Below are 204736 nucleotides of genomic sequence, written 5' to 3' on the forward strand. Positions count from 1 at the left end.
ATCGGCAGATGCGCGCCTTGGAACGCAAGGCACGCAAACTTGGATTGCAGCTGGTTAAAGCGGCTTAAATTTTAAGAGCAAAAACAATGAGTTATTTTTTGTTTGATAAGAGCTGGCTTGCCTGCGATAGCGGTGTGTCATTCACCTCCTGCATCAACTGACATGGCCTCATCGCAGGCAAGCCAGCTCCCACATGTTGTTCTCAGGTGCCTTCAGATCTTCACACGACCGTGCTGACATCGATGGTTTTAGGCAGCAGACGATTCTGATAGAACAAATCCGCCATCGCCTGCGTTTTTGCAGGTGAACTCACAACTGCGACGTGATCGGTGTGTTGCATGGTGAAGCCCTTAGACCCCACTCATGAAAATTAGTGATGCACAGAAAAGCGAACGGCAAGAGCCATAAATTATTCATAAAATCCGTGTTCGTATCATCAAAAAAAGTGGTTGTGGGGCGGGTTTTTGAATTTTTTGCGATAGCGCAAGAGTGGCTTATGAACAATTATTATCAATGACTGTTACTTTTAACAGGTTATGGTTTTTTTGCTTTTATGTATCTTGTTTGTGTCATCTGTGAGTAAGTTAAATTGAAGAGGGTTGCGTAAATGGCCAAGAATAATCCAGCGCTTGAGGGGACATACAAGTTTACTCGTCCAGGCGCGTCTGTGTTCGAGCTATTTAGAATAAGATTTGCGGATTACGATACCGGAGCTATTGATGCTGAGATAAAGAGTGGCGGGCTTACTGATTCCGTATCGTCCGCAGGTTACAAACGTAACGCAACCAGCAATACTACCACGCGGACTGATCTGAGCTTCACTCGATGGGGCAATAAATATCATTTATGGACGATGGATCTTGCTTGCAATAGCTTTACCGCTAGTATTCAAGATAGCTCCGGGAATTGGTCTGAGGAGTTTACGTTTACTAAGTTGTAGTGATTCTCCTAATGGTAGGGTTGTGGCCAGAATTCATCGATGCGTAGTCCCAATACTTATCTTTATGTCTATGGTTTTCCGAGTTTATGCTCTACTCGTTCATTTTGAATGTGTGGTTAGGGCGTTATCATCGCGCCGGATTGAAGTGTCCAGAATTATTTGGGCACTTCATGCCCCTCCTCAGTTTGGGTCTTAGTTGGTTTCAGCGTTCCAGACTGCCTTTTTGACATCGATGGCCTTGGGCAACAACCGATTCTGGTAAAACAAATCCGCCGTCGCCTGCTGCGCCTGGATGATCTTCGCGTCTATCGGCAAAATCGGCGAAGGCGGGCGGTTATCCATGTACCGCGCAACCACCTCGGCGGGCAGTCCCATAAAGCCGGTCAGCACGTTCAAGCTGTCTTCACGCTGGCTGCGGGTAAGCGCTTCTGCTGCAGTGAGTTCACCAAGCAGATCGTGCACAAACCCACCATTGTCTTTCGCATACTCACGCCGCGCGGTGTACACCGGCCCCGACAACCCCAATCCTTCACCATTGGCCAGAACATGGCTGGGGCTCTGGCTCAGCGCCAGGGACGAATAGGGCTCCCAGATCGCCCACGCATCCACGCTGCCTCGCTCGAACGCCGCCCGTGCATCAGCCGGTGGCAGGTACACCGGTTGAATGTCCTTGTAGCTCAGCCCGGCTTTGTTCAACGCCCGCAGGATCAGGTTGTGGGAGCTGGAGCCTTTCTGGAACGCGACTTTCTTGCCCTTCAGATCCGCCACCGAATGCAGCGGGCTGTCGTTGCGCACCAGGATAGTCTCGGCGCTGGGCTTGGGCGGTTCGACGCCGATGTAGACCAGGTCCGCGCCTGCCGCTTGGGCGAACAGGGGAGGGATATCACCCGTGGAGCCGACATCCAGCGCGCCGACGTTCAGCGCTTCGAGCATCTGCGGGCCGGCGGGGAATTCGATCCACTTCACCTCGGTCTGCGGGAAACGTTTTTCCAGCAGGCCGTGTTCCTTCGCGAGCACCAGGGCGATAGAGCCCTTCTGGTAGCCGATGCGCAGGGTGGCGGGGTCGGCCGCCAGTGCGGTTTGAGTGACGGCCAGCAAGGCCAATAGCAGCGCCGGAATCTTCATGCGTCGTCCTTTTTAAAGCGATTGTCGGGGCGCGCCAAACCGAGGTTTTCACGCAAAGTGGAGCCGGTGTATTCAGTACGGAACAGCCCGCGTCGTTGCAGCTCCGGCACCACCCACTGAGCAAAATCTTCCAGCCCGCCCGGCAGGTGCGGCACCAAAATGTTGAAGCCATCCGCCGCGCCGTTCTCAAACCAGCGTTGCAGCTCATCGGCAATCTGCGCGGGCGTGCCGATCAGGCTGTAATGCCCGCGTCCACCGGCAATCCGCCGGCCCAGCTGGGCGAGTGTCAGTTGCTCACGGTTGGCCAGGTCACTGAGCAATTGCTGTCGGCTGCGTTGCCCGCTGTCGGTCAATGGCAACTGCGGCAAAGGCCCGTCCAGCGGGTAGCCGGACAGGTCGAAGTTACCCAACATGCGCCCCAGCAAGGCCACGCCCACTTCGGGCTCGACCAAATCCTGGAACGCTTCGAACTTGGCCTGCGCTTCAGCCTCGGTCTGCCCGACCACCACAAATACCCCCGGCATGATTTTCAGCGAATCCGGCGCACGCCCGTATTGCTCAAGTCGCCCCTTGAGATCCGCATAAAACGCCTGGGCATTCTCCAGCGATGTCTGCGCGGTAAACACCACCTCGGCGGTGTGTGCCGCCAGCTCACGCCCGGTTTCGGAAGATCCCGCCTGCACGATCACCGGCTGGCCCTGTGGTGAGCGCGCCACGTTCAGCGGGCCTTTGACGCGAAAGTGCTCCCCCACATGGTCCAGCACATGCAGCTTCGTCGGGTCGTAATAGTTGCCGCTGGCCTTGTCGCGCACAAAGGCGTCGTCTTCCCAGCTGTCCCACAACCCGGTCACCACCTGATGAAACTCCTTGGCACGGCTATAGCGCTCGGCATGGCCGAGGTGTTCATCGCGGCCGAAGTTCTGCGCTTCGGCGGCTGCATCCGACGTCACCAGGTTCCAGCCCGCGCGCCCACCGGACAGGTGATCCAGCGAGGCGAATTTGCGCGCTACATGGTAGGGCTCGTTGTAAGTGGTGGTCGCCGTGGCGATCAGGCCGATGTGGTCCGTCACTGCACTCAGCGCCGAGAGCAAAGTCAGCGGCTCGAAATGATCCGAACGCGCCATCTGGCTGGCGATATCACCCGTGGCCGCCGCAATGCTGTCGGCCACGAACAGTGCGTCAAACTTCGCCGCTTCGGCCACGCGTGCCAGGTGTTTGTACTGGGCGAAATCCAGCCCCGCATTCGCCGGTACGTCCGGGTGGCGCCAGGCGGCGACGTGGTGCCCGGTGGCCATGAGAAAGGCGCCGAGTTTCAGTTGACGGCTCATGCTTAGAAATCCTTGCGCAGTTGCACGCCGAAGTAACGCTCATCGTCACGGGGCACGGCGCGGTAGATATAGTTACCGCCGCTGGCCAGCAGCGGCGAGTAGGACTTGTCGGCGAGGTTCTTGGCCAGCACAGCTACGCGCCAACCATTGGCGTAGTCGGCCAGCGCGACGCTGGCGTTCCAGATGCCGTAGGCGCCTTGCTTGGTGTCGACATTCTGGCTGATGTCGTACTGCACTTCGCTCTGCCAGCTGTAGTCGGTGCCCAGTTCGATATCCAGGCCGTTATCCAGCGGGATGCTGTAGTCGGCGCGCACGTAACTTTTCCAGTCCGGGCTGAAGGGCAGCGGCTTGCCATTCACGTTGCAGGTGGCTGCTGCACCGGCCGGGCAGGCGAATTCGTCGATGCGCGCACGGGTGTAGGCCAGGGCGCCAGACAGCTTGAGTTGTTGGGTGGCCTGCAAGGCGTAATCCAGCTCGACGCCTTCGGTGCTGACGCTGCCGGCGTTGATCAGCCGCGTCACGACTTGGCCTGCTACGGTGTCGAAAAAGTTCGCCTGGTAGTTGTCGTAGTCGCTGTGGAACACCGCCAGGTTGGTGGTCAGGCGATTGTTCCAGGCGGTGGCCTTGATCCCGGCTTCCCAGGTGTTGGAGGTTTCCGGTTTGAGCGCCTCGGTGTCACGCGGTTGCATATTGAAGAACACGTTGTACGCCGGGCCTTTGTAGCCACGTGAGTAAGTGAGGTAGCTGGTGACGTTGTCGCTGATGTCGTACTGCACACCAAGGCGGCCGGACCAGCCGTCTTCGTCCACCGAGCCGGAACTGGAGGTGGCGGGCTGGATCCCGCTGACCGTGGTGGCCGAGGTGGAAACGCGGCGGTGATCGTATTTCAGCTCGTCGTGGGTGTAACGCAGGCCGGCGATGCCGCGAAAGCGCGAGGTGAAGTTCAGCGTGGTCTCGCCGAACACCGCGTAACTGTCGTTGGTGGTGCTGTAGTCGGCGATGCCACGGTCGGTGCGTGTGGTAGTCGTCAGCGTGCGCTGATAGGTTTCTTCGTCCTTGCCATGCATGTAGAACAGGCCGCCAACGTACTCCAGGAATTCTCCCTTGGGCGAGGCCAGGCGCAATTCCTGGGAGTATTGGTTGAAGTCCAGCTCGCCTTTGTCGGCGGTGCCGGGGAAGGCGGCTGTCACCGTGCCGAGACGGTCGCCATCCTGATACTGGGTGTTGTCCCAGCCGCGCCAGGCGGTGATCGAGGTCAGGGTGTAGTTGCCGAGGCTCCAGTCCAGCTGCGCGGACAGGCCCTTGTTGGTGTCTTCCACATGGCTGCGGGTGTCGGTGTTGATGTCGCGGTTGTCGCTGGAGGCGCGCACCGGGCTCAGCGCGTTGGTAAACGCTGGAGTCAGCGACTTGCTCACCACGCCATTCGGCGCGTCGTCGTGAGACTGCATGTAGTCGGCGATCAGGGTCAGCTTCACGTCGTCGTTGGGGGTGAACTCCAACTTGCCGCGAATACCCTTGTGGTTGTAGCCGTTGACCTCCTGGCCGTTGTGCTGGTTGTCGACGTTACCGTCGTAGCTGCCAAACAACGTGCTGATCGAGCCCTTGAGCACATCCGGCACCAGGCTGCCGCCGATACCGAAGCGCGTGCGGCTTTCATTGCCGCTGTAGTAGGACTGGTCGATATAACCATGGGTCTCGGCAGTGGGTGCCTTGCTGGTGATGTTCAGCACGCCGGCCGAGGCGTTCTTGCCGAACAGCGTGCCTTGGGGGCCGCGCAGCACTTCGATGCGTTCCAGGTCGAGCAGGTCAAGGGTCGCCTGGCCGGGGCGGGCGTAGACCACGCCGTCGATCACGGTGGCCACCGTTGGCTCAACGCCCGGTGAGGTAGAAATGGTGCCCACGCCGCGCACGAACAGCGAGGTGTCCTTGTTCGACGCACCGGTGCGGAAGTTCAGCGACGGCACCTGTTGCGCGATGCTTGCCACGCCGTTGCGGTTGTCTCGCTCCAGTTGTTCGCCATCCAGCACCGAGACCGCCACCGGGACTTTTTGCAGCGATTCTTCGCGGCGGGTGGCCGTGACCGTCACCGATTTGAGCGTGATTTCTTGCTCATCGGCCGCAAAGGCGCCGCTGACGGGGAGGGCCGTCAACCCTGCCAATACCAGGAAAGTGCCGCGTTGGAGTGTGTGCATGCTGTGTCCGCTCGAAAAGAATGCCCTGAACCGCTGCGGTTCTTGCGACCGTCAGCGCCGGTGAATATGTCGTTGGCATTCGCTCGAGCGAGTAGCAGACAGCGCGCTTTGTTAGCGCTAACATCGGTATTATTGTTGGGTGTTGTTTAGAACGTCAAATACTGAAAAATTAGTTCTATATTCCTTTTGGTTTTTAACAGGATCCCCTCGTGAGCTCAGAAAAACCGCGCAAACGCCGTGGCGCCGGGCGCGTCACCCTCAACACGGTGGCACGCCAGGCCGGTGTGTCGGCGATTACCGTGTCGCGTTACTTCAATCAGCCGGAGCAGGTCTCGCCTGAGCGGCGCGAGCGGATTGCCGAGGTGGTGGCCGAGCTGGGGTATGTACCCAACCTGGTGGCCGGCGGGCTGGCGTCCGCACGCGGGCGGATTGTGGCGATGGTGATCCCGAACATCTCTGGGCCGATCTTTGCCAACACTATCCAGGGTTTCAGCGACACCCTCAGTCGGCATGGCTATCAACTGTTGTTGGCGTCGAGTTACTTCAGCGTCGAACAGGAAGAAAGCGCGGTGCGTGCGTTCCTCGGCTGGTCGCCGGCGGCGCTGGTGCTGACCAGTCGCTTCCACAGCGCGGGCACCGAAAAGATGATCGCCGACGCCGATATCCCGGTGGTTGAAACCTGGGACTACGTGCCCGAACGCGCGCCGTTGCAGATCGGTTTTTCCCACTACGAAGTCGGCGTCAGCGCCGCGCGCTACCTGCATGGCAAGGGCTATCGGCGCATTGCGTTCGTGCAGAACAGCGCGGCGGGCGACTTCAGCGCGCAAGAGCGAGGCGAGGGTTTTGCAGCGACCTTGACCGAACTGGGTGTGCAGCCCTGGGCCTTCACCCCGGATGCCGACCGTGCACCTTTCGACGCGGGCAAGCAGGCGATGGAAGCGTTGATGAGCCATGCCACACCGCCCGAGGCGATCTTCTTCGCCAATGACAACCTGGCCGCCGGTGGATTGCTGGCCGGGCAGCGCGCCGGCGTGAAGATCCCGCAAGACTGCGCGGTGCTCGGTTTTGGCGATTACCCGTTTGCCGAAATGCTGTTGCCGAGCCTGAGCACGATCAAACCGCCGGCGTTGGAAATCGGCGTGCTGGCGGCGACGCGCGTGCTGGAAAGCCTGGGCGTGTTATCCCTCAAGGGTGAGGTACAGCGCTTGAACCTGTTGGACTGCCGCTTGATCGAACGGGAAAGCGCCTGAGCTTTATTTGCGGCTCAGGGCTGATTTGGATACGGTGCAAGCCTGCCCACAAGGACGTCCCCATGAAAGAGCCCGCCCCCAAGACCCGTCGCGCCCCAAAAGGTGAAAAGCGCCGTGAAGAGCTGCTGGACGCAGCCTTGCAGGTGTTTTCCCTGGAGGGTTACAGCGGCGCGTCGATGGCCCAGGTGGCAGCGATTGTCGGCATTTCCGTGGCCGGCCTGTTGCACCACTTTCCCAGCAAGATTTCGCTATTGATGGGCGTGTTGCAGCGTCGCGACGAGGTCAATCAACGGATTGCCGACGAAGTGCGAGCCGAAAAATCCCTCAATGGTCTGCTCGGCAGCCTGCGTGCCATCAACCGCTCGAACGCCACCGCGCCGGGGGTGGTGCGGGCGTTTACGATTCTGAATGCCGAGAGTTTGCTGGACACCCACCCGGCGTGGACGTGGTTCCAGGCGCGCTATGCGGCGATTCATCAGCGGATGCAGGGGCAGTTTGCCGACCTGGTGGTGGCGGGGGAGGTGCGCGGTGACGTGGACATCGCCGGGCTGGTGGAAGAGATTCTGGCCATGATGGATGGGTTGCAGGTCCAATGGCTGCGCTTTCCCGAGCGGGTGGACCTGGTGGCGCGTTTCGATACCTACATTGCGCGGGTCGAAGCGGCCATCAGAGCCTGAGTCTCATCCGCCTGATGTATGAAGATCCAAATGCGGGAGCTGGCTTGCCTGCGATAGCGGTGAGTCAGGCAGCAAATGTACCGACTGACACTCCGCCATCGCGGGCAAGCCCGCTCCCACAGAAAGCACTCCTCTTATCTGTTAGTTACCGGTGGCACTGCCCTGGGTAGTGTCATCACTCATGTCATAGCCATCACCATCACTGGTGCCGCTGTCACCTTCATTCTGATGCAGCACGCCACCGGTTTTCACCGTCGACTCACGCAGCGTTGAATTGAGCGCCGAGCGCGGCAACGGGTTGCTGGTAGTGGTCGACAGTTCCTGACGGAACGGGTTGACCAGCTTGGCGTTCAGGCGAATATCCTGGGACGACGCCCCCACCGACAGGTTGAAACTGTCCGCATCCACCACCCATTGCTTGCTCGCCACGTCGTAATAGGCCAGCGAGCGGTCGTTGAGCTCGATGGTTACGCGCTTGCTCTCGCCAGGCTTCAAGAACACCTTCTTGTAGCCCTTGAGTTCCTTGAGGGCGCGCTCCACTTTCGGGTTGTTCTGGCCCACGTACAACTCGGCCACTTCGGCGCCCGCCACCTTGCCGGTGTTGGCCAGGTCGAACGACACCTTGATCGGTGCACCGGCCACTGCCACCCCAGGGGTCACGCTGATGTTGCTGTAGCCAAAGGTGGTGTACGACAAGCCGTAACCGAACGGGTAGAGCGGCTTGATGCCTTTCTTCTCGTAGCCGCGATAGCCCAGGAACAGGTCGTCCTTGTAGCTCATCTCGGCCAGGGTTTCCTGGTTGTCGAACTTGGGGAAGGTCGCGTAGATCGGGTTGTCTTCGATATTGCGTTCGATACTGATCGGCAGCTTGGCCGACGGGTTGACCTTGCCCAGCAGGATCTCTGCCAAGGCCTGGCCGCCGTTCTGCCCAGGGTAGAACGCATGCAGCGCGGCCGGCACTTGGTCGATCCAGTCGCTCATCTTCAGGCCGGTACCGCCGTGCAGGGTCACCACGGTGTGCGGGTTGACCTTGGCGATGCTCTGGATCAGCAGGTTCTGGTACTCCGGCAAATCGAAGCTGTGGTCGAAGCCTTCGCCTTCGTATTCATTGCTGTTACCGACCGCCACCAGTACGGCGTCGTACTGCGCCAGGTCTTTCGGCGCGACCAGCGAGGCCCAGCTCATTTGCACGCCGACCAGGCCGCCCATGGTCGAGAGGTAGCCGTTGCGACGCGAGTATTCGAGCTTGATGTCGACAGCTTTGCCGGCTTCCAGGTTGACCTTGGCAAACACCGGAATGGTCGGCGGGATGCTGTTGTTTGGCAGCGGCTTACCGTCGCCGTTGTCGAGGACTTTCTTGCCGTTGACGTAGAGGCGCACCGCACCGTCGGCGCGGATCTTGAACACCTGTTCGCCGCTGACGGCTGGGGTGATCTGGCCGCTGTAGCGAATCGAGGTGGCGGCGGTATCGCCGTTCACCGGCAGGCTGTCGGTGGACCAGTCCAGGTCGACATGCGTGTCAGTGCGGCTGGCGGCCGGGTCACCGGACCAGTTGGCGTTGCTGAAGAACTCGGTTTTCAAGCCTTTGACGCTGTTGCCATTGCTGTCGGCATGGGTCCAGCTTGAGGTCGTCGGGTCCAGAGACAGCCCATCGATAAACTCGACCTTGGCCCCCGGCGCCAGTTGCTGCAGGCCGCTCAGCTCACTGATGTAGTTGGCGGCCATGACGTTGGCGCTGCCAAAACCGGTGGGCGGCGCGTACTTGGCCAGGCTGCCGACTACGGCGATGCGCTTGACCTTTTTCGCGTCCAGCGGCAGCAGGTTGTCCTGGTTCTTCAGCAGCACAATGCCTTCACGGGCGGCGTTCAGCGCCACGCGGTTGCTGGTGGCGCTGTTCATGTTGTGGCGGGTCAGCGGTGCCTTGCTGTCGAACTTGTACAGGTAGATTTGCTTGAGAATGCGGCGCACCTTGTCATCGATGGTCGCGCTGCTCAGCTCACCGCTGTCCAGGTACGGCTTGAGGATGGTGCTGTTCATCTGGTAGCCCATCATGTCCAGGTCGGTGCCGGCCTGTGCCGCCGGCAAACCGCTGACCACCGCGTTGTAGTCACTCTGTACAAAACCTGGGTAGCCCCACTCGGTTTTCAGAATGTCGCGCATCAGGTGCTTGTTCTGGCAGGCGAACTCGCCGTTTACCTTTTGGAACGCGCACATCATCATCGCGACTTTGCTGTTCTTCGAGGCGGACTCGAACGGCGGCAGGGTCATCTCGCGCAGGACGCGTTCGCTGATGATTTCATTGAGGTGGAAGCGGTTGCTTTCCTGGTCGTTGGCGGCGAAATGCTTGGCATTGGCCCACACCCCGCGTGACTGAATACCGTTGATCAACGCCGGCCCCAGGCTGGCGCCGAGGAACGGGTCTTCACCGGACAAATACTCGAACGCGCGGCCGCTGTACGGCATGCGGTACAGGTTCACGCCGGGGCCGGTGACGAACTGATAACCGCCGCTCGCAGTGTCATAGCCCAGGGCACGACCCAGGTCGATGGCGCGACGCGGGTTCCAGCTGGCGGCCAGGTTTGGCCCGGACGGATAGACCACGCCCTGTGCATTGCCTTCGCTGGTGTAGCGCACACCCACGCCGCCATCGGCGCCATGAATCTGCGGGATACCGTACTGGGTCAGCGGCTTGACATCCCAGCCACCGGTGCCGCCGATGTAGGCGAGTTTTTCTTCCAGGGTCATCTTGGCCAGGGTTTTGTCTGCGGCTTTTTCCGCCCGGCTCACACGCCCTTCATCCAGGGCAGGGCTGGTCGCCGCGTGCACCTGGGACACGGCGAGTGCCAGCAGGGCGAATGCCGACTGTGCACCGATCATTTTGCGTTTATTCATGGGGTCTCCGACAACTGTTCAGTAAACATGGCGCGCCGAGAAGTGCGTGTTGCTGTGCACGCTCGTCACTTTTTTCTGGGCAATAGTTGCCCGTGATCGCAATTTTTAACCGATGGCTAATTGCAACTATTTGGCGAATTACGCAGTTTTATAAGTGTAATAATTGTATTAGTTGTTGTTGTAGATAGTGTCTAGGCGATATCACGAGATGGCATTTTGAACCGCGAAAACCGCATAATTAAGGCAATTCTTGCGGTTATAAGTCAAACGAAAGCTAATTTTTGCGTGAAATAAGAAATAATTTCTTACGTTTTGGAACTTGTGTTAAACCTACCAGTCGATTGGTTTAAGGAAGTCTGTCGTGGCATGGCTAACGAGTGGCATTGCCCGGTAGTTCTAAAGTGCCATGTCTTATACATGCTGTAATACACACTGCTTTGGTGTAGGGTCTTGATCGAGTTCAAGGCGCCACTTGGGCTATCTGCTGTTTTTGATCTGGAGAAAGTTAATGAAGATTTTCCTGCTGGGTGCCGGTGTCGTACTGAGCGTCGCGCTGAGTGGCGCGGCGATGGCGGTTGAGTCCACGGACGCTGATGCGACATCCGGGGCCACCGATTCCACGGTGCTGACCCAGGCCCACGACGCCAAGGCGGCAAAAAAACAGAAGGCTGAAACCACCAAGGGTGGTCGGCCGCTGAACAGCAGCCAGACGACCGCGCCGAAAACGTCCAACTGATGGGAAAACGCGGACCCTGTGGGAGCGGGCTTGCCCGCGATAGCGGTGTATCAGCCGGCACATTCGGCCCTGATCCACTGCCATCGCGGGCAAGCCCGCTCCCACAAGGGGTTTACACAGCCCTTTAGCACATCGCCCCTCAGATTTTTACCCATGTCCCAGCCCAGTCTTTCAACGCCCATCAATGCCTGCCAGCTGCAGATCCCGAACACCGAACAGGTGTGCGCGTGGTTGATGCAGCAGGCCGGCTTGAAAACCGTCGACCTGGAGCGCGCCCGGCGCCTGTCCCAGGAGGGCGGCGACAGCGAGTTGCTCGGCTTGTTGACGCGCCTGGGACTGGTCTCCGAAGCGGAATTGGCCCGCGCCTGGGCAGACTTGCTCGGCGCACCGCTGCTGCTGGCGGATGCCGCGCCGCCGCTGCTGGACCCATTGCCGCCACTGACCGAGCGTTTCATGCGCCACTACCAGGTGGTGCCCGTGGGCTGGAGCCAGGGCGGCCTGAGGGTTCTGGCGGCGAACCCATCGCTGGTGTACCCGTTCCAGGCTGTGGCCTATGCCTGTGGTGTGCCGGTGTGGTTGGCCGTGGGTCCGCGTAATGAAGTCGAGACGCTGATCGAGCGCTACTACGGCCAGGGCCGCTCAGCCATGGGCACCCTGATCGAAAACCTCGATGAGCAGGGCGGTGCACTGGAAGACATCGAACACCTCAAGGACATGGCCTCCGAGGCGCCGGTGATTCGCCTGGTCAACCTGATCCTGCAGCGCGCGGTGGAACAGCGCGCCTCGGACATTCATATCGAGCCGTTCGAAAACCAGTTGAAGGTGCGCTATCGCATCGACGGCGTGCTGCACGAAGCCGAAGCGCCGCCGTCGAGTTCCTCTGCGGCGGTGATTTCGCGGGTGAAGATCATGGCGCGCCTGGACATTGCCGAGCGGCGCCTGCCGCAGGACGGGCGCATCATGCTGCGTATCCAGGGCAAGGAGCTGGACTTGCGCGTGTCCACGGTGCCCACCAGTTTTGGCGAGTCGGTGGTCATGCGCCTGCTCGACCGGCAGACCGTGCAGTTCGATTTCCAGAGCCTGGGCTTCGATGGCCAGCGCCTGGAAACCTTCCTGGAAGTGCTTGAACGGCCCCACGGCATCCTGCTCGTCACCGGGCCCACCGGCTCGGGCAAGACCACCACGTTGTACACCGCGCTGTCGCGCCTCAACACCGCCGAGCGCAAGATCATCACCGTCGAAGACCCGGTGGAGTACCAACTCGAGGGCATCAACCAGATCCAGGTCAAACCCGCCATCGGCCTGGACTTTGCCGGCGCGCTGCGCTCCATCGTGCGTCAGGACCCGGACGTGATCATGATTGGTGAAATCCGCGACCTGGAAACCTGCCGCATCGCGATCCAATCGTCCCTCACCGGCCACTTGGTGCTGTCGACCCTGCACACGAATAGCGCGGCGGCGAGTATTACGCGGCTGCTGGATATGGGCGTCGAGAGCTACCTGATCGCGTCGACCGTCAATGGCATCCTGGCCCAGCGTCTGGTGCGGCGCCTGGACCCGGCCACGCGCGAAGCCTTCGAAGCACCCGCAGAGTTGATCGCCGAACATGGCCTGGATCGGTTTACCGAGCAGCGCCCGATCATGCTCTATCGCCCCCGCGCCGATGCAGCGGGTGGTGGCTACCACGGCCGCAGTGCAATCACCGAACTGCTGGTGATGAACGACGAACTGCGCAGCCTGTTGATGCGCCAGGCCGACGCCGCCACCCTCGAACAGGCCGCCCGCCGTGGCGGCCTGCGGACCTTGCACGAAGAGGGCCTGCGCCAGGCCGTGGCGGGTGTCACCTCGCTGGAAGAAGTGCTGCGCGTCACTCGTGGGGAGGGCGCGTGAGCCTGTTCAAATACCGCGCCCTCGACAGCCAGGGCCAGGCGCAAAACGGCACCCTCGAAGCCAAGGACCATGCCGCTGCCGTCGCCGCCTTGCACAAGCGCGGATTGCTGCTGTTGCAGGTCGATGCGGCGGGGGGGCAGGGGCTGCGCAAGGCCTTTGGCCGTGGCCAGTTGAACGGCGCGGCAATGGTCAGTTTCACCCAGCAACTGGCCACGCTGTTGGGCGCCGGCCAACCGTTGGAGCGCTCGTTGGGCATCCTGCTCAAGCAGCCTGGCCAGCCGCAGACCCGTGCGTTGATCGAGCGCATCCGCGAACACGTCAAGGCCGGCCAACCGTTATCCAAGGCGCTGGAGGAGGAGGGCGGCCAGTTCTCGCCGTTGTACCTGAGTATGGTGCGTGCGGGTGAGGCGGGCGGCGCGCTGGAGGACACCCTGCGCCAGCTCAGCGATTACCTGGAGCGTAGCCAGTTGCTCAGGGGCGAGGTGATCAACGCCTTGATCTACCCGGCCTTCCTGGTCGTGGGCGTGCTCGGTTCGCTGGCCCTGTTGCTGGCCTACGTGGTGCCGCAGTTCGTGCCGATCTTCAAGGACCTGAGCGTGCCGATTCCACTGATCACTGAAGTGATTCTGGCGCTTGGCCAATTCCTCGGTGCCTATGGCCTGGCGGTGTTGGCCGGTTTGATCGTGACGATCTGGACACTCGCCGCCCGCCTGCGCGACCCGCAGCGCCGCGAAAAATACGACCGCCGCGTGTTGGGCATTCGCATCATCGGCCCGCTGCTGCAACGGGTCGAAGCCGCGCGACTGGCCCGCACCCTTGGCACCTTGCTCAGCAACGGCGTGGCCCTGCTGCAAGCCTTGGTGATCGCCCGGCAGGTTTGCACCAACCGTGCGCTGCAAGCGCAAGTCGCCCAGGCTGCCGAGTCGGTGAAGGGCGGCGGCACCCTGGCGAGTGCCTTCGGCAGCGAGCCGCTGCTGCCCGATCTGGCCTTGCAAATGATTGAAGTCGGCGAACAGGCCGGCGAACTCGACAGCATGCTGCTCAAGGTCGCCGACGTGTTCGACGTCGAAGCCAAGCGCGGCATCGACCGCCTGCTGGCCGCCCTCGTGCCGTCCCTGACCGTGGTCATGGCGGTGCTGGTGGCGGTGATCATGCTGGCGATCATGCTGCCGCTGATGAGCTTGACCAGCAATATATGAACCCTTGAGGACTGCACCTATGCGCCATACCCGATTCAAGCCCGCCCGCCGCCAGGGCGGTTTTACCTTGCTGGAAATGCTCGCGGTGATCGTGCTGCTGGGCATCGTCGCGACCATCGTGGTGCGCCAGGTCGGCGGCAATGTGGACAAGGGCAAATACGGCGCGGGCAAGGCGCAACTCGCCAGCCTGAGCATGAAGATCGAAAGCTATGGCCTGGACGTCGGCTCGCCGCCCAAGACTCTGCAGCAATTGGTCGACAAACCCGGCAACAGCGCCGGCTGGGCCGGGCCGTACGCCAAGCCGTCAGACCTCAAAGACCCGTTCGGCCATGCCTTCGGCTACCGCTTCCCCGGTGAACATGGCGCCTTTGACCTGATCTTCTATGGCCAGGACGGCCAACCCGGCGGCGAAGGCTACAGCGCCGACCTGGGCAACTGGGAATAACCCGCGACCATGATCAGCCCCCAACGCGGCTTTACTCTGCTGGAAATGCTGGTGGTGATCGTTTTGATCAGCATCGCGGCCGGGTTGGTGGGGTTTGGCCTGCAACAAGGCCTGCGTGCGGCGAAAGAGCGTCAGGCCGTGGGGCAGATGGTCGAGGCGCTGCGCGCCACGCGGGCGCGGGCGATTGTCAGCGGCAGTACCGAAAAAACGCTGTTCGACCTGCGCGCGTTGAGCTTCCAGGCGCCGGGTCGACCGTTGAAACACTGGCCGGCCGACCTGCAAGTGACCCTGCACACCGCCGAGCACGCAGGCTCTGCTGTGGAGTTCTACCCCGATGGCAGCTCCACCGGCGGCAATTTGCTGCTGGCCAATGGCAGCCGGCGTTGGCGCATCGATATCGGCTGGCTGACCGGCAGCGTGCAGTCCAAGGCGCTGCCATGAAGCACCAGGGCGGTTTCACGTTGCTGGAGATGCTCGCCGCGCTGACACTCATGGCGATCTGCAGCAGCGTGCTGCTGGTTGCGTTCGGCCAGAGCGCGCGGTCGCTGTTGCAGGTTGCGCACAGCGACCGACTCACCCACGCCGCCATCAGCGTGCTGGACCAGGAAGCCGCTGGGCCGTTGGTCAGTGGTGTGCGCTACGGCGATCTGGACGGCGTCGCCTGGCAATTGCGTATTGCCCGGCAGCCCACCCGTATCGGCCAGCCACAGCTGTTTCGGCTCGACCTCAGCGTCAGTGAAGGCCCGCGCCACGCCAGTTTCAGTACCTTGAAACTGCGCGCAGCCCGCGACAAGGCCGGCCTGTGAAGCCGCGTCAGCAGGGCTTCACCTTGCTCGAGATCATGATCGTGCTGAGCTTGCTGGGCGTCTTGCTGGTGCTCGTCGGCGGCGCGTTGCTGGGGGCCAATCGTGCGGTGCTCAAGGCGCAGCGCTACACGGTCAGCCTGGATGAAATGCGCGCCGCGCAGCAGTTTTTGCGTACCTCCATCAGCGAGGCGTTGCCCTTGGACGTGACCGAGGACGACAGTCAGACCGATGGGTTTTTCGCCGGTGGCCCGCAGCGCATGCAGTTTGTCGCCACCTTGCCCGGCGTGCTTGGTGGCGGGATCCAGCGCTTCACCTTGCAGTTGGCCGGCGCCGAGGCGCAGCGCGATTTACAGGTGGCGTTCGCGCAGTTTGAATCTGCGGCGCACGTCAGCGTGCCGGCCTCGCGCAGTGAGCCGCAGGTGTTATTGAAGGGGGTCGAGGACCTGCAATTCAGCTACCGCGGCCTGTCGCCCAAGGGCCAGGCCACCGGCTGGATCAGCGAGTGGCCGTGGACCAAGCGCTTGCCTTATGCGGTGCGCATCGAGGCCCGTGTGAATGGACCGGTGCCCTGGGTGACCCAGGTGGTTGCGTTGCGCTTGAACCTGTCGGGCGGGGCGCCGGAATGATCAGGCATCAGCGTGGCGTGGCCCTGTTGCTGGTGCTGTGGGTGCTGGCGTTGCTCAGCCTGTTGCTGGGCGGCCTGGCCGGCTGGGTGCAACTGGAAACGCGCCAGGCCGCCTGGCACCGCCAGCACACGCAGGCCGTGTTGGCCGCCGAGGCAGGCGTGGCGCTTGCGATGCAAGGGCTGGCCGACCCGATGCAACGTAAGCAGTGGGTGGCCGACGGGCGAGAAATCCCGCTGGCGTTTGACGATGCACAGCTGCACGTGAGCCTGCACAGCGAGCGCGGCAAGTTGTACTTGAACAGCGCCGAGGTCGCCGACTTCGCCCGCCTGGCCCTGGCCTGCGGCGCCACCCAAGCCCAGGCCAGCCAGCTCGCCAGGGACTTGGAAGTGCGGCGCAACCAGGGTCTGGCGCCGTTTCGGGTAGTCGAAGAACTGCGGCAACTGCCGGGCATGACCCAGGCCCTGTACAGCGCACTGGTGCCCGAGATCAGCCTGTGGAGCGGCCTGGATCGGCCCGATCCGGCGTTCGCCAGTGCCTTGATGCGCCGCGCGCTGAACCTGCCGCGCCAGAGCGCGATAGGGGCCGACCCCGGCGAAGTGCTGGTGGTCAGCAGCCGTGCGCAACGGCCCGGCGGTTACCACGCCCGGTTGCAAGCCACGGTGTTATTGAGCCCCGCGCAAGGCAGCGCACAACCTTATCGAGTCCTACGTTGGCAAGAATGAACGAACCCTTAACCGCACGGCTTCAATGGCTGACGGAGCCCATCACCCAACGCTGGCGCGGCAGCCTGCTGCAACTGGGCTGGCGCCTGTGGCTCAAGGAACTGCGTGGCTGCCTGCCGGCGTGGCTGTCGCTGCAAGACATTCCCGAGCACCGCTATCGCTGGCCGTTGACCGCACCCGTGGCAAAACCCGCTGGCGCAGCACGCCAGGTGTTGCTGCTGGCGCCCGATGCGGTGCTGGTGCAAACCCTGCAATTGCCCCCGGCGGCGGCGCGCAACCTGGCCACGGTGGTCGGCTATGAGCTAGACCGCTTTACTCCGTTTGACGCCGCCCAACTGTACTTTGTCGTGCGTCAGGAACGCCGCACCCCCACGCACGTGCACGTCACGCTGGTGGCGATCCTGCGTGAGCGCCTGGACCCGATTCTCAATGAGTGTGCGGCCCTCGGATTGCACCCCCATGCGGTGGATGTGGACACTGGCGCAGGCACACCCATGGGCATCGACTTGCTGCCGGCACCCTTGCGACCGCGCCAGCGCCCACAAGGCAAAGGCTTGCAGCGCTGCCTGCCGTGGCTGTGCGGAGCCTTACTGATTGCCGCGATGCTGCTGTGGCTCAACGATCGCCAGCGCGTGCTCGAGGCCATGCAGCACAGCGTGCGCGAGCAGAAAGCCCAGGTTGCCGAGGTCCACGCCCTGCGCCAGCAACTGCTCACTACTCGTGGCGCGGCGCAGTACCTGATCCGCCGCAAGGCAGCCCAACCACCGTTGTCGGCGCTGCTCAACGAGCTGACCGCTTGCTTGCCATCCGACACCTGGATCGACCAGTTGGAGGTCAATGATGGCGCCGACGTGTCCTTCTCCGGGCAAAGCGCCAAGGCCAGTGCCTTGATCACGCGGATCAAGGGCTGCCACAGCCTGGAAAACGCCCAGTTCGAAGGGGTGATTCAACCCGATGCGCAAACCGGCAAGGATCAGTTTTCCTTGCGCGCCCACCTGCACCAGGAGGCCGCCGATGCGCCGACCACTGACACCCCGTGAACGCCGTGGCGCCGCCCTGATCGGCCTGGCCCTGGTGCTTGGCGTGGGTTATTGGCTGTTGATCGACAGCTGGTTCGCCGGCCCCTTGCGCGACATGGGCGAGGAGGCCGAGCAGCTACGTGAGCAACAACAACGCTACGCCGGTGTGTTGCGCCAGGGCGATGGCCTGCGCCAACAGCTTGAGCTCGCACGGCAGGACCCGGCCAGCAGCACCAGCCTGTTGCCCGGCGATGACCCCAGCGCAGTCGCGGCCGACCTGATGCAACGCATCGCCGACCTGATCAACAGCCGCGCCGGCCTCGGTGGCGGCTGCAGCCTGACCCAGCGCATGCCCATCACCCCGGAGCAGGATGACGCCGAGCCGTATCGCCAGGTCAAAGTCAGCCTGACCCTCAACTGCGCCATCGAACCCTTGACCGCGATCCTGCATGAACTGGAGTACCAGCGGCCGTTCCTGTTTGTCGATGAGATGAGTATCCGCCGCCCGCCCAACGCACCCGCCAGTGGCGGTGCCGGCCAGCTGATTGTACATTTGCTGGTTCGCGGCTACCTGCAGCCGCCCGCCGCACAGCAGGTGCGCCGATGATCCCTGCATTGCGTCCTCTGGAATGGCTATTGCTCTGCGTGGCTTCGCTGCTGGGCCTGTTGATGGTTGGCATCCTCAGCAGCATTGGCGATGCGCCGCAGTGGTTGCCGACGCCTGATCCCGATGCGCGCGCCAACACCTCGGCCAACGCGCTGGTGGCCCCGAGTGCGACCCTGGAAAGCCTCGCCGGCACCTGGCAAGCCCCCTTGTTCAGCCCCGACCGCAGCCCTGATCGTGCGGTCGGCCAGGCCGCCGTCTCCAGCCTGGCGAGCCTGACGCTGACCGGCATCGTCCTGAAGGGCAACCTGCGCGTTGCACTGCTCAAACGCAGCGACGGCCCGCCGCTGAAAGTCCACCAGGACCAGACCCTGCCCAACGGCTGGCGCCTGGAACAACTGACAGCCCGCGAAGCGCGCTTTGTGCTTGACGGCCGCACGCAGACCCTGAGCCTGCGCGCGCCGCGTTTGCCCGCGCCGTCCACGACACCCCCGATTACCCTTCCTCACGAGTCCGCCCCTTGATCGATTCCTTCCCCGGCGCTTTGCGCACCACCGTGTTTTGCCTGGCTACCGCCGTTTCCATAGGTGGCTGCGGGACATTTCCTGATCATCTCGACCCGGACGAAGCCCTGTTGCACGAGGCGATGCAAGGCACCGGTTCGCAACGCCCGCCAGTGGACCCGGCCAGCGAACAGCCCCCGGTCGACAGCGGCCAACCCCAGGCGAAGACACCCCCTCAACGCCAGTTGATTCGTGGTAGTCAGCAGTTCGTGCGCGCGCCGGCAGCAGCACCGGCGATCAAGGAGGAGGGCAGTGGTGACATTGTGTTCAACTTCGCCGACCAGCCGATCGAGGCGGTGATCAACAGCGTGATGGGCGACCTGCTGCACGAAAACTACAGCATCGCCCAGGGTGTGAAAGGCAACGTCAGCTTTTCCACCTCCAAACCGGTGAACAAGCAGCAGGCCTTGTCGATTCTGGAAACCCTGTTGTCGTGGACCGACAACGCGATGATCAAGCAAGGCAACCGCTATGTGATCCTGCCCGCCAACCAGGCGGTGGCGGGCAAGCTGGTGCCAGAGATGCGTGTGTCTCAACCCTCCAGCGGCCTGTCGGCGCGGCTGTTTCCGCTTCGCTACATCTCGGCCACCGAGATGCAGAAACTGCTCAAGCCGTTCGCCCGCGAGAATGCATTCTTGCTGGTCGACCCGGCTCGCAATGTGCTGAGCCTGGCCGGTACTCCAGAGGAATTGGCCAATTACCAGGACACCATCGACACCTTTGATGTGGACTGGCTCAAGGGCATGTCGGTGGGCGTGTTCGGCCTGCAACGTGCTTCGGTGGCCGAGTTGATGCCCGAGTTGCAAAAGATGTTCGGCCCCGACAGCGGCATGCCTCTGGCGGGCATGGTGCGGTTCCTGCCGATCGAGCGCACCAACTCGGTGGTCGCGATCTCGTCACAGCCGCAGTACCTCAGTGAAGTGGGCGACTGGATTCACACCATCGATGAAGGCGGCGGCAACGAGCCGCAGATGTACGTCTACGATGTGCGCAATATGAAGGCCACCGACCTCGCCAAGTACCTGCGGCAGATCTACGGCACGGGCGCGATCAAGGATGACACCCCCGCCAAAGTTGCCCCCGGTTTACGCACGGCGACCCTGTCTTCGCCGGGCACTAACAGCACGTCCGGCAGCACGCCTGGCGGCCTGAGTAACAACCTGAATAACAGCCAGCCCGCCGCGGATGAAGAGGATCAGGGCCCGCAAGCCGAGCAGGACAACGCCGAGCAGGGCATGAGCGAAGACGCTCCGGCCAAAAGCCTCGACGCCGGCACCCGCATCACCGCGCAGAAAAGCAGTAACCAACTGCTGGTACGCACGCGCCCGGTGCAGTGGAAAGAGATCGAATCGGCGATCAAACGCCTCGACAACCCGCCGCTGCAAGTACAGATCGAGACGCGCATCCTCGAAGTCAAACTCACCGGCGAACTGGACCTTGGCGTGCAGTGGTACCTGGGCCGCCTGGCCGGCAATTCCACCAGCACCACCGTGGGCAACACCGCCGGCAGCCAGGGCGCCCTTGGCGGTGGCGGCGGGGGCCTGGGGGCAGCGGACTCGTTGTTCTACTCCTTCGTCAGCTCCAACCTGCAAGTCGCCTTGCACGCCCTCGAAACCAACGGCCGCACCCAAGTGCTGTCGGCGCCGTCGCTGGTGGTGATGAACAACCAGCCGGCGCAGATTCAGGTGGGCGACAACATTCCCATCAGCCAGACCACGGTCAACACCGGCACCTCCGACACCACCTTGAGCAGCGTTGAATATGTGCAGACCGGGGTGATCCTCGACGTCGTGCCGCGGATCAATCCGGGTGGCCTGGTGTACATGGATATCCAGCAGCAGGTCAGTGATGCCCAGGATCAGGCGTCGTCGAGTAATGACACGCAGACTAATCCGCGTATTTCCACGCGGTCGGTGTCGACTCAGGTGGCCGTGCAGAGTGGGCAGACGGTGCTGCTGGGGGGGTTGATCAAGCAGGACAATGCGGAGTCGGTGAGCGCGGTGCCGTATCTGGGGAAGATTCCGGGGTTGCGGTGGTTGTTTGGGAATACCAGTAAGTCCAAGGACCGTACCGAGCTGATCGTGTTGATCACGCCGAGGGTGATCACCAGCAGCAGCCAGGCGCGGCAGGTCACGGATGATTATCGGCAGCAGATGCAGTTGCTTCGGCCAGCTCAATAAGTCACGCCTAACACGCTAAAAATACGGGCGCGGGATTACCCGCGCGCCGAATTTTCATTTGCGTATGGCCTTATTGTTTCAATCACAGAGCAACTGATTGATCGACGGGGCAAAATATGCACCTGGCTCCCGTTATTTTTCTGAGAAAAATCCTACAGATAGATGGGATTTTTCATTCTTTCAGTCCGTATTTTTCCTCCTAGGATGGCGCGCTCGTTTGATCGCAAGCGAGACGGCAAGGGCCGCTCCATCGGTCCTGCAGCCATAAGAACATGCTTAGGAGTCAACACATGAAGATGACCAGTGTGAGCAAACGCCTGCGCCGCTCGGCCTGGGCCGTGATCGTCGCCGGTGCATTGGCAGGCTGTGCTACGCCGCAGCCGCCTGCGGCAAAAATCTCCCTGGCGCGTGATTCGGTTGGGCGCGCCCTGGCAGCGCAAGCGACCCAGTTCGCCCCGCTGGAGATGAAAACTGCCCAGGACAAACTGGCACGCATGGAGCAAGCCATCGGCGAAAAAAATTACATTCAGGTCGACGCCTTGGCCGATCAGATCGAAGCCGATGCCGGCCTGGCCGAAGCCAAGGCCACTGCGGTGCGTAAACAACAAGTCTTGAAGCAGGCGCGGGAGGGCATCCAGGTGCTCAAACAGGAAATGCTCAACGCCCCCGCGACTACCCACTGAGGATCTTGCCATGCGTGCCACTCTCGTCATTCCTGTTCTTTCGGCCCTGGGCCTGGCCTTGGCCGGCTGCGCTACCCCACCGGAAAACCCGCAACTGCTGCAAGCGCGCAGCCAGTTCTCCAGCCTGCAGCAAAAGCCTGAGTCCAGCACCCTGGCGGCGGTTGAAACGCGCATCGCCTCCAACGCACTGGACCGCGCCAACCAACTGTCCCTGCACAGCCGTACTGACCCGCAGATCGATCAGCTCGCGTACCTCGCGACGCAGAAAATCGCCCTCGCCGAGCAGACCATCGTCGGTCGCAAAACCGATGCTCAACTCGACAACATCGCCGTCGACCGTACCCAGGTGCAGCTCGACGTTCGCACTGCGCAGCTCAAGGCCTTGCAGGCGATGAAAGCGCAGCCTACCGAACGTGGCCAGGTCGTCACCTTTGGCGATGTGCTGTTCGATACCGGCAAGGCTGAATTGAAACCGGGCAGCCAACGGGACTTCCAGCGGCTGGCAAACTTCTTGTTGCAGAACCCGGAGCGTCAGGTACGCGTTGAAGGTTTCACCGACAGCACCGGTGGCGATGCTTACAACCAGAGCTTGTCCGAGCGCCGTGCCCAAGCGGTTGCCCGTGGCCTGCAACGCCTCGGCGTCGGGGCTGAACGTATTGCAGTGATGGGCTACGGCAAGCAGTTCCCGGTCGCCGATAACCTCAGTGCGCCGTCACGCCAGTTGAATCGCCGCGTGGAAGTGATTGTGTCCAACGATGCGTCGGCGGTCAGCGCACGTCGCTAAGCAGGCGGGTTGTTCGATGTGGCTGTTGTCGCGCCCCGGCGCGGCATGCCATTGAGCCGGGAGCGGCACTGCCGCTCCCGGACTTGACGCTCGCCAGTCGGTAACGTGTATCAGCCGAAGCCAACGATGGCTTTGGTTTCCAGGTATTCCTCAAAACCATAGATACCGTACTCGCGCCCATTTCCCGAGCGCTTGTAACCTCCGAAGGGCGCCTTGGGGTTCCAGGCCGGGTAGTTCAGGTGCACTTGCCCGGCGCGAATGCGTGAGGCGACGGCAGATTCGGCGACTTGCCGCCCAATTCCTGTGTGACACGTTTCACTGTAGGTGCGGCGGCCTGTGCAACCAGTGCTCCGGCGCGGTTTGAAGCGGTGATTGAAATCATGTCGATGTGGAGCGGCCCACGTTGCGGACCGTTGACAAGGACGGGGCGACGCCCCGTGCGAGCAAGCTGTCGATCGCTACGCGAATCACCTACCAGGGCGACCCGGTGGTGGTTACCTGTGCGATCGGCTTATCGCCTAAGCGGTAACGGACGTCAGCCACGCCAGCTCGGCATGGCGCCGTCTATCGCCCAATGGGGGCGGCCAGGTCTCAAGCACACACCGCCGACCCAGCGCGCATGGCTGGCGTGGTCGAGCCAATAACTGTCGCCGCTCAGCACCTGATGCCCCAATGGCGTCAGCGTTAATTCGCGTCGAGGCCAGTCCCGGTCCGGTTCTGTCTCGGTCAATAACGGATGCTTGCCATCAATCAACGGCCGCATCAGCGCATGGAACATCATGTCCCCCAGGAACGGCAGCGGCTCGCGCTTGGCCATCAACTCGGCAAACACCCGACCAAACGGCACCGGCCCGGCTTCGGCAATGTAGGTCAGGGACAGGCGTTCGGTGAGCGATAAACCATCCCGGATGCCCGGCAGCTCCTGCAACTGGCGTAACAGTGCGGGCGCCAGCAACGGTAAGGCGGCATGTGTGCCGTGGGCCAGTTCCGCCAAGGTTTCGGGTGACGGTTCGCAATACGCCGACCAGGCCTGTTTGGCCAATTGCACCGCGTCATCGTCGATCAAACGCCGTTGCGGCCAAAGCCAGGCCAGCACATCGGGTGCCAATTGGCCGATGCCGATAAAACGTTCGACACCTGGGATCCGGTCGACTTCGATCAGCTCCAGCTTGCGCGGCGCCTGCTCAAGACCTGCGAGTGCGCGGATCAGGAACAGTTGGTCGTAGGCATCCGCCTCGCACCACAGCACGCTGTGATCGGTGCTGGTCAAGGCTTGCAGCTGGTCGTATTCATCGGCGACACGGCGCGCTACCTCCGTTTCGTCGAGGGCGAAGGCCTGGCTGATAAACGTGCTGCGCAGGGCGCGGAATGCTTCGCTGGGCACGTCGCGGACCGGCCCCATGCACAGTGGGTCAGTGAGCATTTGGAAGTGTCCCTTGAACCCCGCTATCTGTAGGCTATGCGCGATGTCATTGCCGCAGCGCCAGTGCGTGGTGCGGGCTTCATCGCTGGCAGCGAAGTCGGGGTGGCGAGCGGCGAAGTCGATCGCATCGACGTGGGCCTTGAGCTTGGGCCAACTGCTGAAACCCAACTGCTTGGCGATCTGCCATTGAGCCTGGGACAAGGTGGCGGCGGGATCCTGGATTCTCAGGCGCGGCAGCAGTTCCTTGGCACGCTTGCGCTGCTGCCCAAGGTTGAGGCGGCCATCGGTGTTGACGTGGTGGGACATACGAGCTCCTTGCACAAACCTTTTCCGCTTTAAGGTTGGGAGTCGTAGACAAAAGAGGGTGTTGCAGGGTCTTGGGCGCAGCCCTTTCCGCGGAAGGTGGCGTAGAGAGCGCCAGGCGGGAAATATAGGCAGTGTAAGGCGCGATTGCAAATTCCCGAGGGCACGCTGATCAAACTGTGGAAGCGAGCAGGCCCGCTCCCACAGTTTTTGCTCTGCGGTGTGTCACCTGCCCGCGCTACTTGTCGGTGCGCGCATCCAGGGTCTTCTGATGCTCCGCCAGAAACGGCTGTTCCGCCGGATCAAAGCGGTCGATACCGGCGGTGAAACGATGCCAGTACGGGTACAGCGGCTGGCGACGTGTCACCGCCTCGATGCGCAAAGACTGCTCTTCGGTGAGTTTCAGTTCAGTCGCCGCAAGGTTGTCACGCAGGTGCTCTTCGGTGCGCGCGCCGACAATCAGCGAGGTGATCCCCGGTCGATCCTTGAGCCATGCCAGGCACGTGCGGGCAACTGAGACACCGTGTTCATCACCGACAGCAGCGAGGGTTTCAATAATGTCCAGGGCGCGCTCCTGGTCGTGCACATAGGGTTCCGGCCAATCGCTGCCCTGACGGGTGTTAGCGGGCGGTTTGTGCCCGCGACGGGTGGAACCGGTCAGCAAACCCTCGCCCATCGGGCCCCATACCAGGGTGCCCACTGACTGATCCAGCGCCAGTGGCAGCAGCTCATACTCGGCTTCGCGGGATTCCGGGGTGTAGTAGATCTGCTGGGTGATGGGCTTGAGCATGCCATGCAGCTCGGCTTTGCCCAGGGTTTTCATCATCTGCCAGGCGGTGAAGTTGCTGGTGCCGAAGTAGCGGATTTTGCCCGAGCCCACCAGCAACCGCAGCGCTTCGAGGGTTTCCTCGATGGGCGTCATACCGTCCCAATTGTGCAATTGGTAAAGGTCGATATGGTCGGTACCCAAACGTTTTAAACTGGCCTCACACGCACGGATCAAGTGATAGCGCGAGGAACCAGAGTTGTTCGGGTTCTTGTCAACGGGGCTGCGGCCCTTGGTGGCCAGGAGGATGTCGTGGCGCTTGTCGCCCAGGGCTTTACCGACCACTTCTTCGGCCAGCCCGTGGGAGTAGAGATCGGCGGTGTCGACCATGTTCACACCCGCGTCGAACGCGATATCGAACATGCGCTTGGCCTGGGGCACGTCCACCGATCCGCATTTTTCAAACTCTGCGCGGCCGCCAAAAGGCACGGTGCCCAGGATGATTTCGGACACCAGCAAGCCGGAATGGCCCAGTTGTCGGTATTGCATGTTGCCTCCTACTGAACGTTGCACGTGATGGTGTGAACGACGTGGGTGGCGATAGTTTGAATTTTTTCATGAAAACTTCGTGCGTCTGCCTCACCATTGCGTCTATCAGGATTTACAAGGAGCCCCGCGTCCATGAGCGCACTGATCGAAACCCGCGCCCTCATACGCATGGACGAGCGCCGCCAAGTGCCCTTGCTCCAGCCCACCGATTTCAGCTTGACCGCCAGCGACCGCGTGTCGATCACCGGCGCGTCCGGTTCCGGAAAAAGTGTGTTCCTGCGCGCGCTGGCGTTGCTGGATGCGCCCACGTCCGGGCAGATCCTGTGGAACGGCCAGCCAATCGGCAATGCGCAGATTCCCCATTACCGCTGCCATATCAGCTACCTGTCCCAACGCCCGGCGCTGCTCGACGGCACGGTGGAAGACAACCTGCGCTTTCCCTTCAGCCTCAAGACCTCGCGCAAGCGTAGCTTCGATCTGGCGGCGGTCACCACACTGCTCGGGCACGCCGGCAAGGCCCCGGATTTTCTGGCCAAGCGCGCCGTCGACCTGTCGGGTGGTGAATCCCAGGTGGTTTCGCTGATCCGCACCTTACAACTCAACCCCGAAGTGCTGTTGCTCGACGAACCCACCGCCGCCCTTGATCCAGCTTCCTCGCGCGAGGTGGAAGCGTTGATCGATGCGTGGTTTGCCGGCGATCTCACACGGGCCTTTATCTGGGTGTCCCACGACCTCGACCAGGCCCGGCGCATGAGCGACATCCACTTGCAGATGAGTGCTGGCGTGTTGAGCGCAGTGACACCGGCATGAACTATCAAAACCTCACCGCGCTGGACATGGGCATCGCCGCCTCGCTGATCCTGATTAACGGTGCGCTCTCGTTGCTGTTGCGCCTGGGCCTGGAGCGCCAGTTGCTATGGGCGGCGGCGCGGACCGTGGTGCAACTGCTGGCCATCGGTTACCTGCTGGGCTGGGTGTTCGAGTTTGCCTACTGGTACGTGGTGCTGCCGTTGATGTTCGCCATGACACTGATCGCCGGTCTCTCGGCAGCGGGGCGTGGGCAGCGGACTTATCGGGGGCAGCGCGTCGACAGCATCCTGTCGGTGTGGGGCAGTTCGTGGCTGGTAACGGCGGTGGGCCTGTTTGCGGTGATCCGTATCCATCCGTGGTACGAGCCGCAGTATGCGATCCCGATTCTCGGCATGATCCTCGGCAACACCCTGACTGGCGTATCGCTGGGTATCGAACGCATGACCCAGGAGCTGACCTCAGGGCGCAACACCATTGAAATGATCCTGGCCCTCGGCGGCTCACGCTGGGAAGCGGCGCAGGAAGCCATCCGTCAGGCGGTGCGCGCGGGGATGATCCCGACGCTGAACCAGATGACCGTGGTGGGCATCGTCAGCCTGCCCGGCATGATGACCGGGCAGGTGCTGGCGGGAGAGAGCCCGGTGGATGCGGTGCGGTATCAGATCGTGATTATGTTCTTGATTGCGGCCTCGTCGGCGTTGGGCACGGTGGGGGCGGTGCTGTTGACGTATCGGCGGTTGTTTTCCCCAAGCCATCGGTTCTTGCGCGATCGTTTGCAAGAGCGCTGATGGCCTCGGGAACGCCACTGAACACTGTGGGAGTAGGGGCTCAGTGTTGTTGGGAGGGCTGCACTCCCGGATCAGGCACGCCGAAATCCAACACCACCTTCATCGCCTGCGTCTTGTCCGCCGCCAGTTCAAACGCCTGCAGCGCCTGCTCAAATGGCACCGTATGGGAGATTACCGGGCGCACGTCGATGATCCGGCGGTTGAGCAAGTCCACCGCCTGGGCGAACTCCGGGTGGAAGCGGAAGGTGCCTCGCAGGTCGATCTCGCGGCTCACCAGCAGATTGAGCGGCAGCGACACGTCGCCGCCCAAGCCCACGGTGACCAGCACGCCTCGCGGCGCGATGCATTCCAGGCCGTTGCGCAGGGCCTGGGCGCTGCCGGAGACTTCGAACATGACGTCGAAATAGCCTTTTTCAGTGGTGTAGCGTTTCAGCGCATCGGCACCGCCAGCGAGGTTGTGGGTGCGCGTGGCCCCCATTTTTTCAGCGCAGGCGAGGGCGCTGGTAGACAGGTCCACAGCGACAATTTCAGCGGCGCCAGCAGCGAGCAGGCTACCGATCAACAGGTTGCCGATCGGACCGCAGCCGGTCACCAGCACGCGCTTGCCGAACACTGCGCCGGCCCGTTGGATCGCGTGCAAACCCACAGACAAGGGTTCGGCCAACGCCCCTTCGGCCAGGCTGACTTCATCGGCCAGCAGATGGGCCTGATGGGTCTCGATCACCAGGCTTTGGCGAAACGCGCCCTGGATATGCGGGAAAGGCATGGCGCTGCCGTAGAAGCGCATGTTCAGGCAATGGTTGGGCAAACCTTGATGACAGTAACGGCAACCACCGCAGGGGCGCGACGGGGATACCGCAACGCGTTGCCCGACCTTGAACGACCCGGCATCGCTGCCCACCGCGTCGATCACCGCCGACACTTCATGGCCGAGCACCATCGGCTCGCGCAGACGCACGGTGCCGAAGCCGCCGTGCTGGTAGTAGTGCAAATCGGAGCCGCAGATACCGCCCCGGGCGATGCGTACCCGCAGTTGGGCGGGGGCGAGGGGCTGTGGTTCGTCCCGGCGGTCGACTCGCAAGTCTTTCGAGGCATGGCAGACAATGGCGTGCATACAATTCTCCAGGGTTACAGCGACGCGGTGATGCCACCGTCGACGTAAAGAATATGACCGTTGACGAAGCTGGCGGCGTCACTGGCGAGGAATACGGCGGCGCCGGCCAGCTCGTCCACCTCACCCCAGCGGCGGCTCGGTGTGCGTTGCACCAGCCAGTCGCTGAATTGCGGATTGGCGACCAGATTGGCGTTCAGCTCGGTCTTGAAATACCCAGGCCCGATCCCGTTGACCGTCAGCCCATGGGGGCCCCAATCGATGGCCATGCCCTTGGTGAGCATTTTCAGCGCGCCCTTGCTCGCCGCGTACGGCGCAATACCCGGGCGGCCCAACTCACTTTGCACCGAGCAGATATTAATGATGCGCCCACGCTTGCGCGGAATCATTGCCCGCGCCACGGCCTGGCCGACCAAAAAGGCGCTGTCGAGGTTGGTGCTGATCAGTTCGCGCCAGTGCTGCTCGCTGTAGTCTTCCAGCGGGCCACGGCGTTGCATGCCGGCGTTGTTCACCAGGATATCCAGCGGGCCGAGGCGTTCTTCGATGTTCGCTACGGCGGCCTGGATGGCCGCGCTGTCGGTCACATCAAAGGCCTGTGTGTGCACCTCGAGGCCTTCCAGCGTCAACAGTGCGGCGGCGTCGCGCAAGGTACTGCGGTTGCGCCCGTTGAGCACCACCCGCGCACCGGCCTGGGCCAGGCCGCGGGCGATCGCCAGGCCGATACCGGCGCTGGAACCAGTGACCAGCGCAAGCCGGCCATCGAGGCGAAAGTGGTCTAAAACGTTGTGCATGGGGCGGTTGCTCCTGACGCGCTTATTGTTATCAGCAAAACCCGATGATGTCCTGCTTGGTTGGCCTCAGTTCACTCCAGTACAGGCAGTGGGTCCAATGTTCATTTATGATCGGGTGATCAACATCTGTGATAACCGGGGAAGCTTGATGGAGCTAAAGCACTTGCGCGCCTTTGTGGTGCTCGCCCAAGAGCTGCATTTCGGCAGGGCGGCGGCGCAGCTGTCGATTGTGCAACCGGCGTTGAGCATGCAGATCAAATTGCTGGAAAGTGGCCTGGGCGTACGCCTGCTGGATCGCAATCGCCATTCGGTGACCCTGACCGATGCGGGCCGCGTGTTTCTGCCTGAGGCCCAGGCCACTTTGCATCAGGCGGCGCGTGCGGCGGACGCGGCGCGGGCGTCCAATCGCGGCGAAATCGGCCGGGTGCGCCTGGGGTTTGTGTCGTCGGTGCTGCCGCAGTTGTTGCCGGAATTGATTCGCACGGTGCACCGGCGATACCCGCGTATCGAGCTGGAGCTCAAGGACATGGCCGGCCCCGACCAGGCTGCCGCGCTGAAGCGCGGCCTGCTGGACTTCGGCCTGATGCGCCTGCCCGCCAGTCACCCCGGCGTACAGACCCGTGCGGTGTTGCACGAGCATTTTTGTGTGGCGTTGCCGATGGATCATCCCTTGGCGTTGAAGCCGTCGATCCACCCCACCGATCTGCTTCGGGTGCCGGTGTACATTCTCGCGCGACGCTATGCGCCGGGTTTCTACGACGAATTTATCCAGGCCGTGGGCATGCCCCTGGAGATCGCTTCTGAGCTGGGCGAATTTACCACCATGCTCGCGCTGGTCTCCGCAGGGCTGGGTGTTGGGGTGCTGCCGCAGCAGGCGGCACGGGCGCTGCCGTCCAATTGCGTGTCGCGGCCTATGGAGCTGGGCGCCTTTCAGGCCACTACTGGTTTGGCTTGGACCGAGCTGGACAGTGCGGTGAAGACCACCTTGTTCAACCTGATCGTGGCATTATCCGGCGCGTGATTGTTTCGCCGGATGAAATACTGGATTGTAAATCCTGGTGATTCCTGCGGTCGGGGCAGCGGTGGAACATGCGGGGCGTCGATACCCCACGCTGTTGGAGCTTCTCATGATCAAACTCTATGGTTTCCCGTTGTCCGGCCACTCCCACCGGGTCGAGCTGATGCTGTCCCTGCTGGGGCTGCCCACCGACTATATCCTCGTGGACCTCAAGCAAGGCGCCCACAAAGCCCCCGACTTTATTGCCACGGTCAACAGCTTCGGCCAGGTGCCAGCGATTGACGACAGCGGCACTGTGTTGGCCGATTCCAATGCAATCCTGTTCTACCTGGCGACCCAATACGGCAAAGGAAAATGGCTGCCGAGCGACCCTTTGGGGCAGGCCCGCGTGCAGCGCTGGCTCTCGGTTGCCGCCGGTCAACTTCACGCCGGGCCCGCCACAGCACGGTTGGCCCTGGTGTTTGGTGCCGAGGTCGACACTGTCACTGCCATTACCAAATCCCACGCTTTGCTGAAGTTGATCGAAGCACAACTGAGCCAAAGCCGCTTCCTGGCCAGCGAGCAACCGACCATTGCCGATATCGCTTTCTACACCTACGTGTCCCATGCGCCGGAAGGCAATGTATCGCTGGCCGACTACCCTCATCTGCGTGCCTGGCTCGCCAGCATCGAGGCGTTGCCGGGCTTTGTCGGCATGCCGCGCACGGCGGTAGGTTTGCAGTCACAGTAACGTTCAAGAGGGCCACCGATGGATCGATTTCATGAAATGCAGGTGTTCCTGGCGGTGGCCGAGGAGGAGGGCTTTGCCGCCGCCGCGCGCCGCCTGAAAACCTCACCCCCGAGCGTGACACGGGCCATCGCCGCGATGGAGGCGCGCATCGGCACTCAACTGCTGGCACGCACCACCCGCAGCCTGCACCTGACCGAAGCCGGCCAGCGTTACCTGGAAGATTGTCGGCGCATCCTGGCGGAACTCAATGAAGCCGAGGAAGCGGCGGCGGGCAGTTATTCCATCCCCTGTGGCCACCTGACGGTGACCGCGCCGGTGCTATTTGGCGAGCTGTATGTGGCGCCGGTGCTGGGGGAGTACCTCGACCGGTTTCCCTTGGTCAACATCAACGCCTTGCTGGTCGACCGCGTGGTCAACATGAGCGACGAAGGCGTCGATGTGGCGGTGCGTATTGGCCATCTGCACGAGCCGGGGCAACAGGCGATCAAGGTCGGCGAAGTTCGTCGGGTGGTGTGTGCATCGCCGGCCTATCTCGACCGGCACGGGCGGCCCCGGCATCCGTCGCACGTGCGTGAGGCCAAGATTGCCACGTCGTCCAGCCAATTGGTGAGTGAGTGGAATTTTGTCGACGCGGATCAGCCGCTGACGGTGCCTATTGAGCCGCGCCTGGTCGTCTCGGCGAACAATGCCGCGATCAACCTGGCGAGGCTGGGCTGGGGCATGACGCGGGTACTGTCCTATCAAGTCGCAGCCTCGGTGGCCGCCGGGGAGCTGGAAATTGTCCTGGAAGCCTTCGAGCCGGCACCCTTGCCCATTCAGGTGGTGTTCCAGAGAAGCGGCCGCGTGCCTGCCAAGATCAACACCTTTGTCGACTTTCTCAGCCATCGCCTGAGCCAGGACGCCGCCCTTAACCCGGCGATGAAACGGCGCAGCTGATGGCGCGTTATCGCGATATGCAACTGTTCGCCGCGCTGGCCGGACAACCGAGCCTGGCCTCGGCGGCGCGGGATGCGCGGGTGTCGGGGCCCACCCTGGTGCGGGCGATTGCACGCCTGGAAGCGCGTTTGCGCGTGCCGTTGCTTGAGCGCAGTACGCGCGGCGTTAGCCTGACCGACGCTGGCAGCGCCTACCTGGTCGACTGCGTGGGCCTGCTCACCGCCGTGGACGCCGCCGAAGCCTCGGCCAAAGGGTTGCATGTGCAGGCCGAGGGCAATCTGCGGGTGTTTTTGCCATTCCTGTTCAGCCGCTATGTGATGGCGCCAGTGTTGGCCGACTACATGGACCGCTACCCCGAGGTGCGCCTCGTTGCTCACTACCATGACTATTACCCGAACCTGCATGAAGAGGGACTGGATGTGGCGATCCTCGTCGGCGAACTGCCCAGCTCATCGTTGATTGCACGGCCGGTGGGCCGGGTGCGGCCTATCCTTTGCGCGAGTCCCGATTACCTTGCGGCCAACGGCGAACCCCTGCACCCGGATGACCTCATGCTACATCGGCTGATTGCCAGTGCCGATCAGGTGTATTGGGATTTCCATGGCTATCAGCTCAAGACCCGCGCGCGCCTGAACTGCGCCACGGTGCAGGGCGCGATCAATGCGACCGTGCACGGGGCGGGGCTGATTCGCTGCCTGAGCTATCCGGTTCACGAGCATCTGCTCAAGGGCCAACTGCGGCAGGTGTTGCCGGACTACGAACCGCCGTCGCTGCCGGTGCACGTGGTGTATCGCGAAGGTCGCAATGCGCCGATGCGTGTGCGCAGTTTTGTCGACCACTGCGTGGCTGCGCTGCGCGAGCATCCAGCCTTTCAACTGGCGTAATAGTGGATTGCCCGGAGTGGTTATTCCCTCGGTGGTTGGCAAGGCGCAGCATCGAGGTATCCAACATGAGGTGCTCGCCATGAACCTGATCGAACAAACTCCCTGGCATGCCGGCGAACGGCAGATGCAAGCAGCGGTTGGCGTGGCCGAACGCATGGCCGTGGTCGGGCCCAAGGTGATTCGTGATCATCTGCCGGAGCAGCATCGGGATTTCTATCCCTTGTTGCCTTACCTGATGTTGGGCGCGGTGGACGAGCAGGGCATTCCCTGGGCGACGATGGTGGAAGGGGCGCCGGGCTTTGTCCACTCGCCACGCCCACAGACCTTGCAGATCGATAGCCTGCCGTCTGCGGGCGATCCTGCCCGCAACGCTTTGCTCAACGGCGCGTCGGTGGGCGTGCTGGGCATCGACCTCAACACCCGCCGTCGCAACCGCATGAATGGGCGAATCAGCGGGCGCGATCACGATGGTTTTTCGGTCGACGTGGTGCACACCTTCGGCAATTGCCCTAAGTACATCCAACTGCGGCCGATCGATTCCATCGCGCGCAAGCCCGGCACGCAGGTGGAACGCTTCAATGGCCTGGACGACGCGGCACAAGCGATGATCCGCGACGCCGACACGTTTTTTGTCGCCAGCTACGTGGACGTGGACGGCCAACGCTCGGTGGACGTCTCCCATCGCGGTGGTAACACCGGCTTTGTGCGGGTTGAAGGCAACGTGCTGACCATCCCCGACTTCGCCGGCAACCTGTTCTTCAACACCCTGGGCAACTTGCAGGTGAACCCGCTGGCGGGGTTGCTGTTTGTCGATTTTGCCTCGGGGGATGTGTTGCAGGTTGCCGGGCGGACCTCGCTGATCCTCGACGGCCCGCACGTGGCCTTGTTTGAAGGCGCCCAGCGCTTGTGGACGGTGACCGTGGAGCACGTGATCCGCCGCCCGGCGGCGTTGGCGCTGAGGTGGGGCATTGGTAGGCTGTTTCGTGCCGTAGGACGCATTGGGAAGCAACGGGTTGGTCATCTCGATGATTGCCCATCGGCGCGCTGTCAGAGCCAGGCAGCATCCCACAGTGAGTAATCGCCTACCCGCTCAACCAGGCCTGCTCGCAACGGGTTAGCCACGATGTAGCGCGCCATCGTACGAATATCATCCTCTACACGCACAGCCCTATCGTAATAACCAGGTTGCCAGACGCGTTCCTTGCTTCTGCGACGCCTGTTAATCGTCAGCGCACTGCGTGACTTGATGCGCCGGACAACGTCGGCCAACGTCTGCTGTTTCAACTCAAACAGCCAATGAATATGGTCAGGCATAATTACCCATGCCGTGGAATCGACCAACCAAGTTCATGAACTTGTCGGAACTCGGCAACCATCAGGCGACCCAGGAACAGGTCGGCGAACAAACGCTGGCGGTGGTGAACGACGATGGTAATGAGATAGCTACGTCCGTGTTCTGAGTAGCGACCGTGACGCAGGCGATGTGTTTGAGGTTTTGGGCGCAATCCGTTGCTCCAGGAATAGTGCTTAGGAACATTAACGCTAGCTCGCGATTTACAGTGAACCTCCGCGATTTGGTCACTGAATATTTGTAGTGAGCGGGCTCGCCCCGCGTTGGGGGGCGAAGCCGCCCCAAAACGGATCCCCGCGCTGTGTCAGGTGAGTTTTGCGTTGCCTTGTTTGGGGCGGCTTCGCCCCCCAGCGCGGGGCGAGCCCGCTCACTACAAGGGTCCCGGGCATGATGGTTGAAATGTTGCCAGATATTGAATCACCAGATTGCCCCAACCCAGTGCGTTAGCCTTGTTTTCCCACCGACAACAAGGACTCGTCATGCAGCGAAAAGTCATCAATCCCACAACCGTGTTCAACTCCCTGCAATATGGCTTCAGCCAGGCACTGGAAGTACCGGAAGGCCGGCGCATCCTGCTTTCCGGCCAGGTGGGCGTGGATGCCCAGGAGCGTACTGTCGGCCCTGGCATCGCTGAGCAGACCGCGACCGCCCTGGACAATATCGAAAAGGTTCTGGCCGAGGTCGGCGGCGATCTGTCCCATGTGGTGATACTGTGGCTGTATATCGTCGAGTCAGCGCGTGACCAGCAGGAGCCGATTGCCCAAGCGCTGCGTGAGCGCTTCGCGCACAACCCTCCGCCGTCTTCGTGGATCATTGTCAGCGGGTTGTCGTTGCCGCAGTGGTTGATCGAGATTGAGGCTGAGGCTGTGATTTCACGACAGTGAGCGCAACAAATCCCCTCACCACAGGAAGTGCCTCATCCCACGGGGCCTCCAACGCTTTACATCAAGGGACGTAGGATTGCTGTCGATGTCGCCGCGGTAGCGGTGTTTGGTCGGGAGGATATCCGGGCGGCATTGCAGCAGGACCCCGGGAACGGGTGGGCGCGCTGGATACGCTACTGTGCCTGAAATACCTCGGGCCTTTGATAGTCTGCGATCAACCGCTGAGCATCCCTACCATCGCGAATGCGCTCAATTTACTCATCAAGCACCGATCATCCATTTGGCCAAACCATGCCGGCCACTGACGCCCAGCTTGGCAGCGGCGCGCTTGAGGTAGGTTTCGATGGAGCTGTTCTTCACGCTGAGTTTTTCCGCCATCTGCGGCACGGTGCCGCCCGTCAGTAGGCCGAGGCACACCTCCTGCTCGCGTGCCGAGAGGGTGATGTCGCCGAGGGACAGGCGCTGGTAGAACTCACGCTGCAATTGCGATTGTTCCAGCAACGTGTGGGCCGGTTCGACTTCGGCGTGCGGCGCCTGGCGCAGGCTCTGCGCATGGCACTCGATCAGTGGCAGCAAAGTGTCCGACAGGCACTTGAGAAACGACAACTCGGCCAGGGAAAACCCGCGATGGTTGGGCGGACGATAAAACGAAATCACACAGCGCCGGTTGCCCTGGCGCGACACCAGGTTGCACTGGTGCGAGTTGCCGCGTGGGTACGCGCTTTTAGCCTTGGCCTTTAGCTGGATCAGCAGCGGGTCCTGCATGCCGAGCATTTCCCGCAGCAACGGGTGGTCGTCCATGGAGTTCAGGGGCAGGGGCGGCGGCAGATCCTGCGTCTGGCCAGCGCTGCCGAGCAACGTGATATCGAGCACGCGGTTGCGTAGCTCGTCGAGGGTCCATTCGCTGAGGTCCACCAGGTGGATCGGTACCCACTTGTCCACCAGGTGCAGCATGTGCGCGGCGAAGTCCGCGTGGCCACTGTTGGCAATCAACTCGCCCATTTCGGCATAGAAATTCGGGCTTTGGGTGTTTGCAATACTGCGGGTCAAACTCATTGCCATCTCATCCTTGATGTCGAAAACCGTCTACAAATTCTCTGGCCTTTGCGGGGCGATCCTTGGCTCACACACCAGAGTGGGTACTCGAAATTGTAGTTGGCTAGGGGATTCGTCCTACGCATGTGGCGGAAACGATCGATACAAAGTGCCATAAAAACCACGTCATTAATTCGACGTTTCTGAGGGACAATTCCGGACGCGAAAAACCTAGAGATGTTTCTGAGGTTATTTAACGTATTGATAATTAAGTAATAATTACTTTTTTGAGGTGATCGTGAAATCCGGCAGCGGCTAAACATAGCCAATGTCCTACAGCTTTTTAATCGTTTCAGCGGCTCACCGTCAGCCTAGCAATCAACCAACTGCTGATAAGGAACCTATAACTCAAAGTCTTTTTGCTATGCGATTCAGCTATTGAGTTGTTGATGAGGCAACGCATTTAATTCGGGCGTAACAATCCTCCGCAGCACCCTGGCACCGGATGCCGGTGAACCGTGGGTCGATGGGCAGCGCCAACGCTTTAGCTCGCCCTTGTCGGCACGCCGAGTCGGCATTGTGGCCGTGCACCAACAGCCCGACGAACACACCGCGGCCTTGCCGGAACCCGACACCGAACGCCTGCTTGGCCTGGTCGACAGTCAGCGCACACAAGGCGTGGCCATCCTCTACATATCCCAGCGCCTGTCCGACCTGCAAAGGGTCACCAACCGCGCGATCGTATTGCAGGAAGGACGGCTGACCAGCGACCTCAACACCCGGCACTTGCCGAGTGCGGCTTACACCTTGTTTGGGGATGTGGCCGAGCATCCTGCGGTGACACCGGGCACGTCGTTACCGGTGCCGTTTCTGGAACGGTTCACCCGGGCTGGGTTCATTCGCAATCGGGCCGAGGGGCGGGCGGTGCAGGAGCAGGTGAGGGGGTTGCCAGTCCATAAGACTAGCTCGCTGCTGAACGACGAAGCGGAGTCAAGTTAGGGTTACCTATCTATTCAGGCGCGATATGAATGGTGCCATTTGTCGGATTGTTTTATGCGTGCTTGTAGGAATAGTCCTCATCTTACAAAAAACACCTGAGTTGGAGCTTTCTGTTTCTTATGATTTGGTGAGTCGTATCGTATTGATTTTATAAAAGGTCGTATTTGATGAGGAAGGCTGGAAGAAACTTTGGTACTTTGTGAAATTGTTAGTATTCCGAAAGTGGTGAGTGAAACTTCCTATTAAAATCGTCAACTGTCCTGCGCTAAATATTTATAACTGTTGCGGTTTTCTCCGGGAGGGCTAGAGTGTTTTTTTTTTTGCGGGTTGGTAAGCGGTTGAGTATTAGAAAGAAAGGTCCCGTTCCGTGAGGTGAATAATGAATCAGTATTTGTTGTTCGCGCCATGTTCACTCGCGGCGCTCTTTATAAAGGAACAATTGAAAGAGCCTGTTGCATTATTTTGGACAGTGGTATCTCCTGTGGTGACCTACTATTTGATCACCTACACCAAGGCTCCAGTGAGTGATACCGCTGTCGATTATTTGTCCAGCACTTCCTGGTTTTACGCTTTTGTAGCGTCAAGTGTGGCGCTATTTGGTCTGGCGTTCTACATAGTGGGCCGGAGGGAAAGTGGCTTTCTGCGGTCATTCGTTTATACGGGCCGAACAAGGGTTGTCTTTCTTATTGGGCAGTTTCTCGCGTATTCGGTTGTCGCCGTACTGTATTGCACTGTTTTCTATGTGCTCACACGCTATTCTTTTGGCGTTTTTAATGGCGCTGAATACTTGGTTGTGGTTGTGCGGTTTTATGTTTGTTTTCTTATTTTTGCCATACCTTCGCTATTGCTGACGCTGGTGCCGCTGGGTTTTCAGAATGCGAGTACTGTCTTTTCCATGTTGTCACTGGCGATGTTGGCGCTCGGGATTGTAGGTACGGGTTCCTCCCGCCCAGCCTTTGTCATCGTTAGTTTTTTTTAATCCAAAGTGGTGGGCAAACAAGGTTATGTTAGTCGGGTTGGCGGAGTGCTGGTTGGTTGTTTTGATGGTTGTCGTTTTGTTGGTGGTTTCTTTCTTTTTGATGTTTCGCTTTTTACTTATCAATCCCGTATGGAGTCGTTATTGATGAAGCGGCTTATCGTAAACTCACTTGACGTCAGGTATGCCTCTCATATTTTGTTGCATCATGCGACTCTGACAATTGAGGCGGGCTCCATTTCAGGGTTGCTGGGCCCTAATGGCTCCGGAAAAACTACCTTTTTCGATGTGATTTGTGGCCTGAAGAAGATTGCTGGCGGTGAGATAAACAACTCTTTTTCCAAACTGCTTTACCTGTCGCAAATCATCAACACGCCCCCCGTGTTCCGCATGTTCGACATCTTCAAAATGACCATGCTCTTTTGCTCCGAAACAAAGGTCACTCAACAGCACGCTCTGGAGAGGATCGGAAAATGGAGCCCCGGCATTGCAGAAAGGTATTGCGACATTTGGAACAAAAAATCCTCCCTCTGTAGCTACGGAGAAAAGCGTTGGTTTTTTACTTTGTCATTGCTCTGCGCCAACGCGGACCTGGTGATACTGGACGAACCCACGGCGGGTGTAGACCCTGAGTTTCGTTATCACATTTGGCGATGCCTGAAGGGGGCGGCGGCGGAAGGTGTCGCGGTGCTGGTTTCGTCGCACAACGTTGATGAAATCGTCATGCATTGCGATGACTTTTACATGCTTAGTCAGCGGCGATTCAACCGTTTCACAGACGCGCAAAGCTTCATGAGCACATACGGTGGTGACAGTCTGGATGAGGCATTTATCCATGCCGCCAGCCTGCCAAATGGATAGACCACGCCGAATAACGGCAGCAGGATCACCGCGTTCAGTTATCCACAATGCCGCCCTCAGGCCGATTTCGGGTAGATGATCAGTTCCAGGCAACCCTTGTGGTAGCGTTTGCCCCCAGGCGGCAGTTGCCCTGCCTCACGCATTTCACTGGTGCTGTTGACTCGCATCAGCACGCCTACCGAGCCGCGCTGGCGCGCGTCCTTGAGCCAGGTTTGTACGTCCTCCAATTCGACTTTGCGACGTACTGCCCCCGCGTATTGCAAACCGTAGCGCAGCTCGCCCTCGGTGTCATACAGCGCCACTTCCGGGCGTTTCAGGCGCCAGGCCAGGGCGCTGGCACTGCTCAGTTCATTGCTCAACAGTGCGTTGGTCTGCTGCAATTCTTCAAGGTGTTCGAGCACGAACGGGTCGGGCATTTCGTTATCTGCGATCCACGCCGGCATGCTCGCTGGCAGCAGGGTCACCAGCAGGCCGATGCCCAGCACCGGCATTGCCCACAACGTCAGCGGGCGAAACGCTTGCAACAAGTTGGCGAGGATCCAAACCAGTAACACGATAAAAGCCAGGGACAGGCTGAACATCTCTGCATGGCTGTTGCTGTAAATCGGCCGAGCGATTTGCAGGTAGATCAAGCCGATCATGGCGACCATGCCGATCACGAAGTTGAGCAGGCCATTGAGGCAGATTGTGCGGGCGCGGCCGGTGCTGATCAGGTCGACCAGGGTATGCCCCATCAGCAATGCCAGGGGCAGCAGGCACGGCATGATGTAGGTCGGCAGCTTGCCGTTGCTCAGGCTGAAAAAGACCAGCGGTAGCAGCAACCACAGGGCCAGGAAGGTGATCGCCGGCTGGCGCTTTTCCTGCCAGGTCTTGCACAGGGTGGCGGGCAGCAGACCTGCCCACGGCAGGCAAGACACCGCGATGATCGGCAGAAAGAACCACCACGGACGCACGTGTTGCGCGTTGTCGGCGCTGAAGCGGCGGATGTGTTCATTCCAGAAAAAGAAGCGCCAGAAGTCGGGTTCCTGAAGGTGGATCGCCAGCGCCCACGGCAGGCACACCAACACCGCAACCGCCATCGCCAGCGGGCCATAGCGCAGCAACTCGCCCAGGCGGCGTTGCCAGAGCATGTAGGGCACTGCAATCAGCACTGGCAGCGCCCAGGCCAGGAAGCCTTTGGTCAGGAAACCCAGGCCGCAGGCCAGGCCCAGCACGGCCCAGGCGAATAGGCGAGCACGCGTCGTGGCGCTTTCAAGTGCAAACCACAGGGCGACCAGGCTCAGGTTGACCCACAAGGTGAATTGCGGATCAAGGTTGGAGTAGCCCGCTTGCCCGGCCACCAGGCCGAAACTCAGGTAGAGCAAGGCGCAGGCGAAGCTTTTGCGCGGATCATTCCACAGGCGGCGGGCAACCAGGTAGGCAAGCAGCACGCTCAGGCCGCTGGCCACGGCTGAGGCGATGCGCACACCGAACAGGTTTTGGCCAAACACTGCCTGGCCCAGGGCGATCAACCAGTAGCCGCCGGCGGGTTTTTCGAAGTAGCGGATACCCATGAAGTGCGGCGCCACCCAGTTGCCGCTTTGCAGCATCTCCTGGCTGATCTGGGCGTAGCGGGTTTCGTCCGGGGTCCACAAGCCGTGCAGGCCCAGAGGCAACAGGTAAAACGCGATAAAGGCCAGCAACACTACCGGCAGGGGCTTTAATCGATTCATGAGCACGTCGCTCCCTGACGCTTAGTGGCGGATGTTTGAAGTAATGAAGTAATAACGGAAATAGCCACAGCCTTCACTGAGTTACGGGAAATAGTCATGTCGTCCTTAATGAAAAGGCGCAACTAAACATGCCAGGGCAGGGCTGTCTTTTTGCTGAACAGGCCGAAGGGTAAGTTAATAGAGTTGTTTCAGCGCGGCGGGCCAGTCGGGATTGTTGACGATGCCCAAGGTCTTGAATTTACCGTGGGGCAATACCTGTACGAACAGTGCACTGCCGTACTGGGGGAACGTGGCGTGGGGAAAGCCCAGGGTGGCTTCGAAGTCGGCAATGCAACCGCGATGGGTGACGAAAACCAGGTTGCGTCCTGGGGTTTTGTGGCTGAGCAGTTCTTCACCCATCGCCGCGCCGCAGACGGCTTGCTGGCCGGAGGTCACTTCGTTTTTGCCAAACATGAAGCGCAGCGTCTGAGCCGTGCGGATCGCGGGGCTGGCCAGTGCGTCGCTGCCCTCCATGCCCAGTGTTTTAAAGGCGTTGCCCAGGGTTTCCGCCTGTTGGCTACCGTTGATCGTCAGGCCTTCCACGGGGCCCAGGCAAGGGTTGGTCGAGCGGTCGCAGCGCTCTTCGTGACGCACCAGCACGATCAGGTCACCGTCGCGCCAGAGGGGCAGCACGTGGGACGTCAGCAGGCGATCACTGACGCCCAGGTCGCGTGGCGAGGCGTGCCAGAGCAGGTTGCCGGCGACCAGCAGACCGACCACGAATAGCCCCAGCCATAGCGGTCGCAGGCGTTTGATAAAGGCCCGGCGTGAGCGCGGTTTGGTCAGGGTAAGGTCAACCACTTCATTCACCATGGGCATTGTTGGCAGTGTCGTGTTAGTTGGTCGCAACGTGTTGGCGAATGCCCGTAGTGGTGCCGGAGGCTGTCACAGGTGGGCTGTCTTTTCGCTGAACATGTTGTGGTTAAAAGTTGTCAGGCGTGGCAACTAACAAGTTGCCGACGAATGACCCATGGCCGGCAATTTAAAGTGCAGTGAGTGGGCAGCCGGTGAAATCAATGTGAAAAATTTGCGTGGCTGGGAGCCGCAACCGTTATTCTCGATTGCCGCCCATCAAACGAGTGTTGCCATGTTGCAGGTGCAAGGAGTGTCTAAAAGCTACGCCACCCCCCAGGGTTCGTTAGCGGTGTTGGCCGGTGTCGATTTGCTCCTGGCCGAGCGCAGCAGCCTGGCGTTGATGGGCGAATCGGGCAGCGGCAAGAGCACCCTGTTACACCTGGTAGCCGGCCTGGATCGGGTGGATGGCGGCAGTATCCAGGTGGGTGAGCAGCGCCTCGATCAGCTCAGCGAGGCGCAACTGGCCCATTGGCGGCGTACGCAAATCGGATTGGTATTCCAGCAGTTCAACCTGATCGGCAGCTTGCGGGTCGAGGACAACCTGGCGTTCCAGGCGCGGCTGGCGGGGCGGTTTGACCCCCAGTGGCAGGCGCAACTGGTGGGACGCCTGGGCCTGGGTGATCTGCTCAAGCGCTACCCGGAACAACTCTCCGGTGGTCAGCAGCAACGGGTCGCGGTGGGGCGGGCATTGGCGTCAAGGCCGGGCCTGTTGTTGGCCGATGAACCCACCGGCAACCTTGACGAAGCCACCAGCGATGAAGTCCTGCAACTGCTGCTCGACTTGCTGCGCGACAGCCCCACCAGCCTGTTGATGGTCACCCACAGCCCGCGCATTGCCGCACGGCTGGACCGGCAGGTGGTGCTGCACCGCGGCCGTGTCGTACCGGCAGGCGCCGCTTGAGATGGCGGTTTTTTATTGGACATTACGCGCGCTGCTCAGCCACTGGCGGCGGCATCCCGTGCAGTTCTTCAGCGTGCTCACCGGCCTGTGGCTGGCCACCGCGCTGTTGATTGGCGTGCAAGCGCTCAACAGCCAGGCGCGCGACAGCTATGCCCGCGCCAGCCAATTGATCGGGGGTGAACCGCAGGCCAGCCTCAGTGCACCTGACGAGGCCGCTTTCCCGCAGGCGGTGTTTGCCCAGCTGCGTCGTGCCGGGTGGCCGGTGTCGCCGGTGGTGCAGGGGCGCTTGCAGCTCAAGGGGCTGGAAGATGTTCGCTTGCAGTTGATGGGCATCGACCCGGTGTCGTTGCCCGGCAGTGGTGCGGTGGCGGGTCAGCGCTTGAGCCAGGCGCAGATGCTGGCGTTTTTCGAGCCGCCGGGGCGCACTTGGATCGCGCCGCAGACCTTGCAGAGCCTAGGGCTGTACGAAGGTCAGCAGCCGACTACCTTGAGCGGTCATACACTGCCGCCGCTGCAAGCCCAACCGGATATGGCACCCGGCTTGCTGCTCACCGATATTGGTTTTGCCCAACCTGTGCTGGAGATGCCCGAGCGCCTGTCGCGCCTGCTGGTGGACAAGGCTTTTGCCGCCGGCCACCCCACGCCGCCCGCCGGATTGCAACTCAAGCAGGGCGAGGACAACAACCTCGCGCGCCTCACCGAAAGCTTTCACCTGAACCTCGATGCGCTGGGCTTCCTGTCGTTTGTGGTGGGGCTGTTTATTGTGCACGCCGCCATCGGCCTGGCCCTGGAGCAGCGGCGCGGGCTGTTGCGTACCTTGCGTGCCTGCGGGGTCAGCGTGCGGATGTTGATCGTCAGCCTGAGCGTCGAACTCGGCGTGTTGTCATTGTTGGGTGGCGTGCTTGGTGTGACGAGCGGCTACCTGCTGGCCAGTCTGCTGCTGCCGGATGTGGCGGCCAGCCTGCGCGGCTTGTATGGCGCCGAGGTGGCGGGGCAGTTAAACCTGAGCCCGTGGTGGTGGGGCGCGGGGTTGGGCTTGAGTTTGTTCGGCGCTTTGCTCGCTGGCGCCAGCAGCTTATGGCGGGCGGCGCGCCTGCCATTGCTGGCGCTGGCCAACGCCCAGGCCTGGCATGAGGCGCACGGACGCTGGTTGCGCCGTCAAGGTTGGGTGGCCAGTGCTGCGCTGCTGATCGCGGTGCTGGCGCTGTGGGTGGGCAATAGCCTGGCCGCCGGCTTTGTGCTGATGGCCACCTTGTTGCTTGGCGCTGCCCTCGGTTTGCCGGTGGTGCTCAATGGCCTGCTCAAGGCCGTGTTGGGGCGCAGCCGTTCGGTGCTCGGCCAATGGTTTTTGGCGGACTGCCGCCAACAGTTGCCGGCTTTGAGTCTTGCGCTGATGGCATTGCTATTGGCCCTGGCCGCGAATATTGGCGCGGGTTCCATGACCTCGGGGTTTCGTCACACATTCAATAACTGGCTGGAGCAGCGTCTCACCGCCGAGCTGTACCTCAACCCGCAAAACCCGACGCAGGCGCAGCAGCTCAGTCACTGGCTGGCGCAACACCCGTTGGTACAAACGGTGTTGCCCACCTGGCAGGTCGCGGTGCAATTGCAGGGCTGGCCGGCGGACTTGTTTGGCGTGGTCGACGACCCGACCTATCGCCAGCACTGGCCGTTGCTTGAGGCGACGGATGCTCCGTGGGACCAGTTGCAGCGAGGCGATACCTTGATGCTCAGCGAGCAATTGGCGCGCAGGCTCGGTGTGCAGCTCGGTGATAGCGTGAGCATCCCCACGCCACACGGCGTATGGGCGCCCAAACTGGTGGGGATCTACGCCGATTACGGCAACCCCAAGGGCCACGTGTTGGTCAATGCCCAGCACCTGTTGGCCCACTGGCCGACGCTGTCACCGGCGCGTTTCAACCTGCGGGTTTCACCGTCGGACGTGGCGCCGCTGGTGCGTGAGGTGCAACGCGCCTTTGCCCTGGAAGACAGTCGCATCATCGATCAACAGCAACTCAAGGGTTGGTCGAGCCAAGTGTTCGAACGCACCTTCGCCGCCACGGCCGCGCTGAACAGCCTGACGTTGGGCGTGGCCGGTGTCGCGCTGTTTATCAGCCTGTTGACCCAGAGCCAGAGCCGCCTTGGCCAACTTGCACCGCTGTGGGCATTGGGTGTCACGCGTCGGCAACTTATGCTGCTCAACCTCGGCCAGACCTGGCTGTTGGCGGTGCTCACGCTGGTGCTGGCTGTGCCGCTCGGCCTGCTGTTGGCGTGGTGCCTGGACGCCGTGATCAATGTGCAGGCCTTTGGTTGGCGCTTGCCGTTGCAGGTGTTCCCGTGGCAGCTGGCTCAATTGCTCGGGTTGGCGATGCTTGCGACCTTGCTGGCCTCGGCCTGGCCGTTGTGGCAGTTGTACCGCAGCCGCCCGGCGGATTTGTTGAGGACGTTTGCCAATGAAGATTAAGTGCCTGTTGTGGGCGTTTTTAGTGTTATTGGGCGCTTGCGACAAAGTCCCAGAGCCGCAGGAAAGCTTTGCCGGGCTTGGCAGTGACGCGGCAGATTTCGCCCAAGTGGTGCCCGGCAAAGTCTTCAGCTTCCCCGAAGACCATGGTTCCCACGCCGGCTTTCGCATTGAATGGTGGTACGTCACCGCGAACCTCAAGGATGAACAAGGCAATGTGTTCGGCGTGCAATGGACGTTGTTTCGCAACGCCCTCAAGGCCGGGCCGACGCAAGCGGGCTGGCACGACTCGACCATTTGGCTTGGGCACGCCGCTGTCACTTCCGCCACCCACCACTACGCCGCCGAGCGCTACGCCCGAGGTGGCGTCGGCCAGGCCGGCGTCCAGGCGGTGCCGTTCAACGCCTGGATTGACGACTGGAGTTTCGCCACCCGCCCCGGTGCCGCGAGCGCGTTGGCGGACATGCAGCTCAAGGCCAACGGCGCGCAATTCGCCTATGACGTGCACCTCACTTCCAGTCGCCCATTGGTGCTGCAGGGCGACGGCGGCTACAGCCGCAAATCCGACCAGGGCCAAGCGTCGTACTACTACAGCCAGCCGTTTTTCAACGCCAAGGGCAGCGTCAGCATCGACGGCAGGACCTATCAAGTCACCGGCGCCGCTTGGCTCGACCGCGAGTGGAGCAGCCAACCGCTGACCGCCAGCCAGACCGGCTGGGACTGGTTCTCGCTGCACCTGGACCGTGGCGAGCAGTTGATGCTGTTTCGTGTGCGACAAACCGACGGTGCGTCGTATATGACCGGCACTTGGATTGATCACGAAGGGCGTACGCAAACCCTGCACAACGCGGATATCCAGCTGACACCGCTGGAAACCACCCACATTGACGGCCGCAACATTCCTACACGCTGGTCGCTGAAAATTCCTGGCAAACAGCTGGATATCACCCCCCAGGCCGTCAACCCCAAAGCCTGGATGAACCTGAGTATTCCGTACTGGGAAGGGCCGGTGCAGTTTGACGGTGGGGTAGGTTATCTGGAGATGACCGGATATTAGCGTGGTTTTTGTAGGCTCTATTTCTTCGCTGTGTAGGTAACTTCCCAAATGTGAATCGGCCCCCCTGGACTTGTGTTCGGGGCGTGGGCGCTTGCTTATATTTCGACGCCATCTCTATTGCATCCTGGATGTAGGGCATGGCGCAGAGCTATATCAACGACCGCGCGACGGACTACCAGAGCTTGAAAATCCGCTTGATGGGCGGCGCCCTGAGCCGCCAGCGTTCCGACCATTTTGATGTGTTGAACCGGCATTTGCGCACTGGCTTTGTGGCTCAGGGCCAACTGGTGATTATTCCCGACAGCCACAGCGTGAGTTGTTCGGTCGAGGAAGCCTGGCTGATGCGCCATGCCGAAGAAGTCCGCCGAAATCTGGAGCTGAATGCCGCGGCCGGCACGGTGTTGCTCGAGAACTATGACTTGCTGCAGAGCTTCCTGGCGAATGGCTCGATGGGTATCGGCAGCGCGACATCGGCGTGGGCGCGGCACTTGAATGAAGTGGCGCAAACGCTGGAAGAAATCGAGCGGCTGCATCAGCGGTTGAAAGACGGTCGTTTGGACAGGGCGATGTTTATCCTGCAGCGCCAGGCGTTGTTTCGACGCTTGGATGTACAGCTGCAGGGTGCGGCGCGGTTTGGTACGGGATTGCGGGGCAATGAGTCGTTGAAAAAGGTATTGGGGATTTCGACCAAGAGTTATCTGCACAAGGGTGAGATCGCGGGGTATGCGCAGCGGATCCGGGAGATGACGCAGATGTCGAAGTGGTTGGGTAAAGGGACTTATGTGGGGTTGGTGTTGGATACGGGGGCGGCGGGGTTGGAGATCAAGGAGGCGTGTGTGACGGGGAGGGAGGCGCAGTGTCGGAGGGCGAAGTATGTGGAGACGGGGAGGTTGGTGGGTTCAGTGGCGGGTGCTGCTGTCGGGGGGAAGTATGGTGCAAAACTTGCGATCCGTGGCTGTCACATGTTTTTGGGTATTGCGATGAAAGGGCGCGGTGAGCTTGCGTGCGCAATTATCGGGGGCGCTGCCGGAGGGCAGGCGGTAGGCTCTGCTCTTGCTCATGAAGGTGCGTTCTGGGGTGGAAAGATCCACGAGGTCAACGGGGATGTGATCTTCGTGCCAGAGGGAGCTTAGCCGTGTCGTTTTTTCTTGCCTTCACCATTGTGCATTTTGCTGGAATGTTTGTCGTTTTGGGGTTAGGTCTTTTTGCCGAATATACAAAACTCGATGAGGTAGAAAGCTACTTCCTCCAAAACGAAAAGGTCCAAGACAATAAACGCTTTTGGAACCGAAACCGGTGGATCGACAGGCAATATCGCATGATGCTGATTTCTGAGTTCCTTTCAGACTCAAGGCGCTATGTGGAAGCCGGTGTTGTGACTGAGGCCGAATTGGATTCGGTTCCTTTAGCGCTTAAACGTTGGGTGGTGTGGCCCTATCACCTGGGGTTCATTTGGTTAATCGCAACGCTTTTCTGGGGCGCCTGGCGCTGGTGGTGCGATATCCCCATTCCATAGGAATTGATTTTTATTAAAAACACTGGACGTGCATGCAGTAGTTGACTGGATTCCATCCCAGGTGACCGGATGTCACCTGAGCTTCACTTTTTAATTATGGATGGATAAAAAATGAAATCGAAAAAAGCCTTTATGCTGGGTGCGGCCATGGCGGCCTCCTGCTTCGTTTCGGCCTTTGCCCTAGCCGAGGCCTGATCGTGGATTTTTTTCTCGTTTACTCAGTCGTGCTTTTTGTTTGGTTGTTTTTTGTCTTGGGGGTGGTGGTTTTTGCCAAATATAAAAAGCTCGACGAGGTGGAAAGTTACTTCAGTGAAAACGAAAGGGCCCGCAACAACAAGCGCTTCTGGAGCCGAAACCGGTGGATCGACAGGCAATTTCGCATGTTGCTGATTTCTGAATTCTTTTCAGACTCAAAGCGTCATGTGGAAGCCGGTGTTGTGACCGAGGCCGAACTCGCTTCTGTTCCTTTAGCGCTCAAGCGTTGGATGGTGTGGCCCTATTACCTTTTGCACATTTTGGCCGTCGCAACAGCAGTCTGGACCTTCTGGCGCTGGTGGTGCGATATCCCCATTCCATAGGAAATGATTTTCCATTAAAAATACTGGACATGCATACAGTTATTGGCTAGATTCCATCCCAGGTGACCGGATGTCACCTGAGCTTCACTTTTTAACTATGGATGGATAAAAAATGAAATCGAAAAAAGCCTTTATGCTGGGCGCGGCCATGGCGGCCTCCTGCTTCGTTTCGGCCTTTGCCCAGGCCGAGCAATACCCTCACCTGGCTGCGCAAGCCGTTAAACCTGACATCAAGCAAAGCCTGAAAGCCGCTGGCAAAGTCCCGGCCACCAAGGCTTCGGCGGCGCTGAAAAAGCAACTGAACGCAGGCGCCCAACTGAAAAAGCCGATGTTCGCCGCGAAGGCCAAGGCCGACTCGGTGGTGGAAGACCACAGCGCACCTGCCCCGGTAACCCAGGTCAAGAAAGCCGGCGCTCAGCCAGCCACCGCCGTGCAAGCGGCGCTGGTCCAAGGCTGTGAAACCACGCTGGACGTGAATGAGTTGTACGCGGTCAATGGTGTGCAAACCGGTGACCTGCTGTGCTACCACTTCAACCTGCCGCAGACGGCCCGGATCAATGCGCTGCTGGTCGGCCAGACGGCCGGTACCGACATGTCCTTGACCCTGTTCCAGGACGATGGCCAAGGCAATCCGATCCCGCTGGGCACTTCCAATAACCCCGGTACCGGTGACGAAAGCCTCAGCGGCGTATTGCCGGCGGGTGACTACTACTGGTTCATGGAAGCCAATGCGGCTGTCTCGGGTTCGAGCTTCCAGTTCGGTGTGGCTGTCAATGCCAATATCGATGCCTTCGAACCGAATGACACGCCGGACACTGCCTTTCAACTGCCGGACACCCTGAACTACATCAGCGGCAACGCCGACAGCCTCGATGATGTCGATTACTTCGACTTCACCGCCGTGCGTGGCCAGAGCGTGGGCATTGCCCTGTCGGCCGATGCCGCCAGCGGCAGCACCCGTGGCAAATGGATCCTTGAGCGCTTCGATGGCAGCCAGTGGGTCACCGTAGGTGCCAATATCGTCTCGACGTCGATCCCGAGTCCGGGTGTGGGCGGTGTGGTCAAGGTGCGGGTGCGCCCGAACCCGCACCCGAACGAGCCGTGGAGCGCGACGGGTAAATACACCCTGTCCTTTGGTTCCAACCCACGTGTCGACAACCCGGATATGAAAGGTGAGGCCAACGTGTTGCGCATCCCGTATTCCGCGTCTGATGTGGGCTACGGCTACATGACCACCCAGGCTTATCGAAACCTGACCTGGAAAATGAACCTGTCCGACAGCACCGGCGCGCCACTGGTGGGGCTGCACCCGATTGTTTATCTCGACCAGCACATCAACCCGGACACCGGCAATATCGTCTACAAGGCGTATTCGGCGGCGACCGACAGCTCCGGCCAAGCCGGTGGCACGATCAACGTGGGCACGTGCGCCGGTGACTTCCAGACCACCTTTGTCGATTACTCCCAGGGCTACAACAACACCTGGCGTACCGACTTCAACTACGGCGTGTGGCGCATGGAGGTGCTGGAATACCCAGGCATTGGCGTCGGCGGTGAAAACACCGAGTTCGTCAGCTTTGGTCACCTGTGCAAGCAAACCTTGCTCAGCAGCACCAAGAGCTAAACGCGTGTAGCCGCAAGCAATGAGGGCATACAGGCCGAGCGCCTGTGTGCCCTTTTTGCGTCAGGGCGCCAACGCCAGCGCCAACGGCACGCGCGCCATGCTCGTGCTTTTCAACGAACCCAGGTACAACCAGTTGCCATACTCCCGAGCGGTGGTGATGGGCGAGTAATTCCCTGCGCTGCCGTCCTGCAAATTGGCGATGACCTTGCCCTCGGTATCCAGCCCGAGCACAAAGGCTTTGCGCTCGATCGGCTTGGGCACCACCATCAGCGCGCGCACCATCACCTTGCGCAGCAGCGGGTAGCCGGCAAAGCTGTCCAGCAGTGGATTGCGCGGCGAGTACAGCGCCACCCAGAAACGGTCCCTGCCTTTGAAGCTGAGGTTGTCCGGCAGGCCGGGCAGGTTGTCGATGAACAGATCATGGGTGCCGGCTCGTTCGCCTTTGAGCCAATAACGGCTGATGCGATAGGCGCCGGTCTCATTCACCAGCACATAGTTTTCATTCGGACCCAACGCCACGCCGTTGGCGAATTGCAGCTGGTCCAGCAACACATCGGTGTTGCCGTTGCTGAAGTCATAGCGCAGCAGCCGACCATCGCCGCCATGCTCGATCACCGCTTCACCGTCCTGCCCATAACCCCAGCGACTGGATGCATCGCTGAAGTACGCATAACGTCCGCTGGCGTCCACGATGACGTCATCGGTGAAGCCAAACGGCAGGTCATTGGCGCCAGTGCTGAGGATGGTGAGTTGGCGCTGGGCATCCAGTGCAAGCAGCCCCTTGATCCCATCGGCAATGATCAAGCGGCCATCCGGGTGTAGCGCCATGCCCAGGGGGCGACCGCCGGTATTGGCCAGCACTTCCAGGCTGCGGCTGTCGGGCGAGGTGCGGATGATGCGTCCGTCATGCAGGCCACTGATCAGAAATCCCTGGGCATCCAGCAGCAAGGCCTCGGGCCCGGCGATGTCCTGGGCGCCGATTTTCTGCACACCTTTGAGACGCTGGTTTTCGGCGTAGGGGCCGTCTTTCATCGAGGGCGCCTTGGGCGGCGTCCAATTCACCGGTTGCACCTTGGTTGGCATTAATAGCAGAAAGGCGATCACTGCCAGAAACAGCACAAACAGCAGATGGCGCAGTTTTGTTGGGCGGGTACTCATGTGGATTCCTGGTTGTTGTGGGGAGGCGGTTCCCAGTGCAGGGTGCCGAACAGGTAGTCCATCAGGGGAAGCACGATATTGAAATTACGCCCCTGCATCAGCTCACGGCGGTGATGCAGGGCGTGCAGCCGGTGCATCTGGCGGATCCACGGCAGGCGCGCCAGCGGGTGATTGGCGGGCAAGTGCTCGCAGGCGTGAAACACTTCGTAAAGTAAATACCCAAGGATCATGCACCCGGCGAACAGCCCGGCGACGTTGGGGCTCAGTTGCTGAAGCAGCCACCAGGCGGGCAAGGTGATTGCCAGGCTGTGCAACACGATCAGCCAGGCCGGGAACAGGATAACGCGCCAGTCCCTCGGGCTGTCGAAAGTCATGTGGCCGGGGGTGAAGAAGCTGTGGTGATCGCCGGTGTGGCGCGCGTAGAACAAACGAGTCAAGGCATGTTTATGGTGGCCGAGGTGGCGGTGCACCAGGTAGATGCAGAGGTTGAAGAACACCAGCGTCAAAGGCACTGTCAGCCATTGCAATGTGGATATGTGGGCGGTGGATGACCACGCAAGGGCGATGCAGGCAACGCCGTAGCCGAACACGAAACTGGCGTGAAGCCAGGGGTTGTAGTGGGGCGCGACGTTAGCGCGGTAGCGGACGCGAAAGGTCTCGGTGGGGTGGCGCATGGCGGGCAGCTCGGTATTTTTATTGTTGGTGGATGAGCTTAGTTGCTACTCGAACTTGTGCGAGTTTTTGCGTAGCACATAACTCTAATGTGGGGGCGACCGACCAGCGGCCCCTTGCGCCTGCCTAATTTCCTTGCTAGTTTCTCGCAAAATGTTAACGATAACATTTGCTCTAAAAATAAAAACAAAACAGAGAACCATGCCATGAAAATGCTTCCGAAAACCCTGTGTTTATTGGCTGTAAGCATCACCCTCGGCACCGCTTCCCCGGCGTTTGCCGACACTGGCAATCCGATCCGCATTGGCGCGTCCTTCCAGGAAATCAACAACCCCTATTTCGTCACCATGAAAAACGCCCTGGAAGAAGCCGGGGCGACCATCGGCGCGAAGTTGATCATCACCGACGCCCGCCATGACGTGTCCAAGCAGGTCAGTGACGTCGAAGACATGCTGCAAAAAGGCATCGATATCCTGCTGATCAACCCCACCGATTCGGTGGGCGTGCAGTCGGCCGTCAAATCCGCCCACGCCGCTGGTGTGGTGGTGGTCGCGGTAGACGCCCAGGCGGATGGCCCGCTCGATTCCTTCGTCGGTTCGAAAAACTTCGACGCCGGCTTCCAGGCCTGTGAATACCTGGCCAAGAACATCGGCAACAAAGGCAATATCGCCATCCTCGATGGCATCGCCGTGGTGCCGATCCTGGAGCGTGTGCGCGGTTGCAAAGAGGCCGTTGCGAAGCACCCGGACATCAAGATTGTCAGCATCCAGAACGGCAAGCAGGAGCGTGACCAGGCGCTGACCGTCACCGAGAATATGCTGCAGGCCCAGCCCACCCTCAAGGGCATTTTCAGCGTGAATGACAACGGCTCCCTCGGCGCTCTGTCGGCCATCGAAGCCAGTGGCCTGGACGTGAAGCTGGTCAGCGTCGACGGCGCGCCGGAAGCGATCAAGGCGATCCAGAAACCCGGCAGCAAATTCATCGCCACCTCGGCCCAATACCCCCGCGACCAGGTCCGCCTCGCCCTGGGCATTGCCCTGGCGAAGAAGTGGGGCTCGCAAGTGCCGGCCTCCATTCCAGTGGACATCACCTTGATCGACCAGGCCAAAGCCAAGGATTTCAGCTGGTAAATCGTCCATGCCCCACGTCATCCGTGGGGCTTAAGGTTTCCTTCTGAATACGAGGTCGGCGGTATGAGCAGTCTTCTGAAGCTGGAAAACATCTGTAAGCGGTACCCGGGCGTACAGGCCCTCAAGTCCATCAACCTGCAAGTCGAGCGCGGTGAGATTCATGCCTTGCTCGGCGAAAATGGCGCGGGCAAATCGACGCTGATGAAGATTCTCGGCGGCGTCGAGCATCAAGACGAAGGCCAGATCCTGATCGACGGCCAGGCGCAGCAATTCGCGACCTATCGCGATGCCATTGCTGCGGGTATCGGCATCGTGTTCCAGGAATTCAGCCTGATTCCTTACCTCACGGCGGTGGAAAACATCTTCCTCGGCCATGAGCTGAGCAACCGCTTCGGCCTGTTGCGCAAGCGCCAGATGGTCGAGGCCAGCGAGGCCTTGTTCAAGCGTCTGGGCGTGAGGATCGACCTGCAATGCGCGGTTAAGCACCTGAGCGTGGCCGAGCAGCAGTTTGTCGAAATCGCCAAGGCCCTGGCCCTGGATGCGCGCCTGCTGGTGCTCGACGAACCCACGGCCACGCTTACGCCCAGCGAAGCGGAGCTGCTGTTCGAGATCATGCGCGAACTCAAGCGCCAGGGCGTGGCGGTGATTTTTATCTCGCATCACTTGGAAGAGATTTTCCAGGTGTGCGACCGCATCAGCGTGCTGCGTGACGGCGGCAATGTCGGCGTCACCGATGTGGCCGACAGTGACATCGACCGTTTGGTCGAAATGATGGTAGGTCGTCGCCTGGAATGCAGTTTTCCGCCCAAACCGACCAGCGCACGCGGCTCGCTGTTGCTGGAGGTCAAGGACATCCAATTGGTGCGCAATGGCCCCCACAACAGCTTCCAATTGCACAAGGGCGAAATTCTCGGCTTTGCCGGCTTGGTCGGCTCCGGCCGTACCGAACTGGCGCTGGGCATGATGGGCGCGCTGCCGGCAGTGAGCAAAGAGGTGTGGCTGCGCGGTGAAAAAATCACCCTCGATGACCCGGCCCAGGCGCTGGCCCACGGCATCGGCCTGCTCCCGGAAAGCCGCAAGAGCGAAGGGCTGATCACTGATTTCAGCATTCGCGAAAACATCTCGCTGAACAACCTGCCCAAATACCAGAACGCCTCCGGCCTGATCGACAAAAGCCGCGAATGTGCGAGCGTCGAAGGCCTGATGAAACAGCTGTCGATCAAAGCCCCGAGCAGCGAAAGCCGGGTGTTCAACCTCAGTGGCGGCAACCAGCAGAAAGTCGTGATCGCCCGCTGGATCAATCACCACTGCAACGTGCTGGTGTTCGACGAACCCACCCGTGGCATCGACGTGGGGGCCAAGGCGCAGATCTACGCGCTGATGCGCAGCCTCACCGAGCAGGGCTACGCAATCATCATGATTTCCTCCGAATTACCGGAAGTCATTGGCATGTGCGACCGCGTCGCGGTGTTCCACAAGGGCGCCATCGTCAAGGTACTCGAAGCGTCTGCCGTCAATCCTCAAGAGGTCATGCGCCATGCAACAGGGGGCTCAAGTGAATACGTCCATTAGCAGCGGCGACAGCAGCCGGCTGCGCCTGAACCTGGCGAGGCTAGTGCGTTCGCCGGCGTTTTATCCGTTTGTGGGGCTGGTGGTGGTGACCCTGGTGATGATCCTCGCCAGCGACACGTTCCTCACCGCCAGCAACCTGTCGAACATCGCCCGCCAGGTGTCGATCAACGCGATTATCGCGGTGGGCATGACCTGCGTGATTCTCACTGGCGGCATCGATTTGTCGGTGGGGCCGGTGATGGCCTTGTCCGGCACGCTTACCGCCGGGTTGATGGTCGCGGGGCTGCCGCCAGGGTTGGCGATTGGCGCGGGCATGTTGATCGGTGTGGCCTTCGGCATCGGCAACGGTCTGTTCGTGGCCTACCTGCACATGCCGCCGATCATCGTCACCCTGGCGACCATGGGCATCGCCCGTGGCCTGGGCCTGATGTACACCGACGGTTACCCGATTTCCGGGTTGCCGGAGTGGTTCGGCTTCTTCGGCCGCCAGAGGCTGTTCGGCATTGAAGTGCCGATCCTGATCATGCTGATCACCTACGCCGCCGCCTATGTGCTGCTGCAACACACGCGCATCGGCCGCTACATCTACGCCATCGGCGGCAATGAAGAAGCGGTGCGTTTGTCCGGCGTGCGCGCCGCGCGCTTCAAGTTGCTGGTGTACGGCATCAGCGGCCTCACGGCGGCGATTGCCGGGCTGGTGCTGACCTCACGCTTGATGAGCGGCCAGCCGAATGCCGGCGTGTCGTTCGAGCTCGATGCGATCGCTGCCGTGGTCCTTGGCGGCGCGTCGATTGCCGGTGGGCGTGGGGTCATCGTCGGCACGTTGCTCGGCGCCCTGCTGCTCGGCGTATTGAACAACGGTCTGAACATGCTTGGCGTTTCGCCCTACGTCCAAAGCGTGATCAAGGGCGGGATCATTCTGCTGGCGATTTTTATCAGCCGTCAGCGCCATAAATAAACTCCTAACAAGAACGGGATCAGACACCATGGATAAGCACACCGAAATGCAAGCCGTCGTCTGCCACGGCCCCAAAGACTACCGCCTGGAACGCATCGGCAAACCTCAGGCACGTGCCAATGAACTGGTGATCCGCATCGCCGCCTGTGGCATCTGCGCCAGTGACTGCAAGTGCCACTCGGGCGCGGCAATGTTCTGGGGGGGTGACAACCCGTGGGTCAAGGCGCCGGTCGTGCCGGGGCACGAGTTTTTTGGCTATGTGGTGGAAGTCGGCGAGGGCGGCGAAGAGCACTTCGACGTCGCGGTAGGCGACAAAGTGATTGCCGAGCAGATCGTGCCCTGCGGCAAGTGCCGCTTCTGCAAATCGGGCAAGTATTGGATGTGCGAAGTGCACAACATCTTCGGCTTCCAGCGTGAAGTGGCCGAAGGCGGCATGGCCCAGTACATGCGCATTCCCAAGACCGCCATCGTGCACAAGATCCCTGAATCGGTGTCGCTGGAAGACTCGGCGCTGGTGGAGCCGATGGCCTGCTCGATCCACACCGTCAACCGTGGCGATGTCCAGCTTGACGACGTGGTGGTCATCGCCGGTGCCGGCACCCTCGGCTTGTGCATGGTCCAGGTCGCCGCGTTGAAAACCCCGAAAAAACTGGTGGTGATCGACATGGTCGACGAGCGTCTGGAACTGGCAAAAAAATTCGGCGCTGATGTGGTGATCAACCCGTCCCGCGACAACGCTCGCGAGATCATCAACGGCCTCACCGACAACTATGGTTGCGACGTGTACATCGAAACCACTGGCGTACCGGCCGGCGTCACCCAGGGCCTGGACTTGATCCGCAAGCTCGGGCGCTTTGTCGAGTTCAGCGTGTTTGGCGCCGAGACTACGGTCGACTGGTCGATCATCGGCGACCGCAAGGAGCTGGACGTGCGCGGTGCCCACCTCGGGCCTTACTGCTACCCGATTGCCATCGACCTGTTCGAACGTGGCCTGGTCACCTCCAAGGGCATCGTCACCCACGATTTCCCCTTGGATGACTACGCCGAAGCGTTTGAGCTGGCCAACTCGACCACGTCAATCAAGGTGCTGTTGAAGCCGGTGGCCTGAGCATGAACTACGTGATGGGTGTCGATATAGGAACCCAGAGCACCAAGGCGCTGCTGGTGGATGGTCAAGGCACGATCATCGCCCAGCACAGCCAGGGGTATCGCGTGGATACCCCGAAAGTGCGCTGGGCCGAACAATGGCCGCAGGTCTGGCTGGACGCCGTCGAAGCCTGTGTCGCGCAGTGCATGGGCAAGGCGGGCGTGGCGGCGCAGCAGGTCAAGGCGCTGTGCATCAGCAGCCTGTATGGCGGTTCGGGAATTGCGGTGGATGCACAGATCACACCGCTGCACCCGTGCCTGATCTGGATGGACCGCCGCGCCGGCGAGCAGGTGGCCTGGGTGCGCGAGCAGGTGGACCTGGAACGCTTGTTCGAGGTCACCGGCAACTCGGTGGACAGCTACTACGGTTTCACCAAGATGCTCTGGCTCAAGCAGCACCAGCCTGAGGTGTGGGCGAACACCCGCTACTTGCTGCCGCCCAACAGCTATATCAACTTGTGCCTCACGGGTGAGTTGGCGGTGGACCATAGCAGCGCCGGCAATATCGGTGGTGTCTACGATGTGGCCGCGCGCGGCTGGTCCGGCGAGATGCTCGATGCACTGGGCATACCGCAGGCGATGATGCCTGAACGCTTGGTGTATTCCGGTGAAGTGGTCGGTGGCTTGTTGCAAGACTGGGCATTGCGCCTGGGCCTGCAGGCCGGTACACCGATCCTGGCCGGTGGCGTCGATGCGGCCATGGCCACCTTGGCAGCGGGCGTGACTCAGCCGGGCAATCACGTGGCGATGATCGGCACCAGCATGTGCTGGGGTTACCTGAACCAGCAGGTGGATGCACACCACGGCTTGGTGAGCATGCCCCACGTCTACAACGGCCACCGGGACCTGTACATATTCGGCGGTGCGATCACCGCCGGTGCCTCGGTCAGTTGGTTTCGCGAGCAGTTCTGCCAGGCTGAAGAGCAACAGGCCAAGGCCACCGGCCAGGACAGTCTGGCGCTGCTGGAACAGAGCGCGATGAGCATTCCGGCGGGCAGTGAGGGCCTGCTGTTCCTGCCTTACCTGATGGGCGAGCGCAGCCCGGTGTGGGATGACCGCGCAAGTGGCAGTTTTGTCGGCTTGAACCTGTATCACAGCCGCATTCACCTGTACCGCGCGGTGCTGGAGGGGGTGAGTTTTGCCCTGCGGCATAACATCGAAGCGGGCACTCGCGGGGCGCATTCCCTGGACCCGCGTTTGATCGTGGTGGGTGGCGCGAGCCATTCGGATTTGTGGATGCAGATCATCGCGGATATTACGCAGTACCCGGTGTACACCATCGTTCAGGAGGTGGAAGCGGCGTTGGGTGCGGCGTTGTTGGCGGCGCATACCGTGGGGTTGGTGAGTGATGCAGAGATGGATAAAGGATGGGTGCAGTTGGCGCTGCGGGCGGAGCCACAGCGGGAAAATATCGCAACGTACGACCAAGCGTTTGCCGAGTATTTGAAGCTGTATCCCGCCCTGAAACCGATCATGCACACCCTGCAAACCAACTGATTCAACACAGCCCAAAAATGTGGGAGCGAGCAAGTCGCACCGCCGCACCCACAGGGGATCTCCATTGTTCTTGAGATTGTGATCTATGAACGCAGCCTTCGACTTCACCCACCACCGTATCCTCGTCACCGGCGCCAGCAGTGGCATCGGCCGCGAGATCGCCCTGCAGTTGATCGCCAGCGGCGCCGACGTCTTTGCCCTCGGCCGCGACGCCCAAGCCCTGGCCCAACTCGGCTGCCACACCCTCTGCCTGGACATCGCCGACAGCACCGCCCTCGACAAAGCCCTGCAAGACCTGCCGCCGCTGCACGGCCTGGTCAACTGTGCCGGCATCTCGCGCCTGGAACCCGCTGCCATGATCAGCGCCGACGCGTTCGACCAAGTGATGAACGTCAACGCCCGCGCCGCCGCGCAAGTCGCCAGCCGCGTGGCCGCCAAAATGATCAAGGCACACATCGCCGGTAGCATCGTCAACGTCTCCAGCCAGGCCTCGCTGGTGGCCCTGGACGATCACCTCGGCTACTGCGCGTCCAAGGCCGCGCTGGACGCGATCACCCGCGTGCAATGCGCCGAGTGGGGCCGTTTTGGGATTCGCGTCAACAGCGTCAATCCTACGGTCACGCTCACACCGATGGCGACCATGGCCTGGTCCGAGCCGGCCAAGCGTGATCCTGCGCTGGCGGCTATTCCCTTGGGACGCTTCGCTGAAACCGTGGAAGTTGCGCTGCCGGTGCTGTTCCTGCTGAGCCGCGCCGCCAGCATGATCAGCGGTGTCAGCCTGCCCATCGACGGCGGCTATACCAGCCGCTAGCCGTTTTCCAACTGGCCGGCTATCACCACCTTGTCCCGTGGTTTGAACGGGTCTTCGAGGTGGTCAAGCAACAGGCGTACCGCGCTGCTGCCGGCCAAGGACGCGTCGTGGGCCACGCAGGCGATGGGCACGCCGAAGATATCGGCGAAGGGCAGGCGGTCGATGCCGCAAATGGTCAGGCTGTCGTGGGGGATGTTGTGCATGCGCAACGCGCGCAGGGCACCGAGGGTGATCAACTGGTTGAAGCCCATGATCGCATCCGGCGCCGAGTGTTCGGCCAGGTAGTCGAGGGTGTGCAGGTACGACGGCATCAGCGTGTAGTCGCCGGCCTGCACTTCGACCTGCACCTGGGGATGTTCGGCCAGCACTTCGTGCAGGCCCTTGAGGCGTTCGACGGTGATGCGTGAGTGTTCGGGCCCCGTCAGCACCAGCACGCGCTTGAGCTTGGGTGTCTGGCGCAGCAGGTAGTGCGCGGCCTGGATGCCGCTGTGGTAGTTGTCCAGCACCACGCGGCTGAACGGGCTGTCGTGGATCGTGCGATCGAGCAGCACCACCGGGGTCTTGCCGTTGCCCAGGCGTTCAAGGTAGTCGGGTTGGTAGCTCGGCTCGTCCGAGACCGGCGACAGGATGATCCCCGCCACGCGGTAGCCCAACAGGGTGTCCACGGCTTTGCTTTCCAGCTCTTCCAGCTCGTCGGTGTCCACCAGCATGATGGTGTAGCCGTGCTGCTTGGCCTCGCGGGAAATCGCCTTGATCATTTCGCTGTAGAACGGGTTGTCCACTGAGGCGGTGATCACGCCGATGATCAGGCTTTCACTGCGCTTGAGCCCGCGGGCGAAGGCGTTGGGCACATAGTCCAGCTCCCGCGCTACTTCGAGGATGCGCGCCAGGGTGGCCGGCTTGACCAGGTCAGGTTTGCTCAGCGCGCGGGACACCGTGATGGTGGTCATGCCCACGCGTTTGGCGATGTCGCTGATGGTGACGGACTTTTTCTTGTTCATCGGCAAGGCTGCAAAAGGAAACCCCCGCAGGCTAGCATGCGCGCGGAGTCAGGGTGATTCAAATCAAGGGGTCCCAGCGCTGCGACCAGTCACTTTCGGCCTTGACCACTTCGCGAAGCAACCCCAGCGCCTGTTGCAACACCGCCGAATCTCGCGCCCTTGCATACACCAGGTAAGTGGGAAAGCTGAACTCCGGCGCCTTCGGCACGCGCTGCATCACGCCGCTGTCGAGGTAGCTTTGCACCACGCGGGTACGGAAATAGCCGGCGCCACCGTTCTCCAGGAGGTACTGCAACGCCAGTGGCCCGAGGTTGAAACTCAGCGCGGCGCGGGCCTTGTCGGGCAGAGCGGCGTCATGCTGCTGGCGAAAGCCTGGGCCCCAGTCGATATACACATAGGGGGCTGGATTGCTCACCAGTTGCACCAGGATCAGTTTTTCTTCCAGCACCTGCTCCACCTGCAACCCCGGCCAGTACTGCGGTTGGAACACCAGCGCGGCGTCGAGCACGCCCAGTTCCAACTGGCGCAACAGGTACTCGCCTTCACGGATTTCGGTACGCAGCGCATGGCCGGGGATATGTTGGCGCAGCGCCTGGGCCCAGCCGAGCATCAGCGGGTTGCACAGGCTGACCTCGCCACCGATGTGCAGCACGTTGCGATAGCCATCCGGCAAGGGCAGGTCACGCTTGGCGGCTTCCCAGGTTTGCAACAATTGGTTGGCGTACACCACGAAGGCTTCGCCATCGGCGGTCAGCCGCGCGCCAGCACGGTTGCGCACGAACAGCGTGCTGCCCAACTGGCTTTCCAGGCTCTTGACCCGTGCGGTGATGGCGGTCTGGGTGACGTGCAGTTTCTCGGCCGCTGCAGCCAGGCTGCCGCAGCGGGTGATTTCGAGGAAAGTGCGTGCCAGTTCGATGTCCATGAAGCCCCCGGTGATGAATGGGGGCATTGTAATGGAATGCGGTCAAAACGGTGCGAGCAAGCCCGCACAGGTTATTGCATTTCAGGCTGGGGTTTTGGGTGTCTGCAAGTGCCGGGTAGGGAATGCTTTGGCATACACCTGGCACACCCGTAAAACCGTTTCATCCGCAAACCGTGCGCCTACCACATGCAAGCCCACCGGCAGCCCATTCGCTGCTAGCCCACACGGCACTGAGGCTGCCGGTTGTTGGGTGAGGTTGAAGGGGTAGGTGAACGGCGTCCACTCTGTCCACTCCTGAAAATCCGAGCCCGGTGGCACGTCGTGCCCGGCGTCGAACGCGGTGATCGGCATCATCGGCGATACCAGCACGTCGTAATGTTCATGAAAGGCCGCCATGCGCGCTACCAGTGCTGCGCGTGCTTCGAGGGCGGCGCTGAAGTCATCCAGGCTCAACCGCTCACCGCGTCGTGCGATGCGCAGCAAACCAGGGTCCAGCATCTGTTTTTGCGCCTCGCTCATGCTCCCGGTCAGGCGTGCGGCGCCGGCTGCCCACAGGGTGCTGAAGACTTCCAGCGGGTCGCTGAAGCCGGGGTCGATTTGCTCGACATGGGCGCCCAGTTGCACCAGCCCTGCCACCGCTTGAGCGACGACCTTGGCCACGTGCGGGTCGACGTCCACGTAACCGAAGTTCGGGCTATAGGCAACCCGCAAACCTGTCAGATCCGTACCCGGCGTCAGCCATGGTGTGGTGCGTGGCGCGCCGATCAAGCCATCCCGTGCATCCGGCTGGGCGATGGTCTGCAGCATCAACACGCTGTCCTCCACGGTACGGGTCATCGGCCCTAGGTGTGAAAGGAGGGTCATGGAACTGGCCGGCCACTGCGGCACATAGCCAAAGGTCGGCTTGATACCAAAGGTGCCGGTAAACGCACAGGGAATCCGAATCGAACCGCCGGCATCGCTGCCTTGGTGCAGCACGCCCAGGTTCAACGCCGCCGCGGCCCCAGCGCCACCGGAAGAGCCGCCCGCCGTGGTGCGTGTGTCCCAGGGGTTGCGGGTGATGCCGTACAGCGGGTTATCGGTGACGCCTTTCCAGCCGAATTCCGGGGTGGTGGTTTTGCCCAGCAGCACCGCGCCGGCCTTGCGCATAAAGGCCGGGAAGGGCGCGTCGACCTCCCACGGCCCGTCGGCGGATGAGGTGCGCGAGCCCTTTCGAGTGGGCATGCCTATCGTCAGCGTGAGGTCTTTGATCGACGCCGGCACACCGTCCAACGCGCCGCAGGGTTGGCCGTCGAGCCAACGTTGTTCCGAAGCGCGCGCCGCGTTCAGCGCGCCTTCCGGGTCCACATGGCAGTAGGCATTCACTACCGGATTGAAACGTTCGATACGCCGCAAAGCGTCTCTGGTGACTTCCACCGGCGACAGGCGCTTGTCGCGAAAATGCTGCAGCAGTTGCACTGCCGTCAATTCGCCGATTTCACTCATGCCACATCCCCCTGAGCCGCCTTGACCATGGCGCGCAGCAATACCGCGCAGCCCGCCGCCAAGTCATCCGGCGCGGCGTTTTCGATTTCGTTATGGCTGATGCCGCCTTCGCACGGCACAAAGATCATCCCGGCGGGGCCCAGTTCGGCGACGAAAATCGCGTCGTGCCCGGCGCCGCTGACGATATCCATATGGCTCAAGCCCAAGACACTCGCCGCGTCGCGCACCGCGTTGACGCAGGCCGGGTTGAAGTCCAGCGGTGGGAAGTCGGCTGTCGGCGTCAGCTCAAAGGTGAGGCCGTGCGTTTTGGCGGTGGCTTCGATCACGCCGCGCACTTCATCGACCATCGCTTGCAGCGTGTCCGCATGCAGATGGCGCAGGTCGATGGTCATGTGCACTTGGCCCGGAATCACATTGCGCGATCCCGGGTGCAGGCTCAGGCAACCGACCGTGCCACAGGCGTGGGGTTGTTGTTGATGGGCGATACGGTTGACCGCGCTGACCACCTCCGCGGCGCCCACCAGGGCATCCTTGCGCAGGTGCATCGGCGTCGGGCCGGCGTGGGCTTCGACGCCGGTGAGGGTGAGGTCGAACCACTTCTGGCCCAGGCAGCCCATGACCACGCCAATCGTCGTGGCCTGGTCTTCCAGCACCGGGCCTTGTTCGATATGGGCTTCGAAATACGCACCCACCGGGTGGCCGACCACCGCGCGCGAACCGGCATAGCCGATGCGCTGCAACTCGGCGCCCACCGACAGGCCTTGGTCGTCGAGCTTATCGAGGGTGTCCTGTAAATCGAATTTACCGGCAAACACACCCGAACCCATCATGCAGGGCGGGAAGCGCGAGCCTTCTTCGTTGGTCCATACCACCACTTCAATCGGCGCATCGGTTTCGATGTTCAAGTCATTGAGGGTGCGGATCACCTCCAACCCGGCCATCACCCCATAGCAACCGTCGAACTTGCCGCCGGTGGGCTGGGTGTCGATATGGCTGCCGGTCATCACCGGGGGCAGGGCAGGATTGCGTCCGGCGCGGCGCGCGAAAATATTGCCGATGGCGTCGACACTGACGCTGCACCCGGCCGCCTCACACCATTGCACAAACAGGTCGCGGGCCTGGCGGTCCAGATCGGTGAGGGCCAGGCGGCACACGCCGCCCTTGGCCGTGGCGCCAAGCTGGGCCAGGTCCATCAAGGATTGCCACAGGCGGTCGCGGTTGATCAGCGGGGCGTTGCTCTTGAGCGGTTGCGCAAAACTATTCATCAGCAGTCTCCGGTCAGGCACTCAGGGCCAAATAGCGGTTTTTGATGGTCGGGTCGGCGCGGAAAGCGGCGGCGCTGCCCTCGTAGACCACGCGGCCTTGTTCGAGCACATAATGGCGGTCGGCGAGCTTGTCGCAGACCATCAGGTTCTGTTCCACCAGCAACACTGGCAGGCCGTCGTCCTTGACCTTGCGCAGGATCTTCACCAGCTCGTCGACGATCACCGGGGCCAGGCCTTCGGTGGGCTCATCAAGGATCAGCAACTTTGGGTCGTTGAGCAGCGCACGGGCGATGGCGAGCATCTGTTGCTCGCCACCAGACAGCGCGTGGCCGGCGTTTTTACGCCGCTCCTTGAGGCGCGGGAACATGCCGTAGACATCTTCGAGCTGCCAGCGGCTGGTCTTGCGTGCGGCGATGCGCAGGTTTTCTTCGACGGTCAGCAGGCGGAAAATTCCGCGGTTCTCAGGTACCAGCGCCAGGCCCTGGCGAGCAATTTCAAAGACCTTCTGGCCCACCAGCGCCTGGCCGTTGAAATGGATCTGGCCCTGACGTGGGCAAATAATCCCGAGGATGCTGCGCAGCGTCGTGGTCTTGCCGGCACCGTTGCGTCCCAGCAGTGTCACCAACTCGCCAGGGTTTACGGTCAGCGACACGCCTTCCAGCACGTGGCTCTTGTCGTAGTAGGAGTGGATATTGTCGACGATCAGCATCAGGCAGCCTCCCCAAGGTAAGCACTGCGCACACGTTCATCAGCCCGCACGAATTCCGGCGTGCCTTCCACCAGGATCTGCCCGTGGCTCATCACTGTGATGCGTTGGCTGATGGACATGACAATGCTCATGTTGTGTTCGATCAACAGCACCGTGTGGTCGCGGCCGAGGTCGCTGATCAGTTGGGTCATGATCGGGATGTCGTCGATGCCCATGCCCGAGGTGGGCTCGTCGAGCATCAACAGTTTGGGTTTGGAGCAGATCGACATGCCCACCTCCAGCACGCGTTGCTGGCCGTGGGACAACTCGCCGGCCAGGGTATCGGCGCGGGCGGTGAGTTGCAGGCGCTCCAGCACTTGATCGGCCATCTCCAGGTGTTCGCGCTTGCTGTCCACGCGGCGCCAGAAATTCAGGGCGCGTGCACCATCGCGGCCTTGGGCGGCCAGGCGCAGGTTTTCGCGCACGCTGAGGTTCTGGAACAGGCTAGTGAGCTGGAACGAGCGCGCCATACCCAGGCCGACACGGGCATGGGCAGGTTTGCGCATCAGGTTCCTGCCGTCGAAATGAATCGCCCCGGCGGTGGCCTGGCGTTCACCGGTGAGGCAGTGGAACAGGCTGGTCTTGCCCGCGCCGTTGGGGCCAATGATGGTGTGGATGGTGCCGGCTTCGACCTTGAGGTTTACGCCATTCACCGCATGGAAGGCACCGTAGGCCAGTTCCAGGTCGTTGGTTTCGAGCAGGATGCTCATAGCCCTTCCTCCTTGGCGACAGCGGCGGCCTTGCGACCGCCTCGCACGCGTTCAAACAGCGACACCAGGCCGCCCCACAAACCACCGCGCATGAAGATCACCACCAGGATCAAAATCAACCCTAACAGCATCAGCCAGCGCGGCCACAGGTCGGAGAGGAAATCCCCCAGCAACACGATGGAACCGGCGCCCAGCAACGAGCCGAACAACGAGCCCGTGCCGCCGACGATGGTCATGATCAGGATGTTCTCGGACATCATCAGGTCGATATTCGACAGCGGCACAAAGTGCAGCAGCATCGCGTACAGCGCCCCGGCAATCCCGGTGACCGCGCCGGACAGTACAAACACCAGGATCTTGAAATGCCGCGTGTCGTAGCCGATGGCCGAGGCACGGGTTTCGTTTTCGCGGATCGCCATCAGCGTGCTGCCGAACGGTGAGGCGATCACCCGGCGTGCGCCGATAAAGATCAGCAGGAACAGCACCGCGACAAAACCGTAGAAGGCGCGGGCGTCGGCCAGCGACAGCAACACGCTGTCACCGAGACGGATTTGCGGGCGTGGCACGCTGAGCAGGCCGTTGTCGCCGCCGGTCCAGTCACTGAGCGTATAGGCGACGAAGTAAGCCATTTGGCTGAACGCCAGGGTCAGCATCACGAAGTAGATGCCGGTGCGGCGGATCGCCAGGGCGCCCACCAACAAGGCCAGGAACCCACCGGCGACGGCGGCGCCAAGCAGCGCCGTGAACAAACCCATTTGCAGGTGGATCATCAGCAACGCCGCACAATACGCGCCGGCACCAAAGAAGATGCCTTGGCCGAAGGACAGTAGCCCGGTGTAACCCAGCAGCAAGTTGCAGGCGAGGGCGGCCATGGCAAAGATCAGAATCTCGGTGGCCAGGGTCGCCGATGGCAGTATCAACGGCAGGCCAATCAGCACTGCCAATACCCACAGCAACATCGCGCGCGATTGCGTCTTGGCAAACGGCAGGGGATTTTTCTCGCTCATGTCAGGCTCTCCCAAACAGGCCGTAAGGACGTACCAGAATCACCACGGCCATTGCGCCGTAGATCATCAGGCTCGCGCCCTGGGGCCAAAGTGTGGTCATCAGGCTTTGCACCACGCCCACCAGCAAACCGCCGACCAGCGCACCGCTGAACGAACCCATGCCGCCGATCACCACGACCACAAACGCCACCCCGAGAATTTCCGGGCCGACGAAGGGCTGGGCGCCGCGCAACGGTGCGAACAGCACACCGGCCATGCCGGCCAGGGCTACGCCAAGGGCGAAGGTCATGGAGAACAGGCGGAAGATATTCGTGCCCAGCAGCGACACGGTCTCGGTGCTTTCACTGCCTGCCCGCACCAGAGCGCCGAAGCGCGTGCGTTCCAACAGCAGCCACAGGCCCAGGCCGACCAGCCCGGAAAACGCGATGAGGAAAAGGCGGTAATAGGGGTACACGAAGTCACCCACCACCAGCACGCCGCGCAGCAGTTCTGGCACGGCGACGCTCTTGCCCACCGGGCCCCAGATCATCACGCTGGCTTCCTGGATGATCAACGCGATGCCCAAGGTCACCAGGATCTGGAACATGTGCGGCAAGTGGTAAATCCGTTGAATCAATAATCGCTCGATAGCCCAGGCCAACGCGGCCACCACCAACGGGGCGATGAGCAGCGCCAGCCAGAAGTTGCCGGTGAGGCTCACGGCGGTGTAGCAGATGTAGGCGCCCAGCAAGAAGAACGCGCCGTGGGCGAAGTTGACGAAGTTGAGCAGGCCGAAAATGATCGTGAGACCGACCGCGATCAGGAAGTAGATCATCCCCAATCCGAGGCCGTTGAGTATCTGGAACAGGTAAAGAGAAAGCATGCAGGAACCCTCTGCAGGAGGCCGCTTGCACGGCCCTGCGCTACCAAATTCAGGGGATCAGCCGAGCGTGCAGCCCGTGGCTTCTACCGGCGGGAACGACTGGCCGGCACTGAGCACCTTGGCCAGGTCGTCCTTGTCGGCCATGTCGCCGGTGGCCTTGCCGATCAGCAGGTAGTAATCCTTGATCACCTGGTGGTCGCCGGCGCGGATCGATTCCTTGCCGGTCGGCCCTTCGAAACTCAAGCCCTGCATGGCTTTGGCCACGGTTTTGCCGTCAAAGCTGGCGGTGGAAATGATGGTTTCGAGCATGACCTTGGTGCTGATGTAATCGGCGGCCAGCGGGTAGGTGGGGTTGATGCCGTACTTCGCCTGGGTCAGCTTGACCAGTTCACGGTTGAGCGGGGTGTCGACCTGGTGCCAGTACTGTGCGCCGAGGTACACGCCTTCAAGCACATCGCTGCCCAATTCCTGGAATTGGTCGAGGCCGGCGGACCATACCAGCAGCACTTTCATGCGCTCCTTGATGCCGAAGTTCACCGCCTGACGCAGGGTGTTGGACGACTGGCTGCCGAAGTTGAGCAGCACGAGCACATCGGGCTTGGCGGCGATGGCGTTGGTCAGGTAGCCGGAGAATTCTTGTTCTTGCAGTGAGTGGTAGCTGTTGCCAATGTGTTCCAGGCCGTTTTCCTTGAGCACTGTTTTTGCGCCTTCGAGCAGCGCTTCGCCGAACACGTATTGCGGGGTGATGGTGTACCAGCGCTTGGCGTCCGGCAGCAGCTTGATCAGCGGCACCATGGTTTCACGGATCGCGCCGTAGGTGGGCACCGACCAGCGGAAGGTCGCGAGGTTGCAATCCTTGCCGGTGACTTCATCGGCGCCGACCGGGGTCATGAACACACCGCCGACCTTGTCGACTTCCTTGGCAACCGCCAGTGCCGACGACGACAGCGTGCAGCCTTGGAAGAACCGCGCGCCGTCCTGCTGGATGGCTTCCTGCACCTTGCGCACGGCCTTGCCGGCATTGCCTTCGGTGTCGATGACTTTGTAGTTCAGTGGGCGCCCGAGGAGTTCGGGGTGCTGTTCCACCGCCAGGCGCGAACCCATGTCGGCAAATTTGCCATAGCTGGCAAAGGCGCCAGACATGGACTTGAGGCCGTAAAAGGTAAAGGGCTCGGCGGCGAATGCCGACCGGATACTCAGCGGGAGGCTGAGGGCGGCGGCTGCGGTGAGACTGGCTTTCAACAACGTACGACGCTGCATGGGGTGACTCCCTGGTGTAGTTATTGGCAGGAGTGGCAAGGGCGATACGGTGGAGCAAGGGCCTGTGGGCAGGCCTGTTATTGGATAACGCAGGTGTTGGTTGGAATAGGGTCAAACTGTGGTGTCTTTAGGGGCGGTGATCGAACTCCAGAAGGAAGTGCGGGCTGACTTCACCTTCCAGCGCCGTCATATGGTGTTCCGCATCGCACATATGCTCATGCATCAAACCGCGCACCGCGCTTTCATCCCCGGCACGGAAGGCGACCAGCAACTGCTTGTGATAATCCAGGTTGGCCGCGTCGAACTGCTTGCGCTTGGGCTTGTAGGCCTTTTTCAACACCACCAGGTCGCGCAGCAGGTCGTTGAGGAACTGCGCCATAAAACTCAGCAACGGATTGGGGCAGGCCTTGGCCAGCAGGTTGTGGAACTCCAGTTCCGCCAGGCGTTGCTCGCGCTGGCCGGACTCGCTGTCTTCCGGGGCGCTGCAGAAATCCACGTTGTCTTGCAGGGCCTGGTAGTCGTCTTCGCTCAAGCGCCCAAGCACCGACACCGCGAGTTCCACTTCAATGACTTTGCGCAGTTGGTACACCTGTTCGCCATCCAGGTGCTGGAAGTGCAGGTAGTTGCGCAGCGCGCGGCTGGCTGGCTCAGTGCCGGCCTGGTTCAGGTAAGCACCACCGCTGGGGCCGGTGCGTGTGCTCACCAGGCCTTCCACTTCCAGGGCCTTGAGCGCTTCGCGGGCCGAGCCCTTGGAACACTGGAAGCTTTCCATCAGCTCACGTTCGGTGGGTAGACGGTCGCCGGGCTTCAAGGCGTCGGTGACGATGGAGCGCTTGACCGACTCGACAATCACATCGGACAGCTTCTGGCGTTTGCGTCGGAGTGGGCGACTTAGCATGGGTTCGATTTATCGTATTAATGCGGATAAATAGCACTTAATAGCGATCCGGATGCAGCGTCAACGCCACGTGTCGTTTTCGGTGGCAACAGGTCGCAAACGGGTGGCGGCTCTGCGGTTACCTGAGTCAAGGCAACGCGTGGACGGCGGTGGCTGCTTGCCAAAGACCAGGAAGTCCCCGACCCAGCGGTTGATACAACTGCTGGCGGCGTGCTTGACGGGTTCTTTCAGCCGCAGTTGCTCGACCGGCGGAGCCGCTTCCTCGGCCTGTTGCGCGTTGACCAGCACCATGCGCGCCACGCGCTCGGGAAACAGCGCAGCGTAACGGCTACCCAGGCGGGCGGCGTTATCATTGCCCAGGTAGAGCAGTTGGGCGTCGCCCAGTTGCGTGCGGACGTACTCCATGTCCTGAGCGGCCTGTTCGATGCCGTTGTCGTTGCTGAGGTCGCGGGGGCTGAGTTCGATCACGTCGTAACGGTTGACCAGCGTGCGATAGGCGGGGTTGGCGTAGGCGCCCCAGAGGCTGGTCAGGTGAATGACAAAGGTGCCGCCCTGGTTGTTTGCGGCGGCGTGGCCTGGCTGGGCAAACACCACGCCCTCCCGGTTCAACGGGTCACGGGCGCCGACGCGCGTCAGGTAGAGACGCACGCTGCCTTGCCGGGGCATAGCGTAATTGCGCGGTACGTTCACGATGCCGCATTGGGTGCGTTGCAGCACCTTGGGGTCCAGACGCTTAACGGTGGGCAGGTGACAGTCCAGCAGCCAGTCTATGGTGGTGGGAGGGAGCAGTGGTTGGGCAGGGGCAAGGCTTGCGGTCAGCCAGAGACAGGCGCACGTCAGGTAGTTTGCAACAGTCATCGAGAGGTCCTGGGTGGCCGTGTGATAGCGGCTTTTTTACCAAGGACCTCAGGTTGAAGAATGTAGGGGGAGAAGACGGCTAATGTACGAAATCGGAGTTTTGTTTATCGGATCTGTGCCTGCCAGCCACCGCCCAGTGCCTTGTACAGCGCGATGCTGGCTTGCAGGCGCGACAGCCGCAGTTGCACATTCTGGTCTTGGGCCGCGTACAGCGTGCGCTGGGTTTCCAGCACCGTGAGCAGGTCTTCGGCACCTGCCTGGTAGCGGCTTTCGGCGATCTGGAACGCTGTCCGGGCTTGGTGCAACTCTTCACTTTGCCAGTCGCGTTGCTGGTCGAGGCGGGTGATGCGGCTGAGGGCTTTTTCCACATCGGCAAAGCCATTGATGATCGCGCCGCGATAGGTCTGCAGCAGTTCTTCCTGGCGTGCGCGGGCCTTGTCGCGTTCAGCGCTTAAACGGCCGTTGTTGAAGATCGGGCCGACCAAGCCTGCAGTCAGCGTGTAATAGGGGCTGCGCAACACATCCATGGCCTTGTAGGCGTCGGAACCCAGGGTCGCGCCAAGGGTGACGGCGGGCAGCATGGCCGCGCGGGCCACGGTGACATCAGCCTGTGCCGCCGCCAGTTGCGCCTCGGCCTTGGCGATGTCGGGCCGGCGGCTGAGCAATTGGCTGGGCAGGCCGGCGCCGATGCTCGGCCAGGTCAGTGCCTGAAAGGGCTCGGCGCCCAGGTCCAAGGTCTGCACCGGTTGGCCGAGCAGGGCGGCCAGGGTGATCTGCGATTCTTCGGCCAATTGCTGGATCAGCGGCAGCTGGCGTTGCTGGCTGGCCACCAGGCTTTTTTGCTGGGCCAGTTCCAGGGCCGTGGCGGAGCCGGCGTCATAGCGCGTCTGTACCAGGTCGAGCACGTTGCGCGCATTGGCCAGGTTCAGCTCGGCGATCTGCTGGCGCTGGTGGGCGGCGAGGGTTTGTGCGTAGCGGTCGGCCACGCTGCTGAGCAGGGTCAGTTCCACGGTGGCCTGGTCAAACTCGCTGGCGCGCAGGCTGTGCAGGGCGCTGTCGCGAGCGGCGGCGCGGCCACCCCAGAAGTCCACTTCGTAGCTGGCGGTGAGGTTGGCGCCGAAGTTGTCGACGGCGTCGTCGCTTTGGGACGCATCCAGGTTCGGTCCACCTGAGCCGCGTATGAGTTTCTGGTGACTGGTCTCAAGGTTGAACTTCACCTCGGGCAACAACGGCGCGCCGGCTATCACCGCACTGGCCTGGGCCTGGCGCACACGGGCCGTGGCGGCAGCAACGTCGAAACTGTCACGGCGGGCCTGCTCGACCAGTCGGTTCAACTGCGGGCTGGCGAAGTGTGTCCACCATTGCTGGTTGGTGGCCTGGGCGGCGTCGCGCTCGGCGTATTGCCAGGCGGCAGGCGGCGCAATAGCCGTGTCGATGGCCGGTGGGTTGCCGGCGCAGGCGCTGAGCAACACACACAAGCCGGGCAAGTAGATGGATCGTTTATTCACTGGTCAACGCCTTAACCGGATCGAGCCGGGCAGCTTTACGGGCCGGCATAAAGCCGAATACGACGCCGGTGACCAGCGCGCAACCAAATGCGCCACACACCGCCACCAGGGAAAACTGCACCGCCACGTCGGCCAGTATCAGCAAGCCACCCACCAGCAGGGCCAGGGCGATGCCGCACAGGCCGCCGACCACCGAGAGCATCACCGCTTCGGTGAGGAACTGGCGCAGGATGTCGCGCTGGCGTGCACCGGTGGCCATGCGGATACCGATTTCGCGGGTACGCTCGCGCACAGTCATCAACATGATGTTCATCACGCCGATACCGCCCACCAACAGGGAGATCGCGGCAATCGAACCAAGCATCAACGACAGCGTGTTCTGCGTGTGGGCTTCGGCCTGGATCATCGCCGCGTTGTTGGTCAGCTCGTAGTCGCGCTTGCCGTTGTGCAGCGTCTGCATCAACTGATCGATGGCCAACTCGGCCTCGTGGACCTTGCGCGCATCAGCCGCCGCGATCACCACGTATTCGGGGTTATAGCTGCCGAACAGGCGCACGCTGGCGGCGGTATAAGGGATGGCAATGCGGTCGTCGCTGTCCTTGTTGCCGGAGCTGGCGCCTTTTTCCGCCAGCACCCCGATCACCTGGAACGGCACGTTCTCAATCAGGATGTACTGGCCGATGGGGTCGACCTCGCCCTTGAACAGTTTCTCGCGCACACGATGCCCGATCACCGCCACCGTGGCGGCGGCGCGCTCGTCCTCGGCGGTAAAATAATTGCCCTCGACCACGGGCCAATTGAAAATCTCCGGGAAGTTGGTGTCATTGCCGCCCACATAGGCCATGTAGTCGACATTGCCAAAACGCACCCCGGCTTCGCTGCCGTTGACCGGCATGATGCGCTGCACCTGGGGCAGCGCTGCCAGTGCGTGGACGTCATTGAGCGACACGATCCCCGGCGGCGTACGCGGGTTGGGCGACGAGCCACTGAGGTAGATGATGTTGGAACCGAACGCACCCATCTGCGCCATGACCTGGCGCTTGCTGCCTTCGCCCACCGCGAGCATCACCACCACCGACGCCACGCCGATGATGATGCCCAGCAGGGTCAACGCCGTGCGGAAGCGGTTGATCCACATCACCCGCCAGGCAGCTTGCACGGCATCCACCAGTTCGGCTTTCCACGCGCCATTGTGCTCGGCGCCGTCGGCCAGGCGTTGGCGCAGGTCAACGGCTTGCAGGGCGCCGTTGGCTAATGCAGGAGCAACTTCGCTGCCATCGGCCGAGTCACTGATGATCAACCCATCGCGAATCTCGATAATGCGGTTGGCCCGCGCCGCCACTTCGCGGTCGTGGGTGATCAGGATCACCACGTGGCCTTGGCTGGCCAGTTCGTCGAGCAGGGTCATGACCTCGGCGCCGCTGTGGCTGTCGAGGGCGCCGGTGGGTTCATCGGCCAGGATGATGTGGCCACCGTTCATCAATGCGCGAGCGATGGACACGCGCTGCTGCTGGCCGCCGGAAAGCTGGTGCGCACGGTTGCCGGTGCGGTCGGCCAGGCCCAGGCGCGTGAGTAGCGCGTTGGCGCGGGCATGGCGCTCGGTGGCGCTGATGCCGGCATAGATCGCCGGCATCTCGACGTTTTCCTGGGCCGAGCCGGAGGGAATCAAGTGGTAGCCCTGGAACACGAAGCCAAAGGCTTCGCGGCGCAGCCAGGCCAGTTCGTCAGAGTCCAGGCGCGCGACGTTTTCCCCGGCGAACAGGTAGTCACCGACGCTTGGGCGGTCGAGGCAGCCGAGGATATTCATCAGCGTGGACTTGCCGGAGCCCGAGGCGCCGACGATGGCAACGAACTCCCCGGCATGAATCGACAGGTCGATACCGCGCAACACGTCGACCTGCGGGCTGTCGCCGCCGCCGTAGGATTTGCGGATGTTCTTGAGTTCGATCAGGGGCGTGGTCAACTCAACCCCCGATGCCGTCGGCCGGGCCGATCAACAGTTGATCGCCCTCGTTCAGGCCGTCGAGCACTTGGACGCGCAGGCGGTCACTGATGCCCAGTTGCACGTGGCGTTCTTCGATACGCCCGCTTTTGGTCACGACCCGTGCGATCTGGCGGTCGGCACTGGACGTGCCCCGCAGCGCGGCAACCGGTGCTGTGAGGGCGTCCTTGACCTGGCTGGCAACGAAAAACACCTGGGTGGTCATCTCCGCCATCAACGCGTTGTCGCTGTTGTCCACGTCCAGCAGCACGGTGTACAGCACCACACGGCCACTGCCGCTTTTACTGGAACTGTTGGGGCTGCCGCTGCCTTGGGTTTCATTCAAGGGCTTGGGCGGGATCGGCAGGATCTGCCGCACGGTGCTGGTCCAGCGCCGGTTGCCGCCGCTCAGGGTGGTGAAGTACGCGGTCATGCCCGGCTTGACGTGGCCGATATCGGCTTCCGAGACTTCCGCCCAGACGGTCATCGGTGACAGTTTGGCGATGCGCAGGATCAGCGGCGTCTGCTGCTGGGCATTCAGGGTCTGGCCGACGCGCGCGTCCACCGCCACGACGGTGCCGGTCATCGGCGCATAGATGCGTGTGTAGCCCAGCTCCGCTTCATCGCTGCGCAGGCTGGCCTGGGCTTGTCGGATCTGCGCCTGGAACATGCTGACCCGGGCCGCAGTGGCGCTCAATTCAGCTTTGGCGGTTTGTACATCTTCTTCACGGGTCGCATTACCGGCGGCCAGGCGTTGCTGGCGCTGGTACTTCTGGCGTGCCAACTGATGCTGGGCATTTTGCTCCTGCAACTGGGCCTTGAGGTTTTCGATGGCGTACCGGCTGGCGTCGAGCTTGGCTTTTTGCGTGGAAGGGTCGATTTCCACCAGCAATTGGCCTTCCTGGACCTGGTCGCCGGCCTCGACGTGGATCTTGCGGATCTGCCCGGACGCCTGTGCGCCAACATCCACATAACGCCTGGGTTGCAGGGTGCCCAGGGCCGTCACGCTGTTTTCGATATTGCCGCGGGTGACGCTCACGGTGGTGAGCGTGTCACGCCCAGACGGCAGCACTTGCCAGGCCGCGATGGCGATGATGGGGAGCAGGCAAGCGATAGCCAGCAAGGCGCGTCGGGCAGGTCGAGGGCGTTTCATGCTTTGGTTCCAGCCAGGAAAGTTCGGACCGCAGTTGCGGGGAGCTGACAAGTAGACGAGGGAATTGCGGGGGGATTTAGGCGGTTACATAAGCAGTTACAGCTCCCTTGAAGAAAAATAATCGTCCGTTGATGCAAGTGTGCTTTAAAAGTAGATGAGAATTACTATAAATTGCACGCACTCAAACTGCCATCACCCAAACGCTGTCTTTTTTGCACCCAAGGGCCTAATGCCGCCACCCGGCGGTCGGGAGTCATGTTGGAAAACTACTATCGCGAGCTGGTGTGTTTCCTCAACGCCAAGCTGGGCAACCGTCAGGTGGCCGAGGATGTGGTGCATGACGCTTATGTTCGGGTGCTGGAACGTTCCAGCGACACGCCCATCGAACAACCCCGCGCCTTTTTGTACCGCACTGCGCTCAACCTGGTGATCGACGGTCATCGCCGCAACGCCTTGCGCCAGGTTGAACCTCTGGATGTGCTGGATGCCGAAGAGCGCTTCGCCAGTTGCTCGCCCCACACCCACCACGACCACGGCCAGCGCCTGGAATTGCTCGAACGCGCCCTGGCCGAGCTGCCGCCAGCCTGTCGCGACAGCTTTCTGCTGCGCAAGCTCGACGGCCTGACCCACCTGCAAATCGCCGAGCGCCTGTGCATTTCCCGCGCCCTGGTGGAAAAACACATCGTCAACGCCATGAAGCACTGCCGGGGTCGGATGCGAGAGTGGGAAGCGCACTGATCACCTGTTAGTTAAATTTTATTTCACTGTCCTCGTTTCCTATCAACACATGACCTGTTGTGCAGGTCTTGAAAGGTATTCCCGCCCCACCGCCAAGGGGCTTATCCAGAGGACACTGGAATGACACAGGCTATTGCTTCGCCCGCGGTTCACGACCTGATCGGTATCGGTTTCGGCCCTTCGAACCTGGCGCTGGCCATCGCCCTGCAGGAGCGCGAAAAGGCCCAGGGCAAACTGGACGTGCTGTTTCTCGACAAACAGGCCGACTACCGCTGGCACGGCAATACCCTGGTGACCCAGAGCGAACTGCAGATCTCGTTCCTCAAGGACCTGGTGACCCTGCGCAACCCCACCAGCCCATATTCCTTCGTCAATTACCTGAAAGCCCACGACCGCTTGGTGGACTTTATCAACCTGGGCACCTTTTACCCGTGCCGCATGGAGTACAACGACTACCTGCGCTGGGTCGCCGGGCAGTTCCAGGCCCAGGCGCGCTACGGCGAGGAAGTGCTGGCCATCGAGCCGATCCTGCATCAGCAGCAGGTTGAAGCGCTGCGCGTGATTTCCCGCGATGCCTTGGGCGAGCAGCACGTGCGCACCACCCGTTCGGTGGTGGTCAGCGCCGGCGGCACACCGCGTATTCCGGAGGCGTTCAAGGCGCTCAAAGGGGACAGCCGGGTGTTCCACCATTCTCAATACCTAGCGCGCATGGCCACGCAACCGTGTGTCGAGGGCAAGGCCATGCGCATCGCCATCATCGGCGGCGGCCAGAGTGCAGCCGAAGCTTTTATCGACCTGAACGACAGCTTCCCGTCGGTGCAGGTCGACATGATCCTGCGCGGGTCGGCGCTCAAACCCGCCGATGACAGCCCGTTCGTCAACGAAGTGTTCTCGCCGGCCTTTACCGACCTGGTGTTCCAGCAGGAAGGCGCCGAGCGTGAGCGCCTGGTCGCCGAGTACCAGAACACCAATTATTCGGTGGTAGACCTGGACCTGATCGAGCGTATCTACGGCATCTTTTATCGCCAGAAAGTCTCCGGCATCGCCCGCCAGGCGTTCCGCACCATGACGGTGGTCGAGAAAGCCACCTCAGGTTCGTTGGGCATCGAGCTGGTGCTGCGCAATAACGCCAGCGGCGAAACCAGCGTCAATCATTACGATGCGGTGATCCTCGCCACCGGCTACGAGCGCCAGACGCACCGCGCCTTGCTGGCGCCGCTGGAAGATTATCTGGGCGAATTCGAGGTGGCGCGCGACTACCGCATCGTCACCGACGAGCGTTGCAACGCTGGCATCTACATCCAGGGTTTCAGCCAGGCCAGCCACGGTTTGAGTGACACCTTGCTGTCGGTGCTGCCGATTCGTGCGGATGAGATTGCAGCGTCGCTGTATGCACTGGACCGTGGGCGTGGCAAGGGACGCTCGGTGCGTGACGTGTTGCTCGCCACCGCGAGCTGAGTTCCAGCTACAAGCTTCAAGCTTCAAGCTTCAAGCTTGTAGCTTGTAGCTTGTAGCTACCCTCTGCTACTGTACAAAAAACCAGTACCGGTAGCCCTTCATGCAGTTGATCGAAAAACTCAGCATCCTCGCCGACGCCGCCAAGTACGACGCGTCGTGCGCCAGCAGCGGCGCGCCCAAGCGCAGCTCCGAGGGCAAGGCGGGGCTGGGTTCTACCGATGGCATGGGCATCTGCCACAGCTATACGCCCGATGGGCGATGCGTGTCATTGCTCAAGGTGTTGCTCACCAACTTCTGTCTCTACGACTGCCAATACTGCGTCAACCGCCGCTCCAGCGACGTGCCCCGCGCGCGTTTCAGCCCGGAGGAGGTGGTCACCCTGACCCTGGACTTCTACCGGCGCAATTGCGTCAGCGGGCTGTTTCTCAGCTCTGGCATCATCCGTTCGTCCGACTACACCATGGAGCAGTTGGTGCGGGTCGCCAAGCTTCTTCGCGAAGATCACGACTTTCGCGGCTATATCCACCTCAAGACCATTCCCGATGCGGACCCGGCGCTGATCGCCGAAGCCGGGCGTTATGCCGACCGCCTGAGCGTGAATATCGAACTGCCTACCGAGACCAGCTTGCAGACCCTGGCGCCGGAAAAACAGATCGTCTCAATCAAGCAGGCCATGCAGACCATCTACACCGGCGAGCAGACCGTGCTCAATGAGCCGCGCGCACCGCGATTCGCCCCGGCAGGGCAAAGTACGCAAATGATCGTCGGCGCCGACGACACCGATGACAGCACCATCCTCCACGGTGCCGAAGCGCTTTACGGCAATTTCAAGCTGCGGCGTGTGTATTACTCGGCGTTCAGCCCCATCCCCAACAGCCCGAAGAGCGTGCCCCTGGCTGCACCACCGCTGATGCGCGAGCATCGCTTGTACCAGGCCGATTTCCTGCTGCGCAGCTACGGGTTCAGCGCCAACGAACTGTTCGCAGGCCCCGGCCACCTGGCCCTGGATATCGACCCCAAGCTGGCCTGGGCCCTGGAACACCGCGAGGTATTCCCCCTGGACCTGAACCGCGCCGAGCCGACCTTGATTGCGCGCATTCCGGGCATTGGCCTGCGCACCACCCAGCGCCTGGTGGACCTGCGGCGTGAACGCAAGATCCGCTTCGAAGACCTGGCGCGCATGCGCTGCGTACTGGCCAAGGCCAAGCCATTTTTCATCACCAGTGACTATCACCCGCAACAGGCCGAAAGCACCAGCGTGTTGCTACGTGAGCAATTGCGCGACCGCCCCGCACCGCAGCAAATGGGGTTGTGGGGATGATCAGCCTGGAATGCAACAACCTGTTCAGCACCTGGCGCGACCAGGCGCGATGGCTGCTCAGCCATCAGGTCGATCCCAGCCAGGTGAGTTGGGGCGAGGCCGAGGTAGCCGATCTGTTTGCCACCGACCAGTCCATCCCCGAAGGCCTCGGGCCGTTCCAGACGCGCGTGCCCAAGGCGCTGTTGGATCTGCTGGAGTCGGCCGCCTGCTACCACGGCGACCAGCGCTGGAGCCTGCTGTATGAAGTGTTGTGGCGTGTGAGCCATGGCGATCGTACTGCGATGCTGGCGGGGGACAAGCTGGGTAGCGAGTTGCAGCGGCGGATCAAACAGGTCAGCCGCGAGGCGCACCACCTGCATGCGTTTGTGCGGTTTATCGCATTACCTGCTGGGGCGGGGGCGGAGCTGCCGGAATATGTGGCCTGGCACGAGCCTGCACACGACATTCTGAAATCCGCCAGCCAGCATTTCATCGGGCGCATGGGCCGTCATCGTTGGATGATCGCCACGCCGCTGGACGGGGTGTACTACGACGGAGAGCAGCTTATTCATCAGCGCGAGTGCCCCGAGGCGTGGCGGCACCTGGCGCAGAATGTAGAGGATCCGCACAGTGCGATGTGGCTGACCTATTACAGCCACATCTTCAATCCAGCGCGGTTGAACCCCAAGGTGATGGAAGGGCATTTGCCGAGCCGGTTCTGGAAGAACTTGCCCGAGGGCAAGTTGATCCGAGGGTTGATCACTGAGGCGCGGACGGGAAAGCAGAAGGATGGGCAGGCGAAGTTGATTGGGGCAAAGGCTGGTCGCCAGATTGCCAGCCCCCACCGAGCGCGGTGACCAATCGCACGCTTGCCTGTCACTGACGGGGCTGTACCGCCTGCAATGTTCGTTGTGCCACGGGCCGTCACGGGTCTGTTCGCGGTAGACCGTCGGGAGGTTTACCGAAGGCACGGTGTAGGTCGGCGCCATTGAGCAACCTTGCAACACCAGCCGTGTCAGGGCTGCGACAGGTTTAAGCCTTGGGCGCGTGCGCACCTCCCGAGGCGTCGGCCAGTTGCACCGGGTCGCCATCGGCCCGATGGTGCATATGAATATGGCCACCACGATAAACGTGTACGGCTGTTGCAGTGCGGTCTTTATCAGCCCGAGCATGCGTGAACCTCTAAGGGAGCAGGATTGCAAACCCCTGTTGTTGATGCCCGCCCTCTGTGCTGTGCTGCTGTTATCGGCCTGCGCCGGTCTCATTCCCCAAGCCGACCCGATCGAAACCTGGATCGGCTTGAAGGGAGAAGCGCCGAACGACCTGATGGCTGAGCGAGTGGATGGAAAACGCGTGGATGACGGGCGTTTTTTTGAAGTGACGCCGGGGATCATCGCCTGGATGTGACGTTATTCGAGTCCAGCATGGGCACGAGCGTGCTCGCATCCCTGGAGCATGGCCACGGCAAGGAAGTCGCAGCGACTCAGGACTTTAATTACATGCCTGGCTAGGCGTGATGCACCGCTGCCTTGTGGGGCTTGGCGGGTTTGACGTGGGGGTGATAGTGCCGGCGGGTAATGCGCAACACCCCCCACAACATGGCCCCGGCTACCGCCAGCCAACCGCAGATCAACAGTAAAATCGTTGTTGCAAGGCTCATTCGGGCCTCCTTTCGCCCCGTACGGGGCACACACAGTCTTCCCAAGTGACAGTCTAGCTAGGCGGAGGTTGCCTGCTATTGACCAATGGTCGTGTCTGTCCAACTTCTTTGCTCTATCCACCCCCTTTACTAAGCCTGCGGGCTATACCCACGTGGCAGAGCGTCCTATGATCAGGGCCCTCACCGGCAGTTGATCAAGAGAGTAGAAAATTGCGGTTACGGTCGAACCTTAAAATATCCTTGTTGCTCGCCTGTGCCCTGGGGCTTGCGGCCTGCTCTGCAACCCCGTCGAGGCTGGTGGGCCTGCCGGAGCGTGTCGAGCTCAATGGCGTGCCGACTTTTCGCGGCGAGGCTTATCAGAGCGGTCCTACGGCTTTAGCCAGCATGCTGTCGCAACAAGGCATTGTCATGACACCGGGCTTGCTGGATAAGCCGCTGCGTTTACCGGGCGCCGAAGCGGACCTTGAACGCAACATGCAGGTGCTGGCGCGTGAATACGGGCTGATGGTGTACCCGCTGGATGCAGAGCTGACGGCGGTGCTGGCGCAGGTGGCGGCGGGTTACCCGGTGATGGCGAGAATTGGCGGCGGGGTGTGGTCTGACGCGCACTACGTGGTCGTGGTCGGGTTCAATCAGCAGAAAAGTACTGTGCTGCTGCGCTCCGGGATGGACCGGCGCCTCTTGATGAGCTTCAGCGCCTTTGAATCGAAGTGGAAGAGCGCGGGGAGTTGGGCAATCGTCACCCAGCGCCCAAGCCAGTTGCCGGCCAATGTGGATGCTCAACGCTGGCGTGATTCGGCTAATGCAACGGCCCAGGCCGGGCAGGAGCGGGCGGCGGCGCAGGCACTGAAGGTGTTGGCGGAAAGGAAGTAAACACCGCGGATCAAACTGTGAGAGCGGGCTTGTGTGGGAGCCGGCGGTTCGACGCTTCGACTTGCCCGCGATGCAGGCGCTGAGGTGTTTCAGTTGCACCGCGGTGATATCGCAGGCAGGCCAGCGCCCACATAGGCAGTACGTGTTTAGCGACGCACTTGTGCAGCGTTCGAGCGGTTCTTCAGGTTCTTATCAGCCTTGTAGCGCAATGCCACATCCGGCACCGAGCCGCTCTTGCCGGTTTCTACCCAGTTACGAATCCGGCTGGCATCGGCGAAGTGAGTGAATTTGCCAAAGGCATCCAGGATCACCAACGACACCGGGCGGTTACCCATGCTGGTCACCAGCACCAGGCAGTGGCCGGCCTGGTTGGTGAAGCCGGTCTTGGTCAGCTTGATGTCCCAGTTGGCGCGGTTGATCAGGTGGTCGGTGTTGGAGAAGCCCAGCGTGTAGTTGGGCTTGCGGAACGAAACGGTCTTTTCCTTGGTGGTACTCAGTTGGCTGAGCAGCGGGTAGTGGCGCGCGGCGGCCAGCAGTTTGCTCAGGTCACGGGCGGTGGACACGTTATGAATCGACAGGCCAGTAGGCTCGACGTAATGGGTGCTAGTCATGCCCAGCGCCTTGGCCTTGGCGTTCATCGCCGCGATAAATGCTGGGTAGCCGCCTGGGTAGTGGTGGGCCAGGCTGGCAGCGGCGCGGTTTTCTGACGACATCAGGGCGATCAGTAACATCTCTCTGCGCGGCATTTCGCTGCCGATTTTCACGCGGGAGAACACACCTTTCATTTCCGGCGTGTCCTTGATGTTGATATCGATGTACTCATCCATGTTCTGCTTGGCTTCGAGCACGATCAGGCCGGTCATCAGTTTGCTCACCGAGGCAATGGGCACCACCACGTCGGGGTTGCTGGAATAGATGACCTTATTGGTCTGCAGGTCCACCAGCATTGCGCTGCCTGAAGCGATTTGCAGCTTGGAGGTATCACGCGGAGCCTGGGTGGTTTCGGCTGCTTGCGCGAAGGTGCCTGTGAAAGCAAAAAATAGGCTGACAAGAGAGAGACGAATTTTCACGCGGATGAACTCGCTAAAAAAGTAAGGAAATACCGTTCGGGAACGGTTTTTTGATAAATGCCGTTACATTTTAGAAGTATGGATCGGAAACTGTCGAATGTTCTTCTAAAGCCAGATGAAAGTTCCTAAAAACTAAGAGAAAAGTTTTTTTGCGGGCAATAAAAAACCCTGCGATAAGGCAGGGCTTTTTCAGTACGCCTGGTTATCAATCGTGCAGGGTTTCTGCGGCGTACAAGGTATTTTCCAATAGGCAGGCACGCGTCATCGGGCCAACCCCGCCGGGTACTGGAGTGATCCAGCCGGCGCGGGGCAGGGCGGTTTCGTACACCACGTCACCCACCAGTTTGCCGTCTTCCTGGCGGTTGATGCCCACGTCGATGACGATGGCGCCTTCCTTGATCCACTCACCCTTGACCAGGCCCGGCTTACCGGCGGCGACGACGACCAGGTCGGCGCGGCCAACGTGGCCGGCGAGGTCTTTGGTGAAGCGGTGGGTGACGGTCACGGTGCAGCCGGCCAGCAGCAGTTCCATGGCCATCGGGCGGCCGACGATGTTGGACGCGCCGACAACCACGGCATCAAGGCCGTAAAGGTCGACACCGGTGCTTTCCAGCAGGGTCATGATGCCTTTCGGAGTGCACGGGCGCAGCAGCGGGATACGCTGGGCCAGGCGGCCGACGTTGTAAGGGTGGAAGCCGTCGACGTCCTTGTCCGGGCGGATGCGCTCCAGCAATTTGGACGCGTCCAAGTGCTCGGGCAAAGGCAGTTGGAGCAGGATGCCATCGATCTTCGGGTCGTCGTTGAGACCGTCGATCAGGTCGGTAAGCGCCTGCTGGGTGGTCTCGGAAGGTAAGTCGTAGGCCTTGGAAATAAAGCCGACCTCTTCACAGTCTTTACGCTTGTGCGAGACATAAACCTGGGACGCAGGATCGCTGCCGACCAGGATCACCGCGAGGCCAGGCGTGCGCAGGCCTTGCTGGCCACGCTCGGTGACGCGTTTGGCGATCTGCTGGCGCAGGCTGGCGGCGATTGATTTGCCGTCGATAAGTTGTGCAGTCATTACGCGTGATTAACCATCGAGAGGGGGAAGAAAAGTGCGCGCATTCTCGCATGCCATGACGTGAGGGCAAAGGCGCTTGGTCTGCAAATTGCCCTAACCCCTTAAATAAAATCAGTTTTTTTCAAAAAAGATTTGACGGGTTTCCAGGCCCTCTATACTATTCGTCGCACTTGTCGGGCACAGCCTAGCACTGGTTAAGAAGGTCGAGCAGAATAGAGTGTTGTTCTGTAAGGCTGGAAGCACTTAGTTTGTAATCCTCCAAGAGTACAGATTAATCAGGCGCCCGTAGCTCAGCTGGATAGAGCATCCGCCTTCTAAGCGGATGGTCGCAGGTTCGAGTCCTGCCGGGTGCGCCATTAGGCAGCTTTGGCACAAGTAACGCTAGATGGTGGGCGTAGCTCAGTTGGTAGAGCACGGGATTGTGACTCCCGTTGTCGAGGGTTCGATCCCCTTCGTCCACCCCATATTTTGAAAAGGCGCCAGATTAATCGTCTGGCGCCTTTGCTTTAAGAGCTACAAGCGCGGATGTGGTGGAATTGGTAGACACACTGGATTTAGGTTCCAGCGCCGCGAGGCGTAAGAGTTCGAGTCTCTTCATCCGCACCAAACACGGCTTGGTCATGTCGAAAGGCAGGGCAGGGCTCAACAAAGAAGTAGTTTGGTTTCTTTGTTAACGCAATATGGTGGGCGTAGCTCAGTTGGTAGAGCACGGGATTGTGACTCCCGTTGTCGAGGGTTCGATCCCCTTCGTCCACCCCATATTCGAAAGGCGCCAGATTTAACAGTCTGGCGCCTTTTTTGGTTTCAGCGGTACGAATATTCGGCGGCTGCAGGTAGTGGGTCGCAACGGCAGGGCGTTTCGTCGTATTTATGTATCTCGATGATGCCGTACTGCCTGCTGGCCCTGTTTGAGGGGTTGACCGCCAAGGGGGATAGACGACTTCTTCTATATATAGAAGAGGCGGCGCAGAGCCCTGGCGTACTTGGCTGTATTTGTCACCGGGGCGAGGTGCGTCAGTGCCTTCGTACCGATAAATTGCCGGCTGTTTTCGGGCGTATTTTCAGTAGGGTGACTTCTTGAGTTTGACCCACTAGAATGCATGCCCTTGATTGGGGTCGGAAATGGCCGGCTAACGTCTGTGCAACGAGGAATATCCATGCAAGTTTCTGTTGAAAATACTACTGCTCTCGAGCGCCGCCTGAGCATCACCGTTCCGGCAGAGCGTATTGAGACTGCGGTCAACAAGCGTCTGCAGCAGACTGCCCAAAAGGCCAAGATCGCTGGTTTCCGTCCAGGCAAAGTGCCAATGAGCGAAATCAAGCGCCGTTTTGGTGCTGATGCGCGCCAGGAAGCTGTTGGTGACGTAATCCAGGCTTCTTTCTACGAGGCAGTGGTTGAGCAAAAGCTGAACCCAGCAGGTTCGCCGTCGATCGAGCCTAAGTCCCTGGAAGCGGGCAAGGACCTGGAATACGTTGCCGTATTCGAAGTGTTCCCAGAATTCGAAGTGGCCGGTTTCGATGGTATTGCTATCGAGCGCATGAGCGCCGAAGTGGCTGATTCGGACCTGGACAACATGCTGGAAATCCTGCGCAAGCAGAACACCCGTTTCGAAGTGGCCGAGCGTGCTGCCCAGAACGAAGACCAGCTGAACATCGATTTCGTTGGCAAGGTTGACGGCGAAGTCTTCGCTGGCGGCTCCGCCAAGGGTACTCAGCTGGTGCTGGGTTCCAACCGCATGATCCCTGGTTTTGAAGACGGCCTCGTTGGCGCCAAAGCCGGCGAAGAGCGTGTTCTGAACCTGGAATTCCCTGCTGACTACCAGAACCTGGACCTGGCCGGCAAGGCCGCCGAGTTCACCGTGACCGTCAATAGCGTTTCCGAGCCTAAGCTGCCTGAGCTGAACGAGGAGTTCTTCACTCAATTCGGCATCAAGGAAACCGGCATCGAAGGCTTCCGCACCGAAGTTCGCAAGAACATGGAGCGCGAGCTGCGTCAGGCCATCAAGTCCAAGGTCAAGAACCAAGTTATGGACGGTCTGCTGGCCGCCAACCCGATAGAAGTGCCTAAGGCCCTGCTGTCGAACGAAGTGGATCGCCTGCGCGTACAAGCTGTTCAGCAGTTTGGTGGCAACATCAAGCCTGATCAACTGCCGGCCGAACTGTTCGAAGAGCAGGCCAAGCGCCGCGTCGTGCTGGGTCTGATCGTGGCAGAAGTGGTCAAGCAGTTCGACCTCAAGCCTGATGAAGACCGCGTTCGCGAAATGATCCAGGAAATGGCTTCGGCCTACCAGGAGCCTGAGCAGGTTGTGGCTTGGTACTACAAGAACGACCAGCAGCTGAACGAAGTACGTTCGGTTGTGCTGGAAGAACAAGTTGTGGATACTGTTCTGCAGAAGGCTAAGGTGACCGATAAAGCGGTCTCTTACGAAGAAGCAGTCAAGCCGGCAGAAGCAGCACAAGCCGACTGATTGTCCAACTCGTTGGAAATACAACCATAAGCCAGCCTCGCGCTGGCTTATGCGTTTTCAAGACATGACTATTTGGGAGTAACTGCAGAGCATGTTCCGTAATTCCTATATTCAGCAGAACTCTGATATCCAGGCCGCTGGCGGCCTGGTCCCGATGGTTGTCGAGCAGTCCGCTCGTGGCGAACGCGCCTACGACATCTACTCGCGCCTGCTCAAGGAGCGAGTGATCTTTCTGGTGGGCCCCGTAGAGGATTACATGGCCAACCTGATCTGTGCGCAGCTGCTGTTCCTTGAAGCGGAAAACCCGGACAAGGATATCCATCTCTACATCAACTCGCCGGGTGGTTCGGTGACTGCGGGCATGTCGATCTACGACACCATGCAGTTCATCAAGCCGAATGTATCGACCACCTGCATCGGCCAAGCCTGCAGCATGGGTGCATTCCTGCTGACCGCAGGTGCTGAGGGCAAGCGTTACTGCCTGCCTAACTCGCGCGTTATGATTCACCAGCCATTGGGCGGTTTCCAGGGCCAGGCGTCGGATATCGAAATCCACGCCAAGGAAATCCTGTTCATTCGCGAGCGTCTCAATACGCTGATGGCCAAGCACAGCGGGCACACTCTCGAAGAAATCGAGCGCGACACCAACCGCGACAACTTCATGAGTGCCGAAGCCGCGCGTGACTACGGGCTGATCGACGCCGTGATCGACAAGCGCCCCGCTTAATATAAGCCGCTCAAAATAGGGCTGGTCGGCATGTCCGACCACTGGTGGGCTTGAAAAAGCCCGCATAAGCCTTCATCTTGTGTTGCAAGCCTATCGGATTTGGATCGAACGAATGACTGACACCCGCAACGGCGAGGACAACGGCAAGCTGCTCTATTGCTCCTTCTGTGGCAAAAGCCAGCATGAAGTACGCAAATTGATTGCCGGCCCCTCGGTCTTTATCTGCGACGAGTGCGTCGACCTGTGCAATGACATCATCCGTGAGGAGGTGCAGGAAGCCCAGGCCGAAAGCAGCGCGCATAAATTGCCTTCGCCTAAAGAAATCAGCGGCATCCTTGACCAGTACGTTATTGGTCAAGAGCGTGCAAAGAAGGTTCTGGCCGTAGCGGTGTACAACCACTACAAGCGCTTGAACCAGCGTGACAAGAAAGGCGACGAAGTCGAGCTCGGCAAGAGCAACATCTTGCTGATCGGTCCTACAGGCTCGGGTAAGACCTTGCTTGCAGAAACCCTCGCTCGTCTGCTGAACGTTCCGTTCACTATCGCCGACGCCACCACCCTCACTGAGGCTGGTTACGTGGGTGAAGACGTCGAGAACATCATTCAGAAGCTGCTGCAGAAGTGCGACTACGACGTAGAGAAGGCCCAGATGGGCATTGTCTACATCGACGAAATCGACAAGATTTCGCGCAAGTCTGACAACCCGTCGATCACTCGGGATGTTTCCGGTGAAGGCGTGCAGCAAGCCCTGCTGAAACTGATCGAAGGCACGGTTGCTTCCGTACCGCCACAAGGCGGCCGTAAGCACCCGCAGCAGGAATTCCTTCAGGTTGATACGCGCAACATCCTGTTCATCTGTGGCGGTGCATTCTCCGGGCTGGAAAAAGTTATCCAGCAACGTTCCACCCGGGGTGGCATTGGTTTCGGTGCAGAAGTGCGCAGCAAGGAAGAAGGCAAGAAGGTGGGCGAGTCCCTGCGTGAAGTCGAGCCTGACGATCTGGTCAAGTTCGGTCTGATCCCGGAATTCGTTGGCCGTCTGCCGGTCCTGGCCACGTTGGACGAGTTGGATGAGGCTGCTCTGATTCAGATCCTCACCGAGCCGAAAAACGCCCTGACCAAGCAATACGCCAAGCTGTTCGAGATGGAGGGTGTAGACCTCGAGTTCCGTACCGACGCACTCAAATCAGTGGCCAAGCGGGCACTGGAGCGTAAGACGGGTGCGCGTGGCCTGCGTTCGATTCTGGAAGGCGTGTTGCTCGACACCATGTACGAAATCCCCTCGCAGTCCGAGGTGAGTAAAGTGGTGATTGACGAAAGCGTCATAGAAGGCAAGTCCAAGCCGCTGTATATCTACGAAAACAGTGAGCCGGCTGCCAAAGCTGCGCCAGACGCGTAAGCGTTTCGCAGTTTCGGTATAAACAAGGGGTCCTTCAGGGGCCCCTTTGTTTTTACAGCGTTTTTTACTCCAAAGCGTTTACTGCGTTTAACTGCTGGCAATAAGCTTGTTTTTTTTGCATGCAGCCCCCATCTTGGTTTCAAGTTTATTTTTCAACTGTCATAGAGGCGAAATCATGAAGACAACCATTGAATTGCCTCTCCTGCCGTTGCGTGATGTCGTCGTCTATCCGCACATGGTTATCCCGCTGTTCGTGGGTCGCGAGAAGTCTATCGAAGCCCTCGAGGCTGCGATGACGGGTGACAAGCAGATCCTGCTGTTGGCCCAGAGAAATCCTGCTGATGATGATCCAGGCGAAGACGCCCTGTATCGCGTGGGCACCATTGCTACCGTGCTGCAACTGCTCAAGCTGCCTGATGGCACTGTCAAGGTGCTGGTGGAAGGTGAGCAACGGGGTGCGGTCGAGCGCTTCATGGAGGTGGACGGCCACCTGCGCGCTGAAGTCGCGTTGATCGACGAAGTCGAAGCCCCTGAACGTGAGTCCGAAGTTTTTGTACGCAGCCTGCTCTCGCAATTCGAGCAGTATGTGCAGTTAGGCAAGAAAGTCCCGGCTGAAGTGCTGTCCTCCCTCAACAGCATTGATGAGCCAAGCCGCCTGGTCGATACCATGGCCGCCCACATGGCGCTGAAAATCGAGCAGAAGCAAGACATCCTCGAAATTATCGACCTGTCGGCCCGTGTTGAGCATGTGCTGGCGCTACTGGATGGCGAAATCGACCTGTTGCAGGTTGAGAAACGCATCCGGGGCCGTGTGAAGAAACAAATGGAGCGCAGCCAGCGCGAGTACTACCTGAATGAGCAGATGAAGGCCATTCAGAAAGAGCTCGGCGACAGCGAGGAAGGCCACAACGAAATCGAAGAGCTGAAAAAGCGCATCGATGCCGCCGGCCTGCCGAAAGACGCCCTGACCAAGGCCAACGCCGAGCTGAACAAGCTCAAGCAAATGTCGCCGATGTCGGCTGAAGCCACTGTGGTGCGCTCCTACATCGATTGGCTGGTGCAGGTGCCGTGGAAGGCCCAGACTAAGGTGCGCCTGGACCTGGCTCGCGCTGAGGATATCCTCGACGCCGATCACTACGGCCTCGAGGAAGTCAAAGAACGCATCCTCGAGTACCTCGCTGTGCAAAAGCGCGTGAAGAAAATTCGCGGGCCGGTGTTGTGCCTGGTGGGGCCGCCAGGCGTGGGTAAAACCTCGTTGGCCGAGTCGATTGCCAGTGCCACAAACCGTAAGTTCGTACGCATGGCCCTCGGCGGTGTACGCGATGAAGCGGAAATTCGTGGTCATCGCCGGACCTACATCGGTTCGATGCCAGGCAGATTGATTCAAAAGATGACAAAAGTGGGTGTGCGCAACCCGCTGTTCCTGCTCGACGAAATCGACAAAATGGGCAGCGACATGCGTGGCGATCCGGCATCGGCCCTGCTCGAAGTGCTCGACCCGGAACAGAACCACAATTTCAACGACCATTACTTGGAAGTCGACTACGACCTGTCCGACGTAATGTTCCTGTGCACTTCCAACTCCATGAACATCCCGCCAGCGCTGCTGGACCGGATGGAAGTGATTCGTCTGCCGGGCTACACCGAAGACGAGAAGATCAACATTGCGGTCAAATACCTAGCGCCCAAGCAGATTTCGGCCAACGGCCTGAAGAAGGGCGAGATCGAATTCGAGCTCGAAACGATCCGTGACATCGTGCGTTATTACACTCGCGAGGCTGGTGTACGGGGCCTGGAGCGCCAGATCGCGAAAATCTGCCGCAAAGCGGTCAAGGAACATGCGCTGGAAAAACGCTTCTCGGTGAAAGTCACCGCCGACTCCCTGGAGCACTTCCTGGGCGTGCGTAAATTCAGTTACGGCCTGGCCGAGCAACAGGATCAGGTAGGGCAGGTTACTGGCCTGGCGTGGACCCAAGTGGGCGGCGAATTGCTGACCATCGAAGCTGCGGTGATCCCGGGCAAAGGCCAACTGATCAAGACCGGTTCGCTGGGTGACGTGATGGTCGAATCCATCACTGCCGCGCAGACTGTGGTGCGCAGCCGCGCCAAGAGCCTGGGTATCCCCCTGGACTTCCATGAGAAGCACGACACGCACATTCACATGCCGGAAGGGGCGACCCCGAAGGACGGCCCTAGCGCAGGCGTAGGCATGTGCACGGCCCTGGTGTCGGCCTTGACTGGCATTCCGGTGCGTGCCGATGTCGCAATGACCGGGGAAATCACCCTGCGTGGCCAAGTATTGGCTATCGGTGGTTTGAAAGAGAAATTGCTCGCCGCCCACCGAGGTGGCATCAAGACTGTGATCATTCCTGAAGAGAATGTTCGCGACTTGAAAGAAATTCCTGACAATATCAAGCAAGATCTTCAGATTAAACCGGTTAAATGGATTGACGAGGTCCTGCAAATTGCGCTGCAATACGCGCCGGAGCCCTTGCCGGATGTGGCTCCGGAGATTGTCGCGAAGGATGAAAAACGCGAGTCAGATTCCAAGGAAAGAATTAGCACGCATTAATGCGATTAAGCCGGGGGGCTTCCTTGACAGCTTTTTAGAGCCCTTGTTATAAAGCGGCTCTTAAGTGTCTGTAGGCCATTCAGCACTGGCTTTTGTTTTTACCAAAAAACTTAGAATCATACTCAATAGAAATATAAGGGGACTTAGAGTGAACAAGTCGGAACTGATTGATGCTATCGCTGCATCCGCTGATATCCCGAAAGCTGCTGCTGGCCGTGCGCTGGATGCAGTAATCGAATCCGTCACTGGCGCTCTGAAGGCCGGCGACTCCGTGGTCCTGGTAGGCTTCGGTACTTTCTCTGTGACTGACCGCCCAGCTCGCACTGGCCGTAACCCACAGACTGGCAAAGCACTGCAAATCGCTGCTGCCAAGAAACCAGGTTTCAAAGCCGGTAAAGCCCTGAAAGAAGCCGTTAACTAAGCTTAGCTCAAGCCTTACCTACCCGGGTCGGACGCAAGTCTGGCCTGGCAGCGGAGCGGCAGCTGACCTACGTATCCATTGGGTCACTACGCCGGGGGTGTGGGTTCAAACCCCCGTCCGCTCCGCCAGTTACGAGAAGGCGCATCCTCGGATGCGCCTTTCTTCTATCCGGACTCTACCCACGCTCCACGGTTGCCTATTTTTGAAGTTCAACCGTTTCTGGGGGACGCATGCTGCAAAATATCAGGGACAATTCACAAGGCTGGATTGCCAAGACCATTATCGGGATCATCGTCGCATTGATGGCGTTCACCGGTATCGAAGCCATTTTCCAGGCTTCGGGTAACAGTAAACAGGACGTGGCCAAGGTCAACGGTGAAGAGATCACCCAGACCGAGCTGAGCCAAGCCGTCGACATGCAACGTCGCCAGCTGATGCAACAGCTGGGTAAGGATTTCGATGCTTCGCTGCTGGACGAAAAACTGCTGCGCGAGGCGGCCCTCAAGGGGCTGATCGATCGCAAGTTGCTACTGCAAGGTGCGGCCGATTCAAAGTTTGGCTTCTCTGAAGCTGCGCTGGACCAGGTGATCCTGCAGACGCCGGAGTTCCAGGTGGACGGCAAGTTCAGCGCCGAACGCTTTGACCAGGTGATTCGTCAGTTGGGCTACAGCCGTATGCAATTCCGTCAGATGCTGACCCAGGAAATGCTCATCGGCCAGGTTCGCGCAGGTATCGCCGGCAGTGGTTTCGTCACCGACGCTGAAGTGCTGGCATTCGCCCGTCTGGAAAAACAGACCCGCGACTTCGCCACCGTCAACATCAAGGCCAACCCTGCCGCGGTGAAACTCACCGACGACGAGGTCAAGGCTTACTACGACCAGCACGCCAAAGAGTTCATGACCCCTGATCAAGTGGTTATCGACTACCTGGAATTGAAGAAGTCGTCCTTCTTCGACGAGGTCAGCGTCAAGGACGATGAACTGCAGGCTGCCTATCAGAAAGAAATCGCCAACCTCGCTGAACAGCGTCGTGCTGCGCACATCCTGATTGAAGTCAACGACAAGGTCACCGACGCACAAGCCAAGGCCAAGATCGAAGAAATCCAGGCTCGCCTGGCCAAGGGCGAGAAATTCGAAGCCCTGGCCAAGGAGTTCTCTCAGGATCCAGGTTCGGCCAACAGTGGCGGCGATCTGGGCTTTGCCGGCCCAGGCGTTTACGACCCGGAGTTTGAAACCGCGTTGTACGCGTTGAAGAAGGACCAGGTCTCGGCACCAGTGCGCAGCACCTTCGGTTGGCACTTGATCAAGCTGTTGGGCGTTGAGGCACCGCAAGTGCCTACGTTTGCCAGCCTGAAAGACAAGTTGACCAAAGAGCTCAAGACCCAGCAAGTCGAGCAGCGTTTTGTCGAAGCGACCAAGCAATTGGAAGATGCGGCATTTGAAGCGTCCGACCTGGCCCAGCCGGCGTCCGACCTGAAGCTGACCGTGCATACCTCCGCGCCGTTTGGCCGTGAAGGTGGCGAAGGTGTTGCGGCCAACCGTGCCGTGGTCACCGCTGCGTTCAGCCCGGAAGTGTTGGATGAGGGTGCCAACAGCGCCGCCATCGAGCTGGACCCGGAAACCATCATCGTGCTGCGTGCCAAGGAGCATCTGAAGCCTGCGCAACTGCCGCTGGAAAGCGTCAATGCCTCGATTCGTACGCAGATGGCCAAGGAGCGCGCCAGCGCGGCTGCCAAGACTCACGCTGACGAGTTGATCGCCAGCCTGCGTGATGGCAAGACCCCGCTGAACCAGCCGGTCGACGGCCAGGCGTGGAAGGTCACTGAAGCGGCTACTCGTAGCCAGGAAGCGATCGACCCTGCCGTGCTGCAAGCCCTGTTCCGCATGCCCAAGCCTGCGGCCAAGGACAAGCCGACCTTTACCACCGTGACCCTGGCTGACGGTAGCCTGGTGATCGTTCGCTTGAACGGCGTCAACGAAGCCGCTGCACCAACGGACGAAGAAAAGGCGCAATACCGCCGCTTCCTCGCTTCGCGTATCGGTCAGCAGGATTTCGCGGCCTACCGCAAGCAGTTGGAAATCAAGGCTGACATCAAGAAGTACTGATGTCGGTTTGAACAAAAAAGCCCTCGGCCTGAACAGTCCGGGGGTTTTTTATGTGCGCTAGACTGGGCATTCACTGTCGCGGACCAAGGAGTTTTAAGCGTGTTCGATCAAGGAAGTCAGGGGGTGGTGATCCGCCGCGCCAGTGTGGCGGATGCCCCGGCGGTTTTGCAGGTGTTCGACGAAGTGATTGTCTGGTTCGGGTCCAGGGGCAATCACGGTCAATGGGGAACTGAGCCCTGGTCAGCCTCGCCGCGGCGGGTTGCGCAAGTAACCGATGCCTGCGCGATGCCGGGTGCGTGGGTGGCACAGGACAGCAGCGGCCAGGTCCTGGCGGCACTCGTGTTGGGCGAGCCCATGGCTTATGTGCCCGCAGCGACAGAACCTGAGGTCTATGTGCGGCTGCTGATCGCCTCGCGGGATCAGCGCGTACGGGGTATTGGTCGGCGCCTCATGGCGTTCGCCGACGACCGTGCCCGTGCTGCGGGAGTGAGGCGTTTGCGTGTGGACTGCTACGGCGGCGGGACCGGCGACCTGGTTCGGTTTTATGAGTCCTGCGGATATGAGCGCATTTCAATGTTCGACCTGGAGGGATGGCCGGGCCAGTTGTTGGGGCGAAGCCTTTTGTGCGCCGGCCAGGGCCAGCAGCATTAGCAGCACAACCGCCCATGGAAATGTGCCGACACCCCATCCCTGGAGCAACACGCCGCCTGCCAAACCGCCGCCCGCGATGCCCAGGTTCCAGCCGGTCACCAGCATCGACTGCGCCGCATCCGCCGACTCGCCTGCCGACTTGGCCAGCGCTGTTTGCAGGAGCGCGGGCAGTCCGCCGAAGGCCAGGCCCCATAGCGCGACGGCGGTGTAGATGACCGCTGGCAGGTCGATCCAGAACGCTAGCGCCAAGGCGAGCAGGCCAAACAGCGCGCAACTGATCAGCAGCAGTGCGCGCAACCACCGACCAATCAATACGCCTGCCAGCCAGATGCTCAACAATGCGGTGAGGCCGAACACCAGCAGCCCCCGATCGATATCCGCAACAATTCCCGCCGGTACCAGCAGCGGGGCGACATAGGTATAGAGAATGTTATGGGCCAGCACGTAGGTGAAGGTCACCCACAGCACCGGACGAATGCCTGGCAATGTCAGCACTTGATGCAGCCCCAAGCGTTTTGTTTTGTGCCGCGTTCGCCGGCAAAATCCGGAAGTTGCCAGCGCGCCCAGATCAGTACCACCATCGAGTCCCTCAACCATGCGTCGGCTAAATTGCGCGTATTTATTGATCACCTGTGCGCCGGGCTTTTTCCTACAGGTGGCGTCTCGTAGGGCAGTGACGTTTTACCGACAGGAATGCGCGCGCCAAGGCCTCGTTCTGTTGCACAATACCGCCCTGACTGTTTTCCTCGGGATTTTAAATGTCGACATCATTTTACTTGCGTAGCCTTGGGGTGGCGCTGGTGTTGGCGGGCGCCTCGGGCTGCTCGTCACCCAAGACCGCTATCTATGAACATGAGAGTTTCGACGACTCCGGCACGTTTTCGCGGGATTACCCGGTCAGTGATGTCGCAGCGTGCGAAGCCGCGCGCCGTGCCCTGCTTAGCCAGGGCTACATCATCACCAGTAACGATTCGAAAGTGGTCGTGGGCAACAAGAGCTTTCAGCAGACGGGCGAGAGCCACCTGCAGATTAGCTTCAACGTGGTGTGTGCCGATGATGGCAAAGGCACCAACCATTCAACAATGTTTGCCAACGCCTTGCAGGATCGCTACGCGCTGAAGAAGGTCAACAACTCCGCGAGTGTGGGTGTGGGTGTGCTGGGGTCCGTGTCGATGCCAATCGGCTCTACCGATGACTCGATGGTGAAAGTGGCCAGTGAGACCGTGTCCGCGCCGAAGTTCTACGATCGTTACTTTGCGCTGGTGGATGTGTTCCTGCCGCAAGAGGTGAAGAAGGCCGAGAATATCCCTGAGAAGCCGAAGGCTGACCTGGGGGTGCCGGAACCTAAAGCCGCCCCGGCTGCCGAGAAGGTCGAGCCGCCGAACGACTCGCCCGCCACTTCACAACCCGTGGCGCCGCCTGCCGAGGCCGCGCCGATTGCCCCGCAAGCAGAGCCTGCACCGGCTGCCACGAACCCGGAGCTGCCTGCGCCGACCGAAGCGATTCCGCCCCTGCCGACGCCTGCACAGTAACTCAGACCGCTGCGGGGTTCGTCTTGTCGACGTTGATCCCGTAGCGGCTGATTGCCTCGCTGACGTTATCGCGACCGATCACACCGTCATCCGCCAGCGCCTTCAAGGCCGCCAGCACGATGAAGTGCCGGTCCACTTCGAAGAATGCCCGCAGGGTTTCTCGGGTATCCGATTGCCCGAAGCCATCCGTACCCAATGCCACAAAGCGCCGGCCAGGTACGAAAGGGCGGACCTGATCGGCGAAAAGTTTCATGTAGTCTGTCGCCACCACCACGGGTCCCGTTTCGCCGGCCAAGCATTGCTCCACATAACTTATCCGTGGCTCGCTCTTCGGGTGCAGCAGGTTCCAGCGCTCGGCGTCATGGCCATCGCGACGCAATTCGGTAAGGCTGGTTGCGCTCCACACGTTGCTTTGCACGCCAAAGTCTTTCTCCAGCAATTCAGCCGCCGCCATGACTTCCCGCAGGATTGAGCCACTGCCCATCAGTTGCACCTGAGCCTGCTCGCTGGCGTTCAATCGGTACAAGCCCTTGAGAATTCCATCTTCCACGCCATCAGGCATCGCTGGGTGCGGGTAGTTTTCGTTGAGCAGGGTGATGTAGTAGTAAATGTCCTCTTGGTCGACATACATCCGCCGCATGCCTTCGCGAATGATCACCGCCAGCTCGTAGGCAAACGTCGGGTCGTAAGACACACAGCACGGAATCACCGACGATAGGATATGGCTGTGCCCATCGTCATGTTGCAAGCCTTCACCCATCAGCGTGGTGCGGCCGGCCGTGGCACCGAGCAGGAAACCGCGCGCCCTTGCATCGCCTGCCGCCCAGGCAAGATCACCGACGCGCTGGAAGCCGAACATGGAGTAGAAAATATAGAACGGAACGGTCATCAAACCGTGGTTGCTGTAGGACGTACTCGCCGCGATCCATGAGGAAATGGCGCCGGATTCATTCAGGCCTTCCTGCATGATCTGTCCGTCCTTGCTCTCCTTGTAGTAGCTCAGTTGCCCGGCGTCCTGTGGGGTATAGAGCTGGCCGACGGCGGAATGAATACCGATCTGACGGAACAGGCTTTCCATGCCGAAGGTACGCGATTCATCTGGCACGATGGGCACGATCAGTTTGCCCAGGTGCGGGTCCTTGAGCAGGGTGCCAAGGACGCGCACGAAGGCCATGGTGGTGGAGATCGCGCGTTCGCCGGTGTCTTTAAGCTGGGTGGCGAAGGCACTCAGTTCAGGGATTTGCAACGATTCGACCGCACTGTGTCGCGCCGGTACGTAGCCGCCGAGGGCCTGGCGGCGTGCAGCGAAGTAGCGGGCTTCTTCGCTATCCGCGGCAGGCTTGATGTACGGGATATCGGCGAGCTGGTCGTCGGCCACTTCCAGGCCGAAGCGGTCGCGGAAGGCTCTTACAGCGTCGGCGCCCATTTTCTTGAGTTGGTGATTGATGTTCTGGCCTTCGCCAGCTTCGCCCATGCCAAAGCCCTTGACGGTTTTCGCCAGGATCACGGTAGGTCGGCCGCTGTGGCGCACGGCGGCGGCGTAGGCGTTGTAGACCTTGTCCGGGTCATGCCCGCCCCGTGAGAGTTTCCAGATATCGTCGTCGGACATGTCCGCAACCAACGCCAGCAATTCCGGATATTTGCCGAAGAAATGTTCGCGCACATAAGCGCCGTTCTGGGACTTGTAGTTCTGATAGTCGCCGTCCACGCATTCCATCATGCGCTGGCGCAGCAGGCCGCTTTGGTCTTTTTCCAGTAGCGCGTCCCAGCCACCGCCCCAGATCACTTTGATCACGTTCCAGCCGGCGGCGCGGTACAGGCTTTCGAACTCCTGGATCACCTTGGCGTTGCCGCGCACTGGGCCGTCCAGGCGTTGCAGGTTGCAGTTGACCACAAAGATCAGGTTGTCGAGTTTCTCGCGACCCGCCAGGGAGATGGCGGCCAGGGATTCCGGCTGGTCCATTTCGCCATCACCGAGGAAGGCCCAGACTTTGCGCCCTTGGTGCTGCTTGAGGCCGCGCAATTCCAGATAGCGCATAAAGCGCGCCTGGTAAGCGGCGGTGATCGGACCGAGGCCCATGGACACGGTGGGGAATTGCCAGAAGTCCGGCATCAGCCGTGGGTGCGGATAGGACGAAATGCCCTCGCCACCGGCCTCGCGGCGGAAGTTGTCGAGCTGCGCTTCGCTGATGCGGCCTTCCAGGTAGGCGCGGCCGTAGATACCTGGTGAGGAGTGACCTTGGATATACACCAGGTCGCCGTCAAAGGTATCGGTGCGCCCACGGAAGAAGTGATCGAAGCCTACGTCATACAGCACAGCAGCTGACGCATAGGTCGCAATATGCCCACCAACGCCGGAGTGTTTGCCTGCGCGCAATACCATCGCCATGGCGTTCCAGCGAATAAACGCATTGGTACGGCGTTCGATGGCCAGGTTGCCGGGGTAGGGCAGTTGGCGGTCCACCGGGAGGGTGTTGACGTAGGGGGTGGTAACCCGCCCATAGAAGTCGCCATGCCGCGCCACGTCGAAATCCAGCAACTGATCGATCAGGTAGTGCGCGCGCGGGCGGCCTTCGGTGGACAACACCGATTCGATGGACTCCAGCCACTCGCGGGTTTCCTGTGGATCGTCGTCGCGTCTGACTGCGTTGTTCGGGGTCATGTGAAGCTCCAGGGTAGGCGGAATTCAAGTGACGGGCTCCTCGTGGGAGTGCCGTCAATGTAATTGCAATTGCAACTACATAGCCGAATCTAGCGCGGGATGAGCTACTATTGCAACCTTCTTGAAATCCCTCGGATGGTGTTGCATGTCGTCGAAAGAGCCTGATGTATGGTTCCGTTTTGTCAGGGCCCACAGGACGGTCATCCGTGAAATCGAACGCCGCCTGGCCGAGGCGGACTTGCCGCCCTATGCCTGGTACGACGCCTTGTGGGGCCTGGAAAGCGGGCCCGATGGCACCCGCCGCATGCACGAGCTGGCGGATGTGTTGGCCATCGAGCGCTACAACCTCACGCGTCTGGTCGACCGCCTGGAAAAGGATGGCTTGGTCGTGCGTTCGCGCTCCGATGGCGACGGCCGCGCGGCGTTTGCCTCGATCACCGATGCCGGCCGGGTGTTGCGTAAAAAAATGTGGAAGATCTACGAAAGCACGGTGGATGAGTTGTTCCTGTCGCAGATCGAGCCGGCGCAGCGCCAGGGGTATGCGGATGCGCTGGAGCGCACAGCGGGGCTGGCGATGGAGGCCGGGGTACAGACCCGCAGCCGGCGCAAATCCTGAAACTCAGTGGAGATCCAGTGTGGGAGCTCCAATTCATTTGAGTGGGTACCGGGCCATCGCTGTTTCCACCTGCTGAATATCAATGCGCCCCTCATCCGCCAACGCCCGCAGCGCCATCACCACAATCCAATACCGACTCGGCGCACCGGCCTGCACCGACCCCGCTCCCAGCGCCACAAACCGCGCATCCATATGAGCGGCCAACTGATCGACAATCGCCTGCGGATACCCGGTGACGGCAACCACCGGCGCCGCATTTGCGGCGAGGCATTCACGCAGATGGCAACTGCGCTTGGGCGCTGTGGGGTGCAGCCGATTCCAGCGTTCAGCCGCTGCAGCCTCACGCGCCAGTCGCGTGTAACTGGGGCAACTCCACACCTGGGCCTTGATGTCCCAGTCCTGCTTCAATAACCGTGCGGCATGCAGCGCGTCTTCCAGTGCCCGGCCCGCACCGAGCAAACGTACGTCGCCCGTGTGGTCACGCTTGATTGGGTACATGCCCTTGAGCGCGTCCTCGCGATCCTGCGCGCTCAGCACCCCTGCGCTTTGCTGATCATGCAACGCCAGGTAATAAAACCCCGGTTCACCGTCGACATACAGCGTGTGCAAGCCAGCCAACACGATTGCCCGGGCTTCTTCGCCGGAAGCCGGGTCGTACGGCGTGCAACGTGGATGGGTAGCGAGCCACAGCGGCAGGGAAGGTTGTGCACCTTTGGGCCAGTGCGAAGGCTGGTTTTCGATGTCGTTACACAGGATGCCGCGCTGCTGGGTCACGTCCGCCAGCGCACTCAACTGTGCCGATGATTGCGCGCTGTGTAGGTACAGCAAGGGTTTTTCGACGGTATTGCGCGCAAACCAGCTGGGCCAGTTCCCCACACGCCGGGAGCGTGACTGGCCGCGAATCACCCACGCCTGTCGGCTGGATTCGAGCGTGTTGGCCATGGTCATCACGGTGTACAGCGGTGAGTTGGGAGCGTCTTCTGCGGCGCTCAAAACGTCGATGCAGCGTTGCGCGCAGTCAAGGGTGGAGGCGGGCATGGGCGAGTCACCTGGTAACAGATGCGCCTACCCTAATCGAATTCTTTATATGATTGCAATTGCAATGATTGCAATCGCACCTCAAGTCCTGGCGACTAAATCCATAAAGCGCTGCTACGTTTAATCCTGAAGTGCAGGAACGTCATGGCGCAGACATTTTTTCGTCATCACGGCACTTTAGGCTTGTGATGAATGTCATTTGTTTGCAACCGCTTTTAATTCAAAAAAGGAGTCCCCCATGGACGATTACCAGGAAGAGCTGCTCGAGTACCAGGCCTTTGAATGGGACCCGCTGGAACCCGCAGACGATGCAACCGAGCTGTAAGACCGACTTCAGGCGGAATGCCGCTGACTGCGGCGAAATTCCCCTGGGGTCTGGTTGTTCCACCGCCTGAACGCCCGCTGGAAGGCTTGGGCCGAGGCAAAACCGAGCAAGTAGGCGATCTCGCCGAACGCCAGTTCCGTGTCGCGAATATAGGTCATGGCCAGGTCGCGGCGGGTATCGTTGAGAATTGCGCGGAACTGAGTGCCTTCTTCGGCCAGTTTGCGGCGTAGCGTCCAAGTCGGCAGCTTCAAGCGTGCCGCCACTTCTTCCAGGTCGGGTTCCCGGCCGCCATTGAGCATCGGCCCGAGCAACCGGGTAATGCGCTCGCGCAGGCTGCGGGTGCGGGTCAATTGCTCCAACTCTCTCTCACAAAGTTGTAACAACAAGTTCCAGGTGCTTGGGCAGTGCTGCGGGTTGCGCAGGGCCAGGGTTTGCTGGTTGAGGCGCAATTGGTTGGCCTCGGCGCTGAAGTGAATGTCTCCGAGCGCGTGGTACTGATCGGCATACACCGGTGCTTCAAATTCGATGTCGATGCGTTGTGCCTGCACCCGGTGCTGGGCCAGGCTCGACAATTGATGCAGCCAGCCGGCGATGATCGAGTCGACCACAAAGCGGTTGAAGGCGTTGTAGGGGCTGATGGAGTAGAAGCGCAGCCAGGCGCCTTCGGCATCCTCGACAAAGCTCGACTGCCCGCGATAATTGGAGCCGTACAGTGCTTCGAAACGAGTCAATGTGCGCGCAGCCTCGCGTACGTTGGGCGCCTGGGCGGCAGTGACGCCCGCGAGCCCTGACTGGCTCAAGCGGCTGAACTGGCCCATGCGCAAACCCAGGCTTGGGTCGCCGGTGAGCTGGATGGCCGCATGGCCAAGGCGCATGTAACGCGGGATCGATAAGCGTGCTCCGGCCTCGGCGAGGCGGGCCGGGTCGAGGCCGTATTGCAGCAGCAGCGGCTGCGGATCCAGGCCGTGGCTGTGGATGGCACCCGCCAGGGTGTGCACGAAGCCCACCGACAGGTCCCCCAGCCGTACGGGCTTCACAGCCAGATATTCAACAAGCGCGCACCACGGGCGTCGCTATCTGCGCTGATGTGCCCGTTGCGGCTGAGGAAGCTATGCCCAGCAGTGCCCAGGTCCCAGAACTGTCCGCGCAGGAACACGCTCATGCCGGCGCTTGCCTGACTGACGGGCGGCTGGCTGATCAGCGTGAGACGGCGCCAGGCTTCGCCTTCACTGAGTTCTTCGGGCTTGAGGCTGATTTCAGTCGGGGTGGAGACGCTTTTGAAACCGCGCCATGGGCGGTCCCAGGTGTCACGTCCCAGCACAAGGGCCGGCACTGCTATCAACTGCGCGCCGTGTTCGTTGAGTTTGCGGTAGTTGTCCGGGTACCAGCTGTCGCTGCCCACCAGCACGCCCAGTCGACCGGCCGGGGTGTCGACCACGCTGACGACGTTTTCATCACCGGGTTCGATAAAGCCACGTTCATCGTAGATCGGGTAGAGCTGACGCTGCGGCTCGCCGACGGGCAAACCGTCGGCGCTGAAGACAACGCTGGCGTTATACAGCGCACCATGGCCGACCTGCAGCTGTCCCTGACTGACGCTTGGGTTGGGCAGGGTGATGGAGCCGGCCACCAAGGTCACGCCAAACTCCTTGGCCAGGCCGCCAAACAACACCTGATAGTCCCGCGCCATGCCATCGGCTTTCATGCGCAGGTAGGCGTCGTCGGTGCGGTTGTCGCCCGTGGCGCTGATCCACGCGCGCGCAAACATCAGTGGGTTGCTGACCGACAGCCAATTCATCGCATCCTTCGCGTGGAGAGCCTGGTAGACCTCGTTCTTCTCGCCTATGAGCATCAGCCAGGTGCCAATATGTTCGGGCAGTACCACGATGGTCTTGTCGTTGATCAGCCCTTGGTCGCGGGCTTTTTGCAGGTAGGCCGACAGCTTCAGGTGCAGGCGCTCCAGGCTCTGGTAGTCGGCCGGAAACAGCTCCGGCTGGATGCCCAGCAAGTTGCCACGGTCAGCCGGCAGGCCTTCGTTGACGGCGAGGGTGATGCGCAGGTCCGACAGGTAATGCGCCACGGGGCGCTCCTGGGTCCAGACCAGATACGCGGCGACGGCGGCAACCAGGGCCATGGTGGCGGTAAAAGCTAGAAGTTTACGCATGGGGCAACAGACAACAGACCGTGTGCAGGGTTCGCCGACTAGGGTAGGGCCCATGGGCCGGCTTGCCAAGGGGCACTGTGCATTTGGATCAATAACTTGTCAGTTTCAGTCATTGAGCGGTAGTGCGCCGGCTCTTAGTCTGTGGGACATAAACCGATGGCGGGCCGCATGAGCCTGTCACGCCCCCGTGATGATCCGTTGTGGAGCTTGACCATGACCGCTGTTGCCTACCCGCACCTGCTGGCCCCGTTGGACCTGGGTTTTACCACCTTGCGCAACCGTACCCTGATGGGCTCGATGCACACAGGCCTTGAAGAAAAGCCCGGCGGTTTCGAACGCATGGCCGCCTATTTTGCCGAGCGCGCCCGTGGCGGCGTTGGCCTGATGGTCACGGGCGGCATTGGCCCGAATGACGAGGGCGGGGTGTACGCCGGCGCGGCCAAGCTGACCACCGACGAAGAAGCGCAAAAACACAAGATCGTGACCAACGCCGTGCACGAGGCGGGCGGCAAGATCTGCATGCAGATCCTCCACGCCGGTCGTTATGCCTACAGCCCTAAACAAGTTGCACCGAGCGCGATCCAGGCGCCGATCAACCCGTTCAAGCCCAAGGAGCTGGACGAAGAAGGCATCGAAAAGCAGATCCAGGATTTTGTCACTTGTTCGTTGCTGGCTCAGGTCGCCGAGTACGACGGCGTGGAAATCATGGGGTCCGAAGGCTACTTCATTAACCAGTTCCTCGCCGCCCACACCAACCATCGCACCGACCGTTGGGGCGGTAGCTACGAAAACCGCATGCGCCTTGCGGTGGATATCGTGCGCCGTGTGCGTGAAGCCGTCGGCCCGAATTTCATCATTATCTTCCGCCTGTCGATGCTCGATCTGGTGGAGGGCGGCAGCAGCTGGGAAGAAATTGTGCAGTTGGCCAAGGCTATCGAAGGCGCCGGTGCGACCCTTATCAACACCGGGATTGGCTGGCACGAAGCGCGTATCCCGACCATCGCCACCAAGGTGCCGCGCGGCGCGTTCAGCAAAGTCACCGCCAAACTGCGCGGTGCGGTGCAGATTCCGCTGATTACTACCAACCGCATCAACACCCCGGAAATCGCCGAGCAGATCCTCGCCGAGGGCGATGCCGACATGGTGTCCATGGCGCGCCCATTCCTGGCCGACCCGGAATTCGTCAACAAGGCCGCCGCTGGCCGTGCCGATGAAATCAACACCTGTATCGGCTGCAATCAGGCCTGCCTGGACCACACCTTCGGCGGCAAGCTGACCACCTGTTTGGTCAACCCGCGCGCGTGCTATGAGACCGAGCTCAATTACCTGCCCGTGCAGCAAATCAAGAAGATCGCCGTGGTTGGTGCCGGTCCTGCCGGTCTGGCGGCGGCAACCGTGGCTGCGGAGCGCGGCCATCAGGTGACGCTGTTTGATTCCGCCAGCGAGATCGGCGGCCAGTTCAATATCGCCAAGCGCGTGCCGGGCAAGGAGGAGTTCTTCGAAACCCTGCGCTACTTCAAACGCAAATTGCAGACCACCCACGTGGAGCTTTGCCTCAATACCCGTGTGGACGTGGCGCAACTGGCGGCGGGCGGTTATGACGAGATCATCCTGGCTACCGGCATCGCGCCGCGTACCCCGGCGATCCCGGGGGTCGAGAATGCCAAGGTACTGAGCTACCTGGACGTGATCCTCGAACGCAAGCCGGTAGGCAAGCGCGTAGCGGTGATCGGCGCCGGTGGTATCGGTTTCGACGTCTCGGAATTTCTCGTGCACCAAGGTGTGTCCACCAGCCTGGACCGCGAAGCGTTCTGGAAAGAGTGGGGCATCGACACCCAGCTGCAAGCCCGCGGTGGTGTAGCCGGTATCAAACCGCAACCCCATGCGCCGGCGCGTGAAGTGTTCTTGCTGCAACGCAAGACTTCCAAGGTGGGCGACGGCCTGGGCAAGACTACCGGCTGGATCCACCGTACCGGTTTGAAGAACAAGCAGGTGCAGATGCTCAACAGCGTCGAGTATTTGAAAATCGACGATGAAGGCCTGCATATCCGCATTGGCGCCGAGGGTGAACCCCAAGTGCTGGCGGTGGACAACATCGTCATCTGCGCCGGCCAGGACCCGCTGCGCGAACTGCAGGACGGCCTGGTCGCGGCGGGCCAGAACGTGCACCTGATCGGCGGCGCCGATGTGGCGGCCGAGCTGGATGCCAAGCGCGCTATCAATCAGGGTTCACGCCTCGCTGCCGAACTGTAAGAACCCAAACGGGGCGGTGTTAGACTACCGCCCCATTTTTCATGCAGATGTTTCCCGATGGGCCCCTTCGATTGGTTTCCCCGCGCACCGCTTGAACCCTTGCAGCTGGATTGGCTGCAAGGGGTCGAGCTGGCCGTGTTGCGCCTGGATTGTATCGACCCGCTGATCAGTGGCAACAAATGGTTCAAGCTCAGCGGGCATCTAGCGCAGGCGCAAAACGCCCGCGGCATCATCAGCCTGGGCGGCGCTTACTCCAACCATTTGCACGCGTTAGCCGCTGCCGGCAAGCGTTTTGACTTCCCTACCGTAGGCCTGCTGCGCGGGCATCCACAAGACACCCCTACTGTCCTCGACTTGAAGGCTTTTGGCATGCAATTGCATTGGCTGGGTTATGGCGGCTACCGCGCGCGCCATGAACCGGACTTTTGGCTGCCGTGGCGTGAGCAGTATCCCCATCTGCATCCCGTGCCTGAAGGCGGCGGTGGTAGTGCGGGTGCATTGGGTTGCTCCGTGTTGGTCGAGCAGGTGCGGGCGCAATTGCCCGCGCGGGGGTGGGCCGATTACGACGCTTGGTGGTTAGCTGCGGGCACTGGCACCACATTGGCCGGCCTGGTGCTGGCAGAGGCGGGCGCGCGCTTGGTGTATGGCGCCATGGCGGTGCCGGACGATCACGGCGTAACGCAGAACGTCGACGCTATCGTGCAGGGCGGTTATGAATTGTTGGACGCTAGCCGAGGTGGTTTTGCCAAGGTCGATCCGCTGCTGCTCGACTTTATTGACACCACGCAGCGAGCCTGCGGGTTGCCATTGGAGCCGCTCTACACCGGCAAGGCGTTACTGGCGTTGAAGCTGCAGATCGAAGCCGGGCGCTTCTCCCGCGGCACACGCCTGATCTTCGTCCACACCGGCGGCCTGCAGGGCTGTCGAGGGTTCAATGCCTGACACAGAACCCCTGTGGGAGCTGGCTTGCCTGCGTTCGGCCAGCGTGGTTGACGGGGCGCCTCAGATCAAAATCAAAAGCCAGGCGGTCTGACAGCCGACCGAGATCGTTTGGGGCGTGCTTGGTCAAAAATGTGGGAGCGGGCTTGCTCGCGAAGGGGGCGTGTCATTTGGCAGATTTGCTGACTGACGCAACCCCATCGCGAGCAAACCGACCCGGTATCATCCGCAACGCCGTGTTATCCCGCAGGATGTAATGGTGAGCAATTCCCGCCAGTGCATGCAGCCCGATCAGCCAATAACCGACCTTGCCGAACCAGACATGCCAGCCTTCAATCTGCTTGGCGAGGTCCTTGTTCTCGCCAATCAACGGCGGCAACTCCATGCCATAGAAACTCACCGAATGCCCCTCGGCACTGACAATCAGCCAACCGGCAATCGGCATGCCGATCATCAACGCATACAACGCGACATGCATCAGCGTAGCCAGCAAACGCTGCCATTGTGGCGGTGCAGGTAGGATCTTCGGTGCGACGCCCAGGCTGCGCGCAAACAACCGCAGCCACACCAGCACAAACACGGTAAGGCCAAACATAAAGTGCATTTCGACGATCAACGTTCGCGCACCGCTGCCTTTCGGAAACTGGCCGCGCAGTTCAATGCAGGCGTAGACCACTGCCAGCAGCACCACCATCAACCAGTGCAACGCGATCGACAGGGTGCTTTAGCGCGTATCGGAGTTTTTCCACGGCATCGCTGTGTTCCTCACTTATCAGGTCAGACCTCCGTTCTTTAATGACGAAGTCCTTTTAATGTAAGCCTGTTTTGTGCGTTTTACGCGGTGCGACTGCGCTTTTCTTGACCTCGGTCAGTGGCTCTGCGGCATTTCCCCACGCGCCAGGCGCGCATTGATGTCGGCGATCACCGAAGGCAGGTCGTTGATGGTGTCGATCAGGTAGTGCGGGCGCGAGCCTTCGAACATCGCTTCGACGCGCTTGCGCTCGCTGGCCAAAGTGGCGGCGTCAAGGGCGCTGAACTGCGCGTAGGTCAATCCCAGTGCGTTGCCGGAACAGGTCAGGGCAACGGTCCACATACCGGCGCGGCGGCCTTCGAGGATACCCGGCACCGTGTCGTCAACCTTTACGCACGCTGCCACATCATCGATACCCAGCGCGATCACATTAGCCAGCGCCTGGGCTGGCCAGGGGCGACCATTGGGCACTTCATCGGTGGCCACTACATGATCGGCGATATAACCGTTGGTGGCCGCCAGTGCGACGACTTTATCCATCACTTGTTTGGGGTAGCCGGAGCAGGAACCGATCTTTATGCCTTGCACGCGCAGCCGTGCGATGGTGTCGAGGGCACCGGGAATAAGCGTCGAGTGCTCGGCGATCTTCTCGATCTGCAATGGCATGAAGCGTTGGTAGATGGCGGTTACGTCGTCATCGCTCGGCGTGCGGCCGAAGGCTTTGCGGTAGCGTTCGGCGACCTGCGGCTGGTCGCACAGGGTGCGGATGTGGTCCCACTTGCCCATCCCCATCGGGCCACGGGCTTCTTCGATGGAGACTTGCACGTCGAATTCGGCAAAGGCTTCGACAAAAATCTGCGTGGGTGCGAAGGAGCCGAAGTCGACCACGGTGCCGGCCCAGTCGAGGATCACAGCTTGCAGGGCGTTGGGGTTCTGGTAGTTCATGCGTGTGTTCCGAAGGAAGAGAGGGTGATGCCCATGGCTTGCAGTACTTCGCCAATGGCGGTGACGGCGGCGTTCATATCGGTGGCATCGACATGGCCGATGCAGCCCACGCGAAAGGTTTCCACCTGGGTCAATTTACCCGGATACAGGATGAAACCCTTCGCCTTGACTCGTTCGTAAAAATCCTTGAATTGATAGCGCGGGTGTTGCGGAGCGTGGAAGGTGACGATGATCGGCGCCTGGATCGCCGCCGGTAGGAAGCTGCGCAGGCCCAGTTCGGCCATGCCATCCAGCAGCACCTGGCAGTTGCGTGCATAGCGTTGATGGCGCGCGGGCAGGCCGCCTTCTTCAACGTACTGCAGCAGCGCTTCGTGAAGGGCTGCGACCACGTGGGTCGGCGGGGTGAAGCGCCATTGGCCGGTCTTGGCCATGTAGCTGTGCTGGTCAAACAGGTCCATCGCCAGGGAATGGCAGTTGCCTTGGGCCGCGGCCAGCGCGGTTTTTTCGGCGAAGACAAAACCCATCCCCGGCACGCCTTCCAGGCATTTGCCGGAGGCGGCAATCAGAGCGTCGAACGGCACTTCTCGGGCGTCGATCGGCAGCGCACCAAAGGAACTCATGGCGTCGATGATCAGGCGCTTGCCGTGGTTTTTAATGACTTGGGCGATTTGCGGCAGTGGGTTGAGAATACCGGTGCTGGTTTCGCAGTGGATCAGCGCGACGTGGGTGATGGCCTTGTCGGCCTGCAGCAGCCGGTCGACGTCGGCGGCGGTGGTCGGTTTGTCTTCGGCGGTTTCAAAGGTGCTGAAATCGCGGCCGAGCACTTCGCAGATCCGGGCCAGGCGCTTGCCATAGGCACCGTTGATCAGCACCAGCACCTTGGCGTTGCGCGGTACGAGGGTGCCGATGGCGGCTTCGACAGCGAACGTGCCGCTGCCTTGCAATGGCACGCAATGGTGACTGTCGGCGCCGTTGAGAATCGCCAGCAGGTGTTCGCACGCACTGGCGGTGAGCTGGTTGAAACGGTCATCCCATGAACCCCAATCCACCATCATTGCCTGACGGGTCCGGGCGGAGGTGGTCAGGGGGCCAGGGGTCAGCAGGATCGGCGCGGTGGTCATCTCAAATTCTCGCAAGGCATCGGGGGCTGAAGCTACGGCGCCTAAATTGCAGTTTGGCTTGTCATCAATCAAATTGTTTGTTGTTATGCGAGCTATCAGTGAGGCCGATAGCTATGAATCTTTTTCAATTGCGCGCATTCGATGCCGTGGCCCGCGAAGGCAGTTTTACCCGTGCGGCGGCGCGGCTGTTCATCAGCCAACCGGCGGTAACCGGGCATATCAAGGCTCTGGAAGAGCACTACCAGATCCCGTTGCTGCGGCGTACCGCACGTCGGGTAGAGGTGACGCAGGAGGGCGCGCGCCTGGCGGCGATCACACGGGCGATCTTCGGCCTGGTGGATGAAGCGCAGGCGATGCTGGAGGCCAACCGGCAATTGCTCACCGGGCGCCTGGAAGTGGCGGCGGACGGCCCGCATCTGGTGATGCCGATGATCGCCAGCCTGCGCGCGCGTTACCCTGGGATTACCGTCAACCTGCGCTTGGGCAACGCCCAGGAAACCCTGGCTGCGTTGTTGTCCGAGCATGCGGATGTGGCGGTACTCACCGAAGTGGAGCCGCGTAATGGCCTGCATCTGCTACCCCTGAGCGCGTCGCGGATCTGCGCGCTGGTGCCTGCCAGTCACCCCTGGGCGACCCTGCCCAAGGGTATCCGCCTGGATCAGCTCAACGACGTGATCATGGTGCTGCGCGAGCCCAGCTCCATCACCCGGCGCACCTTCGATGCCGCCTGCCTGGCTGCCGGTGTACAGCCCAAGGTGCTGCTGGAACTCGACAGCCGTGAGGCGGTGACCGAGGCCGTTGCTGCCGAATTGGGCGTAGGCGTGGTGTCGTCGATGGAAGTCAGCCCCGACCCGCGCGTGTGCGCCGTGCCGATCCAGGGCGAAGGGCTGCTGAATCACCACATGCTTGGCTGCATGGAGCGGCGGCGCTCATTGCGCTTGACTCAGGCATTTTTCGAGTTGGCACCCTGACGGTTTTTTGGTGGAACGATGCGTTCTTGCGCTATAAACTCTGCCCCCAAAGCGCCGGCCAGTAGACGTTTCGGCGCGATGGACGAAAAGAGAGTGAGTCATGGGCGCACAGTGGAAAGTCAAACATAAAGAAGCGGCATCCAATGCCAAGGGCAAGATCTTCGGCAAGCTGGTGAAAGAAATCACCATCGCCGCCCGCAACGGCGCCGACACCGCGACCAACGCCCACCTGCGTCTGGTGGTGGAACAGGCCAAAAAGGCCTCGATGCCCAAGGAAACCCTGGAACGCGCGATCAAGAAAGGCGCCGGTCTGCTCGGCGAAACCGTGCAATACCACCGTGTCACCTACGAAGGGTTCGCCCCGCACCAGGTGCCGCTTATCGTCGAGTGCGTGACCGACAACATCAACCGCACCGTGGCTGAAATCCGTGTGGCGTTCCGCAAGGGTCAACTGGGTGCCTCCGGCTCCGTGGCGTGGGACTTCAACCACGTCGGCCTGATCGAAGCCTCGCCGGACAGCCCGGACGCCGATCCGGAAATGGCCGCGATTGAAGCCGGGGCCCAGGATTTCGAAGACGGCGAAGAAGAGGGCACCACCCTGTTCATCACCGAAACCACCGACCTGGACGCCGTACAAAAGGCCTTGCCGGAGCAGGGTTTCACCGTGCTGTCGGCCAAGCTGGGTTACCTCTCGAAAAATCCGGTGAGCGGTTTGAGCGCCGAGCAGATGGCCGAAGTCGAAGCCTTCCTGGAAGGCCTGGACAACCATGATGACGTGCAGGATATGTTCGTCGGTCTGGCTGGCTGAAACGCGGTAAAAAGTGTGGGCTGGCTTGCCTGCGATAGCGGTGTATCAGTCACTGAAAAAGTGAATGACACGAGCTCATCGCAGGCAAGCCAGCTCCCACATTTGAACCGAGTTTCAGTCCCGGTTCAGCAGTGCTTCGATTTCCTCGAACCCTGGCCGCGCCAGTACATCAGGCTGACAGCAGCTTTCTTGCAGCGTCATCAATTCGCTGTTCACCCGCTCCTCAACCCGCTCCAACAACTCCCCCAGCAACACGCCGAACGCCCGCACTTCAATGCGCTGCAACGCCTTGGTTTCCAGGGTGCCTGCCGTGGCATGGAACGACGCCGCGCCAAAGTCCCCCAGCAGGCAATCACCCGCTTCATTCCATAAAATATTGTGGCCGTAGAGGTCGCCATGGGTAATGCCATGACGGTGCAAATGCGCAGTCACCGAAGCGATGCCCCGTGCCATGCGCAAGGCCACTTCAAGCCTGAGGCGCATGCCCGATTCGTAGATATCCCGGGTGCACGAGGCCAGGCTCGGCAGGGCTGCAAGGTTGCGGTAGCTCGGGTCGATCAGGTCCATCACCAATGCGGCCTGGTCATCAGGATGGCCGATAACGCGGCCTTCTACCGTGATCAGGTTGGGGTGCAACCCGGCGGCGATGCAGGCTTGCATTTCGTGCAACGGTGAGCCGTCGCTGGTGATGGTGCCTTTATAGAGTTTGACTGCGACGGGTTTGCCTGACGGTTTCCACAGCGCTTTGCGGATAACGCCGGAAGCGCCTTCACCGAGGACTTCGGCCAGTTCCAGGTCGGACCAGGGAATATTGGGGGTGGCGTCATCAACTGCCACCTCCATCGCCATTTCCACCGGGTTACCGGCATAGGCCAGCCAGGTCAGGCTTGGCAGGGCCAGTAGCCATTCCGGCAGATGGGTGAGGCGGTTGGAGGCGATGCGCAGCAATTCGAGGTTGTGGCAGTGGGCCAGGCTCTCCGGCAGGTGCACCAGGAGATTGCCGGCCAGCATCAGCTTTTGCAGCAGCGGGCGCTTGCCCAGTTCGTCGGGCAATTGGCTGATGCGGTTATCGGTCAGGATCAGCCAGCGCAACAACGGCGGCAACGCGGCGGCAGGCACGTGGCGGATCTGGTTGGCCTTGAAGCCGATCATGCTCAGTCTCGTGCATTCGCCCAGGCAGGCTGGCAGTTCAGTAAAGAGGTTATCCGAGCAAAACAGCACGCGCAGGTGAGGCAGGCGGTGCAGGTCGTCGGGCAGGCTGCTCAGGGCGTTACCGCTGAGGTTGAGGATCTCCAGCGAGTCGGCCAGTTCAAAAATTTCCCGGGGGAATTCGGTCAGCCCACAGGACAGGTCCAGCCGCGTGATACCGGCCAGTTGGCCGGCCTTGAGTTGGGCGAGGGTATTCATGAACGGCGCAGTCACTCGACAAGGTGGCGTGAATGGCGTTCATGATACCGGGTCGCGCGAGCGTTGCGGGCCGGCCTGTTGCAATTGTCCGAGACGGCTGGCGGTGCGGGCGAGGTCGATGGCTTTGCCACCCAAGGCAAGGTTGAGGGGCTGCTCGCCGATCAGAATCAGTTGCTTGTCCCGGTCGTAGAGTACGTCCACCAGATTGATGAATCGCTGCTGCACGGCAATCGGGCACTCCGCCAGTTGTGGCAGGCCGTCGATGATCCAGTCATCGTAGTCCTGGCAGAGCAGCAAGTAGTCCATCACTGCCGTCAACTGTTCGCACAGGTCGTTGAAGGTGAAGGCAATGGAGCGGCCTGTATGGCGGCGACATATCAAGGTTCGAGTGCCGACGGGCAAGGGCTGAGGCGTGCAGTCTACAGCGGTCAAACCGAGTGCTTTGCGCTGGCTCGCGGTCCCCGGCCAGACGTAGTGACCGCTGGTAAAGCGTTGCACGCTCCGAGTCTGGGGCAGGCTGCGAAAATCCTGGGGCGAGCTGACTTCCAGCACCTCCATACGCGCGGCGATCAGGTCGATCACCGGCTTGAAGCGCTCGTGATACAGGGGGTTGGGTAGCAAGTCTTGCGGCGCATAGTTGGACGTTACCAGCACCAGCACACCGCGTCCGAACAGGGCCTTGAACAGCCGAGATATCAACATGGCATCGCCGATGTCGTGGACGTGGAATTCGTCGAAACACAGCACCCGGCAGTCCGTCAGCAGTTCATCCAGGGTCAAGACCAGGGCATCGTCTTGCCCGCGATGCTTGAACATGCCGCGATGCAGTTGGGCAAAAAAGTCATGGAAGTGCACACGTTGCTTCTCGGTAATCGGCAACGCCTGAAAAAAGCCATCCAGCAGCCAGCTTTTGCCGCGGCCCACCGACCCGTGCAAATACAGGCTGCGGGTGGGCTGGCCGGCGAGCAGGGTCTTGGTTTCACGGGCCAGGGCGGCAATGGCGCGGGTTTGGCCGCTGCTCAGGGTAAAGCCCTGTTGCTCGGCTTTTTGCTGAAAGAATGCAGGGATGGGCGAGTCGTCGAGGCTGTCGGTTCTTTTACCGAGGAGGCGACGGATAAGGGGAAGCACGGCCAATGCAAGTCACTCTGTATTTCAGTGGTCGCTTACTGTAGGGCGCCCGCCGCGATTTGACCAATAGAGCTAGGTGCCGCTGGGCGGCACCTAGCTCGATAGCATCGTGTTGGGCGTGGGCTTCTAGAACTTCAGCATCTGCGGGGTCGGCTGGCCCACGGGGCTGACCACCGCATAGTTGTAGCCAGCGCCCGACCAGTATTGGGCCTGCAAGCCATCGGCGCGGCGGCTGCCACTGGGCAGGAAACCGTTATCCGGGCCAGGCGGGCGGATGTAGAAACTGATGCGCCGCCCTTGCGGGTCTTCGTAGAGCACCATGGCGGCGGCACCTTGCTCGGTAGTGAGCAGGCGCCCGCTGACCGGCCTGAAGCCCGATGCGCTCAGGTCAGGCAGGCGGTGCGCCTGGTTGAAGTAGCGGTCTAGCCAAGCCTGCATCGTGCCGTCGCCCTGAACCTTGTAGTCGGCGGGCATGATGCCGTCCTGGGCAAACAGGCGGAAGGCTTGCATCGCATCGGCCATCGGCAACAGAGGCGGCTGAGTGGCTTCACGGGCGTGCCAGCCACCCAGGCCACCGAGGCTGACGGCGATCAATAGCATGGCTGCCGTAGCGAAATGGCGGCGCGATTGGCGCTTGATGCGCTGGCGAATCAGTGCTGGGTCCAGGTCCGGGTTAGCCGGCTGTTGCAGGGCACCGCCCAATGCGGCGCGCAGCAATTGCGCGTCGTGCTGCCAGGCGTGGACCTGGGCGGCGACGTCCGGATGGGCCGCCAGATAGGTTTCCAGGACACGGCGATCACTTTCCAGCAGTTGGTGATCGACGTAGGCATGCAAATCGCGTTCGCTGGGGGGCAGGCTGATCATTTGAGTATCCGCAGGGAAGGGCTGGCAATTTCGCCATCACTGAGTTGACGCAGGGCTTGGCGTGCCCGGGACAGGCGCGACATTACGGTACCGATGGGGACATCGAGGATCTCGGCGACTTCCTTGTAGCTCAAGCCTTCGACCGAGACCCACAGCAGCAGGGCACGCTGCTCGGTGTTGAGTTGATCGAAGGCTTGCAGGGTTGACTGGGCGATCACCGTACGTTCGACCGACGGCTGTGCATCATCACGCCCGGTAAAGAATTCCAGCATGCGTGCGTAGCGCCGTGTGCGGCGGTGGGTGTCGAGGAACTGCCGATAGAGGATCGAGAACAGCCACGCGCGCAAGTCGCCTTCGACGCGTTTGTCGGCCCAACTGATGATCGCTCGTTCCAGGGTCGACTGCACCAGGTCGTCGGCGCTGCTGGTGTTACGCGTCAGGGACACGGCAAAGCGCCGCAGCCTGGGGATGAGTTCACGTAACGGTTCGTCGAGTTCATGCATGGGGAGCTGGCTGTTCACTACGCTGGGACTAGAGAGACGTGCGGCGATGAAGGTTATTCCCCCTTGCCGGGAAATAAATCCAAGGCCTGGGAATAGAGCCAATCGGCGTTCGTCTTAATGCTCCGACCTTATGTTCACCCCTACGGCCTTTGGCCCTGGAGTTTCTTCATGGTAGATCACTCATCACCGCCCCGTCCCCCCTTGAGCACGTCGAGCCTGATCGCGCGCCTGGCGGGTATCGGAGCCGTGGTTGCGGTTATGGCGGGGGCATTTGCCTACGTCAATGGCACCCTCGACCCACAGCGCTTGCGTCCGAAAACCCTGGTCAATGCCTTGGAAACCAACAACGGTGTCCACCCAGGCTTCCGGCGTAACCATGCCAAGGGCGTGTGCGTGGCCGGCTATTTCGAGAGCAGCCCCGAGGCGCGTGCCTACTCCAGTGCCCAGGTGTTCAACGAGGCCAAGACCCCGCTGATCGGCCGGTTTGCCTTGCCCAGCGGCAACCCTTATGCGCCGGACAGCAGTGTGCCGATCCGCAGCTTTGCCGTGCAATTTAGCCAATCCAACGGCCAGCAGTGGCGCACCGGCATGAACAGCATGCCAGTGTTCCCGGTGGGTACGCCCGAGGCGTTCTACCAGATGCTCAAGGCCGGTGCGCCGGAGCCTTCCACCGGCAAGCCCAACCCGGCGAGCATGCCAGCGTTCTTTGCGGCTCATCCCGAGACGGCGCCGTTCCTGGCGTGGGTCAAGACCGCCAAGCCTTCCGCCAGTTATGCGACCGAAACCTACAACGGTATCAACGCGTTTTACCTGGTGGGCGCCGATGGCAAGCGCCAGGCCGTGCGTTGGGGCGTGGTGCCACAGCGTCAGGATGCAGCGGGCGATACCTCACCTGCGGGCAGCGATTTCCTGGAAAAAGACCTGGTGCGACGCCTGTCCGCTGGACCGTTGCGTTGGCAGTTGAACATGACCTTGGCCAATCCCGGTGACCCGCTGGACGATGCGAGCAAGACCTGGACCGGCGAGCATAAAGTCATCAATGCCGGCACCCTGGTGCTGCAAAGCAGCCAGGCTCAGGCCGATGGCGATTGCCGCGATATCAACTTCGACCCGCTGATTCTGCCCAGTGGCATCGAAGCCTCCAATGACCCGTTGCTCGCGGCACGTTCGGCGGCGTATGCCAGTTCGTACCTGCGCCGCGCCGGTGAAGTCAGCCCGTTGCGCAGCGCCCCTCAGGAGTCGAAGCCATGAATGACCAACCACGGTTTTTCGCCCCCCTGGCGCGCCTGCTGCACTGGCTCATGGCGCTGATGGTCATCGCCATGCTGTTTATCGGCGCGGGCCTGGCGGCGTCGGTTTCGCAGCGGCATGAATGGTTGATCCACCTGCACAAGCCGCTGGGTATCGCGATTCTGGCGCTGGTGATCGTGCGGCTGGTGGTGCGCTTCTCCACGCGCCAAGCACCGTTGCCCGCCGACGTACCGCTGTGGCAAGTGTTGGCAGCCAAGGCGTCTCACCTGGTGCTGTATGCCTTGATGCTGGTGTTGCCGCTGCTGGGTTGGGCGATGATTTCGGCGGCGGGCGACCCGGTGATGCTTAGCAGTTCAGTGCAGCTGCCGGCGCTGGTGGGGGCAAATGCGCCTTTGTTTGCGGTGCTGCGCAAGGCCCATGGGTTCCTGGCCTATCTGCTATTCCTCACCGTGTTGTTGCACCTGGCGGCGGCGCTGTTCCATGGGCTGATTCGCCGTGACGGCGTGCTTCAAAGCATGACCGGCAGCAAAGACTGAGACCGGTTTCGGGGGCAGTGTGGTCAGCCAGTAGATCAATGCCAGCAGGTTCATCGCCGCGCCCAGGCCGCACACCCCGATCCACCCGGCCCAGGCATACATCGCCGTGGCACTGACCGATCCCACCGCACTGCCTACTGAGTAAAACACCATGTAACCCGCCACCAGCCGACTCTGTGCATCGGGGCGTACCGCATAGATCAGGCTTTGGCTGGTGACGTGCACGGCCTGCAAGCCCAGGTCGAACACAATCACCCCCAGCGACAGTGCCCACAGAGACGATTGGGTAAAACCGATGGCAACCCAAGAGAGCAGCATGAGCAGCAGTGCCGTGCCGCTGACCCATTGGGCGAAGCCCTTGTCGGCCAGGCGTCCGGCGTGCGCGGCACCCAGGGCTCCGGCGGCACCGGCGAGCCCGAAGAGGCCGACCTGCGTGTGCGAAAGCGACAGCGGCGGGGCGCTCAAGGGCAATACCATTGGCGTCCACAGGACGGTGCCGGCGGCGAAAATCAGCATCGCCAGCACGGCGCGGTCACGCAGGACTTTTTCCTCTTTGAACAAGCTGAAAACCGAGCGGATCAACGCGCCATAGGTGCCGGTTGCCTGCGGTTGCTCCGTGCCTGGCAGCACTCTCCACAGCAGGATCGCCATCAATAACGTCAGGCCTGCCGACAGCATGTACACCGAACGCCAACCCGCCAGGTCAGCCATGGCGCCTGAAACCGAGCGCGCCAGCAGCAAGCCGACCACGATACCGCTGGTAACCAGCCCGACCACGTGCCCGCGCTGTTCAGGCGACGCCAGATGGGCCGCGAATGCCACCAGCACCTGGGCGATAACGGCCAACAGCCCGGTGAGCACCATGCCGGCCAGCAACCAGAAACTGTTGCAAGACAACGCCACCACCAGCACGGCGAGCGTGGAAAGCAGCAGTTGGGTGACGATCAGTTTGCGCCGGTTGAGTAAATCCCCGAGAGGCACCAGCAGCAACAGTCCCACGCCATAGCCGACCTGGGTGAGGGCGATGATGATGCCAACGGTGGCGTGATCCATGGCGAAGGTCTCGGCCATGGCGTCGAGCAGCGGCTGCGCGTAGTAGACGTTGGCCACCGACAGGCCACAGGCGATGGCGAACAGCAACACCACGGCGCCGCTCAAGGGGGATGAGGGCATGCGGCTTATCCTTGTGTGGTTCTAAAATGAAACCAGTTGCACGGTAAGGATTCCGGTTTTATATTGCAACCACATTATTGATCCAAGACAGGCAGCCTGATGGTCAACCTCACCCGTTTTGAAAGTGCCGAATGCCCGGTGGCGCGTTCGTTGGATGCCATTGGCGATGGTTGGTCGTTGCTGATCATTCGCGACGCGTTTGATGGCATCCGTCGCTTTAGTGAATTCCAGCGCAGCTTGGAGATGGCCAAGAATATTCTGTCCACGCGCTTGCGCAGCCTGGTGAACCATGGCGTGCTAGAGGTCGTGCCTGCGTCGGATGGTAGTGCGTATCAGGAGTACGCCCTCACGGAAAAGGGTCAAGGCCTGTTCAACGTGATCATCGGGTTACGGCAGTGGGGGGAAGGGTTTTTCTACGGGGCAGGCGAGGCGCATTCAGTGATGGTAGACCGCGCCCAGGGTGAGCCGCTGCGAGCGCTGGAATTGCGCTCCGCGGATGGACGCTTGCTGGGGCCCGAGGATTGTCGGCGGGTGCCCGCCGAGTCGGTTTAACGCAGTTCGTCGACGATAGAGGCGACGGTGCTCAACACATCCTTGCCCAACTGCATCGAGCGTTTACCTGACCAACCGGTGTGCGGGTTGGGGGCGTCGTCGTTGTCCTTGAAGGGCATTTCCAGGGTCAGGGACAGGCAGTCGTATTGCTCGCCTACCGCGTTGCAGGCCAGGCTCATGTTGGCTTCTCCCGGCAGGTCGCGGGTATAGCCGTAGGTCGTCTGGAAGTCGCGGGTCAGGCCACTCAAGTGGCTGCGGAAATGTTCTTCCAGCGCCTCGATGCGCGGGGTATAGCCGGGGTTGCCTTCACAGCCAGCGGTGAATACGTAGGGGATTTCCTCGTCGCCGTGGATATCGAGGAACAGGTCAACGCCGTACTTTTCCATTTGTTGCTGCACGAACAGCACTTCCGGGCTGTTCTCCTGGCTGGCGCTCTGCCAGGCGCGGTTGAGGTCCTGGCCCATGGCGTTGGTGCGCAGGTGGCCGTGGAAGGCGCCGTCCGGGTTCATGTTGGGCACCAGATACAGGTCGGCGACTTTCAGCAGCTTTTTCATCTCATCGTCGCCGTCCTGTTGCAGGCGTTCGATGATGCCTTCCATAAACCATTCGGCCATGTGCTCGCCGGGGTGCTGTTGAGCGATGATCCAGATCTTGCGCCGGCCTTCGCCCCCTTTACCCCGCCGTAACAGCTGGATATCACGGCCTTCAACACTTTTACCGGTGGCCAGCAGTTGGGTGCCAGTGCGGTTCAGGGCCTGCTCGATCAGCCAGTCGTGACGCTCGCGGCTATAGGGTTCGAAATAGGCGAGCCAGGCATGTTTTTCGCGGGTCTCGAGGCTGATATGCAGGATTTCTCCATCAAATCGCGAAGGTACCCTAAACCAATTGATGTGGTCGTAGGACGCCACGGCGTTGTAGCCGCTCCATGCGTTGGGGTAGGAGGACTGTCCGGCGTTGCTCAGGCGAAAGGTATGGGTGTGGCCCACATGCATGCCTTCGGCCTTGAAGTGGAACCATTGGTAATGCGCGCTGCATGTATCGGGTTTGATTGCCAGCAACAACTGATAGGCATCGTGGGCATCCAGTACCTGGATATTGCCACTGTCGAAGTCGGTGCTGATTTTGATGGAGGTCAAGGCCACGGTCATAGTCTGGTTGCCTGAATATGAGTGTTGTGGCGGCTATATTACACAGGAGTCTGGTAAAGATCGGATGCAAAATTGTTGCGAGAGGGAGGGGGCGTCGTCCTTGACGCCGCGGCAGCTTAGAATCTATGAGATTGATTCTCAAGCGCTAATTCGCAAAGATGTGGGCTAGAGCTATCCGCTGGCTTTCTTTTGGCGATGGTCGTTTGCTACCATGCGCGCCATCAAGTCGCACACAGTCTTCATTAGCCTGAAGCCACGCCAGGGAAACTGGCAAAAAAAAGACCCGGCCAAAGAGCCGGGTCAAAAACCGTGATTAGCCTGATGAGGAGATATTCCAAGAGTCCGACCTAAGGTCCCTTGTTCTATCGACTGATCTCGCGATCAGCTAGGCCCAATAATAATCATTATCATTTGCAAGTCAAATGTTTTTATCCTTGGGATAGAAATATTTTTTCTAACCGCCAGTTATCTATTCGCTTGAGCCTCTGGCACTTGCAACGACCGCTCCACCATCGCCTTCGCCATATCGATCAAATACACCACTGAAAACGCCATGTCACGATGACTGCCCTGATGGCTGCTCGCTGATGCATAGGCCGTGGCCGCAGCGCTGCGCAACAGCTCCGAGGCGTGCACCAGGGCGTCCTCCTGGCTGATGCCTGCATTGATGGCAAACAAGGCCTCTTCAGGGGTTGATGTCGACATATCCTCTTTCAAGTAAAAGTCCAACGCACGCTTGGCAGCACCGCTGCTGCGCAGGTCGTGCAATTCATCGTCTTCCGGGATTTCAGGCAGGAGAAGCGGGCTTGTCGTCATAAGGGGCGGTACTCTGGGTGGGTGTCGAAAACCTTATGTCCGATGATAGTACGTATCGTATTTATGTCGTTTTATGGATTACTACAAACTGTTTATTGCCCTGAAAACTACGTGACGTATTGTCAGCCCCATGGATAACTGGATCGCGTTGGTCAAGGCCAACATGGAAGACCGCAAGGTCACGCAAGGTGAGTTGGCTGAACGCTTGGGCATGTCCCAGGGGGGCGTGGGCCATTGGCTCAACAAGCGCCGTGCACCCAGCCTGGCGGACATGAACCGGGTATTGGCGGCGTTGGGCCTGGGCTACCTGGAGGTCGCGCTGGATATTCGCGAGCGGGCCGATGAAGTGCCTCCGGAGAAAAACTACAACCCGTATTTCCGCTATCCGGTCAGCGACTGGAAAGGGCTGTGCGAAATCCGCGAAGAGCGAACGCCTTATGGTACCGCCCGCTTCGAGTTGACGGATTATCATGCCCACGGCGATGCCTTTTGGCTGCCGGTCACAAGCGATGCCATGACGGCACCCAGCGGGCTCAGCGTGAGTGCGGGCATGATGATTCTGGTCGATCCGGCCATTACCGCCGAGCCCGGCAAGCTGGTGGTCGCCCAATGGGCCGATAGCCCCCAGGCGACCTTCCGTCAGCTGCAGGAAGAGAGCGGCCAGCTCTATCTGGTGCCGCTCAATCCGACTTACCCGAAACGGCAGTTCACCGGCGATTGCCGCATTCTTGGCGTCGTTGTGCAGGCCACGGCAAAGTTCTAGACCTTTGTTTCCAGCTCCACCAACGCGCAACCTTCGGCAACCATTTCGCCTTCCTGGCAGAACAGCGCCTTGACCACTCCAGCCTGGGGCGCGCGAATGCTGTGTTCCATCTTCATAGCCTCCAGCACCACCAGTTGCGTGCCGGCCTCCACGTTGTCCCCGACCTGCACCAGCACGCGCACGATGCTGCCGTTCATCGGTGCCGTAAGGCCACCTTGATGAGCGCCGCTGGCGTCGAACGCTGCAATCGGGTCAAGCAGGCTGACGGCATGCACCTCGCCGTCCCAACGCAGGTACACCGTGCGGTCGTGGCGCACAGCCAGATGGCCAAGGCGCACGCCCTGGTGCTCGATCAACAACTGTTCACCGCGCAATTGCGCGGTATCGGCAGCGAGTGTCACCAGCCGATCCTGACCATTGCAGCTCAAATGCAGCGAAACCTCGGCAGGTAAACCGGCACGAAAGCCTCGCTTATCTGCCCAAGGCCCGTCACCGGCCGGCAAGGTCTGTATGAACGCCGCGCCCGCTGCCTGCCAGAAATCATTGCTCAGTTCGCCAGGTGTCGGCAGCAGCTCATCCTGATAGCGCGGAATAAAGCCGGTATCCAACTCGGCTGCCGCAAACGCCGGATGCCCGATAATGCGCCGCAAAAAGCCCAGGTTGGTCTTCAGGCCACCCACGGCAAACTCATCCAGCATGCCCAGCAGGCGCAGGCGCGCCTGTTCACGGTCCTCGCCCCAGGCAATCAGCTTGCCCAGCATCGGGTCGTAGTAGGGCGACACGCTATCGCCTTGCTCGACACCGCTGTCCACGCGGCGGCCAGCGCCCGACGCGGGTTCGCGGTACAGCGTCAGGTGCCCGGTGGCGGGCAGGAAATCATTGGCCGGGTCCTCGGCATACAGGCGTACTTCGATCGCATGGCCGATCAGCGGCACCTGCTCCTGGGTGATCGGCAGCGCCTCGCCCTGAGCGACACGAATCTGCCAGGCCACCAGGTCGAGGCCCGTAATCGCCTCGGTCACCGGATGCTCCACCTGCAGACGCGTGTTCATCTCCATGAAGAAGAACTCACCGCGAGCGTCCAGCAAAAACTCCACGGTACCTGCGCCGACATACCCGATGGCCTGGGCCGCACGCACAGCGGCTTCGCCCATGGCTTTGCGTTGTTCAACACTCAAGCCTGGAGCCGGCGCTTCCTCGACGACTTTTTGGTGGCGCCGCTGGATCGAGCAATCCCGTTCATTGAGGTACAGGCAATGCCCATGCTGATCGGCAAACACCTGGATCTCCACGTGACGCGGCTTGAGCAGGTATTTTTCAACCAGCATCTGCCCGTTGCCGAAGGACGACAGCGCCTCACGTTGTGCCGAGGCCAGGGCCTCGGCCAGTTGGCTGACGTCCTCGACCACCTTCATGCCTTTGCCACCGCCACCGGCCGTGGCCTTGAGCAGTACGGGGTAGCCGATACGCTCGCAGGCCGCGCGGAAGGTTTCCAAGTCCTGGGCCTCGCCGTGATAACCCGGCACCAGCGGCACGCCGGCGGTTTCCATCAACGCCTTTGCGGCCGACTTGCTGCCCATGGCATCGATGGCCGAGGCGGGCGGCCCGAGGAAGATCAAGCCGGCGGCTTCAATCGCGCGGGCAAACCCTGCGTTCTCCGACAGAAAACCATAGCCTGGGTGAATTGCCTGGGCGCCACTGGCCTGGGCGGCGGCGATCAGTTTATCGATTTGCAGGTAGCTGTCTGTGGCCTTGCTGCCGCCCAGGTCGACACGGATATCGGCCTCACGGCTGTGGCGTGCATCGCGGTCGGTGGCGCTGTGTACGGCCACGGTTTTCAGGCCCATGGCCTTGGCGGTGCGCATCACGCGGCAAGCGATCTCGCCACGATTGGCGACCAGCAGGGTCGTGAGTGGGCTCATGAACGCGGCTCCTGTGGCTGCCAGCTCGGTGGACGTTTTTGCAGGAAGGCGCGCAAACCTTCCTGGCCCTCGGCGCTGACGCGAATGCGCGCAATCGCATTTTCGCAATAGCGACGCAGGGCCGGGGTGAGGGCGCCGTTGCCGACTTCGCGCAGCAAGTCTTTGCTGGCACGCATCGCCGCCGGGCTGTTTTGCAACAGGTTGGCGACCCACTGTTCCACCTGCTGGTCCAGCGTGTCGATTGGGTAGCTCTCCGCCAGCAAACCGATCTCCCGTGCACGCTGGCCGCCAAATCGCTCAGCGGTCAGCGCATAGCGCCGCGCCGCGCGTTCGCCGATGGCCTGCACCACAAACGGGCTGATCACCGCCGGCGCCAAGCCAATGCGTACTTCCGACAGACAGAACTGCGCGTCGTCCGCGCCAATCGCCATGTCGCAGCAACTGATCAGGCCCAGTGCGCCGCCGTAGGCCGCGCCTTGTACCACCGCCAGTGTCGGGATTTTCAGCTTGGCCAGGTTGTACATCAGCTCCGCCAGTTCGCGGGCGTCGTCCAGGTTGGTGTGGTAATCCAATTCGGCCGATTGCTGCATCCAGGCCAGGTCTGCGCCGGCACTGAAGTGCTTGCCTCGCCCGCGTAGGACTAAAAAGCGCAAGGACGGATCGCCTTGCACCTGGTCGAGGGCGATGATCAGTTCGCGGATCATCTCGGCGTTGAATGCGTTGTTCTTGGCTTCACGACTGAGCCACAGCGTGGCAAAACCACGGCTGTCGGTGATCAGTTCGAGGGTATTGAAATCGCTCATGGGGTGCAGCTCCATTTACATGCGGAACACGCCGAAGCGGCTCGGCTCGATGGGGGCGTTCAGCGAGGCGGACAAGGCCAGGGCCAGCACGTCACGGGTCTGCAGCGGATCGATGACACCGTCGTCCCACAGGCGCGCGCTGGAATAGTAGGGGTGGCCCTGGGTTTCGTACTGGTCGAGGATTGGCTGCTTGATCGCGGCTTCTTCTTCGGCGCTGAAACCAACGCCCGCGCGTTCAGCCTGCTCACGTTTTACCTGCACCAGCACGCCGGCCGCCTGTTCGGCCCCCATCACGCCGATGCGTGCGTTCGGCCACATCCACAAGAAACGCGGGTCATAGGCACGGCCGCACATGCCATAGTTACCGGCACCAAAGCTGCCACCGATGATCACCGTGAACTTCGGCACCTTGGCGCAGGCCACTGCGGTGACCAGCTTGGCGCCGTGTTTGGCAATGCCGCCAGCTTCGTATTTCTGCCCGACCATAAAGCCGGTGATGTTCTGCAGGAACAGCAGGGGAATGCCGCGCTGACAGGCCAACTCGATAAAGTGCGCGCCTTTTTGCGCCGCCTCGGCAAACAGAATCCCGTTGTTGGCCAGTATCGCCATCGGGTAGCCGTGCAGGTGCGCAAAGCCGCACACCAGCGTGTTACCGAACAGTGCTTTGAACTCATCGAACACCGAGCCGTCGACCAGCCGTGCGATCACTTCGCGTACGTCAAAGGGCTGCTTGGCGTCGGCCGGGATCACACCGTAAAGCTCTTCGCAGCTGTAAAGCGGTGCTACGGGCGTGCGCTGCAACAGTTCGCCCTGCTTGCGCCAGTTGAGGTTGGCCACGCTGCGCCGGGCCAGCGCCAGAGCGTGTTCATCGCTGTCGGCGTAGTGGTCGGCCACGCCAGAGATCTTGCAGTGCACATCGGCACCGCCGAGGTCTTCGGCGCTGACTACTTCACCGGTGGCAGCCTTCACCAAAGGCGGTCCGGCGAGGAATATCGTCGCCTGGTTGCGCACCATGATTGCCTCGTCCGCCATCGCCGGCACATAAGCACCGCCGGCTGTGCATGAGCCCATTACCACGGCAATCTGCGGGATGCCTTGGCCGCTCATATTGGCTTGGTTGAAGAAGATCCGCCCGAAGTGCTCGCGGTCCGGAAACACTTCATCCTGACGTGGCAGGTTGGCGCCGCCGGAGTCCACTAGGTAAATGCACGGCAGGCGATTCTGCTCGGCGATGGTTTGCGCGCGCAGGTGCTTTTTTACAGTCAGGGGGTAGTAGGAGCCGCCTTTTACGGTGGCATCGTTGGCGACGATCATGCATTCGACGCCCTCCACGCGGCCGATCCCGGCTATTACGCCAGCGGCGGGCACATCTTCGCCATACACCTGATAAGCGGCCAATTGGCTGAGCTCGAGAAACGGCGAGCCTGGGTCGAGAAGGCGGTTGATGCGCTCGCGTGGCAGCAATTTGCCGCGTGACGTGTGCCGTTCCTGAGCCTTGGCGCCGCCGCCTTGCTGCACATGCGCGAGCAGGCTGTGCAGGGCGTCGACCTGTTGGCGCATCGCCGCGCTGTTGGCGGCAAACTCCGCCGATCGTGGGTTGAGCTGGGTGTGTAAAAGCATGGCTTACTCCGTAGGCGTTGCGAGCTACGAACTGCAAGCTGTCAGCCACAAGCTGCAAGTAAACGCGGTCCTCTTGCAGCTTGAAGCTTGGCACTTGCGGCTGACGAAATTCATTTCGTCTCGTTAAAGAGTTCGCGGCCGATCAGCATCCGGCGGATCTCACTGGTGCCGGCGCCGATTTCGTACAGCTTGGCATCGCGCAGCAGGCGCCCGGCAGGGAATTCGTTGATGTAGCCGTTGCCACCGAGAATCTGGATCGCATCGAGGGCCATTTGCGTGGCGCGTTCGGCGCTGTAGAGGATCACCCCGGCAGCATCCTTGCGCGTGGTTTCGCCACGTTCGCAGGCCTGGGCCACCGCGTAGAGATAGGCGCGGCTGGCGTTGAGTTGGGTGTACATGTCGGCGACCTTGCCCTGGATCAGCTGGAATTCGCCGATGCTCTGGCCGAACTGCTTGCGGTCGTGGATGTAGGGCACGATCAGGTCCATGCAGGCCTGCATGATCCCGGTGGGGCCACCGGAAAGCACCACGCGTTCGTAGTCCAGGCCGCTCATCAGCACTTTCACGCCGCCATTGAGTACACCGAGGATGTTTTCTTCGGGCACTTCGACGTCATCGAAAAACAGTTCGCAGGTGTTGGAGCCGCGCATGCCTAGTTTGTCGAACTTGTTGCTGCGGCTGAAGCCTTTGCAGTCGCGCTCGACGATAAACGCGGTGATGCCGTGGGCACCTTTTTCCAGGTCGGTCTTAGCGTAGATCACGTAGGTGCTGGCGTCAGGGCCGTTGGTGATCCAGGTCTTGCTGCCGTTGAGCACGTAATGATCGCCGCGCTTATCCGCGCGCAGTTTCATCGAGACCACATCGGAACCGGCGTTCGGCTCGCTCATGGCTAACGCGCCGACGTGTTCGCCGCTGATGAGTTTGGGCAGGTACTTGAGTTTCTGTTCGTGGTTGCCGTTGCGGTTGATCTGGTTTACGCACAGGTTGGAGTGCGCGCCATAGGACAAGGCCACCGACGCCGAACCGCGGCTGATTTCTTCCATGGCCACCACGTGCGCCAGGTAACCCAGGCCGGCGCCGCCGTACTCTTCCGGCACAGTAATGCCTAACAGGCCCATGTCGCCGAACTTGCGCCACAGGTCCACTGGGAACAGGTTGTCGATATCAATCTGTGCCGCACGGGGCGCGATTTCCTTGCCCACGAACGACTGCACCTGGTCGCGCAGCATGTCGATGGTTTCACCGAGGGCGAAGTTCAGGGACGGGTAACTCATGGACGGGCACCTTAATGTGAGCGTTGTTTTTGTGTGGATGGCGCGCCAGGGGAGGGCGTTCACCTTTACGTTAACGTAAGCTTGCGTTAAGGCGCTGTCAATCGTAGTTTACGTTTACGTCAACCTACAAAAAAGACAACAGGGGTCGTTATGGATCAATCGAATCAGAGCTACAGCCGTGGCGTTCAGGACAAGACCTTGCTGGCCATGACGATTGGCCAGGCCTTTGATCGCACCGTTGCACAGTTTCCCGATGGCGAGGCGCTGGTGGTGCGCCATCAACAGCAGCGCTACACCTGGCAGCAACTGGCGCAGGCCGTGGATTTACATGCCCGCGCATTCCTCGCGCTGGGCATGCAGATCGGTGATCGCCTGGGTATCTGGGCACCCAATTGCGCCGAGTGGTGTATCAGCCAGATCGCCAGTGCCAAGCTGGGTGTGATCCTGGTCAATATCAATCCGGCGTACCGCAGCAGTGAATTGGCGTACGTGCTCAAGCAGTCCGGTTGCCAGTGGCTGGTATGCGCCGGGTCGTTCAAGACGTCCGATTACCACGCGATGCTCCAGGAATTGAAGCCCGAGCTGCGCGGCATGATCAGCCTCGACCCCAGTCCGCCCACGGGATTCCTGCCCTGGTCGCAGTTGGCCGCGCTCGGCGCTGGCATTGCGCCCGAACAGTTACACAACCGCCAGGCCAGCCTGCACTTCGACCAAGCCGTGAATATCCAGTACACCTCCGGCACCACCGGCTTCCCCAAGGGCGCGACCCTCAGTCATCACAACATTCTCAATAACGGCTACATGGTCGGTGAAAGCCTGGGTTTGACCGCGCAGGATCGCCTGGTGATCCCGGTGCCGCTTTATCACTGCTTTGGCATGGTGATGGGCAATCTGGGCTGCATCACCCACGGCACCACCATGATCTACCCCAATGACGGCTTCGACCCGCTGCAGACCCTCACTGCCGTCGCCGAAGAGCGCGCCACCGGCCTGTACGGCGTGCCGACCATGTTTATCGCCATGCTCGATCACCCACGTCTCGGCGAGTTCGACCTGTCTACCTTGCGCACCGGCATCATGGCCGGTGCGACGTGCCCCATCGAAGTGATGCGCCGGGTCATCAACGAGATGCACATGAGTGAGGTGCAGATTGCCTACGGCATGACCGAAACCAGCCCGGTGTCCCTACAAACCGGCGCGGATGATGACCTGGAACGTCGCGTCACCACGGTCGGTCGCACCCAGCCGCAGTTGGAAAACAAGATCATCGACGCTGACGGCAATACCGTCGCACGCGGTGAAATCGGCGAGTTATGCACCCGTGGCTACAGCGTGATGCTCGGCTACTGGAATAACCCCGACGCCACCCGCGAGGCCATCGATGACGCCGGCTGGATGCACACCGGCGACCTGGCGAGCATGGACGCCCAGGGTTATGTATGCATCGCGGGGCGCAACAAGGACATGATCATTCGCGGTGGCGAGAACGTATACCCGCGCGAGTTGGAGGAGTTTTTCTTCACCCATCCGGCAGTGGCGGATGTACAGGTGATCGGCATTCCGGATGAACGCTTCGGTGAAGCCATCGTCGCCTGGGTCAAGTTTCATCCAGGCCATGTGGCCAATGAATTGGAACTGCACACCTGGTGCAAGGGGCGAATCGCGCATTTCAAGACGCCCAAGCATTTCAAGATCGTGGAGGAGTTTCCAATGACGGTCACGGGCAAGGTTCAGAAATTCCGCATGCGCGAGATCAGCATCGAGGAGTTGCGCGACGACGCCTGAAGCGTGGTGCATGTCTACTGCTGCGCGCGCCAGCGCGGTGCCTAAAGTGGCGAACTACTTCGCCACTTGACGGCCATACCGATGACACACCGCACGATTGATCCCCCGACGCGCCCTGTTCAGGACGAGCACAGTCCACATGGTCGGCTTATCAAGGACAACACGCCTGGCTGGTACACCGATGCGCTGGATCAGCGCAAAACCGAACTGGCCTCGTTGGCACTGAACATCCCGGATTGGTACAAAAAGGCCCCGGCGGCTGCGCGCGATCGCATGAGCACGATCCACTTACGCAGCAGGACGTCCTTGAACCAACTCGATCAGATGTTCAGTGAACTGAAGGGACCGGCAGAGTACGCCGAGCCGTTGTTGGTGGCAGCGATCGAGAAAACGTTCGGGCAGAGGTTGGACACCAGAAAAGCGTTTTATGCCCGCAAGCTGACACAGCTGGAATGCGAGTCCGCACCCAGAGAAGTTTCGACCTCCTACGCCAGCACATTGGCCCCGCAATTCTATTTTTACAAAGGTATCAGCCTGCTGGAGGCTGCGCTGAACAACTTCACCTCGCAAGAGGCAAGTGATCCGGGTTGCGAGGACTGCCACTTGATCACCTATTACAACTTTTACCAGTATCCAAGCGATAAACTTCATTCGCCAGGCAACGTCCAGTCACTCCCAGTGCGTATCAAGTCTCATGAGTTCGCCAAACTGTGTCGGGAACTCGATCTGGGGAACTCCTACTACGAGTGCGTGCGCACCTTTCTCAACAATCATATTCGGACCACCACCACACCGGCGGGAGTTGGCAAGCTGTACAGCACCCTGATTACCAGCCATCGGAACCAGTTGAAACTGGCTGCAGAGATTGCCTTGATGAAGGGGGACATCCGCGCTGATCACCACCAGTTGATCAACGATCTGTTGATTGATCAGGCGGACCGAAAATGGGACGGCGAAGTGGTGAAGTTTTCGCCGTTGCGGTTACTCAATTGTGTGATCGAGAACATCCTGGTCATCGGTCCGGTCGTGTGGCGGACAAATGTGAGGAGTGCAGAGCTCGTGCCCCGGCCATGTCTGGTATACATTCCGGGCGATCCACTCCATCCACTCAAGGTCTATGACCATGTTGCGGCCTTTACCGACGAGCTGACGACGCGTCTGTGTCATGTCGAATACCGCACATTCTTCAGCCAGTTCGTGCCACTTGCCGATCAGGATGGTTTTTTTACGCAGTTGAAAACATTGCTGGATCCGGGGGCGGTATACGCCCACGATCAGGATTTTGCCCCGGCGCAAAAAAGCCGGATCCATCGTCAGGGAACCTATGCGTCACCGTGGCGAGACGTCTGGATGGACTGCGCGATGCAGCGCATACGGCTGATCATGAGCAATGCCAGCACCAGTGTCGTGTCCACCCAGGATGTGGACGATCGTGTTTATAAAGCCTGGCTCTGGTCGTTCGGCAGCAAAGCGCTGGATATTCTCAATCTTGCCTCTTTCGTGGTGCCTTTCCTGGGAGAGGTGATGCTGGTCGTTGCCGCCGCGCAGGTGCTCTACGAGGTCGGTGAAGGGATTGATGCCTGGTCCCAGGACGACGTCCAAGCGGTTTGGGCACATTTTTCGGCGGTGGGTTTCAATCTGGCGGGGCTGGCGCTGCCCAAAGTGTTGGAGACAGCGAAAAATACGGCGTTCATCAAGCGGCTGGTGCATGTGGAACTCGGAGGGCGACCGCGTTTATATGATTTCCAGCCGAGGTCATATCTGCATCAAATTGCGTTGCCCGACGGACAACGGCCAAACGCGCTAGGGCTCTATGTCCACGAAGCAGGTCTCTACTTGCCGGCAAACGGTGGTGGTCATTACAAGGTCAAAGCCAGCGGTACCGATAACGAGTTCAGGTTTGTGCACCCTGAGGGTGATGCCCGCTATGCGCCACGTGTGCGACATAACGGCGAAGGCGCTTGGGTGCATGAGTTCGAACAACCGTCGACGTGGGATCGCCAAACCCTGTTGCGTCGCATGGGTCATACCGTCGATCACCTTAGCGATAGTCAGCTCGAGCAGGCGAGGGCGATCAGTGGCGTAACAGATGACGAGTTGCGTCGGGTATTCATCGAGCACCGGCCGCCTGCGCCACTCCTCAAAGATATGCTGCGGCGGTTTGAATGCGCCGGTAAATACCAGTCATTTATTGATCGGTTGAGCCACTCAGACCCTTGGTTTTTTAGCCAGGTCGATTGGTTCACACAAGTCCAGTTGTTGCTCGAGTGTGGGATGTGGCCCGAGTCGCGTGTGTTGGTGGCGCTGGATGCTGAGGGCAATCAGGTGTGGTGTTCAGCTGTTCCGAGTGATTCGTCCTCGGTCGTCACGCTTGGGCATGAGGAACTGGAAAGTGGCCGCCTCTTTTCGTCATTCAGGGAGCAGTTGACGGAGCCCGAAATTCGCCACTTATTGGGCGAAAAGAAGATGACGCAAGAGGCTATCTCAATGCTGTTCCTGAGGACCCGAGACGTTTCATCCGAGACTTCGCCCTCCGCGAACGAAGAACTTGACGATGAAGATACTGATCCGCTGATGCAGTATTTGCGTACACACTATGCGAGGGTGGTGAGGTACCGGGATTGCTTGCTTGAGGCGGCCTATGGCACCAAAGGTAAGCTGTTCAATCGGGAGATATCAGCCGGTGATGTATCCAGCGACGCCAACGTAAAACTGATCCAGCGCGACTTTCCGGGTCTGCCTAAACTGGCCGCCGAAGAAATAGTCAGCCATGCCAATAGTCAGGAACTGACAAGCATGCAGACCGGGTCACGTTTGCCTTTACGCCTGGCCGAGGAAGCACGTGTTTACTGGCAGAAGGCGCGAGTGATGCGGGCACACGCAGATCTTTTGTTCGACAATCAACTCACGTTGGACGTCGTACGGCTGGCCTTGCACAAGATGGCCTCCCTGCCCGGGCTTCTGGAAGGTGTGTCTGTTGAGCTACGCGAGGGCGCTTACGATGGTCCCCTGCTGGACCGGGTGGGTGATACGAGCGCGCCCAGGCAACTGCGTCTTATCCATACCGACCTGAAGGAGTGGAAACTCTGCAGCGGCCCGGAAAAAGTAGAGTACTGGCGCAGTGATGAAGGCGCGTTCTTTAACGCGCTCTGGATGGCAAGCAGTGGCAAGTTCACAGGGTGGGCCGAATTCAATAGGGCTGCCCAACGCTTGAAGATGCAGATTGCGCAACAGCCGCTGAGCGAGCTGGCGAGCCGGCGCGCACTTGGCTTGAAAGCAATCAAACCCGGTTTCAAATCACCCATGCGTCTGGCTGACGGACGCATAGGGTATCCACTCAGCCCGGTGGGCGGCGCTGGCGAGCGTCCGTCTGTTTGTAGGATGAAAGCAATGGCGCTGTACCCGTCGAAGTCCATGGCAGAGGTCGAGGTCATGCTCGACCTTCAAGGCGCTGGCGACGCTGTACTTCTGGCGAGGTTGACCCAACTCGAAGCTGAGCTTGCAGACTTGGACACGGCGCTGGGCAGTTGGCAGCAGGAGGGCGGATCGGGTTATGCAAGCGCCAGGCGCAGAGTGTCGGGCACCATCAAGGCTGCCTGGCGTAGAAGTTCTGCGCAGGCATTGGCAGGGGATCAGACGCCGATCGGCCATGTACTGGACTTGTCGCATGAAGTGATTGGCGAATTGCCTGCGATAACCGCAAATATGGATCACGTGGGCAGCCTGGTTCTACGTCGAATGGCGCTTTCAGACAGCTCACTGCCTTTTCTGAACGCATTCGGCGGCTTGCGCTGGCTGGACATGCGAGAGAACAACCTGACGCAACTGCCAGATTTCGCTAATGGCGGGGCCGGGCTGACTAAACTCTATTTGAGTCGAAACGATATCCAGATGACCGAATCGAGCCGCCTGCGTCTGGAGGGTATGCAGAGCCTGAAGATTCTGAATCTCAGCGATAATCGTCGCCTGGGATGGCAGGCCGACCTGCGCCGCCTGCGCAATTTGAACCAGCTTTATCTTTCGGATACCGGCACGGAGACCTTTCCTGTCGGCGCCGAACAACTACCCCAACTGGCCCGCGTCGATCTGCACACTAATCGGATCACGACGTTACCTGAATACGCTTTCCAGCATCCGGACCGCATCATCGTGCACGACAATCCATTGTCGGCGGCTACCCTGGCGCGGCTGGGTGAGCCTTTCAACGCGGCGCATTTGGGGGAGCACATTACGGTCGACGAAGCGCGCGGCTTATGGCTGGGAGCGTTGTCGGCCAGCGAATCAGCCCGGCGCGGCGGGATCTGGGACGAACTCAGGGCCAATCCTGAGTCAGCCGCTTTTTTTACCGTGGTGTCCGATACTACTCGCAGCGCGGAATTCAACAGTGATGTGACGCGCCCGGTACTGGCGCAGCGCGTGTGGAACATGCTCGAGGCCGCGAGCGAAAGCCAGGCTATCCGAGAGTCGTTATTTGCAGCTGCCGATGATCGAGTCACCTGTGGCGACGGCAGCTCGGTCGAATTCATGAATCTCGAGAGTGAATTGCTGGGGGCGAGGGCACTCGAGTTGGCAGGCGTTGAGAGCGAAGAAGGCGCGTTGGTATCCACGGGCAGAAAGTTGTTTCGTCTAGCGTTGGTAGACGCCATTGCCGAACGGGATGTCGCGGCGAGAGGACCCGGGTTTACCGAGCAGGTTGAAGTCATTCTGGCTTATCGCACCCGGCTTGCGGTATCGCTGGATTTGCCGGTCCAATCCCGGGACATGTTGTTTGCGCAGCAGGCCGCTGTGAGTCAAGCGGATATCGATAATGCGGGCGCAGAGGTGCAAAGAGAAATGCGTCATGCGGCTAAAGAGGCGGACTTTTTTATCGGGCGCCTGTTCTGGGACAAACACCTGCGCACCCGATACCCTCAGGAACTTGAGGCGTTAATGAAGCCGGACCTAGTTCTGATAGACGAAAAGAGCACTGCGCTGTTCGATATTTCGGATTTGCAAGGCGAGCAAGACGCCGCTGTAGATCCAGCGACAAGAGCACTGTGGCAGACAAAACATGATGAGGCGGTCGGCCGGTTAGCGCGCCTGTTGAGTATGCGCAGGGATCAAATCCTGGTGAACGGCTCGATGCAAAGCGTGTTTTTTGAGCGTGAACTCAAGCAGCTAGGGGCTGAGCGGCGGGCGCTGGAACAACGAGCGCTGCACACCTTGACGCGGAGGGTGTTCAACAACTTCGCGGCCTCAGGTGGGACCGCCCTGTAATCGCACGGTGCAGAAAGCACAAAGGGGACCCTAGGGTCCCCTTTAATTTGTCGTTGCGTGCTCTTTTTTTATTATTGAGGGGCGGTCTATTGTTGTTTTTGGCAACCGTTACCCTTTACCGCTGTTTTTGGCGACCCCCATTCGGAGTCAAGAGCAAACGTATTTTTTTGAGCGCTGATCTGCTTCTTCGTTATCGATCCAACCAGTGGGTAGCTACCTGAGGTAGTTTTATTTTTCTCTAACCGGTTGCGGGTTTCGGCACGCCGTACCCTGCGAAGCACATCTTCTCCAAAAAAATCTGTTAGCTGCGTCTCTGCCGTGTTGTTTTTGTTATGTCAGAGTCGTTTCGTCTTATTTTTATTAGGTTTGGCGCTTTTTATTCTTGTTATGCCATAGAGATAGCAGAAGCCGTGCCAACTTTGTAAATCCGTTTAAAATCAAAGAGTTAATTTTTTTGTAGGCGTTGGCCTACGGCGAATACGACAAAATATGTTCCCGTGTTACTCGTTGTGTAGGTGTGCGGTAACACATTGTCACGGCTACGCTACTCAACCGGCGTTGCGCGCCTTGGCCACACGCGACCCTGTCGGTCGGCCCAGCACGTTGCTGATCTGCTGGCCCGCACGAATCAACGCCTCCAGGTCGATACCGGTCTGGATGCCCAAGCCGTTGAGCAGGTACACCACATCTTCGGTGGCAACGTTACCGCTGGCCCCTTTGGCATACGGGCAACCGCCAAGGCCCGCGATAGAGCTGTCGAACACGGTGATCCCTTCCAACAGGCTGGCGTAGATATTCGCAACGGCCTGGCCATAGGTGTCATGGAAGTGCCCGGCCAACTTTTCTCGTGGCACGTGGGCGCCGACCACCTCGAACAGTCGCCGCGTCGCGCCCGCCGTACCGGTGCCGATGGTGTCGCCCAGGGACACTTCATAGCAGCCCATGGCATACAACTCGCGCGCGACCATCGCCACCTGTTCCGGCGCGATCTGGCCCTCATACGGGCAACCCAGCACGCACGACACATAACCACGCACGCTGATCCCATGTTGCTTGGCCGCGGCCATGATCGGCGCGAAGCGTTCCAGGCTTTCGTTGATGGAGCAGTTGATATTGCGCTGGGAGAACGCCTCGGACGCCGCCGCAAACACCGCTACTTCCTTTACGCCGGCCGCCAACGCGTCCTCAAAACCCCGCAAGTTAGGCGCCAGGGCACCATAGGTCACGCCAGCTTTACGCTGAATCTGTGCAAACACCTCGGCAGAACCAGCCATCTGCGGCACCCATTTGGGCGATACAAAACTGCCGACTTCGATGTAGCTCAAGCCCGCGGCACTGAGGGCGTCCACCAGTTGAACTTTGTCCGCCACGCTGATGGGGTGGGCTTCGTTCTGCAAACCGTCGCGCGGGCCGACTTCCACCAGGCGTACGTGTGAGGGGAGGGACATGGCAGTTACCTTCTGATCAATGGCCAGCCTGGCTCTTGGTGTGGGCCAGGGCCTGGGTGCAGCGCTCTTGCGCGGTATCCAGCTCCAGCTTCATTTGTTCGATATCCAGCAGTTGCTGTTCCAACTGTTCACGGCGCTCGGCGATCTTGGCCAGCATGCTGTTGAGTTGGATGTGGTTGCCGCCGGAGGGGTCGTAGAGCTCGATCAGCTCGCGGCATTCGGCCAGGGAGAAACCGATGCGTTTGCCACGCAGTATCAGCTTGAGGCTGACCTTGTCGCGCGCCGAGTAGATGCGCTCCTGGCCCCGGCGTTCCGGGGCCAGCAGGCCTTGTTCTTCGTAGAAGCGAATGGCGCGTGTGGTGATGTCGAGCTCGCGGGCGAGGTCGGAGATGCTGTAGGTCGTGCTCATGGATGTGCCCGAGAAGATGTCTTGGGCGCTAAGCTAATGGCTGCTTGACGTTAACGTCAAGGCTCGCGCTCACTACAGTCAGGGTTGTTTGCCATCCAGTTTTTTTTCATGGGCCGTCACCTGCTGACACAACTCGATCATTTGCTCACGCATCCATCGATTAGCAGGGTCCTGGTCAGTGCTTTCATGCCAGTACAGGTGGGTCTCTACTGGCGGCACATCGTTGACCGGCAGGTTGAACCAGTGCAGTTCGTGGCGGCGGGCGAAGCGTTCTGGCACGGTCATGACCATGTCGGTCTGCTGCAACACTTGCGAGGCCATCAGGTAGTGCTGGGAGCGCAGCGCGATCTTTCGCTGGATGCCCATTTTGCCCAGTGCCAGGTCAACGTGGCCCAAGCCGTTACGACGGCTGGAGATATGGATGTGGGTCAGCGCCAGGTAGTCATCCAGTGTCAGCTTGTCTTTGCCAGCCATGGGATGACCCTTGCGCATGGCGCACACATAGCGGTCTTCCATCAGCTTGACGTGGCGCACCTGTGGGTCGGTGTTGAGCGGCGCATCCACCGCAAAGTCCAGGCGCCCGGCAGCCAATTCCTTGGTGGTCTCGCGGCGTTTGGACAGGAAGCTCTCGATCACCACCGCCGGCGCCAAGCGGCGCAAGCGCTGGAACAGCGGCGGCAGAATCACTGCCTCGGTGAGGTCGGTCATGCTGATGCGGTAGGTCTTGGCCGCCTGCTGCGGGTTGAAAATCCGGCTTTCCTGCACCGACACCCGCAGCAACGACAGGGCATTACGCACGGGGCCGATGATGTTCTGCGCCATCGGCGTGGGCACCATGCCTTGAGCCGTACGCACGAACAGCGGGTCGTTGAAGGTTTCGCGCAGGCGTGCCAGAGCGTTGGACACCGCCGGTTGGGTGATGCCGACAATCTGCCCGGCGCGGGTCAGGTTGGCTTCGGTGTAGATCGCGTCAAAGACGATAAACAGGTTGAGGTCGACCTTGCTCAGATTCATTGGGTTGCGCTCTTATTGTTAGGGTGCCGATAGGCCGATCATATATCGGTGATGAATGTTAATACACGCCGAGAATAGGCTAGGTAAATTATCAACGCTGTTCTAGCATCGATTGCATGACCTAAACAACCTCTCAGAGAAGGGAGCTGCTCATGGATTTCGCCTATTCGCCCAAGGTTCAGGAACTGCGTGAACGCGTCACTGCATTTATGGATGCTTACGTTTACCCGGCCGAGCCGGTGTTCGAACGCCAGGTCAGCGAAGGTGATCGCTGGCAGCCCACCGCAATCATGGAAGAGTTGAAAGCCCGCGCTAAAGCCGAAGGCCTGTGGAACCTGTTCCTGCCGGAATCCGAACTGGGCGCTGGCCTCACCAACCTTGAATACGCGCCGCTGGCCGAAATCATGGGTCGCTCACTGTTGGGCCCAGAGCCGTTCAACTGCTCCGCTCCCGATACCGGCAATATGGAAGTGTTGGTGCGCTACGCCAACGAAGAGCAAAAACAACGCTGGTTGGCGCCGCTGCTGCGCGGTGAGATCCGCTCAGCCTTCGCCATGACCGAACCGGACGTAGCGTCTTCGGACGCCACCAACATGGCTGCCCGCGCCGAGCGCCAGGGCGACGAATGGGTGATCAACGGCAAGAAATGGTGGACCTCCGGCGCCTGCGACCCGCGCTGTAAAATCCTGATCTTCATGGGCCTGAGCAACCCGGATGCGCCGCGCCACCAGCAACACTCGATGATCCTGGTACCGGTGGACACCCCCGGCGTGAAGATCGTGCGCCCGCTGCCCGTGTTCGGCTACGACGACGCGCCCCATGGGCATGCTGAAGTGCTGTTCGACAACGTGCGCGTGCCCTATGAAAACGTACTGCTCGGCGAAGGCCGTGGTTTTGAGATTGCCCAGGGCCGCCTTGGCCCAGGCCGTATCCACCACTGCATGCGCTCCGTCGGCATGGCTGAGCGTGCACTGGAATTGATGTGCAAACGCTCCGTCAGCCGTACCGCGTTCGGCAAGCCGCTGGCCCGTTTGGGCGGCAATATCGACAAGATCGCCGACTCACGCATGGAGATCGACATGGCGCGCCTGCTGACCTTGAAGGCGGCGTACATGATGGACACCGTGGGCAACAAGGTCGCGAAAAGTGAAATCGCCCAGATCAAAGTGGTCGCACCGAATGTGGCCTTGAAGGTGATTGACCGTGCGATCCAGATCCACGGCGGCGCGGGCGTCTCCAACGACTTCCCGCTGGCCTATATGTACGCCATGCAACGTACGCTGCGGTTGGCGGATGGGCCGGATGAAGTGCACCGCGCCGCGATTGGCAAGTTTGAGATTGGCAAATATGTGCCTAAAGAACTGATGCGCGGCGGTCAATAAGACCGCGTCGCCTGCATTCGCGAGCAAGCCCGCTCCCAGAGTTGACCGCATATCTTCAGTAAGAATGCGGTCGAATGTGGGGCTTGCTCGCGAGGCGACCAGTCAAAACACCACAAGACTTAGAGCTCAATACACCCAAACCTCCACCCGCCGATTCTTGATCCTGCCTTCATCCGCCGTATTCGCCGCCACCGGCATCTGTGCCCCAAACCCACGAATATCGCGCAGTATCACACCGTTCTTCACCAGCTCCCGACGCACCGCCATCGCCCTCAACTTAGACAACAACGCCGCCCGTTGCGGGTCATTCTTGACATCACCAAACCCCACCAATGTCACCTGCTTATCCAGCTTGTTGTGACTTTTCAGGTACGCCACCACCCGCTGCAAATCCTGGCGCGCTTTGTTGTCCAGGCTGGCACTGCCTTCTTCGAAGCGAAAATTCACGGTCAAACGCTGAGCGTCACGCGCGATGGCTTGATAGTCCTCGGGCATCGACGCGCGCGGCTCGACGGCGATCGCCTGTACCTGCTGCGCGATAAACCCGTTGGCCGCGACAATCGCCTGGCCCTTGCTGCTCTGGGTGAAGTCCACCAGTGCCTTGGCCCATGGGTTGCGCCCCGATGGCGGCAGGTAGAAAAACAGCCGGCGCGACAGCGGGTAATCCTCGGTGGCAATCAGGCTATTGAGCGGCAACATGGGTTGCGAGTCGCCATCCACAATCGCCACTGCCTTGGCCTGACGCACGTAGGGCAGGCCGATAAAACCGATGCCCTGCGGGTCCTGGCTGACCGCGTCGGACAGCTGTTCGCTGGACTCGAAGCGTTTGGCACCTGCGGCGAGCGGCTTGCCACGCAAGCGAAGCACCAGTTCCTTGAAGGTGTCGTAGGTGCCGGACTGATCATCGCGCGCGTACAAATGAATCGGCCCGCCGACCCCACCTAATGCTTCCCATGTGCTGATTTCGCCATTGAAGATCTGCGCCAGTTGCTCCGTATTCAAGGCGTTCAACGGGTTTCGCGGGTTGAGGATGATGGCCAGGCCGTCGATGGCGATCACCTGTTCGGCGTCGGGGCTTTTCAGGTCGCCGAGGGGGTCGAGGTCGACCAGTTCACTGTCCTTGATCGGACGAGACGAGGCCGCCAGGTCGGCCGTGGCTTTTTTCAGCGCCATGAAACCGGTGCTGGAGCCGTGGGCAGCGACCTCGATCGACACGGTCTTGCCTAGGCGCGTCTTGCCGGTCACGCGCTGTTCATTGGCACCTTGCGCCGGCTCAATGCGCACGGCCTGCAGGCCCTGATGTTCCATCAATCCCTTGACCAACGCCGGCCCCAGCGCCGCGCCAATGGTATTGGAACCCTGGATGCGTAATGCAGGGCCTTGATCGGGAGCGGGTAGGGGGGCGCAAACCGCGTAGAGAGGAAAGAGCGCCAGCAGAAACAGAACGCGCAGCATCATGCCGGCACCTTCTCAAGCCAAAGGGAGTGCCGCGAGAATAAGTCAGGCAGGTTTCAACAATGTGACTGATAAGCCATGGATCCAATTGTGGGAGCCAGCTCCCACATTGGACGATGTTGTCAGCTCAATTCAAGCCAGATCGGCGCATGGTCAGACGGCTTCTCCAGCCCGCGCAGATCGTAATCCACGCCCGCATCCTTGACCCTTGGCAGCAAGCCATTGGACGCCAGGATCACGTCGATCCGCAGCCCGCGCTTAGGCTCATCTTCAAACCCACGGCTGCGGTAGTCGAACCAGCTGAAGCGGTCGGCCACGTCCGGGTTGAGGTGGCGGAAGCTGTCCACCAGGCCCCAGTTCTTCAGGCGGGCCATCCATTCGCGTTCTTCGGGCAGGAAGCTGCACTTGCCCGTCTTGAGCCAGCGCTTGGCGTTGTCGGCGCCGATGCCGATGTCGCAATCTTCCGGGGAAATATTCACGTCGCCCATCACTACCAGCGCCTGGTCATTGCTGAACTGGCTTTCCAGCAACTGTTGCAGGTCTTCATAGAAGCGCTGCTTGGCCGGGAACTTGGTCGGGTGGTCGCGGCTTTCGCCCTGGGGGAAATAGCCATTCATGATGGTGACCGGTTGGCCGTTTTCGTCGGCGAAGGTGCCCCAGATAAACCGGCGCTGGGCGTCTTCTTCGTCGGTGGCAAAACCTTTGTGCAGGCTCAACGCCGGCAGGCGCGAGAGCAGAGCCACACCGTAATGGCCTTTTTGCCCGTGGTAGTACACGTGATAGCCAAGGGCCTGTACTTCGGCCAACGGGAACTGGTCGTCGTGGACTTTGGTTTCCTGCAGGCCGATCACATCCGGCTGGTGCTTCTCGATCAGCGCCGCCAGCTGATGAGGACGGGCGCGCAGCCCGTTGATATTGAAGGAGACGATTTTCATGGTCGGCAGTCCAGTCCTGGCAAAAGGGCGATGCTAGCCGACAAGTCGGACGGGGGCCAGCGTGGCGGTAGGGCAGTTGCGCTGCTAATGTCTGGGAACGACTCGTGCTGCGTGGGTTCGTACCCATAAGAACGCCGCCTTCTGAGCGGTGCCCAGGGAGATTCACTGTATGCCAGACACTTCGACCGCCATTGGCGAAATCCGCTTGCTCAACAGCGGCTACTCCCGCGAGGCCCGTTCCCTGCTGTACCAGGCCTACCGCCATGAGCCAACGTTTGCCTATATCTTTGAAGCGGAACGTTCAGGTTATGAGCAGCGAGTGCGCGCCACCGTGCGCGAACTGGTCAAGCAGCATTTCTTCCAGAAGCTTCCGGCCATCGGCCTATTCGTCAATGACCGGCTCATCGGCATCGCCCTGATCGCCCCCCCGCAGCGGCGCCTGGGGATTACCGAAAGCTGGGCCTGGCAAATCCGCATGTGGCTGAGCACCGGCGTGCGCGGCACGCGGCGTTACCTCGACTACCACCATGCGGTGCTGGCGTGCCTGCCAAGTGAGTCGGTACACGTGCTGCCGCTGCTGGGTATTCACCCGCAATTCCAGGGCAAACACTACGGCGAGCAGTTGCTGGAAGCGGTGCACAACTGGTGTGCCGACGACCCGCACTCGTCCGGTGTGGTGCTGGACACCGGCAATTCTCGCTACCTGGATTTCTACCAGCGCCAGGGGTATGAAGAGATCGGTGAAGTCGCTGTAGGACCTGTCGTGGAGCACGTGTTTTTTCATCCCAACCCGCAGTCGTCACATGCTGCAACGGCTTGATGCAGAATTTTTCAGAATTTTCCGAGTTCTAAAGTGCTCTCCAGCTCGTGTAGCATCCGCGCCTATGAAGTTTCCAGGAAGATTTACCAGCGGCTTGATTCTGCTGTTCACAAGCTGCGGCGCCTTGGCGCAAAGCGAATTGGACGTGCGGATCAAGCCCTCAAACGATGCGTTGAAAGCCAACATCGAGGGCTACATCGGCGGGGTGGGCGATCGTGATGAAGAGGCCTTGCTGCGGTTCAGCCGTGGCGCCGAGGAGCAGGCGCGTAAAGCAGCCCAGGCCCTGGGCTTCTATCAGCCACAGATCGAAAGTGATGTGAAGGGCGGCAAGAACCCGCGCCTGATCCTCACCATCGAGCCCGGCGAGCCGGTGCATTTGCGAGACGTGACCCTACGGGTCGACGGCCAAGCCGCAGACCTCAAAGCTTTTCGCGTGCCCGTCAGCGACGACCTCAAATCCGGCGCCGTGCTCAACCACGGCCATTACGAAGACGCCAAGCGGCTGATCCAGAACCAGGCCTCGCGCTACGGCTTCTTCAGCGGGCGTTTTACCAAACAGAAACTGTCGGTGGACCCGCAGGCGGGCGTCGCCGATATCGAACTCATCTATGACAGCGGCCCGCGCTACACCTTGGGCAAGGTGAGCTTTGCCGGCGACACGCCGTTTGACGAAGAGCTGCTGCAACGCATGGTGCCGTTCAAAAGCGGTACGCCCTACGATTCCGAATTGATCGCCGAACTCAACCAGAACCTGCAAGCCAGTGGTTTTTTCGAAGGCGTGCGCGTGGACGCTGCGCCGGCCGCCTCGACGGATGACATCATCCCGGTGGCCGTGCGTCTGGAAACCCGCAAGCCGCGGACCATGGGCCTGGGCTTGGGCTTTTCGACCGACGTTGGCCCGCGCGGCAAAGCCAACTGGACCCGTCACTGGGTCAACCCACAGGGCCATAGCTATGGCTGGGAAGCCGAGCTGTCGGCACCGCGGCAGAACGTCGGCCTGTGGTACGACATTCCGCTCGACCCCCCGCTCACCGACAAACTGCGCTTCTCCGGTGGCTATCAGAACGAAGAACTCGCCAACACCGACACCGTGAGTAAATTGCTCACCCTCGGCCCAGAATGGCATAGCAAGTTGCCCAGCGGTTGGACCCGAGTAATCTCGCTCAAGTATCAGCGCGAAGAGTATCGCCTGGGCAACGACTCCGGCTTGAGTAGCCTGGTGATGCCGGGTATCAGCTACGCCTACCTGCGCAGCGACAACCGCATCGACCCGCACCACGGCTATCGTCTGCAATTCGACACCAAGGTCGCCAAAGAGGGCTTAGGCTCCGACACCAACCTGCTTTACGGCACGGCCATGGTCAAGGGTCTGACCACCTTGTGGGACAACCACCGCTTTCTCGCCCGCGCCCAGGTCGGCGGCAGTGCCACCAACGGTTACAAATCGGTGCCGCCGTCGTTGCGCTTTTTTGCCGGTGGTGACCAGAGCGTGCGCGGTTATGAGTACCAGACGCTGTCGCCCGAGAACGACCGCGGCGACCGCATCGGTGGCCGCTACATGGTTGCCCTCAGCGCCGAGTATCAATATTCCATCGCCGAGAAGTGGCGGATCGCGACGTTTATCGACCAGGGCAACTCGTTCAATTCGCTGGACCTGCCCAGCCTGAAAACCGGCGTCGGCGTCGGTATCCGCTGGGTCTCGCCGGTCGGCCCGATCCGCCTTGACCTGGCCCATGCCCTCGAAGATCCGGGCGGCGTTCGATTGCACTTTTCCATGGGGCCTGAGCTGTGATGCGTGGTGTGAAAATAGCGGGGCTGGCCGTGCTTGCCATCCTCGCCGTGCTGTTATTGGCGCTGTGGGCGTTACTCGGCACCCAGGCCGGCAGCCGCTGGGCATTGGCCCGCGTACCGGGGTTGAGCGTAGAGCATTTCCAGGGGCATTTGGGCGGCCAGTGGAGCGCCGACCATCTGCTGTGGCAGCAAGACAGCAGCCGCGTCGAACTCCAGGCGCCGACGGTGGATTGGTCGCCCGCCTGCCTGTTGCGCATGACCTTGTGCATTAATCGGTTGGACGTGGATCAGGTCAGCCTGCAATTTCCGCCGGGCACTGAGGAAAGCAGCGGCCCGATCCAGTTACCCGACCTGAAACTGCCCGTAGCCATCCAGTTGGGCGACGTTCGCGTCGGTAGCCTGCTGTTCAACGGCAGCGAAGAACTCAGGGGCCTGCAATTGGCGGCGCATTGGACGGCTGCCGGTCTGCAGATCGACGCCGTGCACCTGCAGCGTGACGATCTGGTACTGGACCTGGCCGGCTTGCTGCAACCCACCGGCGATTGGCCGCTGAGCGCCACTGGGAATGTAAGCCTGCCGTATGCGCCAGGCAGCGCACCTTGGAAGGTGGCGTTGAAGATCGATGGCGATTTGTTAAAGACTCTCACGCTTGATGCAGACAGCAGCGGCTATTTGCCAGCCAAGCTCACGGGCGAACTGCAACCCTTGGCAGAAAACCTCCCGGCCCAATTGCACATCACCGCCGACAGTTTCAAGCCCAGCGCCGATCTGCCGGACACCTTGCAACTCAACACACTCGACCTCACCGCCAAAGGTGACTTGAAGCGCGGCTACCAAGTGTTGGGCAAGGCCGTGCTTCCTGCGGAAAAAGGCCCGGTGGATGTGCTGCTGCAAGGCCGGGTTGACGCCAAGGGCGCGCAGATCGCCGGCCTGGACCTGAATGCCGGAGACAAGCAAAGCCTCAAGCTGACGGCCCAACTGGATTGGCAACAAGGTTTCAGCGCCGACGCCAATATCGATTGGCTGGACTTCCCCTGGCATCGCCTCTATCCGGTTGTCGACGAGCCGCAAGTCGTATTGCGTACGTTTAATGGTGAGGTTTCCTACAAAGACGGTAACTACCTGGGCAACCTCAAGGCCGACCTCGACGGCCCGGCGGGCAAGTTCAATGTGGTCACGCCGTTCAGTGGCGACCTCAAGCAAGTCTTCCTGCCCGAGCTGAAACTCACCGCCGGCCAAGGCAAGGCCGAAGGCCACTTGAACCTGCAATTCGCCGACGGCATCGCCTGGGACACCGCGCTGGACCTGTCGGCCTTGAACCCGGCGTACTGGGTTGCTGAACTGCCCGGCACTTTGGCCGGCCCCCTGCGCAGCAAGGGCGAGTTCAAGAACGAGCAGCTCAAGCTGAATGTCGACCTCGACCTCAAGGGCCGCCTGCGCGGGCAAACTGCCGTGCTGGCGGCCAAGGCTGAAGGCGCGGGCGAGCAGTGGACCCTGGCCAACGTGGATATCCGCCTGGGCGACAACCGCATCAACGGCAGCGGCAGTCTGCAACAACGCCTGGCTGGGCAGATCGATATCAAGCTGGCGCGCCTGGCCCAGCTGTGGCCGCAGTTGCGCGGGCAGGTTAATGGCCGACTCGACGTGGCCGGCAGCCTCAAGGCCCCCCAAGGCAAGCTCGCCCTCAAAGGCCAGCAATTGGCGTTCGCCGACAATCGCCTGCAAAGCCTTACCCTCGACGCCAGCCTCGATAGCGCCCAGCGCGCAAGGATCGACCTCAAGGGCAGCGGCATTCAGAGCGGTGACACCCAGGTCGGCACCCTGACAGCCAGCGCCCAGGGCGATATCAAGAACCAAAAGGTCCAACTGGACCTGGCTGGCCCCTTGGTCAAGCTGGCCCTGGCGTTGGATGGCAACCTCGACAAAGGCAATTGGCGCGGGCGCCTCGCCAGTGGTGATGTGCAAGCGGGCGGCCAGGACTGGAAGCTGCAAGCACCGGCGAAGATCGAACGCATGGCCGATGGCAAGCTGACGTTTGCCGCACATTGTTGGGTCTCCGGCCCCGCCAGCCTGTGCGGCGAAGACCAGCGGCTGATGCCCGAGCCAAAGCTGCGCTACCACCTCAAGCAATTTCCCATCGACAGCCTGGCGGCGTTTTTGCCCAAGGATTTCGCCTGGAAGGGCAAGCTCAACGCCGACCTGCAGCTCGATCTGCCGGACAGCGGCCCCAAAGGCGTGGTCTCGGTGGACGCCAGCGGCGGCACCTTGCGCGTCAAGGACAAGGACCAGTGGCTGGATTTCCCCTATGACACGCTGAAGCTGGAAACCACGCTCAACCCCAAGCGTATCGACACCCAGCTGAACTTCCGTGGCGGCAAGCTCGGCGAGCTGATGTTGCAAGCGCAGATCAACCCGTTGCCGAAGAGCAAACCGATCACGGGCGCGTTCACCCTTGCCGGCCTGGACCTCGCGGTGGTGCGGCCGTTTGTGCCGATGGTGGAAACCCTCAGCGGCAAGCTCAATGGCAACGGGCGCATCTCCGGCGGCTTGTTGGCACCTCAGGTCAACGGCAGCGTGAACCTGGTGGGCGGCGAGATTTCCGGTCCGGAACTGCCCATTAGCCTGGAAGGCCTGAACGTGCAGGCGCTGATCGCCGGTGAAAGCGTGCAGCTCAATGGCGGCTGGCGCAGCGGTAAAGCCGGGCAGGGCAGCCTCAAAGGGCAGATCGACTGGGGCAAGGCCCTGGTGGTGGACCTCAGCCTGCAAGGCTCGCAGTTGCCGGTCACGGTTGAACCTTACGCCGTGCTGGAAGTGGCGCCCGACCTGAAAATCACCCTGAAGAATGACAAGCTCGCCGTGGCCGGCAACGTGCACATCCCGCGTGGCGATATCATCGTGCGCGAGTTGCCACCGTCCACCGTGAAGGTCTCGGATGACACCGTGATCGTGGGCAGTCAGACCGAAGAGGGCAAGCCGCCGATGGCGATGGCCATGGACATCAACGTGGTGGTGGGTGAGGACAAGCTCAACTTCTCGGGCTTTGGCCTCACCGCCAAAGTGCAGGGCCAGGTGCACATCGGCGACAACCTCGACACCCGTGGCGAGCTGTGGCTCAACGATGGCCGCTACCGCGCCTACGGGCAGCGGCTCGATGTGCGGCGTGCACGGCTGCTGTTCGCCGGTCCGTTGGACCAGCCGTATCTCGATGTCGAAGCGATCCGCAAGACCGACGATGTGATCGCCGGTATCCGCCTGAGCGGCACCGCCGAGCAGCCCACCACGCAAATCTTCTCCGAACCGGCCATGAGCCAGGAACAGGCGCTGTCCTACCTGGTACTTGGCCGTCCGCTGAGCTCCACCGGTGAAGACAACAACATGCTTGCCCAGGCGGCGTTGGGCCTGGGGTTGATGGGCAGTGCCGGGGTGACCTCGGACCTTGCCACCAAGTTGGGCATCCAGGATTTCGACCTGGATACCCAGGGCAGCGGCAACAACACCGCCGTGGTCGCCAGCGGCAAAATCACCGAAAAGCTCAGCCTGCGTTACGGGGTAGGGGTATTCGAACCGGCCAGCACCATCGCCTTGCGCTATTTGTTGAGCAAGAAGGTGTATCTGGAGGTGGCGAGTGGTGTGGCCAGTTCGCTGGATATCTTCTACAAGCGCGATTTCTGACCCCGGCGCGATTCAAAACTGTGGGAGCAAACAGATGTGGGCGCTAGCGGCCATATCTGTTTGCATTTCAAACCGCTCATCGTGAAATTACCAAGCAAGCTAACTATTCCATTTGACATTCGCTGCCTAAGCAGTAATATCTCGTCACACATTCACTGCCTAGGCAGTAATAAGGTGACTTCCGATGAAACACTTCACTCCGGATAACTTCCACAACTGCCACCTGGGGCTATTGCTCGGGCGCGCCGCAATCCTCAAAGACCGCATCATCGACACCCACATGGAACCCCACGGCATCACTGCCGCGCAGTTCAAGGTGTTGATCATCATGGCTCAGTTCGGCGTCGACACCCCGGCGGAGCTGTGCCGCCACCTGTCTTTGGACAGCGGTTCAATGACCCGCATGCTCGACCGCCTGACGCAGAAGGGGCTGCTGGATCGCAAGCGTTCAGAGCTGGATCGACGCCAAGTGCAGCTTGTGCTCACGTCCGACGGCCAGCGCTTGGCAGACATGCTGCCGTTCATCGGCGCCGATGCGTTAAACCAGTTGGCCGGCGCATTGGAACCGGGTGAGTTGGAAACCCTGGAAAAGATCCTCAAGAAAATTCTGATAGCTGCAGGTGATCCCATCACTATCCAACGGGTAGGTAACCAATGAACACACGCGCCCTTTGCCTGGTGCTGGTGGCCATGAGCATGGCCGGTTGCGCCAACTACAGCGGCCTCGACACCCAGGGCAAACGCCTTGACGCCAATACCTTGCAAACCGGCAAGTCCTTGGGTGGCGTGACCCTGTCGAGCGCGGCCTGGCCTAGCGCCGACTGGTGGAAAAACCTTGGCGACCCGCAGCTCGACGGCCTGATCCAGGAAGCCCTGCAAAACAGCCCCGACATGCAAGTCGCCAGTGCCCGTGCCCATCAGGCCGAAGCCGCCGCTTACGCCGCCAATGCCGAGCGCATGCCGACACTGGATGCCAGCGCTGGTGTGAGCCGCTCGCGCCTGGCCAAAGACCAGGACCCGCGAGGCGAAGGCGATGCCTATTCGACCGTGCGCAACATCGGCGCCAGCTTTAATTACAACTTCGACCTCTGGGGCGGCCAGCGCGCTGCCTGGGAAGCCGCGTTGGGCGAGGCTCGCGCCGCCCAGGTTGATCAGCAGGCGGCGCGCCTGACCCTGGCCGCCAACGTCGCCAAGGCCTACAGCGACTTGGGCCAGGCGCATATCGTGCGTGACCTGGCCAATGACGACCTCAAACGCACCCGGCAGATGCTTGACCTGAGCAAACGCCGCCTGGACTCGGGCATCGACAGCCAGTACCAGTACCAACAGACCGAAAGCCTGGAAGCCAGCTCGCAGTCGCAACTGATCGACGCGGAAAAGCAACTGCAGAGCGCGAAAATCGCCCTGGCGGTGCTGCTCGGCAAAGGCCCGGACCGTGGCAATGAGCTGGCCCGTCCCAACGTACTCAAGCCCAGCGCGGTCGCCGTGCCTTCAGTGCTGCCGGCTGAGCTGCTGGGCCGTCGCCCGGATCTGATCGCCGCGCGCTGGCGCGTCGAGGCAGCGGGCAAGAATATCGATGCCAGCAAAACCCGCTTCTACCCCAACCTCAACCTGAGCGCGAGCGCCGGGGCCGAGTCGTTGCTGGGGGATGCGATGTTTGGTTCGGCCAGCCGCTTTTTCAATATCGCGCCGACGATCTCGCTGCCGATCTTCGACGGCGGCCGCCTGCGCGCCGACCTGGATGCCCGCGACGCCGACTACGACCTGGCCGTGGCCCAGTACAACAAGACCCTGGTGCAAGCCCTTGGCGATATCGGCGACACCCTTTCGCAACTGCGCGATACCGGCCGGCAGATCCAGGCTCAGCAACACGCTGCGGACATTGCCCAGCAGTCCTACGACACAGGCGTTCAACGTTACAGCGCCGGGATCGGTAACTATCTGGATGTGCTCAGCATCGAGCAGCAGTTGCTGCAGGCCCAGCGCCAACTGGCGAGCCTGAATGCGGCGCAGATCGATCTGTCGATTCAATTGATGCAGGCCCTGGGTGGCGGATACGACGCCAACAATGTGGCCGCGACCACCCCAGCCACACGCTCGGAATAATTTGAGGTATTTGTCATGGCCACTGCCGACAGCAACACCGCAACTGAACAACCCAAGGACAACAACCCACGCAAACGCAAAGTGATGCTGATCGGCCTCGCGCTGATCGTCATCCTTGGCGTCGTGGGCGTGTGGGGCTGGTATGAGCTCTACGGTCGCTTCAACGAAAGCACCGACGACGCCTATGTGAACGGCAACGTGGTGGAAATCACCCCGCTGGTCACCGGTACCGTGGTGAGCATCGGCGCCGACGATGGCGATTTGGTCCATGAAGGCCAAGTGCTGATCAACTTCGACCCGAACGACGCGGCCGTCGGCCTGCAAAGTGCCCAGGCCAACCTGGCCCGCACGGTGCGTCAGGTGCGTGGTTTATACAGCAACGTCGACGGCATGAAGGCCCAAGTCAATGCGCAGAAAGCCGACGTGCAAACGGCCCAGGACAATTACAACCGTCGTAAAACCCTGGCCCAGGGCGGGGCGATTTCCCGGGAAGAACTGTCCCACGCCCGTGACAGCCTGACGGCGGCGAAAAACGCCCTGACCAACCTTGAGCAGCAACTCAAGACCAGCAATGCGCTGGTGGATGACACCGTGATCTCGTCCCACCCGGACGTGCAGGCCGCCGCCGCGCAACTGCGCCAGGCGTACCTGACCAATGCACGCAGCACTCTGATTGCCCCGGTCACCGGCTACGTGGCCAAGCGCACCGTACAACTGGGCCAGCGCGTACAGCCCGGCACGGCGTTGATGGCGGTGATTCCACTCAACCAGCTGTGGATCGATGCCAACTTCAAGGAAACCCAGCTGCGCGATATGCGTATTGGCCAGCCGGTGGACATCGAGTCGGACATTTACGGCAGTGACGTGAAGTACAGCGGTACTGTGGACAGCCTTGGCGCCGGTACCGGCAGCGCATTTGCCCTGCTGCCGGCGCAGAACGCCACCGGTAACTGGATCAAGATCGTGCAACGGGTGCCGGTGCGCATCCACATCAACGCCGACGAGTTGGCCAAACACCCGCTTCGGGTGGGCTTGAGCACCGTGGTCAATGTGGACCTGCACGACCAGAGTGGCCCGGTACTGGCGCAACAGGCGCCGCAAAAGGCGTCGTTCACCACCAATGTGTATGACGGCCAATTGGCCGAGGCGGATGCCATGATCAAGCAGTTGATTCATGACAACAGCACCGCCGCGCCCAAGGCTGCGCAACGCTGATGAGCAATAACGCCTCCTTCACGCCACCCAGCCTGTTGATGGCCACTATTGGCCTGTCGCTGGCGACCTTTATGCAGGTGCTCGACACCACCATTGCCAACGTCGCGTTGCCGACTATTTCCGGCAGCCTCGGCGTGAGTTCGGAGCAGGGCACCTGGGTCATCACCTCGTTCGCCGTGAGCAACGCCATTGCCCTGCCACTTACCGGTTGGCTGAGCCGCCGTTTTGGCGAGGTGAAGCTGTTTCTGTGGGCGACCATTCTGTTTGTGCTGGCCTCGTTCCTGTGCGGTATTTCCACCTCGATGCCCGAGCTGATCGGTTTTCGGGTGCTGCAAGGTTTGGTCGCGGGGCCGCTGTACCCCATGACCCAGACCTTGCTGATCGCCGTGTACCCGCCGGCCAGGCGCGGCATGGCCCTGGCGTTATTGGCGATGGTCACAGTGGTGGCGCCGATCGCCGGTCCCATCCTCGGCGGCTGGATCACCGACAGCTACAGCTGGCCGTGGATCTTCTTTATCAACGTGCCCATCGGCATCTTTGCGGTGCTGGTGGTGCGTTCGCAGTTGAAGAAGCGCCCGGTCGAGACCAGTTACCAGCCGATGGACTACGTTGGGTTACTGAGCCTGATTGTCGGTGTCGGCGCCTTGCAGATCATTCTCGACAAGGGCAATGACCTGGACTGGTTCGAATCCAACTTCATAATCATTGGCGCGGCGATTTCGGTGATTGCGCTGGCGGTGTTCGTCATCTGGGAAATGACCGACAAACACCCGGTGGTGAATCTGCGACTGTTTGCCTACCGTAACTTCCGTATCGGCACCATTGTGCTGATTCTGGGCTACTCGGGCTTCTTCGGTATCAACCTGATCCTGCCGCAATGGCTGCAGACCCAGATGGGTTACACCGCTACCTGGGCTGGCCTGGCGGTGGCGCCGATTGGCATTCTGCCGGTGCTGATGTCGCCGTTTGTCGGCAAATACGCGCACAAGTTCGACCTGCGCCTGCTGGCAGGCCTGGCGTTCCTGGCGATTGGCTTGAGCTGCTTTATGCGTGCTGGCTTCACCAATGAAGTGGACTTCACGCACATCGCCCTGGTGCAGCTGTTCATGGGCATCGGCGTGGCGCTGTTCTTCATGCCGACCTTGAGCATCCTGATGTCCGACCTGCCGCCCAGCCAGATCGCCGACGGTGCGGGCCTGGCGACGTTCCTGCGTACCCTGGGCGGCAGCTTTGCGGCCTCGCTGACCACCTGGATCTGGATTCGCCGGGCGGACCAGCACCATGCGTACATGAGCGAAAACATGACCACCTACGACCCGGCGACCCGCGACGCGTTGCAGGCGCTGGGTGGGGCAGGGCACAAGGCGTATGCGCAACTGGATCAAATCCTCACCAGCCAGGCGTACATGATGTCCACCGTGGATTACTTCACGTTGTTGGGGTGGATGTTCATGGGGTTGATGTTGTTGGTGTGGTTGGCGAAGCCGCCGTTTGGTGCGAAGGCTGGGCCGGAGGCCTCCGGCCACTGAGGGATGTACTCGATCCATGTGGGAGCTGGCTTGCCTGCGATAGCATCACCTCGGTGCTCTTGTTACACCGAGGTGCCTGCATCGCGGGCAAGCCCGGCTCCCACAGGCAACGCCAACTGCGGGTTCACAAAATCAAACGCCGCCAACTGAAACCCTTGCTCATCCACTTGCAACGCCCAGCCTTGCTTATCCCAATCCCCCAGCACAATACGCTTGGCCGCCTGCTCACCAATCTGCAACTTGTGAACGGCGGGACGGTGCGTATGGCCGTGGACCAGGGTGCGCACGCCAAATTGTTGCATCACCCGTGGTACTTCTTCGGGAGTCACATCAACAATGTCGTTGGCCTTCATGCGCGTCTGCGCACGGCTTTCACTGCGCAGCTTGCGCGCCAACTTGTGCCGGGTGCGCAATGGCAGGTGGCGCAGGATAAACAGCAAAATCGGGTTGCGCAGGATGCGCCGCAGCTTCATATAGCCAACGTCGCGGGTGCAGAGGCTATCGCCATGCATCAACAGCACAGGCTCGCCACGGAGCTGCACGACACTCGGGTCCTTGAGCAGGGTGGCGCCGGCTGCTGTGCAGAACGCCTTGCCAATCAGGAAATCGCGGTTGCCATGCATGATAAAAATCGGGGTGCCGCTGTCGCTCAGTTCGCGTAGAGCCGCGCAAATCGAACGCTGGAACGGTGTCATACCGTCGTCGCCAATCCAGGCTTCAAAGAAGTCCCCCAGAATGTACAACGCCTGGGCGCCACGGGCGCGGCCATGGAGCAGATCCAGAAACGCCCGGGTGATGTCCGGGCGCGTATCGATCAGATGCAAATCTGAAATCAGCAATATCACCCAACGATCTCGGCTTTCTCGACGATAACGTCTTCTACCGGAACGTCCTGGTGGCCGGCTTTACCGGTGGTTTGCACGCCTTTGATCTTGTCAACGACGTCCTGGCCTTCGGTCACTTTACCGAATACCGCGTAACCCCAGCCCTGCACGTTCTTGCCGCTGTGGTTGAGGAAGGCGTTGTCGGCCACGTTGATGAAGAACTGCGCGGAGGCCGAATGCGGCTCCATGGTACGGGCCATGGCGACGGTGTACTTGTCGTTGGAAAGGCCGTTGTCCGCTTCGTTCTGGATGCTTGGGCGCTTGTCTTTCTTTTCTTTCATGCCAGGTTCGAAACCGCCGCCCTGGACCATGAAGTTGCCGATGACGCGGTGGAAAACAGTGTTTTCGTAGTGGCCGGCGTTAACGTATTCGATGAAGTTGGCGACGGTGATCGGCGCTTTTTCGGCGTTCAGCTCGATGACGATGTCACCGTGGTTGGTGGTCAGTTTGACTTGAGTCATGTTCACTACTCTTTTCAGGGAATTCGTGGGTTTGGGTGCCTGGGCACCACGACCGGTATGGCGAAGTTGCGGCCAAGACGCGCAGTTTAGCGTGCCTTGCAGGAATTTCGAGGTGGTTTTTTACCGCCTATGCAATAAATGCAGCCGTTTTCAGTGCTTCTCTGTCAGGTGCTTGACAGCATCGGCTATGATATCGCCTTTGTTTTGTCGGCCTAGCCCGGCCACGTACTTGTCTGTTCAAGGATCCTATGAGCAAGCCCACTGTCGACCCTACCTCGAATGCCAAGGCCGGACCTGCCGTCCCGGTCAATTTCCTGCGCCCGATCATCCAGGCGGACCTGGATTCGGGCAAGCACACGCAGATTGTCACCCGCTTCCCGCCAGAGCCCAACGGCTACCTGCACATCGGTCACGCCAAGTCGATCTGTGTGAACTTCGGCCTGGCCCAGGAATTCGGCGGCGTCACGCACCTGCGTTTCGACGATACCAACCCGGCCAAGGAAGACCAGGAATACATCGACGCCATCGAAAGTGACATCAAGTGGCTGGGCTTCGAGTGGTCCGGTGAAGTGCGCTATGCGTCCAAGTATTTCGACCAGTTGTTTGACTGGGCGGTCGAGCTGATCAAGGCCGGCAAGGCCTATGTCGACGACCTGACCCCGGAGCAAGCCAAGGAATACCGTGGCACCCTGACCGAACCGGGCAAGAACAGCCCGTTCCGCGACCGTTCGGTGGAAGAGAACCTGGACCTGTTCGCCCGCATGCGCGCGGGTGAGTTCCCGGACGGCGCCCGCGTACTGCGTGCCAAGATCGACATGGCCTCGCCGAACATGAACCTGCGCGACCCGATCATGTACCGCATCCGCCACGCCCATCACCATCAGACCGGTGACAAGTGGTGCATCTACCCCAACTACGACTTTACCCACGGTCAGTCCGACGCCATTGAAGGCATCACCCACTCCATCTGCACCCTGGAGTTCGAAAGCCATCGCCCGTTGTATGAGTGGTTCCTCGACAGCCTGCCGGTACCGGCGCACCCGCGTCAGTACGAATTCAGCCGCTTGAACCTGAACTACACCATCACCAGCAAGCGTAAGCTCAAGCAACTGGTCGATGAAAAGCACGTGCATGGCTGGGATGACCCGCGCATGTCGACGCTGTCGGGCTTCCGCCGTCGTGGCTACACGCCTGCGTCGATCCGCAACTTTTGCGACATGGTCGGCACCAACCGTTCCGACGGCGTGGTTGACTTCGGCATGCTCGAATTCAGCATCCGCCAGGACCTCGACGCGAACGCCCCGCGCGCCATGTGCGTGCTGCGTCCGTTGAAAATTGTGATCACCAACTACCCGGAAGACAAAGTCGAGCACCTCGAACTGCCGCGTCATCCGCAAAAAGAAGAACTCGGCGTGCGCAAGCTGCCGTTCGCCCGTGAAATCTACATCGACCGCGATGACTTCATGGAAGAACCGCCAAAAGGCTACAAACGCCTGGAGCCAAACGGCGAAGTGCGCCTGCGTGGCAGCTACGTGATCCGTGCCGATGAAGCGATCAAGGACGCCGATGGCAACATCGTCGAACTGCGTTGCTCGTACGACCCGGAAACCCTCGGCAAGAACCCTGAAGGCCGCAAGGTCAAGGGCGTGGTCCACTGGGTGCCGGCGGCTGCCAGCATCGAGTGCGAAGTGCGCCTGTACGATCGTCTGTTCCGCTCGCCGAACCCTGAAAAGGCCGAAGACAGCGCGAGTTTCCTCGACAACATCAACCCTGACTCCCTGCAAGTACTCACGGGCTGTCGTGCCGAGCCCTCGTTGGCCGACGCACAGCCGGAAGACCGTTTCCAGTTCGAGCGCGAAGGTTACTTCTGCGCGGATATCAAGGACTCGAAACCCGGTCAGCCGGTATTCAACCGTACCGTGACCTTGCGTGATTCGTGGGGCCAGTGACGCCTTTGGCGGCTTTGCGTAGAAAGAAGGATTTGTCGTGCTAACGATCTACAACACACTCAGCAAGACCAAAGAAGTCTTCAAACCGCTGGAAGGCAACAAGGTGCGCATGTACGTGTGCGGCATGACCGTGTACGACTACTGCCACATCGGCCACGGCCGCAGCATGGTTGCCTTCGACCTGGTGACCCGCTGGTTGCGCTTCAGCGGCTATGACTTGACGTACGTGCGCAACATCACCGACATCGACGATAAGATCATCAACCGCGCCAATGAAAACGGCGAGTCGTTCGACGCGCTGACCGAGCGCATGATCGCCGCCATGCACGAGGATGAGGCGCGCCTGAACATCCTCAAACCGGACATGGAGCCGCGCGCCACGGACCACATCCCTGGCATGCATGCGATGATCCAGACCCTGATCGACAAGGGTTACGCCTACGCCCCAGGCAATGGCGACGTGTACTACCGCGTCGCCAAGTTCATGGGCTACGGCAAGCTGTCGCGCAAGAAAATCGAAGACCTGCGCATCGGCGCACGCATCGAAGTCGATGAAGCCAAGCAAGATCCGCTCGACTTCGTGCTGTGGAAAGCTACCAAGCCGGGCGAGCCAAGCTGGGAATCGCCATGGGGTGCGGGCCGTCCGGGCTGGCACATCGAATGCTCGGTGATGTCCACCTGCTGCCTGGGTGAGACCTTCGACATTCATGGCGGCGGCAGCGACCTTGAGTTCCCGCACCACGAAAACGAAATCGCCCAAAGCGAAGCGGCTACTGGCAAAACCTACGCCAACGCCTGGATGCACTGCGGCATGATCCGCATCAATGGCGAGAAGATGTCCAAGTCCTTGAACAACTTCTTCACCATTCGCGACGTGCTGGAAAAATACCCTCCGGAAGTCGTGCGTTACCTGCTGGTGTCGAGCCATTACCGCAGCGCCATCAACTACTCGGAAGACAACCTCAAGGACGCCAAAGGCGCCCTGGAGCGCTTCTACCATGCGTTGAAAGGCTTGCCATCCGTGGCGCCTGCCGGCGGCGAAGCGTTCGTGGCACGGTTTACCGAGGTCATGAACGACGACTTCGGCACACCGGAAGCCTGCGCGGTACTGTTCGAGATGGTGCGCGAGATCAACCGCCTGCGCGAGAGTGATCTTGATGCGGCGGCGGGCCTTGCCGCTCGTTTGAAAGAACTGGCGAGCGTGCTGGGTGTGTTGCAGATGGAAGCCGATGACTTCCTGCAAGCTGGCGCCGAAGGGCGTGTGGATGCGGCTGAAGTTGATGCGCTGATTCAGGCGCGTCTGGCTGCGCGTACCAACAAAGACTGGGCGCAATCCGACCGGATTCGTGACCAACTGACCGCGATGGGTGTGGTGTTGGAAGACGGGAAGGGTGGGACGACGTGGCGGTTGGCTGACTGACAGTTGGTTGCTGTACGCTGAATAAAAAACGCCCCGACTGGTTCGGGGCTTTTTTAAAGCGAAATAGCAGTGCGCCATTCACGTTTCCACCACCTGTTCAAGTCCCGTTTGACTGGGAGGGTTTGACGCTCATTCCATCCTAGCTTTAGATGATTGCCACGACCAAACCCAAGACGAAACTGGTGGTAATTCAAATGGATTGTATTTTCTGCAATATGGTCCGCAAAACCTCCCCAGCCCACATTCTCTGGGAGGACGACCGGCATATTGCTTTCCTGTCGATCTTCCCCAACACCCCGGGGTTCAGCGTGGTAATCCCTAAGCAGCACTACGGCAGCTATGCGTTTGCGCAGTCGGATGAGGTGCTGGCCGCGCTTGCGGTGGCGGCGAAGAAGACCGCGCTACAGATTGATCGGGCGTTTCCCGATGTGGCGCGCACCGGCATGATACTCGAAGGGTATGGAGTGGATCACCTGCATGCGAAGTTGTTTCCCGTGCATGGGACCGGCGGCGACAGTACCTTCAAGCCGCTGAGTTCGAAGGTGGACAAGTTCTTTGAGGCTTATGAAGGTTATATCTCGTCCCATGATCATGTGCGGGCCGATGATGCCGGTTTGGCGGAATTGGCGGCGCACATCAGATCTTTTGCCTGGCGCCCAGCCAAATGTGGGAGGGGGCCGTGTTCTCTATAGGGATCAGCGTCGACTGCTGACTTCGGCCGGTACATCATCCCTCGCCATGCGCTTTCGAAACAACGCGGTGCGGGCCAGCAACAACGTGGTCACCGGCATCGTGATGGCCAACAAAATCGGTATCAACCACCCGTGCAACACCGGCCCGGACTTGAGCACCGAAAAGTAGATGATCGACGCCAGCGCCACGCACCATGCGCCCAAGGTCGAGGCCAGTGCCGGCGGGTGCATGCGCTGAAAAAAGTCCTTCATCCGCAGCAAGCCAATCGCGCCAATCAACGCAAACACACTGCTCACTACCAGCAGCACCGCCACGATCACTTCCACCCATAATGGCATCATTCAATCACCTCCCCACGCAGCAGGAATTTCGCCAAGGCAAATGAGCCCACGAAGCCAAACAGCGCAATCAGCAGCGCCGCTTCAAAGTAAGTGTCACTCGCATAACGAATGCCCAGCACCAGCATCATCAGCATCGCCAGGATGTACAAATAGTCCAGCGCCAGGACCCGGTCCTGGGCCGACGGGCCTTTGAACAGGCGTAACAGCGTCAGCACCATTGCCAGGGAAAACAGGAACAGGCTGAACAGGATCGCATTGGAGAGCAGGTCGCTCATTCGAAGATCTCCATCAGGGGCCGTTCGTAGGCGTGTTTGAAGTGCTGGATAAAGTGCGCTTCGTCATTCAGGTCGAACACGTGGATCAGCAAAATACTGCGGTCCAGCGCCAGTTCCGACCAGACGGTACCGGGCGTGACGCTGGTGATCATCGACAAGACGGCCAGGCCATTGGCGTCGCGCAGGTCCAGGGGTATCTTGATAAAGCGCGAGCGCGGCGGGCGCGAGCCGCACACCAGCACGCCCCAGGCCACTTGCAGGTTGGAGGCGATGACGTCACGGCCCACCACGAAGAACAGGCGAATGATCACGCCGGGGCGGCGGATGCGGATCGGCAGCGGGCGCAGCGGCGCCATCAGCAGCGGTGCGAGAAAGCCCAGCAGCGCGCCCAGCAACAGGTTGCCGGGGCTCACCGACAGGTTCAGCACCAGCCACAACACCCACAACGCCAGGGACAACCACGGGGCGGGGAACAGGCGCTTCATGGTTGCACCTCCACGGCTGCGGCCTTGGCTTCAGGGCTTGGAGTCGGGCGCGTCGCCATCACCGCCATCACATAGTGTTCCGGGTTGTTCAGGCTTTCGGCGGTCGCCTGGGTGTAGCGCATCAGCGGTTCGGCCTTGAAGGTGAGCAGGATGCTCAAGCCGAGCAGGAAGAAGATCGGCAGGCACTCGTAGCGACGCAGCAGCGGCGAAGGGCGCTCTTCCGGGGTCCAGAAACGCTGGATGCCGAGGCGGGCGAAGGCGATCAGCGAGGCCAGGCCCGAGAGGATCAACAGCGCCACCAAGCCCCAGGCAGCTGGACGAATCGGCGCATCCACCGCGTTGCCCAAGCCCAGCGGATTGACCAGCGCACTCAACAAACTGAGTTTGCCAATAAACCCGGACAGCGGCGGCATACCGATAATCAACAGCGCACAGGCGACAAAGCTCAAGCCGAGGAACGCCATGGTCCACGGAATCACCTGGCCAACCACAGCCTTCTGTTCGTCATCAAGGTTGACGCCGGGCCGTGGATGCAGGGATTCCATGGCCTTGGGCAACGCATCGATTTCCTCATCCAGCGGCAGATCGTTGGCCGAACGTGACCGCTCGATCAATTCAGCCAGCAAGAACAACGCGCTCAACGCCAGTGTGGAGCTGACCAGGTAGAACAGCGCCCCAGCAGTCAGGCTCGGCTGGGCGAAGCCCACCGCCGACAGCAGAATCCCGGCTGACACTAGAATGCTCAGGCTGGCCATGCGTTCCAGGCGCTGCGCCGCCAACATGGCCAACGCCGCGCAGATAATCGTTGCCATGCCGCCATACACCAGCCAGTCGCCGCCAAACAGCGCCGACGCACCGGCCTGGCCGGAGAACAGCAGGGTCCACAGGCGCAGCACGGTGTACACGCCGACCTTGGTCATGATCGCAAACATCGCCGCCACCGGCGCACTGGCCGAGGAATAGGCTGGGGCCAGCCAGAAGTTCAGCGGCCACATGCCGGCCTTGGCCAGGAACGCGGTGGCGAGGATCGCCGCACCGGCATGCAGCAGGCCGCGATCGGCTTCCGGCACCAGCGGGATTTTCAACGCCAGGTCAGCAAAATTCAGGGTGCCGGTCACGCCATAGATCATCGCCGCGCCAATCAGGAACAGTGACGACGCCAGCAGGTTGATCGCGACGTAATGCAGCCCCGACGACACCCGCGCACGGCCGGAACCGTGCAGCATCAAGCCATAGGACGCCGCCAGCAGCACCTCGAAAAACACGAACAGATTGAACAGGTCTGCGGTGAGAAACGCGCCATACAAGCCCATCATCTGGATCTGGAACAGCGCATGGAAACTGGTGCCTGCACGATCCCAGCGGGCCATGGCGAACAGCAGCGCGCTCACGCCGATGATCCCGGTGAGCACCAGCATCAGCGCTGACAACGGGTCCACCACCAGCACGATGCCAAACGGCGCTTGCCAGTTGCCCGGCAGGTACACCCCGATCGAGCCGGGGCCGCCTTTTTGCGTCCAATACAGCAGCACAATGGCCACGCCCAGGCCAAGCATGCTCGAGACCAAGTTGATCTGCGCCTTCAGCGGGCGACGTTTTTCGCCCAGCATCAGCATCAGCGCGGCGGTGAGCAATGGCAGCAGGATCGGTGCAACGATCAGTTGGTTGACCCAATTCATTCCTTGGGCTCCCGGCCATCAACATGGTCAGTACCGGTCAGGCCGCGCGAGGCCAGCAACACCACCAGAAACAGCGCGGTCATGGCGAAGCTGATCACGATCGCCGTGAGCACCAGCGCCTGTGGCAGCGGGTCAGTGTAGTGGAGCAGGTCCTGCGGCACGCCGTCCTTGATGATCGGCTCCTTGCCGATAAACAGGCTGCCCATGCTGAAGATGAACAGGTTGACCCCATACGACAGCAGGCACAGGCCCATCACCACCTGGAACGTCCGTGGCCGCAGGATCAGCCAGACGCCGGAGGCGGCCAGGACTCCAATGGCAATTGCGATGACTTCTTCCATCAGGCGGCTCCTTCTGTTGCAGCAACGACTTTGGCCTGGTTGCTCGGTTTATGCGCTCGCACCGACTGGTGACCGAGGGCAGTGAGCATCAGCAGCGTCGAACCGACGACCATGGCGTACACGCCGACGTCGAAGAACAGCGCGCTGGCGATGTGGATATCGCCCAGCAGCGGTAAGTTGAAATGCCAGGTATGGGTGGTCAGGAACGGGTACCCGGCAAAGAGTGCGCCGAGCCCGGTGAGGGTCGCCGAGAACAGCCCGAAGCCCATCCAGCGCATCGGCCGCAGGCTCATCTGTGCCTCGACCCACCGGGTGCCGGCCACCATGTATTGCAGGATAAACGCCACCGACATCACCAGGCCTGCGACAAACCCGCCGCCCGGTTGATTGTGGCCGCGCATAAACAGGTAGAACGACACCACCAGCGCAATCGGCAGCAGCAGGCGCACCAGCACCGCGGGCACCATCATAAAGCCCAGGGCGGTATCGCTGGCCTGGCGCGGGTTGACCAGGTCGGTGGCCACGTCCGGCGCCAGTTGGCGCTGTTGTGCGGGCAGTTGCATGCTTTCTTTCGACGGGCGGAAGCGGCGCAACAGGGCGTAAACCGTCAGCGCCACGGCGCCGAGTACGGTGATTTCGCCGAGGGTGTCGAAGCCGCGGAAATCCACCAGCATCACGTTCACCACATTGCTGCCGCCGCCTTCGGGCAGTGCGCGGCTGAGGTAGAACGAGGAGATATCGTTGGGCGTCTGGCGGGTCAGCATCGCGTAGGACAGCAGCGCCATGCCGCCACCCACCACGGTCGACAACAGGAAGTCGCGCAGACGACGGATGCGTGCCTTGCGCAGCGAGCTGGGCAGTGGCGACACTTCTTCGATCCGCCGCGGCAACCAGCGCAGCCCCAGCAGGATCAGCACCGTGGTGACCACTTCGACCACCAGTTGGGTCAACGCCAGGTCCGGCGCCGAGAACCACACAAAGGTGACGCAGGTCATCAGGCCGCACACGCTGACCATGGTCAGGGCCGCCAGCCTGTGATACTTGGCTTGCCAGGCGGCACCGAGGGCGCAGGCGATCGCCAGCAGCCAGAGAGTGACAAACACGATGGAGCCCGGGATTCTCGGCCGGTCGCCCCAACTGAGGCCACTGTTGATCATTGGGATCATGCCGCCGATGACCGCCACCAGCACCAGAAGAAACAGCTGGGTTTGCAGGCGCTTGGTGCTGATGCGTTTTTCGATCTTGCGCACGCCGCGCATCATCACCACCAGGCAGCGCTCGAACATGCGCTTGCCGTTGAAGTAGCTGATCACCGGCGGGTACTTGAAGCGGCCACGCTTGAGTTGCTTGCGCAGCAGCAGGTACAGCACCACGCCGCCGGACATGGCGACCAGGCTCATGATCATCGGCGCATTCCAGCCGTGCCAGATCGCCAGGCTGTATTCGGGCAACTCACCGCCGACAACCGGCAGCGCGGCGGCTGCGAGGATCGAACCGACCACCTGGGCCGGGAAAATCCCCACCAACAGGCAAGTGAAGACCAGCAACTCAACTGGCGCGCGCATCCAGCGCGGCGGTTCGTGAGGCGTGTGGGGCAGGTCAGTTGCGGGCGGGCCGAAGAACACATCGACCGTGAAGCGCAGCGCATAGGCCACGCTGAAGGTGCCGGCGATGGTCGCGATCATCGGCAGGGCGATTTCCACCCAGGCGGTCGATGACACGAATACGGTTTCGGCGAAGAACATTTCTTTGGACAGGAAACCATTGAGCAACGGCACACCGGCCATGGATGCACTGGCTACCATTGCCAGGGTCGCGGTAAACGGGATCAGCCGCACCAGGCCGCTGAGCCTGCGGATATCCCGCGTGCCGCTTTCGTGGTCGATGATGCCCGCCGCCATGAACAGCGAGGCCTTGAAGGTCGCGTGATTGAGAATATGGAACACCGCGGCAACGGCGGCCAGCGGGCTGTTAAGGCCCAGCAATAAGGTGATCAGCCCGAGGTGGCTGATGGTGGAGTAGGCCAGCAGGCCCTTGAGGTCATTCTGGAACATGGCGCAGTAAGCGCCGATGAGGAGGGTGAGGGCGCCGGCACCGCCGACGATATAGAACCATTCTTCGCTGCCGGACAGCGACGGCCACAAGCGGGCCAGCAGGAACACGCCGGCTTTCACCATTGTCGCCGAATGCAGATACGCCGACACCGGCGTTGGGGCTGCCATCGCGTGGGGTAGCCAGAAGTGGAACGGGAACTGCGCGCTTTTGCTCAGGGCACCGATCAACACCAAGACCAGCATGGCCGGGTACAGCGAATGCGCGCGAATCTGATCGCCCGCCGCCAATACCAGGTCCAGGTCATAGCTGCCGACAATATGCCCCAGCAATATCACGCCCGCCAGCAGGCACAAGCCGCCGGCACCGGTGACCATCAGCGCCATATACGCGCCGCGCCTGGCATCGGCGCGGTGGTGCCAATAGCCGATCAGCAGGAACGAGAACAGGCTGGTCAGTTCCCAGAAAAACACGATTTGGATCAGGTTGCCGGAAATCACCAGCCCGAGCATGGCGCCCATGAATGCCAGGAAAAACGCGAAAAAGCGCGGCACCGGATCGTCCGGCGACATGTAGTAACGTGCATACAGCGCAACCAGCGAACCGATGCCGAGCACCAGCATTGAGAACAGCCAGGCAAACCCATCCATGCGCAGCACGAAGTTCAGCCCAAGGCTGGGTAACCACATGAATTCTTCGCGGATCACGCCACCGTGGGCGATCTGGGGGTAGAGCAGGGCGACTTGAAGGGTGCCAACCAGCGCCACAAGGCCTGCCAGCAGGGATTCGGTGTTACGTGCATTGTGCGGCAGCAAGGCCGCCAGACAGCTGCCAATAAAAGGCAGAAGCAGTAGAACTATCAGGGACATAGGCTTCTAATCTGCGGGAGTTTGGGATGCATCATACGTGCCGCTTTCGCGATCACCAAACGGCAAGATGTGTAAGGATCCTACAGAAGCAGTCGAAGGCAGCTACAAGTGGCAGTCTACAAGAGGATAGCCGGGCCCGAGCGTGTTTCCGCTTGCAGCGCATAGCATCAACCCTGACTTTCCGGCTCAACATCGGCCTTAGCCTCAACAGCTTTCGAGTTGCTCCTCTTCATCTCACTCACAATCACCGCCACCACAATCAACACCGCTCCCAGCATCGCAATCGGCGGGAAGCGTTCGCCGGCAATCCGCCCCACCACGCCCGCCCACACCGGCTCACCGGCATAAATCAACGTCGCCCGCGTCGGCGAAACACTCTGCTGCGCCCAGTTCATCGCCACCTGGATCACCGCGCTGGTCAAGCCCAGGCCCACTGCGCTGAACAGCAGCAGCCACGAAAACCCCGGCAGCGCTTCGCCCATCGGCACAACTATCAGGAACGACAACAGCGAAGCGGTGGCCAGTTGCACAACCGTCACCCGGCGCACATCCACTTGCCCCGCGAATGCACTGATCAGGATGATTTCCGCCGCAATGGCGATGGCGCCGATCAGCGTAGCGATTTCACCGGGACTGAAATTCAACGACGCCCCCGCCGGCCCCGTCAGCAGCATCAAGCCGGCAAACGCCAGCATGATGCCAATGCTCGGCATCAACCCCGGACGACGGCCCAGCACCAGCCATTGCAGCAGTGGCACGAATGGCACATAGAGCGCGGTGATAAACGCCGACTGGCTGCTCAGGATGGTCTGCAAACCGATGGTCTGCAGGCCGTAGCCAAACATGATCGCTACACCGATAAACACACCGGCCTTCAATTCGAACAAGGTCAAGTCACGCAGGGTGCGCAAGGAAAAGCAGCCAACCACAATGGCCGCAGCAGCAAAACGCAGGCCGACGAAAAACATTGGCCCGCTGACGGTCATCGCGTGCTGCACCAGCAAAAAGGTGCCGCCCCATATCATGGTGATCACCACTAGGATGCATTCGGCTTTGCTGAAACGGTTGAAACGCGAAGGGGAGTTCGGGGTGGTCATGGCGGCTCGGTCTTGCAAGGGAAAGGCACGGACCGCACAATGCGCCGCACGCTGGGCAGTATACTGCGCACACCCACCCATTGAGCAATATAGTGCACAAAGAAAATCCGCAACGGGCCTCGGTCCTGCAGCACGTCAGCCAGAATGTTCGTCGCCTGCGCCATGCCGCCGACCTCAGCCAGACCGCGCTCTCGGAAAAGTCCGGGGTCAGCCGGCGCATGCTGGTGGCGATTGAGGCGGGCGAGAAGAATGTCAGCCTGTCCACCCTCGACCGCGTGGCCGAAGCGTTGGAGGTGGCGTTCAGCGACCTGATCCAGGCGCCGGATGTGCGTGACCACAGCCGCATCAATGAGCTGGCTTGGGCCGGTGAAATTCCCGGCAGCAAGGCCGTGTTGCTGGCCAAGGCAACCGCCCGACGCGAAGTGGAATTGTGGGAGATGCGCCTGGAGCCGGGCGATCGCTACGCCCCCGAGCCAGACCCGGAAGGCTGGAGCGTGCAGCTGTTTGTCTTCGAAGGCAGCCTGACGCTGATCCTGGATGACGATGAAAAACACGTTGCCGGCGGTGAGTTCTATATGTTCGCCAGCCGCCAGGCCCACGCCTATCGCAATGATGGGGACATGGCGGTGCGCTTTGTGCGCAACGTGGTCATCTAACTGTTTGCCCGGCAACAGTGGATGGACACTTTGTTGGTTTGAAGCACGAACTTTCGCGTTATGGCGCCAGCAACTGGCTGATTTAACTGAAGATTAATTTTAGGCACGACTCCTGCGATCACTCCAGCATCCCAACGGAGCCTGGAGTCGGCCCATGTCTGCCCACCCTCAACACCCTGCCCATATCATCCGCTCGGACGCGGAAGCCATCGAGGTTGCCAGGCGCCTGGCCGCGCCGAGGTGTCCTATGTGACCGTGGACGAGGTGATCAAACTGATTTCCGCCGCGCACCCTTCACTGGGCCAGATCCCGCAGAACCACTTGGGCGTAGTGGACATCGTGCTGCAAACCGCGACCGAGGATTACTTCGGCAAAGTCCTGCCGCCAGGGTTGATGGAGCGTGCCGACACTCACCTGCACCGGGCTGACGTCGGGCGGCGAGCAACAGATGGTCGCCATCGGCCGGGCGCTGATGACGCGTCCTACTTTGGTACTGCTCGACGAACCGTCCATGGGTTTGGCGCCTATGATCGTGCAGGAGATTTTCGAGAGCATCGCGCAACTCAACCGTGAGCAGCAGGTGAGCTTTTTGATCGCCGAACAGAACATCAACGTCGCGCTGAACTATGCGTCCCGCGGCTACGTGCTGGATACTGGGCGTGTAGCCCTGAGTGGCAGCGCCGCTGAACTGCTGGCGCGGGGCGACCTGCATGATATTTATCTGGGCAAACAGTAAGGGCGACTCCGCATGACTGAATCCATCCGCAACGCTGATGTGCTGATCATCGGCGGCGGCCTGAGCGGCACGATGCTGGCCGTGCAACTGCTGCGCTTGCCGGGCAAGCGGCAGATTCTGGTGATCGAGCCGCGCGCTGAACTCGGCCGCGGCGAAGCCTACAGCGCCGTCGAGCTGGGCCACACCCTGAACGGCAACGCGGCGCGTATGAGCGTCGACCCGGACAATGCCGACGACCTGACCCAATGGCTCACCGACTACATCGGCGCGGGCGGGTGGCCCGAGTCAGGCCAGCAGGCTGTGCCGATCAGCGAGCTGTTTCCACCGCGCGGTATTTTTGGTCTGTATGCCCAGCAACGCTTGGCCGAAGCCAAGGCGCAGTCCGCTTCCAGCGTCGAGCATGTGCGCGGTGAAGGGGTCGACCTGCAAGTGGATGAAGCCTCGACGCTGCTCACCCTCGATAACGGGCAGCAACTGCGCGGCAGCTTTGCGGTGTTGGCCACCGGCATGTTCCCGGCGGCGCGTACACCGCAGACCAAGTCCAGCGGCTTGAACGCGGCGGCGGTCGACCCTTGGGACGTGCAGGCGATGACCTTGATTGACCCGCAAGCGCCGGTGCTGATCATCGGTTCCGGGTTGACCATGGTCGACGCCGTGGTGTCCCTGGAACAGGCCGGGCATTGTGGGCCGATCGAAGTTTTCTCGCGTCACGGCCTGCTACCCCATGTGCGCCGACAACCGCCGAGCTGGGTGGATTTTCTCGGCGAAGACTACAGCCTGCGCACTCCTTGGCAATTGCTGCGTGAGGTGCGTCGCCAATGCCGGATTGCGCAAGCGCAGGGCATCGATTGGCAAGCGCCGCTGGACACGGTGCGCGCGCACATCGGTCGCCTGTGGAGCCAGGCCAGCGAGCGTGAAAAACGTCAGTTTGTGCGTCATGTAAGGCCGTGGTGGGAAAGCCATCATCACCGCTCGCCGCCGTTGAGCGCGCAGCGGGTGGCACGGTTGCAGGAAGAGGGGCGGTTGCGGATTAGGGCGGCGTCTTACAAAGGGCTGGAACCTTCGGTTGAAGGGGTGACCATCCGTTTGCGTTACCGCGGCGAGCAAGCGGTCACTCAGGTTTCAGGGGCGGCGTTGATCAACTCCAGCGGCATCGAATACGACTGGCGCCGCGTGGCCCGGCCGTTGCCGCAGCAGTTGCTCAAGCGTGGGTTGATTCAGCCTGGGCCGTTGGCGTTGGGGATCGCCGCGGATGCTTCGGGGGCGGTGGTGGATGCTCAGGGGCAGGTCAGCGCGCGGTTGTTTGCCATGGGGCCGCCGTTGCGGGGAATGTGGTGGGAAAGTACGGCGGTAACGGATGTGGCGATTCAAGCCAAGGCACTTGCCTTAAAGCTGACAAAAATCTAAATGTGGGAGCGGGCAAGCCCGCTCCCACATTTGGGTCTTCATTTATCTTGTGACTTTCACAAGCCCAGGTTTGAGGCCAAACACCTCAACCCCTTGGGGCGTCGATTGCCCAGTGGTCACCGTCACCCGCTCCACCGGCTTATCCATCGCCGCCCGGTATTCAACCGTCATGTCCGGCCCTATCGCCTGGCTCGGCACCACAATCGCCTGCGCATTGTTGTAGGTCACGATGGTCAACCGCGCACTCATCCCCAGCCGCACCCGTTGCAGCTGTTGTGGCGTGAGCTTGGGGATCGACAAGGTCACCGGAAACTGCGCGCTGCCCTGGCTGTCGGTGGCAATCGCCAAACCGCTCACCACGCTTACCGACCCTGTCAGTCGCTCCCCCTCAAAACCATCCCCCAGCACTTCCACCGCCTGGCCCTGGTGCAACTGGTTGATGTCCAGCTCTGACACCTTGGCAACGATTTTCAGCCGCTCGATATTTGCCAGGCCAAACAACACCTCACCCTGGCTGACCTTACTGCCAGCCTGCACCGGGGCATTGTTGTTGCCGCCGCCTTGGGAGGAGGCACTATTGCCGGGCGGTGGCACCACGATGCCGGAGAACGGTGCCTTGACCTCTTTGCCTTCGAGCAGTTGGTGCAGTGCGTCGTATTTCACCGTGGCGTTGGTCAGTTCCATATCGGCGATCTGGCGGTATTCGCCCTTGCCCTGGTCGATCGCCTGTTGCAGTTCGCTGCGGGCGGAGGCGAGGTCCAGTTGTTGCTGCTGGGTCTGTTGCTTGAGGTCGTCCAACTCATTGCGCGGGATGATGCCGCGCTGGAACAGGTTTTCACTTTCGGTGAGTTTGCGCTGGGTGTTACTGGCGGTCATTTCGGTGGTGCGCAGGCTGCGGCGTGCACGGCTGACGGTGGGGCCGTTGTCCCAGTCCTGCATCTCTTGCACGGTGCGCCGGGCCTTGAGTTGGGCGGAGAGGGCGTCGCGCAGTTGCACCTCCAGGGTCGTCGGGTCCATGCGCAACAGCACTTGGCCGGCCTCGACCCGCTGGCCTTGCTCCACCAGATTGGCTTGCACATTGCCATCGAAAGGCGCGGTAAGGGTGATGGTGGTGTCGGGCTCGATTTTGCCCACCAGGCCGATCTGGTGCACCAGCGCGTCGGGCTTGACGGCCAGCCACTGCTCGCTGGTGCTGGCCGGCGCGGACGCAGGGCTGCGCAAGGCCAGGCCCGCGCCCCCCAGCAGTACGATCAATACAGCGCCCAGCAGGCGTTTCTGATTAGTAGTCATTGAGGGCGATTTCCCAACTTTCCAGCGTCATGCCCAGCGTCAAGTCGAGCTGGGTCTGGGCGTTCAAATAAGCGATCAGCGCATTGAGCTGCGCGTTTTCGGCGTTGCGCAGGTCGGTCTCGAAACTCAGCACCTGGAAGTTGGTGGAGCGCCCGGCGCTGAGTTTTTCCCGTTCGATCTCGATCTTGCGCCGCGACAATTCCACGGCGCGCTGGGAGATTTCATATTGGCGCCAGCGGGTGCCGAGGTCGCGCACTACATCGTTGACGCTTCGCTCCAGTTCCTGGCGCGCGTCGGTGATGCGGATCTGCTGGTCCTCCACGTTTACCCGTGCGCGGACTTCGGCCTGGCGCGTGCTGATATCGCCGATGGGGATTTGCACCTGCACCCCGGCGTAGCTGTCCCACGTGCGATTATTGCTGCTGCCGGCGTCGTTATTGTAGGCGTCGCGCACCTGATTTGCGCCGGCTACCAGGTCCACCTGCCAGCGCCCGGAGTCCTTGGCGATCACCAGGTTGAGGTCAGCCTGCTGGCTGCCGAGCAGGGCCGCGAGGTATTCCGGCTGCTGGGTCTGCGCCAGGTTGAAGGCCTGGCGCTTGTCGATCTGCATCGGCCGGGCCTCCAGGGCTTCGGTGGCGCGGACCGGCGTGGAGAGGTCCAGGGCCAGCAGGCGCAGTAGGGAGAGACGGCTGGTGTCCAGTTGGTTCTGCGCCTCTTCCACGCCCAGTTGCTGGGTGGCGATGTCGGCTTCGGTCTGCACGATTTCAAATTCGGCCATGCGCCCGGCACTGATCAGCGCCTTGTTGACTTGCAGCAAGGTGTTAGAGCGCTTGAGGGCGTCCTGCACGATGCTCAGTTGCTCCTGGGCGCGCAGCAGCTCGCGGTAGGTCGCGATGATCTGGCTGATGGTCTGTGCCACGGTGGCCTTGAGGTTCAAGCGGTTGGCCTGTTCCGACAGGCGCGACAGGCGCAGCGGTGCGGTGGTGGCGTCCCAGCCGGCGCCGCGTAGCAGTGGCTGGATGATCGCCAGGTCGAGACCGTCGCTGCGATAGCGGCCGGCGCGGTCGGCGTTGCTCAGTTGCTGGGTCCAGGCCATGCTCAGGCGCGTGCCGTATTCGCCGAGCAGGCTGGTGGCCGGCGCCACGCTGGCATTGCGCGCGTTGTCGGCTGAGCCGCGGGTATTACGGTAGTAGCTGTTGAGGGTGAGCTTGGGCTTGAATACATCTTCGGCTACGCGCAGGTCGAACTTCTGCGCTACCCGTTGCAGGTAGGCGCTGCGAATCGCCGGGTTGTTGCGCAGGCCCAGGTAGACTGCGTCGCCCAGGGTCATGGTGGTGGCCTGGGCATTCAGCGAGACGCTCCGATCGTAACCGCTGCGCGTGGTGCTCGGCGCCGACGGTTTGATCACCACGTCGGCGGCCACGCCAGGCAGGCTGACCAATGCGAGCAGCCAGAGCCATTTATTCATCGCGCAGGGCCTCCACCGGTTGCAACCGTGAGGCCGAGATTGCCGGGTAGATGCCGAAGAACAACCCCACCAGCAACGTGCTGCCCACCCCCAGCGGCAAGGCCGCGACAGCGAGTGCAAATTCCCAGCCCGACAGCCAGGCGTACAGCCACGCGGCGGTCATGCCCGACACCGCGCCGCACAAGGCACCCACGGCCGTGAGCGTGATGGCTTCGAGCAGGAACAGGTTGCGGATGTCTCGCTGGCGCGCGCCGAGAGCCATGCGAATGCCGATTTCGCGACGCCGCTCCGAGACGTTCATCAACATCACGTTCATCACCCCCACGCCACCGCCCACCAGGGAGATCGCGCCCAGGGCCAGCAGCAGATAGGCGAAGGTGCGGCTTTGCCGAGTCATGCCGTCGATCATTTGCTGGGGCACCTGGATGTCCACATCGTGGTCGGGAAGTTGCGGTTTGAGAGCGGCGGCTACGTCCTTGGCAATGCGCTCCATGTCCTGGCCCTGCGTGGCGCGGATGATCACGTTGCCGATCTGTGGCGCTGCATAGATGCGGCGCATGCCTTCGGCGGGGATGAACAGTGATTCGTTGGCCTGCACCGGCATTAGCATTGCCCGCGGCTGGCCTTGCAGGATGCCCACAATCAGGAACAGGTAATCGTTGATGCGCACACGATCGCCCAGCTGCAGCGGATCTCCCGGCACGCCCAGGGCCTCGGCCACCTGCGCGCCGATCACGCCGTAGGTTTCGTTGGCATCAAAGCTCGACAGGAAACGTCCCTGTTGCAGTGCCAGGCGCATCGCGTCCTTGATATCCGGTGTGCTGCCGACGAAGTTGGTGTTGACGGTGCGGCCATGGAATACGATGGGCCCGCTGAACAACGTGAGGGCGCCGATGTGCGCGATGCCTGGCACCGCCTGGCGCACGGCGTCCAGGTCGAGGCGGGCGGGCATCGGTGAACTGCTGCCGCCTTTAGGTGGGAACTGGGCGATCAGGGTGTCGGTGCCCATGTCCTTGAAGATCATCGCCGCATCCACCGCCGCGTTATGGCCGATATTAATCAGCGCCACCACCGACGAGCTGCCGATCACGATACCCAGCAGGGCCAGGATCGAACGCTTGCCTAAGGTGCGCAGGCTGACAAACGCTTCGTGCAGCAGTTGGCTGAGGCTTTGTTCGACCCGCAGGCGGCTTTCTCCCTGCTGAGTCATAGGCAGCCGGCCTCTTGCACCACGCCATTGCGCACCAGGATCTTGCGTTCCAGGCGCTCGGCGATGTGCGGGTCGTGAGTGACGATGATCAGCGTGACCTGTTGCTCGCGGTTCAACGCCAGCAGCAGGTCCATGATGTCCTGGGCGGTGGTGCTGTCGAGGTTGCCGGTGGGTTCGTCGGCCAGTATCACCGAGGGTTTGCCCACCAGGGCCCGGGCAATCGCGACCCGTTGGCGCTGGCCGCCGGAAAGGTCGGCGGGGCGATGGTGGGCACGGTCGGCCAGGCCGACTTGCTCGAGCATGCGCAGGGCTTGCTCCACTGACTCATGGCGCGATACGCCGCGATAACTCAAGGGCAGGGCGACATTGTCCAGGGCGCTGAGGCGTGGCAGCAGGTTGAAACTCTGGAACACGAAACCGATCTGCTGATTGCGGATGGCCGCCAACTGATCGGGGGTGGCGTTGAAGATATCGTGGCCGGCGAAGTGGTACTGACCACAGTTGGGCAGGTCCAGCAGGCCGAGGATATTGAGCAAGGTACTTTTGCCGGAGCCGGACGCCCCCAGGATGCCGCAGCTGTCGCCGCTGGCGATGGTCAGGCATACATCATTGAGAATGCACAGGTGTTGCCCGGCCAGTTGATAGCTTTTGCCGATGCCTTGCAGGGAGATCAAGCCTGGGTGCGCGAGGGTATCTGTCATCATGACTACGCCTTCAGTCTCGACGCCGCCGTCATGCCCCCGGTAAAGCCTTGTAACAAGTTCGGGAGCTGCCTGGTCTGCGTCACAGACTGGTTTTATTTCTTGTTTTTAAAATATTGTTTGAATACTAGCCGCGTTCCAGCCGCTTCGCCAGCCATGGATGTAGAGCGGTTTTACCCTTTGAAACGATTACTTCGAGGCGCTAGCAAGCCCTTCAAAAAAACCTCGGCTACGCTCAAAGGGCCCGGCTGCAAAGGCTTTTGATAATATGACACGGTGTCACTACTTGCTTTCGAGCGACGTCCCCGGTATAAAAAATCAAATTATTTTTTAAAACAATATTTCCCATGTGGAACTTCTATGGTCGCGAAGAAAGTCAGCGCTCCGAACATTACCAAGACTCGATTGCTGGATGCGACAGAGGCTCTCTTCATCAAGTATGGATACGACGCAGTTTTGTTGCGGCAGATTACCGAGCGTGCCCAGGTCAACCTGGCGGCGGTGAACTACCACTTCGGGGACAAGGACTCCCTGATGAAAACCCTGCTGATGCAGCGCCTGGAACCGCTCAACGAGCAGCGCCTGGAACTGTTGGCACGCTGCGAAGCCGAGTCCGACGGCCCACTCGATTGCGACACCTTGCTTGGCGTGCTATTTGCCCCCGCCATGGGCCTGGAACGCAGCGATCCAGCCAGCGCGAGTGGGGAAGGGCGTTCGTTTATCCGGTTCCTGGGGCGGGTCTACAGCGACACGTCGCCGTTTATCCAGGAATACCTCAAGGTGCATTACCAGCCGGTGTTCCAGCGTTTCTTCGAAGCTTTCGCCCTGGCCTTGCCGGATCTGCCGCGCAATGAACTTGGGGTGCGCCTGCAATTTGCCCTCAAGGCGATTTCCGGCGTGATGGCCGGGACCGAGCTGCGCTTGCTGATGAACTCCATGAGCCTGGGCCGTCCGGCGACGGATGCCGAGGTGATGGCCAAGTTGATCACCCTGGTGTCGGCGGCGATCCGCGTGCCACAGCAAAGTCCGGAAGCGGAACATGCCTTGGCCAAGGTGCTGGATACCCAGCGGGCCATTCGTGAGCAGGCGATAGCGCCAGCGAACAAGGCGGCGCGCTAGCTCGAATTCCAGGCAAAAAAAAAGCCCGCTGGGGCGGCGGGCTTGATATGCAACGTTTGTAACGGATGAGGCTTCACATTACGTTCCGGGATGTGAATAAAACGTGAAAACTTTGTAAGGTAAAGTGTGAAAACCTTGAAGTCTGTAAACGCATGGGGAATTTCTTTTCCTCTCAGCGAATTCAGATTTTCCAGCGCCCGGCACTCTTGGCCAGCCTCTGGCGCATCGCACCGATGTTCTGCGCCAGTTGCAAGGTCAGCAGCCGGTAGCCATCCAATGCGCTATAGACCGGCACGTCCAACCCAGGCTCAACGCTGGCGTGACTCGGCCGCTCCAACCGCTCCGTTAGGCCAGATTTCAACGCCCGTGCCATGCCCACCAGTTGCACGCGAATTTGCCGATGCTCGGCCTTCAATATCACCTGCATCCGCGCCATCGCCGGTTCGTCGCGAGGGTCAGGCCGGGTATTGCCGAGAATCTCCAGGGTGCTGATGCACATCCGTAAATGCCGCTGTATCGCGTCCAGTTCAGTCATGGAGATGCGTACCTCCTTGGACACCGACGGCATTAACGAGCGCAACTGCAACATCGCGGCATTCAGACGATTGAGCAGCTTCAGGTGTTGATCATCGGTGACCGACTCGCCATTGATGATCCGGCTATAGATCTCGGCGCAATCGCGCAACGCGCTGGCCAGGTTGTAGCGCCAGGAGTACACGGCATACAGCGGCAGGGCGAAGGAAAAGGCCAGGGCGAGGGCGATGCCGATCAGGATATCCACGGTGCGCCATAGCCCGTCCGACAGCGGGTTGTCGCCGTGACCCGCGACGATAAACACAGTGATCGCCGAGAGCAACGCGGTGTAGCCGCCCTTGCCGATGGCGTGGTAGGAAAAGAAGCCGCACACCACCGACATCAGCAGATAGGTCAACAGCGGCTGGCCGACGTATGCCTCCTGCACCACCAGCAACAAGCCAACACTGGCGCCGATCAAGGTGCCATAGGCACGCTCCACGGCTTTCTTGCCGATATTGCCGTGGTGCTGCAAGCCGCCGATCACCACCAGCATGGTCACCGAGGCCCACTCACCATGGGGCAGGTTGAGGCCAGTGGTCAGCATAATCGTCGCCAGCAAGCCGATGGACACACGCACGGCGTGGATCAGCTTGGCATGGCGATAGCGGCGGTACGGGTCGAGCAAGGGGCGCAACAGGCGCCGGGCGAAGAAGGGCAGGTTCATCGTTCTAAAATTGGCCTCGACGGTATGAATGTATGCGGTCAAATGTGGCGTTGTTAGAAAATGTAATCAGTGGTCAAGAAACTCGAATCACGGTTGCGCAATATATCGCTGACCAGCGCCTTGTTGCTCTCCTGGAACTTGGTCGCCACCAAGGTGCGGATTGAGAACACGCGCAATGCGTCATGTACCGACAACGTGCCCTCGGCCGAGTTCTTGCGCCCGTTGAAAGGGAAAGTGTCCGGGCCGCGCTGGCACTGGGCGTTGATGTTGATACGGCCGACCTGGTTGGCGAAGGTATCCACCAGGCGCCCAACTTCCGCGGCATTCGTACCGAAGATGCTCAGTTGTTGACCGAAATCAGAGTCCAGCACGTAGTCGATCACCTTCTCTACATCACGGTAAGGCACGATCGGCACCACTGGGCCGAACTGTTCTTCGTGGTACACGCGCATCTGCGGGTTCACCGGGTACAGCACGGCCGGGTAGAAGAACGAACCGCGACTCTCACCGCCATGCTCATTCACCACATTGGCACCGTGTTGCGCGGCATCGGCCACCAGGCTGTTGAGGTAATCCACCTTGCCCACTTCGGGCAATGGCGTCAGCGCCACGCCGTCCTCCCACGGCATGCCGGGCTTGAGCGTGGCCAGCTTCTTGTTGAATTTGTCGATAAAGCTGCCGACGACGTCTTCATGCACGAACAGGATTTTCAACGCGGTGCAGCGCTGGCCGTTGAACGATAGGGAACCAGTAACGGCTTCGCTGACGGCATTGTCCAAGTCCACCTCAGGCAGCACGATGCCGGGGTTTTTCGCGTCCAGGCCCAACGCCGCGCGCAGGCGGTGCGGCTTGGGGTGCAATTTCTTCAAGTCGCTGGCGGCCTTGTTGGTGCCGATAAACGCGAAGATATCGATCCTCCCGCTGGCCATCAGCGCACTGATGGTTTCACGGCCGCTGCCGTAGATCACGTTGATCACCCCGGCCGGGAAACTGTCGCGGAACGCCTCCAGCAGCGGGCGGATCAGCAGCACGCCGAGCTTGGCCGGCTTGAACACCACGGTATTGCCCATGATCAGCGCCGGGATCAGCGTGGTGAACGTTTCGTTCAGCGGATAGTTATAAGGGCCCATGCACAAGGCCACGCCCAGCGGGACGCGGCGGATTTGGCCGAGGGTGTCCTGTTCCAGCTCGAAACGGCTGGAGCGACGGTCGAGTTCCTTGAGGGCATTGATGGTGTCGGTGATGTAGTCGCAGGTACGGTCGAATTCTTTCTGCGAGTCCTTGAGGTTCTTGCCGATTTCCCACATCAGCAGCTTCACCACCGCGTCGCGTTGTTCACGCATGCGTCGCAAGAACGCTTCGACATGCTGGATGCGGTCGGCCACGCGCATCGTCGGCCATTCGCCCTGGCCCCGGTCATAGGCGCGTACGGCGGCGTCGAGGGCGGTCAGGGCGGTGTCGGCATCCAGCAGCGGCGTGCTGCCGATATGCACACGTTCGTCGCCCAGTTGCACCGGGCTCTGCACCTTGGCTAACGGGCCGTTCCATACCTGCAACTGGCCGTCGACCAGGTAATCGCGCTGTTCGATGGGCGCTGCCAGGCGCAATTGTTCGGGAATGTCGGCGGCGCAGGTGGGAAACAGCTGGGCGAGCAGGTTGCTGGTGGTCATGTCGCTACCCCTGGAATAGTTGCAAAACATGACTAGAGAGTCACCCATCCAAGGGCTGCGTGGCAAGGGCCAGCGGCATCAGAGCAGCCCGGTGACCTGGAAAACCTTGAGCACAAGCCCGCGCTGGCCGGGTAAACTTGGCGGCTTTCTTGAAGGAGTTCACATGAGTCAGTACCAGCCGGGCATTCTTGCCGCACCGGTGCCGTTGCAGGCACGCCATCTGTTTTTTGCCGTGGATTCCCTGGCCGCCGTTCCTGCAGCGCTGGACGCGTTGGTGCAGTTGGCCGATTCGGCGGCAGTGGTCGGTTTTGGCGAGCTGCTGGTAAACGCGCTGGGCGCACGGATTGAAGGCCTGCGCACATTCCCCACCGTCAGCGGGCCGGGCGCGCATAACCCGTCGACACAGCAAGCACTGTGGGTGTGGTTGCACGGTGTGGATCGTGGTGAACTGCTGTTGCGCAGCCGCGCGTTTGAAAAGGCCCTGGCCCCGGCGTTTCGCCTGGTGCAGACGACCGAAGGTTTCCGCTACAAAACCGGCTTCGACCTGACCGACTACGAAGACGGCACTGAAAACCCCCATGACGACGCAGCGGTTGAAGCGGCCCTGACCGACAGCGGCGCCAGTTTTGCCGCGATCCAGCAGTGGCAGCACGACCTCGACGCCTTCGCCGCCTTGCCTGCGCAAGAGCGCGACCACATCATCGGCCGTCGCCACGGCGACAACGAAGAACTCGACGACGCCCCCGAGTCCGCCCACACCAAACGCACCGCCCAGGAAAGCTTTACCCCGCAAGCCTTCGTGGTACGCCGTTCCATGCCATGGGCCGAGAATGGCCAGGCCGGGTTGATGTTTCTTGCGTTTGGTCATTCCTTTGATGCGTTTGAAGCGCAACTGCGCCGCATGAGCGGCCTGGAAGATGGGATTGTCGATGGGTTGTATCGCATCAGCACGCCGCTGACCGGTGGATACTACTGGTGCCCACCAATCAAGGAGGGGCATCTGGACCTGAGTGCACTGTTCGTCACTGCAAGCCACTGAACATGTGCGAGGGGGGGCAGCTACGTACCGGCTCGGCGGGTGTGAGCCTGGTTGCCTGCTGGTGCTGAAAAAAGTCGGACGTTCCACGCGAATTTACCGCCTTGATTATCGCGATCGTCCTGCTGTTTATTTATGCAGGTACGGCGCTGTTTCGTAGCGAAGTGCCACGCTCAGCGCAATGATTCAAGGGGTTTTGAAGCTTTGCAGCCAGGCCGGATCGAAACGGGTTTGCTCGGTGTCCATGCCCAACGTGTGCATCTTGGCCTTATGGGCCTCGACCTCACCGACCAATTGCGCCTGAGCGCTGGAGTTGGCGTCCAACTCATGCATTTGCGTCAGGCCCAGGTGATAAAAACGCAGCACCTTGATCGCCGTCGGGTCATTGGCCTGGGCCCGCTCGGTGACCTTGTGCATCACATTGGTCACGCTCATCAGGCTGCGCTTGAGTTGCCAACCGTACACCGCCGACGCCAGCCAAGGCTGGGTCCAGAACGGCCCGCGCACCAGGGCCAAAGTGATCAGCACCCCGGCGAAGACGCCGCCGACATTGAAGCGGAAGTTATCACCGCCGGGCTCGCCGAACAGCATCACTGCCAGGCTCGACAGCAGCATACCCAGGGCCAGGAAGAGCACCGCCACGATCAGCGTACTGCGCCGGGTCTGTTGGCGAAAGGTGACAGGGTCGCAGGGTTTGAGCTCGAACATCCGGGTCGTTTCTCCAGAAGGGGCGGGCATCATCTCACGCTTGGGCAAACAAGTTGAACGATGGCGCACAGCGGTTTCTCTAAATCTGTGTAGACCCTTTGAGGTGAACCACCATGTCCGAATACAAGCAGCCGCCGCCTGGCACCCCGAACCCTGATCGCACACCCGGTGAAGAGGAGCGTGACAACGATGCGTTGCGCCCCAATGACCCGGCGGAGCGTCAGAACGACGACGTGGAACGCGTCGAGGAAGACCTGGAAAACCTTCACGACAAAGCCCGCCCGGTCTAAACAAGGAGATCGCCGTGAATAACCCACCGAAAGGTCCGTCTTCAGACGAGCATGCCAGCGGTAAGGATGAATTGGGCTTCGACCCGGATTCGCCGGATGTGGCAGACCCACAGGTCGACCCCATCGGCCCTGCCATTGCACCGCTGGACAAGGACAAGAAAGACCAGGCCGAAAAAAAGCCGCCCTACGATCCGTTGGGCGACTTAAAGCCTTAAATCGAGCCCCGCCTTTGTGCGGGGCTTTTGTTTATTTGGGCGCGATCCAGATGACGTCGGTAATGCCGAATTTCTCCGCCCAAGGCCGGGTAGTTTTCTTCACTTGTTCGTGGCCGACTCGACCCACGCGACTGACATGCGCAATGTCGGCATCAACGGCCGCCCAGTGCCATGCCTCGGCGTTGTTCATCACTTCGGCGCGCACCACAAAGGACTTCCGTTGACCGTGCAGTTGGTAGTTGATGGTGTAGATTTTTGCGGTACTCATGTTGCCTCCCTGTGTTGTTATAGATGGATACGGGAGCGTTCAAAAAGGTTCATTCAAAATGACAAGCTGCGTGCTGACGCCCGCAGGCCACGGCGCACGAACCTTATCGCCTGAGCTTCGACGGCCAGAGCAGTTACACCCAGTGGGCGCCCGTCGCACTATCGATGAGCCGCACCAGGCTCAAGGTAGATGACTTTGGCAGCGACACCGTGGACCTCAAGGACCGCATCAATCCGTACGGCGCAGTGTCCTGATTCTTCCCCATAACGCAAAAACGGCGCCCGAAGGCGCCGTTTTTGTTTACTGCATCCCGCTAAGCGATCAAACGCCCAGCACCGCGTGCTGCACCAGTGTGAGCAACGGTTGTGGGTACACGCCCAAGAAGAACGCGAGCAGGGCAATGGCCAGCAGCATCACGCCGCCTGCCTTCTGTTCCCAGTGCAGCTCGGCGTCCACGCGGCGCAGGTTTGGCTCGATCAGGTACAGGGTGACCATCACGCGCAGGTAATAGAACACGCCGATGGCGGAGCCTAGCACCAGCGATGCAACCAGCCACCATTCATGCGCTTGAACACCGGTCGCCACGATGTAGAACTTGCCGATAAAGCCGGCAGTCAGCGGGATACCCGCCAGGGACAGCATCATCACGGTGAGTACGGCAGTCAGGTACGGACGGCGCCAGAACAGGCCGCGGTATTCGTACAGCGCGTCGGCGTCACGGCCTTTGAACGGCGAGGACATCAGCGTGATCACGCCGAATGCGCCGAGGCTGGTGATCACGTAGGTGACCAGGTACACGCCCATGGCTTCCACGGCAAGGCCCTTGCTCGCCACCAGGGCGATCAGCAAGTAACCGAAGTGAGCGATGGAGGAGTAACCCAGCAGACGCTTGAGGTTGTTCTGGGTCAGGGCCAGCAGGTTACCGAACAGGATCGAAGCAATGGCGATCACGGTCAGCACGTCGCTCAGCACGCCGGTGTTGGCGGCGGGGGAGATCTGGAACAGACGCACCATCACCGCAAACACGGCCACTTTCGACGCGGTCGCCAGGAACGCTGCCACCGGCGCCGGGGCGCCTTCGTACACGTCCGGGGTCCACAAGTGGAACGGCACCAGGGACAGCTTGAACGCCAGGCCGATCAGCATCATGGCCAGGCCCAGTTGGGCAATCGGCGCAGGCATGCTGGTCGCCGCCAGCGCGTGGCCGATGCCGGTGAAGCTCAGGCTGCCAGCTTCGGCGTAGAGCAGGGCCATACCGAACAACAGGAACGCTGAACCGGCGGCCGACAGCACCATGTACTTGATGCCGGCTTCCAGCGAGCGCTTGTTGAAGAAGGCATAGGCCACCAGGCCATAGGTCGGGATCGACAGCAGTTCCAGGCCGATGAACAAGCCGGCCAGGTGCTGAGCGCTGACCAGCACGATACCGCCGGCCGCAGCCAGCAGGATCAGCAGGTACAGCTCTTCCTTGTTGCCCGGGTAGCCGGTGCCGCCTTCGCCGAGGTAGGCGTGGGCGAGGGTGACGCAGGCCAGGGTCGCGACCAGGATCAACGCGATGTACAGCAGCGCGAAGTCATCGACCATCATCAGTGGCGTGACCGCCAGTGGTGCGACCTTGAGGGCCGGAATGATCGACAGCAGGGCCAGGTTGAGACCGGCACACGACAGCAGGAACGTTTGCGAGTGATTGCGGCGCCAGGCGATTGCCAGCATCACCACCACGATGGTGAGGCTGGTAATCAGCAGCGGCGCAAGCGCGATAAAGTGTTGGATCGTGAATTCCATAGCGCTCTTACCGGGCCGAAGCGAGTTGAGAGAAGGCGGTGCCGAACCACTGCTGCACGCCATGCATCGTCGCGGCAGAAGTGTCCAGGAACGGTTGCGGGTACACGCCGATGTAGATCAGCAGTACCGCAAGGCCGAGCACCATGATCAGTTCGCGAGCATCCATCCCTTGCAGGACGGTGTCGGACTTGGCCGGGCCGAAGTAGGCGCGGTGGATCATGATCAGCGAGTAGACCGAACCAAACACCAGGCCGGAGGTAGCAATCGCACTGATCCACGGTGTTTGCACGAAGGCACCCATCAGGATCAGGAACTCGCCGATGAAGTTACCGGTACCCGGCAAGCCCAGCGACGCGGCGGCAAAGAACAGGCTGATCGCCGGCAGGTAAGCGATGCGCGACCACACGCCACCCATTTCCCGCATGTCACGGGTGTGCAGGCGTTCGTACAGCTGGCCACTCAGGATAAAGAGTGCAGCGGCCGAGACACCGTGGGCCAACATCTGGATCACGGCGCCTTGCAATGCCAACTGGCTGCCGGAGTAGATGCCGATCAGTACGAAGCCCATGTGGGAAACGGACGAGAAGGCAATCAGACGCTTGATGTCGGTTTGTGCGAAGGCCAGGAACGCGCCGTAGAAGATCCCGATCAGACCCAGCGTCATGGCGATCGGCGCGAACTCGGCCGAGGCGTTCGGGAACAGCGGCAGGGCGAAACGCAGCAGGCCGTAGGCCGCAGTCTTCAACAGAATACCAGCCAAGTCCACGGAACCGGCAGTCGGCGCCTGTGCGTGGGCATCCGGCAGCCAGGAGTGGAACGGCACCACCGGCAGCTTCACCGCGAACGCGATGAAGAAGCCCAGCATCAGGATGTACTCGGTGGTCAGGGACATCTTGGTTTTCAACAGGTCGGCGTAGTTGAACGTAATCACGCCCGTGCTGTTGAAGTTGACCAGTACCAGCCCCAGGATCGCCACCAACATGATCAGGCCGGAAGCCTGAGTGAAGATGAAGAACTTGGTCGCCGCGTAGATCCGGGTTTTCTTGCCGTCCGAAGAACTGTGACCCCAGAGCGCGATGAGGAAGTACATCGGCACCAGCATCATTTCCCAGAAGAAGAAGAACATGAACAGGTCGAGGGCGAGGAACACGCCGACAACGCCGCCCAGGATCCACATCAGGTTCAGGTGGAAGAAGCCCACGTGACGCTGGATCTCTTTCCAGGAGCAGAGTACCGAAAGGATACCCAGCAGGCCGGTCAGCAGGATCATCAACAACGACAGGCCGTCGAGGGCCAAGTGCACGTTAATGCCGAAGCGCTGGATCCACACGTGCTTGAACTCAAGCGCGAAGGTTGGATCGGCACCCGGTGCCGGAGCAAATGAATAGTCGCCATGGGCCCACAGCCAGAGGCCGAGTGCGAGTTCCAGGGACATGGTCAGCAACGCAATCCAGCGGGGGAGGGTGGCGCCGAAGCGTTCACCCATCCAGCAGAGCAGGCCGCCGATAAAGGGGATCAGGATTAGCCAGGGCAGAATCATGACAGGCTCGTTTCCTTTCGCAAGTTCGCAAAGTTGGCAGTGCAATCAAACATAGTCAGGCCGCTACCACGACGATGGCGCCGATCACCAAAACGGCACCGGCCGCCATGGAGGCTGCATACCAACGCAATTGGCCCGTTTCGCTGCGACTCAGGGCGGTGTGACCGGCCTTGGCGGCACGCGGGATCAAACCGATGGTCTGGTCGAGCGGGTCTTTACGCAGTACGTGGCTGATGGCGAGGTAAGGCTTGACGAACAGTTTGTCGTAGAGCCAATCGAAGCCCCAGGCAGCGAACCACCAGGCCGACAGGAAACGACCAATGCCACTGTTGGCAACGGCCGTCACGAAGCGACGTTTACCCAGGAACAGCAGGGCCGCCAGCAGGATACCTGCGATGGCGATGGCGCCCGAGGCGATTTCCAGGCTGTGCTTGGCAGCGCCGCCGGCATGGCCAGCGCTTTCCGGCAGTACACCGGCCAGGGGTGGCGTGATCAGTGCGCCGATGAAGGTCGACAGGATGATCAGTACCGACAAAGGCAACCAATGCGAAATGCCATGGCCTGCGTGTGCTTCGGTCTTGGCTTCACCGTGGAAGGTGATGAAGATCAGGCGGAAGGTGTACAGCGAGGTCATGAACGCACCCACCAGGCCTGCGTACAGCAGGTTCTGGTTACCGCTGGCAAAGGCTTCCCAGAGGATTTCGTCTTTCGAGTAGAAACCGGCGGTCACGAGCGGCAGGGCTGCGAGGGCAGCGCCACCGACGATGAAGCTGGCGTAGGCCAGTGGCAGTTTCTTCCACAGGCCGCCCATCTTGAAGATGTTCTGCTCGTGGTGGCAGGCAACAATCACCGCACCGGACGCAAGGAACAGCAGGGCCTTGAAGAAGGCGTGGGTCATCAGGTGGAAGATCGCCGCGTCCCAGGCACCAACGCCCAGGGCCAGGAACATGTAGCCGATCTGGCTCATGGTCGAGTAGGCGAGAATACGCTTGATGTCGGTTTGCACCAGCGCGGCAAAGCCGGCAAGTACCAGGGTCACGCCGCCCACTACGCCCACCAGGTGCAGGATATCCGGCGCCAGGGTGAACAGGCCGTGGGTACGCGCGATCAGGTACACACCCGCAGTCACCATGGTTGCCGCGTGAATCAGTGCGGAAACCGGGGTAGGACCGGCCATCGCGTCCGCCAGCCAGGTTTGCAGCGGCAGTTGCGCGGATTTACCGACAGCGCCGCCCAGCAGCATCAGTGTGGCCAGGGTGATCCAGAAGTCGCCGACCTGGAATTTCTGCGGTGCCAGCACCAGCAGTTCCTGGATGTTCAGCGTGCCCACCTGTTGGAACAGGATGAACAGGCCGATGGCCATGAACACGTCGCCGATGCGGGTAACGATAAAGGCCTTGAGTGCGGCGTTACCGTTGTTGCGGTTGCTGTAGTAGAAACCGATTAACAGGTACGAGCACAGGCCCACGCCTTCCCAACCGAAGTACAGGAACAACAGGTTATCGCCCAGTACCAGGAACAGCATGCTGGCGATAAACAGGTTGGTGTACGAGAAGAAGCGCGAGTATCCGGCTTCACCGCGCATGTACCAGGATGCGAACAGGTGGATCAGGAAGCCCACACCGACGACCACGCCGAGCATGGTGATCGACAGGCCGTCGACGTAGAGGGCGAAGTTTGGCTTGAAACCCTCCACAGACATCCACTGCCACAGCACCAGGGTGTAGTGGCCGCCTTCCGGCGGCGCCACGTTGAATTGCCAGATCACGTAGGCAGCAACGATGGCCGACAGGCCAATGGAACCCACACCAATTAAGGCAGACACATTTTCCGACAGGCGCCCGCGAGAGAACGACAGCAGCAGGAAACCGATCAGGGGGAATACGAAAGTCAGAAAGATCATGTTCATCCGCGCATCTCACTGGCAGCGTCGATATCAAGCGTGTGGAAGCGACGATACAGTTGCAGCAGGATCGCCAGGCCGATACTGGCCTCGGCGGCTGCCAGGCTGATCACCAGGATGAACATCACTTGTCCATCCGGCTGGCCCCAACGTGCGCCTGCCACGATGAACGCCAGTGCTGCGGCGTTCATCATGATTTCCAGGCTCATCAACACGAACAAAATGTTACGGCGAACCATCAGGCCGACCAGGCCAAGGCAGAACAGGATGCCGGCGACCGCCAGACCATGCTCCAAAGGGATAGCAGGCATCGTCATTGCTCCTTGGCTTCGTTGCGGCCCAAGTGGAAGGCAGTGATGGCTGCGGCGAGCAGCAGCATCGACGCCAGTTCGACCACCAGCAGGTAAGGACCGAACAGGCTGATGCCCACGGCCTTGGCGTCTACGGTGGTGTGGCCGATGGCCTGGCCGCTCTGGTGAGCGAACAGCACATACAGCAGTTCAGCCAGCAGCAGCGCTGCGAGGATGACTGGGCCGAGCCAGATGCCAGGCTTGAGCCAGACGCGTTCCTGGGCGACCGAAGCCGGACCGAGGTTGAGCATCATCACCACAAACACGAACAGCACCATGATGGCGCCGGCGTAGGCGATCACTTCCAGCACACCGGCGAACGGCGCGCCGAGTGCGAAAAAGGTCATGGCCACGGCGATCAGCGAAATGATCAGGTAGAGCAGGGCGTGCACAGGATTGGTGTTGGTGATCACGCGAAGCGTGGACACCACTGCAATACCGGACGCGAAATAGAAAGCGAATTCCATCTTTCTTCCTTAAGGCAGCAAGCTCTTCACGTTGATCGGCTCGGCTTCGTTTTGCGCGGCGCCTTTCGGCTTACCAGCAACGGCCATACCTGCAACACGATAGAAGTTGTAATCAGGGTTTTTACCGGGACCAGAGATCAGCAGATCTTCTTTCTCGTACACCAGGTCCTGACGTTTGAACTCGGCCATCTCGAAATCCGGTGTCAGCTGGATTGCGGTGGTCGGGCAAGCTTCCTCGCAGAGGCCGCAGAAAATGCAGCGCGAGAAGTTGATGCGGAAGAAGTCCGGGTACCAGCGACCGTCTTCGGTTTCAGCTTTCTGCAGGGAGATGCAACCCACCGGGCACGCCACGGCGCACAGGTTGCAGGCTACGCAACGCTCTTCGCCGTCGGGGTCGCGGGTCAGCACGATACGGCCGCGATAACGCGGCGGCAGGTACACCGCTTCTTCCGGGTATTGCAGGGTGTCGCGTTTGCGAAAGCCATGGCCGAAAACCATCACCAGGCTTCGCAACTGGGTACCGGTACCCTTAACGATGTCGCCAATATATTTGAACATGGGTCAAATCCTCACTGAACCGCGGCCGCTGGCGTGTTCAACAACACAACGGCAGCAGTCACCAGCAAATTGATCAGGGTCAGTGGCAGGCAGAAGCGCCAGCTGAAATCCATCACCTGGTCGTATCGTGGACGCGGAATGGAAGCGCGCAGCAGGATAAACAACATGATGAAAAACGCGGTCTTCAGGAAGAACCAGAAGAACGCCAACTGCGGCAGGATGCCAAACGGTCCGTGCCAGCCGCCGAAGAACAGCGTGACCAGCAGGGCCGAGATCAAGATGATGCCGATGTACTCGCCAACGAAGAACATGCCCCATTTCATGCCGGCGTATTCAATGTGGTAACCGTCAGCCAGTTCCTGTTCTGCTTCCGGCTGGTCGAACGGGTGACGGTGAGTCACGGCGACGCCAGCGATGAAGAAGGTACAGAAGCCAAAGAACTGCGGAATGATGAACCACAGGTTCTGCGCTTGGTACTCGACGATGTCGCGCATGTTGAACGAGCCGACCTGCACCACGATGCCCATCAGCGCGAGGCCCATGAACACTTCGTAGGACACGGTCTGGGCTGACGCCCGCAAGCTGCCCAGCAGGGCGAACTTGTTGTTACTCGACCAACCCGCGAACAGCACCGCGTAGACCGACAAGCCGGCCATGGCGAAGAAGAACAGCAAGCCGATGTTCAGATCCGCCACGCCCCAGGTCGGGGTGATCGGGATGACCGCAAAGGCGATCAGCAAGGCGCTCATGGCCACGACCGGTGCCAGGGTGAAGATCACCTTGTCGGCAAACGGCGGGGTCCAGTCTTCCTTGAAGAACATTTTCAGCATGTCGGCAGCGATCTGGAACATACCGAACGGGCCAACGCGGTTCGGACCGTAACGGTCCTGCCACCAGCCCAAGAGGCGACGTTCGACGAAGCTGAGCAGAGCGCCCGCGACGACCACGGCCAACAGGATCACGATGGCCTTGACCACCGAGATGATCACGTCAATCACTTCAGGCGTGAACCAAGTCATTGCGCTGCCTCCTGCAGACCGTCAACGGTTTTGCCAAAGATCGCCGCTGGAATACCGGCGATGCCTTTCGGCAGGGCAACCAGGCCAGCACCCAGCGCTTCGTTGATGCGCAGCGGCAGACGCAGGGTCTGGCCAGCCACGTTCAAGCTGAGCAGGGCACCCTCGTTGACGCCAAGGCGGTCGGCTTCGGACTTGGCCAGGGCCACGTAGGCTTCTGGAATGCGTTCTTGAACCGGCGCGGCCTTGGAAGAGTTCTCTTCGCTGCCGAACAGGTGGAAGAACGGCACAACCTGCCAGGTGCCCGGGGCCGGGTTGAACGGACGCGGGACGGACGCGAACCAGTTCAGCGAGTCACCGGTGCTTTCGATCAGGCGGGTGCCCGGGTCGCCAGCGCGGATGTGACCACCGACTTCGTCCTGGAACTTGTTCCAGGCCTGCGGCGAGTTCCAGCCCGGCGACCAGGCAAATGGCACCTGCTGACGTGGCTCGACCGAACCGGAGTAACCTTCCATCGAGAAGTTGAACGCGGTGTCCGGGTCCTGCGGCGTACGCGGTTCGTGCACGCTGATGTTGGCGCGCATGGCGGTACGACCGGAGTAACGCAGCGGCTCACGGGCGAGTTTCATGCCCTTGATGCGGAACGCGGCGGACGGAGCCGCATCGACGATACGTGCCAGCTGCGGCGCGCTTGCGGCGGTGGCAGCGGTGACGTGGTCGAGCTGGGTCCAGTCGATTGGCTGGTTCAGCAGGGTCGCGCGAAGGGCATGCAGCCAGCGCCAGCCTTCGTGAACCAGGATACTGGCGTCCATGTATTTCGGGTCGAACACTTGGAAGAAGCGCTGGGCGCGGCCTTCCTGACTGACCAGGGTACCGTCGCCTTCGGCGAAGGTAGCGGCTGGCAGCACCAGGTTGGCACGCTCGCTGGTGGCGGTCTTCTGGTGGTCGGCAACGATCAGTACTTTGGCAGCGTCCAGCGCGGCGTCGACCTTGGCCGAATCCGTGCGGGTGTACAGGTCGTTTTCCAGCACGACGATGGCGTCGGCGTTGCCGTCGATCACGGCGTGCAGTGCCGCGTCCAGGGACTCGCCACCGAGCATGGCCAGCCCGAGGCTGTTGGCTTCCGGTACGACCAGGCTGATGGAGCCGTTCTTGTCGCGCAGCTTCAAGGCTTTGGCGATGTTGGCAGCGGCTTCGATCAGCGCCTTGGAACCCAACGAGGTACCGGCAATGATCAATGGGCGTTTGGCGGCCAGCAGGGCGTCGGCGATACGCTGGGCCAGTTCAACGGCTTCAGTGTCCAGGCCTTCGACGGCAGGCGCGCTGGCGTCGAGGGCGTGGGCCACGGCGAAACCGATGCGAGCCAGGTCGTCCGGTGCTGCGTGTACGCACTCTTCGGCGATATCGTCGAGTTTGGTTTCAGCGATGCTTGCAATAAACAGCGGGTTCAGCGCGTGCTGGCCGATGTTTTTCACCGCAGCGTCGAGCCAAGGTTGTACGCGCATGGCGTCGGCCATGTCTTCGGCCTTGCCTTTGACCGACTGGCGCAGCGACAGGGCGATACGCGCGGCGGTCTGGGTCAGGTCTTCACCGAGAACGAAGATCGCGTCGTGGTCTTCGATGTCACGCATGTTCGGAACCGGCAACGGGCTGTCGTTCAGCACTTGCAAGACCAGGCGGATGTGCTCCAGTTCACTGGCTTCGATACCGCTGTAGAAGTGCTCAGCGCCGACCAGTTCGCGCAACGCGAAGTTGCTTTCGAGGCTGGCGCGTGGCGAACCGATACCGACGATGTTGCGGCCGCGCAGCAGTTCGGCGGCTTTATCAAGCGCGTCGTCCAGGCTCAGCTTGGCGCCGCCGGCCAGCAGTGGCTGGCGCGGGCGGTCTTCGCGGTTGACGTAGCCATAGCCGAAACGGCCACGGTCGCACAGGAAGTACTGGTTGACCGAACCGTTGAAGCGGTTTTCGATGCGACGCAGTTCGCCGTAGCGTTCGCCTGGCGAGATGTTGCAACCGCTGGAGCAGCCATGGCAGATGCTCGGCGAGAACTGCATGTCCCATTTACGGTTGTAGCGCTCGGAGTGGGTCTTGTCGGTGAACACACCGGTCGGGCAGACCTCGGTGAGGTTGCCGGAGAATTCGCTTTCGAGCACGCCGTCTTCAACGCGACCGAAGTACACGTTGTCGTGGGCGCCGAACACGCCGAGGTCGGTGCCGCCGGCGTAGTCTTTATAGAAACGCACGCAGCGATAGCAAGCGATGCAACGATTCATCTCGTGGGAAATGAATGGGCCCAGTTGCTGGTTCTGGTGGGTGCGCTTGGTGAAGCGATAACGGCGCTCGTTGTGGCCGGTCATCACCGTCATGTCTTGCAGGTGGCAGTGACCGCCTTCCTCACAGACCGGGCAGTCGTGGGGGTGGTTGGTCATCAGCCATTCAACGACACTGGCGCGGAACGCCTTGGATTCTTCATCGTCGATGGAGATCCAGGTGTTGTCGGTGGCTGGCGTCATGCACGACATGACGATACGACCACGGGTGTCGTTCTCGTCAGTGTATTGCTTGACCGCACACTGGCGACAGGCACCGACGCTACCAAGCGCGGGGTGCCAGCAGAAATACGGGATGTCGAGGCCTAGTGAGAGACATGCCTGTAACAGGTTGTCTGCCCCATCGACTTCGAGCGCTTTGCCGTCTACGTGGATAGTGGCCATGGTTCAAAGTTCTTCGTTGGCCCGTTGTCAGCGGGCGTGGCTAATGGAATCTTGTTATTCATGTGCATCTACACAGCCCTAAAGGCGTCAGCACATGAGAAAGCGAAGGGCACGGACCCTTCGCCTTTTAAAGCGTTACGCGCCGACTACGATCGGCCTTGCCAGAGGCGGGACGGCGGCGCTGGTAGGCGCGATGCCGGCTTCGAACTCCGAGCGGAAGTATTTGATTGCGCTGCCCAATGGCTCCACGGCGCCCGGTGCGTGAGCACAGAAGGTCTTGCCTGGACCAAGGAAGCCGACCAGGCCGAGCAGGGTTTCGATATCACCCTCGCGGCCTTCCCCATTTTCCAGCGCCATCAGCAGCTTCACGCTCCATGGCAGACCGTCGCGGCATGGCGTGCAGAAACCGCACGATTCACGCGCGAAGAACTGCTCCATGTTGCGCAGCAACGAAACCATGTTGACCGTGTTGTCGACCGCCATCGCCAGGCCGGTACCCATCCGGGTGCCCACCTTGCCGATGCCGCCGGCATACATTTGCGCGTCGAGGTGCTCAGGCAGCAGGAAACCGGTACCGGCGCCGCCTGGCTGCCAGGCTTTCAAGGTGTAGCCGTCGCGCATGCCGCCGGCATAATCCTCGAACAGCTCGCGTGCGGTCACGCCGAACGGCAGCTCCCACAGGCCAGGGTTCTTGACCTTGCCGGAGAACCCCATGAGCTTGGTGCCCATGTCTTCGCTGCCTTCGCGGGCCAACGATTTATACCAGTCGACGCCGTCGGCGATGATCGCCGGCACGTTGCACAGGGTTTCTACGTTATTCACGCAGGTCGGCTTGCCCCACACGCCCACGGCGGCAGGGAAGGGCGGCTTGGAGCGCGGGTTGGCGCGGCGGCCTTCGAGGGAGTTGATCAGTGCGGTTTCTTCACCGCAGATATAACGCCCGGCGCCGGTATGCACGAACAGTTCGAAGTCGAAACCCGAACCGAGGATGTTCTTGCCCAACAGGCCTGCGGCCTTGGCTTCCTGCACCGCACGGTTGAGGTGCTTGGCGGCGGTGGTGTATTCGCCACGCAGGAAGATGTAGCCACGGTAGGTTTTCAACGCGCGGGCGCTGATCAGCATGCCTTCAATCAGCAGATGGGGCAGTTGCTCCATCAGCATGCGGTCTTTCCAGGTGTTCGGCTCCATCTCATCCGCGTTGCACAGCAGGTAGCGGATGTTGATGGATTCGTCCTTGGGCATCAGGCCCCACTTAACACCCGTGGGGAAGCCTGCACCGCCGCGGCCTTTAAGGCCGGCGTCTTTCACGGTCTGGACGATATCGTCCTGGGCCATGTCGGCGAAGGCTTTGCGCGCAGCGGCGTAACCGTTCTTGGCCTGGTACTCGTCGAGCCACACCGGCTCGCCGTCGTCACGCAGGCGCCAGGTCAGCGGGTGAGTCTCGGCCGAACGCTTGATCAGGTTGGCCGGGCCGAAAGATGTCAGGGTCATGGGTAGCCCTCGAGCAATTGGGTCACGCCAGCAGGCTGTACGTCACCGAATGTGTCGTCGTCGATCATCAACGCCGGCGCCTTGTCGCAGTTGCCCAGGCAGCACACCGGCAGCAGCGTGAAGCGGCCGTCCGGGGTGGTTTGGCCGAGGCCGATGCCCAGCTTGTTCTGGATCTCGCTGACCACAGACTCGTGGCCGCCGATGTAGCAGACCATGCTGTCGCACACGCGAATGATGTGGCGACCCACCGGCTGGCGGAAGATCTGGCTGTAGAACGTCGCCACGCCTTCAACGTCGCTGGCGGGGATGCCGAGCATCTCGCCGATGGCGTAGAGAGCGCCGTCAGGCACCCAACCACGTTCCTTCTGGACGATCTTCAAGGCTTCGATCGACGCCGCGCGCGGGTCTTCGTAGTGATGCAGCTCGTGCTCGATGGCCGAGCGCTCGGTTTCACTCAGGGTGAAACGGTCTGTCTGGATAAGCGTGCTATTCATGCTTAGCGGTCCACGTCGGCCATAACGAAATCGATACTACCCAGGTACGCAATCAAGTCCGCGACCATCTCGCCTTTGATCACCGAAGGGATCTGCTGCAAGTGCGGGAAGCTTGGCGTACGAATCCGGGTGCGGTAGCTCATGGTGCCGCCATCGCTCGTCAGGTAGTAACTGTTGATACCCTTGGTCGCTTCAATCATCTGGAAGGATTCGTTGGCCGGCATTACCGGGCCCCACGAAACTTGCAGGAAGTGCGTGATCAGGGTTTCGATGTGCTGCAGCGTGCGCTCTTTCGGCGGCGGCGTGGTCAGCGGGTGATCCGCCTTGTACGGGCCGGCCGGCATGTTGCGCATGCACTGCTCGATGATCTTCAGGCTCTGGCGCATTTCTTCGACGCGCACGATGCAACGGTCGTAGGCATCGCCGTTGGCCGCCAGCGGGACTTCGAATTCGAAGTTCTCGTAGCCGGAGTAGGGGCGCGCTTTACGCAGGTCGAAATCGCAGCCGGTCGAACGCAGGCCAGCACCGGTGACGCCCCATTCCAGGGCTTCTTTGGTGTTGTACTGGGCGACGCCGATGGTACGGCCTTTGAGGATGCTGTTGTCCAGCGCTGCCTTTTGGTACTCGTCCAGACGCTTGGGCATCCAGTCGATGAACTCCTTGACCAGGCGCTCCCAGCCGTTCGGCAGGTCGTGGGCCACACCGCCGATGCGGTACCAGGCCGGGTGCAGGCGGAAGCCAGTGATGGCTTCGATGACCTTGTAGGCGCGCTGACGGTCGGTGAAGGTAAAGAACACCGGGGTCATGGCGCCAACGTCCTGGATATAGGTACCCAGGAACAGCAGGTGGCTGGTGATCCGGAAGAACTCGGCCATCATGATGCGGATGGTGTCGACGCGGTCCGGAACCTTGATGCCGGCCAGCTTCTCGACAGAAAGCACGTACGGCAGGTTGTTCATCACGCCGCCGAGGTAGTCGATACGGTCGGTGTACGGGATGAAGCTGTGCCACGACTGACGTTCGGCCATCTTCTCTGCACCACGGTGGTGGTAGCCGATGTCCGGCACGCAGTCGACGATTTCTTCGCCGTCCAGTTGCAGGATGATACGGAAGGCACCGTGAGCCGAAGGGTGGTTCGGGCCCAGGTTGAGGAACATGTAGTCCTCGTTGGTGCCTGAACGCTTCATGCCCCAGTCTTCCGGACGGAAGCGTGCGGCCTCTTCTTCAAGCTGTTGCTTGGCGAGGTTGAGGCTGTACGGGTCGAATTCGGTGGCGCGGGCAGGGAAGTCCTTGCGCAGCGGGTGACCTTCCCAGGTGGGCGGCATCATGATGCGCGTCAGGTGCGGGTGGCCCGGGAAGTCGATACCGAACATGTCCCAGACTTCACGCTCGTACCAGCTGGCGTTCGGCCAGATGCCGGTCACGGTCGGTACGCTCAGGTCGCTTTCGGACAGCGCGACCTTGATCATCACGTCGCTGTTACGTTCGATCGACAGCAGGTGATAGAACACGGTGAAATCGGCGCCGCTCGGCAGGCCTTGACGCTTGGTGCGCAGACGCTCGTCCACGCCATGCAGGTCATAGAGCATGACGTACGGCTTGGGCAGGTTACGCAGTAAGGTCAGGACTTCGACGAGCTTGGCGCGCGCCACCCACAGCACCGGCATCCCAGTGCGTGTGGCCTGGGCGGTGAAGGCGTCAGGGCCAAAACGGTTATTGAGTTCGACGACCACATCCTGGTCGTCTGCCTTATAAGGCGGGATGTACAGAGCGCTGCCTGTAGTCATGGTTTTTTTATCGCTTTCGGTCAACGTAAAGAATGAAGCCAGGTTTTCGTTCTATAAAAGAAGCGGTGCTGGATCAGACTTCGTCGGGGCTGCGCAGGTTGGTGACTGCGATACGCTGTTCGCGGCGCTGTTCCTTTTGCGACGGCATCTCGGCGCGATACACGCCTTGATCGCCGACGACCCAGGAAAGCGGGCGACGCTCCTTGCCAATCGATTCCTGCAACAGCATCAAGCCTTGCAAGAACGCTTCAGGGCGGGGCGGGCAGCCAGGCACGTAGACGTCCACGGGCAGGAACTTGTCCACCCCTTGAACCACTGAGTAGATGTCGTACATGCCACCGGAGTTGGCGCACGAACCCATGGAAATAACCCACTTTGGTTCGAGCATTTGCTCGTAGAGACGCTGAATGATCGGCGCCATCTTGATAAAGCAGGTACCGGCGATAACCATGAAATCCGCCTGACGCGGCGATGCCCGGATAACTTCGGCGCCAAAGCGCGCGATATCGTGGGGCGCCGTGAAGGCGGTGGTCATTTCCACGTAGCAGCAGGACAGACCGAAGTTGTACGGCCACAGGGAGTTTTTACGCCCCCAGTTGACCGCGCCACTCAGCACGTCTTCCAGCTTGCCCATGTAGATGTTTTTGTGGACTTGATCTTCTAACGGATCGGAAACGGTTTCCCGTTCGCCGATAGGGTACTGATCGTTAGGAGCATCCGGGTCGATCCTGGTGAGATTGTATTGCATCGCCAAAGCCTCATTGTTTCAGCTTCGCTTGCCGCTTACGCCGAGCTTCCGGAGCCCAATCAAGGGCGCCCACTCGGAACAAGTAGACAAGGCCTGCCAACAGAATTGCTATGAAAACGAGGGCTTCGACGAATCCGGTCCAGCCGCTTTCGCGGACGGACACAGACCAGGCAAAGAGAAAAAGGGCTTCGATATCGAAGATCACGAAGAGCATCGCGACCAGATAGAATTTGGCTGATAGCCGCAAGCGGGCGCCACCTGTAGGCAGCATGCCGGACTCGAACGGTTCATTTTTGCTACGGCCCCAGGCTTTTGACCCGAGGAGGCTGGAGACGCCGAGCATGAAGGCGCAAAGGCCGACAACACCGAGGAGGAAAATGGCAAAGCCCCAGTTGTGGGCCATGAGTCCTGTCGCTTCGGTCATGCTAGAAATCCTTAACAGAGAGCAAAGGTCTCTGAGCTCGAAAAAGTAACGATGCAGTGACGATATGTCGCACTGCAATCAATCGCGGTGATTTTATGGCTAAACACCGGGCAAGTAAAATTCCGATAGCGAAATTATTCGATGGAATAAGCACATAGTGCACCTTCGTGGGGCTGTAGCCCTTATGGGGCGGGCATTAGCAGGCATTTAATCAAATGTGTTTTGTTTAACCTGTAAAGAAGTTTTCATGGGTCAAATGATAATGAATATTGTTTGCGTGGGGTTTAAGCGAATGTTTCTCGTGTGGCGCGGGAGTTGTTGTTACTTGCTGGATGGGCACTTAGTTGCTGATGGGGATCTTTTAACCGATTTGATCGAGGCGAATACCGCTCTGGATCAATGTTTTGCACTAAGTCTTCAGGCTGGATGCATTCCCTTGTGGGAGCGAGCAAGCCCACACAGATTTTGACTTTTATCGTCAGGGGGATTTTAGTGGGCAAAAAAACGCCCCGAACCAGTCGGGGCGTGATTGTTGTGCGGCACTGCGTTTAGCTTTTGAACGGTTACGCAGTGGCCGTGTACTCGATACTTAGTGGAACTGCTCTTCTTCGGTCGAACCGGTCAGCGCGGTCACGGACGAGGTGCCGCCCTGGATCACGGTGGTCATGTCGTCGAAGTAGCCGGTGCCCACTTCCTGCTGGTGCGCCACAAAGGTGTAACCCTTGGCTGCGTCAGCGAATTCCTGCTCCTGCAGCTTCACGTAAGCGGTCATGTCGTTGCGCGCGTAGTCGTGCGCCAGGTTGAACATGCTGTGCCACATATTGTGAATGCCGGCCAGGGTGATGAACTGGTGCTTGTAGCCCATGGCGGACAGTTCGCGCTGGAACTTGGCGATGGTCGCGTCGTCCAGGTTTTTCTTCCAGTTGAAGGACGGCGAGCAGTTGTACGAAAGCAGTTGGTCCGGGTACTCCTTCTTGATCGCTTCGGCGAAACGACGGGCTTCGTCAAGGTCCGGCTTGGCGGTTTCGCACCAGATCAGGTCAGCGTACGGCGCGTAGGCCAGGCCGCGGGCGATTGCCTGGTCGAGACCAGCGCGAACCTTGTAGAAACCTTCCTGAGTACGTTCGCCGGTCACGAATGGCTTGTCGTATGGGTCGCAGTCGGAGGTCAGCAAGTCAGCGGCGTTGGCATCGGTACGCGCCAGGATGATGGTCGGGGTGCCGGCAACGTCAGCGGCCAGGCGAGCAGCGGTCAGCTTCTGTACGGCTTCCTGGGTTGGCACCAGTACTTTGCCGCCCATGTGGCCGCACTTCTTCACCGAAGCCAACTGGTCTTCGAAGTGCACGCCGGCAGCGCCTGCCTCGATCATGCTCTTCATCAGCTCGTAGGCGTTCAGTACGCCGCCGAAACCGGCTTCAGCGTCAGCCACGATGGGGGCGAAGTAGTCGATGTAGCCTTCGTCGCCCGGGCCTTTACCGGCTTTCCATTGGATCTGGTCGGCACGACGGAACGAGTTATTGATGCGCTTGACCACGGTTGGAACCGAATCCACCGGGTACAGCGATTGGTCGGGGTACATGGATTCAGCGGAGTTGTTGTCCGCCGCCACTTGCCAGCCGGACAGGTAGATTGCCTGGATACCTGCTTTGACCTGTTGTACTGCCTGGCCACCGGTAAGGGCGCCCATGCAGTTGACGAAATCTTTGTCGGGACGGAAGGAAGGCTTGGCACCTTGGGTGACCAGGTTCCACAGCTTCTCGGCGCCGAGTTTTGCAAAGGTGTGCTCAGGTTGAACCGAGCCACGCAGGCGGACGACGTCAGCAGCGGAATAAGCGCGGGTCACGCCTTTCCAGCGTGGGTTTTCAGCCCAGTCTTTCTCGAGGGCTGCAATTTGCTGTTCGCGTGTCAGTGCCATGGGAGTAAACCTCGTCGCGTCTTCGTGTGGTGGAAAAATCCATTTGCCAGCCCTGCATTCAATGCGTGGGCAGGGCTGCTCGCTGACCAGAAGCTTAGGCGGTCATGTCGGGTCTGGCGGGGAATGCGACGGGATGAACGATTGGCGAGAGGGGGGAGCAGGTAAAGGCAGACCAGGAACAGTCTTCAGGCGTCGTGGGCCCTTAGGTGTTCAGCAGCGTGTAGCCGGGTTACCTGGTTAGCTTCCGTCCCTCGGGACAACTTCGTTCCAGTCGCAACCTCGTCAAACACACCTTGTGGGCGGTACAGACACGAATCGGCTCAGGTGGGTAGCTTAGAGCAGCGATCCGAAGGCCCTTGCCAGGGCCCCTGATCAGCGGGAGCGAGGCCATCATGCCCATGCTTTTTTGGATCGTCAAATGTTTTGTAGTGATTTTTTTGCAGCACTACATCTTTAGTCTAATACGACTCATCAGTCAGTTTTTGGTGCTTCAGTTCAGGGTGTCGACCTTGACTCGCACTGTCAGGTCGTCGCGGCCCTGAGTAGAGTAGCTGCGGGTTGTAGAGGATTTGTCGGCCTGGGTCTGGCGATTGATGCCGGCCAGGGTAATCCACTCACCCAACTGCCCACTGACGGTTGTGTCGGTGCTTTGTACGTTCACTACATCGGGACGTTCCTGGCTCATGCGGTCACGGTTGGTACTGATTGCCAGGTGCACGGTTTCACCGGTGACGCTGGCTGTGACGTAGAAGCCCTGGGTGACGTTGCGGTACTGGGTCTGGTTTTGCGGGCGACCATAGCTGTCTTGCTGGGTGGTAGTGAGCGGTACGCTTTGACCCACCTGGATCAAGGCGGGTACACCTTCACTGGCCTGGATCTGCTGGATACCGCCGTCGCGGCTGGTCGTGCCGTAGCTGATGATGCGGGTCTGGCTGTCGCCGCTGTTCTGCTGATTGCTTTCGTTGGTGTCGACAGTGATCAGCAAACGCTTGGTCGGGGTGTCCAGTTGCGAGAGCAGGGCGCGCAAGTCCTGGATCTTGGCGGGGTCAGCGTTAACGATCAGTTGGTTGCCGTAGGCACTGACGGTGCCGTCCTTGCCAATGAAGTTCTGTGCCACAGGCAGCAGGTCGGCGCTGGTGCGGTTGCTCAGGTTGACGACTTCAGTGTCGGCCACAGCCGCGAAGCTGGTGGTCAGGAGAACGGCGGTGAGCAGGGTGCGTAGGGACATGTCCGTGATCTCTGCGAGTCATTTGGGCTTGAGTTTGCCAGTTTGTCGGCCTGGCGGGTCGCAAATTGAATTCTGGACGGCAAAATGCCCTGGCATGGCAGGGCATTTTTGGTGTTGCTGATATCGCTATCGCAGGCGACGCGGTTTCGGATCAGTCCCCGCGCACCATATCCACATGCGGAATCCCGACTTCAAGAAATTCATCACTGACAATCTTGAAACCCAACCGCTCATAGAACGGCGCAGCATAAACCTGTGCACTCAGAAACTGCTTGGTCTGGCCGCGTTTCTCGGCCTCGCCGATCACAGCTTCCATCAGCTTGTCGCCGACCTTCAGTCCGCGCCAGTCCTTGAGCACTGATACGCGACCAATCTCGCCGCTGGGCAGCAGGCGAGCAGTGCCGATAGGAAAGTCGCCTTCAAATGCTAGAAAGTGCATGGCGCCAGCGTCGTCAGCGTCCCACTCCAGCTCAGGTGGAACCGATTGTTCAGCGATAAACACCGCTTCACGAATGCGCCGAATCTCGTCGATATCCATTCGCCAGTCCGCGACACGTACGTGAATCTTATTCATCGGCAAATCCCAGGCTGCCTTGCTTGACCAATTCGCACAGCAGGTCGCGACCGTCTTCATCCGCCAGCCATGGGCCGAGGTTTTCAGCGTGCAAGGCGTCGGCGGCGCAGATCAGCTTCAACAATTCGCGCAGTTTGCCCGGCAAATAACGGCTTTGCCCGCTGGCGAACAGCAGCACGTCGTCGTCCACTTCCGACCAGGCCATACGCGCGCTCGGGTTGCGCACGAGGATCGCGCCGTCTTGCAGGCTGCTGATGAAGTCTTCTTCGCCCACTTCTTCGCCGGCCACCAGTTCCGGGTAGCGTGGCTCGGTCATGAACTGGCCGAACCAAGTCAGCAGCATGCGCTCGTCGCTCATGTGCTCGGCCAGCAGGCTCTTGAGGCGGTCGAGGGCGTCGCTCTGGATCTGGTGCGGGTCGCTGACGGGTTGGGCGTCGGCGTCGGTGTAACGCTCTTCGTCGGTCAGGTACTGGGCCAGGAAGTCGGTGAAGTGGGTCAGCACTTCAGCAGCGCTTGGCGCGCGGAAGCCGACCGAGTAGGTCATGCAGTCATCTTCGGCGATGCCGAAGTGCGCCAGGCGCGGCGGCAGGTAGAGCATGTCGCCCGGTTCCAGGACCCATTCGGCGCTTTCTTCAAATTCGGCGAGGATGCGCAGGTCAGCGTGTTGCAGCAGCGGGCTTTCGGAGCTGCACATCTGGCCGATCTTCCAGTTGCGCTTGCCCTGGGCTTGCAGCAGGAACACATCGTAGTTGTCGAAGTGCGGACCAACGCTACCACCCGGGGCAGCAAAGCTGATCATCACATCGTCGATGCGCCAGCTCGGCAGAAAGCGGAACTGCTCCAGCAGCTCGGCCACTTCCGGTACGAACTGGTCGACGGCCTGCACCAGCAGGGTCCACTCACGTTCGGGCAGGGTGCTGAAGGCGTCTTCAGCGAACGGGCCACGACGCAGTTCCCACGGACGCTCGCCGTGTTCGATCACCAGACGCGATTCGACTTCTTCTTCCAGGGCCAGGCCGGCCAGTTCATCGGCGTCGATCGGGCTTTCGAAATCAGGGATGGCCTGACGGATCAGCAATGGTTTTTTCTGCCAGTAGTCGCGCAGGAATTCCCGTGCCGTGATGCCGCCCAGAAGTTGAAGAGGAATATCAGGATTCATTTGTAACCTATTGAAAAAATGCACTTTTCAGACTGAAATAAAAACGCCCGGCGCGGCCGGGCGTCTCAAGGGGCATGCGGTAATCAGATGCGCTTGGCTTGCTCTACAGCGTTGCCGATGTAGTTGGCCGGGGTCAGCAGTTTCAGCTCGGCCTTGGCCGCGGCTGGCATGTCCAGGCCGTCGATGAAAGTTTGCAGTGCTTCGGGGCTGATGCCCTTGCCGCGCGTCAACTCTTTCAGCTTCTCGTAAGGGTTTTCGATGTTGTAGCGGCGCATCACGGTCTGGATTGGCTCGGCCAGGACTTCCCAGCACGCGTCCAGGTCAGCGGCGATCTTCTGCGCGTTGAGCTCAAGCTTGCTGATGCCTTTGAGGCTGGCTTCGTAGGCGATCACGCTGTGAGCAAAGCCCACACCGAGGTTGCGCAGTACGGTGGAGTCCGTCAGGTCGCGCTGCCAGCGGGAGATCGGCAACTTGCTGGCCAGGTGCTGGAACAGCGCGTTGGCGATGCCGAGGTTGCCTTCGGAGTTTTCGAAGTCGATCGGGTTGACCTTGTGCGGCATGGTCGACGAACCGATTTCACCGGCAATCGTGCGTTGCTTGAAGTAGCCCAGGGAGATGTAGCCCCAGATATCGCGATCGAAGTCGATCAGGATGGTGTTGAAGCGCGCAATGGCGTCGAACAGCTCGGCAATGTAGTCGTGCGGTTCGATCTGCGTGGTGTACGGGTTGAAGCCCAGGCCTAGTTCGTCTTCGATGAAGGCGCGGGCGTTGGCTTCCCAGTCGATCTCAGGGTAGGCAGACAAGTGGGCGTTGTAGTTGCCTACGGCGCCGTTGATCTTGCCCAGCAGGGGCACGGCTGCGACCTGAGCGATCTGGCGCTCCAGGCGGTACACCACGTTGGCCAGTTCTTTGCCCAAGGTCGTTGGCGATGCCGGCTGGCCGTGGGTGCGCGACAGCATCGGCACATCGGCGAAACGGATAGCCAGTTCGCGGATGGCTTCAGCGGTCTGGCGCATCAGCGGCAGCATGACGTCATCACGGCCTTCGCGCAGCATCAGGGCGTGGGACAGGTTGTTGATGTCCTCGCTGGTGCAGGCAAAGTGGATGAACTCGCTGACCTGGGCCAATTCCGGCAGCTTCGCCGCTTGCTCTTTCAGCAAGTATTCGATGGCTTTGACGTCGTGGTTGGTGGTGCGCTCGATCTCTTTCACACGCTCGGCGTGCTCCAGGGAGAAGTTTTCCGCCAGGGCGTTGAGCACAGCGTTGGCTTCGGCGGAAAATGCCGGCACTTCGCTGATGGCAGGGTGAGCGGCCAGGCGCTGGAGCCAGCGCACTTCAACCAGTACGCGAGCACGGATCAGACCGTATTCGCTGAAAATAGGGCGCAGGGCCTGGGTTTTGCCGGCGTAGCGGCCGTCAACAGGGGAAACCGCAGTGAGCGAAGAAAGCTGCATGGGGTGTTCTCGGACAGTCGGGCAACGAAATGGGGCGCGTATCATACATGAAAAAATCCGCCGGTCCGTTGCCAACTGACCGGCGTATTACGCGTAACGGCTTGAAAATGGCCTGCTGGTGCGACTTATTCGTTGCGCATCAACGGGTAAAGCTCTTTGAGCAATTTGCGACGACTGATCACCAACTGCCAACGATGACCGCCCAGCTGGCGCCACAACCGCGCCGAGCGAATACCGGCCAGGAGCAGGGCGCGGATTTTCGAGGCGTTGTTCGGTTGTTGCAGGTTGCGCATGTCGCCGTGCACCTGGATTCGCTGGCGCAAGGTGCTCAAGGTGTCCTGGTACAGCGCGCCGCAGGCCGCGACCACGTTTTCGTGGGCTGGGCCGAAGTGTTCCACCTGGGACTGAATCTGTGGCAGGCGCTTGCCGATGACCTCGAGCATGTCTTCACGCTTGGCCAGTTGACGCTCAAGGCCGAGCATCGACAGGGCGTAGCGCAATGGCTCGCGCTGCAAGGTGCTGGGGTCGCGCTCCAGGGCGCCGATCAGGGCGCGGTAACCTTCACGCAGCGCGATATCGTCACCCCCGTAGACTTCCAGGGTGTCCTTGGGGTCGCGGATCAACAAGCTGCCGAGCATGCAGGTCAGGCCTGCCTCGGTGACTTGGCCAGTCTTGGCGATCTTGTCCACCAGTACTGCGGCGAGGAAAACCCCGCCGAGTGCCGTCAATTGCTCCTGGGTCGGGCTCATGCCGGGTTGCTCCAGGCTTGCGCGACTTCAATCACGCCGCCGCCCAGACAGATTTCGCCGTCATAGAACACCACGGACTGGCCAGGGGTGACCGCGCGTTGCGGGTCATCAAAGGTTGCGCGGTAGCCAGTAGCGGTTTTTTCCAGGGTGCATGGTTGGTCGCTTTGGCGATAGCGCACTTTGGCGGTCAAGCGGCGCGGGGTGCTCAGGTCGATCGGGTTGACCCAATAGATTTCAGAGGCGAGCAGGGCGCCGGAGAACAGCAATGGATGTTCGTTGCCCTGGCCAACAATCAGCACGTTGTGTTCCAGGTCTTTGACCAGCACGTACCACGGCTCCTCACTGGCGTCTTTCAAGCCGCCAATGCCCAGGCCCTGGCGCTGGCCGATGGTGTGGTACATCAGGCCATGGTGACGGCCGATGACGTCGCCTTCGGTGGTTTTGATTTCGCCCGGTTGCGCCGGCAGGTATTGCTTGAGGAAGTCGCTGAAGCGGCGCTCGCCGATAAAGCAGATCCCGGTCGAATCCTTCTTTTTGGCGGTGGCCAGGCCGTGTTTCTCGGCGATCCTGCGCACTTCGGGCTTTTCCAGTTCGCCCACGGGGAACAGGGTCTTGGCGATCTGTTCACCGCCGACGGCGTGCAGGAAGTAGCTCTGGTCCTTGTTTGGGTCCAGGCCCTTGAGCAGTTGGGTGCGCCCCTCGATGTCGCGGCGGCGCACGTAGTGACCCGTGGCGATCAGATCGGCGCCGAGCATCATCGCGTAGTCGAGGAACGCCTTGAACTTGATTTCACGGTTACACAGGATGTCCGGGTTCGGCGTGCGGCCGGCCTTGTATTCGGCCAGGAAGTGCTCGAACACGTTGTCCCAGTACTCGGCGGCAAAGTTGGCGGTGTGCAGCTTGATGCCGATCTTGTCACACACGGCCTGGGCATCCGCCAGGTCGTCCATGGCGGTGCAATATTCCGTTCCATCGTCTTCTTCCCAGTTCTTCATGAACAGGCCTTCCACCTCATAACCCTGCTCCATGAGCAGAACGGCGGAAACGGAAGAATCCACGCCGCCGGACATGCCGACGATGACGCGCTTCTTTTGGGTGTCAGAAGGGGCTGGATCACGCATAGGTTTCAACGGGTGTCTTGAAAAAGGACGCGATTCTATCAGGCCCGAGCCTTCAAGGCTAAAGAGAAGGGCGGATCAATTCGAGACTGTGCCGCTGGCCGGCCAGATAATCGTCGATACAGCGGATGATCAGCTCACTGCGCCAGCTGTCGCGCAGGTCCATCAATTCGTCGCGGGTCAGCCAGCGGGCGCGGATGATGCCTTCGTCGAGTTGATAGCCCGGGTGGTGTTTCAGGGCTTTGGCGGTAAAGCACACACGCTGGTAAGTCACACCATTGCTGGGGGCGGTGTACAGGTAGATGCCGACGATGCCGGTGGCTTCGACGTCCCAGCCGGTTTCTTCAAGGGTTTCGCGCACGGCGGCTTCGGTCAGGGTTTCATGCGGGTCGAGGTGGCCGGCGGGCTGGTTGAGTACGGCGCGGCCGCCCTTGAGCTCTTCGACCATCAGGAAGCGGCCGTTGTCTTCGACAAGGGTGGCGACGGTGATGTGGGGTTGCCAGGTCATTCAAAACCTCGATTCATGGCGCGGTGCGGTCTTTAGTCAGGATTGCAGTCAGTGTGAGCCTGCTCGCAAATGCAATGGGTCAGATAGGCATCGGGCAACTGGCACTCCGCATTCGCGAGCAAGCCCACTCTCACATTTTGATCCGGTTTCTTCAGCAAAACCGCAGAGTCCAGGAACAGAAACCCCGGCACAAGGCCGGGGCTTCTTTGCATCCTTACAACCTTACTTCAACTTGGCAATTGCTGCATTGAACGTGTTGCTCGGACGCATGGCCTTGCTGGTCAGCTCAGGGCTTGGCGCGTAGTAGCCGCCGATGTCCACTGGCTTGCCCTGTACGGCGTTCAGTTCGGCAACGATGGTTGCTTCGTTCGCGGTCAGGGTTTTTGCCAATTCGCCAAACTGCGCTTGCAGTGCAGTGTCTTCGGTCTGAGCGGCCAGGGCTTGAGCCCAGTACAGCGCCAGGTAGAAGTGGCTGCCGCGGTTGTCGATGTTGCCGACTTTGCGCGATGGCGACTTGTTGTTGTCGAGGAACTGGCCGGTGGCCTGGTCCAGGGTCTTGGACAGTACCAGGGCTTTCGGGTTGTTGTACGTCACACCCAAATGCTCAAGGGAGGCGGCCAGGGCCAGGAACTCGCCCAGGGAGTCCCAGCGCAGGAAGTTCTCTTCGACCAGTTGCTGAACGTGTTTCGGGGCCGAACCGCCAGCGCCGGTTTCGAACAGGCCGCCGCCGTTCATCAGCGGCACGATGGACAGCATCTTGGCGCTGGTGCCCAGCTCCATAATCGGGAACAGGTCGGTCAGGTAGTCACGCAGCACGTTACCCGTCACCGAGATGGTGTCCAGGCCCTTGCGGGTGCGCTCCAGGGTGAACTTCATCGCGTCGACGGGCGACATGATGCGGATGTCCAGGCCTTCGGTGTTGTGGTCTTTCAGGTAAGCCTGAACTTTCTCGACCACGACGCCATCGTGTGCACGCTGTGGGTCCAGCCAGAAAATGGCCGGGGTGTTGCTGGCGCGGGCACGGTTGACGGCCAGTTTGACCCAGTCCTGGATCGGCGCGTCTTGGGTCTGGCACATGCGGAAGATGTCGCCGGCCTCGACTTTCTGTTCCATCAACAGGCTGCCCTTGCCGTCGGTGACGCGGACTACGCCGTCAGCCTTGATCTGGAACGTCTTGTCGTGGGAACCGTACTCTTCGGCTTTCTTCGCCATCAGGCCAACGTTTGGCACGCTGCCCATGGTGGTTGGGTCGAACGCGCCATTGGCCTTGCAGTCTTCGATGACGGCTTGGTAAATGGTGGCGTAGCAGCGATCCGGGATCACAGCCTTGGTGTCGTGCAACTGGCCGTCGGTGCCCCACATTTTGCCGGAGTCACGGATCATGGCAGGCATCGAGGCGTCGACGATGACGTCGCTCGGCACGTGCAGGTTGGTGATGCCTTTGTCGGAGTTGACCATCGCCAGGGCAGGGCGAGCGGCATAGACCGCCTGGATGTCAGCTTCGATCTGCGCTTGCTGGTCAGCCGGCAAGGCCTTGATGCGTGCGTACAGGTCGCCGATGCCGTTGTTCAAGTTGAAGCCGATCTGCTCCAGCACGGTCGCGTGCTTGGCCAGGGCGTCTTTATAGAACTCGGCAACGATCTGGCCGAACATGATCGGGTCGGAGACCTTCATCATGGTGGCTTTCAGGTGAACCGACAGCAGTACGCCTTGTTTCTTGGCGTCTTCGATTTCAGCGGCGATGAAGCTGCGCAGGGCTTTCTTGCTCAGTACGGCGGTGTCGATGATTTCGCCAGCCTGTACCGAGGTTTTTTCCTTCAGGACGGTCGCAGTGCCGTCTTGAGCGATCAGCTCGATTTTGACGGCATCAGCACCTTCGATCTGTACGGCTTTTTCGCTGCCGTAGAAGTCGCCACTGTTCATGTGAGCAATGTGCGACTTGGAGTCGGCAGCCCAGGCGCCCATTTTGTGCGGGTGCTTGCGTGCGTAGTTCTTGACCGACAGCGGTGCGCGGCGGTCGGAGTTGCCTTCGCGCAGTACCGGGTTCACGGCGCTGCCCTTGACCTTGTCGTAACGTGCACGGGTTTCTTTTTCCGCGTCGGTGGTTACGGTTTCCGGGTAGTCCGGCAGGGCGTAGCCCTGGGCCTGCAGTTCCTTGATCGCGGCTTGCAGCTGCGGGGTCGAGGCGCTGATGTTAGGCAGTTTGATGATGTTGGCTTCAGGCGTAACGGCCAGGTCGCCCAGTTCGGCGAGGTGGTCCGCGATAGCCTTGGCGCCCAGTTGCTCGGGGAAGCTTGCGAGGATGCGCGCGGCGAGAGAGATGTCGCGGGTTTCCACGGCAATATCAGCGGAAGCGGTGAAGGCCTCTACGATAGGCAGCAGTGAATAGGTGGCGAGGGCCGGGGCTTCGTCGGTGAAGGTATAGATGATCTTCGAGCGGGTGGGCATATTCGGATTAACTCTCTTCTTTGCTGAAAGCGTGCGCAGAAACTCGAGATGCGCCGGGTGGAGCGCGTTCGTTCAAAGTCATCCATGAGCGAAATGTCGAGGTTTCTTCGCGGTGATGTTGGGTTGCATCAGTCGAGCGTCAAGCGGGTGGACTATTGTAATAGTCCTGCTTTGCGAGCCGAGGGCATCTGTTCTAGAGCGGTCGGCTGTCGTGACTCTTTGGTCAGCGGCGGCATTATACATAGGTCGCTATGCTTACGCCGAGCCTTCATACAAAAGGTGTGTCGTCCATTGGTCTAAAGGTCGCAGGTACCACGTTGCACCTAAAGTCGTACGTTGTGCTCAAGATTGGCGCTTTTACCTTTGCTTTCAAGCTTGTAGGCGACTAAATGTGCTGTTTTCGATGCAAATGAGCCTGGCGTGAGGTTTCAGTCGTCATTTATCTGGAGTAGGCTCGAACGCAGCCAGATGTTTAATCCATAGATGGAGTTCAGCATGGGATACCAGAAGATTCAGGTTCCGGCAGTCGGCGACAAAATCACCGTCAATGCAGACCATTCTCTCAATGTTCCTGACCAACCGATCATCCCTTATATCGAAGGTGACGGTATCGGCGTCGACATCAGTCCGGTGATGATCAAGGTGGTCGACGCAGCTGTTGAAAAGGCTTACGGCGGCAAGCGCAAGATCTCGTGGATGGAGGTTTACGCTGGCGAGAAAGCCACCCAGGTCTACGACCAAGACACCTGGCTGCCCCAGGAAACCCTGGATGCGGTCAAGGATTACGTGGTGTCCATCAAGGGCCCACTGACCACGCCGGTCGGTGGCGGCATCCGTTCGTTGAACGTGGCCCTGCGCCAGCAACTCGACCTTTACGTGTGTTTGCGTCCGGTGCGCTGGTTCGAAGGTGTGCCCAGCCCAGTCAAAAAGCCTGGCGATGTGGACATGACCATCTTCCGCGAGAACTCCGAAGATATTTACGCCGGGATCGAGTGGAAGGCCGGTTCGCCCGAGGCGATCAAGGTGATCAAGTTCCTGAAGGAAGAAATGGGTGTGACCAAGATCCGTTTCGATCAGGATTGCGGGATTGGCGTGAAGCCGGTCTCCAAGGAAGGCACTGAGCGTCTGGCGCGCAAAGCTCTCCAGTACGTAGTGGACAACGATCGCGACTCGCTGACTATCGTGCACAAAGGCAACATCATGAAGTTTACTGAAGGCGCCTTTAAGGAGTGGGCCTACGGTATTGCTGAAAAAGAATTCGGCGCAACGCTGCTCGATGGCGGCCCTTGGATGCAGTTCAAGAACCCGAAGACTGGCAAGAATGTAGTCGTCAAGGATGCCATTGCGGACGCCATGCTCCAGCAGATCCTGTTGCGTCCGGCTGAGTACGACGTGATTGCGACTCTCAACCTCAACGGTGACTATCTGTCCGATGCTTTGGCGGCAGAAGTGGGCGGAATCGGTATTGCGCCGGGCGCGAACCTGTCCGACACCGTGGCGATGTTCGAGGCTACCCATGGTACTGCGCCGAAATACGCGGGCAAGGACCAGGTCAACCCGGGTTCGCTGATTCTGTCGGCGGAAATGATGTTGCGCCACATGGGCTGGATCGAGGCGGCGGACTTGATCATCAAGGGCACCAATGGTGCCATTTCGGCCAAGACAGTGACTTATGACTTCCATCGCTTGATGGAGGGCGCCAAGTTGCTGTCTTCGTCGGCCTTCGGCGATGCGTTGATTTCGCATATGTAAAGGAAGGGCACAAAAAAACCGGTCACCTCATTGGGTTGAGTTGACCGGTTTTTTCATTGCAATATTCGCACTCAGGGGCTTTTAGGTCGTTAACGTTTTTTGGCTGGGAGCGTTTGATGTGGCTGGTTTTTCAGGCGCATCAACCTTAGCGGCAGAGATTCCCACGGCGTGCAGCCCTTTTGGTCCTTGAATGATCTCGAAGCTTACCGCTTGGCCCGCTTTCAGGGTCTTGTACCCGTCCATTTCGATCGCTGAGTAGTGCGCGAAAAGGTCATCATCCTTGCCGTCTTCAATAATGAAGCCGTACCCCTTGGCATTATTGAACCACTTGACCTTGCCCTTTTTCTTTCCATTGATCTTGACGCCAGACATACCCATATCCCTCTGCACCAGACTCCATCACTGGAGTATCATCCAGTTTATCCGTCCTAACCCGAATAAATAAGGTTCTTCACGGATTGCCGGGAAAGACGCTCTTGATCTTCATGAAGAAGAACTCGCTGTCCCGGTAACCGTACGCCATTCGTTTGATGACCTTTATTCGATTGTTTATTCCTTCCAACTGACCGGTG

177 protein-coding genes, 4 tRNA genes and 7 pseudogenes are annotated in these 204736 nt (G+C 60.6%); 89 read left to right on the forward strand and 99 right to left on the reverse strand.

The window, feature by feature from the left end:
* Positions 1-1132 precede the first annotated feature (1132 nt).
* The 3 genes from AACY52_RS11570 to AACY52_RS11580 are packed head-to-tail and all read right to left on the reverse strand — an operon-like array spanning position 1133 to position 5585.
* Positions 1133-2065 carry a sulfonate ABC transporter substrate-binding protein gene (locus AACY52_RS11570; RefSeq protein ID WP_339420979.1) on the reverse strand — a complete coding sequence of 311 codons (933 nt, stop codon included), beginning with the start codon at positions 2063-2065 and terminating at the stop codon, positions 1133-1135.
* On the reverse strand, positions 2062-3393 hold the full coding sequence (locus tag AACY52_RS11575; protein WP_339438242.1) for an LLM class flavin-dependent oxidoreductase: 1332 nt from the start codon (positions 3391-3393) through the stop codon (positions 2062-2064). The genes AACY52_RS11570 and AACY52_RS11575 overlap by 4 nt, the downstream gene beginning before the upstream one ends.
* Positions 3394-3395: 2 nt before the next feature.
* Positions 3396-5585 carry a TonB-dependent receptor gene (locus AACY52_RS11580; RefSeq protein WP_339427889.1) on the reverse strand — a complete coding sequence of 730 codons (2190 nt, stop codon included), beginning with the start codon at positions 5583-5585 and terminating at the stop codon, positions 3396-3398.
* A 209-nt stretch (positions 5586-5794) separates the two neighbouring features.
* Between AACY52_RS11580 and AACY52_RS11585 the strand changes: the two genes are divergently transcribed.
* Together AACY52_RS11585 and AACY52_RS11590 are read left to right on the forward strand one after the other, a co-directional pair.
* Positions 5795-6835, forward strand: a complete 1041-nt coding sequence (locus tag AACY52_RS11585; RefSeq protein WP_339420973.1) for a LacI family DNA-binding transcriptional regulator — start codon at positions 5795-5797, stop codon at positions 6833-6835.
* A gap of 62 nt (positions 6836-6897) precedes the next feature.
* On the forward strand, positions 6898-7512 hold the full coding sequence (locus tag AACY52_RS11590; protein ID WP_339456999.1) for a TetR/AcrR family transcriptional regulator: 615 nt from the start codon (positions 6898-6900) through the stop codon (positions 7510-7512).
* 141 nt (positions 7513-7653) lie between these two features.
* Here AACY52_RS11590 and AACY52_RS11595 read toward each other — a convergent pair whose 3' ends face one another.
* Entirely contained in the window at positions 7654-10404 is a 2751-nt protein-coding gene (locus tag AACY52_RS11595) for a glycoside hydrolase family 3 C-terminal domain-containing protein (protein ID WP_339530610.1), read from the reverse strand.
* Positions 10405-10912: 508 nt separating this feature from the next.
* On the opposite strand from AACY52_RS11595, the gene AACY52_RS11600 reads away from it, so the two are divergent.
* From AACY52_RS11600 to AACY52_RS11665, 14 genes are all read left to right on the forward strand, one after another.
* Complete coding sequence (locus tag AACY52_RS11600; protein WP_339420967.1) at positions 10913-11140, forward strand: hypothetical protein; 228 nt, start codon at positions 10913-10915, stop codon at positions 11138-11140.
* 153 nt (positions 11141-11293) lie between these two features.
* Entirely contained in the window at positions 11294-13030 is a 1737-nt protein-coding gene (gene gspE / locus AACY52_RS11605) for a type II secretion system ATPase GspE (protein WP_339420965.1), read from the forward strand.
* Positions 13027-14229, forward strand: coding sequence for a type II secretion system inner membrane protein GspF (gene gspF / locus AACY52_RS11610; protein WP_339438247.1), 1203 nt, complete (start codon positions 13027-13029; stop codon positions 14227-14229). The genes gspE and gspF overlap by 4 nt, the downstream gene beginning before the upstream one ends.
* Before the next feature lie 19 nt (positions 14230-14248).
* The gene (gene gspG, locus AACY52_RS11615; RefSeq protein WP_024076412.1) at positions 14249-14674 is read left to right on the forward strand and encodes a type II secretion system major pseudopilin GspG; all 426 of its coding nucleotides are present in this window, start codon (positions 14249-14251) and stop codon (positions 14672-14674) included.
* Positions 14675-14683: 9 nt separating this feature from the next.
* Positions 14684-15115, forward strand: coding sequence for a type II secretion system protein (locus tag AACY52_RS11620; RefSeq protein ID WP_339420959.1), 432 nt, complete (start codon positions 14684-14686; stop codon positions 15113-15115).
* The gene (locus AACY52_RS11625; protein ID WP_339420958.1) at positions 15112-15480 is read left to right on the forward strand and encodes a prepilin-type N-terminal cleavage/methylation domain-containing protein; all 369 of its coding nucleotides are present in this window, start codon (positions 15112-15114) and stop codon (positions 15478-15480) included. The genes AACY52_RS11620 and AACY52_RS11625 overlap by 4 nt, the downstream gene beginning before the upstream one ends.
* Complete coding sequence (locus tag AACY52_RS11630; RefSeq protein WP_339420957.1) at positions 15477-16106, forward strand: prepilin-type N-terminal cleavage/methylation domain-containing protein; 630 nt, start codon at positions 15477-15479, stop codon at positions 16104-16106. The genes AACY52_RS11625 and AACY52_RS11630 overlap by 4 nt, the downstream gene beginning before the upstream one ends.
* Complete coding sequence (locus AACY52_RS11635; protein WP_339420956.1) at positions 16103-16828, forward strand: type II secretion system minor pseudopilin GspK; 726 nt, start codon at positions 16103-16105, stop codon at positions 16826-16828. The genes AACY52_RS11630 and AACY52_RS11635 overlap by 4 nt, the downstream gene beginning before the upstream one ends.
* On the forward strand, positions 16825-17868 hold the full coding sequence (locus AACY52_RS11640) for a type II secretion system protein GspL (RefSeq protein WP_339420955.1): 1044 nt from the start codon (positions 16825-16827) through the stop codon (positions 17866-17868). Before AACY52_RS11635 ends, AACY52_RS11640 begins: the two co-directional genes overlap by 4 nt.
* Positions 17843-18454 (forward strand): type II secretion system protein GspM, encoded by a 612-nt coding sequence (gspM, locus tag AACY52_RS11645; RefSeq protein ID WP_339420954.1) that lies wholly within the window; start codon positions 17843-17845, stop codon positions 18452-18454. Before AACY52_RS11640 ends, gspM begins: the two co-directional genes overlap by 26 nt.
* The gene (locus AACY52_RS11650; RefSeq protein ID WP_339420953.1) at positions 18451-18975 is read left to right on the forward strand and encodes a hypothetical protein; all 525 of its coding nucleotides are present in this window, start codon (positions 18451-18453) and stop codon (positions 18973-18975) included. The genes gspM and AACY52_RS11650 overlap by 4 nt, the downstream gene beginning before the upstream one ends.
* Positions 18972-21194 (forward strand): type II secretion system secretin GspD, encoded by a 2223-nt coding sequence (gspD, locus tag AACY52_RS11655; protein ID WP_339560506.1) that lies wholly within the window; start codon positions 18972-18974, stop codon positions 21192-21194. Before AACY52_RS11650 ends, gspD begins: the two co-directional genes overlap by 4 nt.
* Positions 21195-21484: 290 nt before the next feature.
* Positions 21485-21877, forward strand: coding sequence for a DUF4398 domain-containing protein (locus AACY52_RS11660; RefSeq protein WP_339420951.1), 393 nt, complete (start codon positions 21485-21487; stop codon positions 21875-21877).
* A gap of 10 nt (positions 21878-21887) precedes the next feature.
* The gene (locus tag AACY52_RS11665) at positions 21888-22661 is read left to right on the forward strand and encodes an OmpA family protein (protein ID WP_339493748.1); all 774 of its coding nucleotides are present in this window, start codon (positions 21888-21890) and stop codon (positions 22659-22661) included.
* 110 nt (positions 22662-22771) lie between these two features.
* Here the strand turns inward: AACY52_RS11665 and AACY52_RS11670 are convergent.
* The 4 genes and pseudogenes from AACY52_RS11670 to AACY52_RS11680 form a co-directional block, all read right to left on the reverse strand.
* A pseudogene (locus AACY52_RS11670) lies at positions 22772-22936 on the reverse strand (aldehyde dehydrogenase family protein); the annotation flags it as partial.
* Positions 22897-23043, reverse strand: a complete 147-nt coding sequence (locus AACY52_RS32225; RefSeq protein WP_370468022.1) for an aldehyde dehydrogenase family protein — start codon at positions 23041-23043, stop codon at positions 22897-22899. The pseudogene AACY52_RS11670 and the gene AACY52_RS32225, both read right to left, overlap by 40 nt.
* A 153-nt stretch (positions 23044-23196) precedes the next feature.
* Positions 23197-24390 carry a DUF1835 domain-containing protein gene (locus AACY52_RS11675; RefSeq protein ID WP_339427881.1) on the reverse strand — a complete coding sequence of 398 codons (1194 nt, stop codon included), beginning with the start codon at positions 24388-24390 and terminating at the stop codon, positions 23197-23199.
* A 235-nt stretch (positions 24391-24625) separates the two neighbouring features.
* The gene (locus AACY52_RS11680) at positions 24626-25702 is read right to left on the reverse strand and encodes an aldo/keto reductase (RefSeq protein WP_339427880.1); all 1077 of its coding nucleotides are present in this window, start codon (positions 25700-25702) and stop codon (positions 24626-24628) included.
* A 132-nt stretch (positions 25703-25834) separates the two neighbouring features.
* Between AACY52_RS11680 and AACY52_RS11685 the strand changes: the two genes are divergently transcribed.
* Positions 25835-26512, forward strand: coding sequence for an ATP-binding cassette domain-containing protein (locus AACY52_RS11685; RefSeq protein ID WP_339418070.1), 678 nt, complete (start codon positions 25835-25837; stop codon positions 26510-26512).
* On the forward strand, positions 26509-27300 hold the full coding sequence (gene fetB / locus AACY52_RS11690; protein WP_339418069.1) for an iron export ABC transporter permease subunit FetB: 792 nt from the start codon (positions 26509-26511) through the stop codon (positions 27298-27300). The genes AACY52_RS11685 and fetB overlap by 4 nt, the downstream gene beginning before the upstream one ends.
* Positions 27301-27340: 40 nt before the next feature.
* Here fetB and AACY52_RS11695 read toward each other — a convergent pair whose 3' ends face one another.
* Positions 27341-28414 (reverse strand): L-idonate 5-dehydrogenase, encoded by a 1074-nt coding sequence (locus AACY52_RS11695; RefSeq protein ID WP_339560507.1) that lies wholly within the window; start codon positions 28412-28414, stop codon positions 27341-27343.
* 14 nt (positions 28415-28428) lie between these two features.
* On the reverse strand, positions 28429-29202 hold the full coding sequence (locus AACY52_RS11700) for a glucose 1-dehydrogenase (protein ID WP_339418064.1): 774 nt from the start codon (positions 29200-29202) through the stop codon (positions 28429-28431).
* A 148-nt stretch (positions 29203-29350) separates the two neighbouring features.
* Here AACY52_RS11700 and AACY52_RS11705 point away from each other — a divergent pair, with 148 nt between their 5' ends.
* The 5 genes from AACY52_RS11705 (at position 29351) to AACY52_RS11725 (ending at position 33848) form a co-directional block, all read left to right on the forward strand.
* The gene (locus tag AACY52_RS11705) at positions 29351-30223 is read left to right on the forward strand and encodes a LysR family transcriptional regulator (protein WP_339418063.1); all 873 of its coding nucleotides are present in this window, start codon (positions 29351-29353) and stop codon (positions 30221-30223) included.
* Between the two features lie 106 nt (positions 30224-30329).
* The gene (locus AACY52_RS11710; protein WP_339437184.1) at positions 30330-30950 is read left to right on the forward strand and encodes a glutathione S-transferase; all 621 of its coding nucleotides are present in this window, start codon (positions 30330-30332) and stop codon (positions 30948-30950) included.
* Positions 30951-30968: 18 nt separating this feature from the next.
* The gene (locus AACY52_RS11715) at positions 30969-31886 is read left to right on the forward strand and encodes a LysR family transcriptional regulator (RefSeq protein WP_339427878.1); all 918 of its coding nucleotides are present in this window, start codon (positions 30969-30971) and stop codon (positions 31884-31886) included.
* A complete protein-coding gene (locus tag AACY52_RS11720) occupies positions 31886-32770 on the forward strand; it encodes a LysR family transcriptional regulator (RefSeq protein WP_339560508.1) in 885 nt (294 codons plus the stop codon). The genes AACY52_RS11715 and AACY52_RS11720 overlap by 1 nt, the downstream gene beginning before the upstream one ends.
* 79 nt (positions 32771-32849) lie before the next feature.
* Complete coding sequence (locus AACY52_RS11725; RefSeq protein WP_339418058.1) at positions 32850-33848, forward strand: pyridoxamine 5'-phosphate oxidase family protein; 999 nt, start codon at positions 32850-32852, stop codon at positions 33846-33848.
* Here AACY52_RS11725 and AACY52_RS11730 read toward each other — a convergent pair.
* Positions 33818-34275 (reverse strand): annotated as a pseudogene (locus tag AACY52_RS11730) (transposase). The gene AACY52_RS11725 and the pseudogene AACY52_RS11730 overlap by 31 nt on opposite strands.
* Before the next feature lie 325 nt (positions 34276-34600).
* Between AACY52_RS11730 and AACY52_RS11735 the strand changes: the two are divergent.
* A complete protein-coding gene (locus AACY52_RS11735; RefSeq protein ID WP_339427876.1) occupies positions 34601-35005 on the forward strand; it encodes a Rid family hydrolase in 405 nt (134 codons plus the stop codon).
* Between the two features lie 261 nt (positions 35006-35266).
* Here the strand turns inward: AACY52_RS11735 and AACY52_RS11740 are convergent, their stop codons facing one another.
* Positions 35267-36061 carry a helix-turn-helix transcriptional regulator gene (locus AACY52_RS11740; RefSeq protein WP_339418053.1) on the reverse strand — a complete coding sequence of 265 codons (795 nt, stop codon included), beginning with the start codon at positions 36059-36061 and terminating at the stop codon, positions 35267-35269.
* 558 nt (positions 36062-36619) lie between these two features.
* On the opposite strand from AACY52_RS11740, the gene AACY52_RS11745 reads away from it, so the two are divergent.
* From AACY52_RS11745 to AACY52_RS11755, 3 genes are all read left to right on the forward strand, one after another.
* The gene (locus AACY52_RS11745) at positions 36620-37039 is read left to right on the forward strand and encodes a hypothetical protein (protein WP_339427875.1); all 420 of its coding nucleotides are present in this window, start codon (positions 36620-36622) and stop codon (positions 37037-37039) included.
* 379 nt (positions 37040-37418) lie between these two features.
* Entirely contained in the window at positions 37419-38018 is a 600-nt protein-coding gene (locus AACY52_RS11750) for an ABC transporter permease (protein WP_339560509.1), read from the forward strand.
* Positions 38019-38162: 144 nt separating this feature from the next.
* Positions 38163-38876 carry an AAA family ATPase gene (locus tag AACY52_RS11755; protein ID WP_339418048.1) on the forward strand — a complete coding sequence of 238 codons (714 nt, stop codon included), beginning with the start codon at positions 38163-38165 and terminating at the stop codon, positions 38874-38876.
* 56 nt (positions 38877-38932) lie between these two features.
* Here the strand turns inward: AACY52_RS11755 and arnT are convergent, their stop codons facing one another.
* Together arnT and AACY52_RS11765 are read right to left on the reverse strand one after the other, a co-directional pair.
* Positions 38933-40588: a lipid IV(A) 4-amino-4-deoxy-L-arabinosyltransferase gene (gene arnT, locus AACY52_RS11760; protein ID WP_339418046.1), complete on the reverse strand. Its 1656-nt coding sequence runs from the start codon at positions 40586-40588 to the stop codon at positions 38933-38935.
* A gap of 174 nt (positions 40589-40762) precedes the next feature.
* Positions 40763-41440: a histidine phosphatase family protein gene (locus tag AACY52_RS11765; RefSeq protein WP_339560526.1), complete on the reverse strand. Its 678-nt coding sequence runs from the start codon at positions 41438-41440 to the stop codon at positions 40763-40765.
* A 274-nt stretch (positions 41441-41714) separates the two neighbouring features.
* Here AACY52_RS11765 and AACY52_RS11770 point away from each other — a divergent pair, with 274 nt between their 5' ends.
* The 7 genes from AACY52_RS11770 (at position 41715) to AACY52_RS11800 (ending at position 49619) form a co-directional block, all read left to right on the forward strand.
* On the forward strand, positions 41715-42383 hold the full coding sequence (locus AACY52_RS11770; RefSeq protein WP_339418045.1) for an ABC transporter ATP-binding protein: 669 nt from the start codon (positions 41715-41717) through the stop codon (positions 42381-42383).
* 1 nt (position 42384) lies between these two features.
* Entirely contained in the window at positions 42385-44847 is a 2463-nt protein-coding gene (locus AACY52_RS11775; protein ID WP_339418043.1) for an FtsX-like permease family protein, read from the forward strand.
* Entirely contained in the window at positions 44837-45901 is a 1065-nt protein-coding gene (locus AACY52_RS11780; protein WP_339427873.1) for a lipocalin-like domain-containing protein, read from the forward strand. The genes AACY52_RS11775 and AACY52_RS11780 overlap by 11 nt, the downstream gene beginning before the upstream one ends.
* A 137-nt stretch (positions 45902-46038) precedes the next feature.
* Positions 46039-47034: a hypothetical protein gene (locus AACY52_RS11785; RefSeq protein ID WP_339560510.1), complete on the forward strand. Its 996-nt coding sequence runs from the start codon at positions 46039-46041 to the stop codon at positions 47032-47034.
* A gap of 2 nt (positions 47035-47036) precedes the next feature.
* Positions 47037-47417 carry a hypothetical protein gene (locus AACY52_RS11790; RefSeq protein ID WP_339437191.1) on the forward strand — a complete coding sequence of 127 codons (381 nt, stop codon included), beginning with the start codon at positions 47037-47039 and terminating at the stop codon, positions 47415-47417.
* Between the two features lie 197 nt (positions 47418-47614).
* A complete protein-coding gene (locus AACY52_RS11795; protein ID WP_339437192.1) occupies positions 47615-47995 on the forward strand; it encodes a hypothetical protein in 381 nt (126 codons plus the stop codon).
* A 112-nt stretch (positions 47996-48107) separates the two neighbouring features.
* Positions 48108-49619: an acid shock protein gene (locus tag AACY52_RS11800; RefSeq protein WP_339418035.1), complete on the forward strand. Its 1512-nt coding sequence runs from the start codon at positions 48108-48110 to the stop codon at positions 49617-49619.
* A 60-nt stretch (positions 49620-49679) separates the two neighbouring features.
* Here the strand turns inward: AACY52_RS11800 and AACY52_RS11805 are convergent, their stop codons facing one another.
* Positions 49680-50777: an SMP-30/gluconolactonase/LRE family protein gene (locus AACY52_RS11805; protein ID WP_339560511.1), complete on the reverse strand. Its 1098-nt coding sequence runs from the start codon at positions 50775-50777 to the stop codon at positions 49680-49682.
* On the reverse strand, positions 50774-51451 hold the full coding sequence (locus AACY52_RS11810) for a sterol desaturase family protein (protein ID WP_339560512.1): 678 nt from the start codon (positions 51449-51451) through the stop codon (positions 50774-50776). Before AACY52_RS11810 ends, AACY52_RS11805 begins: the two co-directional genes overlap by 4 nt.
* A gap of 204 nt (positions 51452-51655) precedes the next feature.
* Between AACY52_RS11810 and AACY52_RS11815 the strand changes: the two genes are divergently transcribed.
* From AACY52_RS11815 to AACY52_RS11840, 6 genes are all read left to right on the forward strand, one after another.
* Positions 51656-52579, forward strand: coding sequence for a substrate-binding domain-containing protein (locus AACY52_RS11815; RefSeq protein ID WP_339438271.1), 924 nt, complete (start codon positions 51656-51658; stop codon positions 52577-52579).
* A 63-nt stretch (positions 52580-52642) separates the two neighbouring features.
* The gene (locus AACY52_RS11820; RefSeq protein WP_339418027.1) at positions 52643-54151 is read left to right on the forward strand and encodes a sugar ABC transporter ATP-binding protein; all 1509 of its coding nucleotides are present in this window, start codon (positions 52643-52645) and stop codon (positions 54149-54151) included.
* The gene (locus AACY52_RS11825) at positions 54117-55109 is read left to right on the forward strand and encodes an ABC transporter permease (RefSeq protein ID WP_339427870.1); all 993 of its coding nucleotides are present in this window, start codon (positions 54117-54119) and stop codon (positions 55107-55109) included. The genes AACY52_RS11820 and AACY52_RS11825 overlap by 35 nt, the downstream gene beginning before the upstream one ends.
* Before the next feature lie 28 nt (positions 55110-55137).
* Entirely contained in the window at positions 55138-56217 is a 1080-nt protein-coding gene (locus AACY52_RS11830) for an alcohol dehydrogenase catalytic domain-containing protein (protein WP_339560513.1), read from the forward strand.
* A gap of 2 nt (positions 56218-56219) precedes the next feature.
* A complete protein-coding gene (locus tag AACY52_RS11835) occupies positions 56220-57752 on the forward strand; it encodes an FGGY-family carbohydrate kinase (RefSeq protein WP_339427869.1) in 1533 nt (510 codons plus the stop codon).
* A gap of 85 nt (positions 57753-57837) precedes the next feature.
* Positions 57838-58563: an SDR family oxidoreductase gene (locus tag AACY52_RS11840; protein WP_339418021.1), complete on the forward strand. Its 726-nt coding sequence runs from the start codon at positions 57838-57840 to the stop codon at positions 58561-58563.
* Here AACY52_RS11840 and AACY52_RS11845 read toward each other — a convergent pair.
* From AACY52_RS11845 to AACY52_RS11910, 14 genes are all read right to left on the reverse strand, one after another.
* Positions 58560-59564 (reverse strand): LacI family DNA-binding transcriptional regulator, encoded by a 1005-nt coding sequence (locus AACY52_RS11845; RefSeq protein WP_339560514.1) that lies wholly within the window; start codon positions 59562-59564, stop codon positions 58560-58562. The two genes, AACY52_RS11840 and AACY52_RS11845, sit on opposite strands and share 4 nt — an antisense overlap.
* A gap of 58 nt (positions 59565-59622) precedes the next feature.
* Positions 59623-60486, reverse strand: a complete 864-nt coding sequence (locus tag AACY52_RS11850) for a LysR family transcriptional regulator (RefSeq protein WP_339427868.1) — start codon at positions 60484-60486, stop codon at positions 59623-59625.
* An 81-nt stretch (positions 60487-60567) separates the two neighbouring features.
* A complete protein-coding gene (locus AACY52_RS11855; protein ID WP_339560515.1) occupies positions 60568-61971 on the reverse strand; it encodes an amidase in 1404 nt (467 codons plus the stop codon).
* A complete protein-coding gene (locus tag AACY52_RS11860) occupies positions 61968-63236 on the reverse strand; it encodes a Zn-dependent hydrolase (RefSeq protein WP_339418013.1) in 1269 nt (422 codons plus the stop codon). Before AACY52_RS11860 ends, AACY52_RS11855 begins: the two co-directional genes overlap by 4 nt.
* A 13-nt stretch (positions 63237-63249) precedes the next feature.
* Positions 63250-63945 carry an ABC transporter ATP-binding protein gene (locus tag AACY52_RS11865; protein ID WP_339418011.1) on the reverse strand — a complete coding sequence of 232 codons (696 nt, stop codon included), beginning with the start codon at positions 63943-63945 and terminating at the stop codon, positions 63250-63252.
* On the reverse strand, positions 63945-64694 hold the full coding sequence (locus AACY52_RS11870) for an ABC transporter ATP-binding protein (RefSeq protein ID WP_339418010.1): 750 nt from the start codon (positions 64692-64694) through the stop codon (positions 63945-63947). Before AACY52_RS11870 ends, AACY52_RS11865 begins: the two co-directional genes overlap by 1 nt.
* Positions 64691-65701 (reverse strand): branched-chain amino acid ABC transporter permease, encoded by a 1011-nt coding sequence (locus AACY52_RS11875; RefSeq protein ID WP_339418009.1) that lies wholly within the window; start codon positions 65699-65701, stop codon positions 64691-64693. The genes AACY52_RS11870 and AACY52_RS11875 overlap by 4 nt, the downstream gene beginning before the upstream one ends.
* Before the next feature lies 1 nt (position 65702).
* Entirely contained in the window at positions 65703-66563 is an 861-nt protein-coding gene (locus tag AACY52_RS11880; RefSeq protein ID WP_339418008.1) for a branched-chain amino acid ABC transporter permease, read from the reverse strand.
* Between the two features lie 57 nt (positions 66564-66620).
* A complete protein-coding gene (locus tag AACY52_RS11885) occupies positions 66621-67823 on the reverse strand; it encodes an ABC transporter substrate-binding protein (protein WP_339418006.1) in 1203 nt (400 codons plus the stop codon).
* A 127-nt stretch (positions 67824-67950) separates the two neighbouring features.
* On the reverse strand, positions 67951-68721 hold the full coding sequence (locus AACY52_RS11890) for an FCD domain-containing protein (RefSeq protein WP_339418004.1): 771 nt from the start codon (positions 68719-68721) through the stop codon (positions 67951-67953).
* 60 nt (positions 68722-68781) lie between these two features.
* The gene (locus AACY52_RS11895; protein ID WP_339418003.1) at positions 68782-69579 is read right to left on the reverse strand and encodes an alpha/beta fold hydrolase; all 798 of its coding nucleotides are present in this window, start codon (positions 69577-69579) and stop codon (positions 68782-68784) included.
* A gap of 104 nt (positions 69580-69683) precedes the next feature.
* Entirely contained in the window at positions 69684-71087 is a 1404-nt protein-coding gene (locus tag AACY52_RS11900) for an efflux transporter outer membrane subunit (protein ID WP_339427864.1), read from the reverse strand.
* Entirely contained in the window at positions 71080-73050 is a 1971-nt protein-coding gene (locus AACY52_RS11905) for a MacB family efflux pump subunit (protein ID WP_339456984.1), read from the reverse strand. The genes AACY52_RS11900 and AACY52_RS11905 overlap by 8 nt, the downstream gene beginning before the upstream one ends.
* A 1-nt stretch (position 73051) precedes the next feature.
* Positions 73052-74221: an efflux RND transporter periplasmic adaptor subunit gene (locus AACY52_RS11910; protein WP_339418000.1), complete on the reverse strand. Its 1170-nt coding sequence runs from the start codon at positions 74219-74221 to the stop codon at positions 73052-73054.
* A 255-nt stretch (positions 74222-74476) separates the two neighbouring features.
* Between AACY52_RS11910 and AACY52_RS11915 the strand changes: the two genes are divergently transcribed.
* The 4 genes from AACY52_RS11915 (at position 74477) to AACY52_RS11930 (ending at position 78574) form a co-directional block, all read left to right on the forward strand.
* Positions 74477-74959, forward strand: coding sequence for a sigma-70 family RNA polymerase sigma factor (locus tag AACY52_RS11915; protein WP_065875993.1), 483 nt, complete (start codon positions 74477-74479; stop codon positions 74957-74959).
* A gap of 120 nt (positions 74960-75079) precedes the next feature.
* Positions 75080-76417, forward strand: coding sequence for a SidA/IucD/PvdA family monooxygenase (locus AACY52_RS11920; protein ID WP_339417998.1), 1338 nt, complete (start codon positions 75080-75082; stop codon positions 76415-76417).
* A 100-nt stretch (positions 76418-76517) separates the two neighbouring features.
* Positions 76518-77738 (forward strand): putative DNA modification/repair radical SAM protein, encoded by a 1221-nt coding sequence (locus AACY52_RS11925; RefSeq protein WP_339427861.1) that lies wholly within the window; start codon positions 76518-76520, stop codon positions 77736-77738.
* Positions 77735-78574 (forward strand): TIGR03915 family putative DNA repair protein, encoded by an 840-nt coding sequence (locus AACY52_RS11930; RefSeq protein WP_339560516.1) that lies wholly within the window; start codon positions 77735-77737, stop codon positions 78572-78574. The genes AACY52_RS11925 and AACY52_RS11930 overlap by 4 nt, the downstream gene beginning before the upstream one ends.
* Here AACY52_RS11930 and AACY52_RS11935 read toward each other — a convergent pair.
* A pseudogene (locus tag AACY52_RS11935) lies at positions 78575-78808 on the reverse strand (hypothetical protein); the annotation flags it as partial.
* A gap of 79 nt (positions 78809-78887) precedes the next feature.
* Between AACY52_RS11935 and AACY52_RS11940 the strand changes: the two are divergent.
* Positions 78888-79228, forward strand: a pseudogene (locus AACY52_RS11940) (hypothetical protein).
* Here the strand turns inward: AACY52_RS11940 and AACY52_RS11945 are convergent.
* Positions 79225-79377, reverse strand: coding sequence for a hypothetical protein (locus AACY52_RS11945; RefSeq protein ID WP_339417994.1), 153 nt, complete (start codon positions 79375-79377; stop codon positions 79225-79227). The pseudogene AACY52_RS11940 and the gene AACY52_RS11945 overlap by 4 nt on opposite strands.
* A gap of 210 nt (positions 79378-79587) precedes the next feature.
* Between AACY52_RS11945 and AACY52_RS11950 the strand changes: the two genes are divergently transcribed.
* Positions 79588-80250 (forward strand): C39 family peptidase, encoded by a 663-nt coding sequence (locus AACY52_RS11950; protein WP_339417993.1) that lies wholly within the window; start codon positions 79588-79590, stop codon positions 80248-80250.
* A gap of 146 nt (positions 80251-80396) precedes the next feature.
* Here the strand turns inward: AACY52_RS11950 and pbpG are convergent, their stop codons facing one another.
* Positions 80397-81320: a D-alanyl-D-alanine endopeptidase gene (pbpG, locus tag AACY52_RS11955; RefSeq protein WP_339427860.1), complete on the reverse strand. Its 924-nt coding sequence runs from the start codon at positions 81318-81320 to the stop codon at positions 80397-80399.
* A 205-nt stretch (positions 81321-81525) separates the two neighbouring features.
* On the reverse strand, positions 81526-82380 hold the full coding sequence (gene folD / locus AACY52_RS11960; protein WP_314563020.1) for a bifunctional methylenetetrahydrofolate dehydrogenase/methenyltetrahydrofolate cyclohydrolase FolD: 855 nt from the start codon (positions 82378-82380) through the stop codon (positions 81526-81528).
* A gap of 279 nt (positions 82381-82659) precedes the next feature.
* On the opposite strand from folD, the gene AACY52_RS11965 reads away from it, so the two are divergent.
* The 11 genes from AACY52_RS11965 to AACY52_RS12015 all read left to right on the forward strand — a co-directional run bounded on the left by AACY52_RS11965 (position 82660) and on the right by AACY52_RS12015 (position 92720).
* Positions 82660-82736 (forward strand) — tRNA-Arg (locus tag AACY52_RS11965).
* Positions 82737-82768: 32 nt separating this feature from the next.
* Positions 82769-82844: transfer RNA gene (locus tag AACY52_RS11970), tRNA-His, on the forward strand.
* 57 nt (positions 82845-82901) lie between these two features.
* A tRNA-Leu gene (locus AACY52_RS11975) sits at positions 82902-82986 on the forward strand.
* 77 nt (positions 82987-83063) lie between these two features.
* Positions 83064-83139 (forward strand) — tRNA-His (locus tag AACY52_RS11980).
* 398 nt (positions 83140-83537) lie between these two features.
* Complete coding sequence (tig, locus tag AACY52_RS11985) at positions 83538-84848, forward strand: trigger factor (RefSeq protein WP_339417991.1); 1311 nt, start codon at positions 83538-83540, stop codon at positions 84846-84848.
* Between the two features lie 91 nt (positions 84849-84939).
* A complete protein-coding gene (gene clpP, locus AACY52_RS11990) occupies positions 84940-85575 on the forward strand; it encodes an ATP-dependent Clp endopeptidase proteolytic subunit ClpP (RefSeq protein WP_017848147.1) in 636 nt (211 codons plus the stop codon).
* Between the two features lie 112 nt (positions 85576-85687).
* Entirely contained in the window at positions 85688-86971 is a 1284-nt protein-coding gene (clpX, locus tag AACY52_RS11995) for an ATP-dependent Clp protease ATP-binding subunit ClpX (RefSeq protein WP_017136464.1), read from the forward strand.
* 175 nt (positions 86972-87146) lie between these two features.
* Positions 87147-89543, forward strand: coding sequence for an endopeptidase La (lon, locus tag AACY52_RS12000; RefSeq protein WP_314563009.1), 2397 nt, complete (start codon positions 87147-87149; stop codon positions 89541-89543).
* Positions 89544-89691: 148 nt separating this feature from the next.
* Positions 89692-89964: an HU family DNA-binding protein gene (locus AACY52_RS12005; protein ID WP_003174819.1), complete on the forward strand. Its 273-nt coding sequence runs from the start codon at positions 89692-89694 to the stop codon at positions 89962-89964.
* Positions 89965-90194: 230 nt separating this feature from the next.
* Positions 90195-92069 (forward strand): SurA N-terminal domain-containing protein, encoded by a 1875-nt coding sequence (locus tag AACY52_RS12010; protein WP_339417987.1) that lies wholly within the window; start codon positions 90195-90197, stop codon positions 92067-92069.
* A 99-nt stretch (positions 92070-92168) separates the two neighbouring features.
* Positions 92169-92720, forward strand: a complete 552-nt coding sequence (locus tag AACY52_RS12015; protein ID WP_339560517.1) for a GNAT family N-acetyltransferase — start codon at positions 92169-92171, stop codon at positions 92718-92720.
* On the opposite strand, the pseudogene AACY52_RS12020 reads toward AACY52_RS12015, so the two are convergent.
* Positions 92640-93304, reverse strand: a pseudogene (locus tag AACY52_RS12020) (MFS transporter); the annotation flags it as partial. The gene AACY52_RS12015 and the pseudogene AACY52_RS12020 overlap by 81 nt on opposite strands.
* Positions 93305-93478: 174 nt before the next feature.
* On the opposite strand from AACY52_RS12020, the gene AACY52_RS12025 reads away from it, so the two are divergent.
* Complete coding sequence (locus AACY52_RS12025) at positions 93479-94252, forward strand: DUF2242 domain-containing protein (protein WP_339438278.1); 774 nt, start codon at positions 93479-93481, stop codon at positions 94250-94252.
* A 1-nt stretch (position 94253) separates the two neighbouring features.
* Here the strand turns inward: AACY52_RS12025 and aceE are convergent, their stop codons facing one another.
* Positions 94254-96914, reverse strand: a complete 2661-nt coding sequence (gene aceE / locus AACY52_RS12030) for a pyruvate dehydrogenase (acetyl-transferring), homodimeric type (protein WP_339438279.1) — start codon at positions 96912-96914, stop codon at positions 94254-94256.
* Between the two features lie 145 nt (positions 96915-97059).
* On the opposite strand from aceE, the gene AACY52_RS12035 reads away from it, so the two are divergent.
* Positions 97060-97530: a MarR family transcriptional regulator gene (locus AACY52_RS12035; RefSeq protein WP_339417980.1), complete on the forward strand. Its 471-nt coding sequence runs from the start codon at positions 97060-97062 to the stop codon at positions 97528-97530.
* Between the two features lie 33 nt (positions 97531-97563).
* Here the strand turns inward: AACY52_RS12035 and AACY52_RS12040 are convergent, their stop codons facing one another.
* The 3 genes from AACY52_RS12040 to AACY52_RS12050 all read right to left on the reverse strand — a co-directional run bounded on the left by AACY52_RS12040 (position 97564) and on the right by AACY52_RS12050 (position 101057).
* Positions 97564-98568 (reverse strand): pyruvate dehydrogenase, encoded by a 1005-nt coding sequence (locus tag AACY52_RS12040; RefSeq protein ID WP_339560518.1) that lies wholly within the window; start codon positions 98566-98568, stop codon positions 97564-97566.
* Positions 98569-98901: 333 nt separating this feature from the next.
* A complete protein-coding gene (locus AACY52_RS12045) occupies positions 98902-99930 on the reverse strand; it encodes an AraC family transcriptional regulator (RefSeq protein WP_339437208.1) in 1029 nt (342 codons plus the stop codon).
* Entirely contained in the window at positions 99927-101057 is a 1131-nt protein-coding gene (locus tag AACY52_RS12050) for a carbon-nitrogen hydrolase family protein (protein ID WP_339437210.1), read from the reverse strand. Before AACY52_RS12050 ends, AACY52_RS12045 begins: the two co-directional genes overlap by 4 nt.
* A gap of 213 nt (positions 101058-101270) precedes the next feature.
* Here AACY52_RS12050 and AACY52_RS12055 point away from each other — a divergent pair, with 213 nt between their 5' ends.
* Both AACY52_RS12055 and AACY52_RS12060 read left to right on the forward strand, forming a co-directional pair.
* Positions 101271-103310, forward strand: coding sequence for an NADPH-dependent 2,4-dienoyl-CoA reductase (locus AACY52_RS12055; RefSeq protein ID WP_339418071.1), 2040 nt, complete (start codon positions 101271-101273; stop codon positions 103308-103310).
* A 57-nt stretch (positions 103311-103367) separates the two neighbouring features.
* Positions 103368-104252, forward strand: a complete 885-nt coding sequence (locus tag AACY52_RS12060; RefSeq protein ID WP_339437212.1) for a 1-aminocyclopropane-1-carboxylate deaminase — start codon at positions 103368-103370, stop codon at positions 104250-104252.
* A 163-nt stretch (positions 104253-104415) separates the two neighbouring features.
* Here AACY52_RS12060 and AACY52_RS12065 read toward each other — a convergent pair whose 3' ends face one another.
* From AACY52_RS12065 to AACY52_RS12075, 3 genes are all read right to left on the reverse strand, one after another.
* Positions 104416-104967, reverse strand: coding sequence for a cytochrome b (locus AACY52_RS12065; protein WP_339560527.1), 552 nt, complete (start codon positions 104965-104967; stop codon positions 104416-104418).
* Positions 104968-105117: 150 nt separating this feature from the next.
* Complete coding sequence (gene phnX, locus AACY52_RS12070) at positions 105118-105945, reverse strand: phosphonoacetaldehyde hydrolase (protein WP_339417970.1); 828 nt, start codon at positions 105943-105945, stop codon at positions 105118-105120.
* Positions 105942-107066 carry a 2-aminoethylphosphonate--pyruvate transaminase gene (locus AACY52_RS12075; RefSeq protein WP_339427855.1) on the reverse strand — a complete coding sequence of 375 codons (1125 nt, stop codon included), beginning with the start codon at positions 107064-107066 and terminating at the stop codon, positions 105942-105944. Before AACY52_RS12075 ends, phnX begins: the two co-directional genes overlap by 4 nt.
* A gap of 113 nt (positions 107067-107179) precedes the next feature.
* Between AACY52_RS12075 and AACY52_RS12080 the strand changes: the two genes are divergently transcribed.
* Positions 107180-108037, forward strand: a complete 858-nt coding sequence (locus tag AACY52_RS12080) for a LysR substrate-binding domain-containing protein (RefSeq protein ID WP_339417967.1) — start codon at positions 107180-107182, stop codon at positions 108035-108037.
* A gap of 100 nt (positions 108038-108137) precedes the next feature.
* Complete coding sequence (locus AACY52_RS12085; RefSeq protein WP_049712595.1) at positions 108138-108845, forward strand: YebC/PmpR family DNA-binding transcriptional regulator; 708 nt, start codon at positions 108138-108140, stop codon at positions 108843-108845.
* A 114-nt stretch (positions 108846-108959) separates the two neighbouring features.
* Here the strand turns inward: AACY52_RS12085 and AACY52_RS12090 are convergent, their stop codons facing one another.
* The 4 genes from AACY52_RS12090 to AACY52_RS12105 all read right to left on the reverse strand — a co-directional run bounded on the left by AACY52_RS12090 (position 108960) and on the right by AACY52_RS12105 (position 112747).
* The gene (locus AACY52_RS12090) at positions 108960-110252 is read right to left on the reverse strand and encodes a protein kinase (protein WP_339560519.1); all 1293 of its coding nucleotides are present in this window, start codon (positions 110250-110252) and stop codon (positions 108960-108962) included.
* A 39-nt stretch (positions 110253-110291) separates the two neighbouring features.
* Positions 110292-111386, reverse strand: a complete 1095-nt coding sequence (zapE, locus tag AACY52_RS12095; protein ID WP_339560520.1) for a cell division protein ZapE — start codon at positions 111384-111386, stop codon at positions 110292-110294.
* A gap of 120 nt (positions 111387-111506) precedes the next feature.
* Positions 111507-112244, reverse strand: a complete 738-nt coding sequence (locus tag AACY52_RS12100; protein ID WP_339417959.1) for an anti-sigma factor — start codon at positions 112242-112244, stop codon at positions 111507-111509.
* Positions 112241-112747: a sigma-70 family RNA polymerase sigma factor gene (locus AACY52_RS12105; RefSeq protein WP_339417958.1), complete on the reverse strand. Its 507-nt coding sequence runs from the start codon at positions 112745-112747 to the stop codon at positions 112241-112243. Before AACY52_RS12105 ends, AACY52_RS12100 begins: the two co-directional genes overlap by 4 nt.
* A gap of 168 nt (positions 112748-112915) precedes the next feature.
* On the opposite strand from AACY52_RS12105, the gene AACY52_RS12110 reads away from it, so the two are divergent.
* Complete coding sequence (locus AACY52_RS12110) at positions 112916-113998, forward strand: catalase family peroxidase (protein WP_339417957.1); 1083 nt, start codon at positions 112916-112918, stop codon at positions 113996-113998.
* Positions 113995-114534: a cytochrome b gene (locus AACY52_RS12115; protein WP_339560521.1), complete on the forward strand. Its 540-nt coding sequence runs from the start codon at positions 113995-113997 to the stop codon at positions 114532-114534. The genes AACY52_RS12110 and AACY52_RS12115 overlap by 4 nt, the downstream gene beginning before the upstream one ends.
* Here AACY52_RS12115 and AACY52_RS12120 read toward each other — a convergent pair.
* Entirely contained in the window at positions 114436-115707 is a 1272-nt protein-coding gene (locus AACY52_RS12120) for an MFS transporter (protein WP_339438289.1), read from the reverse strand. The genes AACY52_RS12115 and AACY52_RS12120 overlap by 99 nt on opposite strands.
* Before the next feature lie 99 nt (positions 115708-115806).
* Between AACY52_RS12120 and AACY52_RS12125 the strand changes: the two genes are divergently transcribed.
* Complete coding sequence (locus AACY52_RS12125; RefSeq protein ID WP_339560522.1) at positions 115807-116259, forward strand: helix-turn-helix domain-containing protein; 453 nt, start codon at positions 115807-115809, stop codon at positions 116257-116259.
* Here AACY52_RS12125 and AACY52_RS12130 read toward each other — a convergent pair.
* Both AACY52_RS12130 and AACY52_RS12135 read right to left on the reverse strand, forming a co-directional pair.
* The gene (locus AACY52_RS12130) at positions 116256-117407 is read right to left on the reverse strand and encodes a M14-type cytosolic carboxypeptidase (RefSeq protein ID WP_339417952.1); all 1152 of its coding nucleotides are present in this window, start codon (positions 117405-117407) and stop codon (positions 116256-116258) included. The two genes, AACY52_RS12125 and AACY52_RS12130, sit on opposite strands and share 4 nt — an antisense overlap.
* 465 nt (positions 117408-117872) lie before the next feature.
* Positions 117873-118223, reverse strand: a complete 351-nt coding sequence (locus tag AACY52_RS12135; protein ID WP_339417951.1) for a DUF3077 domain-containing protein — start codon at positions 118221-118223, stop codon at positions 117873-117875.
* Between the two features lie 130 nt (positions 118224-118353).
* Between AACY52_RS12135 and AACY52_RS12140 the strand changes: the two genes are divergently transcribed.
* Positions 118354-118986: a S24 family peptidase gene (locus AACY52_RS12140; RefSeq protein ID WP_339417949.1), complete on the forward strand. Its 633-nt coding sequence runs from the start codon at positions 118354-118356 to the stop codon at positions 118984-118986.
* Here AACY52_RS12140 and AACY52_RS12145 read toward each other — a convergent pair.
* The 4 genes from AACY52_RS12145 to AACY52_RS12160 all read right to left on the reverse strand — a co-directional run bounded on the left by AACY52_RS12145 (position 118983) and on the right by AACY52_RS12160 (position 124605).
* Positions 118983-120908 carry an acetyl/propionyl/methylcrotonyl-CoA carboxylase subunit alpha gene (locus AACY52_RS12145; RefSeq protein ID WP_339417947.1) on the reverse strand — a complete coding sequence of 642 codons (1926 nt, stop codon included), beginning with the start codon at positions 120906-120908 and terminating at the stop codon, positions 118983-118985. The genes AACY52_RS12140 and AACY52_RS12145 overlap by 4 nt on opposite strands.
* Complete coding sequence (locus AACY52_RS12150; protein WP_065873467.1) at positions 120905-121711, reverse strand: gamma-carboxygeranoyl-CoA hydratase; 807 nt, start codon at positions 121709-121711, stop codon at positions 120905-120907. The genes AACY52_RS12145 and AACY52_RS12150 overlap by 4 nt, the downstream gene beginning before the upstream one ends.
* 15 nt (positions 121712-121726) lie before the next feature.
* Entirely contained in the window at positions 121727-123331 is a 1605-nt protein-coding gene (locus AACY52_RS12155; protein WP_339417943.1) for a carboxyl transferase domain-containing protein, read from the reverse strand.
* A gap of 110 nt (positions 123332-123441) precedes the next feature.
* On the reverse strand, positions 123442-124605 hold the full coding sequence (locus AACY52_RS12160) for an isovaleryl-CoA dehydrogenase (RefSeq protein ID WP_339417942.1): 1164 nt from the start codon (positions 124603-124605) through the stop codon (positions 123442-123444).
* 150 nt (positions 124606-124755) lie between these two features.
* On the opposite strand from AACY52_RS12160, the gene AACY52_RS12165 reads away from it, so the two are divergent.
* Together AACY52_RS12165 and AACY52_RS12170 are read left to right on the forward strand one after the other, a co-directional pair.
* Complete coding sequence (locus AACY52_RS12165) at positions 124756-126390, forward strand: AMP-binding protein (RefSeq protein WP_339437217.1); 1635 nt, start codon at positions 124756-124758, stop codon at positions 126388-126390.
* An 81-nt stretch (positions 126391-126471) separates the two neighbouring features.
* Entirely contained in the window at positions 126472-131646 is a 5175-nt protein-coding gene (locus AACY52_RS12170; protein WP_339560523.1) for an NEL-type E3 ubiquitin ligase domain-containing protein, read from the forward strand.
* Positions 131647-132194: 548 nt separating this feature from the next.
* On the opposite strand, the gene AACY52_RS12175 is transcribed toward AACY52_RS12170, so the two are convergent.
* The 3 genes from AACY52_RS12175 to AACY52_RS12185 all read right to left on the reverse strand — a co-directional run bounded on the left by AACY52_RS12175 (position 132195) and on the right by AACY52_RS12185 (position 134517).
* Positions 132195-133094, reverse strand: coding sequence for a hydroxymethylglutaryl-CoA lyase (locus tag AACY52_RS12175; protein WP_339456310.1), 900 nt, complete (start codon positions 133092-133094; stop codon positions 132195-132197).
* A 16-nt stretch (positions 133095-133110) separates the two neighbouring features.
* Positions 133111-133503 carry a MerR family DNA-binding transcriptional regulator gene (locus AACY52_RS12180; protein WP_339417938.1) on the reverse strand — a complete coding sequence of 131 codons (393 nt, stop codon included), beginning with the start codon at positions 133501-133503 and terminating at the stop codon, positions 133111-133113.
* 78 nt (positions 133504-133581) lie between these two features.
* Positions 133582-134517 (reverse strand): LysR family transcriptional regulator, encoded by a 936-nt coding sequence (locus AACY52_RS12185; RefSeq protein ID WP_339417937.1) that lies wholly within the window; start codon positions 134515-134517, stop codon positions 133582-133584.
* Positions 134518-134669: 152 nt separating this feature from the next.
* Here AACY52_RS12185 and AACY52_RS12190 point away from each other — a divergent pair, with 152 nt between their 5' ends.
* Positions 134670-135899 (forward strand): acyl-CoA dehydrogenase, encoded by a 1230-nt coding sequence (locus AACY52_RS12190; protein WP_339417936.1) that lies wholly within the window; start codon positions 134670-134672, stop codon positions 135897-135899.
* 126 nt (positions 135900-136025) lie between these two features.
* Here the strand turns inward: AACY52_RS12190 and AACY52_RS12195 are convergent, their stop codons facing one another.
* Entirely contained in the window at positions 136026-137357 is a 1332-nt protein-coding gene (locus AACY52_RS12195) for a phosphate ABC transporter substrate-binding/OmpA family protein (protein ID WP_339456312.1), read from the reverse strand.
* Positions 137358-137476: 119 nt separating this feature from the next.
* A complete protein-coding gene (gene xthA / locus AACY52_RS12200; RefSeq protein ID WP_339417934.1) occupies positions 137477-138289 on the reverse strand; it encodes an exodeoxyribonuclease III in 813 nt (270 codons plus the stop codon).
* Between the two features lie 169 nt (positions 138290-138458).
* Here xthA and AACY52_RS12205 point away from each other — a divergent pair, with 169 nt between their 5' ends.
* The 7 genes from AACY52_RS12205 to AACY52_RS12235 all read left to right on the forward strand — a co-directional run bounded on the left by AACY52_RS12205 (position 138459) and on the right by AACY52_RS12235 (position 149422).
* On the forward strand, positions 138459-139109 hold the full coding sequence (locus tag AACY52_RS12205; RefSeq protein ID WP_339417933.1) for a GNAT family N-acetyltransferase: 651 nt from the start codon (positions 138459-138461) through the stop codon (positions 139107-139109).
* Positions 139110-139173: 64 nt separating this feature from the next.
* Positions 139174-140901: an autotransporter assembly complex family protein gene (locus tag AACY52_RS12210; RefSeq protein WP_339437223.1), complete on the forward strand. Its 1728-nt coding sequence runs from the start codon at positions 139174-139176 to the stop codon at positions 140899-140901.
* Positions 140901-144572, forward strand: a complete 3672-nt coding sequence (locus AACY52_RS12215) for a translocation/assembly module TamB domain-containing protein (RefSeq protein WP_339560524.1) — start codon at positions 140901-140903, stop codon at positions 144570-144572. Before AACY52_RS12210 ends, AACY52_RS12215 begins: the two co-directional genes overlap by 1 nt.
* 184 nt (positions 144573-144756) lie before the next feature.
* Positions 144757-145230, forward strand: a complete 474-nt coding sequence (locus AACY52_RS12220; RefSeq protein ID WP_339417930.1) for a MarR family transcriptional regulator — start codon at positions 144757-144759, stop codon at positions 145228-145230.
* Positions 145227-146678, forward strand: coding sequence for an efflux transporter outer membrane subunit (locus tag AACY52_RS12225; protein WP_339417929.1), 1452 nt, complete (start codon positions 145227-145229; stop codon positions 146676-146678). Before AACY52_RS12220 ends, AACY52_RS12225 begins: the two co-directional genes overlap by 4 nt.
* A 15-nt stretch (positions 146679-146693) precedes the next feature.
* The gene (locus tag AACY52_RS12230) at positions 146694-147893 is read left to right on the forward strand and encodes an HlyD family efflux transporter periplasmic adaptor subunit (RefSeq protein WP_339437225.1); all 1200 of its coding nucleotides are present in this window, start codon (positions 146694-146696) and stop codon (positions 147891-147893) included.
* Entirely contained in the window at positions 147893-149422 is a 1530-nt protein-coding gene (locus AACY52_RS12235) for a DHA2 family efflux MFS transporter permease subunit (protein ID WP_339417927.1), read from the forward strand. The genes AACY52_RS12230 and AACY52_RS12235 overlap by 1 nt, the downstream gene beginning before the upstream one ends.
* Before the next feature lie 62 nt (positions 149423-149484).
* On the opposite strand, the gene lpxH is transcribed toward AACY52_RS12235, so the two are convergent.
* Positions 149485-150267, reverse strand: a complete 783-nt coding sequence (gene lpxH / locus AACY52_RS12240) for a UDP-2,3-diacylglucosamine diphosphatase (protein WP_339417926.1) — start codon at positions 150265-150267, stop codon at positions 149485-149487.
* Positions 150264-150767, reverse strand: coding sequence for a peptidylprolyl isomerase (locus AACY52_RS12245; protein ID WP_016977438.1), 504 nt, complete (start codon positions 150765-150767; stop codon positions 150264-150266). The genes lpxH and AACY52_RS12245 overlap by 4 nt, the downstream gene beginning before the upstream one ends.
* Positions 150768-151015: 248 nt before the next feature.
* On the opposite strand from AACY52_RS12245, the gene AACY52_RS12250 reads away from it, so the two are divergent.
* From AACY52_RS12250 to AACY52_RS12260, 3 genes are all read left to right on the forward strand, one after another.
* Positions 151016-152716 (forward strand): glutamine--tRNA ligase/YqeY domain fusion protein, encoded by a 1701-nt coding sequence (locus AACY52_RS12250; protein ID WP_339417925.1) that lies wholly within the window; start codon positions 151016-151018, stop codon positions 152714-152716.
* Between the two features lie 37 nt (positions 152717-152753).
* Positions 152754-154136, forward strand: a complete 1383-nt coding sequence (gene cysS / locus AACY52_RS12255; RefSeq protein ID WP_339417924.1) for a cysteine--tRNA ligase — start codon at positions 152754-152756, stop codon at positions 154134-154136.
* Between the two features lie 194 nt (positions 154137-154330).
* A complete protein-coding gene (locus AACY52_RS12260) occupies positions 154331-154828 on the forward strand; it encodes an HIT family protein (protein ID WP_339560528.1) in 498 nt (165 codons plus the stop codon).
* A gap of 3 nt (positions 154829-154831) precedes the next feature.
* On the opposite strand, the gene AACY52_RS12265 is transcribed toward AACY52_RS12260, so the two are convergent.
* The 7 genes from AACY52_RS12265 to AACY52_RS12295 all read right to left on the reverse strand — a co-directional run bounded on the left by AACY52_RS12265 (position 154832) and on the right by AACY52_RS12295 (position 161968).
* Positions 154832-155170 carry a Na+/H+ antiporter subunit G gene (locus tag AACY52_RS12265; RefSeq protein WP_339417918.1) on the reverse strand — a complete coding sequence of 113 codons (339 nt, stop codon included), beginning with the start codon at positions 155168-155170 and terminating at the stop codon, positions 154832-154834.
* Positions 155167-155445, reverse strand: coding sequence for a K+/H+ antiporter subunit F (locus AACY52_RS12270; RefSeq protein WP_053256896.1), 279 nt, complete (start codon positions 155443-155445; stop codon positions 155167-155169). Before AACY52_RS12270 ends, AACY52_RS12265 begins: the two co-directional genes overlap by 4 nt.
* Positions 155442-155930: a Na+/H+ antiporter subunit E gene (locus tag AACY52_RS12275; RefSeq protein WP_339417917.1), complete on the reverse strand. Its 489-nt coding sequence runs from the start codon at positions 155928-155930 to the stop codon at positions 155442-155444. The genes AACY52_RS12270 and AACY52_RS12275 overlap by 4 nt, the downstream gene beginning before the upstream one ends.
* Positions 155927-157609 carry a monovalent cation/H+ antiporter subunit D gene (locus tag AACY52_RS12280; RefSeq protein WP_339427845.1) on the reverse strand — a complete coding sequence of 561 codons (1683 nt, stop codon included), beginning with the start codon at positions 157607-157609 and terminating at the stop codon, positions 155927-155929. The genes AACY52_RS12275 and AACY52_RS12280 overlap by 4 nt, the downstream gene beginning before the upstream one ends.
* Positions 157606-157950: a Na+/H+ antiporter subunit C gene (locus AACY52_RS12285; protein ID WP_007986256.1), complete on the reverse strand. Its 345-nt coding sequence runs from the start codon at positions 157948-157950 to the stop codon at positions 157606-157608. Before AACY52_RS12285 ends, AACY52_RS12280 begins: the two co-directional genes overlap by 4 nt.
* Complete coding sequence (locus tag AACY52_RS12290; RefSeq protein WP_339427844.1) at positions 157950-160871, reverse strand: monovalent cation/H+ antiporter subunit A; 2922 nt, start codon at positions 160869-160871, stop codon at positions 157950-157952. The genes AACY52_RS12285 and AACY52_RS12290 overlap by 1 nt, the downstream gene beginning before the upstream one ends.
* A 167-nt stretch (positions 160872-161038) precedes the next feature.
* Positions 161039-161968: a DMT family transporter gene (locus tag AACY52_RS12295; protein WP_339427843.1), complete on the reverse strand. Its 930-nt coding sequence runs from the start codon at positions 161966-161968 to the stop codon at positions 161039-161041.
* Positions 161969-162060: 92 nt separating this feature from the next.
* Between AACY52_RS12295 and AACY52_RS12300 the strand changes: the two genes are divergently transcribed.
* The 4 genes and pseudogenes from AACY52_RS12300 to AACY52_RS12315 all read left to right on the forward strand — a co-directional run bounded on the left by AACY52_RS12300 (position 162061) and on the right by AACY52_RS12315 (position 164767).
* Positions 162061-162624, forward strand: a complete 564-nt coding sequence (locus AACY52_RS12300; RefSeq protein ID WP_339417912.1) for an XRE family transcriptional regulator — start codon at positions 162061-162063, stop codon at positions 162622-162624.
* A 154-nt stretch (positions 162625-162778) separates the two neighbouring features.
* Positions 162779-163005 (forward strand): annotated as a pseudogene (locus AACY52_RS12305) (SfnB family sulfur acquisition oxidoreductase); the annotation flags it as partial.
* Positions 163006-163036: 31 nt separating this feature from the next.
* Positions 163037-163360 (forward strand): annotated as a pseudogene (locus AACY52_RS12310) (ATP-binding cassette domain-containing protein); the annotation flags it as partial.
* A 12-nt stretch (positions 163361-163372) separates the two neighbouring features.
* Entirely contained in the window at positions 163373-164767 is a 1395-nt protein-coding gene (locus AACY52_RS12315) for an FAD/NAD(P)-binding protein (protein ID WP_339417911.1), read from the forward strand.
* Between the two features lie 42 nt (positions 164768-164809).
* Here AACY52_RS12315 and AACY52_RS12320 read toward each other — a convergent pair whose 3' ends face one another.
* The 4 genes from AACY52_RS12320 to AACY52_RS12335 are packed head-to-tail and all read right to left on the reverse strand — an operon-like array spanning position 164810 to position 169439.
* The gene (locus AACY52_RS12320) at positions 164810-166057 is read right to left on the reverse strand and encodes an HlyD family efflux transporter periplasmic adaptor subunit (RefSeq protein ID WP_339427842.1); all 1248 of its coding nucleotides are present in this window, start codon (positions 166055-166057) and stop codon (positions 164810-164812) included.
* Complete coding sequence (locus AACY52_RS12325; RefSeq protein ID WP_339417909.1) at positions 166047-167525, reverse strand: TolC family protein; 1479 nt, start codon at positions 167523-167525, stop codon at positions 166047-166049. The genes AACY52_RS12320 and AACY52_RS12325 overlap by 11 nt, the downstream gene beginning before the upstream one ends.
* Positions 167518-168735: an ABC transporter permease gene (locus AACY52_RS12330; protein ID WP_339417908.1), complete on the reverse strand. Its 1218-nt coding sequence runs from the start codon at positions 168733-168735 to the stop codon at positions 167518-167520. The genes AACY52_RS12325 and AACY52_RS12330 overlap by 8 nt, the downstream gene beginning before the upstream one ends.
* Positions 168732-169439: an ABC transporter ATP-binding protein gene (locus AACY52_RS12335; RefSeq protein WP_339417907.1), complete on the reverse strand. Its 708-nt coding sequence runs from the start codon at positions 169437-169439 to the stop codon at positions 168732-168734. The genes AACY52_RS12330 and AACY52_RS12335 overlap by 4 nt, the downstream gene beginning before the upstream one ends.
* A gap of 357 nt (positions 169440-169796) precedes the next feature.
* Between AACY52_RS12335 and AACY52_RS12340 the strand changes: the two genes are divergently transcribed.
* Positions 169797-170555, forward strand: a complete 759-nt coding sequence (locus AACY52_RS12340; protein ID WP_339417905.1) for a TetR/AcrR family transcriptional regulator — start codon at positions 169797-169799, stop codon at positions 170553-170555.
* 181 nt (positions 170556-170736) lie between these two features.
* On the opposite strand, the gene AACY52_RS12345 is transcribed toward AACY52_RS12340, so the two are convergent.
* Positions 170737-171795: an FUSC family protein gene (locus AACY52_RS12345; RefSeq protein ID WP_339438302.1), complete on the reverse strand. Its 1059-nt coding sequence runs from the start codon at positions 171793-171795 to the stop codon at positions 170737-170739.
* A gap of 53 nt (positions 171796-171848) precedes the next feature.
* Positions 171849-173465 carry an NADP-dependent glyceraldehyde-3-phosphate dehydrogenase gene (locus AACY52_RS12350; protein WP_339417903.1) on the reverse strand — a complete coding sequence of 539 codons (1617 nt, stop codon included), beginning with the start codon at positions 173463-173465 and terminating at the stop codon, positions 171849-171851.
* 163 nt (positions 173466-173628) lie between these two features.
* Between AACY52_RS12350 and AACY52_RS12355 the strand changes: the two genes are divergently transcribed.
* The gene (locus tag AACY52_RS12355) at positions 173629-174504 is read left to right on the forward strand and encodes a Dyp-type peroxidase (protein WP_339417902.1); all 876 of its coding nucleotides are present in this window, start codon (positions 173629-173631) and stop codon (positions 174502-174504) included.
* A 183-nt stretch (positions 174505-174687) separates the two neighbouring features.
* Here the strand turns inward: AACY52_RS12355 and AACY52_RS12360 are convergent, their stop codons facing one another.
* A complete protein-coding gene (locus tag AACY52_RS12360) occupies positions 174688-175209 on the reverse strand; it encodes a DUF3087 domain-containing protein (protein WP_339417901.1) in 522 nt (173 codons plus the stop codon).
* Positions 175210-175322: 113 nt separating this feature from the next.
* On the opposite strand from AACY52_RS12360, the gene AACY52_RS12365 reads away from it, so the two are divergent.
* A complete protein-coding gene (locus AACY52_RS12365; RefSeq protein ID WP_339427840.1) occupies positions 175323-175499 on the forward strand; it encodes a hypothetical protein in 177 nt (58 codons plus the stop codon).
* 14 nt (positions 175500-175513) lie between these two features.
* Positions 175514-175714 carry a DUF6021 family protein gene (locus tag AACY52_RS12370; RefSeq protein ID WP_314566665.1) on the forward strand — a complete coding sequence of 67 codons (201 nt, stop codon included), beginning with the start codon at positions 175514-175516 and terminating at the stop codon, positions 175712-175714.
* Between the two features lie 31 nt (positions 175715-175745).
* Here the strand turns inward: AACY52_RS12370 and AACY52_RS12375 are convergent, their stop codons facing one another.
* The 23 genes from AACY52_RS12375 to AACY52_RS12485 all read right to left on the reverse strand — a co-directional run bounded on the left by AACY52_RS12375 (position 175746) and on the right by AACY52_RS12485 (position 202412).
* Entirely contained in the window at positions 175746-175982 is a 237-nt protein-coding gene (locus tag AACY52_RS12375; RefSeq protein ID WP_339417897.1) for a DUF6555 family protein, read from the reverse strand.
* A 321-nt stretch (positions 175983-176303) separates the two neighbouring features.
* Positions 176304-177767: an NADH-quinone oxidoreductase subunit NuoN gene (gene nuoN, locus AACY52_RS12380; RefSeq protein WP_049712664.1), complete on the reverse strand. Its 1464-nt coding sequence runs from the start codon at positions 177765-177767 to the stop codon at positions 176304-176306.
* Between the two features lie 7 nt (positions 177768-177774).
* Entirely contained in the window at positions 177775-179307 is a 1533-nt protein-coding gene (gene nuoM, locus AACY52_RS12385; protein ID WP_049712665.1) for an NADH-quinone oxidoreductase subunit M, read from the reverse strand.
* A gap of 55 nt (positions 179308-179362) precedes the next feature.
* The gene (gene nuoL / locus AACY52_RS12390) at positions 179363-181216 is read right to left on the reverse strand and encodes an NADH-quinone oxidoreductase subunit L (protein ID WP_339427839.1); all 1854 of its coding nucleotides are present in this window, start codon (positions 181214-181216) and stop codon (positions 179363-179365) included.
* A complete protein-coding gene (gene nuoK, locus AACY52_RS12395) occupies positions 181213-181521 on the reverse strand; it encodes an NADH-quinone oxidoreductase subunit NuoK (protein WP_003174727.1) in 309 nt (102 codons plus the stop codon). The genes nuoL and nuoK overlap by 4 nt, the downstream gene beginning before the upstream one ends.
* Before the next feature lie 2 nt (positions 181522-181523).
* A complete protein-coding gene (gene nuoJ, locus AACY52_RS12400; protein ID WP_049712667.1) occupies positions 181524-182027 on the reverse strand; it encodes an NADH-quinone oxidoreductase subunit J in 504 nt (167 codons plus the stop codon).
* Between the two features lie 9 nt (positions 182028-182036).
* On the reverse strand, positions 182037-182585 hold the full coding sequence (gene nuoI / locus AACY52_RS12405) for an NADH-quinone oxidoreductase subunit NuoI (RefSeq protein ID WP_003174725.1): 549 nt from the start codon (positions 182583-182585) through the stop codon (positions 182037-182039).
* 11 nt (positions 182586-182596) lie between these two features.
* Complete coding sequence (gene nuoH, locus AACY52_RS12410) at positions 182597-183604, reverse strand: NADH-quinone oxidoreductase subunit NuoH (RefSeq protein WP_012724954.1); 1008 nt, start codon at positions 183602-183604, stop codon at positions 182597-182599.
* On the reverse strand, positions 183601-186315 hold the full coding sequence (gene nuoG / locus AACY52_RS12415) for an NADH-quinone oxidoreductase subunit NuoG (RefSeq protein WP_339417893.1): 2715 nt from the start codon (positions 186313-186315) through the stop codon (positions 183601-183603). Before nuoG ends, nuoH begins: the two co-directional genes overlap by 4 nt.
* Before the next feature lie 135 nt (positions 186316-186450).
* Complete coding sequence (gene nuoF, locus AACY52_RS12420) at positions 186451-187806, reverse strand: NADH-quinone oxidoreductase subunit NuoF (protein ID WP_065872061.1); 1356 nt, start codon at positions 187804-187806, stop codon at positions 186451-186453.
* Positions 187803-188300, reverse strand: coding sequence for an NADH-quinone oxidoreductase subunit NuoE (gene nuoE / locus AACY52_RS12425; RefSeq protein ID WP_049712670.1), 498 nt, complete (start codon positions 188298-188300; stop codon positions 187803-187805). The genes nuoF and nuoE overlap by 4 nt, the downstream gene beginning before the upstream one ends.
* Before the next feature lie 2 nt (positions 188301-188302).
* Positions 188303-190087, reverse strand: a complete 1785-nt coding sequence (gene nuoC, locus AACY52_RS12430) for an NADH-quinone oxidoreductase subunit C/D (protein WP_339560525.1) — start codon at positions 190085-190087, stop codon at positions 188303-188305.
* 73 nt (positions 190088-190160) lie between these two features.
* The gene (locus AACY52_RS12435; protein ID WP_012724951.1) at positions 190161-190835 is read right to left on the reverse strand and encodes an NADH-quinone oxidoreductase subunit B family protein; all 675 of its coding nucleotides are present in this window, start codon (positions 190833-190835) and stop codon (positions 190161-190163) included.
* A 10-nt stretch (positions 190836-190845) separates the two neighbouring features.
* Complete coding sequence (locus tag AACY52_RS12440) at positions 190846-191259, reverse strand: NADH-quinone oxidoreductase subunit A (RefSeq protein ID WP_003219575.1); 414 nt, start codon at positions 191257-191259, stop codon at positions 190846-190848.
* 589 nt (positions 191260-191848) lie between these two features.
* The gene (gene aceA / locus AACY52_RS12445; RefSeq protein ID WP_339417886.1) at positions 191849-193174 is read right to left on the reverse strand and encodes an isocitrate lyase; all 1326 of its coding nucleotides are present in this window, start codon (positions 193172-193174) and stop codon (positions 191849-191851) included.
* Between the two features lie 490 nt (positions 193175-193664).
* Entirely contained in the window at positions 193665-194402 is a 738-nt protein-coding gene (locus AACY52_RS12450; RefSeq protein WP_339417884.1) for a secretin N-terminal domain-containing protein, read from the reverse strand.
* Between the two features lie 151 nt (positions 194403-194553).
* The gene (locus AACY52_RS12455; RefSeq protein WP_339417882.1) at positions 194554-194976 is read right to left on the reverse strand and encodes a GNAT family N-acetyltransferase; all 423 of its coding nucleotides are present in this window, start codon (positions 194974-194976) and stop codon (positions 194554-194556) included.
* Positions 194969-196135, reverse strand: a complete 1167-nt coding sequence (locus AACY52_RS12460) for a cupin domain-containing protein (protein WP_049712673.1) — start codon at positions 196133-196135, stop codon at positions 194969-194971. The genes AACY52_RS12455 and AACY52_RS12460 overlap by 8 nt, the downstream gene beginning before the upstream one ends.
* A gap of 83 nt (positions 196136-196218) precedes the next feature.
* On the reverse strand, positions 196219-197589 hold the full coding sequence (gene purB / locus AACY52_RS12465; protein ID WP_339417878.1) for an adenylosuccinate lyase: 1371 nt from the start codon (positions 197587-197589) through the stop codon (positions 196219-196221).
* Between the two features lie 125 nt (positions 197590-197714).
* Positions 197715-198338, reverse strand: a complete 624-nt coding sequence (hflD, locus tag AACY52_RS12470) for a high frequency lysogenization protein HflD (RefSeq protein ID WP_065872067.1) — start codon at positions 198336-198338, stop codon at positions 197715-197717.
* On the reverse strand, positions 198335-199459 hold the full coding sequence (mnmA, locus tag AACY52_RS12475; RefSeq protein ID WP_339417876.1) for a tRNA 2-thiouridine(34) synthase MnmA: 1125 nt from the start codon (positions 199457-199459) through the stop codon (positions 198335-198337). Before mnmA ends, hflD begins: the two co-directional genes overlap by 4 nt.
* 58 nt (positions 199460-199517) lie before the next feature.
* On the reverse strand, positions 199518-199964 hold the full coding sequence (locus tag AACY52_RS12480; protein WP_339417875.1) for an NUDIX hydrolase: 447 nt from the start codon (positions 199962-199964) through the stop codon (positions 199518-199520).
* A 222-nt stretch (positions 199965-200186) separates the two neighbouring features.
* Positions 200187-202412, reverse strand: a complete 2226-nt coding sequence (locus AACY52_RS12485; protein ID WP_339417873.1) for an NADP-dependent isocitrate dehydrogenase — start codon at positions 202410-202412, stop codon at positions 200187-200189.
* A 495-nt stretch (positions 202413-202907) separates the two neighbouring features.
* Between AACY52_RS12485 and icd the strand changes: the two genes are divergently transcribed.
* The gene (gene icd, locus AACY52_RS12490) at positions 202908-204164 is read left to right on the forward strand and encodes an NADP-dependent isocitrate dehydrogenase (RefSeq protein ID WP_339417871.1); all 1257 of its coding nucleotides are present in this window, start codon (positions 202908-202910) and stop codon (positions 204162-204164) included.
* 81 nt (positions 204165-204245) lie between these two features.
* On the opposite strand, the gene cspD is transcribed toward icd, so the two are convergent.
* Entirely contained in the window at positions 204246-204536 is a 291-nt protein-coding gene (gene cspD, locus AACY52_RS12495) for a cold shock domain-containing protein CspD (RefSeq protein WP_370467904.1), read from the reverse strand.
* Between the two features lie 79 nt (positions 204537-204615).
* A partial coding sequence (locus tag AACY52_RS12500; RefSeq protein WP_141228961.1) for a transposase occupies positions 204616-204736 on the reverse strand: 121 nt, incomplete at its 5' end.

The sequence above is a fragment of the Pseudomonas sp. EA_65y_Pfl1_P113 genome, assembly GCF_963970525.1.
GTDB lineage: Bacteria > Pseudomonadota > Gammaproteobacteria > Pseudomonadales > Pseudomonadaceae > Aquipseudomonas > Aquipseudomonas tritici.

Excerpts from the sequence above, each read along its gene's own strand:
- AACY52_RS12130 (WP_339417952.1), bottom strand. The coding sequence starts at position 117,407 with ATGACCGTGGCCTTGACCTCCATCAAAATCAGCACCGACTTCGACAGT.
- AACY52_RS12170 (WP_339560523.1), top strand. The coding sequence starts at position 126,472 with ATGACACACCGCACGATTGATCCCCCGACGCGCCCTGTTCAGGACGAG.
- AACY52_RS11715 (WP_339427878.1), top strand. The coding sequence starts at position 30,969 with ATGGATCGATTTCATGAAATGCAGGTGTTCCTGGCGGTGGCCGAGGAG.
- AACY52_RS12285 (WP_007986256.1), bottom strand. The coding sequence starts at position 157,950 with ATGGAAGAAGTCATCGCAATTGCCATTGGAGTCCTGGCCGCCTCCGGC.
- AACY52_RS12140 (WP_339417949.1), top strand. The coding sequence starts at position 118,354 with ATGGATAACTGGATCGCGTTGGTCAAGGCCAACATGGAAGACCGCAAG.
- AACY52_RS12230 (WP_339437225.1), top strand. The coding sequence starts at position 146,694 with ATGGCCACTGCCGACAGCAACACCGCAACTGAACAACCCAAGGACAAC.
- AACY52_RS12055 (WP_339418071.1), top strand. The coding sequence starts at position 101,271 with ATGACCGCTGTTGCCTACCCGCACCTGCTGGCCCCGTTGGACCTGGGT.
- AACY52_RS11700 (WP_339418064.1), bottom strand. The coding sequence starts at position 29,202 with ATGCACAACGTTTTAGACCACTTTCGCCTCGATGGCCGGCTTGCGCTG.
- AACY52_RS11720 (WP_339560508.1), top strand. The coding sequence starts at position 31,886 with ATGGCGCGTTATCGCGATATGCAACTGTTCGCCGCGCTGGCCGGACAA.
- phnX (WP_339417970.1), bottom strand. The coding sequence starts at position 105,945 with ATGAACTACCAGAACCCCAACGCCCTGCAAGCTGTGATCCTCGACTGG.
- folD (WP_314563020.1), bottom strand. The coding sequence starts at position 82,380 with ATGACTGCACAACTTATCGACGGCAAATCAATCGCCGCCAGCCTGCGC.
- AACY52_RS12150 (WP_065873467.1), bottom strand. The coding sequence starts at position 121,711 with ATGAGCGATTTCAATACCCTCGAACTGATCACCGACAGCCGTGGTTTT.
- AACY52_RS12435 (WP_012724951.1), bottom strand. The coding sequence starts at position 190,835 with ATGCAATACAATCTCACCAGGATCGACCCGGATGCTCCTAACGATCAG.
- AACY52_RS12210 (WP_339437223.1), top strand. The coding sequence starts at position 139,174 with ATGAAGTTTCCAGGAAGATTTACCAGCGGCTTGATTCTGCTGTTCACA.
- nuoE (WP_049712670.1), bottom strand. The coding sequence starts at position 188,300 with ATGAATAGCACGCTTATCCAGACAGACCGTTTCACCCTGAGTGAAACC.
- AACY52_RS12480 (WP_339417875.1), bottom strand. The coding sequence starts at position 199,964 with ATGACCTGGCAACCCCACATCACCGTCGCCACCCTTGTCGAAGACAAC.
- cspD (WP_370467904.1), bottom strand. The coding sequence starts at position 204,536 with ATGTCTGGCGTCAAGATCAATGGAAAGAAAAAGGGCAAGGTCAAGTGG.
- AACY52_RS11735 (WP_339427876.1), top strand. The coding sequence starts at position 34,601 with ATGCAGCGAAAAGTCATCAATCCCACAACCGTGTTCAACTCCCTGCAA.
- AACY52_RS12250 (WP_339417925.1), top strand. The coding sequence starts at position 151,016 with ATGAGCAAGCCCACTGTCGACCCTACCTCGAATGCCAAGGCCGGACCT.
- AACY52_RS12175 (WP_339456310.1), bottom strand. The coding sequence starts at position 133,094 with ATGTCCCTCCCCTCACACGTACGCCTGGTGGAAGTCGGCCCGCGCGAC.
- AACY52_RS12275 (WP_339417917.1), bottom strand. The coding sequence starts at position 155,930 with ATGAAGCGCCTGTTCCCCGCCCCGTGGTTGTCCCTGGCGTTGTGGGTG.
- AACY52_RS11755 (WP_339418048.1), top strand. The coding sequence starts at position 38,163 with ATGAAGCGGCTTATCGTAAACTCACTTGACGTCAGGTATGCCTCTCAT.
- AACY52_RS32225 (WP_370468022.1), bottom strand. The coding sequence starts at position 23,043 with ATGATTTCAATCACCGCTTCAAACCGCGCCGGAGCACTGGTTGCACAG.
- AACY52_RS12195 (WP_339456312.1), bottom strand. The coding sequence starts at position 137,357 with ATGATGCTGCGCGTTCTGTTTCTGCTGGCGCTCTTTCCTCTCTACGCG.
- fetB (WP_339418069.1), top strand. The coding sequence starts at position 26,509 with ATGAACTATCAAAACCTCACCGCGCTGGACATGGGCATCGCCGCCTCG.
- AACY52_RS12335 (WP_339417907.1), bottom strand. The coding sequence starts at position 169,439 with ATGATGACAGATACCCTCGCGCACCCAGGCTTGATCTCCCTGCAAGGC.
- clpP (WP_017848147.1), top strand. The coding sequence starts at position 84,940 with ATGTTCCGTAATTCCTATATTCAGCAGAACTCTGATATCCAGGCCGCT.
- AACY52_RS12185 (WP_339417937.1), bottom strand. The coding sequence starts at position 134,517 with ATGAATCTGAGCAAGGTCGACCTCAACCTGTTTATCGTCTTTGACGCG.
- AACY52_RS12125 (WP_339560522.1), top strand. The coding sequence starts at position 115,807 with ATGGTCAACCTCACCCGTTTTGAAAGTGCCGAATGCCCGGTGGCGCGT.
- AACY52_RS12190 (WP_339417936.1), top strand. The coding sequence starts at position 134,670 with ATGGATTTCGCCTATTCGCCCAAGGTTCAGGAACTGCGTGAACGCGTC.
- AACY52_RS12120 (WP_339438289.1), bottom strand. The coding sequence starts at position 115,707 with ATGCCCTCATCCCCCTTGAGCGGCGCCGTGGTGTTGCTGTTCGCCATC.
- AACY52_RS11710 (WP_339437184.1), top strand. The coding sequence starts at position 30,330 with ATGATCAAACTCTATGGTTTCCCGTTGTCCGGCCACTCCCACCGGGTC.
- nuoL (WP_339427839.1), bottom strand. The coding sequence starts at position 181,216 with ATGAACATGATCTTTCTGACTTTCGTATTCCCCCTGATCGGTTTCCTG.
- arnT (WP_339418046.1), bottom strand. The coding sequence starts at position 40,588 with ATGAATCGATTAAAGCCCCTGCCGGTAGTGTTGCTGGCCTTTATCGCG.
- AACY52_RS12320 (WP_339427842.1), bottom strand. The coding sequence starts at position 166,057 with ATGACTACTAATCAGAAACGCCTGCTGGGCGCTGTATTGATCGTACTG.
- AACY52_RS11945 (WP_339417994.1), bottom strand. The coding sequence starts at position 79,377 with ATGAGCCTTGCAACAACGATTTTACTGTTGATCTGCGGTTGGCTGGCG.
- nuoN (WP_049712664.1), bottom strand. The coding sequence starts at position 177,767 with ATGGAATTCACGATCCAACACTTTATCGCGCTTGCGCCGCTGCTGATT.
- AACY52_RS12325 (WP_339417909.1), bottom strand. The coding sequence starts at position 167,525 with ATGAATAAATGGCTCTGGCTGCTCGCATTGGTCAGCCTGCCTGGCGTG.
- AACY52_RS12025 (WP_339438278.1), top strand. The coding sequence starts at position 93,479 with ATGTCGACATCATTTTACTTGCGTAGCCTTGGGGTGGCGCTGGTGTTG.
- AACY52_RS12110 (WP_339417957.1), top strand. The coding sequence starts at position 112,916 with ATGGTAGATCACTCATCACCGCCCCGTCCCCCCTTGAGCACGTCGAGC.
- AACY52_RS11850 (WP_339427868.1), bottom strand. The coding sequence starts at position 60,486 with ATGGACATCGAACTGGCACGCACTTTCCTCGAAATCACCCGCTGCGGC.
- AACY52_RS12080 (WP_339417967.1), top strand. The coding sequence starts at position 107,180 with ATGAATCTTTTTCAATTGCGCGCATTCGATGCCGTGGCCCGCGAAGGC.
- AACY52_RS11825 (WP_339427870.1), top strand. The coding sequence starts at position 54,117 with ATGCAACAGGGGGCTCAAGTGAATACGTCCATTAGCAGCGGCGACAGC.
- AACY52_RS11780 (WP_339427873.1), top strand. The coding sequence starts at position 44,837 with ATGAAGATTAAGTGCCTGTTGTGGGCGTTTTTAGTGTTATTGGGCGCT.
- AACY52_RS12085 (WP_049712595.1), top strand. The coding sequence starts at position 108,138 with ATGGGCGCACAGTGGAAAGTCAAACATAAAGAAGCGGCATCCAATGCC.
- AACY52_RS12330 (WP_339417908.1), bottom strand. The coding sequence starts at position 168,735 with ATGACTCAGCAGGGAGAAAGCCGCCTGCGGGTCGAACAAAGCCTCAGC.
- AACY52_RS11635 (WP_339420956.1), top strand. The coding sequence starts at position 16,103 with ATGATCAGGCATCAGCGTGGCGTGGCCCTGTTGCTGGTGCTGTGGGTG.
- AACY52_RS11770 (WP_339418045.1), top strand. The coding sequence starts at position 41,715 with ATGTTGCAGGTGCAAGGAGTGTCTAAAAGCTACGCCACCCCCCAGGGT.
- AACY52_RS12245 (WP_016977438.1), bottom strand. The coding sequence starts at position 150,767 with ATGACTCAAGTCAAACTGACCACCAACCACGGTGACATCGTCATCGAG.
- AACY52_RS11865 (WP_339418011.1), bottom strand. The coding sequence starts at position 63,945 with ATGCTGATCGTCGACAATATCCACTCCTACTACGACAAGAGCCACGTG.
- AACY52_RS12060 (WP_339437212.1), top strand. The coding sequence starts at position 103,368 with ATGGGCCCCTTCGATTGGTTTCCCCGCGCACCGCTTGAACCCTTGCAG.
- AACY52_RS12155 (WP_339417943.1), bottom strand. The coding sequence starts at position 123,331 with ATGCTTTTACACACCCAGCTCAACCCACGATCGGCGGAGTTTGCCGCC.
- AACY52_RS12050 (WP_339437210.1), bottom strand. The coding sequence starts at position 101,057 with ATGCGTAAACTTCTAGCTTTTACCGCCACCATGGCCCTGGTTGCCGCC.
- AACY52_RS11685 (WP_339418070.1), top strand. The coding sequence starts at position 25,835 with ATGAGCGCACTGATCGAAACCCGCGCCCTCATACGCATGGACGAGCGC.
- AACY52_RS12365 (WP_339427840.1), top strand. The coding sequence starts at position 175,323 with ATGTCCGAATACAAGCAGCCGCCGCCTGGCACCCCGAACCCTGATCGC.
- AACY52_RS12265 (WP_339417918.1), bottom strand. The coding sequence starts at position 155,170 with ATGATGCCATTATGGGTGGAAGTGATCGTGGCGGTGCTGCTGGTAGTG.
- AACY52_RS11875 (WP_339418009.1), bottom strand. The coding sequence starts at position 65,701 with ATGAGCGAGAAAAATCCCCTGCCGTTTGCCAAGACGCAATCGCGCGCG.
- AACY52_RS11750 (WP_339560509.1), top strand. The coding sequence starts at position 37,419 with ATGAATCAGTATTTGTTGTTCGCGCCATGTTCACTCGCGGCGCTCTTT.
- AACY52_RS11820 (WP_339418027.1), top strand. The coding sequence starts at position 52,643 with ATGAGCAGTCTTCTGAAGCTGGAAAACATCTGTAAGCGGTACCCGGGC.
- AACY52_RS12345 (WP_339438302.1), bottom strand. The coding sequence starts at position 171,795 with ATGAACCTGCCCTTCTTCGCCCGGCGCCTGTTGCGCCCCTTGCTCGAC.
- AACY52_RS12290 (WP_339427844.1), bottom strand. The coding sequence starts at position 160,871 with ATGTCCCTGATAGTTCTACTGCTTCTGCCTTTTATTGGCAGCTGTCTG.
- icd (WP_339417871.1), top strand. The coding sequence starts at position 202,908 with ATGGGATACCAGAAGATTCAGGTTCCGGCAGTCGGCGACAAAATCACC.
- gspG (WP_024076412.1), top strand. The coding sequence starts at position 14,249 with ATGCGCCATACCCGATTCAAGCCCGCCCGCCGCCAGGGCGGTTTTACC.
- AACY52_RS12295 (WP_339427843.1), bottom strand. The coding sequence starts at position 161,968 with ATGACCACCCCGAACTCCCCTTCGCGTTTCAACCGTTTCAGCAAAGCC.
- AACY52_RS11800 (WP_339418035.1), top strand. The coding sequence starts at position 48,108 with ATGAAATCGAAAAAAGCCTTTATGCTGGGCGCGGCCATGGCGGCCTCC.
- aceA (WP_339417886.1), bottom strand. The coding sequence starts at position 193,174 with ATGGCACTGACACGCGAACAGCAAATTGCAGCCCTCGAGAAAGACTGG.
- gspE (WP_339420965.1), top strand. The coding sequence starts at position 11,294 with ATGTCCCAGCCCAGTCTTTCAACGCCCATCAATGCCTGCCAGCTGCAG.
- AACY52_RS12215 (WP_339560524.1), top strand. The coding sequence starts at position 140,901 with ATGCGTGGTGTGAAAATAGCGGGGCTGGCCGTGCTTGCCATCCTCGCC.
- AACY52_RS12160 (WP_339417942.1), bottom strand. The coding sequence starts at position 124,605 with ATGAGTTACCCGTCCCTGAACTTCGCCCTCGGTGAAACCATCGACATG.
- mnmA (WP_339417876.1), bottom strand. The coding sequence starts at position 199,459 with ATGCGTGATCCAGCCCCTTCTGACACCCAAAAGAAGCGCGTCATCGTC.
- nuoG (WP_339417893.1), bottom strand. The coding sequence starts at position 186,315 with ATGGCCACTATCCACGTAGACGGCAAAGCGCTCGAAGTCGATGGGGCA.
- AACY52_RS11680 (WP_339427880.1), bottom strand. The coding sequence starts at position 25,702 with ATGCAATACCGACAACTGGGCCATTCCGGCTTGCTGGTGTCCGAAATC.
- AACY52_RS11810 (WP_339560512.1), bottom strand. The coding sequence starts at position 51,451 with ATGCGCCACCCCACCGAGACCTTTCGCGTCCGCTACCGCGCTAACGTC.
- AACY52_RS11620 (WP_339420959.1), top strand. The coding sequence starts at position 14,684 with ATGATCAGCCCCCAACGCGGCTTTACTCTGCTGGAAATGCTGGTGGTG.
- purB (WP_339417878.1), bottom strand. The coding sequence starts at position 197,589 with ATGCAGCTTTCTTCGCTCACTGCGGTTTCCCCTGTTGACGGCCGCTAC.
- AACY52_RS12450 (WP_339417884.1), bottom strand. The coding sequence starts at position 194,402 with ATGTCCCTACGCACCCTGCTCACCGCCGTTCTCCTGACCACCAGCTTC.
- lon (WP_314563009.1), top strand. The coding sequence starts at position 87,147 with ATGAAGACAACCATTGAATTGCCTCTCCTGCCGTTGCGTGATGTCGTC.
- AACY52_RS11775 (WP_339418043.1), top strand. The coding sequence starts at position 42,385 with ATGGCGGTTTTTTATTGGACATTACGCGCGCTGCTCAGCCACTGGCGG.
- AACY52_RS11695 (WP_339560507.1), bottom strand. The coding sequence starts at position 28,414 with ATGCACGCCATTGTCTGCCATGCCTCGAAAGACTTGCGAGTCGACCGC.
- AACY52_RS11625 (WP_339420958.1), top strand. The coding sequence starts at position 15,112 with ATGAAGCACCAGGGCGGTTTCACGTTGCTGGAGATGCTCGCCGCGCTG.
- AACY52_RS11830 (WP_339560513.1), top strand. The coding sequence starts at position 55,138 with ATGGATAAGCACACCGAAATGCAAGCCGTCGTCTGCCACGGCCCCAAA.
- AACY52_RS11930 (WP_339560516.1), top strand. The coding sequence starts at position 77,735 with ATGATCAGCCTGGAATGCAACAACCTGTTCAGCACCTGGCGCGACCAG.
- AACY52_RS12235 (WP_339417927.1), top strand. The coding sequence starts at position 147,893 with ATGAGCAATAACGCCTCCTTCACGCCACCCAGCCTGTTGATGGCCACT.
- AACY52_RS12270 (WP_053256896.1), bottom strand. The coding sequence starts at position 155,445 with ATGAGCGACCTGCTCTCCAATGCGATCCTGTTCAGCCTGTTCCTGTTT.
- AACY52_RS12260 (WP_339560528.1), top strand. The coding sequence starts at position 154,331 with ATGGATTGTATTTTCTGCAATATGGTCCGCAAAACCTCCCCAGCCCAC.
- AACY52_RS11895 (WP_339418003.1), bottom strand. The coding sequence starts at position 69,579 with ATGACTGTTGCAAACTACCTGACGTGCGCCTGTCTCTGGCTGACCGCA.
- AACY52_RS11845 (WP_339560514.1), bottom strand. The coding sequence starts at position 59,564 with ATGAACAAGAAAAAGTCCGTCACCATCAGCGACATCGCCAAACGCGTG.
- AACY52_RS12355 (WP_339417902.1), top strand. The coding sequence starts at position 173,629 with ATGAGTCAGTACCAGCCGGGCATTCTTGCCGCACCGGTGCCGTTGCAG.
- nuoI (WP_003174725.1), bottom strand. The coding sequence starts at position 182,585 with ATGTTCAAATATATTGGCGACATCGTTAAGGGTACCGGTACCCAGTTG.
- AACY52_RS11765 (WP_339560526.1), bottom strand. The coding sequence starts at position 41,440 with ATGGTGAATGAAGTGGTTGACCTTACCCTGACCAAACCGCGCTCACGC.
- AACY52_RS11910 (WP_339418000.1), bottom strand. The coding sequence starts at position 74,221 with ATGAAACGCCCTCGACCTGCCCGACGCGCCTTGCTGGCTATCGCTTGC.
- aceE (WP_339438279.1), bottom strand. The coding sequence starts at position 96,914 with ATGACCCCGAACAACGCAGTCAGACGCGACGACGATCCACAGGAAACC.
- AACY52_RS12220 (WP_339417930.1), top strand. The coding sequence starts at position 144,757 with ATGAAACACTTCACTCCGGATAACTTCCACAACTGCCACCTGGGGCTA.
- AACY52_RS11840 (WP_339418021.1), top strand. The coding sequence starts at position 57,838 with ATGAACGCAGCCTTCGACTTCACCCACCACCGTATCCTCGTCACCGGC.
- AACY52_RS12105 (WP_339417958.1), bottom strand. The coding sequence starts at position 112,747 with ATGCATGAACTCGACGAACCGTTACGTGAACTCATCCCCAGGCTGCGG.
- AACY52_RS11740 (WP_339418053.1), bottom strand. The coding sequence starts at position 36,061 with ATGAGTTTGACCCGCAGTATTGCAAACACCCAAAGCCCGAATTTCTAT.
- AACY52_RS11835 (WP_339427869.1), top strand. The coding sequence starts at position 56,220 with ATGAACTACGTGATGGGTGTCGATATAGGAACCCAGAGCACCAAGGCG.
- AACY52_RS12375 (WP_339417897.1), bottom strand. The coding sequence starts at position 175,982 with ATGAGTACCGCAAAAATCTACACCATCAACTACCAACTGCACGGTCAA.
- AACY52_RS11815 (WP_339438271.1), top strand. The coding sequence starts at position 51,656 with ATGAAAATGCTTCCGAAAACCCTGTGTTTATTGGCTGTAAGCATCACC.
- AACY52_RS11675 (WP_339427881.1), bottom strand. The coding sequence starts at position 24,390 with ATGTCCCACCACGTCAACACCGATGGCCGCCTCAACCTTGGGCAGCAG.
- AACY52_RS12090 (WP_339560519.1), bottom strand. The coding sequence starts at position 110,252 with ATGAATACCCTCGCCCAACTCAAGGCCGGCCAACTGGCCGGTATCACG.
- AACY52_RS12460 (WP_049712673.1), bottom strand. The coding sequence starts at position 196,135 with ATGAATCCTGATATTCCTCTTCAACTTCTGGGCGGCATCACGGCACGG.
- AACY52_RS11600 (WP_339420967.1), top strand. The coding sequence starts at position 10,913 with ATGAAGATTTTCCTGCTGGGTGCCGGTGTCGTACTGAGCGTCGCGCTG.
- AACY52_RS11880 (WP_339418008.1), bottom strand. The coding sequence starts at position 66,563 with ATGCTTTCTCTTTACCTGTTCCAGATACTCAACGGCCTCGGATTGGGG.
- AACY52_RS11860 (WP_339418013.1), bottom strand. The coding sequence starts at position 63,236 with ATGAATAGTTTTGCGCAACCGCTCAAGAGCAACGCCCCGCTGATCAAC.
- AACY52_RS11855 (WP_339560515.1), bottom strand. The coding sequence starts at position 61,971 with ATGAGTGAAATCGGCGAATTGACGGCAGTGCAACTGCTGCAGCATTTT.
- AACY52_RS12455 (WP_339417882.1), bottom strand. The coding sequence starts at position 194,976 with ATGAATAAGATTCACGTACGTGTCGCGGACTGGCGAATGGATATCGAC.
- nuoH (WP_012724954.1), bottom strand. The coding sequence starts at position 183,604 with ATGACTTGGTTCACGCCTGAAGTGATTGACGTGATCATCTCGGTGGTC.
- AACY52_RS12165 (WP_339437217.1), top strand. The coding sequence starts at position 124,756 with ATGGATCAATCGAATCAGAGCTACAGCCGTGGCGTTCAGGACAAGACC.
- AACY52_RS11785 (WP_339560510.1), top strand. The coding sequence starts at position 46,039 with ATGGCGCAGAGCTATATCAACGACCGCGCGACGGACTACCAGAGCTTG.
- AACY52_RS12035 (WP_339417980.1), top strand. The coding sequence starts at position 97,060 with ATGTCGTCGAAAGAGCCTGATGTATGGTTCCGTTTTGTCAGGGCCCAC.
- hflD (WP_065872067.1), bottom strand. The coding sequence starts at position 198,338 with ATGAGCCCGACCCAGGAGCAATTGACGGCACTCGGCGGGGTTTTCCTC.
- AACY52_RS12350 (WP_339417903.1), bottom strand. The coding sequence starts at position 173,465 with ATGACCACCAGCAACCTGCTCGCCCAGCTGTTTCCCACCTGCGCCGCC.
- AACY52_RS11890 (WP_339418004.1), bottom strand. The coding sequence starts at position 68,721 with ATGCTAAGTCGCCCACTCCGACGCAAACGCCAGAAGCTGTCCGATGTG.
- AACY52_RS11805 (WP_339560511.1), bottom strand. The coding sequence starts at position 50,777 with ATGAGTACCCGCCCAACAAAACTGCGCCATCTGCTGTTTGTGCTGTTT.
- gspM (WP_339420954.1), top strand. The coding sequence starts at position 17,843 with ATGCGCCGACCACTGACACCCCGTGAACGCCGTGGCGCCGCCCTGATC.
- AACY52_RS12225 (WP_339417929.1), top strand. The coding sequence starts at position 145,227 with ATGAACACACGCGCCCTTTGCCTGGTGCTGGTGGCCATGAGCATGGCC.
- AACY52_RS12010 (WP_339417987.1), top strand. The coding sequence starts at position 90,195 with ATGCTGCAAAATATCAGGGACAATTCACAAGGCTGGATTGCCAAGACC.
- AACY52_RS11725 (WP_339418058.1), top strand. The coding sequence starts at position 32,850 with ATGAACCTGATCGAACAAACTCCCTGGCATGCCGGCGAACGGCAGATG.
- AACY52_RS11640 (WP_339420955.1), top strand. The coding sequence starts at position 16,825 with ATGAACGAACCCTTAACCGCACGGCTTCAATGGCTGACGGAGCCCATC.
- AACY52_RS12440 (WP_003219575.1), bottom strand. The coding sequence starts at position 191,259 with ATGACCGAAGCGACAGGACTCATGGCCCACAACTGGGGCTTTGCCATT.
- AACY52_RS12360 (WP_339417901.1), bottom strand. The coding sequence starts at position 175,209 with ATGTTCGAGCTCAAACCCTGCGACCCTGTCACCTTTCGCCAACAGACC.
- AACY52_RS12280 (WP_339427845.1), bottom strand. The coding sequence starts at position 157,609 with ATGAATTGGGTCAACCAACTGATCGTTGCACCGATCCTGCTGCCATTG.
- AACY52_RS12205 (WP_339417933.1), top strand. The coding sequence starts at position 138,459 with ATGCCAGACACTTCGACCGCCATTGGCGAAATCCGCTTGCTCAACAGC.
- AACY52_RS11920 (WP_339417998.1), top strand. The coding sequence starts at position 75,080 with ATGACACAGGCTATTGCTTCGCCCGCGGTTCACGACCTGATCGGTATC.
- AACY52_RS11595 (WP_339530610.1), bottom strand. The coding sequence starts at position 10,404 with ATGAATAAACGCAAAATGATCGGTGCACAGTCGGCATTCGCCCTGCTG.
- nuoK (WP_003174727.1), bottom strand. The coding sequence starts at position 181,521 with ATGCCTGCTATCCCTTTGGAGCATGGTCTGGCGGTCGCCGGCATCCTG.
- AACY52_RS11650 (WP_339420953.1), top strand. The coding sequence starts at position 18,451 with ATGATCCCTGCATTGCGTCCTCTGGAATGGCTATTGCTCTGCGTGGCT.
- AACY52_RS12180 (WP_339417938.1), bottom strand. The coding sequence starts at position 133,503 with ATGAGCACGACCTACAGCATCTCCGACCTCGCCCGCGAGCTCGACATC.
- AACY52_RS11575 (WP_339438242.1), bottom strand. The coding sequence starts at position 3,393 with ATGAGCCGTCAACTGAAACTCGGCGCCTTTCTCATGGCCACCGGGCAC.
- AACY52_RS12135 (WP_339417951.1), bottom strand. The coding sequence starts at position 118,223 with ATGACGACAAGCCCGCTTCTCCTGCCTGAAATCCCGGAAGACGATGAA.
- AACY52_RS12485 (WP_339417873.1), bottom strand. The coding sequence starts at position 202,412 with ATGCCCACCCGCTCGAAGATCATCTATACCTTCACCGACGAAGCCCCG.
- nuoC (WP_339560525.1), bottom strand. The coding sequence starts at position 190,087 with ATGACTACAGGCAGCGCTCTGTACATCCCGCCTTATAAGGCAGACGAC.
- AACY52_RS11705 (WP_339418063.1), top strand. The coding sequence starts at position 29,351 with ATGGAGCTAAAGCACTTGCGCGCCTTTGTGGTGCTCGCCCAAGAGCTG.
- AACY52_RS11925 (WP_339427861.1), top strand. The coding sequence starts at position 76,518 with ATGCAGTTGATCGAAAAACTCAGCATCCTCGCCGACGCCGCCAAGTAC.
- AACY52_RS11580 (WP_339427889.1), bottom strand. The coding sequence starts at position 5,585 with ATGCACACACTCCAACGCGGCACTTTCCTGGTATTGGCAGGGTTGACG.
- AACY52_RS11660 (WP_339420951.1), top strand. The coding sequence starts at position 21,485 with ATGAAGATGACCAGTGTGAGCAAACGCCTGCGCCGCTCGGCCTGGGCC.
- nuoM (WP_049712665.1), bottom strand. The coding sequence starts at position 179,307 with ATGATTCTGCCCTGGCTAATCCTGATCCCCTTTATCGGCGGCCTGCTC.
- AACY52_RS12340 (WP_339417905.1), top strand. The coding sequence starts at position 169,797 with ATGGTCGCGAAGAAAGTCAGCGCTCCGAACATTACCAAGACTCGATTG.
- nuoJ (WP_049712667.1), bottom strand. The coding sequence starts at position 182,027 with ATGGAATTCGCTTTCTATTTCGCGTCCGGTATTGCAGTGGTGTCCACG.
- AACY52_RS11915 (WP_065875993.1), top strand. The coding sequence starts at position 74,477 with ATGTTGGAAAACTACTATCGCGAGCTGGTGTGTTTCCTCAACGCCAAG.
- AACY52_RS12115 (WP_339560521.1), top strand. The coding sequence starts at position 113,995 with ATGAATGACCAACCACGGTTTTTCGCCCCCCTGGCGCGCCTGCTGCAC.
- clpX (WP_017136464.1), top strand. The coding sequence starts at position 85,688 with ATGACTGACACCCGCAACGGCGAGGACAACGGCAAGCTGCTCTATTGC.
- AACY52_RS12040 (WP_339560518.1), bottom strand. The coding sequence starts at position 98,568 with ATGCCCGCCTCCACCCTTGACTGCGCGCAACGCTGCATCGACGTTTTG.
- AACY52_RS12145 (WP_339417947.1), bottom strand. The coding sequence starts at position 120,908 with ATGAGCCCACTCACGACCCTGCTGGTCGCCAATCGTGGCGAGATCGCT.
- AACY52_RS12100 (WP_339417959.1), bottom strand. The coding sequence starts at position 112,244 with ATGATCAGCCTGCCCCCCAGCGAACGCGATTTGCATGCCTACGTCGAT.
- AACY52_RS11590 (WP_339456999.1), top strand. The coding sequence starts at position 6,898 with ATGAAAGAGCCCGCCCCCAAGACCCGTCGCGCCCCAAAAGGTGAAAAG.
- nuoF (WP_065872061.1), bottom strand. The coding sequence starts at position 187,806 with ATGACCCTGACATCTTTCGGCCCGGCCAACCTGATCAAGCGTTCGGCC.
- AACY52_RS11870 (WP_339418010.1), bottom strand. The coding sequence starts at position 64,694 with ATGAGCATCCTGCTCGAAACCAACGACCTGGAACTGGCCTACGGTGCC.
- xthA (WP_339417934.1), bottom strand. The coding sequence starts at position 138,289 with ATGAAAATCGTCTCCTTCAATATCAACGGGCTGCGCGCCCGTCCTCAT.
- AACY52_RS11665 (WP_339493748.1), top strand. The coding sequence starts at position 21,888 with ATGCGTGCCACTCTCGTCATTCCTGTTCTTTCGGCCCTGGGCCTGGCC.
- tig (WP_339417991.1), top strand. The coding sequence starts at position 83,538 with ATGCAAGTTTCTGTTGAAAATACTACTGCTCTCGAGCGCCGCCTGAGC.
- AACY52_RS12075 (WP_339427855.1), bottom strand. The coding sequence starts at position 107,066 with ATGACCACCGCGCCGATCCTGCTGACCCCTGGCCCCCTGACCACCTCC.
- AACY52_RS12315 (WP_339417911.1), top strand. The coding sequence starts at position 163,373 with ATGACTGAATCCATCCGCAACGCTGATGTGCTGATCATCGGCGGCGGC.
- AACY52_RS11570 (WP_339420979.1), bottom strand. The coding sequence starts at position 2,065 with ATGAAGATTCCGGCGCTGCTATTGGCCTTGCTGGCCGTCACTCAAACC.
- AACY52_RS11885 (WP_339418006.1), bottom strand. The coding sequence starts at position 67,823 with ATGCAGCGTCGTACGTTGTTGAAAGCCAGTCTCACCGCAGCCGCCGCC.